The 230,686-nt window shown below is 42.6% G+C and carries 220 protein-coding genes, 1 tRNA gene and 5 pseudogenes (1 of these 226 running past the window's edge); 63 read left to right on the forward strand and 163 right to left on the reverse strand.

Annotated features, from left to right (window positions below; translation table 11 throughout):
- From NSQ16_RS17800 to NSQ16_RS17865, 14 genes are all read right to left on the reverse strand, one after another.
- Positions 1-422: the start of an aminotransferase class I/II-fold pyridoxal phosphate-dependent enzyme gene (locus NSQ16_RS17800; RefSeq protein WP_015714743.1), read on the reverse strand. It extends 745 nt beyond the left edge of the window; 422 of the gene's 1,167 nt are visible here — the first part of the coding sequence; it begins with the start codon at positions 420-422; its stop codon lies beyond the left edge, outside the window.
- Positions 423-426: 4 nt separating this feature from the next.
- Positions 427-1,077, reverse strand: a complete 651-nt coding sequence (locus tag NSQ16_RS17805) for an acetyltransferase (protein ID WP_014480944.1) — start codon at positions 1,075-1,077, stop codon at positions 427-429.
- The gene (locus NSQ16_RS17810) at positions 1,074-1,682 is read right to left on the reverse strand and encodes a sugar transferase (protein WP_014480945.1); all 609 of its coding nucleotides are present in this window, start codon (positions 1,680-1,682) and stop codon (positions 1,074-1,076) included. The genes NSQ16_RS17805 and NSQ16_RS17810 overlap by 4 nt, the downstream gene beginning before the upstream one ends.
- Entirely contained in the window at positions 1,679-3,196 is a 1,518-nt protein-coding gene (locus tag NSQ16_RS17815; RefSeq protein ID WP_327836465.1) for an MATE family efflux transporter, read from the reverse strand. The genes NSQ16_RS17810 and NSQ16_RS17815 overlap by 4 nt, the downstream gene beginning before the upstream one ends.
- The gene (locus tag NSQ16_RS17820; protein WP_326146964.1) at positions 3,193-4,227 is read right to left on the reverse strand and encodes a glycosyltransferase; all 1,035 of its coding nucleotides are present in this window, start codon (positions 4,225-4,227) and stop codon (positions 3,193-3,195) included. The genes NSQ16_RS17815 and NSQ16_RS17820 overlap by 4 nt, the downstream gene beginning before the upstream one ends.
- Positions 4,224-5,300, reverse strand: a complete 1,077-nt coding sequence (locus tag NSQ16_RS17825) for a polysaccharide pyruvyl transferase family protein (protein ID WP_326146963.1) — start codon at positions 5,298-5,300, stop codon at positions 4,224-4,226. The genes NSQ16_RS17820 and NSQ16_RS17825 overlap by 4 nt, the downstream gene beginning before the upstream one ends.
- Positions 5,301-5,304: 4 nt before the next feature.
- Entirely contained in the window at positions 5,305-6,339 is a 1,035-nt protein-coding gene (locus tag NSQ16_RS17830) for a glycosyltransferase (RefSeq protein ID WP_129138203.1), read from the reverse strand.
- A 24-nt stretch (positions 6,340-6,363) separates the two neighbouring features.
- Positions 6,364-7,467, reverse strand: coding sequence for a biofilm exopolysaccharide biosynthesis protein EpsG (gene epsG, locus NSQ16_RS17835; protein ID WP_015714749.1), 1,104 nt, complete (start codon positions 7,465-7,467; stop codon positions 6,364-6,366).
- The gene (locus NSQ16_RS17840; RefSeq protein ID WP_230488642.1) at positions 7,464-8,618 is read right to left on the reverse strand and encodes a glycosyltransferase family 1 protein; all 1,155 of its coding nucleotides are present in this window, start codon (positions 8,616-8,618) and stop codon (positions 7,464-7,466) included. The genes epsG and NSQ16_RS17840 overlap by 4 nt, the downstream gene beginning before the upstream one ends.
- Positions 8,611-9,447: a glycosyltransferase EpsE gene (gene epsE / locus NSQ16_RS17845; protein ID WP_003244557.1), complete on the reverse strand. Its 837-nt coding sequence runs from the start codon at positions 9,445-9,447 to the stop codon at positions 8,611-8,613. The genes NSQ16_RS17840 and epsE overlap by 8 nt, the downstream gene beginning before the upstream one ends.
- Positions 9,444-10,589 (reverse strand): glycosyltransferase family 4 protein, encoded by a 1,146-nt coding sequence (locus tag NSQ16_RS17850; RefSeq protein ID WP_003242735.1) that lies wholly within the window; start codon positions 10,587-10,589, stop codon positions 9,444-9,446. Before NSQ16_RS17850 ends, epsE begins: the two co-directional genes overlap by 4 nt.
- A gap of 11 nt (positions 10,590-10,600) precedes the next feature.
- Positions 10,601-12,421: a nucleoside-diphosphate sugar epimerase/dehydratase gene (locus tag NSQ16_RS17855; RefSeq protein WP_230488641.1), complete on the reverse strand. Its 1,821-nt coding sequence runs from the start codon at positions 12,419-12,421 to the stop codon at positions 10,601-10,603.
- 234 nt (positions 12,422-12,655) lie between these two features.
- Positions 12,656-13,339, reverse strand: coding sequence for a protein tyrosine kinase EpsB (epsB, locus tag NSQ16_RS17860; protein ID WP_128738262.1), 684 nt, complete (start codon positions 13,337-13,339; stop codon positions 12,656-12,658).
- Between the two features lie 5 nt (positions 13,340-13,344).
- Complete coding sequence (locus tag NSQ16_RS17865) at positions 13,345-14,049, reverse strand: YveK family protein (RefSeq protein ID WP_003228247.1); 705 nt, start codon at positions 14,047-14,049, stop codon at positions 13,345-13,347.
- 245 nt (positions 14,050-14,294) lie between these two features.
- Between NSQ16_RS17865 and slrR the strand changes: the two genes are divergently transcribed.
- The 3 genes from slrR (at position 14,295) to NSQ16_RS17880 (ending at position 16,491) form a co-directional block, all read left to right on the forward strand.
- Positions 14,295-14,753, forward strand: coding sequence for a transcriptional regulator SlrR (gene slrR / locus NSQ16_RS17870; protein ID WP_003228245.1), 459 nt, complete (start codon positions 14,295-14,297; stop codon positions 14,751-14,753).
- A gap of 74 nt (positions 14,754-14,827) precedes the next feature.
- Positions 14,828-16,297, forward strand: coding sequence for a para-nitrobenzyl esterase (pnbA, locus tag NSQ16_RS17875; protein ID WP_327836456.1), 1,470 nt, complete (start codon positions 14,828-14,830; stop codon positions 16,295-16,297).
- 2 nt (positions 16,298-16,299) lie between these two features.
- Complete coding sequence (locus NSQ16_RS17880; RefSeq protein WP_128422416.1) at positions 16,300-16,491, forward strand: hypothetical protein; 192 nt, start codon at positions 16,300-16,302, stop codon at positions 16,489-16,491.
- Positions 16,492-16,517: 26 nt separating this feature from the next.
- On the opposite strand, the gene padC is transcribed toward NSQ16_RS17880, so the two are convergent.
- The 4 genes from padC to NSQ16_RS17900 form a co-directional block, all read right to left on the reverse strand.
- Complete coding sequence (gene padC, locus NSQ16_RS17885; RefSeq protein ID WP_003228238.1) at positions 16,518-17,003, reverse strand: phenolic acid decarboxylase; 486 nt, start codon at positions 17,001-17,003, stop codon at positions 16,518-16,520.
- A gap of 22 nt (positions 17,004-17,025) precedes the next feature.
- On the reverse strand, positions 17,026-17,481 hold the full coding sequence (locus tag NSQ16_RS17890) for a DUF3237 domain-containing protein (RefSeq protein ID WP_128422417.1): 456 nt from the start codon (positions 17,479-17,481) through the stop codon (positions 17,026-17,028).
- Positions 17,482-17,611: 130 nt separating this feature from the next.
- Positions 17,612-18,295 carry a broad specificity amino-acid racemase RacX gene (racX, locus tag NSQ16_RS17895; protein WP_128422418.1) on the reverse strand — a complete coding sequence of 228 codons (684 nt, stop codon included), beginning with the start codon at positions 18,293-18,295 and terminating at the stop codon, positions 17,612-17,614.
- A gap of 15 nt (positions 18,296-18,310) precedes the next feature.
- Positions 18,311-19,666: a serine hydrolase gene (locus NSQ16_RS17900; RefSeq protein ID WP_128422419.1), complete on the reverse strand. Its 1,356-nt coding sequence runs from the start codon at positions 19,664-19,666 to the stop codon at positions 18,311-18,313.
- 538 nt (positions 19,667-20,204) lie between these two features.
- Here NSQ16_RS17900 and sacB point away from each other — a divergent pair.
- The 6 genes from sacB (at position 20,205) to NSQ16_RS17930 (ending at position 26,336) form a co-directional block, all read left to right on the forward strand.
- Positions 20,205-21,626: a levansucrase gene (sacB, locus tag NSQ16_RS17905; RefSeq protein WP_001022105.1), complete on the forward strand. Its 1,422-nt coding sequence runs from the start codon at positions 20,205-20,207 to the stop codon at positions 21,624-21,626.
- Between the two features lie 73 nt (positions 21,627-21,699).
- Complete coding sequence (gene levB, locus NSQ16_RS17910) at positions 21,700-23,250, forward strand: 2,6-beta-fructan 6-levanbiohydrolase (RefSeq protein WP_160221831.1); 1,551 nt, start codon at positions 21,700-21,702, stop codon at positions 23,248-23,250.
- A gap of 107 nt (positions 23,251-23,357) precedes the next feature.
- Entirely contained in the window at positions 23,358-24,920 is a 1,563-nt protein-coding gene (aspP, locus tag NSQ16_RS17915; RefSeq protein WP_003228228.1) for an aspartate/proton symporter AspP, read from the forward strand.
- 94 nt (positions 24,921-25,014) lie between these two features.
- Positions 25,015-25,599 carry a TetR family transcriptional regulator gene (locus NSQ16_RS17920; RefSeq protein WP_003228226.1) on the forward strand — a complete coding sequence of 195 codons (585 nt, stop codon included), beginning with the start codon at positions 25,015-25,017 and terminating at the stop codon, positions 25,597-25,599.
- Positions 25,600-25,680: 81 nt separating this feature from the next.
- Positions 25,681-26,016, forward strand: a complete 336-nt coding sequence (locus NSQ16_RS17925; protein ID WP_003242480.1) for an SMR family transporter — start codon at positions 25,681-25,683, stop codon at positions 26,014-26,016.
- Positions 26,016-26,336 carry a QacE family quaternary ammonium compound efflux SMR transporter gene (locus tag NSQ16_RS17930; protein WP_003228222.1) on the forward strand — a complete coding sequence of 107 codons (321 nt, stop codon included), beginning with the start codon at positions 26,016-26,018 and terminating at the stop codon, positions 26,334-26,336. Before NSQ16_RS17925 ends, NSQ16_RS17930 begins: the two co-directional genes overlap by 1 nt.
- Before the next feature lie 35 nt (positions 26,337-26,371).
- Here the strand turns inward: NSQ16_RS17930 and NSQ16_RS17935 are convergent, their stop codons facing one another.
- The gene (locus tag NSQ16_RS17935; RefSeq protein ID WP_003243249.1) at positions 26,372-26,884 is read right to left on the reverse strand and encodes a DUF3231 family protein; all 513 of its coding nucleotides are present in this window, start codon (positions 26,882-26,884) and stop codon (positions 26,372-26,374) included.
- A gap of 155 nt (positions 26,885-27,039) precedes the next feature.
- Positions 27,040-27,115 (reverse strand) — tRNA-Arg (locus tag NSQ16_RS17940).
- Between the two features lie 269 nt (positions 27,116-27,384).
- On the opposite strand from NSQ16_RS17940, the gene clpP reads away from it, so the two are divergent.
- Positions 27,385-27,978 (forward strand): ATP-dependent Clp endopeptidase proteolytic subunit ClpP, encoded by a 594-nt coding sequence (clpP, locus tag NSQ16_RS17945; protein ID WP_003228214.1) that lies wholly within the window; start codon positions 27,385-27,387, stop codon positions 27,976-27,978.
- A 43-nt stretch (positions 27,979-28,021) separates the two neighbouring features.
- Here the strand turns inward: clpP and pgmB are convergent, their stop codons facing one another.
- From pgmB to NSQ16_RS17995, 10 genes are all read right to left on the reverse strand, one after another.
- Positions 28,022-28,696, reverse strand: coding sequence for a beta-phosphoglucomutase (pgmB, locus tag NSQ16_RS17950; protein WP_108029105.1), 675 nt, complete (start codon positions 28,694-28,696; stop codon positions 28,022-28,024).
- Entirely contained in the window at positions 28,693-30,378 is a 1,686-nt protein-coding gene (malL, locus tag NSQ16_RS17955; protein WP_032726910.1) for an oligo-1,6-glucosidase, read from the reverse strand. The genes pgmB and malL overlap by 4 nt, the downstream gene beginning before the upstream one ends.
- Entirely contained in the window at positions 30,371-32,644 is a 2,274-nt protein-coding gene (gene mdxK, locus NSQ16_RS17960; protein WP_085185662.1) for a maltose phosphorylase, read from the reverse strand. Before mdxK ends, malL begins: the two co-directional genes overlap by 8 nt.
- On the reverse strand, positions 32,622-33,506 hold the full coding sequence (locus NSQ16_RS17965; RefSeq protein ID WP_339232372.1) for a DUF1189 domain-containing protein: 885 nt from the start codon (positions 33,504-33,506) through the stop codon (positions 32,622-32,624). Before NSQ16_RS17965 ends, mdxK begins: the two co-directional genes overlap by 23 nt.
- A gap of 4 nt (positions 33,507-33,510) precedes the next feature.
- Positions 33,511-34,347 (reverse strand): maltodextrin ABC transporter permease MdxG, encoded by an 837-nt coding sequence (mdxG, locus tag NSQ16_RS17970; RefSeq protein ID WP_015251161.1) that lies wholly within the window; start codon positions 34,345-34,347, stop codon positions 33,511-33,513.
- A complete protein-coding gene (gene mdxF, locus NSQ16_RS17975; RefSeq protein ID WP_085185658.1) occupies positions 34,348-35,655 on the reverse strand; it encodes a maltodextrin ABC transporter permease MdxF in 1,308 nt (435 codons plus the stop codon).
- Between the two features lie 40 nt (positions 35,656-35,695).
- Positions 35,696-36,949, reverse strand: a complete 1,254-nt coding sequence (gene mdxE, locus NSQ16_RS17980) for a maltodextrin ABC transporter substrate-binding protein MdxE (protein ID WP_085185656.1) — start codon at positions 36,947-36,949, stop codon at positions 35,696-35,698.
- Between the two features lie 95 nt (positions 36,950-37,044).
- Positions 37,045-38,814, reverse strand: coding sequence for a maltogenic alpha-amylase (mdxD, locus tag NSQ16_RS17985; RefSeq protein ID WP_085185654.1), 1,770 nt, complete (start codon positions 38,812-38,814; stop codon positions 37,045-37,047).
- Positions 38,815-38,926: 112 nt separating this feature from the next.
- Positions 38,927-39,877: a LacI family DNA-binding transcriptional regulator gene (locus tag NSQ16_RS17990; protein ID WP_029318349.1), complete on the reverse strand. Its 951-nt coding sequence runs from the start codon at positions 39,875-39,877 to the stop codon at positions 38,927-38,929.
- Between the two features lie 191 nt (positions 39,878-40,068).
- A complete protein-coding gene (locus NSQ16_RS17995; RefSeq protein ID WP_085185652.1) occupies positions 40,069-40,644 on the reverse strand; it encodes a TIGR00730 family Rossman fold protein in 576 nt (191 codons plus the stop codon).
- A gap of 116 nt (positions 40,645-40,760) precedes the next feature.
- Between NSQ16_RS17995 and NSQ16_RS18000 the strand changes: the two genes are divergently transcribed.
- Complete coding sequence (locus NSQ16_RS18000) at positions 40,761-41,081, forward strand: MazG-like family protein (protein ID WP_003242570.1); 321 nt, start codon at positions 40,761-40,763, stop codon at positions 41,079-41,081.
- Between the two features lie 26 nt (positions 41,082-41,107).
- Here the strand turns inward: NSQ16_RS18000 and NSQ16_RS18005 are convergent, their stop codons facing one another.
- A complete protein-coding gene (locus NSQ16_RS18005; RefSeq protein WP_003228175.1) occupies positions 41,108-42,700 on the reverse strand; it encodes a SulP family inorganic anion transporter in 1,593 nt (530 codons plus the stop codon).
- A gap of 18 nt (positions 42,701-42,718) precedes the next feature.
- On the reverse strand, positions 42,719-43,312 hold the full coding sequence (locus tag NSQ16_RS18010) for a carbonic anhydrase (RefSeq protein WP_128993446.1): 594 nt from the start codon (positions 43,310-43,312) through the stop codon (positions 42,719-42,721).
- Positions 43,313-43,696: 384 nt separating this feature from the next.
- Between NSQ16_RS18010 and NSQ16_RS18015 the strand changes: the two genes are divergently transcribed.
- The gene (locus tag NSQ16_RS18015; RefSeq protein WP_080348101.1) at positions 43,697-44,674 is read left to right on the forward strand and encodes a D-glycerate dehydrogenase; all 978 of its coding nucleotides are present in this window, start codon (positions 43,697-43,699) and stop codon (positions 44,672-44,674) included.
- Positions 44,675-44,711: 37 nt separating this feature from the next.
- Here NSQ16_RS18015 and psdB read toward each other — a convergent pair whose 3' ends face one another.
- The 4 genes from psdB to psdR all read right to left on the reverse strand — a co-directional run bounded on the left by psdB (position 44,712) and on the right by psdR (position 49,266).
- Positions 44,712-46,652, reverse strand: a complete 1,941-nt coding sequence (gene psdB, locus NSQ16_RS18020; RefSeq protein WP_339232373.1) for a lantibiotic ABC transporter permease PsdB — start codon at positions 46,650-46,652, stop codon at positions 44,712-44,714.
- Positions 46,627-47,406 carry a lantibiotic ABC transporter ATP-binding protein PsdA gene (gene psdA, locus NSQ16_RS18025; RefSeq protein WP_003228167.1) on the reverse strand — a complete coding sequence of 260 codons (780 nt, stop codon included), beginning with the start codon at positions 47,404-47,406 and terminating at the stop codon, positions 46,627-46,629. Before psdA ends, psdB begins: the two co-directional genes overlap by 26 nt.
- An 82-nt stretch (positions 47,407-47,488) precedes the next feature.
- Positions 47,489-48,559: a two-component sensor histidine kinase PsdS gene (gene psdS, locus NSQ16_RS18030; protein WP_160221836.1), complete on the reverse strand. Its 1,071-nt coding sequence runs from the start codon at positions 48,557-48,559 to the stop codon at positions 47,489-47,491.
- On the reverse strand, positions 48,553-49,266 hold the full coding sequence (psdR, locus tag NSQ16_RS18035; protein WP_003244535.1) for a two-component system response regulator PsdR: 714 nt from the start codon (positions 49,264-49,266) through the stop codon (positions 48,553-48,555). Before psdR ends, psdS begins: the two co-directional genes overlap by 7 nt.
- A 146-nt stretch (positions 49,267-49,412) precedes the next feature.
- On the opposite strand from psdR, the gene NSQ16_RS18040 reads away from it, so the two are divergent.
- Positions 49,413-49,622, forward strand: a complete 210-nt coding sequence (locus NSQ16_RS18040) for a lipoprotein (protein WP_003243327.1) — start codon at positions 49,413-49,415, stop codon at positions 49,620-49,622.
- 35 nt (positions 49,623-49,657) lie between these two features.
- Here NSQ16_RS18040 and NSQ16_RS18045 read toward each other — a convergent pair whose 3' ends face one another.
- The 24 genes from NSQ16_RS18045 to NSQ16_RS18160 all read right to left on the reverse strand — a co-directional run bounded on the left by NSQ16_RS18045 (position 49,658) and on the right by NSQ16_RS18160 (position 74,223).
- The gene (locus NSQ16_RS18045) at positions 49,658-50,422 is read right to left on the reverse strand and encodes an arylamine N-acetyltransferase (RefSeq protein WP_080529834.1); all 765 of its coding nucleotides are present in this window, start codon (positions 50,420-50,422) and stop codon (positions 49,658-49,660) included.
- On the reverse strand, positions 50,423-50,680 hold the full coding sequence (locus tag NSQ16_RS18050; RefSeq protein WP_003219835.1) for an HPr family phosphocarrier protein: 258 nt from the start codon (positions 50,678-50,680) through the stop codon (positions 50,423-50,425). It abuts the gene before it with no gap.
- Between the two features lie 23 nt (positions 50,681-50,703).
- The gene (whiA, locus tag NSQ16_RS18055) at positions 50,704-51,654 is read right to left on the reverse strand and encodes a DNA-binding protein WhiA (RefSeq protein ID WP_003243775.1); all 951 of its coding nucleotides are present in this window, start codon (positions 51,652-51,654) and stop codon (positions 50,704-50,706) included.
- A gap of 22 nt (positions 51,655-51,676) precedes the next feature.
- Complete coding sequence (mgfK, locus tag NSQ16_RS18060; protein WP_003244450.1) at positions 51,677-52,630, reverse strand: gluconeogenesis morphogenetic factor; 954 nt, start codon at positions 52,628-52,630, stop codon at positions 51,677-51,679.
- 1 nt (position 52,631) lies between these two features.
- Positions 52,632-53,519: an RNase adapter RapZ gene (gene rapZ, locus NSQ16_RS18065; protein WP_003243903.1), complete on the reverse strand. Its 888-nt coding sequence runs from the start codon at positions 53,517-53,519 to the stop codon at positions 52,632-52,634.
- A 24-nt stretch (positions 53,520-53,543) separates the two neighbouring features.
- On the reverse strand, positions 53,544-54,020 hold the full coding sequence (locus NSQ16_RS18070) for an 8-oxo-dGTP diphosphatase (RefSeq protein ID WP_080265396.1): 477 nt from the start codon (positions 54,018-54,020) through the stop codon (positions 53,544-53,546).
- 318 nt (positions 54,021-54,338) lie between these two features.
- A complete protein-coding gene (gene trxB, locus NSQ16_RS18075; protein ID WP_003243021.1) occupies positions 54,339-55,289 on the reverse strand; it encodes a thioredoxin-disulfide reductase in 951 nt (316 codons plus the stop codon).
- A 204-nt stretch (positions 55,290-55,493) separates the two neighbouring features.
- Complete coding sequence (gene cwlO / locus NSQ16_RS18080) at positions 55,494-56,903, reverse strand: peptidoglycan DL-endopeptidase CwlO (RefSeq protein WP_014481004.1); 1,410 nt, start codon at positions 56,901-56,903, stop codon at positions 55,494-55,496.
- A 380-nt stretch (positions 56,904-57,283) separates the two neighbouring features.
- Positions 57,284-58,738 carry a tetratricopeptide repeat protein gene (locus NSQ16_RS18085; RefSeq protein ID WP_076457540.1) on the reverse strand — a complete coding sequence of 485 codons (1,455 nt, stop codon included), beginning with the start codon at positions 58,736-58,738 and terminating at the stop codon, positions 57,284-57,286.
- A 125-nt stretch (positions 58,739-58,863) separates the two neighbouring features.
- Positions 58,864-60,633: a multidrug resistance ABC transporter ATP-binding protein/permease BmrA gene (gene bmrA / locus NSQ16_RS18090; RefSeq protein WP_064911625.1), complete on the reverse strand. Its 1,770-nt coding sequence runs from the start codon at positions 60,631-60,633 to the stop codon at positions 58,864-58,866.
- Positions 60,634-60,797: 164 nt separating this feature from the next.
- Positions 60,798-61,157, reverse strand: a complete 360-nt coding sequence (locus tag NSQ16_RS18095; RefSeq protein WP_128473308.1) for a hypothetical protein — start codon at positions 61,155-61,157, stop codon at positions 60,798-60,800.
- Positions 61,158-61,171: 14 nt separating this feature from the next.
- Positions 61,172-63,079: a DUF6792 domain-containing protein gene (locus NSQ16_RS18100; protein WP_327836436.1), complete on the reverse strand. Its 1,908-nt coding sequence runs from the start codon at positions 63,077-63,079 to the stop codon at positions 61,172-61,174.
- Positions 63,080-63,084: 5 nt separating this feature from the next.
- A complete protein-coding gene (locus NSQ16_RS18105) occupies positions 63,085-63,807 on the reverse strand; it encodes a lipoprotein YvcA (RefSeq protein WP_230488633.1) in 723 nt (240 codons plus the stop codon).
- 384 nt (positions 63,808-64,191) lie between these two features.
- Complete coding sequence (locus NSQ16_RS18110; protein ID WP_131228146.1) at positions 64,192-64,887, reverse strand: lipoprotein YvcA; 696 nt, start codon at positions 64,885-64,887, stop codon at positions 64,192-64,194.
- A gap of 133 nt (positions 64,888-65,020) precedes the next feature.
- Positions 65,021-65,752 carry a lipoprotein YvcA gene (locus tag NSQ16_RS18115; RefSeq protein WP_131228147.1) on the reverse strand — a complete coding sequence of 244 codons (732 nt, stop codon included), beginning with the start codon at positions 65,750-65,752 and terminating at the stop codon, positions 65,021-65,023.
- Between the two features lie 130 nt (positions 65,753-65,882).
- A complete protein-coding gene (locus NSQ16_RS18120; RefSeq protein ID WP_116315810.1) occupies positions 65,883-67,541 on the reverse strand; it encodes a DUF2339 domain-containing protein in 1,659 nt (552 codons plus the stop codon).
- A gap of 263 nt (positions 67,542-67,804) precedes the next feature.
- A complete protein-coding gene (hisIE, locus tag NSQ16_RS18125) occupies positions 67,805-68,428 on the reverse strand; it encodes a bifunctional phosphoribosyl-AMP cyclohydrolase/phosphoribosyl-ATP diphosphatase HisIE (protein WP_043858756.1) in 624 nt (207 codons plus the stop codon).
- Positions 68,425-69,183, reverse strand: coding sequence for an imidazole glycerol phosphate synthase subunit HisF (gene hisF / locus NSQ16_RS18130; protein WP_003244585.1), 759 nt, complete (start codon positions 69,181-69,183; stop codon positions 68,425-68,427). Before hisF ends, hisIE begins: the two co-directional genes overlap by 4 nt.
- On the reverse strand, positions 69,180-69,917 hold the full coding sequence (gene hisA, locus NSQ16_RS18135; protein WP_015251141.1) for a 1-(5-phosphoribosyl)-5-[(5-phosphoribosylamino)methylideneamino]imidazole-4-carboxamide isomerase: 738 nt from the start codon (positions 69,915-69,917) through the stop codon (positions 69,180-69,182). The genes hisF and hisA overlap by 4 nt, the downstream gene beginning before the upstream one ends.
- On the reverse strand, positions 69,914-70,552 hold the full coding sequence (hisH, locus tag NSQ16_RS18140) for an imidazole glycerol phosphate synthase subunit HisH (RefSeq protein WP_015251140.1): 639 nt from the start codon (positions 70,550-70,552) through the stop codon (positions 69,914-69,916). The genes hisA and hisH overlap by 4 nt, the downstream gene beginning before the upstream one ends.
- Positions 70,553-71,137 carry an imidazoleglycerol-phosphate dehydratase HisB gene (gene hisB / locus NSQ16_RS18145; protein WP_015714780.1) on the reverse strand — a complete coding sequence of 195 codons (585 nt, stop codon included), beginning with the start codon at positions 71,135-71,137 and terminating at the stop codon, positions 70,553-70,555.
- Positions 71,134-72,417 (reverse strand): histidinol dehydrogenase, encoded by a 1,284-nt coding sequence (gene hisD, locus NSQ16_RS18150; RefSeq protein WP_003228115.1) that lies wholly within the window; start codon positions 72,415-72,417, stop codon positions 71,134-71,136. Before hisD ends, hisB begins: the two co-directional genes overlap by 4 nt.
- The gene (hisG, locus tag NSQ16_RS18155) at positions 72,414-73,055 is read right to left on the reverse strand and encodes an ATP phosphoribosyltransferase (RefSeq protein WP_015251138.1); all 642 of its coding nucleotides are present in this window, start codon (positions 73,053-73,055) and stop codon (positions 72,414-72,416) included. The genes hisD and hisG overlap by 4 nt, the downstream gene beginning before the upstream one ends.
- Positions 73,048-74,223 (reverse strand): ATP phosphoribosyltransferase regulatory subunit, encoded by a 1,176-nt coding sequence (locus tag NSQ16_RS18160; protein WP_003228111.1) that lies wholly within the window; start codon positions 74,221-74,223, stop codon positions 73,048-73,050. The genes hisG and NSQ16_RS18160 overlap by 8 nt, the downstream gene beginning before the upstream one ends.
- 250 nt (positions 74,224-74,473) lie before the next feature.
- Between NSQ16_RS18160 and NSQ16_RS18165 the strand changes: the two genes are divergently transcribed.
- Entirely contained in the window at positions 74,474-75,226 is a 753-nt protein-coding gene (locus tag NSQ16_RS18165) for a C39 family peptidase (RefSeq protein WP_032677015.1), read from the forward strand.
- Positions 75,227-75,466: 240 nt separating this feature from the next.
- Entirely contained in the window at positions 75,467-76,132 is a 666-nt protein-coding gene (gene pelC, locus NSQ16_RS18170) for a pectate/pectin lyase PelC (protein WP_015251135.1), read from the forward strand.
- Between the two features lie 19 nt (positions 76,133-76,151).
- On the opposite strand, the gene hprF is transcribed toward pelC, so the two are convergent.
- Genes hprF through hprK form a run of 5 tightly spaced genes read right to left on the reverse strand, consistent with a single transcriptional unit; the run spans position 76,152 to position 80,038 of the window.
- The gene (gene hprF / locus NSQ16_RS18175) at positions 76,152-76,670 is read right to left on the reverse strand and encodes a heptaprenylglyceryl phosphate O-acetyltransferase (protein ID WP_046381361.1); all 519 of its coding nucleotides are present in this window, start codon (positions 76,668-76,670) and stop codon (positions 76,152-76,154) included.
- Between the two features lie 3 nt (positions 76,671-76,673).
- A complete protein-coding gene (gene ppaX / locus NSQ16_RS18180) occupies positions 76,674-77,324 on the reverse strand; it encodes a pyrophosphatase PpaX (protein WP_015251133.1) in 651 nt (216 codons plus the stop codon).
- A complete protein-coding gene (locus NSQ16_RS18185) occupies positions 77,321-78,259 on the reverse strand; it encodes a nucleoside recognition domain-containing protein (RefSeq protein WP_017695286.1) in 939 nt (312 codons plus the stop codon). The genes ppaX and NSQ16_RS18185 overlap by 4 nt, the downstream gene beginning before the upstream one ends.
- Before the next feature lie 23 nt (positions 78,260-78,282).
- On the reverse strand, positions 78,283-79,092 hold the full coding sequence (gene lgt / locus NSQ16_RS18190; protein WP_003242661.1) for a prolipoprotein diacylglyceryl transferase: 810 nt from the start codon (positions 79,090-79,092) through the stop codon (positions 78,283-78,285).
- A 13-nt stretch (positions 79,093-79,105) separates the two neighbouring features.
- Positions 79,106-80,038, reverse strand: coding sequence for an HPr(Ser) kinase/phosphatase (hprK, locus tag NSQ16_RS18195; RefSeq protein WP_017695287.1), 933 nt, complete (start codon positions 80,036-80,038; stop codon positions 79,106-79,108).
- Positions 80,039-80,219: 181 nt separating this feature from the next.
- Here hprK and nagA point away from each other — a divergent pair, with 181 nt between their 5' ends.
- From nagA to nagR, 3 genes are read left to right on the forward strand one after another with little or no spacing between them, the layout of a single operon-like run.
- Positions 80,220-81,410: an N-acetylglucosamine-6-phosphate deacetylase gene (nagA, locus tag NSQ16_RS18200; protein WP_017695288.1), complete on the forward strand. Its 1,191-nt coding sequence runs from the start codon at positions 80,220-80,222 to the stop codon at positions 81,408-81,410.
- Entirely contained in the window at positions 81,407-82,135 is a 729-nt protein-coding gene (gene nagB, locus NSQ16_RS18205) for a glucosamine-6-phosphate deaminase (protein WP_227058259.1), read from the forward strand. The genes nagA and nagB overlap by 4 nt, the downstream gene beginning before the upstream one ends.
- 17 nt (positions 82,136-82,152) lie before the next feature.
- Positions 82,153-82,884 (forward strand): N-acetylglucosamine utilization transcriptional regulator NagR, encoded by a 732-nt coding sequence (gene nagR / locus NSQ16_RS18210; RefSeq protein ID WP_003228089.1) that lies wholly within the window; start codon positions 82,153-82,155, stop codon positions 82,882-82,884.
- 19 nt (positions 82,885-82,903) lie between these two features.
- On the opposite strand, the gene NSQ16_RS18215 is transcribed toward nagR, so the two are convergent.
- Positions 82,904-86,773: a metallophosphoesterase gene (locus tag NSQ16_RS18215; RefSeq protein ID WP_327836426.1), complete on the reverse strand. Its 3,870-nt coding sequence runs from the start codon at positions 86,771-86,773 to the stop codon at positions 82,904-82,906.
- Positions 86,774-86,937: 164 nt separating this feature from the next.
- On the opposite strand from NSQ16_RS18215, the gene NSQ16_RS18220 reads away from it, so the two are divergent.
- Positions 86,938-87,399, forward strand: coding sequence for a MarR family transcriptional regulator (locus NSQ16_RS18220; protein ID WP_029318333.1), 462 nt, complete (start codon positions 86,938-86,940; stop codon positions 87,397-87,399).
- Positions 87,400-87,437: 38 nt separating this feature from the next.
- Here NSQ16_RS18220 and cypX read toward each other — a convergent pair whose 3' ends face one another.
- A complete protein-coding gene (gene cypX, locus NSQ16_RS18225) occupies positions 87,438-88,655 on the reverse strand; it encodes a pulcherriminic acid synthase (protein WP_327836424.1) in 1,218 nt (405 codons plus the stop codon).
- A gap of 15 nt (positions 88,656-88,670) precedes the next feature.
- Complete coding sequence (pchC, locus tag NSQ16_RS18230; RefSeq protein WP_327836422.1) at positions 88,671-89,417, reverse strand: cyclo(L-leucyl-L-leucyl) synthase; 747 nt, start codon at positions 89,415-89,417, stop codon at positions 88,671-88,673.
- A gap of 425 nt (positions 89,418-89,842) precedes the next feature.
- Between pchC and pchR the strand changes: the two genes are divergently transcribed.
- Both pchR and NSQ16_RS18240 read left to right on the forward strand, forming a co-directional pair.
- Positions 89,843-90,352: a pulcherriminic acid biosynthesis transcriptional regulator PchR gene (pchR, locus tag NSQ16_RS18235; RefSeq protein WP_003228073.1), complete on the forward strand. Its 510-nt coding sequence runs from the start codon at positions 89,843-89,845 to the stop codon at positions 90,350-90,352.
- Positions 90,353-90,372: 20 nt separating this feature from the next.
- Positions 90,373-91,584, forward strand: coding sequence for an MFS transporter (locus NSQ16_RS18240; RefSeq protein ID WP_230488628.1), 1,212 nt, complete (start codon positions 90,373-90,375; stop codon positions 91,582-91,584).
- Between the two features lie 27 nt (positions 91,585-91,611).
- Here NSQ16_RS18240 and NSQ16_RS18245 read toward each other — a convergent pair whose 3' ends face one another.
- From NSQ16_RS18245 to yvlA, 4 genes are read right to left on the reverse strand one after another with little or no spacing between them, the layout of a single operon-like run.
- On the reverse strand, positions 91,612-91,971 hold the full coding sequence (locus NSQ16_RS18245) for a phage holin family protein (protein WP_003228066.1): 360 nt from the start codon (positions 91,969-91,971) through the stop codon (positions 91,612-91,614).
- Position 91,972: 1 nt separating this feature from the next.
- Entirely contained in the window at positions 91,973-92,170 is a 198-nt protein-coding gene (locus tag NSQ16_RS18250; protein ID WP_003228065.1) for a PspC domain-containing protein, read from the reverse strand.
- A 4-nt stretch (positions 92,171-92,174) separates the two neighbouring features.
- The gene (locus NSQ16_RS18255; protein WP_029725982.1) at positions 92,175-93,272 is read right to left on the reverse strand and encodes a DUF4097 domain-containing protein; all 1,098 of its coding nucleotides are present in this window, start codon (positions 93,270-93,272) and stop codon (positions 92,175-92,177) included.
- A gap of 24 nt (positions 93,273-93,296) precedes the next feature.
- Positions 93,297-93,623, reverse strand: a complete 327-nt coding sequence (yvlA, locus tag NSQ16_RS18260) for a protein YvlA (protein WP_003244375.1) — start codon at positions 93,621-93,623, stop codon at positions 93,297-93,299.
- Between the two features lie 217 nt (positions 93,624-93,840).
- On the opposite strand from yvlA, the gene NSQ16_RS18265 reads away from it, so the two are divergent.
- Entirely contained in the window at positions 93,841-94,071 is a 231-nt protein-coding gene (locus tag NSQ16_RS18265; RefSeq protein WP_003235419.1) for a hypothetical protein, read from the forward strand.
- A gap of 198 nt (positions 94,072-94,269) precedes the next feature.
- Here NSQ16_RS18265 and hag (NSQ16_RS18270) read toward each other — a convergent pair whose 3' ends face one another.
- The 4 genes from hag (NSQ16_RS18270) to NSQ16_RS18285 form a co-directional block, all read right to left on the reverse strand.
- Positions 94,270-95,184, reverse strand: a complete 915-nt coding sequence (hag, locus tag NSQ16_RS18270; RefSeq protein ID WP_046160896.1) for a flagellin Hag — start codon at positions 95,182-95,184, stop codon at positions 94,270-94,272.
- Between the two features lie 340 nt (positions 95,185-95,524).
- On the reverse strand, positions 95,525-98,398 hold the full coding sequence (uvrA, locus tag NSQ16_RS18275; protein ID WP_116315800.1) for an excinuclease ABC subunit UvrA: 2,874 nt from the start codon (positions 98,396-98,398) through the stop codon (positions 95,525-95,527).
- A gap of 7 nt (positions 98,399-98,405) precedes the next feature.
- Positions 98,406-100,391: an excinuclease ABC subunit UvrB gene (uvrB, locus tag NSQ16_RS18280; protein WP_003228054.1), complete on the reverse strand. Its 1,986-nt coding sequence runs from the start codon at positions 100,389-100,391 to the stop codon at positions 98,406-98,408.
- A 185-nt stretch (positions 100,392-100,576) separates the two neighbouring features.
- Entirely contained in the window at positions 100,577-100,807 is a 231-nt protein-coding gene (locus NSQ16_RS18285; protein ID WP_003228053.1) for a CsbA family protein, read from the reverse strand.
- A gap of 446 nt (positions 100,808-101,253) precedes the next feature.
- Here NSQ16_RS18285 and NSQ16_RS18290 point away from each other — a divergent pair, with 446 nt between their 5' ends.
- The 3 genes from NSQ16_RS18290 to NSQ16_RS18300 all read left to right on the forward strand — a co-directional run bounded on the left by NSQ16_RS18290 (position 101,254) and on the right by NSQ16_RS18300 (position 105,759).
- The gene (locus NSQ16_RS18290; RefSeq protein WP_230488627.1) at positions 101,254-103,749 is read left to right on the forward strand and encodes a PEP/pyruvate-binding domain-containing protein; all 2,496 of its coding nucleotides are present in this window, start codon (positions 101,254-101,256) and stop codon (positions 103,747-103,749) included.
- A 75-nt stretch (positions 103,750-103,824) separates the two neighbouring features.
- Positions 103,825-104,394, forward strand: a complete 570-nt coding sequence (locus tag NSQ16_RS18295) for a TetR/AcrR family transcriptional regulator (RefSeq protein WP_003244088.1) — start codon at positions 103,825-103,827, stop codon at positions 104,392-104,394.
- Positions 104,395-104,424: 30 nt separating this feature from the next.
- Positions 104,425-105,759, forward strand: a complete 1,335-nt coding sequence (locus NSQ16_RS18300) for an MFS transporter (RefSeq protein WP_076457526.1) — start codon at positions 104,425-104,427, stop codon at positions 105,757-105,759.
- A gap of 47 nt (positions 105,760-105,806) precedes the next feature.
- Here the strand turns inward: NSQ16_RS18300 and minJ are convergent, their stop codons facing one another.
- From minJ to degS, 30 genes are all read right to left on the reverse strand, one after another.
- The gene (minJ, locus tag NSQ16_RS18305; RefSeq protein ID WP_038429723.1) at positions 105,807-107,000 is read right to left on the reverse strand and encodes a cell division topological determinant MinJ; all 1,194 of its coding nucleotides are present in this window, start codon (positions 106,998-107,000) and stop codon (positions 105,807-105,809) included.
- Positions 107,001-107,078: 78 nt separating this feature from the next.
- Positions 107,079-107,432 (reverse strand): swarming motility protein SwrAA, encoded by a 354-nt coding sequence (gene swrA, locus NSQ16_RS18310; protein ID WP_015251121.1) that lies wholly within the window; start codon positions 107,430-107,432, stop codon positions 107,079-107,081.
- Positions 107,433-107,815: 383 nt separating this feature from the next.
- Entirely contained in the window at positions 107,816-109,258 is a 1,443-nt protein-coding gene (ctpB, locus tag NSQ16_RS18315) for a carboxy-terminal processing protease CtpB (protein WP_174222716.1), read from the reverse strand.
- A gap of 139 nt (positions 109,259-109,397) precedes the next feature.
- Positions 109,398-110,288 (reverse strand): permease-like cell division protein FtsX, encoded by an 891-nt coding sequence (gene ftsX, locus NSQ16_RS18320; protein ID WP_144482867.1) that lies wholly within the window; start codon positions 110,286-110,288, stop codon positions 109,398-109,400.
- Positions 110,281-110,967 carry a cell division ATP-binding protein FtsE gene (gene ftsE, locus NSQ16_RS18325; RefSeq protein ID WP_003228039.1) on the reverse strand — a complete coding sequence of 229 codons (687 nt, stop codon included), beginning with the start codon at positions 110,965-110,967 and terminating at the stop codon, positions 110,281-110,283. The genes ftsX and ftsE overlap by 8 nt, the downstream gene beginning before the upstream one ends.
- Before the next feature lie 234 nt (positions 110,968-111,201).
- Positions 111,202-111,540 carry a cytochrome c551 gene (cccB, locus tag NSQ16_RS18330; RefSeq protein WP_038429725.1) on the reverse strand — a complete coding sequence of 113 codons (339 nt, stop codon included), beginning with the start codon at positions 111,538-111,540 and terminating at the stop codon, positions 111,202-111,204.
- Between the two features lie 48 nt (positions 111,541-111,588).
- Positions 111,589-112,434 (reverse strand): YitT family protein, encoded by an 846-nt coding sequence (locus NSQ16_RS18335; RefSeq protein WP_003242677.1) that lies wholly within the window; start codon positions 112,432-112,434, stop codon positions 111,589-111,591.
- A gap of 166 nt (positions 112,435-112,600) precedes the next feature.
- Positions 112,601-113,702 (reverse strand): peptide chain release factor 2 gene (prfB, locus tag NSQ16_RS18340; protein WP_010886623.1). Its coding sequence is split into 2 segments (ribosomal slippage): positions 112,601-113,629 and positions 113,631-113,702, totalling 1,101 coding nucleotides; the frame shifts between segments, so codons are not numbered across the junction.
- Between the two features lie 69 nt (positions 113,703-113,771).
- Complete coding sequence (gene secA / locus NSQ16_RS18345) at positions 113,772-116,297, reverse strand: preprotein translocase subunit SecA (protein ID WP_003228033.1); 2,526 nt, start codon at positions 116,295-116,297, stop codon at positions 113,772-113,774.
- A 167-nt stretch (positions 116,298-116,464) separates the two neighbouring features.
- Positions 116,465-117,034 carry a ribosome hibernation promotion factor gene (gene hpf, locus NSQ16_RS18350; RefSeq protein WP_230488626.1) on the reverse strand — a complete coding sequence of 190 codons (570 nt, stop codon included), beginning with the start codon at positions 117,032-117,034 and terminating at the stop codon, positions 116,465-116,467.
- A 191-nt stretch (positions 117,035-117,225) separates the two neighbouring features.
- Positions 117,226-117,603 (reverse strand): hypothetical protein, encoded by a 378-nt coding sequence (locus NSQ16_RS18355; protein WP_029318318.1) that lies wholly within the window; start codon positions 117,601-117,603, stop codon positions 117,226-117,228.
- 9 nt (positions 117,604-117,612) lie between these two features.
- Positions 117,613-117,954 (reverse strand): flagella biosynthesis regulatory protein FliT, encoded by a 342-nt coding sequence (fliT, locus tag NSQ16_RS18360; protein WP_014481040.1) that lies wholly within the window; start codon positions 117,952-117,954, stop codon positions 117,613-117,615.
- Positions 117,951-118,352, reverse strand: coding sequence for a flagellar export chaperone FliS (gene fliS / locus NSQ16_RS18365; protein WP_230488625.1), 402 nt, complete (start codon positions 118,350-118,352; stop codon positions 117,951-117,953). Before fliS ends, fliT begins: the two co-directional genes overlap by 4 nt.
- Before the next feature lie 21 nt (positions 118,353-118,373).
- A complete protein-coding gene (locus NSQ16_RS18370) occupies positions 118,374-119,870 on the reverse strand; it encodes a flagellar hook-associated protein 2 (protein ID WP_230488624.1) in 1,497 nt (498 codons plus the stop codon).
- A 17-nt stretch (positions 119,871-119,887) separates the two neighbouring features.
- Complete coding sequence (gene flaG / locus NSQ16_RS18375; RefSeq protein ID WP_230488623.1) at positions 119,888-120,217, reverse strand: flagellar protein FlaG; 330 nt, start codon at positions 120,215-120,217, stop codon at positions 119,888-119,890.
- A gap of 233 nt (positions 120,218-120,450) precedes the next feature.
- Positions 120,451-121,368 (reverse strand): flagellin Hag, encoded by a 918-nt coding sequence (gene hag, locus NSQ16_RS18380; RefSeq protein WP_085185617.1) that lies wholly within the window; start codon positions 121,366-121,368, stop codon positions 120,451-120,453.
- A 143-nt stretch (positions 121,369-121,511) separates the two neighbouring features.
- On the reverse strand, positions 121,512-121,736 hold the full coding sequence (gene csrA, locus NSQ16_RS18385) for a carbon storage regulator CsrA (protein WP_003219727.1): 225 nt from the start codon (positions 121,734-121,736) through the stop codon (positions 121,512-121,514).
- Positions 121,730-122,161 (reverse strand): flagellar assembly protein FliW, encoded by a 432-nt coding sequence (gene fliW / locus NSQ16_RS18390; protein ID WP_003228007.1) that lies wholly within the window; start codon positions 122,159-122,161, stop codon positions 121,730-121,732. The genes csrA and fliW overlap by 7 nt, the downstream gene beginning before the upstream one ends.
- Before the next feature lie 20 nt (positions 122,162-122,181).
- A complete protein-coding gene (locus tag NSQ16_RS18395; RefSeq protein ID WP_014481045.1) occupies positions 122,182-122,757 on the reverse strand; it encodes a DUF6470 family protein in 576 nt (191 codons plus the stop codon).
- Between the two features lie 46 nt (positions 122,758-122,803).
- Positions 122,804-123,700, reverse strand: a complete 897-nt coding sequence (flgL, locus tag NSQ16_RS18400) for a flagellar hook-associated protein FlgL (RefSeq protein WP_015714797.1) — start codon at positions 123,698-123,700, stop codon at positions 122,804-122,806.
- Between the two features lie 10 nt (positions 123,701-123,710).
- Entirely contained in the window at positions 123,711-125,234 is a 1,524-nt protein-coding gene (gene flgK, locus NSQ16_RS18405; protein WP_088327073.1) for a flagellar hook-associated protein FlgK, read from the reverse strand.
- 18 nt (positions 125,235-125,252) lie between these two features.
- Positions 125,253-125,735, reverse strand: coding sequence for a flagellar protein FlgN (flgN, locus tag NSQ16_RS18410; RefSeq protein ID WP_003227999.1), 483 nt, complete (start codon positions 125,733-125,735; stop codon positions 125,253-125,255).
- Between the two features lie 15 nt (positions 125,736-125,750).
- Positions 125,751-126,017: a flagellar biosynthesis anti-sigma factor FlgM gene (flgM, locus tag NSQ16_RS18415; RefSeq protein WP_014478128.1), complete on the reverse strand. Its 267-nt coding sequence runs from the start codon at positions 126,015-126,017 to the stop codon at positions 125,751-125,753.
- Positions 126,018-126,097: 80 nt separating this feature from the next.
- On the reverse strand, positions 126,098-126,517 hold the full coding sequence (locus NSQ16_RS18420) for a TIGR03826 family flagellar region protein (protein WP_230488622.1): 420 nt from the start codon (positions 126,515-126,517) through the stop codon (positions 126,098-126,100).
- A gap of 72 nt (positions 126,518-126,589) precedes the next feature.
- Positions 126,590-127,312 (reverse strand): comF operon protein ComFC, encoded by a 723-nt coding sequence (gene comFC / locus NSQ16_RS18425; RefSeq protein WP_230488621.1) that lies wholly within the window; start codon positions 127,310-127,312, stop codon positions 126,590-126,592.
- Complete coding sequence (gene comFB / locus NSQ16_RS18430) at positions 127,276-127,572, reverse strand: late competence protein ComFB (protein ID WP_015483764.1); 297 nt, start codon at positions 127,570-127,572, stop codon at positions 127,276-127,278. Before comFB ends, comFC begins: the two co-directional genes overlap by 37 nt.
- 59 nt (positions 127,573-127,631) lie before the next feature.
- Positions 127,632-129,023, reverse strand: a complete 1,392-nt coding sequence (gene comFA, locus NSQ16_RS18435; RefSeq protein ID WP_106073350.1) for an ATP-dependent helicase ComFA — start codon at positions 129,021-129,023, stop codon at positions 127,632-127,634.
- Positions 129,024-129,130: 107 nt separating this feature from the next.
- Positions 129,131-129,976: a DegV family protein gene (locus tag NSQ16_RS18440; RefSeq protein WP_003227986.1), complete on the reverse strand. Its 846-nt coding sequence runs from the start codon at positions 129,974-129,976 to the stop codon at positions 129,131-129,133.
- Positions 129,977-130,073: 97 nt separating this feature from the next.
- The gene (gene degU / locus NSQ16_RS18445; protein ID WP_003219701.1) at positions 130,074-130,763 is read right to left on the reverse strand and encodes a two-component system response regulator DegU; all 690 of its coding nucleotides are present in this window, start codon (positions 130,761-130,763) and stop codon (positions 130,074-130,076) included.
- 82 nt (positions 130,764-130,845) lie between these two features.
- On the reverse strand, positions 130,846-132,003 hold the full coding sequence (degS, locus tag NSQ16_RS18450) for a two-component sensor histidine kinase DegS (protein ID WP_003227983.1): 1,158 nt from the start codon (positions 132,001-132,003) through the stop codon (positions 130,846-130,848).
- A 216-nt stretch (positions 132,004-132,219) separates the two neighbouring features.
- On the opposite strand from degS, the gene NSQ16_RS18455 reads away from it, so the two are divergent.
- From NSQ16_RS18455 to NSQ16_RS18495, 9 genes are all read left to right on the forward strand, one after another.
- The gene (locus NSQ16_RS18455) at positions 132,220-132,873 is read left to right on the forward strand and encodes a YigZ family protein (RefSeq protein WP_230488620.1); all 654 of its coding nucleotides are present in this window, start codon (positions 132,220-132,222) and stop codon (positions 132,871-132,873) included.
- On the forward strand, positions 132,873-133,865 hold the full coding sequence (locus NSQ16_RS18460) for an LCP family protein (protein ID WP_230488619.1): 993 nt from the start codon (positions 132,873-132,875) through the stop codon (positions 133,863-133,865). The genes NSQ16_RS18455 and NSQ16_RS18460 overlap by 1 nt, the downstream gene beginning before the upstream one ends.
- 599 nt (positions 133,866-134,464) lie before the next feature.
- A complete protein-coding gene (locus NSQ16_RS18465) occupies positions 134,465-134,929 on the forward strand; it encodes a hypothetical protein (RefSeq protein WP_228394534.1) in 465 nt (154 codons plus the stop codon).
- Positions 134,930-134,984: 55 nt separating this feature from the next.
- The gene (locus tag NSQ16_RS18470; RefSeq protein ID WP_095010556.1) at positions 134,985-135,440 is read left to right on the forward strand and encodes a hypothetical protein; all 456 of its coding nucleotides are present in this window, start codon (positions 134,985-134,987) and stop codon (positions 135,438-135,440) included.
- A 49-nt stretch (positions 135,441-135,489) separates the two neighbouring features.
- The gene (locus NSQ16_RS18475; RefSeq protein WP_014481058.1) at positions 135,490-135,942 is read left to right on the forward strand and encodes a hypothetical protein; all 453 of its coding nucleotides are present in this window, start codon (positions 135,490-135,492) and stop codon (positions 135,940-135,942) included.
- A 75-nt stretch (positions 135,943-136,017) separates the two neighbouring features.
- Entirely contained in the window at positions 136,018-136,797 is a 780-nt protein-coding gene (locus NSQ16_RS18480; RefSeq protein ID WP_076457519.1) for a membrane-spanning protein, read from the forward strand.
- Positions 136,784-137,575: a hypothetical protein gene (locus NSQ16_RS18485; RefSeq protein WP_230488618.1), complete on the forward strand. Its 792-nt coding sequence runs from the start codon at positions 136,784-136,786 to the stop codon at positions 137,573-137,575. Before NSQ16_RS18480 ends, NSQ16_RS18485 begins: the two co-directional genes overlap by 14 nt.
- An 844-nt stretch (positions 137,576-138,419) precedes the next feature.
- A complete protein-coding gene (locus tag NSQ16_RS18490; RefSeq protein ID WP_046160909.1) occupies positions 138,420-139,079 on the forward strand; it encodes an ATP-binding cassette domain-containing protein in 660 nt (219 codons plus the stop codon).
- Positions 139,080-139,106: 27 nt separating this feature from the next.
- Positions 139,107-139,622 (forward strand): hypothetical protein, encoded by a 516-nt coding sequence (locus NSQ16_RS18495; RefSeq protein WP_014481063.1) that lies wholly within the window; start codon positions 139,107-139,109, stop codon positions 139,620-139,622.
- Between the two features lie 72 nt (positions 139,623-139,694).
- On the opposite strand, the gene NSQ16_RS18500 is transcribed toward NSQ16_RS18495, so the two are convergent.
- The 12 genes from NSQ16_RS18500 to NSQ16_RS18555 all read right to left on the reverse strand — a co-directional run bounded on the left by NSQ16_RS18500 (position 139,695) and on the right by NSQ16_RS18555 (position 155,120).
- Positions 139,695-140,771: an MraY family glycosyltransferase gene (locus NSQ16_RS18500; RefSeq protein ID WP_003227975.1), complete on the reverse strand. Its 1,077-nt coding sequence runs from the start codon at positions 140,769-140,771 to the stop codon at positions 139,695-139,697.
- Between the two features lie 144 nt (positions 140,772-140,915).
- The gene (locus NSQ16_RS18505) at positions 140,916-142,109 is read right to left on the reverse strand and encodes a glycosyltransferase family 1 protein (RefSeq protein WP_230488686.1); all 1,194 of its coding nucleotides are present in this window, start codon (positions 142,107-142,109) and stop codon (positions 140,916-140,918) included.
- 28 nt (positions 142,110-142,137) lie between these two features.
- Complete coding sequence (locus NSQ16_RS18510) at positions 142,138-142,896, reverse strand: glycosyltransferase (protein WP_230488617.1); 759 nt, start codon at positions 142,894-142,896, stop codon at positions 142,138-142,140.
- 29 nt (positions 142,897-142,925) lie between these two features.
- A complete protein-coding gene (locus NSQ16_RS18515) occupies positions 142,926-143,600 on the reverse strand; it encodes a hypothetical protein (RefSeq protein ID WP_230488616.1) in 675 nt (224 codons plus the stop codon).
- Between the two features lie 41 nt (positions 143,601-143,641).
- On the reverse strand, positions 143,642-145,096 hold the full coding sequence (locus NSQ16_RS18520) for an O-antigen ligase family protein (RefSeq protein WP_230488615.1): 1,455 nt from the start codon (positions 145,094-145,096) through the stop codon (positions 143,642-143,644).
- Between the two features lie 878 nt (positions 145,097-145,974).
- Positions 145,975-147,315, reverse strand: a complete 1,341-nt coding sequence (locus NSQ16_RS18525) for a UDP-glucose/GDP-mannose dehydrogenase family protein (RefSeq protein WP_277710345.1) — start codon at positions 147,313-147,315, stop codon at positions 145,975-145,977.
- A 187-nt stretch (positions 147,316-147,502) separates the two neighbouring features.
- A complete protein-coding gene (locus NSQ16_RS18530; RefSeq protein WP_230488614.1) occupies positions 147,503-148,678 on the reverse strand; it encodes a glycosyltransferase family 4 protein in 1,176 nt (391 codons plus the stop codon).
- A 22-nt stretch (positions 148,679-148,700) separates the two neighbouring features.
- Positions 148,701-150,140 carry an MOP flippase family protein gene (locus NSQ16_RS18535; RefSeq protein ID WP_230488613.1) on the reverse strand — a complete coding sequence of 480 codons (1,440 nt, stop codon included), beginning with the start codon at positions 150,138-150,140 and terminating at the stop codon, positions 148,701-148,703.
- A 23-nt stretch (positions 150,141-150,163) separates the two neighbouring features.
- On the reverse strand, positions 150,164-150,823 hold the full coding sequence (locus tag NSQ16_RS18540; RefSeq protein ID WP_033881395.1) for an exopolysaccharide biosynthesis polyprenyl glycosylphosphotransferase: 660 nt from the start codon (positions 150,821-150,823) through the stop codon (positions 150,164-150,166).
- 231 nt (positions 150,824-151,054) lie between these two features.
- Positions 151,055-152,542: an N-acetylmuramoyl-L-alanine amidase gene (locus NSQ16_RS18545; RefSeq protein ID WP_033881223.1), complete on the reverse strand. Its 1,488-nt coding sequence runs from the start codon at positions 152,540-152,542 to the stop codon at positions 151,055-151,057.
- Positions 152,543-152,626: 84 nt separating this feature from the next.
- Positions 152,627-154,771, reverse strand: coding sequence for a SpoIID/LytB domain-containing protein (locus NSQ16_RS18550; RefSeq protein WP_230488612.1), 2,145 nt, complete (start codon positions 154,769-154,771; stop codon positions 152,627-152,629).
- 28 nt (positions 154,772-154,799) lie between these two features.
- Entirely contained in the window at positions 154,800-155,120 is a 321-nt protein-coding gene (locus NSQ16_RS18555) for a hypothetical protein (protein ID WP_033881224.1), read from the reverse strand.
- A gap of 197 nt (positions 155,121-155,317) precedes the next feature.
- Here NSQ16_RS18555 and NSQ16_RS18560 point away from each other — a divergent pair.
- Positions 155,318-156,233: pseudogene (locus NSQ16_RS18560) on the forward strand (LCP family protein).
- A gap of 26 nt (positions 156,234-156,259) precedes the next feature.
- On the opposite strand, the gene wecB reads toward NSQ16_RS18560, so the two are convergent.
- The gene (gene wecB, locus NSQ16_RS18565) at positions 156,260-157,402 is read right to left on the reverse strand and encodes a UDP-N-acetylglucosamine 2-epimerase (non-hydrolyzing) (RefSeq protein WP_031601046.1); all 1,143 of its coding nucleotides are present in this window, start codon (positions 157,400-157,402) and stop codon (positions 156,260-156,262) included.
- A gap of 329 nt (positions 157,403-157,731) precedes the next feature.
- Between wecB and galU the strand changes: the two genes are divergently transcribed.
- Positions 157,732-158,610, forward strand: coding sequence for a UTP--glucose-1-phosphate uridylyltransferase GalU (gene galU / locus NSQ16_RS18570; RefSeq protein ID WP_014481080.1), 879 nt, complete (start codon positions 157,732-157,734; stop codon positions 158,608-158,610).
- 109 nt (positions 158,611-158,719) lie between these two features.
- On the opposite strand, the pseudogene NSQ16_RS18575 reads toward galU, so the two are convergent.
- The 3 genes and pseudogenes from NSQ16_RS18575 to NSQ16_RS18585 all read right to left on the reverse strand — a co-directional run bounded on the left by NSQ16_RS18575 (position 158,720) and on the right by NSQ16_RS18585 (position 161,608).
- Positions 158,720-159,747: pseudogene (locus NSQ16_RS18575) on the reverse strand (IS3 family transposase).
- Between the two features lie 107 nt (positions 159,748-159,854).
- A pseudogene (tagH, locus tag NSQ16_RS18580) lies at positions 159,855-160,760 on the reverse strand (teichoic acids export ABC transporter ATP-binding subunit TagH); the annotation flags it as partial.
- A 20-nt stretch (positions 160,761-160,780) separates the two neighbouring features.
- Positions 160,781-161,608 (reverse strand): ABC transporter permease, encoded by an 828-nt coding sequence (locus NSQ16_RS18585; protein ID WP_085185605.1) that lies wholly within the window; start codon positions 161,606-161,608, stop codon positions 160,781-160,783.
- Positions 161,609-161,999: 391 nt separating this feature from the next.
- Between NSQ16_RS18585 and NSQ16_RS18590 the strand changes: the two genes are divergently transcribed.
- Complete coding sequence (locus NSQ16_RS18590; protein ID WP_230488611.1) at positions 162,000-163,124, forward strand: hypothetical protein; 1,125 nt, start codon at positions 162,000-162,002, stop codon at positions 163,122-163,124.
- 418 nt (positions 163,125-163,542) lie between these two features.
- Here NSQ16_RS18590 and NSQ16_RS18595 read toward each other — a convergent pair whose 3' ends face one another.
- From NSQ16_RS18595 to tagD, 3 genes are all read right to left on the reverse strand, one after another.
- Positions 163,543-166,119 (reverse strand): glycosyltransferase, encoded by a 2,577-nt coding sequence (locus NSQ16_RS18595; protein ID WP_327836403.1) that lies wholly within the window; start codon positions 166,117-166,119, stop codon positions 163,543-163,545.
- A 310-nt stretch (positions 166,120-166,429) separates the two neighbouring features.
- Entirely contained in the window at positions 166,430-168,565 is a 2,136-nt protein-coding gene (locus NSQ16_RS18600; protein WP_230488609.1) for a CDP-glycerol glycerophosphotransferase family protein, read from the reverse strand.
- Between the two features lie 142 nt (positions 168,566-168,707).
- The gene (gene tagD, locus NSQ16_RS18605; protein ID WP_033881770.1) at positions 168,708-169,097 is read right to left on the reverse strand and encodes a glycerol-3-phosphate cytidylyltransferase; all 390 of its coding nucleotides are present in this window, start codon (positions 169,095-169,097) and stop codon (positions 168,708-168,710) included.
- A gap of 365 nt (positions 169,098-169,462) precedes the next feature.
- Between tagD and NSQ16_RS18610 the strand changes: the two genes are divergently transcribed.
- Together NSQ16_RS18610 and NSQ16_RS18615 are read left to right on the forward strand one after the other, a co-directional pair.
- Positions 169,463-170,242 carry a WecB/TagA/CpsF family glycosyltransferase gene (locus tag NSQ16_RS18610; RefSeq protein ID WP_176022619.1) on the forward strand — a complete coding sequence of 260 codons (780 nt, stop codon included), beginning with the start codon at positions 169,463-169,465 and terminating at the stop codon, positions 170,240-170,242.
- Between the two features lie 19 nt (positions 170,243-170,261).
- Complete coding sequence (locus NSQ16_RS18615; protein WP_230488608.1) at positions 170,262-171,425, forward strand: CDP-glycerol glycerophosphotransferase family protein; 1,164 nt, start codon at positions 170,262-170,264, stop codon at positions 171,423-171,425.
- Positions 171,426-171,453: 28 nt separating this feature from the next.
- Here NSQ16_RS18615 and lytD read toward each other — a convergent pair whose 3' ends face one another.
- Positions 171,454-174,096 (reverse strand): beta-N-acetylglucosaminidase LytD, encoded by a 2,643-nt coding sequence (lytD, locus tag NSQ16_RS18620; protein ID WP_326149851.1) that lies wholly within the window; start codon positions 174,094-174,096, stop codon positions 171,454-171,456.
- Positions 174,097-174,224: 128 nt separating this feature from the next.
- Positions 174,225-175,175 carry a mannose-6-phosphate isomerase, class I gene (manA, locus tag NSQ16_RS18625; RefSeq protein WP_032722626.1) on the reverse strand — a complete coding sequence of 317 codons (951 nt, stop codon included), beginning with the start codon at positions 175,173-175,175 and terminating at the stop codon, positions 174,225-174,227.
- Positions 175,176-175,439: 264 nt separating this feature from the next.
- On the opposite strand from manA, the gene gerBA reads away from it, so the two are divergent.
- The 3 genes from gerBA to gerBC are packed head-to-tail and all read left to right on the forward strand — an operon-like array spanning position 175,440 to position 179,124.
- Positions 175,440-176,891 carry a spore germination protein GerBA gene (gene gerBA, locus NSQ16_RS18630; protein ID WP_032722629.1) on the forward strand — a complete coding sequence of 484 codons (1,452 nt, stop codon included), beginning with the start codon at positions 175,440-175,442 and terminating at the stop codon, positions 176,889-176,891.
- Positions 176,892-176,896: 5 nt separating this feature from the next.
- A complete protein-coding gene (gene gerBB, locus NSQ16_RS18635; protein WP_032722630.1) occupies positions 176,897-178,003 on the forward strand; it encodes a spore germination protein GerBB in 1,107 nt (368 codons plus the stop codon).
- Positions 178,000-179,124 carry a spore germination protein GerBC gene (gene gerBC / locus NSQ16_RS18640; RefSeq protein ID WP_225722123.1) on the forward strand — a complete coding sequence of 375 codons (1,125 nt, stop codon included), beginning with the start codon at positions 178,000-178,002 and terminating at the stop codon, positions 179,122-179,124. Before gerBB ends, gerBC begins: the two co-directional genes overlap by 4 nt.
- 36 nt (positions 179,125-179,160) lie before the next feature.
- Here gerBC and NSQ16_RS18645 read toward each other — a convergent pair whose 3' ends face one another.
- Positions 179,161-180,534: a sugar porter family MFS transporter gene (locus tag NSQ16_RS18645; RefSeq protein WP_015251080.1), complete on the reverse strand. Its 1,374-nt coding sequence runs from the start codon at positions 180,532-180,534 to the stop codon at positions 179,161-179,163.
- Between the two features lie 320 nt (positions 180,535-180,854).
- Here NSQ16_RS18645 and NSQ16_RS18650 point away from each other — a divergent pair, with 320 nt between their 5' ends.
- Entirely contained in the window at positions 180,855-181,841 is a 987-nt protein-coding gene (locus NSQ16_RS18650) for an LCP family protein (protein ID WP_230488605.1), read from the forward strand.
- Positions 181,842-181,998: 157 nt separating this feature from the next.
- Complete coding sequence (ywtE, locus tag NSQ16_RS18655; RefSeq protein ID WP_015384822.1) at positions 181,999-182,859, forward strand: 5-amino-6-(5-phospho-D-ribitylamino)uracil phosphatase YwtE; 861 nt, start codon at positions 181,999-182,001, stop codon at positions 182,857-182,859.
- A gap of 33 nt (positions 182,860-182,892) precedes the next feature.
- On the opposite strand, the gene pgdS is transcribed toward ywtE, so the two are convergent.
- The 5 genes from pgdS to pgsB form a co-directional block, all read right to left on the reverse strand.
- On the reverse strand, positions 182,893-184,134 hold the full coding sequence (gene pgdS / locus NSQ16_RS18660; protein ID WP_003242751.1) for a gamma-DL-glutamyl hydrolase: 1,242 nt from the start codon (positions 184,132-184,134) through the stop codon (positions 182,893-182,895).
- A 140-nt stretch (positions 184,135-184,274) separates the two neighbouring features.
- Positions 184,275-184,442 carry an extrachromosomal elements maintenance protein EdmS gene (gene edmS, locus NSQ16_RS18665; RefSeq protein ID WP_003227896.1) on the reverse strand — a complete coding sequence of 56 codons (168 nt, stop codon included), beginning with the start codon at positions 184,440-184,442 and terminating at the stop codon, positions 184,275-184,277.
- A gap of 14 nt (positions 184,443-184,456) precedes the next feature.
- Positions 184,457-185,599, reverse strand: a complete 1,143-nt coding sequence (gene pgsA, locus NSQ16_RS18670; protein WP_003243306.1) for a capsular polyglutamate synthetase PgsA — start codon at positions 185,597-185,599, stop codon at positions 184,457-184,459.
- An 18-nt stretch (positions 185,600-185,617) separates the two neighbouring features.
- Positions 185,618-186,067, reverse strand: a complete 450-nt coding sequence (pgsC, locus tag NSQ16_RS18675) for a poly-gamma-glutamate biosynthesis protein PgsC (protein ID WP_003227889.1) — start codon at positions 186,065-186,067, stop codon at positions 185,618-185,620.
- A 14-nt stretch (positions 186,068-186,081) separates the two neighbouring features.
- Complete coding sequence (gene pgsB, locus NSQ16_RS18680; protein ID WP_003227883.1) at positions 186,082-187,263, reverse strand: poly-gamma-glutamate synthase PgsB; 1,182 nt, start codon at positions 187,261-187,263, stop codon at positions 186,082-186,084.
- 783 nt (positions 187,264-188,046) lie between these two features.
- Here pgsB and NSQ16_RS18685 point away from each other — a divergent pair.
- The 8 genes from NSQ16_RS18685 to NSQ16_RS18720 all read left to right on the forward strand — a co-directional run bounded on the left by NSQ16_RS18685 (position 188,047) and on the right by NSQ16_RS18720 (position 194,769).
- Positions 188,047-189,027, forward strand: coding sequence for a LacI family DNA-binding transcriptional regulator (locus NSQ16_RS18685; protein WP_029726015.1), 981 nt, complete (start codon positions 188,047-188,049; stop codon positions 189,025-189,027).
- A 1-nt stretch (position 189,028) separates the two neighbouring features.
- On the forward strand, positions 189,029-189,910 hold the full coding sequence (gene rbsK, locus NSQ16_RS18690; RefSeq protein WP_029318754.1) for a ribokinase: 882 nt from the start codon (positions 189,029-189,031) through the stop codon (positions 189,908-189,910).
- On the forward strand, positions 189,907-190,302 hold the full coding sequence (rbsD, locus tag NSQ16_RS18695) for a D-ribose pyranase (protein WP_029318753.1): 396 nt from the start codon (positions 189,907-189,909) through the stop codon (positions 190,300-190,302). The genes rbsK and rbsD overlap by 4 nt, the downstream gene beginning before the upstream one ends.
- A gap of 15 nt (positions 190,303-190,317) precedes the next feature.
- Complete coding sequence (gene rbsA / locus NSQ16_RS18700; protein ID WP_339232388.1) at positions 190,318-191,799, forward strand: ribose ABC transporter ATP-binding protein RbsA; 1,482 nt, start codon at positions 190,318-190,320, stop codon at positions 191,797-191,799.
- A 1-nt stretch (position 191,800) separates the two neighbouring features.
- Positions 191,801-192,769: a ribose ABC transporter permease RbsC gene (gene rbsC, locus NSQ16_RS18705; RefSeq protein WP_003227873.1), complete on the forward strand. Its 969-nt coding sequence runs from the start codon at positions 191,801-191,803 to the stop codon at positions 192,767-192,769.
- Between the two features lie 12 nt (positions 192,770-192,781).
- Positions 192,782-193,699 (forward strand): ribose ABC transporter substrate-binding protein RbsB, encoded by a 918-nt coding sequence (rbsB, locus tag NSQ16_RS18710; RefSeq protein WP_160221864.1) that lies wholly within the window; start codon positions 192,782-192,784, stop codon positions 193,697-193,699.
- A gap of 81 nt (positions 193,700-193,780) precedes the next feature.
- Complete coding sequence (locus tag NSQ16_RS18715) at positions 193,781-194,317, forward strand: SH3 domain-containing protein (RefSeq protein WP_021480756.1); 537 nt, start codon at positions 193,781-193,783, stop codon at positions 194,315-194,317.
- 155 nt (positions 194,318-194,472) lie between these two features.
- Positions 194,473-194,769 (forward strand): DUF3892 domain-containing protein, encoded by a 297-nt coding sequence (locus tag NSQ16_RS18720; protein WP_003227867.1) that lies wholly within the window; start codon positions 194,473-194,475, stop codon positions 194,767-194,769.
- 39 nt (positions 194,770-194,808) lie between these two features.
- Here NSQ16_RS18720 and NSQ16_RS18725 read toward each other — a convergent pair whose 3' ends face one another.
- The 3 genes from NSQ16_RS18725 to alsS form a co-directional block, all read right to left on the reverse strand.
- A complete protein-coding gene (locus NSQ16_RS18725; RefSeq protein WP_017696598.1) occupies positions 194,809-195,336 on the reverse strand; it encodes an NAD(P)H-dependent oxidoreductase in 528 nt (175 codons plus the stop codon).
- Positions 195,337-195,434: 98 nt separating this feature from the next.
- Positions 195,435-196,202, reverse strand: coding sequence for an acetolactate decarboxylase (gene budA / locus NSQ16_RS18730; protein WP_024572687.1), 768 nt, complete (start codon positions 196,200-196,202; stop codon positions 195,435-195,437).
- A gap of 61 nt (positions 196,203-196,263) precedes the next feature.
- Positions 196,264-197,976, reverse strand: a complete 1,713-nt coding sequence (alsS, locus tag NSQ16_RS18735) for an acetolactate synthase AlsS (protein ID WP_014478171.1) — start codon at positions 197,974-197,976, stop codon at positions 196,264-196,266.
- Positions 197,977-198,133: 157 nt separating this feature from the next.
- Here alsS and alsR point away from each other — a divergent pair, with 157 nt between their 5' ends.
- Both alsR and NSQ16_RS18745 read left to right on the forward strand, forming a co-directional pair.
- Positions 198,134-199,042, forward strand: coding sequence for an acetoin biosynthesis transcriptional regulator AlsR (gene alsR / locus NSQ16_RS18740; protein WP_003227859.1), 909 nt, complete (start codon positions 198,134-198,136; stop codon positions 199,040-199,042).
- Between the two features lie 210 nt (positions 199,043-199,252).
- A complete protein-coding gene (locus tag NSQ16_RS18745) occupies positions 199,253-200,581 on the forward strand; it encodes an arsenic transporter (protein ID WP_080529885.1) in 1,329 nt (442 codons plus the stop codon).
- A gap of 55 nt (positions 200,582-200,636) precedes the next feature.
- On the opposite strand, the gene NSQ16_RS18750 is transcribed toward NSQ16_RS18745, so the two are convergent.
- The 3 genes from NSQ16_RS18750 to cotH form a co-directional block, all read right to left on the reverse strand.
- Positions 200,637-201,314, reverse strand: a complete 678-nt coding sequence (locus NSQ16_RS18750; RefSeq protein WP_003227857.1) for a DUF2642 domain-containing protein — start codon at positions 201,312-201,314, stop codon at positions 200,637-200,639.
- Positions 201,315-201,373: 59 nt separating this feature from the next.
- A complete protein-coding gene (gene cotB / locus NSQ16_RS18755; protein ID WP_160221865.1) occupies positions 201,374-202,516 on the reverse strand; it encodes a spore coat protein CotB in 1,143 nt (380 codons plus the stop codon).
- A gap of 127 nt (positions 202,517-202,643) precedes the next feature.
- Positions 202,644-203,732: a spore coat protein CotH gene (gene cotH, locus NSQ16_RS18760; protein ID WP_015714831.1), complete on the reverse strand. Its 1,089-nt coding sequence runs from the start codon at positions 203,730-203,732 to the stop codon at positions 202,644-202,646.
- Between the two features lie 140 nt (positions 203,733-203,872).
- Between cotH and cotG the strand changes: the two genes are divergently transcribed.
- The 3 genes and pseudogenes from cotG (at position 203,873) to NSQ16_RS18775 (ending at position 205,583) form a co-directional block, all read left to right on the forward strand.
- The gene (cotG, locus tag NSQ16_RS18765) at positions 203,873-204,460 is read left to right on the forward strand and encodes a spore coat protein CotG (protein WP_010886627.1); all 588 of its coding nucleotides are present in this window, start codon (positions 203,873-203,875) and stop codon (positions 204,458-204,460) included.
- A 173-nt stretch (positions 204,461-204,633) separates the two neighbouring features.
- Positions 204,634-205,251 (forward strand): flavin reductase family protein, encoded by a 618-nt coding sequence (locus NSQ16_RS18770; RefSeq protein WP_160221866.1) that lies wholly within the window; start codon positions 204,634-204,636, stop codon positions 205,249-205,251.
- Positions 205,252-205,428: 177 nt separating this feature from the next.
- Positions 205,429-205,583: pseudogene (locus NSQ16_RS18775) on the forward strand (hypothetical protein).
- Between the two features lie 4 nt (positions 205,584-205,587).
- Here NSQ16_RS18775 and ggt read toward each other — a convergent pair.
- Positions 205,588-207,165 (reverse strand): gamma-glutamyltransferase, encoded by a 1,578-nt coding sequence (gene ggt / locus NSQ16_RS18780; protein ID WP_230488602.1) that lies wholly within the window; start codon positions 207,163-207,165, stop codon positions 205,588-205,590.
- A 213-nt stretch (positions 207,166-207,378) separates the two neighbouring features.
- On the opposite strand from ggt, the gene chrS reads away from it, so the two are divergent.
- From chrS to chrA, 3 genes are read left to right on the forward strand one after another with little or no spacing between them, the layout of a single operon-like run.
- On the forward strand, positions 207,379-207,855 hold the full coding sequence (gene chrS, locus NSQ16_RS18785) for a chromate efflux transcriptional regulator ChrS (protein ID WP_014478181.1): 477 nt from the start codon (positions 207,379-207,381) through the stop codon (positions 207,853-207,855).
- 13 nt (positions 207,856-207,868) lie between these two features.
- Positions 207,869-208,462, forward strand: coding sequence for a chromate efflux transporter subunit ChrB (chrB, locus tag NSQ16_RS18790; RefSeq protein WP_015251064.1), 594 nt, complete (start codon positions 207,869-207,871; stop codon positions 208,460-208,462).
- On the forward strand, positions 208,459-208,995 hold the full coding sequence (gene chrA, locus NSQ16_RS18795; RefSeq protein WP_029726023.1) for a chromate resistance efflux protein ChrA: 537 nt from the start codon (positions 208,459-208,461) through the stop codon (positions 208,993-208,995). Before chrB ends, chrA begins: the two co-directional genes overlap by 4 nt.
- A gap of 26 nt (positions 208,996-209,021) precedes the next feature.
- On the opposite strand, the gene NSQ16_RS18800 is transcribed toward chrA, so the two are convergent.
- Both NSQ16_RS18800 and NSQ16_RS18805 read right to left on the reverse strand, forming a co-directional pair.
- Positions 209,022-209,243 carry a hypothetical protein gene (locus NSQ16_RS18800; protein WP_015251062.1) on the reverse strand — a complete coding sequence of 74 codons (222 nt, stop codon included), beginning with the start codon at positions 209,241-209,243 and terminating at the stop codon, positions 209,022-209,024.
- Entirely contained in the window at positions 209,240-209,785 is a 546-nt protein-coding gene (locus NSQ16_RS18805) for a flavodoxin family protein (RefSeq protein WP_230488601.1), read from the reverse strand. Before NSQ16_RS18805 ends, NSQ16_RS18800 begins: the two co-directional genes overlap by 4 nt.
- 122 nt (positions 209,786-209,907) lie before the next feature.
- Between NSQ16_RS18805 and NSQ16_RS18810 the strand changes: the two genes are divergently transcribed.
- A complete protein-coding gene (locus NSQ16_RS18810) occupies positions 209,908-210,789 on the forward strand; it encodes a LysR family transcriptional regulator (protein ID WP_086344401.1) in 882 nt (293 codons plus the stop codon).
- An 86-nt stretch (positions 210,790-210,875) separates the two neighbouring features.
- Here NSQ16_RS18810 and NSQ16_RS18815 read toward each other — a convergent pair whose 3' ends face one another.
- The 19 genes and pseudogenes from NSQ16_RS18815 to NSQ16_RS18905 all read right to left on the reverse strand — a co-directional run bounded on the left by NSQ16_RS18815 (position 210,876) and on the right by NSQ16_RS18905 (position 224,145).
- Positions 210,876-211,592, reverse strand: coding sequence for an endonuclease V (locus NSQ16_RS18815; RefSeq protein ID WP_230488600.1), 717 nt, complete (start codon positions 211,590-211,592; stop codon positions 210,876-210,878).
- A gap of 110 nt (positions 211,593-211,702) precedes the next feature.
- Entirely contained in the window at positions 211,703-212,353 is a 651-nt protein-coding gene (locus NSQ16_RS18820; protein ID WP_230488599.1) for a hypothetical protein, read from the reverse strand.
- Between the two features lie 76 nt (positions 212,354-212,429).
- A complete protein-coding gene (locus tag NSQ16_RS18825; RefSeq protein WP_230488598.1) occupies positions 212,430-212,981 on the reverse strand; it encodes a hypothetical protein in 552 nt (183 codons plus the stop codon).
- A gap of 35 nt (positions 212,982-213,016) precedes the next feature.
- Positions 213,017-213,385, reverse strand: coding sequence for a hypothetical protein (locus tag NSQ16_RS18830; RefSeq protein WP_029726028.1), 369 nt, complete (start codon positions 213,383-213,385; stop codon positions 213,017-213,019).
- A 338-nt stretch (positions 213,386-213,723) separates the two neighbouring features.
- The gene (locus NSQ16_RS18835) at positions 213,724-214,188 is read right to left on the reverse strand and encodes a hypothetical protein (RefSeq protein WP_021480770.1); all 465 of its coding nucleotides are present in this window, start codon (positions 214,186-214,188) and stop codon (positions 213,724-213,726) included.
- A gap of 2 nt (positions 214,189-214,190) precedes the next feature.
- On the reverse strand, positions 214,191-214,646 hold the full coding sequence (locus NSQ16_RS18840; protein ID WP_339232744.1) for a hypothetical protein: 456 nt from the start codon (positions 214,644-214,646) through the stop codon (positions 214,191-214,193).
- A pseudogene (locus tag NSQ16_RS18845) lies at positions 214,638-215,204 on the reverse strand (transposase); the annotation flags it as partial. The pseudogene NSQ16_RS18845 and the gene NSQ16_RS18840, both read right to left, overlap by 9 nt.
- 131 nt (positions 215,205-215,335) lie before the next feature.
- Positions 215,336-215,545, reverse strand: a complete 210-nt coding sequence (locus NSQ16_RS18850) for a hypothetical protein (RefSeq protein WP_021480772.1) — start codon at positions 215,543-215,545, stop codon at positions 215,336-215,338.
- Positions 215,546-215,558: 13 nt separating this feature from the next.
- A complete protein-coding gene (locus tag NSQ16_RS18855) occupies positions 215,559-216,077 on the reverse strand; it encodes a hypothetical protein (protein ID WP_038429753.1) in 519 nt (172 codons plus the stop codon).
- 7 nt (positions 216,078-216,084) lie between these two features.
- Complete coding sequence (locus NSQ16_RS18860; protein WP_339232391.1) at positions 216,085-217,896, reverse strand: T7SS effector LXG polymorphic toxin; 1,812 nt, start codon at positions 217,894-217,896, stop codon at positions 216,085-216,087.
- Positions 217,897-217,914: 18 nt separating this feature from the next.
- Positions 217,915-218,175: a YwqI/YxiC family protein gene (locus NSQ16_RS18865; protein WP_003227825.1), complete on the reverse strand. Its 261-nt coding sequence runs from the start codon at positions 218,173-218,175 to the stop codon at positions 217,915-217,917.
- Positions 218,176-218,184: 9 nt separating this feature from the next.
- Complete coding sequence (locus tag NSQ16_RS18870; RefSeq protein WP_010332155.1) at positions 218,185-218,607, reverse strand: DUF5082 family protein; 423 nt, start codon at positions 218,605-218,607, stop codon at positions 218,185-218,187.
- Between the two features lie 216 nt (positions 218,608-218,823).
- Positions 218,824-218,949, reverse strand: a complete 126-nt coding sequence (locus NSQ16_RS18875; protein WP_128992287.1) for a hypothetical protein — start codon at positions 218,947-218,949, stop codon at positions 218,824-218,826.
- 49 nt (positions 218,950-218,998) lie between these two features.
- Positions 218,999-219,784 carry a YwqG family protein gene (locus NSQ16_RS18880; RefSeq protein ID WP_339232392.1) on the reverse strand — a complete coding sequence of 262 codons (786 nt, stop codon included), beginning with the start codon at positions 219,782-219,784 and terminating at the stop codon, positions 218,999-219,001.
- A gap of 199 nt (positions 219,785-219,983) precedes the next feature.
- On the reverse strand, positions 219,984-221,306 hold the full coding sequence (uglF, locus tag NSQ16_RS18885; RefSeq protein WP_339232393.1) for a UDP-glucose 6-dehydrogenase UglF: 1,323 nt from the start codon (positions 221,304-221,306) through the stop codon (positions 219,984-219,986).
- Between the two features lie 194 nt (positions 221,307-221,500).
- A complete protein-coding gene (locus tag NSQ16_RS18890) occupies positions 221,501-222,265 on the reverse strand; it encodes a tyrosine-protein phosphatase (protein ID WP_029726032.1) in 765 nt (254 codons plus the stop codon).
- Between the two features lie 52 nt (positions 222,266-222,317).
- Positions 222,318-223,031, reverse strand: coding sequence for a tyrosine-protein kinase PtkA (ptkA, locus tag NSQ16_RS18895; protein WP_339232395.1), 714 nt, complete (start codon positions 223,029-223,031; stop codon positions 222,318-222,320).
- Positions 223,021-223,767, reverse strand: a complete 747-nt coding sequence (tkmA, locus tag NSQ16_RS18900) for a protein-tyrosine kinase activator TkmA (RefSeq protein ID WP_003227811.1) — start codon at positions 223,765-223,767, stop codon at positions 223,021-223,023. The genes ptkA and tkmA overlap by 11 nt, the downstream gene beginning before the upstream one ends.
- A 234-nt stretch (positions 223,768-224,001) precedes the next feature.
- Complete coding sequence (locus NSQ16_RS18905) at positions 224,002-224,145, reverse strand: hypothetical protein (protein ID WP_003242876.1); 144 nt, start codon at positions 224,143-224,145, stop codon at positions 224,002-224,004.
- 203 nt (positions 224,146-224,348) lie between these two features.
- Between NSQ16_RS18905 and NSQ16_RS18910 the strand changes: the two genes are divergently transcribed.
- Entirely contained in the window at positions 224,349-225,959 is a 1,611-nt protein-coding gene (locus NSQ16_RS18910; protein WP_338382450.1) for an SWIM zinc finger family protein, read from the forward strand.
- Positions 225,946-228,714, forward strand: a complete 2,769-nt coding sequence (locus NSQ16_RS18915) for a DEAD/DEAH box helicase (RefSeq protein ID WP_038427969.1) — start codon at positions 225,946-225,948, stop codon at positions 228,712-228,714. The genes NSQ16_RS18910 and NSQ16_RS18915 overlap by 14 nt, the downstream gene beginning before the upstream one ends.
- Positions 228,715-228,840: 126 nt before the next feature.
- On the opposite strand, the gene ywpJ is transcribed toward NSQ16_RS18915, so the two are convergent.
- Entirely contained in the window at positions 228,841-229,698 is an 858-nt protein-coding gene (gene ywpJ / locus NSQ16_RS18920; protein WP_070547927.1) for a phosphatase YwpJ, read from the reverse strand.
- A 5-nt stretch (positions 229,699-229,703) separates the two neighbouring features.
- On the reverse strand, positions 229,704-230,480 hold the full coding sequence (glcR, locus tag NSQ16_RS18925) for a transcriptional regulator GlcR (protein WP_003244075.1): 777 nt from the start codon (positions 230,478-230,480) through the stop codon (positions 229,704-229,706).
- Between the last annotated feature and the right edge of the window lie 206 nt (positions 230,481-230,686).

Consider the following 230,686-nt stretch of genomic DNA (forward strand, 5'->3'; position numbering starts at 1 on the left):
CTCTGCCCATATAGATTGACGGCAATCACCGCTTTTGGCAGTGTTCCGTTTCTTTTCGCTTCCTCCAATGCTCTTTCAAGGGCTGTCGGCGACATATTCCACGTATCAGGCTCAGAATCAATAAAGACGGGCACCGCTTTTTCATATAGAATCGGATTGGCGGTTGCTACAAATGTGAAGGACTGGCAAAACACGCTGTCACCTTCTTTTACCTCAAGTAAACGCAGCGCGAGATGAATCGCCGCCGTTCCTGAGCTGACCGCAGCAGCTGCTTTTACACCGACTCGTTCTGCCAGCTGTTCTTCAAATGAATTCACGAGCGGCCCAAGCGGCGCAATCCAGTTTGAGCGAAAGGCTTCTGAAATATAGTGCTGCTCCCTGCCGCTCATATGAGGGGGAGATAAGTAGATTTTTTTATGCATAGAATCATCCTTTGTTTGATGTTTGAATGGAAGAAATGATGCGTGCCGGAGCACCGGCCGCCGTTACCCTGTCAGGTATGGGACGGATCACCGCGGAGCCGGCTCCGACAATGCTCCAAGCCCCGATTGTGATCTGCGGTATGACGGATGCACCAGTTCCAACGTGAGCGCCTTCCTGAACGGAAACCGCTCCTGACAGCGTGACACGCGGGGACAGATGAACGTAATCGCTGATTTGATTATCGTGCTCTGCCACTGCACCCGTATTGATGATGCAATGAGCGCCGATGCGCGCATCCGCCTGAATGATCGCGCCCGCCATAATCACTGTCCCTTCCCCAATGACAGCCGACCTGCTGACGATGGCTGACGGGTGAATCAATGTAATAAAATCATCTTTCCTCAGTCCCAGTCGCTCCGCCAGCTGTTTTCTGACACTGTTATTCCCAACAGCAATCAGAAACAGCACATCAGGAATGAGCCTGCGCAGTTCAGTAACGGCTTCCGGCGGTCCTGTGTACCATTCTTTTCCGCCTTCGAACGTTTTGAATTTATCATCCAGCACCGCGGCTAAGCGCGTATCTGAGCGGGCGTTTATCAGCTCTCTGATCACCTTTCCGTGTCCGCCGTCACCCACAATGGCCACGTTTTTCATGAGGACACATCTCCGCTTCCGGTAAACCGTTCCGCGGTCACATGATTGGTTTGCTGAATCCCTTCTGAAACAAGGACCTTTCGCACCGTCAAACATAAAATTTTCAAATCGAGAAAAAATGACCGGTTGTCAACGTACCAAACATCTAATTCAAATTTCTTTTCCCAGGAAATCGCGTTTCTGCCATTGATTTGCGCCCAGCCTGTGATACCCGGCTTCACCTCATGGCGCCGTGCCTGTTTTTCTGTATAAAGAGGCAGATAGTCCATCAAAAGCGGCCGTGGCCCGACAAGGCTAAGATCGCCCTTCAGGACATTCAGGAGCTGCGGAAGCTCATCAATGCTCAGCTTTCTGATCAGCCTGCCCGTTTTCGTCAGCCGGACTTCATCTGGCAGCAGATTTCCCTCACTGTCCCGTTCATCCGTCATTGTCCGGAACTTATATAGGGTGAACGGTTTGCCGTGCAGGCCTGGCCTTACTTGCTTAAAGAAGACAGGTGATCCTATTTTCAGCCTGACAACGGCGATGGTGAACAGAATGATCACACTCGTACAGCACAACAAAAAAATGGCGGCCGTCAGATCAAAAAGTCGTTTCAGGATCAAAGATTCACAGCTCCTTTCGTTTTTCGAAACCGTTTTAATACCAGCTGTCTTTCCTCTTTTGTACAAACGAGCATAAAAGCGAAAACAGCGTAGAAAAAGCTGACTGTCACTCCCGTCGCTATCAGTGACGGCCAGCTGTCAATCTTCACAATGAACTGAATTGCCTTACAGACCGTCCAGGCAAATACAGCGGCTGAAAGAGGCCCGATTATGCCTTTAAAGAACACGTGCTTTTTGTAGCCTGTAATGCGGGATACGTAAAGCGGCGTAAAGATGGCATTTTTTAAAATAAGAGAAATGGCCCCTGCCAATGTTATGCCGTACAGACCGAGATGAGCCGGCCCGCTCAGCGTGACCGCCAGCACCACATTCACCGCACCTAACAGCAGGGTAACAATCGCCGGTGTTTTTTGTTGATTAAAAGCGGTCCATATATAAAACAGCGGCATAAAGGCGAGGCTGACAACCAAGTATCCGGCATGAATAAATAAAAGCGGTGCTATCGTTGAAAAGGACGGTCCGAGCCAGATTGTCAGAAAAGGTCCCGCCAATCCGCCCAATAAGGCAGCAGGAAGTGCAAGCAAAAGACCATTGAGCCTTACTGCCTTATTGGCGTAATTCATCAATCCGTCCATATCGCCTTTTGAATAATATGAAGTCATGATGGGCGCAAACAGGGATGCGACCGTTCCGGCCAAGCTGCGCAAAAGCAGCGGAAACTGGATAATCGCCGCGTATTTCCCGGATGCAGACGCCCCCAGCATCAAATTGGCGGTTAACAGATCAATCTGCAAAAAAAGCAGGACGCCGATTTGATTGACGGAGCTCCATGCGCCCGCTTGAAACAGCTCCTTGCTTGTGCGGAATGAAAGATCCTTCATACGAAACGAAAACCACGGAATCAGCTTTTTGAAGAAATAGAAAGACAGCACAGACGCAATAACAGCACCAGCTAAAGCTGCAAGCTGGATCTGCCAGATTTTCGGCGCAAAGCATGCAAACAGGAGCAGCACAGACAGCACCCGTATAAGCATTTGCACCGCCTGAATGGAACTGGTGATATAAAGGCGGTTGGCATAAAATGGTGCAGCGCCGAAACCCGCCATCAGAAACGTTAAAATAAACAGCAAACTGCCGATTAAAATCGACAAACGCACATCAGCCAAAAGCGCTTGCGGCACATTCATGACGCGGTCAATAAAAAAAGCCGAACCCGCAAGCGGCAGCAAGAGCAGCAATGAAATCAAAACAGAGGCCGCTAAATAATTGCTGATATACGCATTTGCTTTCTCCCGCTCTCCCCTGTGGGCAGCAACAGAAAAGAACCGAACGACAACCGAGCTGAGCGCCACGGTAATAATCGAAAAGTAATTAATCACATTTTGTGTCAAGTGAACAAAGCCAAACGCTTCCACACCGAGCGTTTTGACAATAAAAGGCGTCATCCAAACCGATAGGAAAACGGACAAGAGAAAAGCCGTGAGATTCGCGCTGAAATTTATCGTGAATTTCATGCCTGCTTCGCACTGCCTTTCATTGTCCCCCGCTGCTCGAAAAACAGCTTGATGAGAAAAGTGAGCCGCCATTTACACAGTGCTAATACCAAGCGCTCTCCTCTTAATAATTTCTCATGCTGAAACGGTGTATGTCTGACAGCCTGCCGCACCATGTCATAGGATAAAATCTGTCTGATCTTCTTTTTGATGTCTTTCGGCGAATTCGGAGAAGCACAGGCATTTGCCAAAAGCATCGGAAGCTGGTGCCTGCAAATGTACACATTCAAATCTTCTTTACATGCGCCTGCTAAGCCGTAGTGATTGTAGAATGCGATTTTAGCCTGATATTGTTTTTGAAGATGTTCATCCATCGCCGGCTTATAAGGGATTTCTGTCAGGCTGTTCGGGTTTTCACGATAAATGTACAATCCCTCATCAAGCATTTTCACCCGCTCCGCTTCGCAAAAAGCGGACAAATTGAAGGGAGAGTCTTCAGCAAAACGGATGTCTTCATCAAACATCAGATTCGCCCTATCAAAAAGCTCACGGCGGTAAAGATAACGCCATACATACCAGATAAATCTCGTTTCGTGAGCATGTTTAAGCCGTTCAGTCATTTCTCGTTTTGTCAGCACGCGGTTTGCCTCAAGCTGCGGCGGCACATATGTCCGCCTGTCCGATGACTGTTTGTAAAAACCGCATCCGACGATGTCGAGCCGATTTTCCTCCGCTTCTTCAGCCAGCCTCTGGAACATGGCGGATGATACATAATCGTCTCCGTCTACAAAGCCGATGTAAGTGCCCCGCGCGGCCTTTATTCCCGTATTTCGCGCTGAACTAAGCCCGCCGTTTGCCTGATGAATGACCCGGATTCTCGCATCCCGTTTTGCATAATCCTCTGCAATTTCGCCTGAACGATCCGGTGTTCCGTCATTCACGAGGATGATTTCAATATCAGAAAGCGTTTGACGAAGCAAAGAATCAATGCACTCCCCTATAAATGGTTCAACATTATACATCGGGACAATAATGCTGACGAGCGGGGTCATTGCGCTTCACCGCTGATTTTGTCACGCAGACCTTTAAAATACACATCTCTCGGAAAGCCTGCACGGGATGTTTCTTTTGTTAAAAGCTCATTGACTGCGGCTGTTACGCGCTCTGGCTCCGGATGTTCTATCAGCTTCATGAACGGGATGTCTTTAAGCCATTGATAGCCCTCCATCACCTTATGGTCAAAGGAGCGAATGACAACACACGGCGTTCCTGTCAGCGCGCAAAAAATCATGCCATGAAGCCTGTCAGTGACGACGGCTTCTGCGCTTTGCAGCTTAGACCACAGCGCTTCAAGTTCTTGTTCGCGTGTATCGCGGCTGACCCGGCGGCCGATCGTTGTCGTAAAGGATTGGATCTCGCCGAATTCCTCACATAGCGCAGCCTTGACCCGGTTCCTCTGGTCCTCCTGAAGCACGCTTTCCTGATCCTCGCGCAAACACATATAAACCCCTTCGCGTTCTGCGGGGGTCTTGCTTCTATCTAAATACAGCACCATGTCCGGCTGCTTCAAAATTGTTTTTTCTTGAAAATGCTGTTTCATAAATTGATACGTTGTTTCATCCCGTGCCATGAGCAATAGGCCGGGGTGCGCATTATAAATTTTCTGTGCCCGTTTCAGCTCTTTGCGCCCCTTTTTCGTGTCAGAAAAATGAGCCGTTGCCGGAAGCTGGATAACCCGATAGTCACGGAATGTTTTAATGATGAAGCGGCGCGTCCACTCCTCATAACGGTATAAATCCCCCATGTTTCCGCCGCCGATGATAAAGACCATATCCTCCGGATGGCGCGAGCGGATCAGGCTTTTTGCTGATTTGTAAATGTCCTTCATATCAACCTCGACGATGTCAAAGCCCGGGTATTCTTGCTCAAGAAATGCCTTGCTGGCATAAGCAATTGCGTGATCTCCCAAATTGTCATGGGACGGCAGTAGGGTCAGTATGATTTTTTTCTGATGTGCTGCGGCCTTTACCGGTTGATCTGCCGCTCCCAGCCAATATTGGGACGGATATTTGACCTTTAGCAGCAGCCATTCTGCAAAATTGATTTTCAACGATTGTAACGACATGTCCTCACCCTCTGTTTCTCATTTTGTACTCGATCACCCGCTGATACACAGCCGATGCCATAGCGACGAACGGAATCATTCTGTATTTCGCCATCAGAAGAAGGCATGACCGTTTTGCGTCAAAAGGAGCAGTACCCGTTTTTGAAAGACTTTCTTGAAACACCGGGTCCGCGCATATCACGCCAACATTTCTAAGCTTTTCAAACAGCCGGCGGCTGCCGCTCGTTTTCCATTCATTCAGCATACAGATGCTGCTGTGAAGAACGATAAAGGTATCAAGCTCCTTGCGATACTCCTCCAGTTTGTTGTTCTCCTGTAAAAACGCCGCATTCGCCTCATACAGCGCAAGTCCTGATTCAAACAATTTTTTCTGATAGCGCTGCACAATGGAGGAAAGGTGAATTCGGTAATGATAGAGCGGCGTTTTTACGTAGGATACTGAGCGGGCGAAAAAATGAGCCCTGAAGCTGAAAAACTGATCCTCGACATGCTCCAGCTCGCCTCGGAGCGGAAACGACAGCCGATGGGCTTCAATCATGCTTCTTCTGTACAGTTTGTTCCATGAAAACCCTCTGACCTTCCCTTCGAATAACGCCTTGATATAGTGCTCCTTCGGTTGATCCTGATAGGTTTGGGCAATGTCAGAGTCCATGGTTTTGCCAGTGTCCTCAAACTCTGCGGCGTAATTGCAAATGACCAGATCAGTTTCATCGCCTGCTGCCCGGAGCATCTGCTCGCAATAATCAGGCTCAATCCAATCGTCTGAATCGATAAACGCGATAAATTCGCCGCGTGCTGCCTCAATGCCTTTATTCCGAACCGCACCGAGACCCTGGTTCTCCTGATGAATCACCTTGAACCTGTTGTCCATTTTGGCGTATTCTTCTGCGATATCCGGGCTGGCGTCAGTTGAACCGTCATTGACAATGATGATTTCAATATTGTCCACTGTCTGGTTCCGCAGTGATTCGAGACACGTTCTGATATATGTTTCTGTGTTATAAACAGCGACTAACAGACTAACCGCAGGTGTTTCCATAATGACCGGCTCCTCTTGCATAAATTACCGGGAAAAAATCGTTCTGTAAGGCAGAACGGATGAATCAACCGGCATAAGCAAATAACTGTAAAGAAAATAACAAACAACGATAGCGATATAGATAAGAGCGTTCGATTTTTCATCAAATATCCTGACAAAATAAGGGACTAAGATCATTTGATACAGACCGAAATAAATATTGAATCTGGCAAAAATCACGTCCTTTGTGGCCAAAAGGCCGAACAAAAAACCAAGCAGGCACAAATTAACGACAATATCGATTTGCGGCCACAGACTCCGCAGTCGTTCTTTATAGCAAAATGCAAGGAACAGCGGCAGAACCAACACAGCGATTTTGATCACATTCATTCCATTTGTGTTCGTCATGAGCCATTTTTCATAATGGCTGTATGAGCTGTTTTCAAGTACAACGACAAACACAGAAATAAATTTTTGATATAAAAATGTCATGCCGAGAAATAAAGCGGATAGGCCGAATATCGCCGGAGACCAGGCTTTTCTTCTGACAATAAAGTACACCGGAATCATAATCAGCGCCGACGAATGAAAGAGCGAGCTGACCAGCACAATCAGGAAATATCGCTTCCAGTTCCCGCTGATGATATAACGGATCGCCCAAAACAAAGCAGCTGCCACCATGTATTGCCTGATGCCGTTAAAAGACGCGTAGTAATGAAAGGTTCCCAAAAACAAAAAGACACTCAGCTCAAACGGCCTGCCATAGTCGGCGAGTGTCTTCATAATAAAGCTGTAGGTCACGACCGCCACCGTAAAATACATGATTTGAGGATCTTCCGTGATGAAATTCATCAGCCAAAGGAGTGCGGTAAACCCCGGATCTGTCGCTGTTTTCGCTGTGCCGAAACCGAATATCTGCCACACATTTTGATAATCGCCCGCCAATTCGTACAGCAGCGTGTACGTCTGAAAATCCGTGCCGACTCGATAGCGGAGACCTGACACGAGCACAAGTGAAGCGAGCGGAATCCAGATCAAAAGCTTATTCGGCCGATACCCCGTGGCAAGCGAATCGTCACGGCCGCCGCACATTTTAGCGAACCAAGACCAAATAAATACAATCCCCATATTGACGGCATATACAATCATCGGTTATGGTCCTTTTCCGTGCTGATGTTGTATACATTCAGCAGCGCTCCTACATTTTGCTGTGCATCGTAGCCAAGTTGAGCGAGTGTTTCTTTGATGAACTCACGCTTCGGCCTGCCTGCGGCGGCCGCCCTTGCAATGGTTTCAGCCCAGACGCTGATCGGTTCAGAAAGACTTAATCTTGTGACAAGCCCGAGACCGGCGTCGACTTTTTCTGTAATGCTGTCTGAAATGATGCATGGAAGCCCCGACGCCTGCGCTTCCACAAGCACAACCGGCAAGCCTTCGTACAGAGACGGCATGACAAACACATCAAATGTGCGCATCAATTCATGGATCCGTTCTTCAGTGCCTAAAAAGAGAACATCTGATAGCAGATTCTGCCGGCGCGCCTTCTCCTCTATCTCCCCGCGCAACGGCCCGTCTCCCGCCAGAACGAGCTGAAAGCGAACGCCTCTTTCTTTGAGATGTGCGGCAAGTTTCAGCAGGAACGCGTGGTTTTTCACTTCATGAAACCGGGCCACATGGCCAATGATGAGCCGGTCGGCTGCAATGCCGCGTGCTGCTTTTTCTTCATCAGCCGCCTGCCCATTTGGGGCGAACAACTCAAGGTCAATCCCGTTTGGAAGAAGGTGAACACGCTCCCGCTCCATATTGGACTGTCCAAATAAAAACCTGCCCGCATCCTCTCCGCAGGCACACAGCGCTGTCGCATTCGCCAAGATGAGCCGCCTGAACACCAGCAGCTGCAAGCGATCCTTCCAATTGAAGCCGGTCTTCCAAGACGTATTGTGGGAGTGGCATACCCTGACCGGCACTCCGGCAAGCCTTGCCGCAAGGGCGATAAAACCCGTTTGGAAATCCGTGTGCGCATGAACGGCGCTGAACGGCCCGTTTTCTTTTATCGCGTTTCTCACATTCCTCACAAATGTAAGGGGATTGCTTTGCCCAATGCTCGGGACATAAAAAAGCCGCCCGCCTAAAGATAAAATCTCTTCATCGTAAGCGCACGGATCATTTCGATACGTTAAAAAGTCAAATTGCACTTTGCTTTTGTCCATTTTCCGATATAAATTCATCACCATGGTTTCCGCGCCGCCCCTGTTCATGCCGCTGAGAACATGGAGCACGCGTTTTTGGCTGCTATTCATGCTTGACAAGCCCTTCCTTTTGGTTCATCACTCTTTTTTTGTGGTAGCGATTCATCACGGCTGCAGGCATAAACGCGCGGATTAACGGTTTTGCGATATATATGTAATCAGATAAAGGAAGCTTCAAGCGTCTGCACGCCTGATAGACAAGAATGGCATTGTCAATTGAATACGTAAATGACCGCCGTTTGAATGCATCGCTGTCTTCCCTCACTTTATACAAGGCTTCCTGAAGATTATAGCCCCTGAAGCCCTCTTCAAAAAAGCGAAGCCACAAATCAATATCTTCCATTCGTCTCGTTCGCCGCACCGACCGGTAGCCTTTCAGCGTGCGGTAGGCACTCGCTCTCATCATAATCGTGCCGTGGCAAAATGGGGTCCCTTTTGCCATGATGCCCGGCTCCGGAACAGAAGGCAGAATGCGGGCGCCTCTTACGCCAAATTCATCAAACACAAGCATGCCGGTGCCAACCACCTGATAGTGTCGGTGCTTTTCTAAAAACGCGACCTGCTTTTCCAGGCGGCGCGGGAACGAAAGATCATCTCCGTCCTGACGTGCGATATAATCGCCTGTCGCATGCGAAAGACAATGATTTAATGATGCGGCAAGCCGCTTATTTGTTTTGTTTTGAATCAGTTTGATGCGGTCGCTGTAATGAGCGGCATACTGCTTCGCGATACGGAGCGTGCCGTCTGTTGACGCATCATCGCACAAAATCAGCTCCCAATTTTTATAGGATTGGCTGAGTATGGATTCTATGCTTTCTGCCAAAGTGCGTTCGCAATTATAAATGCCCATAATGACAGAAACTTTCGGTCCTGAGTTCATACGCTTTTCTCCTTTGTATCCATATCCATGTACGCGGAATAAATATCTGCCATTTCTTCCACCGTTCGCGCCTCCGAGAAGCGCAAGGCTGTTTTTCGGCCTTCCTGTCCCAGCTTTCGGCAGAGCTCCGGCTTATGGTAAAGCTGTTCAATCCGGCGGGCAAAAGCAGCACTGTCACCGATTTTGATCAGAAAACCGTTTTCTCCGTCGCGGATGATTTCCCGATGCCCGCGATTATCTGTGGCGATCGCCGGTTGTTCTGCCGCCATTCCCTCAAGCACATTCATACCGAGGCCTTCTCTAATGCTGGATGCGACAGATACATCCGCAAGCTGAATCAACTCATGTATGTCGCTGCAAAAGCCGTAAAAACAGACATGGGCGGAGGCACCAAGCTTTTCAGCTAACGTTTGATACGTATGTTCCATTGCCCCTTCCCCGGCAAACACAAGGCGGAGTGAGGGAATTTTTTCTTTTAGCAAGGCTGCGGCTTCAATTAACTGCTTCTGGTTTTTGTTCAGATTGAGCTCAGCCGGATAAACCAATATAAAATCATCTTCACGGAACCCGTGCTTTTCTCTGAGTCTTTGCTGCTCTATCGGACTGACAGGCCGGAAACGCTCGGTATTGACGCCAATGCCGTGAATTTTCTGCGTCCTTCCGCCCGGCCTTTGAAGTCCTTTCGCCCGTATGTAATCCTCTTCATTAATCGTAATCAGGCAGTCTGTATATGCTGAAAGCCATTTCTCAACCGGATAGTAAAGAAGCCAATTTTTCATCGGTGCCCCTTTGCAGAAGTGAAATCCGTGCGCTGTGTACAGCACCTTTGTTCCGTGCCGCCGTGCCTGCCTCGCCGCCAGTCTGGCGAGAACGCCGCCGACCGGTGTATGGCAATGGACAATGTCGTATTCATAGGTGTCAATCACTTTCTTCAGCTGCCTATAAACGGCCAGGTTCTGAGGGTCAAAAGGTGACCTGCGAATCGGGATGGAGAATTTCTCATCCACATACGGCAGCTTGGTTTGTCCGTTCGCGGCGACATGAACCTCCCAGCCCATTTGCTTGAACCATTTAAAATAAGGGAGGTGAAAGGCCTTAAAATGATAATCAACAGTCGCGCAAAACAATATCTTTTTCGTCATTTTCACTCCCCCTAATGAACGCTGGCAGCCGTCATTTCTTCTGATGTATTGATTGCCGCAAACAGCCTCGCTCTCAGGTCGGCTTCCGGCAGCTCATGAAAATCCTCGATAAAGCGCATCAGCACCGGCCAATCGCCGTCCACCGCTTTACCGATGTGAATTTTCGGAAAGATTTGTTCAGTATGGACTTCATTTTTGTTCAGCAATTCTTCATACATTTTTTCGCCCGGACGAATGCCTGTGAATTCGATTGGAATTTGCTCTGTCGTGTAGCCGGACAAATGAATGAGGTTTTTGGCAAGATCTACAATCTTTACGGGCTCTCCCATATCGAGAACGAAAATTTGACGCCCTTTCGCCAGTGCCCCAGCCTGAATCACAAGCCTTGATGCCTCGGGAATCGTCATGAAATAGCGGGTCATTGCCGGATGTGTTACTGTCACCGGGCCGCCTTTTTCAATCTGTTTTTTGAAAATTGGAATGACGCTGCCGCGGCTCCCGAGTACATTGCCGAAGCGAACAGCAACAAATTTGGTTCTGCTGACTTTTCCAAGATTCATAATAATCATTTCCGCGAACCGTTTTGTCGCCCCCATTACATTGGCTGGGTTCACCGCTTTGTCCGATGAAATCAGCACGAATGTCTCTGTTCCCGACATATCGGCTGCTTCCGCGACATTTTTTGTTCCGATAATATTGTTTTTGACCGCCTCTTCAGGATTGTGTTCCATTAAAGGCACATGCTTATGGGCAGCTGCATGATAGACAACATGAGGCTCGTATTTTTTCATCAAGGTAAACATTTTATCGCGGTCCTGCACATCAGCGATTTCCGTATGAAACACAATGTGTTTGCCGAATCGTCCGTTCAGCTCTGTATAAATCGAATGAATGCTGTTTTCCCCATGGCCGAGCAGAATGATTTCCTTAGGCTGAAACGCACTGATCTGACGGCAGATTTCCGAGCCGATTGATCCGCCCGCTCCCGTGACGAGAACTGTTTTTCCTTTGATGCGGTTCGAAATTTCGCTAGTGTCGAGGGTTACCGGCTTTCTGCCGAGCAAGTCCTCAGCTTTTACATCTCTGATTTGTCCGGCAGTTCGTGTGCCAAGCAGCATTTCATCAAAATGAGGCATAATTTTAATGCTTACTCCTGTTCGCACACATTCTTTATATAACACCTGAAGGTCATGGGTGCGGAGTGAAGGAATGGCAATAATAATATAATTAATTTTGAGCTTTTGCACCGCAGGCATGATACTTTCTTTACCGCCTATTACGGGCAGTCCCATAATTTCTAATTTATGCTTCGTTTGGTCGTCATCAATAAAAGCGACAGGTATGATATCAGGTTCATCTTTCGAAAGCAGCTGCCTGACCATCAGAGTCCCACCTGAGCCCGCCCCGATAATCAGCGCGCGGGACGAGGCGCAGCTTTTTTTCCTGATGCTTTCGTTTAATACTCTAGATAAAATACGGGTTCCTCCAATAGACAAAAGCTGAAGCACCCAGCACGCGGTTAACAGACGGAAGAACATCGTATGATACACAGCATACTGAATGATACCGGTCACAGCGGCGGAAAGCGTAATGCCCTTAAGCAGGACAATCAGCTCGCCGAGTCCGGTGTATGTCCACACCTGTTTATACTGATTGAACAGGAAAGCACACACATGATAGCTGAGGAGCAAGCTGACAGCGGTAAGCAGTAATGCTCCGGAGTCATAAAATTGATAGGAATCTTTTAAAAATTGATATCCTGCAATAACTGAATTTAAAACGAGGTAAGTATCCAGCGCAATAATCATTGACAGTCTTCTCCGGTAACTCAACCTTTTCCCCCCTAATTCTTTTATCGGTTTAGCTGCGGCGGTTTTCGTCTCTCCAAAAAATCGGCAGCAGCTAAACCGACAATACGTCCTATGTATATATGAGATAAGTGGGCATTTAACCCATCCTCACGCCCCGCCAGCGACGACCAGCATCTAAGGCAGCAACTTCAGCTGCCCACAGCAGAGCCGAGTGCCTCCATTGATACAGGTCAGGAGACATCACCTTTACAAAAACTAGTAGGAATAGTGTTCCGATTTTTTCATTTTCTTTTTGTTTAAAAGAGCGCCTAACAGCTTCGCATTGGATTGTTCCAGTGCATCTTTTGCTTTCAGAACGGTATCGGTTTTTGTTTTTCCGCTTAAAACGACGAGCACGCTGCCGTCTGTTTGATTTGCTAGAATCTGAGCATCTGCAACAGCCAAAAGCGGAGGGGAATCAAAGATGACGAGGCTGAATTGTTCATAGATCTCAGATATTAAGTCTCCCATTGCTTTTGAAGACAGCAGTTCTGCCGGATTTGGCGGGGTCGGCCCGCTTGTCAGTACATATAAGTTATCGATCGGCGTCTTTTGCACCGTCTCACTGAATGAAGCATTGCCGACCAGCACATTTGTCAGCCCGGTTACATTATCAACCTGAAACGTTTGATTGATGGTCGGCTTTCTTAAATCGGCATCCACCAGCAGTACTTTCTTTTCCTGCTGCTGCGCAAAGACAGCCGCAAGATTCGCTGCACTGAACGATTTACCTTCACCAGGCACAGAGGAGGTGACGAGGATAGATCGCAAGTTGGTCTGGACAGATGAGAACTCAATGTTTGTCCGAATGGTGCGATATTGTTCCGCAACAACTGATTTATTGTGTAAAACAGATATTTGAGCCAAACCTCGCCTTGCTTTCTTTTTTCTAAAGATCACTCGCTTCACTCCCCGAAATGTTTTATCCCGCGATTCCGCCCTTTGTGGACATCAGGAACGGAGCCTAAGCATGGCAATCCGGTTCTCTCGCTGAGCTGCCGTGCGCTTTTGCAAGTATCATCGAGAAAATGCAGAAAAAATGCCAGTGTAATGCCGCCCATGACAGCAGCGCCAAAAGCCATGACCATATTTCGCAGCCTGGCCGGCTTGATCATCGGGCTTTCAGAAGCCTTCGCCTCTGATAATATATGTACGCCTTGTACATTCATTCTTTCATCTACTTCTTTTTCAAACTTGTTCACTAACGTGTTCGCAATCTCAGCCGCTTTCGCCGGGTCGTGATCCTGGACGGCAACGTTGATAATTTCTGATTCATTTTCACTGCTGGTAACAACTTTTCCTTTCAGCGAGGAAGCCGATTCAGATAGGTGCAATTCCGCCTTTACTTCTTCCATCAAGGCAGTGCTTTTCATAATCGATTGGAACGTGCTGCTATACTGAAGATTTCGCTGGATGTCACTGAGATTCGAGTTTTCTTCACCGTCTGATTCATGAACCAGCACCTGTGTCGACGCCTGGTAGGTCGGTGAAATGACCTTAAATTGCACAAAACCCATAATAAGGGTGACGCCGATTGTGATGAGCAGAATCAGCACGAATCTGTGTCTGACAATCGCATATAATTCTTTGAAACTCATATTCTCATTCATGTATTCATAGCCTTCAGCCTTCCCGCGGCTGGCTTCCCGCGCCCCTTTCTGTTAATGATTGGATTATAAAAGAAAACGTTATTATTTAAAAATTGCAAAATAAGCCAATAAGTTCTCTTTAGAGAACAAAATCATGATTTTCCTCTAATTTACTGCACTTCCCTTATTATTTTAAATTTTATAAAGAACGAAAAATTCCTTATAATGAACGAAATAACGACAGGAATAGAGGAGAATTTCATATTATGATTGGAAGAATTATCCGTTTATACCGTAAAAGAAAAGGCTATTCTATTAATCAGCTGGCTGTTGAGTCTGGCGTATCCAAATCCTATTTAAGCAAGATTGAAAGAGGCGTTCACACGAATCCGTCCGTTCAATTTTTAAAAAAGGTTTCTGCCACACTGGAAGTTGAATTAACAGAATTATTTGACGCAGAAACAATGATGTATGAAAAAATCAGCGGCGGTGAAGAAGAATGGCGCGTCCATTTAGTGCAAGCCGTACAAGCCGGGATGGAAAAAGAAGAATTGTTCACTTTTACGAACAGACTCAAGAAGGAACAGCCTGAAACTGCCTCTTACCGCAACCGCAAACTGACGGAATCCAATATAGAAGAATGGAAAGCGCTGATGGCGGAAGCAAGAGAAATCGGCTTGACTGTCCATGAAGTCAAATCCTTTTTAAAAACAATGGGAAGATGATGATCGGTTAAGGGCTAACGTTCGCATCTATAGGGTAAATCTGTTTATAATGGGGGAAAAAGGGAGAGAACACAATGACTCATCAAATAGTAACGACTCAATACGGCAAAGTAAAAGGCACAACGGAAAACGGCGTACATAAGTGGAAAGGCATCCCCTATGCCAAGCCGCCTGTCGGACAATGGCGTTTTAAAGCACCTGAGCCGCCTGAAGTGTGGGAAGATGTCCTTGATGCCACAGCGTACGGCCCTGTTTGCCCGCAGCCGTCTGATTTGCTGTCACTTTCGTATACTGAGCTGCCCCGCCAGTCCGAGGATTGCTTGTTTGTCAATGTATTTGCGCCTGACACTCCAAGCCAAAACCTGCCTGTCATGGTTTGGATTCACGGAGGCGCTTTTTATCTCGGCGCGGGCAGTGAGCCATTGTATGACGGATCAAAACTTGCGGCGCAGGGAGAGGTCATTGTCGTTACACTGAACTATCGGCTGGGGCCGTTTGGCTTTTTGCACTTGTCTTCGTTTGATGAGGCGTATTCCGATAACCTTGGGCTTTTAGACCAAGTCGCCGCACTGAAATGGGTGCGGGAGAATATTTCAGCGTTTGGCGGTGATCCCGATAACGTAACAGTATTTGGAGAATCCGCCGGCGGGATGAGCATTGCCGCGCTTCTCGCTATGCCTGCGGCAAAAGGCCTGTTCCAGAAAGCAATCATGGAAAGCGGCGCTTCCCGAACAATGACAAAAGAACAAGCGGCAAGCACTGCGGCTGCCTTTTTACAGGTCCTTGGGATTAACGAGGGCCAATTGGATAAATTGCATACGGTTTCTGCGGAAGATTTGCTAAAAGCGGCCGATCAGCTTCGGATCGCAGAAAAAGAAAATATCTTTCAGCTGTTCTTCCAGCCCGCCCTTGATCCGAAAACGCTGCCTGAAGAACCAGAAAAAGCGATCGCAGAAGGGGCTGCTTCCGGCATTCCGCTATTGATTGGAACAACCCGTGATGAAGGATATTTATTTTTCACCCCGGATTCAGACGTTCATTCTCAGGAAACGCTTGATGCAGCACTCGAGTATTTACTAGGGAAGCCGCTGGCAGAGAAAGCTGCCGATTTGTATCCGCGTTCTCTGGAAAGCCAAATTCATATGATGACTGATTTATTATTTTGGCGCCCTGCCGTCGCCTATGCATCCGCACAGTCTCATTACGCCCCTGTCTGGATGTACCGGTTCGATTGGCACCCGGAGAAGCCGCCGTACAATAAAGCGTTTCACGCATTAGAGCTTCCTTTTGTCTTTGGAAATCTGGACGGATTGGAACGAATGGCAAAAGCGGAGATTACGGATGAGGTGAAACAGCTTTCTCACACGATACAATCAGCGTGGATCACGTTCGCTAAAACAGGAAACCCAAGCACCGAAGCTGTGAATTGGCCCGCGTATCATGAAGAAACGAGAGAGACGCTGATTTTAGACTCAGAGATTACGATCGAAAACGATCCCGAATCTGAAAAAAGGCAGAAGCTATTCCCTTCAAAAGGAGAATAAATATGGGGAAAACAGGATACATTGGTGCTGCCATTGTTGTGGCAGCTTGTATCATTATTTTGTCGGCCGTGGTATGTTTACGGGACACAGTCTATTACCAGCCTATGCGCTGGACTGGCATCATACTGTTTTTCGCGGAAATTGTGATGGTTCCCGCATACTCAGCAAAAAGAAAACCCGGAAAAGAGAAGTAATTCTCTTTTCCGGGTTTTTATGTTTATTATAATCTTCCCGCGCGAATATCGTCTGTCATTCCCTCATAAGGAGCCTTCGAAATCACTTCTTCGTTGTCGACTCCTTCATTTTTCAGAAATGTAATTTCCGCAAATTCAGGTACAACGTATTTTGGATACGTTTCATATTTTTCGCGGGATTCTTCCATCAAATCAATGTGGTCATTTTGGTAGCAAACCGTAATTTCAGGATGTTCATGCACCCATTTCGGGAAGAAAATAATGCCATGCATGCGTTTTTCATTTGGCATAAAGTTTAATGAAACATCCGTGCCAGTCGGCTCTGTCCAAGACACTTTATATACGCCTTCTGTCAGTTTGACAATATTCACTTCCTGATCCCGAACCCAGCGTCCGGCAACCATTCCGCTATGAATTCTATAATCAATTGTATGGTCGTTTTTAATATAAATCTCGTATTCCCATCCGTTTTCATACGTATAAATCATGTGGCTTCCGATAAAGTTTTCCATCTTACACACTCTCCTTAGTCTTTTACTGCACTTCATAAATGTCTAGTCGAACGTAATCAGGGGTTCTTTCTGCGGAACCGATAAACAAGCGGTCATGGAGCCATTGATAGACTTCACTGCCTGTTTCAAACGTCGGTACCGTACGAAAATAAACATGCTCCGGTTCAATAATTTCCCCGGCTGCCGCTTGTTTTCGAAACGGCTCGCTGACTTGCCGTATTCCATTGTTTTCAATGTAAATCAGTTCATGATCTGCTGTTTCGATCACATACCTGGCAGATAAATCGGTTCTGCCGTCAGCGCGAATCATTTGCGAATCGGCACCGCCCGGCAAAATACGTCCCTTTACTTCCCCGGTTATTGTTCCCGAACGAATCGGAATGAATCGTCTCAGTCCCAGGCCTGTCTCACCAATCGTGATAGGCGGATCAACCTTGATTTCTAAAGAGGCGAATGGTTTTAAAACCGGCTTCTTCACGAGAACCACCTCACCTTCAGAAAAAATCATGTAACTATTTACATGTTTAATTTAACACTATTGCAGTTAACTGTCAAACAATAGGAACATAAAAAAACAAGGACTGTTTGAAGACAGTCCTTGTCTGAAGCTAGCTTTGATATGCAAGATATGTGCTGACAGTGCTTTTGGCAAGACAGGCAGAGGAATCTATAATCGGAATCTCACTTTGAGTATGATCTAACACCGCATTTAAATCCGTGCAGGCTGAAATAATGATGTCTGCATGCTGACTGATTTCTTCATATAGCGTCTGCCACAATGCTTTTGAATGCTCCATATAATTTGGCTGTTTGATTGCGGCGATAAGCTGGTTCACAGCCTGCTGCCAATGGTCCTTGTGAACAACTTCTTGTCCATTTGCCTTCAGAACTTTTTGGTAGATGGCGGATTGGATGGTTGGCTCTGTTCCTAAAACCACCGCTTTTTTTGCAGGATGCGGAATCTCTTTTATCGTTTCCTCAACGATATGCAACATAGGAACCGACAATGCCTGCTGAATCTCTTCATAGTAGATATGCGCCGTATTACAAGGCAGCGCAATGAAATCCACGCCTGTTTTCTCGAGCTTTACCGCTCCGTCGATAATCGCTTTTTTCATCTCGTCATGGTCAATTGGACGATCTGCATAGAAGGGCGTCGGGCATGAATAGATCATCATGTGCGGGTAGTCAATATCGTTTGAAGCCCCATACAGCTTCTGACAGTAATCAATCACCTTATCAATAAACGGCGAGGTCGATTTCGGCCCCATTCCGGCTAATATTCCGATCATCAAATTCATTCCTTTCTACTTCGTACGGACCGCTTCTTCCTCTGAGCCATCCTCATAGAGGATAAAGCTTTTCGCAGCATCCCCGCCTAACATAAACTCGACTTCAACAGACAATGCTCGCAGAAAAAAACGCGTTTCCGAGGAAGGAAATAACTCCAGTCTCAGCTGTCCGGCGATCTCCAAATAAAGCCGTTCATTCTCGGCTGTCACCTGTGCAGCCGTTCCATCCTGCAACAGGTAGCTGCCAACATAGCGGCTGTATATCGCCGTATCAATTGCTTTTTTCTTTTTATCAGCAGGACGTTCCGGGACCTCATATGGCTGGCCAAATAGAATATGTTCCGCCGCCTTCAGAATCGCTTGTTCATATTCAGTATCCTCTTCCTTATTACTCAAATAGATCAGTGTTTTACGATGATCGATATATCGGATCATCAACGTCGAATAGCCGGGCCATCCTCCGCTGTGGCTGACAATCCGCCCTTTTTCAGGACTGTTTTGCAGTACCCAGCCAAAGCCATAATCAATTGTTTCTCCATTGTTGAGGCGCACTGGAGAAAACGCAGATTCCTTAGAAGCCTTGCTGATGAAATCGTCCTGATATAAAGCCTGATCAAATCGAAACAAATCGCTTGTGACAGAGTTCACCGTCCCATCTCCCTGTATGCCATCGAGATACACAACATAGTTCGTTTCCTCCAGCTCATCAGGGAGGACGTATGTTTCGGAATGTACATCATACACATATCCATATGCATAATGATCAATTCGCTCAGGCGAAAGCCTCCTGTTATACACTCTTGTTTCATTCATGCCTGCCGGTAAAAAAATACTTGTTTTCATAAAATCCGCATAGCTCATGCCAGATACTTTTTCAATGATAACCGCCAGCAGCACATACCCCGTATTGCTGTACATCCAGCCTTCATTCGGTTCAAAATAACCAGATAGCCCCTCATTCATCAGCATATCGACAATATCCTGATTCACCGCAATCTTGTGTGAATCCCAATTGGCAAAAAACCATCCCATATAATCAGGAAGCCCTGACGTATGGTTCAATAAATGCCGAATCGTTACGCCCTGATACGGAAAACCGGGCAGCCAGCGATCCACTTTATCCTCATAGCCAAGAATCCCCTTCTCCTCCAGCAAGATGATTCCCAATGCTGTAAAAGGCTTTGACAAAGACGCTAACTCAAACAAAGAGTTGGTTTTCAACGGGCGTTTTTCCGTCATTTCCGCATAGCCAAAAGAGTGGTGATATAAAATATCGCCACCCTCCGCAGCCAGAACCGTCCCGTTAAACTGATGTTTTTCGCCTAATGTCTCAAATAACGTCTGAAGATGCTTTCTTTTATTCTGCTTCATTCCTCCACCTCCCATATCTCTGTACGTTACTAACCTACTAATGTTTCAAATATTTCGAAAAATACTTCAGTTAGAGATCCTTTTTAACCCATCACATATACCTGCCGTTCACTATTATTTAGTGAAATGAGATATTATGATATTTTCTGAATTATGATTTAAAAGGCAACTTTATGCCCATGCAACAGAAGCTATAAAAAATACAGAGAATGAAAAGAAACAGATAGATTTTTTAGTTCTTTAGTCTCGTATCCCGCAAATCCTTTTATGATTTTCTATCAAACAAAAGAGGAAAATAGACCAGTTGCAATCCAAACGAGAGTCTAATAGAATGAGGTCGAAAAGTAAATCGCGCGGGTTTGTTACTGATAAAGCAGGCAAGACCTAAAATGTGTAAAGGGCAAAGTGTATACTTTGGCGTCACCCCTTACATATTTTAGGTCTTTTTTTATTGTGCGTAACTAACTTGCCATCTTCAAACAGGAGGGCTGGAAGAAGCAGACCGCTAACACAGTACATAAAAAAGGAGACATGAACGATGAACATCAAAAAGTTTGCAAAACAAGCAACAGTATTAACCTTTACTACCGCACTGCTGGCAGGAGGCGCAACTCAAGCGTTTGCGAAAGAAACGAACCAAAAGCCATATAAGGAAACATACGGCATTTCCCATATTACACGCCATGATATGCTGCAAATCCCTGAACAGCAAAAAAATGAAAAATATCAAGTTCCTGAATTCGATTCGTCCACAATTAAAAATATCTCTTCTGCAAAAGGCCTGGACGTTTGGGACAGCTGGCCATTACAAAACGCTGACGGCACTGTCGCAAACTATCACGGCTACCACATCGTCTTTGCATTAGCCGGAGATCCTAAAAATGCGGATGACACATCGATTTACATGTTCTATCAAAAAGTCGGCGAAACTTCTATTGACAGCTGGAAAAACGCTGGCCGCGTCTTTAAAGACAGCGACAAATTCGATGCAAATGATTCTATCCTAAAAGACCAAACGCAAGAATGGTCAGGTTCAGCCACATTTACATCTGACGGAAAAATCCGTTTATTCTACACTGATTTCTCCGGTAAACATTACGGCAAACAAACACTGACAACTGCACAGGTTAACGTATCAGCATCAGACAGCTCTCTGAACATCAACGGTGTAGAGGATTATAAATCAATCTTTGACGGTGACGGCAAAACGTATCAAAATGTACAGCAGTTCATCGATGAAGGCAACTACAGCTCAGGCGACAACCATACGCTGAGAGATCCTCACTACGTAGAAGATAAAGGCCACAAATACTTAGTATTTGAAGCAAACACTGGAACTGAAGATGGCTACCAAGGCGAAGAATCTTTATTTAACAAAGCATACTATGGCAAAAGCACATCATTCTTCCGTCAAGAAAGTCAAAAGCTTCTGCAAAGTGATAAAAAACGCACTGCTGAATTAGCTAACGGCGCTCTCGGCATGATTGAGCTAAACGATGATTACACACTGAAAAAAGTGATGAAACCGCTGATTGCATCTAACACAGTAACAGATGAAATTGAACGCGCGAACGTCTTTAAAATGAACGGCAAATGGTACCTGTTCACTGACTCTCGCGGGTCAAAAATGACGATTGACGGCATCACGTCTAACGATATTTACATGCTTGGCTATGTTTCTAATTCTTTAACTGGCCCATACAAGCCGCTGAACAAAACTGGCCTTGTGTTAAAAATGGATCTTGATCCTAACGATGTAACCTTTACTTACTCACACTTCGCTGTACCTCAAGCGAAAGGAAACAATGTCGTGATTACAAGCTATATGACAAACAGAGGATTCTACGCAGACAAACAATCAACGTTTGCGCCAAGCTTCCTGCTGAACATCAAAGGCAAGAAAACATCTGTTGTCAAAGACAGCATCCTTGAACAAGGACAATTAACAGTTAACAAATAAAAACGCAAAAGAAAATGCCGATATCCTATTGGCATTTTCTTTTATTTCTTATCAACATAAAGGTGAATCCCATATGAACTATATAAAAGCAGGCAAATGGCTAACCGTATTCCTAACCTTTTTAGGAATATTGCTGTTTATCGACTTATTTCCAAAAGAAGAACATGACCAAAAAACAAAATCAAAACAGAAGCCGGACTACCGGGCGGCATATCATTTTACGACGCCGGATAAATGGAAAAATGACCCTCAAAAACCGATCTATTTTGATGGCAAGTATCATTATTTCTATCTATATAACCGGGATTACCCAAAAGGCAACGGCACAGAATGGCGCCATGCCGTCTCAGAGGATTTGGTGCACTGGACCGATGAAGGCGTGGCGATTCCGAAATATACAAACCCGGACGGTGACATTTGGACCGGTTCCGTCGTAGTTGATAAAGAGAACACAGCCGGCTTCGGGAAAAATGTGCTTGTCGCGATTGTGACACAGCCCTCAGCCAAAGACAAAAAACAGGAGCAATATTTGTGGTACAGCACAGATAAAGGAAAATCATTCAAATTCTACAGTGGCAACCCCGTTATGCCTAATCCGGGTACAGACGATTTCAGAGATCCGAAAGTCATATGGGATGACCAAGATAACAAATGGGTCATGGTCATGGCTGAAGGATCAAAAATCGGCTTTTATGAATCCGATAATCTTAAGGACTGGCATTACACAAGCGGATTCTTCCCAGAACAGGCGGGAATGGTGGAATGCCCCGACCTCTACATGATGCGGGCAAGCGACGGAACGAATAAGTGGGTTCTCGGTGCCAGCGCGAATGGCAAACCGTGGGGCAAACCAAATACGTACGCCTACTGGACCGGAAGCTTCGACGGAAAAGAATTCAAAGCGGATCAGACTGAAGCCCAATGGCTTGACTATGGCTTCGACTGGTATGGTGGTGTGACGTTCGAAGACAGCAAAAGCACAGATCCATTAGAAAAGCGGTATGCGCTTGCCTGGATGAACAATTGGGATTATGCCAACAACACCCCGACAATGAAGAACGGCTTTAACGGCACAGATTCTGTCATACGCGAAATCCGGCTGAAGGAGCAGGATGGAACATACAGCCTCGTCTCACAGCCGATTGAAGCTTTGGAGCAGCTGACTGTTTCAACTGACGAAATAGAGGATCAGGATGTGAACGGATCAAAAACATTGTCGATAACAGGTGATACGTACCAGCTTGATACGGATCTTTCTTGGTCAGAGCTAAAGAATGCAGGCGTCAGGCTCAGAGAATCAGAAGACCAAAAACGCCATATTGATGTCGGTATTTTCGCTGAAGGCGGCTATGCTTATGTCAATAGAGCAGCCACAAATCAGCCTGACAAAAGCAATACCTATGTTGAAAGCAAAGCTCCTTATGATGTAAGCAAACGTAAAGTGCATTTGAAAATACTTGTCGATAAAACAACGATAGAAGTATTTGTTGGCGACGGGAAAACCGTTTTTTCAAATGAAGTCTTCCCAAAGCCTGAAGATAAAGGAATTACCCTTTATTCTGACGGCGGCACAGCCTCCTTCAAAAATATAACAGTGAAACACTTTGATTCGATTCATGAATAAAAACAGGGGCGGCGCAGGCTGCCCCTGTTTTTTTATTAGGAGCGGTATTCTCTGTTACATATTGGGCATTGTAAGGAATATAAGGCTGGTTTCAAAGGAGGAAGCGAATGTCTAAACAAGGAAATTTTCAAAAATCAATGTCGCTGTTTGATCTGATTTTGATTGGGATGGGAGCCATCTTTGGATCAGCGTGGCTGTTCGCTGTCAGTAATGTCGCTTCAAAAGCAGGGCCCTCCGGCGCTTTTTCCTGGATCCTCGGAGGAGCCATTATTTTGTTAATCGGGCTTGTATATGCGGAGCTCGGAGCCGCTCTGCCCCGTACCGGAGGCATCATTCGATACCCCGTTTATTCACATGGCCACCTTGTCGGCTACTTAATTTCGTTTGTCACGATTGTCGCTTATACAAGCTTGATTTCAATTGAAGTGACAGCTGTGCGCCAGTATGTGGCCTATTGGTTTCCCGGCCTGACCATTAAAGGGTCTGATTCGCCGACCATTTCCGGCTGGATCTTGCAATTTGCCCTATTATGCTTGTTTTTCCTGCTGAATTATTGGAGCGTCAAAACCTTCGCTAAGGCGAATTTCATCATATCGATATTTAAATATATTGTGCCGATTACCATCATTATTGTGCTGATCTTTCATTTTCAGCCGGAGAATTTATCCGTTCAAGGATTTGCACCGTTTGGATTTACAGGTATTCAGGCTGCCATCTCGACAGGCGGCGTCATGTTTGCGTATCTCGGCCTGCATCCGATTGTATCTGTAGCAGGTGAAGTCCAAAATCCAAAACGCAATATCCCGATCGCTTTAATCATTTGCATCATCGTTTCAACCATCATTTATACTGTTTTGCAGGTCACCTTTATTGGTGCAATCCCGACAGAAACACTGAAACATGGCTGGCCGGCAATTGGCCGGGAGTTCTCATTGCCGTTTAAGGATATTGCGGTCATGCTCGGGTTAGGCTGGCTTGCAACGCTTGTCATTTTAGACGCCATTCTGTCTCCCGGTGGAAACGGGAATATCTTTATGAATACGACATCCCGCCTTGTTTACGCCTGGGCGCGTAACGGCACATTATTTGGCATATTCTCAAAGGTCAATAAAGATACGGGGACACCCCGCGCTTCGCTTTGGCTTTCGTTTGCCCTGTCCATTTTCTGGACACTTCCCTTTCCTTCGTGGAACGCGCTCGTCAATGTCTGTTCAGTCGCGCTCATTCTTTCATATGCGATTGCACCCATTTCTTCAGCTGCGCTGAGGGTCAACGCGAAGGACTTAAACAGGCCGTTTTATTTAAAGGGAATGAGCATTATCGGGCCGCTTTCCTTTATATTTACAGCGTTTATCGTGTACTGGTCAGGATGGAAAACAGTCTCCTGGCTGCTCGGTTCACAACTCGTGATGTTTTTGATCTATCTCTGTTTCAGCAAATATACGCCTAAAGAAGATGTCAGCCTTGCTCAGCAGCTGAAATCAGCCTGGTGGCTTATCGGGTTTTATATTATGATGCTGATCTTTTCCTACATCGGTTCTTTCGGACATGGTTTAGGGATTATCAGCAATCCCGTCGACCTCATTTTAGTCGCGATCGGCTCACTTGCGATTTATTACTGGGCAAAGTATACCGGTCTCCCAAAAGCCGCCATTGATTACGATAAATAAAGAAGCAAGAGGTTTTCTTGCTTCTTTATTCTTTACAAACAAACATACACGCGATAAAATGAATGAGAGTCAGTCATTACTGGAGGTGTTCCTCATGCCAAAACAAACATCGGGCAAATATGAAAAAATTTTGCAGGCTGCCATAGAAGTCATTTCTGAAAAAGGCCTCGACAAGGCTTCTATTTCTGATATTGTCAAAAAGGCCGGCACTGCCCAAGGAACATTCTATTTGTATTTTTCATCTAAAAATGCCCTCATACCGGCCATTGCAGAAAATCTTCTCACCCATACACTTGATCAAATCAAAGGTAGGCTGCATGGGGACGAAGATTTTTGGACCGTTTTAGATATATTAATTGATGAGACATTTCTCATTACAGAACGCCATAAGGATATTATTGTCCTCTGTTATTCCGGGCTTGCGATCGACCACTCCATGGAAAAATGGGAGACGATCTATCAGCCTTATTATTCCTGGCTTGAACAAATCATCAACAAGGCCATTGCAAACCATGAGGTAACGGAAGGAATCAATTCAAAATGGACGGCCAGAACGATTATCAACTTGGTCGAGAATACTGCGGAACGATTCTATATCGGATTTGAACAAGATGAAAATGTTGAAGTGTATAAAAAGGAAATTTTCACTTTCTTAAAACGGAGCTTAGGTACTGCTTAAAAAATGACTGGGTAACACCGCTCATTTTTTAATGCCCTAAAAATGACTGACGTTCATTCATAAAATAGAGAGGTGTTTCATTTGAATTGGGTTCTTGTTTTTATTGCAGGGCTTTTAGAGGTTGTTTGGGCCTCTTCCCTCAAACATGCCGATTCGCTTTTGGATTGGATCATCATTTTTATCTTAATCGCGGTCAGCTTTATCCTGTTGATCCGCTCTTATCAAAAAATCCCGATGGCCGCGGCGTACACTGTGTTTGTGGGAATCGGAACCGTCGGAACATATCTGACTGGAATTGTTCTGGGCGAATCCTTCTCAGCAGCCCAAATGTTCTTTTTAGCTTTATTGCTGGCTGGCATTTTAGGAATGAAATTATTTACGAAAGAAAGCAAATCTCAGCCGGGAGGTGAAAAATAATGGCATGGTTTTTATTAGTGATTGCCGGCATAGAAGAAATTATAGCTGCCATTGCCATGAAATATATAGACGGAACAAGAAAAAAATGGCCGATCATTGTGATGACTGTTGGATTCGGCTTATCCTTTTACTGCCTGTCCCAAGCGATGATCGTCCTGCCTGCCGGAGTCGCATATGCCGTCTGGACTGGCATTGGAAGCATTGGTGTTTCGGCGGTCGGGCTCATCTGGTTTAAGGAGCGGTTTCAGCTTTCACAGGTGATTTCACTTTGCCTTATCCTAGCCGGCGTCATCGGCCTGCGTCTTACGTCATCTTCATAAAATCAAGGCATATACAGCTGTATATGCCTTTGCCATTAAGCTTCGTGATGTTTTTGAAGATGAAGCGGCGGCGGGATGAGCCAGCCTTTGTTTTTTAGCAGCCTTAAGTATTTTGCGCCGGTTGCCGCTTTCGACATATGAAATTGCCCAAACATCATGGCAATATCCTCACGAATCGATTGCCCCATCATTTTGCTGCATGTCACAAGACCTGCAGCATTTTCTGCTGCCGCGGAAGCCGCCACATCCGGATCGAGAAACCGTGCACCAGGCGGAATATCGTTAAGATCTGCTGTCGGCGGTTCAGGAGAAGCCGGCGGCAGCGCCACCCCGTTTTCTTTCAGGATCGTGCTGACCTGTTTGATTTCATCTTGGCATTTCTCAATAGACTCACGAAGCAGCTTCTTCAGGTCGTCATCACCGACATGATTCAATAGCATTTGGTAATTGCCGACCATTTTATTGCCCGCCATCACATAACTCCATAAGCCGAATACCTCACCATAATGCATCGGTTCATCCTGCGGATTTCCGCTTAAAATACCCATGTTCATCCTCCTCGCAAATTCAATATCGCACACATTCCATAACGTGCCCGAGAGAAGGAAAATTTATGTTTCAGCGTGAGAGATTTATGAAACAAAACAAAAAAGACAAGAGCGGCAAATCGCCAAACCCTTGTCTTTCCTGTTGTTCTATTGGACGCGCTCGGAGGGATTCGAACCCCCGACAGACGTGGTACCGGAAACCACCGCTCTATCCAACTGAGCTACGAGCGCAGAATGACTGCGTTATGAGAACGTCAGCACAACTAATTATACGATAATTCCATTCAAATAACAACCCTCTATTTCGAGAGGCCGTTTTTTAAATAGACAAAGCATCTTAATTGGCAATCTGACATACGATGGTTTGAACCCCTGTATTTTTGGGGAAAATGGGAAAAAGAGACGACTTTGCATATCAGGCCAGCTTTTTGTTTGACCTTTATTGACCAAAAATGTATCATGTAACTACATACTTACCTAAAAGGTGAAGGAGGAGCATTATGAATTTAATACCTACAGTCATTGAACAAACGAACCGCGGAGAAAGAGCGTATGACATTTATTCTCGTCTATTAAAGGATCGTATCATCATGCTTGGATCTGCGATTGATGACAACGTTGCGAACTCCATCGTGTCACAGCTGTTATTCTTAGCAGCAGAAGACCCTGAAAAAGAAATTTCTCTTTACATCAACAGCCCGGGCGGCTCTATTACAGCCGGTATGGCGATCTATGATACCATGCAGTTTATTAAGCCGAAGGTATCTACAATTTGTATCGGTATGGCTGCGTCAATGGGCGCGTTCCTGCTTGCAGCCGGGGAAAAAGGCAAACGCTATGCACTTCCAAACAGTGAAGTCATGATTCACCAGCCTCTTGGCGGTGCGCAAGGTCAAGCGACAGAAATTGAAATTGCTGCGAAACGCATTCTCTTGCTTCGCGACAAATTAAACAAAGTCCTAGCTGAACGTACTGGCCAGCCGCTTGAAGTGATCGAACGTGACACAGACCGTGATAACTTCAAGTCTGCTGAAGAAGCGCTTGAATACGGCCTGATTGACAAAATTTTGACTCACACAGAAGACAAAAAGTAATAACACAACCTGCAAGAGCTGCGTCTCTTGCAGGTTTTTTCATTTAAACACTTTTGATTCTAAACTGCTCCCATTCCTCATGTAACAGCTCAAGCGTCAAATCACTCGTCTGCCTCACAACCAGATCAGCACCAAGCATCGGCTGCCTTTGACCGACACCAACCGCAAACATCCCCGCAGATTTGATTGCAGAAATGCCTGCTTCTGCGTCTTCTATTGCCGCGCAATCAGCAGGGGAAACATCGAGCATCGCTGCAGCTGTTAAAAAGATGTCAGGATCAGGCTTCCCCTTCGCAAGAGTCGTCGGATCAACAATGGCATCAAAATCATCGATAATTGCCAAACGTCTTAAAATCTTAGGAGCATTGCGACTTGAAGATGCTAACCCGATTTTTATATTTTCGTTTTTCAATTGACATAGGAGCCTGCCAATCCCCGGTAAAAGATCTTCCGGCGTCAATTTGCCGATCAACGTTTGATAATCGTGATTTTTCCGATGCATAAGTTCTTGTTTCTCCGCATTTGTATACTTTGTTTCCGCACCGCCAGAGATCAATATGCTTTCAAGTGACTCTTCTCTGCTGATTCCTTTTAGCCTTTCATTCATGTCTCTGTCAAAGGGGATATTGATTTGTTCTGCGATGTGCTTCCAAGCGAGAAAATGATATTCAGCAGTATCTGTTATCACTCCGTCTAAATCAAAAATGACCGCTTTCATATACTAATGCCCATCACAGCTTCATAAGGTTTGAGGCTAATACTCTTTAAGTCAGCCCGCTCCTGCGGATAGTTTGAAATCAGCACTTTCCAACGCTCATGAATCAGTTCTGGAGGCGCTACGAACAGAGCCTTTTCTTCCGATAAATTCACAACGACAAGAAGCTTTTCCCCTTGATATTCTCGAAGGTAAGAAAAGACCTGCGGATCATTCTCCTGCAAAAGCTGATAATCGCCATATATCATAATCTTATATTGCTTTCGTAATTGAATGAGCTTCTGATAGTAAAAGAAAATCGAATCTTGATCTTTCAAGGACTCTTTCACATTGATATCTTGATAGCGGGAATTTACCGGTATCCACGGGTCTCCGGCTGTGAATCCCGCATGTTTTCCGGCATCCCACTGCATCGGTGTTCTCGCATGATCCCTTCCTTTTATCATCACGGCTTTGACAAACTCTTTTTCTGACATCGTTTTGTTTTCGACGACTAGTTCACGATATGCATTCTTTATTTCAAGATCATCATACATCTCCAGCGGCATATCGCTGTTGACCATGCCGATTTCTTCTCCCTGGTAAATAAACGGCGTTCCTTTCATGCCGTGCAAAACCGTTGCAAATGCCTTCGCACATTCCTTACGCAGCTTCCCGTCATTGCCCCAGCGGGAAATAACCCTCGGCTGGTCATGGTTCTCAAAATAAAGGGTATTCCAGCCGACATTCATTAACCCGGTCTGCCACCTTGTCATCGTCTTTTTTAAAGCAATCAAATCAAACGGCTTGATCTGCCATTTCCCATTTGGCGAGTTTTGTTCTGTATCAATATCCATATGTTCAAATGTAAAGATCATATTCAGCTCTTGCCTGCTTGCATCTGTGTACTTTTTCGCCTCTTCAATATCAGAGCCGTTTGCCTCTCCGACTGTCATGCAGTCGTAATGAGAAAGCACTTCCCTGTTCATCTCTTGAATAAACTCATGAAGACGTGGGCCGTTAGAGTGATAACGGCCGACAATATAACTGCGGCTGTGATCCGTTTCGTAGTCCGGAAAATCGGTGTATTTAGAAATAGAGCCGATCACATCCATCCGCCAGCCGTCAACGCCTCTATCCATCCAGAATCTCATTACATCATAAACTTCCCGGCGAACGGCTTCGTTTTCCCAATTTAAATCAGGCTGTTTTTTCGAAAAGTAGTGCAAATAATACTGCCCTGTTCCTTCATCGTATGTCCACGCTGAGCCTGAAAAGATCGATCCCCAATTATTCGGCTCTGAGCCGTCCGGTTTAGGATCTTTCCAAAAATAATAATCCCGGTAAGGATTGTCCTTCGACTTGCGGCTTTCAGCAAACCAAGCATGCTCATCTGATGTGTGGTTCACGACCAAATCCATGACGATTTTCATTCCGCGTTTATGGACTTCATCAATCAGCTGAAACATATCTTCATTTGTCCCAAACTTTTCATACATGTTTTTGTAATCGCTGATATCATATCCGTTGTCATCCTGCGGGGAATCAAATACCGGGGAGAGCCAGATGACATCCGCCCCGAGATTTTTGATGTAATCCAGCTTTTGAATCACACCTTGCAAATCCCCGAATCCATCTCCATTGGCATCATAAAAACTGCGCGGGTAAATTTGATAAACGACAGCTTCTTTCCACCATTCACTCATTAGGCGTTCTCCTTTCACATCGTCCCTGTAGGACAACTGGTTCCTCATAAACGTTCATGTGCAGCGGCTCGCCTTTTACAAGCTCAAAAATAACGCGCTTTTCGTCAACCGTCACATTGATTAATCGATTTCGATAATTGATGTTGAATGAATATTCGTCCCATTCTTTCGGCAAAAACGGAGCAAATGACAGCGTCTCATTCGCGGTGCGCATGCCTGCAAAGCCATGAACGATTGCCAGCCAGCTACCCGTCATTGAAGTAATATGCAAGCCTTCTTCCGTATCATGATTGTAATTATCAAGATCAAGCCTTGCTGTGCGCTTATATAATTCGAGCGCTTTCTTTTCCAGCTTGAGTTCGGCTGCGAGAATCGCATGGACAGAGGGCGATAGGCTTGATTCATGAACAGTCATCGACTCATAAAATTCAAAGTTTCGCCGTTTTTCTTCCATTGTAAAACGGTCATTAAAAAGATAAATGCCTTGGAGAACATCTGCCTGCTTAATAAAATTGGAGCGGAGAATCTTGTCCCATGACCATTTCTGATAAAGAGGCCGCTCCGCTGGATCTAATTCGTCAACTGCTTGCAGGTCTTTATCCAAGAACGTGTCATGCTGAACGAAAATTTGCAGTTCTTCACTATACGGATAGTACATGTGCTGGATGATTTCTCTCCAGACTTTCAATTCTACTTCCTGCACATCCAGAAGGCGGCGTTTCTCCGCTGAGATACTTTCGAGATTTTGTAACGTATACTCCAACGTCCAAGCCGCAATGACATTCGTATACCAATTGTTGTTAACGTTGTTTTCGTATTCATTCGGCCCTGTGACGCCATGGATCATATACTTATTTTTTCGTTTCGAGAAGTGAACACGGTCGGCCCAAAATCTGCTGACTGCCACAAGTACGTCTATCCCGTATTCTTCCATATAGTTACGGTCGCCTGTATAATTGATATAATTGTAGATCGCATAACAGATCGCGCCATTGCGGTGAATTTCTTCAAAGGTGATTTCCCATTCGTTGTGGCATTCATCACCTGTGAAAGTCACCATCGGATAAAGTGCCCCCTTCATCCCCAATTTTGCAGCGTTTCGTTTGGCAGCCTCCAACTGATGATAGCGATACAAAAGCAGGTTTTTCGTCACCTCCGGCTCGGCTGTCGCCAAATACATCGGAACGGCGTACGCCTCAGTATCCCAATATGCGGCACCTCCATATTTCTCGCCAGTAAATCCTTTCGGCCCGATATTCAAACGGGCATCGCCCCCGTAATATGTCGAGAATAACTGAAAGATATTGTAGCGGATTCCTTGTTGAAGCTCCTCATCTCCTTTAATCTCAATGTCCGCTTTTGCCCATCTTTCCTTCCATCGATCAGTGTGCCTCCGTTTTGCATCTTCATAGCCGTTCTCTACCACATCCGCCAAAAGCTCCTTGGCTTTCGATAAAAGCTCTTCCTCCCGAAAATCACGGGAAGTCGTGACAATCACAAACTTTTTCAATGATGCCTTCGTTTGATAACTGTAGCGATTCTCGACATACATTTCAGTCGTTTTAAAGCTTTCATGGACAAACCCCTCCGTCTCGTTTGCCATTGCGGCTAATACCGTGAAGCGCGGTGTTCCAAATGGATTTTCGATCGTTTTTGCCGCTAAATGGCCGCTGTGAGAATCAGCACCTTTCGCTTCCTCCTGCCAAAACTGTTCTTGGTAGTTAGAATCTTCATTTGCCACATTTCCATCCAGGTAAGGAACAAGCGTAATGACAGCATCTCCCGTCAAGCACTCCGCTTCATAATGAATCGCACAGAGTTCTTTTACAGCAAGGCTAAGAAACCGCTCTGACCTGATTCTGACGGTTTTATCTTGAATGCGGACAACAGCGCTTCGCCGCAGAATCCCCTCTTTCATATTGAGTTCTACCTCAAATAATTCGATTGGGTTTTGATGGAGATCGATTTTTTCACCGTCAACATATAGGCCTATGCCCATAAAGTTCATCGCATTGATCACTTTTCCGAAATATTCTGGATACCCGTTTTTCCACCAGCCTACTCGCGTTTTGTCGGGGAACCACACGCCTGCAATATATGTGCCTTGGTGACTGTCGCCTGAATAGCCTTCTTCAAAATTCCCTCTGACCCCCATATAGCCATTGGCAAGAGACGTCAGGCTTTCCAGCAGCCGTGTATGCTCCTTATTAAATGTATTTGTTTTGATTTTCCATTCATCAATCTCAAATAACCGCTGATTTATCATCATTTCCTCCCGAATGTAAGTTTCCATTATCACGGCGGGTTTTGGTCAAATATCTAAATGCAAAAGAGATCATCAAAGTAACGCCACACGAATGGATCATCAATACAGTAATCAAATCAAAATGAACCATGCCGATAGCAGCTGCCGCAAATGCCGGCAGTGCTGATGCGCAAATCGCTATAGAGGCCGCTTCCTTGAATGATGCAATAGAGACCATGTTTGATATTTTTGTGATCCAGAGGCCACCTGCAAGAACAAACGTTAACAAAAGCTGGATCATAGAAACCACCGTATATGCCAGCATCATGATCATCGGCTTATACTGTGCCAACCACAATGTATCGATCAAGACCTCTACATCATGGACGTTTGGTTTCTCGAGCTTAACGTCCATTTTCGCATAGCCAACAGAAAACCCCGTTTCGTTTTGATCGGTGATCACCAGTTGATCAGGTTGAAATATGATGGCGTTTTCAAATCCAGTTACTTTCAATCGCCCATTTTCACCGCTTGTCTCATATTCATGCTTCATATCGACTGCCATCACATTCTGCCCATCTTCAATCCTCTCAGAGCTCTTCCCGCCTGTTAGTTTTCCGTTCCTGATTTGAAAACCCTGCAATTGATCAGCAAATTGATCATTAACTCCTTGAATCGCTGACGGCATGAAAGATGAAACGCTGAAGCGATCCATTTTCACAAACGAAACCGCTAACGGCGCCATTAAGCAGGCCGTTAAAAACATAAAGAGAAAAGAGAGCTGCAGCCAGCTGAAGGTATTCCCATAGCTGCAAACACCTGATGGAGATGCAGCCGCTTTCAGGCAGCGGATGATAAAGCTTTTATTCTCCAGATACTTCATTGAATTACCCCTTTGTTCCGCCGGCTGTCAAACCGGACACAAAGTTCTTTTGGAGAAAAAAGAATAGAACGCATATCGGCAGTGCGGCAAGGATGGCACCAGCCGCAAATAGAGCTACTTTTTGCTGCTGCGGATTAGAAATAAAGGATTGTAATCCTACAGCGATGGTCAGCCTTTCCGGTGAGCGAAGCAAAAACTTTGCCAGCAAATAATCGCCAAACGGTGCCATAAACGCCCAAAGCGCTTGTACCGCGAGCATTGGCTTAACAAGCGGCAGAACAATTGAAGCGAAAATCCTCAGATGTCCCGCTCCGTCAATTCGCGCGGCTTCATCAATTTCTCTCGGCACAGTATCAAAATAACCTTTCATCAGCCACGTGTTCATCGGAATTCCGCCGCCGATATAGATCGCTGTTAAAAACCAGTATTGATCGAGTGCGCCTATTAGCATCGCCAAGACATAAAAAGCAGTCAGCGCCGCCATTGTCGGCACCATTTGAATGATTAAAAAGAATATCAGGCTCTTTTTTCTGCCTGCAAACCGATAGCGGCTGTACGAGTACCCGGCAAGTGTCACAATCGTAACCTGCAAAACCATGACCGATAGCGCGATGACAAGTGTATTGCTGTACCAATTGAGATAAAGCGTTTCGTCAAATAGCCGCTTAAAATGATCCAATGTCCAAGAACCCGAAAAATCGAGCTGAAAAGCCGCCGAATTCCCCACACGGAAGGCTGATGATGCCGTAATCAGCAACGGATATATAATGACAATACTTAAAAGCGTCAAAAATAAATACGTACAGATTTTATTAAGCATTCTGGCAGTGCTCGCGTTCACCTACATAACCTCCTCATTGCCAAAAGCATTCGATTTTTTGAAAGCAATCAGTGAAATTCCAATGACAATGAAAGAAATTAACAGTGTCACAGCCGCCGCAACGGAATATTGGGGTGATGTGCCTGTTGTCAGTTTATAAATCCACGAAATTAAGATATCGGTCGATCCGGCCCCGGCTCCCGCACTGCCTGGCCCTCCCTCATTAAATAAATAGATGATCGAGAAATTATTGAAATTAAACGTATACTGAGTAATCATCACGGGTGCTGTCGCAAATAAAATCATCGGGAATGTAATATGCCGAAAACGCTGAATAAAAGTGGCCCCGTCAATCTTTGCCGCTTCATACAGTTCACCTGGAATCGCCTGAAGCACTCCCGTTACCATGACATATATATATGGAAAGCCGAGCCACGTTTGAATCATAATGAGGGCTGTCTTTGTCCAGAAAGGGTCGGTCTTCCACGCGATCGCAGGCAGCTCAACAAACGGCAGGTGATTGAATAGTGGAATCACCTGTGCATTCACCGCTCCTATGCTGTCGTTAAACATGTTGGAAAAACTCATGATTGTAATAAACGCCGGAACAGCCCATGGAAATAAGAAAATCATTCGAAATATCCGCTTGCCTTTTATAAAATCCTGATTGACGAAAAGTGCCGTCACAATACCTAAAATGATTTGCAGCGTTGTTGCACAGATTGTCCAGATAACCGTCCAGCCCAGTACATTCACAAATGTTTCACGATAGGAGCCAAGGAAAAAAATATTCAAGAAATTTTTAAACCCGACCCAGTCAATCAGACGATTAGGCGGAATATGATAAAAATCATAGTTTGTTAATGCAACAAACAGAGTCACCAAAACCGGAAAGATAATCACAAACACCATCATGATATATGCCGGCAGTGTAAATAGATATGGAAACCCTTTATCGCCCGCATGACTGATCATATCCTTGGCTGTTGTATTGACTTCCAAACCCGCCGCTTTCATAGCGGCGGTCTTACGTGAATCATGAATATTAAAGATATAGAACATGAGGAAAATCATTGTCACGATCAATTGCAGCGTGCCTTCAATCAGCATAAACAGCGAGTGATCTTCACCGGGAACACTTCCCAATGTCATCAATCCGGTTAGCGCCTGTATACCGAAAACGCATAATTCAAAAGCAAACAAGCCTGTGATGACAAGAAATAAGAGCCCCTTTGACAATTGCTGATTCGCAATCTGCCCAAGTCCTGGAATGATCGATAAAAGCCCTGCCTTTCGTTTTTGCTTTGCAAGTGTGTGATGTTTATTCATTTTTTCCGCCCTCTATTCTTCCGGACGCTATCCCGCCGTTTTATTTCACATACTTTTCTTTAATATTTTCCTTTATGACGTTTACAGCATCATTCGCTGATGTTTGTGTCGATTTTTTTCCTGAAGCTGCATCAAAAATTAAACTTTCCGCTCCTGTCCATACTTCAGCCATTTCCGGAATATTTGGAGTCGGCGTTGCTGTTTCATATTGTTTAATCACAGCTGACGTCAGTTCATTCTTTTGCTCATCGGCTTTCTTCCTTGCAGCCGTGTTGGCCGGAACTTCGTTTGTATCCTCATAAAAAGCGTAAGCATTGGCATCATTTGCAGCATACTCAAGCCATTTTTCAGCCAGCCCGGGCTCTTTTGTATATTTTGAAGCTACCCAGCCCTTCCCACCCGCAAAAGGGGCATATTCTTCTCCATTGGGCAATGTCGGAATGGGAGCCGCTCCGTAGTTCAATTTAGCCTCTTTATAATTGGCAGCTGACCAAGGACCGCCAATGATCGCAGCCGCTTTGCCTTCTAAAAACATCTGCTGAATAAAGTCGTCTGCGCTTGAATTGTCTTGCATTCCTTTCGGCCAATATGTTTCAAACCATTTCTCCGCATATTTCACCGCTTCTACAGCTCCTTTATTGTTCAGGCCGATGTCCCCGGAATCTGTGCCGTTTTTTCCAAACACATATCCGCCGTATCCAGCCAATAAGCCGTACGACATATAAAAGTCAGTCCATTTTGCTAAAAATCCGGTTGATTTTCCTTTTTCCGAAGCAAACGCGAATCGAGGATCTTCCGTTAACTTTTCAAGGTCTTTAAATGTTTTTGGCGCTGTTTTTAAAAGATCTTTGTTGTAATACAAAATAAGTGTCTCAATGACTAGCGGCATTCCGTACACTTTGCCGTCAACTGTCACCTGCTGCATTTCTTTATCACCAAAGCTTTTTGTATGAGATGGCTTAATGTCAAGCAAATGTCCTTGCTGTCCCAAACCGCCGATCCGGTCATATGCAGCAAGCATAACATCAGGCGCATTACCCGCCGGGCCATCAAGAGGAAGCGCCTCCAACTGTTCGAACATTTGCTTTTCAACAATTTTTACTGTGACATCATTCTCTTTTTCGAACTTTGTTTTTATGCTTTCAATGTATTCTTTATACGTTTCTTCGACAGACACAGTCAGCACCTTTTTGCCATCAGCGCTTGCTGGATTTTTTGAACTTGAGCAGGCGGCAAGGCCGATTGCCAGAAATGATGCCGCCAATATGGCGAACCCCTTTTTAAAAAGAACCATCTCTTTTCCCCCTTCTATTTACGAAACTATAACAATTGTATTGTCCTATAGAAAGCGGTTACAACAACTTTCGATTTGTTACCGATAACAGAATGTTATACAGGGGCGGCAGCACTCAAAATCAAAAATTCTCCCGGCTGAACGGCAATGACATCGTGATGCTGAAGCGGCTGCTCTGTCCATGCATCACAGATTTTCTTATTCCTTTCAATATTCAAATCTCGTAAGCTGACATATTGAACCGCATTCCCTTGATTAAAGAAATAAATCAGTATTTTTTCATCAAGAGTCCGTGAAAAGCTAATAAAATCGTTTTGGTCATCCAGCAGATTCCACTCAAGATTTCCTTCTGTCAATAAAGTGTTTTCCTGCTTGCGTAAAGCAATTAACCGTTTCATAAATTGCAGCATGTCTTGGTTTTGCTTCTCTTTTTCCCAAACCATACATTTCCGGCATAATGGATCATTTTCGCCGTTCAGCCCGATTTCCGTTCCGTAATAAATGCATGGTGAGCCTGTCTGGGCAAACATAAAGGCCAGCAACGCGCGTGCTTTCTTCTCATCATTGCGGCATCTGGTCAAAAGGCGCTTTGTATCATGGCTATCCAGTAAATTAAACATCACCTCATTGGCCTGCTTCATTCCATTCATCAAATGTGCATTGACACGGTAGGCCATACGTGAGGCTGGGATCGTCCGGTCAGCAAAATATTCAATCATAGGCTCTGTAAAAGGGTAATTCATCGCCGCATGAAATTCATCCCCTCTAAGCCAGGGTTCGGCAGAATGCCAGATCTCACCTAAAATATAAACGTCAGGCTTTTCAGTAGATACAGCCTGCCTAAATGTCTTCCAAAACACGTGATCCACTTCATTTGCGACATCCAAACGCCAGCCGTCAATGTCAAATTCGCGAATCCAGTACAAAGCAATATCAAGCAAATATTTCTGCACTTCGGGATTAGCCGTGTTTAGCTTCGGCATATCAGCTGTAAAAGCAAACCTGTCATAATTGTCGCCTGTGACGGGAAAAGAGTGAATATGGAACCAGTCCTTATAGCGGGATTGATCTCCGTTTTTGACGACATCCAGCCATTGCGGAGACGCGCTTCCTATATGGTTAAAAACCGCATCAAGCATAATTCTCATCCCCCGCTGATGCAGCTGGCTGACCAATGTACGAAAAAGCTCAGGATCCCCGAAATGCGGATCAATAGAAAAGTAATCCAGCGTGTCGTATTTATGATTAGAAGGCGCGGAAAAGATCGGCGTCAGATAAATGCCGTTCACCCCTAAATCCTCTAAATAATCAAGCTTGTCAACAATCCCTTGCAAATCTCCTCCAAAAAAATCATTGACGCCCGGGTCCTTGCTCCCCCACGGCAATGCATTCTTCGGTGACAAGTCTTCTCTTCCATTTGCAAAACGCTCCGGAAAAATTTGATACCAAACCGTTGACTTGACCCATTCAGGCGCTTGAAATGTATCAGCCTCGTGAACAAACGGAAATTTAAAGTAATAATGAATCGTTTCCAGTGTTTTTTCGTTATAAGGGCATACACCCGAACTTCCGAAAAAGATGTCTTCATGATCGTCTGTTACAACAAACGCATATTGTAAACGCCTAAATGGCGGCACCACTTCAGCAAACCAATAGTCATGCATTTCTGTTGCAGCAATTTTTCTCATCGGCTGCTCGTTTGCCGACCACTTGCCGTCGTTGTACTCATAGGGATCACCCCAAATGAATCGAATGTGATCTGCATCACCTTTTTTCGTCCGAATCTTGATATGCACAGTCCGCCCATTATAAGAATAAGCATCTGTGCTGAATGGCTGGTGGTGAATCGCTGCATATTCCATCATGTTTCCCCCTTTGATTTCCGTTTTATTGAAGCCGGCTCATAGTTTGAAAGTATCATGATGAAATTGTGGGAACAATCCTTTTCACCCTGTTACCGATAACAGAATACGGCGCTTACAGCGTTGATTCTCGTACAATTAACTCTGGTTCAAAAAATAGACTTCCTTGTGCAGCACCGTCTTCATTCATTTTTTTCAGCAACATTTTCGCACAGGCTTCCCCCATTTCAACAACAGGCTGTCTGACCGTAGTCAAGCGCGGCGAGGAGATGCGATCAAGAAACACACCGTCGTTCCCGGTAACCGCAACGTCTTCTGGAATTCGCTTTCCAAGGGATTGCGCCGCACGAATGACGCCGAGCGCGATTCGATCAGATGCGCAGACAAATGCGGCCTGATTGTCCATGGATTTCAGCAGTTCTCTTGCAAGGCCTTCACTTTTCTTAGAACTGTTGTCGATCCGAAACATATTCGATTTTTTAAAGCTTTTATTCATCGCCCGTATGTACCCCTGTTCTCTTGCACGTTCGAAAGGCTCATCTAAATCAATGCCAAAAAAGACAACTTCCCGCTCCCCCAGCCCCATAACATGGCGGGTTGCCATAAAAGTGCCTTTCTCGTTATTCACATCGATAAAGTCATAGCCCATTTCATTTTGTCCAAATACGACGAGCGGCTTCTCAAAAGCTTTTATTACACCTTCAAAATCGTTCTTTCTCAAGCCGGTGGCAATAATGCCGTCACATTGGCCAATATTAAGAGAATTTCTTGTCACAAGCTGGAGAGCATAGTGATTGCGATCCAGCTCCCTGCTGATTCCTGTCAGCAGGTTCATGTAATATGGTTCTGTCGTATCCATTTCCTCAAGTATCAATAGTTTCACAACCTGTGTTCTGTTTTGCACGAGCGCTCTCGCCGCATAATTAGGGATGTAATTCAGCTCTTTCATCGCAGAATGAACAAGCTTTTTCAATTCATCTGTCACCGTCTCAGGGTGATTGATCACTCGTGATACCGTCATTTTCGAAACATTTGCTTTTTTCGCTACATCTGACAATGTTGCCATTTTCATCCCCTCCTTATCTGTGCTTATTATCCAAACTAGTGATAAAGTCCTCTATTACTGTTAAATATACGATGCAGGCAAAAGAGAAATAAAAAAGAGATTTCCCTTAAGGAAACCTCACTTTGTTAAAAACACTCGATATTTCATGGATCATAACTCATTCTCTCCACTTCCATGAGAAAGTCTCTTTTTTAAATTTCTGTCCACTTTTTTTCTAAAATCGGATAAGAATAAGTTTGCATTTGCTCAATTAACTCATCCGGCCGTGACGAGCTGTGAATCAGTTTTAGGTGCGATTCGTTAGAAAACCCTTCTTGAATGCTGTATTTCACCATTTTCATCATTGGCTCAAAATACCCGTTTACATTATACAGTCCGATTGGCTTTTGGTGGATGCCGATCTGTGCCCAGCACAGCACTTCAAATAATTCTTCATATGTACCGAAGCCGCCCGGCATCGAGATAAAGCCGTCCGCCAGCTCGCTCATTTTAGCCTTTCGTTCATGCATCCCGTTTACTTCAATCAGCTCAGTCAGATTCTGATGGACAACCTCCCCGCTGAACAAACCGCTCGGCATGACCCCGATTGCAGTTCCGCCGTTTTCCATAATCGCGTTAGCAATCGTGCCCATCAAGCCTACGCGGGAGCCCCCATAGACAAGGCCGATTCCCTGCTCAGCCATATACACGCCAAGCTCTGCCGCTTTTCTTTTATACGCTTCATTTCCCCCAGGGTTTGATCCCGCAAATACACAAATGGTTTTCATCTTGTCATCTCCGCATCTATATATCGTGTTAAACATTCAAAAACACACTATATATTGTCCCATCTTCATGTGATAATATCAATATGAAATACATAAAGAATGCAGGAGTGATGAGGTTGCAGCTGGCTGATGCAGAAAAATGGATGAAAGAGTTTTACGAAAAAAGAGGCTGGACAGAATACGGACCTTTTATTCGCGTCGGCTTTTTAATGGAGGAAGCCGGAGAATTGGCCCGGGCTGTCAGGGCGTATGAAATCGGCAGAGACCGGCCGGATGAGAAAGAATCGTCACGCGCTGAGCAAAAACAAGAATTGATTGAAGAAATGGGAGATGTCATCGGAAATATCGCCATTCTTGCTGATATGTATGGTGTCTCTTTAGAAGACGTCATGAAGGCCCACCAAGAAAAACTGACAAAACGATTTGAGCATGCATAAAAAAGCGGCCGCGATGGCCGCTTTTTTTAACCTGTGATTTCATCATGATGATCAAAGAAATGCTGCTTTCCTATTTTGTGAAAAAGGCCTGTTTTATGCAGCAGCTCCTTTGGCTGCGATTGCAATCCTACAATCATCAGCTTTCCATTGTGGCGTTTAATTCGATTCATAATGTTCCCAAGCACCGCTTCAGCTGACGTATCCATATAGTGCACCTTATTCATGAGCAGAATAAGGGTTTTCGGTTTTTTCTGTACATGCTCCAGCAATGACGATTCAAGGGAATCAATTGATCCGAAAAACAGCGGCCCTTCTATGGCATACATGCTGACAGATGGATCTTCTCTCTTCGCCAGAACAGGATGCGATTCCTGATTGTGGATGCGGGTCGCTTCGCTCATTCTTCTGATAAAGAACACAAATGCGAGCAGCAATCCGGTTGCCACACCGATGATTAAGTCAAACAGAACCGTAAGGGCGAAGGTCGCCGCCAAAATAAAGGAATCAGCATTTTTCAGTCTCAGCATGTTTGCGACTTCCTTGCGCTCACTCATATTCCATGCGACCACCATGAGAATCGGTGCCATACTGGCGAGCGGCACATGGGACGCATAAGGCGCAAATACAAGCAGGACAAGGAGAACGACTACGCCGTGAACGACGCCGGAAACTGGGGAAACCGCTCCGTTTTTTATATTGGTCGCCGTTCTCGCAATCGCTCCTGTAGCCGGGATTCCGCCAAACAGGGGCGCTGCCATATTCGCAATTCCCTGGCCGACAAGCTCCTTATTGCTGTCATGCTTTGAGCCCTTCATGTTATCAGCGACCATTGCGGACAAAATCGACTCAAGTCCTCCAAGAAGCGCGATGACAAGCGCAGCCGGAAACAGCATAACCATTTTATCCAAAGTAAGCTCAGGAAACTGAAATTCAGGCAAATGGCGGGGGATTTCTCCATAAGTTGACCCAATCGTTGCCATGCGGTCAGGGAAAAAGACAACCGCGACCACTGTGGAAATAAGAAGCGCCAACAAAGCGCCCGGCACTTTAGGCATCACCTTGGCGGATACAAGCAAAATGACGAGCCCGATCACAGCTGTCAAAATGGCATATACGTTAAAGGTGCCGAGCTGCTGTACAATTTCAAACATGTTGTGGTGAAAGTTCTCATGTTTTTCAACATTTCTCAATCCGAGAAAATTAGCGATTTGTTCCGTAAAGATCAGCACGGCAATTCCGGCTGTAAAACCGACGATAACGGGTTTAGGCACGAATTTCATTATTTTTCCGAGCTTAAACAGCCCAAACAGCACCAGCATTACCCCTGCCATAAACCCTGCGATCAGCAGATTCTCTAATCCGTACTGCATGATAATGCCGAACAGTATCGGGACAAAGGCGCCTGTCGGACCGCCAATTTGATATTTAGATCCCCCGAACAAAGAGATACAAATCCCCGCTATAACAACAGTGTACAGCCCGTATTCGGGCTCGACTCCCGAGGCAATGGCAAACGCCATTCCTAAAGGAATTGCCACGACACCTACTACGATACCTGCAATTAAGTCTTTCTGAAATTTCTGTAAATTGTATCCCTTGAATCTCCCTGAGAATCGCATATTTTGTTATAACCTCCCTTATGAGTGATTGTTTATTAGCTCAGTTTCATAACCGTTAATGACCACATCAAGTTTTCCTGTTTCAGGGTGAATGACAAGCCCGTGAACCGGCACTTTTTTCGGAAGCAGCGGATGGTTCTTAATCATGTTCACACTGTGGGAAACGCTTTCTTCCACGCTGTGAAAACCAGTCAGCCACGTTTTCAAATCGAGTCCGGCACTCGTCAGCAAATTCAGGCAGCTATCCTCCACCCCGCGTTCCTTTGCTTTCTCAAGAATCGAGGACGCATTCAGCCCTGACATTCCGCATTCATGATGGCCGACAATGCATACCTCTTCAGCCTGCAATTCATAAATCGCGACCAGTATGCTTCGCATCACGCTTCCAAATGGGTGAGAAACGATGGCTCCCGCGTTTTTTACAATTTTAGCATCACCGTTTTTAAGCCCCATTGCTTGCGGAAGAAGTTCTGTAAGCCTTGTATCCATACAGGTGACAATGACGAGCTTTTTCGAAGGAAACTTTGTCGTTTTGTACGGTTCATACTTCTTCTCTCTGACAAACCGCTGATTGTGTTCCAAAATTGATGTTAAAGAAACCATTTGATTCATCTCCCATCCATATGATTTTGCAAGCCTTCTTACCCAGCTTACAGTAAGGAATTATAGCATAGGAATAAGCCAAGAAAAGGCTTTCAAAAAAAGACACTATAATTGGACTGTAGAATCAAAACATAAACATTTATATCTTTCAAAGATAATAAAATTTATATTTAATGCATCCTATAATCCGGCTGCAGTTCGCATATCGATGATTTGTCTGACAAAAAATATGGGTGAATTCTGATAATTAAAAAACTTTTTTTAAGCAGATTTAGCTGTTCGATCTCCATTTTAAGTTCAAAAGAACCAGAAAATAAAAAGAACGCAGCTATATTTTTAACATCTATTTATTTCCGATATAATGAAATAGACAACAGCCATAAAGGGGGAGCCTTGTTGAAACCATTTGTATTTATCACAAAACCGATTCCTGAAGAGATTGAAGCATTCATCGGTGAACATTGCCGTTATGAAGTATGGCAGGAGGATACGCTTCCGAGTGACGTGCTATTTGAAAAATTAAAAGATGCGGAAGGGCTTTTAACGTCAGGGACTTCCGGGCCGTCAATCAATCGTGAGTTGCTGGAACACGCGCCTAAGCTCAAAGTGGTCAGCAACCAATCAGTAGGCTACGATAACTTCGATATAGAAGCAATGAAAGAAAGAGGAGTCGTCGGGACTCATACACCTTATACACTGGATGACACAGTTGCAGATCTGGCTTTTTCACTGATTCTGTCTTCCGCCAGACGTGTTGCCGAACTGGACCGTTTTGTCAGAGCAGGAAAATGGGGAACCGTGGAAGAGGAAGCGCTTTTCGGAATTGATGTTCATCATCAAACGTTAGGCATTATCGGCATGGGCAGAATTGGAGAACAAGCAGCGAGACGCGCCAAATTTGGTTTTGATATGGAAGTGCTTTATCATAACCGACATCGCAAACAAGAAACAGAAGACAGCATCGGCGTTAAGTATGCAGAGCTTGATACATTGCTGGAGCAATCTGATTTTATTCTTCTCATTACGCCGCTGACTGATGAAACCTATCACATGATAGGAGAACGCGAATTTAAGTTGATGAAGGATTCAGCAATTTTCGTCAATATTTCCCGGGGAAAGACAGTTGATGAGAAAGCACTGATTCGCGCTCTTCAGGAAGGCTGGATCAGGGGAGCCGGCTTAGATGTATACGAAAAAGAGCCTGTCACCCAAGATAATCCGCTCCTGCAGCTGGATAATGTCACGCTGCTTCCTCATATCGGTTCAGCAACAGCTAAAGTGCGCTTCAACATGTGCAAACAAGCTGCCGAAAATATGCTCGCAGCGATCCAAGGGCAAACACCGAAAAATCTTACAAGAGAATTTCAATAAATCAAAAATCCGGTCTGATAACAGACCGGATTTCATATTACATACGCTGAAGAACAGCACGCTTATAAATATGGCGGGTGACGATATAATAAACAGCCTGGAATACAAAATAAATGAAGATGACAATTACGGCCTCAAGAAATAAATTGGAATTCAGCATATTACTTAACGCTGCATACGCAAAGCCCGCGTGAATCGTACCTGCGATAAATGGGATGAAGAATAAAAATCCTATTTGCTTTCCAAGGATCGAGTGAATCTCTTTGTCCGTAACCCCTATCCTTTTTAAGGCTAACACCTGCACTCTCGTATCTTCTATTTCCGTAAACATCCGCAAATACAGCATGCTTCCTTGCACGATAAAAAACAGCACGCTGACAAACAGACCAATAAACAGCATTAATGCAACTCCCTGCTTCACAATTTGATAACTAGGAGCACGTGTTTGAAAATCAGATGTATGTTCTTTCGGCACCATGTTTTCAAGCTTTTCAGAGACATCCACCGTCTCCTGCCAATGCTCAAGCTCATAACCTACCATTCTCATCTGTTCCTTCAGCGGCACATCCTGTGACAGACTGTCAAAGCTCTTTTCGCTGACAACCAATAAACGGCTGACTCCATCGACAGACATCAATATCCCTTTGTTTTGCTGCTTTTTCATGACGTAGGAAAGAGTTTTTCCTGACTTCATATGAAATGCTGCTGTTTTCCCTTCTCCAAATGTGTCTTTCACCATCATTTGAAAAGAAACATTAATAAATGCTTCATTTTCTTGTAAATGAATAACTGGGAACCCTTTTTCCTTTGCGACTTGATTATAGACTTTTTCTGAAATCAGCAAAGCTTCCGCTTCCATCTTCTTATTTCCATACGACAAGTCTGACTGAAAAGTGACAGGAATCCCTGTGGCATCCACCTTATACTTGATAACAGCATGAGCTTTTTTCAATGTATTCTCAGCCGTCTCAGGCTTCATGACCTGAAAGCGGGAAGCATCCTTTTCCACCCAGGAAACAGACTGAGGAATGCTTTGCTCCTCCTGCCTTTGTAAATCGGAATAAAACATATAGATGACACCTGTAGCTGTTAATATGACCGCTGTAATGACAGAGGTTAAAAACAGCATGCGTGCATGATCCTTCAGCCTGAATATCATGTTGGAACGCACAATGATATTCGTGCCTTTGTAGAAGCTGTGTTTCTTTCGGTACAGCATGCGGAAAAACGCCACACTGCTTTGTGTAAAAAAGAAATACGTGCCAATTAACACTAAAATCAAAATTGGAAATACCCGAAACATCATGTCAATGGCATTGGCTGTTGCAGATAGATAATAACCGCTGCCAAGACATAGCAAAGACAATACAGTGAGCCATTTCGAATAAACCGGCAAACTTTTCGGCTTTTTGGCCGATTTAATCAGTTCAATGATTTCCAGCTTCCGAATCCGTCCCAGTGATAAAATGAGCAGCGTCTGAAACAGGATGAGAAAGCCGGCAATTGTCATCACAAACGCTTTCGGCACAATTGCAAACGAAATCGGCACCTTCACGCTGAGCATCCATGTCATGATCATAAAAAACAGTTTGGAAAATAACAGGCCTGCTCCAATGCCTGCCGCAATCGCCGCAAGAGAAATAAGTGACTGCTCGTAATAAATCATCTTGCGAAGCTGCTGCTTTGATGTGCCAAACAGTGTCAGCAGCCCAAACTCTTTCTTTCTTGCCTGCAAAAACGCTGAATTGGAATATGTGATGAAAAATATACAAAACACAATGATGACGACAAGAGCTGCGCTCAAGCATGTTTTGACAAGGCTTCCTCCATATATATTGTCTTCATTGACATCAGGATGAAAAATAAATGATGTGAAGACAAAAAACACCGAAACGGCAAACACACAGCTTAAAAAGTAGGCCACATACCGTTGCAGATTCCCAAGAATGTTTTTACGGGCGATAGTTCTCAAATTCATGAAAATCGCCTCCCAACACACTCAAGGTATCCAATATACTTTGATAAAACACCTGCCTGTTTGTTCCTCTGTGAATCTCTGAAAAGAAACGTCCGTCTTTAATAAAAACAATTCGTTTACAGAAACTTGCTGCTGTGGCATCATGCGTAACCAACAGAATCGTCGCTTCCTTTTCCTCATTCAGCTGAGCCAGTGTGTTCATCACTTGCTTTGCCGATTTTGAGTCGAGGTTTCCTGTCGGTTCATCGGCAAGGATGAGCGCCGGATTGTGAATAATCGCTCTGGCACAGGCTGCCCGCTGCTGCTGTCCGCCCGAAACCTCATATGTGCGATGATCGAGAATGTGCTTGATTTGCAGCGTATCCGCCAGTTCATCCAATCGGGCTTCCATTTCTCTCAGCTTTACCTTATCCAATGCGAGCGGCAAGAGAATATTTTCACGAATCGTCAGCGTATCAAGCAGATTAAAATCCTGAAAGACGAAGCCGAGTTCTCTTCTGCGAAACAAAGCCAGCTCTTGGTCCTTTAACGTTTTCGGCTGAATGCCGTTGATCATCATCTCGCCCTGGGTCGGCTTATCAATGGTAGCCAGCAAATTCAAAAGCGTGGTTTTTCCGCTTCCCGACGGCCCCATAATCCCGACAAATTCCCCTTTTGACACACTGAGATCAAAGGCGCTGAGCGCTTGGTATGATATTGTTCCTTTATTTGAATAGTATGTTTTCGATAGGTTCGTTGTTTGCAACACGTTCATGTTCTGCTCCTCCTTTTTCTTTATTATAAAAAGGAAGTCAGCATCCTCCCATCGAACTTTCTTGCAATTCCGCTCCCCAACCTTACAATGCTGTCACATTCACGAGGGTGTCACTTGAAAACACGATGGTCATCACAGTGCCAGCCCCTTCTTTTGATTCCGCATACAGCTTATGGCCGAGACGGCTGCACACCTGTTTTGCCAAATAAAGGCCCATTCCAGTTGCCTCTTTCATGGTTCGTCCGTTTTCTCCGGTAAAAAACGCGTCAAAAATCCGCGGCAGATCCTGCGGCGGTATGCCGATTCCTTCGTCGGCAACCGACAAGCGCGTCTCATGTCCCTGTGTTTCAATCCGGATTGTAATAGGGTCTCCCATACCTTGCTTTGAATATTTTAAGGCGTTGAAAAGGATTTGCTCAACAACAAAGGAAAGCCACTTTTGATCACTGGAAATCTGAACGGCATTTGGCGGCACATGTAATGTTGGAAAAAGGCGCCGTTTAATAAACTGACGTTTTTCCTGATTGATCAGTGAACGAACCATTTCTGTCAAATCAAAGGTTTGCGGCTTTACATCAAATGCAAATTCCTCCAGCCGGGCCGTTTGCAGCATCATATCAAGACCGTGGCGAAATCTCTCATTCTCATCCTCCAGCTCCTCTAAAAACGTCGGAAAAGAGGATGAAGTTCCGTTTTTTCCTTCCTGAATCATTAAGGATATGACGGATACCGGTGTTTTCATATGGTGGACCCATTGGTTGGTGAAGGTGTAATGCTGTTTTTGCTGATTGATATATTGTGAGAGCCTGCTTTCGTATTGCTGCCCGAGTGCGTTGATCATTTTCGTCCAAAGCGCTTGCTCTCCTGTTCTTGGCTTTCTGGCTTTCAAAGACTGTCCGATGTCATTCGAAGAAGAGGCTTGTTCTGCAAGCTTTTTAACATATGTGAGAAAGGAAATTTGCCGAACATAATCAACAGCAAAACCTGCGGCTAAAAGAGTACCAGGCAAAATCCATATGTACATCATATTTTCTTTGGAAGGTTCTGCGCCGCTCTCTACAATGCTTAAATACGCAATCAGCATGGCGGACCCTATCCCTAATAATGAAAATAGAATAATGGCTAAGCGGTCGATGAGATAAGTCTTTAACACTCCGCTTCATCCTTCCGATTGACTTGAAATTGATAGCCTTGTCCTCTGATTGTGGAAATGCAATCTGTCAGTCCTGCATTCTCCAGTTTTCTCCGCAGCCGGTTGACATTGACCGTTAACGTATTGTCATCGACAAAATCAACGTCATCCCATAACGCCTCCAATAGTTCATCACGAGAGACAATTTTTTTATGCTCCCTCACAAAAATAGAGAGAAGCTGAAATTCTTTTTGGGAAAACAGAATACGGACGCTGTTCCATTCGGCCTCATTTTGATCAGGATAAATCGTCAGCCCGCCAAGCTCCACTATTCTTGATTCCTGCGGCAAAGAGGGCGAGTATTCACCATATGTGCGGCGCAGGACGCTTTTGATTTTGGCCATCACTACCTCTAGATGGAACGGCTTTGTGATATAATCATCGCCGCCATTTTCAATCGCCATTACCTGATTCAGCTCATCGGTCCGTGCCGATATAAAGATAATCGGCGCATTGGAAATGGTACGGATTTGCCTACACCAATAAAACCCGTCAAAAAAAGGCAGGTTGATATCAAGCAGCACAAGATCAGGCTTCATTTCTGCAAATTCCAATTTTATATCATTCAGCTGTTCAGCAATTTTCACTTCATATCCGTATTTTTGAAGATGACCGCCCAGCAAAGAAGCAATCCGCTCATCATCTTCCACAAGCAAAATCCGATACACGTTGATCCCCCTTATATGTACATCACGATGATTTTTCTAGAAGATTCCAAAATTATTATAGCATGTGCGGAATAGTAAATCGGTCTTTTTCTTTTTGCTATGATAGAATGATAAAGGTAAAATTTTCATAATAGGCAGGTGTCGTGATGAAGAAAATCATGCTGTTTCTGGCAATGACGTCAATTCTTTCAGCATGTCAGCCCAACTATACCGGGAAATACATAGAAATTGGGGATACACTAACTGACTATACCAAAGAGTGTTTTAAAGAGAATGAAATTCCTTATAAATACGAAAAGGGAAAACTGTATATCCCAGAAGATGCATTTGATACAGCGATCTACACTTGTTCATAAGAAAAAGCTTGCAGATAACCTGCAAGCTTTTCACGTTACAAAAAATGAGTATTTAATTTCTCTTCAAATTCTGAAGGACCGATGTCGCTTTTTTGAATGTCACCGCCGTTTTCATAAATCGTAAAATGGCGCTCTGACATGACCATCCTTCCGCTCGGCGTCAGCTTTGAGGCAAGCGGGGATTTGTTAAAAGGAGATTTTTCATGAGAGTGAATGATGTCCTTCATGTTATCTAAATCACCGAGATCACTCTCTTCAAGAGTAAAGGCGTACCCGATTTGCCAGCCTTCTCCCTTGTCCATCAGCAGAACATGGCTGCCCTTTTCTGTCTCTTCTCTTTTGATTCGGAATGACCCGACTGGTGACTGTACCGTTTCTCCGGAAAGCGGTATCGGCTGGAGCGCCAGGTTGATGCCGAAGCCGATATCAACGAGGTAATCGCCGTTTTCGGCAGACAGCCATACAGCAGCATGCGTCCCTTCTAGTGCCCATCCCTCTTGATTGCCTGCATAAACCGTTCCTCGAATGAGCTTCACATGAAACCCGGCCTCATGCAAGACAAAATAAAGGAAACCATTTAGATCGTAGCATAGGCCGCCATGCTGATCTTTGAGCAGACGTCGCCATAGCTCTTCTTTTGTGATCTTATAATTCTCTTTTGCAAGTACGGCACGGTTTTCGAATGGAAAACGGTATGCCATTGCTTTGAGAAAAAGGGGAAGATCGCCGAAGCTGACATGATCTTTCTCCCAGCCAATTTTCTGAAAGCAGTCTTTTAGAAAGTCACTCATTTTTATCACCTAAACTTCTTCTTGAACGTAAGCAGCCAGCTTCTCCAGCGCCTCTTGTTCATCTTCTCCCTGGGCAATCAAGGTAACCTCAGTGCCTGTGCTTACCGCAAGGCTCATCAGCCCCATGATGCTTTTGGCGTTTACTTTTTTCCCATCCTTCTCAAGAAACACATCTGACGTAAACCGGTTTGCTTCTTGTACAAACAAAGCAGCAGGACGTGCTTGCAGTCCTGTCTTTAATCGAACTTCCACTTTCTGTTGAACCATAAGATCTCCCCTTTTCTTTACGGTTATTTTAAAGTGACGGTTTGCCCTGTCCGCAGCTGTTCTGCGATTTCGTCAAGTTTTCTCAGCCTGTGATTGATCCCTGATTTGCTGATTTTCCCGCTTGCTACCATTTCCCCCAGCTCTTTCAGCGTCACTTCCTGATAATCAATCCGAAGCTGCGCAATTTCCCGAAGTTTTTCAGGCAGCGCCTCCAGGCCGATTCTTTCATCGATGTATTTAATATTTTCCACCTGTCTCAGCGATGCGCCAATCGTTTTGTTTAAGTTGGCTGTTTCACAATTGACGAGGCGGTTGACCGAATTTCTCATGTCCCGGACGATTCTGACATCCTCAAATCGCAGAAGCGAATTGTGAGCGCCAATTACGTTTAGAAACTCTGTAATCTTTTCAGCCTCTTTTAAATAGGTAATGTAGCCTTTTTTTCGTTCAAGCGTTTTGCTGTTTAACTGAAACTCATTTAACAGGTCACATAATGAATCGTTATGCTCCTTATAAAGAGAGAAGATTTCTAAATGATACGAGGAGGTTTCCGGGTTATTGACCGAACCTCCTGCCAAAAATGCTCCTCTCATATAAGAACGCTTGCAGCATCTCTTTTTGACCAGCTCTTTCGAAATACTTCGTTCAAACACAAAATTCTCCCCGAGTATTTTTAAATCCTCTAAGATCGCTTTTGCATTTTCTGAAAAACGCACAATATAGACGTTATTCTTTTTCAGCCGCATTTTCTTTCTGACCAGCAGCTCGACCGACACATCATATTGTTTTTTCAGCAATGTATAGATGCGGCGGGCAATCGCCGCGTTTTCGGTTTGAACATCGAGTACGAGATGGCGGTTTGTAAATGATAAAGCTCCATTCATCCGAATGAGTGCAGACAGCTCGGCATTAATGCAGCAGTCCTTCACTTCCAGATTCGTTAATTCTTTTTTTGTTTCTGATGCAAATGACATATAGCCACCTCATTTCAAGGCTTCATTCTTTCAGTAAATCAACAAGAAGAGAGGCCACTTTATGTGTATCGTGACGTATTACGTCATTTTTATACGTTACAATTTGATCTCTGATGACTTCAAGCCCCATCGCTTTCAGCTCTTCGATATCAAAATCAACAGGACGCGCCGATTCCATTTCGTACTTACGTTTTATTTCGTCGGGAATGTCTTCACTGTTCACTAATATCGTATCAATAAAACCACAGCCCATATGCTGATTGAGCGCTTTCACATGATCAGCAGCGGTGTAATGGAGCGTTTCGCCGGGCTGAGTCATCACGTTGCAAATGTATACTTTTTTCGCCGGCGCCTTTATCACTTCTTCCCCGATTTTTGGGACGAGCAAATTGGGAAGAATGCTTGTATAGAGGCTTCCCGGGCCGATAATAATCAAATCCGCTTCCCTGATCACGTCTATTGTTTCCGGCAGCGGATCAATCTGTTCAGGCGTGAGAAAAACACGCTTAATACGCTGTCCGTATTCCGGGATCGTTGACTCGCCTGAGACCACGCGGCCGTCCTCCATCTCAGCATGCAAAACGACACTGGCATTGGCAGCCGGCAAAACCTTTCCTCTTACATTCAGCACCTTGCTCATTTCTGTGACAGCGTGAAAAAAATCACCGGTTATATTTGTCATCGCTGCCAAAATCAAATTCCCGAGAGAATGGCCTGTTAAGTCATTCCCTTTATTGAAGCGGTGCTGAAAAAGATCTTCAACAAGCGGCTCCACATCGGATAAAGCGGCAAGCACATTTCTGATGTCTCCGGGAGGCGGAATTTTCAGTTCATTCCGCAGACGGCCAGAGCTTCCGCCATCATCGGCAACTGTTACAATGGCCGTGATGTCAACAGGTTTATGCTTTAGGCCCCGTAGCAATACAGAAAGACCTGTACCGCCGCCAAAGATTGCGATTTTCGGCTTTTGTCCCATCTTATTTCCGGCTTCTCTTTTCAATGTCCCGGTGAGTAACATGAGTATAGTAATCCTTTTTGAAATAATCAGCTAAATTCTCGGCTAATGTCACAGAGCGGTGCTGGCCCCCTGTGCAGCCGATCGCAATGACAACCTGGCTTTTTCCTTCTCTTTTGTAAGATGGAAGCATAAAGCTCAGCAGATCAATTAATTTCTCATTGAACTTTTGCGTTTCATTCCACTTCATGACGTAAGAGGAAACCTCTTTATCCTTGCCAGTCAGCGGCCGCATGCTTTCGATATAGTACGGATTCGGCAAAAATCTGACATCAAAGACGAGATCTGCATCAATTGGAATACCGTATTTAAAACCAAATGACATGACATTCACGGTAAATGTCTCTCCTTGGTTTGTCGCAAAGTGCTTCACGATTTTTTCACGCAAATCACGCGGCTTCATGTCAGACGTATCGTAAATGATTTGAGAGCGGCCTTTTAATTCCTCAAGCAGCTCTCGTTCCAGCGCGATGCCTTCAAGCGGCAGGCCAGTCGCTGCCAGCGGATGCGAGCGTCTCGTTTCTTTATATCTTGTGACGAGAATGGAATCCTTCGCGTCCAGGAATAAAATTCGCGGTGTGATCCACGGATTTTCGGCCATTTCATCCAGCGCTTCAATCAGCCGGTCAAAAAATTCGCGGCCGCGCAAATCCATCACGAGCGCAACTTTGCTCATTTTCGAATTTGATTCCTTCATCAGCTCTAAAAACTTCGGAAGCAATGAAGGCGGAAGATTATCGACGCAGAAATAGCCGAGATCTTCAAAGCTTTGGATCGCGACAGTTTTCCCCGCTCCCGACATTCCGGTTATAATGACAAGCTGAATATCATGTGATTCACTAACACTCATCTTTCTCCCCCCTGACTTGTCTTTCTATTTGATGTGCTGCGGGTCTAAACGATAACTGAGCAGCTCAAATTCCGGTGTATACGTAAATGTGCCGTGCAGCAGCCCTTGTCCCTTCATCATAAAATCAAGGATATGGCCGTCTCCAGGGGCCATAGGCAGGTTCTGAATGTCATTGACATCATGCCACTTCAGTTTGCCTTCCTCTGATTCTGATACATTTTGTCCTGTATAAGAATCCGCGACAAACGTAAACATCATCCACTCGGAGACAATGTGGTCACCGTCTTTAATAATAAAGGTAAAAACGCCTTTTAATTGAGGATTTATGATATAGATACCAGTCTCTTCTCTGTACTCTCTGATGACGGAGTCTCTGACTGATTCTCCGCTCTCCATCTTGCCTCCCGGCGCGACCCACCATCCGCGTCTCGGCTTTTGAAGCAGAAGAACTTTGTCATCCGTCTGAAGCACACAATTTGTCACTCTTTGCAAGTACGTCACCTAACCTTCGTCCTGTCATCGTCTCTTTATTATACCGCTTCAAGATGCCTCCCACAATGAAGAGACATTGACAATCTTTTCTTCTATTTTACAGCATATTCATTCCTTAATTCAGATGATTTTGCTGTAACTGGCATTCATCTTTTATTTATGGACAAAAAAAGGACACGGATAACTGGAGAATCCGTGCCAAAAAAGTGTATTCATTATAAAAAGGGGGTCAATTACTTTATTAATCATAACCGAAAAGCATTACACATGTGTTACAGCGGAATTAAAACCCAGTAACGTAATGTGAAACTCGTATGACAGCCCTTTTTATTTTAAGGTTTTCAGCGTTTCTTGAAGCTCTTCGACATAATGCTGTACGCTTTGTGCCGCAATGCTTCCGTCTCCTGTAGCTGTTACGATTTGGCGCAGTGATTTTTCGCGAATGTCGCCGGCAGCGAAAATTCCTTCAACCTTTGTCTCCATGCGGTCGTTTGTTTCGATGTAGCCTTCTTCATTCGTAATGCCCAGATTCTCAAACGGTTTAGACAGAGGAAGCATGCCAATGTAAATGAATACGCCGTCTGTTTTGAATTCACTTTCTTCACCGGTTACCGTATCGACAAGCGTTACGTTACCGACTTTGCCGTTTTCCTCATGAATTTCCTTCACGGTTTTGTTCCATAGGAAGTCAACTTTTTCATTATCAAATGCTCTCGCTTGAAGAATACTTTGAGCACGGAGTTTATCACGTCTGTGAACAATCGTTACTTTTGAAGCGAAACGAGTCAGATATACGCCTTCTTCAACCGCGGAATCTCCGCCGCCAACAACGACAAGTTCTTTGCCTTTAAAGAAAGCGCCGTCACATACTGCACAATAAGATACACCGCGTCCGCCCAATTCTTTTTCGCCAGGCACGCCGATTTTTTTATATTCCGCACCTGCAGCAATGATGACAGCACGGGCTTTATATTCCTTTGAACCAGCTTTGACTACTTTGTACTCTTTGCCGTCAATGACCTCTTTAATATCGCCATAAGCGTATTCAGCGCCGAATTTTTTCGCGTGTTCAAACATTTTGTTAGAAAGCTCAGGCCCAAGGATACTTTCGAATCCAGGATAGTTTTCTACATCTTCCGTATTGGCCATTTGTCCGCCAGGAATTCCTCTTTCAATCATTAATGTCGATAAATTCGCTCTTGATGTGTATACAGCGGCCGTCATCCCAGCAGGGCCCGCGCCGATTATAATCACGTCATAAATTTTTTCTTCTGACACACTATTCACTCCTTAAACCATCTTTTCAAGTTTGGGCTCTTTCTTATAAGATAAGAATCCCCATCAAACGTATTCCTTACCCATATCCTATAAAATCTCATGGTGATACGCTATTTTTTTGCTCAACACGATTAAATGTATTCGAAAAGGGTATATGTTAATAAAGAAAGAGCCTTCTGTTTTAGAAGGCCCTTGTCATATTTATTATTGAACAACACGTCTTACAACGCCTTTAAATGCTTTTTTCCAGTAAGGATTGCTCATAGAGTCAACAGATACGCCATGAGATGTATTGTCGTTTAGGAAAGTACCGTTTCCTAAGTAGATTCCTACGTGTCCATTTGTTTTGTAAGTGTCAAAGAACACAAGGTCTCCGCGTTTCATTTCAGACGCGCTGACAGCTTGTCCTCTGCCAACTAACGTATCAGTAGTTGTCCCGCCTACAGGTCCAAGGTTAACACCTGCAGAAGCGTATGCCCAGCGTACGAATGATGAGCAGTCAAAAATACGGTTGTTGATATCAGATTGGCTGCGTCCGCCGCCAAACTTGTACGGAGATTGTCCTACAATGCTTGAACCAACGCTGATCGCGCCTTCAATTCCGCCAGAGTTGCTGATAACAGTGCCGCCTGAATTGCTGTTTGAGCCGCTGCTCTTCTTAGAAGATGAGCCGTTTGACGAACTGTTTGATGAACCGTTAGAAGAATTGTCTGAAGAATCATCAGATGAGCTTGCTTTTGCTGATTCAGTTGTCGCCGTTTGACTGTCATCTGTTTGTGTTTCATCAGATGCTTTTTGTGCTTCTTCCTGCTTTTTGATCAAAGCAGCCGCTGCTTCTTGTTCTTTTTTGATGCGTGCTTGTTCAGCTTCAGTATTTGCTTTTTGATTTGCAAGTTCAGACGCCTCTGATTTTAATTCAGAAATCGCTTTAGCCGTTTTCTTTTGGCTTGCTTTTGCTTCGTCGAAAAGCTTGTCTTTTTCATTAAGCTGTTTATCAAGGTCTTTTTGCATTGTTTCTAATTTAGCCAATGCAGCTTGAACTTCTTTCAGCTTGTCATTCAAATCCGCTTCAGAATCTTCGAGCTTCGCTTTATCCTGCTCTTGCTGTTTGATTAAATCTTTGTCTGCGTCCACAATAGATGAAACCGCAGTCGCACGAGAGATAAAGTCACCAAAGCTTGTTGATCCTAAAAGAACATCTATGTATCCTTGAGATCCGCCGCTTTCCTGTAAAGAACGAACGCGTTTTTTCAGGATTTCATTGCGTTTTTCGATGCGTGCTTCAGTTTCTTTAATCTCTTTTTTCAGTTTTTTGATTTCTTCTTTTGTTTTATCATTTTCTTCTTTTTTATCTTCGATCTTGTTGCTTGTATCAAGCGCCTTAGCGTTAATGTCTTTCAGTTCTTTTTCAATCTTTGATTGATTTTCCTGAAGCTCAGTTAATTCTTTTTCCTTCGCTTCAATGCTGGAAGCAACCTCAGATTGCTTGCTTTCAATTTTTTGTTTCTTTTCATCTAATGTTTCCGCCGATGCAGTTTTACTTGTAAATGGGATCAAAAAACTGCTTGTCCCGATGACGGAAGCCAAACCAAGTGTAATTAAACTCTTTCTCACTTTTTATATCCTCCCTTTTACTGTGAACCTGTCCTCATTTGGAATCGTATTTTGAACATCAAGTTTCGTTCCTCATACTCTACGAGGAATGAAGGTTGTTTATGGTTAATTATTCTGTGCATCTCTTATTCTGGTTGTATAGCGTTTATTTCACATCATATGTAAAAAACACTAATTCCTTATGTACGAGAATCATTATACCATCAAGTTTCGACAAATTAGCGATAAATTTTATTACATTTATGTTTCAAACAGATGTCAAGTCACACATCATTTGTCATTTTTCTTAAGCGTGTAAAAAAACTGTCGATATTATTTTCTCAATATAATCTATCAAACAAAAAAAGAGTCGATTAAATAAATCGACTCTTTAAAATTTACTATTCTAGAATATCATCAATATATTTCATATATTTCGTCAAAGTTGCCGGAGAGATGCCGAATCGGGCCGCTGTGTCTTTTTTCGTGTCTTGCTTGCCATGGGCTTCTTTCCAAATATAACAGATGGCTGCTGCCCAGCCTTTCTCATTCTTCAACGGAGCAGCTGCACGAATTTGCTGGATGACATGGAAAACCCAGCAGCTCATGACTTCTGTTTTCATCTCTTCTTTTTCAGCTTGCTCTAATAATTTGACCGTTTGATAAGCGAAAAGTGCATCCTCTGAAACGTCAGCAGCAGCAGAATCTCCATTCAGAAGCAGCTTTACAAAATGAGTTTCAAAAGGAGCGGTGATTCTCTTTGAGCGTATCACCGCTTCAAGATGCTCTGTTTCTCCCTTTGTGCTGCTGATATAATAGGCTGCGAGACGCTGCTCCACAGATGAAGGAAGAGCTTCCCTCCGCTCAATCCAAGGCGCCGGGCGGTCTTCGCCGGGATATTGCGACTCGACTTTTCTCCAGATCGTCTCGGCAAAGTCGGTATGTCCCGTAAAATAAGCAGAGCAGGAAAGCCAGTAAAAGAAGGTGTCGTCACCTTCAAAGCCGGTTTTATATAATGATTTGAGCCATTTATATCCGATCTCGTAGCGGCCGACAAGCGCCAATGTAGCACCCAATTTATAACGCTGCTCCAATAGCATCGGATAGACATTGGAGAGCTGATCACTCAATTCCGCCACTTTTTCGTCTTCTCTTTCATAATAGTAGAAAACGAGAAGATTGCATAAGGCGTGAAGATTTCCTTCATTATGAGAAAGCACTTCATAAGCGGTTTGCTTCGCTTTTACAACGTTTCCTGAATAGAAATAGGCAAGCGCGAGATTGTTGTATGCTGACCAAAGCTCCGGATATTCAGCTGTGATTTCCTCAAGCGCCGCAACCGCTTCAGCAAGCTGGCCGCTTTCCAGCAATGACTTTGCCCGATCCTGTTTCACCAGCAGTTCATCCTGGTCATACAACGAATCCTCAATGCCGTCGTCTCCTAAATCGAGCAAATCAAGCAGACTATCGTTTTCTTCGGCGAATTCACCATCCGGGTCCGCATCAGAATAAGCGGCCGCTTCTTTATAAGCTTCCTGGAAGAGCCCCAGATGGGCAAAGTTATTCGCTTTAAAGTAATGGCACTCCGGCATTTCGGCCTCCAGATTTGCCATGATATAGTCAAGAAGATCGTTCGACTCTTGATACTGGCCCATTTCCGAATAAATGACCGCAAGCTGTGAAAGCATCTCTGAATCCTCCGGCTCCAAATGAACCGCGCGCTGAATCAGTTTGCTTGCCCGTTTTAGATTGCGCTCTTTATACGCTTTCAAGCCTTTATGAAAAAAATATTGTCCATCTTGAAGCAGCTGGACAATTTGTGCGTGATTTTTATGTTCAGAAGTGTGTTTTCCCACAACTACCCTCCGTTTTATACAATATTACCGTCAGTAGTATACCATAAATCGTAAGCCCCTCAATAGTTCAAAAGGAAGGATTGGGAAAATCCCTCCTCTTTTTTATTGGCTGATTCGACCAAAATTTACCCGGCTTTGTTTTCTAAGTCCGCATTCATTTTCAGCTGCTGTTCAGCAAAATCCCTATAAAGACCATGGGAAGCCATTAACTCATGGTGTGTTCCACGACCGGTAATTTCCCCTTTTTCAACAAACAAAAGCTGGTCCGCATCTACAACGGTAGATAGGCGGTGAGCGATCACAATCGTTGTGCGGCCCTCCATCAGCACCTCAAGCGCCTGCTGAACTGATTTTTCAGATTGGCTGTCGAGACTTGAGGTCGCTTCATCGAGCATAAGAATGCTTGGGTTACGGAGAAGCGCTCTCGCAATTGCGATTCTCTGCCTTTGTCCGCCTGACAGCATAATGCCGCGTTCGCCTACTTCTGTATCAAACTGATTCGGCAGCTCCTTTATAAAATTGAGCGCATATGCCATCTCCGCGGCTTTTTCGATCTCAGCATCCGTCACATCTCGTTCTAACCCGTAGCAAATATTTTCTCTGATTGTCCCGGACATTAACGGGCTTTCCTGCGATACATACCCGATGTGCTCCCTCCACGATTCAAGCGAGTAAGTATCGACCGGCTCGTCCCCCAGTCGAATGGTCCCTGCAGTCGGAGTATAAAAACGTTCAAGCAGCTTAAACAGCGTCGTTTTCCCCCCGCCGCTCGGACCGACAATCGCTGTGACTTTACCTGCTTCAATGACGGCGCTGATTTCTTTTAAAATCAGCTGATCAGGCTTGTATCCAAAAGACACGCGATCAAGCTGAATAGGGAGATGCGCATTTTCAATTTGTTTTCCTGTCACTGTATCTTCTTCTTCCTCTGCTAAAATCTCAATCATTCGTTCTGTTGCACCGATTGATTTTTGCAGCTGTGTGAAAAACGTTGTAATCTGGCCCATCGGCATTATAATTTGAAACAAATATAAAATAAAAGCCACGAGCGCTCCCGCCGTGAGTTCGCCTGAAGATACCTGCATGCCGCCATATCCGATCACTGCGACAAGCGCTGCCATTAGCACGAGTGAGATAAGCGGGCCGACAAGTGATTGAACCTTGGCTTCACGAACGCCAAGCTTAAATAATGAGGAAATCCCCATCTTCCCGCGCCCATATTCGACATCCTCCGCATTTGAAGCTTTGACAAGTCTGATTTCCGGGAGAATTTGATTAAGCAGGCCTGTAAAACGGGCTGTTTCATCTTGCGTTTCTCGTGAAATGGAGAACATTTTCCGTCCAATCGGCACCAAGATAAGAGCGGCCAGCGGAACGACCACTAACACAAGCAGTGTCAGCTTCCAGTTCATAATAAACAAGATTGTCAATGATCCAATGACAGAAATGATGCCTGTAATAAATCCGCTGATATGGGTTGTAATCAATTCTTTGACCACCATCGTATCGTTCGTTACACGGCTGACTGTTTCTCCGGAAGCATTTGTATCGAAATAAGAGACAGGAAGCTTAATTAATTTCTTCCATAGTAACTCCCGCAGCCCGGAAATGATTTTTTGTCCATTATAGTTAAGCGCATAGGTGGCATAAGCGCTTAAACCCGCCTGAACGAAAAACACCAGCGCGATCAAACCGATTTGCGTGCCTGACAGATTTGACATAGAAAAACCATCGACAAGCTGCTTCGTTAATAATGGAATGAGCAGGCTGACCAGCGTGGTTACAACACTGAGGGCAAGCGCAAAGGCAAGCTTTCCATAAGAAGGATTGGTCCGTCTTACTAAGGCAAAAAAGGGTTTCAATTTACTTTTAGATTTTTGTTTCTTGGTTGGCATATATTTTCCTCCTGTTTCAGCGTTCAGAAAGGTGAAAAGTCATAGCAAAAGGATGATTTTTACTCTTTCTCAATCATATCAATGGAGAAAGACTTTTTCAGTATATTTTTACCGTGATCAAAATAAAAATCTCCCACTCATTGTTTGAATAGGAGATTTTTATGTTAGACATCTTTCACAGGCTTCTTTTTTCTATAAGTCAATGTTACATCCTGCTGTCGCAGGTCTTCAATTATCATTTTGTATCGATCAACTTTTGCAGTATGTTCTTCTTTTATCATCTCAAGGGCGGCTTTTCGTTTTTCACTTTTAGACTCAAGCTCTTTTTTTATTTTTTTTACAATCAATCCTTTTTGCCCTTTGATTTCCTCTTTTAATGAAGACTCAAATTTCTTTGTCAGGCTGAGAAAGTCGTTGATCGGTTGATTGAGGGTGCCCGCTTTCCCCTTCATTTCATCTTGGGTAAGAAACATATAGGTCATTGATACAATTTCTGTTTCACTTTCTGAAAATAAGGAAGTCACTCTTCATATTCCTCCTAAGGCTGAAAATCAAATAACTGAGAAATCATTTCTTCTTTTTCAAACAGCTTTTCAATACTCTCGCGGATATTTTTGATAAAATCTCTTTTTTCTGTTGTCTGTTTTTTTAATTCAGCAACAATTCCATCATTAGCAGGAAGCGCACCTGTGTGGAATGATTCATGAACTGAGATTTTCTCCAATTTATCGAATGTGTGGCTGAAACCAGCTGCAAGCCGGAATTGAAGATCGAAGGCATAATTCGAAGGGTTTTCTTCCATATGATGAATAGCCGTGATGATTGCCTGCTTTTTGTCTATGAAGTCTTCATCGATTTCCTGACTGTAAACCTTCTGGTACTTAGAAATCGCATCTTCCATATCTTCAACGATTTTCATACCGTTTTGATAGATTCTGACAGCGGATGAGAGATTGACTTGAATCGTTTCTCCCGAGCCGCTCTTCCCTGTAAAATAAATATCGGAGCCTTTATAGCTGAAGCCTTTTTCCTTTGACAAGGCGTTGAGCATTTGAACGATGCTGTGGCCGTCGACGATAAGTTTTAGTGCGTCTTTTGTTTCTGTGTCGAGTGTTTTCAATGAGGACAGAATTGATTTTACGTAGTCCACTATTTCACCAACGTCTTTTAAAGCTTGCATAAATTGGCCATGCTTTAGATGGTCTATGAAATGTTCGTACCGTAATTCTATGCCTCGCATACTCGCATTAATATTCGTTAATTCTTTTTTGATCACTTTCTTTTGCGTTTCATCAATATACCCATTTTCAGCTAACTGATCTACGACCGGTCCGCTGTTTCTCAACAAGGTATGAAGAAAACCTAAAAACGACGGCAGTTCCTCTTTTATTCGGCCATACATTTGCTTAACATCATCAAAATGCTCATATAGGACACTTACTTTCTTTAAAGCGCCGTCTGTGTTTTTCACTCTTTCAATCAGGTCTATGTCTATCCCGCTGGCTGCCTTTATAAAACCGTTCAAGCCGTCTTTTTCATAGTCATCCTTATATTTTTGAAGGAATTTTTGAATTGACCTCACATCTTCGTCAGGAACCCCATCCATAATGTTGCGGATGCCTTTTACACTTGTATTTGTATCTGCCATCTTCACATCACCGAATGTAATGAAATCGGCCTTGCCGCTGACTCCATACAGCGGGTCATCTTTTGAGATGCGTTGGATGATGTTTGCTGTTACGCCTTTGTCTTCATAATATTTTTGGATTTCTTTTTTTAGCTTATCTGGTGGGATATCATTTATATCTTTTAAGCGTCTAATATGAAATTTATGCATTAGCCTATCTCTCAAATTCAAATCAGTTGCTAGCAGGTGGTCAACGCTTATTTGAGCTCCGTTAACCCCATAAACCTCATCAAATTCTCCGTCAATTAATTGAACCATCACCTGATTATTATTTGCCAGTGAGTGGCCCATAGCAAAGGTCTTTAAATCATGAGAATTCTCTGTTTCTCTTTTGGCATTTCTTACAAACTCTTTTGTCGCTTGGTACTGGCTGTCATCTATCCCTAAAAAGAGACCAAAGAAATTGTATGACCAGTCTTCGTTATCAGCACTCCCCTCTGAAATAATATGAAGTTGATTAACGTGTTGTTTATCATCCTTAATATAAATAGCTGTACCATCATATCCGGACTCTCTTATTGATGTATCTATTTTCGAATTTTTTTTAATAAGTTCATTAGATGTGTATATTTCCAGATTTTTTGGAAGATCTCGATGTGTTTCTTCTTTGTATATTCGACGCACCTCGACTTCAAAATCTGTTTTAGCTCTCTTTATTTCACTTTCAATATTAGAAGCAAATTTTTCTTTATAATCGTACTCCAAGTCAATTAAACGCAGCTTTACATTTTCATTTTCAAATATATTCTTATTTTCCATTTTCTCTATTTCTCCTTTTTAACTTTTAAAAAGGTAATAGAATCAATTATTTTTCGAACTTTTTTTTCTGCTTCTTCTTTCTTTAATGAACAAACCTCTTTACCCTTATAGCAAGAAAAACGAAAAGAATACTCTATTCCTAAATATTCCTCTTTTCTAGATTTAACATAACCAAAAAATCTATAAGAAAAATTATTCTTTTCATCCACATCATCAAAACTGCTTTTCTTTTGAGCAGAATATACAATTTTATCAGATAGCTCTCTTTCTTCGTATTTTCCTTTATAGCTATTTCTGCCGCTTACAATGTCAAGCATTGTATCCTTGTCATTCGCAAAACTTTTTTCTTGATGATAATCTAATTGCCCGTCATATTGAATGTTAGTTTTTTTATTGAAACTATCAAATACTATTGTTTCCTCATTTTCACCTTTACTTGAAAGATCAGGTACATACTCCCCATCCTCCGGAAACAACATCCTAAACCCTTTCAGCTTAGATTCAAGCAAATAATACCCTGGCTCCTCTTCTTTCGTTGACACCATGTACTCTCTCGTTTTTTCATCTTGAAACGCCGGAACTTGCGGCAGGTCTTTTGGATCCATGTCTTTTGGTTTTACGGCTTCTGTTTTATTGTCATTTGTGGTGTTTTTATCATTGTCTTGCATACTGCATCCTCCTGTCAGGGCAAGTAATAAGCTAAAGCAAATACATATGATCTTTTTCATTACGAACCTCCACGGGTTTTGTGAGAATAGAATTCTATTTTCATACCGAAAATAATCCTATTGACCTGGTTAATACGTGATTATTTTATCCTTTTCTATGTTACATCATGGTGGAATTTGGATAAATAGGAAATCCGTCTTGGTTTTGATCTCCTTTCACTAACAAATCAAGCAAAACACCACAAACACATCAAAATACCTATTTCTTTTTTCATAAAATCGTTTATCATACGGCTCTTACTTAACCTCTTCATCTTTATAGTAGGTGAATCGAAACGAATACTCTATTTCCCTTAATTCTCTATAAGAAAAACTATTCTTTCCCTCTATATCATCAAAAGCCTTTTTCTTTGAGCAGATATCTCTCTTTCTTCGTATTTTCCTTTACATATCGCCAAAGGTAGTAGAGTTTATTATTTTTTTAACTTTTTCTTCATTGTCTTTCGGGTTTTGTTTACATGTATTTGCATTGGCGGAGCAGCTAAACATAAAAGAATATTCCATCCCTAAATAATCTTGTTTTTTCGATTTTATATAACCAAGGAAGATATAAGATGGTGTCTCTTCTTTGTCAAAGTTTTCTTGTCTTGAGGCAAAGTAAATATCTTTATCCTTCGTTTCTAATTTCTCAAAATCACCTTTGTATTCATTTTTACCGCTAATAATATCCAACATATTCTCCGGTTCGTTTATAAACGATTCATTTTGATAAAACTTAACTGAAGCATTCATTACTATATTCGTTTTTTTATTAAAACTATCAAAAAATAGTGACTCGTTTGTCTTTGAAGTTTCTGAGTCGGAATACTCCGCATCCTCCGGAAACAACATCCTAAACCCTTGCAGCTTAGATTCAAGCAAATAATACCCCGGCTGCTCTTCTTTCGTTGACACCATGTACTCTCTCGTTTTCTCGTCCTGAAACGCCGGAACCTGCGGCAGGTCTTTTGGATCCATGTCTTTTGGTTTTACGGCTTCTGTTTTATTGTATTTTGTGGTGTATTTATCACTGACGCTCATACTGCATCCGCCTGTCAGGGCAAGTAATAAGCTGAAGCAAAGCAAGATGGTCTTTTTCACGACGAACCTCCAATAGGTTTAACTAATCAATATTACTGATCCAATTGAAAAGTGATTCTGTGTAAACTTTTCTTTATAGTCATACTCTGAGTTAATTATAAAGAGCTTTATATTTTCGTTCATGAAAACATTCTTATTGTCCATCTCTACTCCTCTTCTTATAAAAGATAATAGAATGAATGAGAGTATCAGTTCTTTCTCTTGCTTGATCTCCATTCAAAGCACAGGGTTGATCAACCTTTTTACAACGAACTATAAAAGAATATACTATTCCCAAGTACTCTTCATCACTAGATTTTATATATCCAAAATAACGAAAGGAATAATTGTATTTACGATCACTGTTTTTAAAAGTGCTTTTTTTTGATGCAGTATATACTATTTTCCCGTCAGTTTTTTCTTTCTTAAATTCACCTTTGTAACCATTCTCATTACTAATTTGGCGCAACATTGTCTCTGGATTATTAATAAAAGAAGATTTGTTATAGTAGCTAATTTGTGCATCTAAGAGTATATTTGATTTTTCATTATAGCTTTGAAATCCTATCGATTCGCTATTCTTTCCATTTGATGTGGAATAATTAGGAAGATACTCGCCATCCTCCGGAAACAACATCCTAAACCCTTTCAGCCTAGACTCCAGCAAATAATACCCCGGCTCCTCTTCCTTCGTTGACACCATGTACTCTCTCGTCTTCTCATCTTGAAATGCCAGAACTTGCGGCAGGTCTTTTGGATCCATATCTTTTGGTTTTAAGGCTTCTGTGTTATTGTCTTTTGTGTTGTTTTTTTCATTGGTGTTCATACTGCATCCGCCTGTCAGAGTAAGTAATAAGCAGAAGCAAAGCAAGATGATTTTTTTCATGACAAACCTCCACGCGTTTAACTGATAGATTGTTACAACATGATTATTTAGTTCTATCCGTATTACAATATAGAATCATACTGAAAAAAGACCGCCGCGTTCTATCGGCAGTCTTGACCAGACATGATTGTTACTCTCTTTTCGAATAAAATACTCTGGATATAAACAGGCCAATGACTCCTAACAAGATGAATAAGACCGCTCTCCAAACAATGTCAATCGAAGCAGAATCTATTAAAATTATTTTGGCAAGTGTAATGAATAAAAAGATCAGCCCAATTCGGTTCCATGTCTTGTCTTTGGTTGCGTAATAAACAGCATACATCACAATGACAAATATAAACCATGACAGGGATACTCCTACGTTTACTGATACGCCGTCAATCCTATCCGACATCCATATGGATAATTTGCTGAAGAATACAAGCAGCAGTAATGAAACAGCGGACGAAACAACAGTTGTGACTTGTTTATAATGTATTTTCTTCGAATACAGATAGCCGCCAAAAAGTGAGCTGATCAGCAGCAGCCAAGAGACAATGCTGAGAACGTGTAATGAACGTGCCGGGTATTGTATGAGGCCGCAGGCTGCCTGTAATAATACAATCACTCCGGCAATGCCGATCAACCAGCTTTTTTTGCGGTATGACACGTAACACATCATGATTCCTTGTAAGGTGAATATGATGTACAGCAAGATCACATTTTCAGATAATGCATCCGCTGCCAATACATTAAAATAAATCATAGAAATGAGAAAAAACGTATGTTTGATTTCGGCAAATTCTTTACTTTTCCATAAGCTTAACAACAGGTAAAACACAAATGCAGCAGTATAAAAGACGTATAAGACTGTATCGTTTTTCATGTACAGGACAACCCCTGTGATGAAAACGACAAGAGCTCCGATTGTAACAGCTGTAAGATAGACAGCTTTTTTAAATTGGCTGTTCGATCGTAAGGCTGATAGAATCGTAATCGCCTGCTGTAGGATAAATACAGCAAGTGTCCAACCCGTCACCTGCGCATCTGTAAATGATAAGAAAGCAAAAATCGCTAATATGAAAGCATAGTTAGCTATATTCCATGCTACGCTGTACTTTTGTTTAACTGTCTCATATATTAAGCCTGCGAAAACCAATGACTCATATACATAAAAGATGTATTCATTTCCTTGTTTCCCGCCAAATAAAAAAGGATACAAGTAAACACCTGCGACGATAATCGCAATCAGTGTTTGTGATCGGTATTTCCTTGATATGTACACACCGCCCGCAACGCCTGCAGCAAGAAGGATCATTGTAAGCGGCGTCGGTATAATCTGGTACAGCATGTTACCCGCAAACAAAGAAACAATATAGACAATATTACTGCCCGCCAATAATGAACTGCCCAATACACTGGCATTTTTCTTATGTGACCTGCTACCGAGAACATATAGCACAATAGAGACAATAAGTCCTGCCCCTACCCTCATATATGCGTTGATCCAGCCTTTTTCTGCAGCTGCCACAAATGCCCAAATCATACCAAGAAGAAAAACAAAAATAAAGATCTTCGGAAGCCAATTTCCCGCCATGTTTTCTAAAGTACGGTTCTCTTTTCGCGGAGCCGGCGTCTTTTGTGGAACTTCGGTTTCCTTGTTGATTTTTGGGTGCTCATCCGTTTTGACTACTGTTTGTTCTTTCTTGCCAGCAGCGAGATTTGCGATCTCCCTTTTGACACTTTCCAGTTCTTGTTCTAAACGTCCAACTCTTTTGTTCAGTTCATCAATTTTTTCGTTCACCATTCTCTCCTCATTTTTCGAATAATTAGCAGCCGCTTTTTCATACTATGTCTTTTCCTCACTATCCTGACCGGTTTGTATAAAATAATCCTAAAGACCTGATATCCATTTGAGATTTTCATTCTAAGTCATGTTACATCATGGGAAATTTTTGTTAAATAGGAAATTCGATTGGTTTTTTTATTTCTTCTATTAGGACAAGACAAATGGTTCAGCTGAAACAAATACATAAAAAAGGAGCTGACATATGAGCAGCTCCAATCCTTTTATTTCTCAGAATGGCGTTTTTTCAATACGTCAAGCACATCATCCAGCGGCAAGGCTTGTTCTCTGAGCAGGACAAGCAGGTGATACAGCAGGTCTGCCGCTTCCCATTTGAGTTCCTCATGATCCCGGTTTTTCGCGGCGATGATGACTTCGGATGCTTCTTCTCCGACTTTTTTCAAAATCTTATCGACGCCTTCACGGAAGAGGTACGTGGTGTAAGCTCCTTCAGGCATTTCCGCTTGGCGTTCCGCGATCACCCGCTCCAGTTCGTTCATGATGCCGAATCGGCCCGCGGCCTGTTCTTCTGCTTGTTCCTTTGTAAAACAGCTGTAGCTGCCAGTGTGGCATGCCGGGCCTGACGGTTCTACGAGTACGAGCAGCGCGTCTTGATCGCAGTCATACCGGATACCTTTGACGGCTTGCGTGTTCCCTGAGGTTTCTCCTTTATGCCATAACGCTTGGCGTGAGCGGCTGTAAAACCATGTTTCCTTCGTTTCCAGCGTTTTTTCGTACGATTCCTTGTTCATATACGCAAGGGTCAGCACTTCTTTGCTTGCCGCATCCTGCACGATGGCAGGAATTAATCCGTCCTCGTTAAAACGCAGTTCATCTGCCTGTTTCATCTCACATTCACCCCGTACTCTTTCAAGTATGATTTCACTTCTTTAATCGATGTTTCTTTATAATGAAAAATTGAGGCGGCCAGCGCGGCGTCGGCTTCTCCTTTTGTAAAAGCCTCAAGCATATGCTGTGCGTTTCCCGCGCCTCCCGAGGCGATAACAGGGACGGGGACAGCTTCGGAAACAAGCTTTGTCAGCGTGTGGTCGAAGCCTTTTTTCTCACCGTCGGAGTCCATGCTTGTCAGCAATATTTCTCCTGCCCCGCGTTTGACGCCTTCTTTTGCCCACGCGGTGACCTCCCAATCTGTTTTCTTTCTGCCGCCGTGCGTGTAGACCTTATATGTGTCAGATTCTTTGTCGTACTTGGCATCAATGGCAAGTACGATGCATTGAGAACCGAAAAACTCGGCTCCTTCTGTAATCAGCTCAGGGCGGAGAACAGCTGCCGTGTTCACCGACACTTTGTCCGCTCCGGCACGCAGTATCGTTTTCATATCGCTGAGCTGATTGATGCCGCCGCCGACTGTAAACGGAATGGCAAGCTTCGCGGCAACCTGCTCCACAACGTCAACCATCGTCTTTCGTCCTTCGTGCGAGGCGGAGATATCAAGAAAAACAAGTTCATCCGCACCTTCCCGGTCGTACACTTCGGCGAGTTCAACTGGGTCACCGGCATCCTTCAATTCGAGAAATTGAATTCCTTTGACAACGCGTCCTTCTTTGACATCAAGGCATGGGATAATCCGTTTTGTGATCATTTGCGCTTCACCCTTTCAAGCGCCTCACTCAGCGTAAACTGATTGGTATACAGCGCTTTTCCGATGATCGCTCCAGAGACGCCGTCCGCCTCATTGCGGGCGAGAGCTTCGAGATCCGCGACGGAGCTGACTCCGCCGGAAGCGATCACCGATTTCCCCGTTTCCTTAGCAAGCTCGACCGTGCTTTTAACATTGGGGCCTGACAGCATTCCATCTGTCGCGATGTCAGTAAAAATAAAGACTTCCGCACCTTCATTGGCTAGCTCTTTGCCCAGTTCAGTTGCCTTAAGGGTTGATGTTTCAAGCCATCCCTCTGTTGAAACAAAACCGTTTCTCGCATCCAGTCCGATTGCAATTTTCTCGCCATATTGTTTCAGCATTTTTTTGACAAACGGAGGGTTAGAAACTGCTGAGCTTCCCAGGATCACCCGATCGACTCCTGCTGATAAATATTCATAGACGTCTTTTTCGGAACGGATCCCGCCACCGATTTCGACTTTCAGGTTCAGCTTTTGCGCAATCTCAATCACATGGCGGTCATTCACTCTTTTCCCTTCTTTGGCCCCGTCGAGATCAACGAGATGGATCCATTCGGCACCCTCTTTCGCAAATAACTCAGCCATGTCGTACGGTGAATCGCCATATATCGTTTCCTTATTGTAATCCCCTTGAACAAGGCGGACACATTTGCCGTTTCTCATATCAATTGCCGGATATAATGTAAAAGCACTCATTTTTTCACCTTCTGTTCTGCTGCCATTTTCGTAAATTGAGTTAAAATAGACATTCCGACTGTGCTGCTTTTTTCCGGATGAAATTGGGCGCCGAAGACGTTTCTTTTTCCGACTACAGCAGGCACTCGTACACCATAATCGGCGCTTGCCAGAAGCGCGTTCTCCTCCATCCCGTCAATGTAATAGGAATGAACGAAGTAAGCGTAGCCTTGTTCTGTTTTAGTCAGCAGCGGAGATTCATTATGAAAAGAAAGACGATTCCAGCCCATATGCGGAACCTTCAGCTTGTTTCCTTTTTCATCTTCTGCTTTCAGCCTGACTGCTTTTCCTTTTAACAGCCCGAGTCCTGAAGCGGTGCCGTTTTCTTCGCTTTCTTCAAATAAAAGCTGCATGCCGAGGCAGATCCCTAGAAGCAGTCTTCCCTCTGAGACCATATCGTGAATCAATTGATCAAGCTTCGTGTAGCGCAAATTGTCCATCGCGTCTCCAAATGAACCAACTCCCGGCAAAATGAAGGCATCAGCTTCTTTCAGCTCCTCCGGCTTTTCAGAAACAAAATACGGCACGCCGACACGTTCAAGCGCCTTTGAGACACTGTATAAATTCCCCATTCCGTAATCTATCACGCCGATCATTTACAGCATCCCTTTCGTTGACGGTATTCCTTTAACTCGCGGATCGATCGTTGTCGCTTCATCAAGCGCACGTCCCAGTGCTTTAAAAACGGCTTCAATCATGTGGTGGGTGTTTGTGCCATAATGAACGATGACGTGCAGGTTCATTCGAGCTTCGAGCGCCAGCTTCCACAAAAATTCATGTACAAGCTCCGTATCGAAAGTTCCGACTTTAGCAGCCGGGAAATCAGCGCGCATTTCTAAGTGCGGCCGGTTGCTTAAATCAATCACAACTTGAGCAAGTGCCTCATCCATCGGCACAAACGCCGATCCGTAGCGTTTGATTCCTTTTTTATCGCCCAACGCTTTGAGCAGCGCCTGCCCTAAGCAGATGCCGATATCTTCAGTCGTGTGGTGATCATCTATATCAACATCGCCTTTTGCGTTAATGGAAAGATCGAATTGGCCGTGTTTCGTGAATAAATCCAACATATGTGTCATAAACGGCACATCTGTTTTGATATCCGCTTGTCCCCCGCCGTCTATTGTAAATGCCAGTTCAATATCTGTTTCGTTTGTTTTCCTGACGCGTTCCGCTTTTCTCATTTAGAAATCCTCCGTTCTCTCGCTTCAATTGATCTGGCATGGGCTTCTAACCCTTCCAGTCTGGCAAAAGCCGCGATGCTTTCGGCATGTTCTTCAAAGGCTGATTGACTGTAAGAAATAATGCTCGATTTCTTTTGAAAATCAGTTACGTTTAATGGACTTGAAAATCTGGCTGTTCCGTTTGTCGGAAGCACATGGTTCGGTCCGGCAAAATAATCACCGACAGGCTCAGGGCTGTATCTGCCTAAGAAAATTGCACCCGCATGTTTGATACTGCCAAGCAAAGCTTCCGGAGACTGTGTTATGATTTCTAAATGCTCTGGCGCGAGTGTATTGACAGTATTAATCGCTTCCACCATTGTTTCCGCCACATATATACAACCGTAATCTCTCACTGAAGCTTCCGCTATTTCTCTTCGCGGCAAGGTTTTCAGCTGCTTACTCACCTCGGCTGAAACCGCCTCGGCCAGCGCCATGGAATCTGTGACAAACACACATGAGCTGAGCTTATCGTGTTCCGCCTGTGACAGCAGATCGGCTGCAATTTCGCTCGGAATCGCTGTTTCATCAGCCAGCACGACGATTTCACTAGGTCCGGCAATCATATCGATATCGACATCGCCGAACACTTCTCGTTTGGCAAGCGCGACATAAATGTTGCCCGGACCCGTGATTTTATCCACCGGTTCAATGGTTTCTGTTCCGTATGCTAACGCCGCAATCGCCTGAGCGCCGCCCATTTTGTAAATATCTTTTATGCCCAGCTCGGCTGCAGCAACCAAAACTCCAGGAGACAGCAGACCGTCTTTTTCCGGAGGCGTGACGAGAACGATTCTTTCAACGCCCGCTACGAGCGCCGGAATCACATTCATCAAAACAGATGAAGGGTATGCGGCCGTTCCCCCCGGCACATATACACCGGCGGAATCCAGCGCCGTCACTTTCTGCCCCAGCATTGTGCCGTCCTTTCTGTGATAAAACCAGGAGGATTGCAGCTGTCTTTCGTGATATTCCCTAATATTTTCGATTGCCTGCCTAATCACCTGAAGAAGACGTGAATCCAGTGAGGTGTATGCCTCCTCAAATTCTTCTTTTGTGACCAGCGGACTGTCTATTTCGATGCCGTCAAATTTCGCCGTGTAGCTGCGAACCGCCTGATCACCGTTTGCTTTAACATCTTCTATAATGGACCGGACCGTCTTTCTTTGCTCTTCCGTTCCGGCATCGATGGAACGCTTGAGAGAAAGCCGTTCCGCTCCGCTGATGGTTTTGATCTTCATTTTGCCGTCTCTCCTTCCACAACGAGAGATAGGCGGGATGCCATTTCGTCAATCACATCGTCTTTCATGCGATAGCTTACCGGGTTGACAATAAAGCGAGAGGTAATGTCACAAATGTGCTCCGTTTCAACAAGCCCATTTTCTTTCAGCGTCTGTCCTGTGGAAACAATGTCCACTATCCGATCTGCAAGCCCAATGAGCGGAGCCAGTTCAATTGAACCGTTGAGCTTAATAATCTCGACTTGTTCTCCCTGCTCTCTGAAATAACTGGAAGCCACATTCGGATACTTTGTCGCGATTCTTGGCGCTACTCCGCTCCAGTCTGTATTCGGAAGTCCGGCGACAGCTAAGTGGCACTTGCTGATTTTTAAATCCAGTACCTCATACACGTCGCGTTCCTCCTCCAGCATGACATCCTTGCCCGCAATTCCGACGTCTGCCACGCCATGCTCCACATACGTAGTTACGTCCATCGGCTTCGCTAATATGAAACGAAGATTTTCCTCCGGCACATCGATGATCAGTTTTCTCGAATCTTCAAACTCCTCAGGGAGCCTGTAGCCTGCCTGCCTCAGCAGCCCTGCCGCTTCTTCAAATATCCGGCCCTTTGGCATCGCCATTGTGAGTAACTTACCCATTTTGCTCTTCCTTTCTGGCACCGATAAAATAAGTGACGTTTACAAAAGATTTTGTCATCTGGTCGATATTTTCTATTCCCGATAAATCTTGAAGAACCACTTTGTTCCCTTTCATGCGTTCTTCATTCGCATAAGCGATGGCTTGCGCCCGCTGCTCTTTGCTGAAAATAACAGCGTCTATATCACAAGGTTCTTCTTTCATATGAAGGGCTTCAATCAGCCGGTCGATCCGAAGCCCGAAGCCTGTTGCCGGTGCAGGTGAATCAAAATGGCCCAGCAGCTTGTTGTAACGGCCGCCGCTTCCAATGACAAAACCGACATTCTCGGCGAACACTTCAAATAAAATCCCTGTGTAATAGCTCATGTGGCTGACCATATTCAGATCCAGGCGGACATTTTCCGTACATCCGTAATCCTCAAGAATGCCCCACAGCGCCTTCAGCTCATCAACCACGCTTTTTCCTTGCGCAGAATCGACGATTTCCTCGGCACGTCCGCATACTTCTATGCCGCCCCGCAATTCGAGGAGCTCAAGCAGTCTGCTTTTATCAATGGAGGAAAGCGGGAGAGACTTGACATGCTCTCTGTAGCCGACGTAGTTCTTTTCATATAAGAACCTCCGCAGCACATCAGCTCGTTCAACGTTTCCGAGCACCTCAACAAACAAAGCATCCGCAATGCCGGCATGGCCGATGGCAATTTTAAAGGATGCCAGCCCAGCGTTTTTTAATGCCCCGACGACTAAAGCAATGACCTCCGCATCCGCGCTCGTCGTGCCGTCACCGATTAACTCCACTCCGACCTGCTCGAACTCAGCCGGACGTCCGCCTTCACGCTCCTGAGCCCTGAATACATTTGCCGCATAGCCGACTCTTAGCGGATGACCGTGTTTCAGAAGCTTCGATGCCGCTACCCTTGCAATCGGCCCCGTCATATCCGGGCGAAGCACCAATGTCTTGCCGTCCTGATCAAGTAGCTTAAACAGCTGCTGCTCTTCAATTGCTGACTGGACGCCAACGGTATCGTAAAACTCCAGTGTCGGCGTTTCCATAAATTGATATCCCCATTTATCAATCAAATCGGTTAACGATCGTCTCACCTTTTTTTTCGTTTCGTATAAACCGGGCAGTGTATCTCTCATGCCGTGCGGTTTTTCAAACATAAACATCAACCCGAGCACCTCCGCTGTTATCTTATGAAGGAAAATTCCGAATCCTTTAGTTCGCTAATATGATAATATGTTAGCAGATGAAAGAATGAAAATCAACGCTTAACTTCAGTAAGGATATTTTTAGTTCAAATATCCTTCTCCTCATTATGAAAAAATCATGAATAATGTATTAAAGGTACGTAATATCTCAAATTCTTTATGTTTGGCATGCTATAATACAAATCAAATAGAGAACAAGGAGATAAAGATGAAAACACTGCGAACTCTATGTGTCCTGATGATTCTTTCAGGCGTTATTTTTTTCGGACTTAAAATAGATGCAAAAGATATAGATATTCCTTTTTTGAACAGCCTTAAAAAAGTGGTTTCTGATAGCGATACAGACTCAGCTACGAATAGCAAAAAGGAGCTGAAGGGAAGCGCAAAACCGCTGGATGTCATCCTTTACAATCAAATGGACGCACCCCGGCTCTATAACGGCTGTGAAGTAACAAGCCTTGCAATGGTGCTGAATTACGCGGGATACGACGTGACAAAAAACACCCTGGCAAATCAGGTTGCCACAGTGCCTTTGACATACAGCAGCGGATTAAAGGGTGATCCGAATGACGGATTTGTCGGGGATATGGCGAATGGCCCTGGTCTCGGTGTCTACCATCGACCGATCTATCAGCTGGCGAAAACCTATGCAGGAGACAAAGTGTTTGACCTGACTGGAAAAAGCATTTCTGCTGTTTATGAACAGCTTGAAAAAGGCAATCCAGTTTGGGTTATTACGACAGCCAACTTTACGCCAGTTGACAACATGCAGACATGGAAAACGCCAAACGGAACGATAGAGATTACGTACAGCGAACACAGCGTCGCCGTTACGGGATATGATGATAAATATGTGTATCTCAATGATCCGTATGGCTATAAAAACAGAAAAACCGATAGAACAAGCTTTGAAAAAGCGTGGAAACAAATGGGCAGCCAGGCCGTGGTTATTCAAAAGTAAACACCTGAAAGCCGCACTATGCTCTATCCTGAGCAAATACGACAATATTCATGCTTTTTGTTTCAATCGGTAAGATCGATTCATTTTCCATTTATCATCCAAAATTGTCTTTACTTTCAGGCTGTCTGTTTTTATGATTAAAGCAGATTCAGCCTTGCCCCGATCTATGTGAGAGAAGCCGGTGCAAGTCGCTGACGCTTCTCTTGCAAAAAATGAAAGATATCCGGGGAGGATTTATCATTGAAAAAATTCGTGTCTATCCTATTTATGTTCGGTTTGGTTATGGGGTTCAGCCAGTTTCAATCATCAACCGCTTTTGCAGCAGACAAAGTGGTGCACGAAACAATTATCGTACCAAAAAATACAACATATGACGGGAAAGGACAGCGGTTTGTGGCAGGGAAAGAATTAGGCGACGGAAGCCAGTCAGAAAACCAAGACCCTGTTTTTCGTGTGGAGGATGGTGCAACCCTGAAAAATGTGGTGCTTGGCGCCCCTGCCGCTGATGGCGTACACACTTATGGAAACGTTAACATTCAGAATGTGAAATGGGAAGATGTTGGTGAGGATGCGTTAACGGTGAAGAAGGAAGGAAAAGTGACGATCGACGGCGGTTCTGCTCAAAAAGCGTCAGATAAGATATTCCAAATCAATAAAGCCAGTACATTCACAGTGAAAAACTTCACGGCAGACAATGGCGGAAAGTTCATAAGACAGCTTGGCGGTTCAACCTTCCACGTTGATGTGATCATCGATAAGTGCACCATCACAAACATGAAGGAAGCGATATTCCGGACGGACAGCAAAACAAGCACGGTCAGAATGACAAATACACGCTACTCTAATGTCGGTCAAAAATGGATTGGTGTTCAGCATATTTACGAAAACAACAACACTCAATTTTAACAAAAAAAGTCCGCTGATGTTATTCAGCGGACTTTTTCAATCTTTCTTGCATTTCTTCCTTCGTATAGATGATCCTCATCGGATTTCCGCCGACAAATGCCCCGTCAGGCACATCCTTATGGACAAGCGTTCCGGCGGACACAACTGCGCCATCTCCTATTTTCACCCCGGGCAGAATGGTCGTGTTGGCACCAATCATCACTTCGTCCCCGATCAGAACTGTGCCGATCCGGTATTCGTGAATCAAATACTCATGGGCCAGAATGGTCGTATTGTACCCGATGATTGTATTTGTTCCGACTAAGATCTTTTCCGGAAACATGATATCTGGCATCACCATGAGGGCAAAGGATGTCTGTTTTCCAACCTTCATCCGCAGAAATGTACGGTACAGCCAGTTTTTCATCCCTATAAACGGCGTATATCTCGCAATTTGAATGACAATGAAATTTTTGACGACCTTTAAAAAAGGTACCGTTTGATAGACATGCCACAGTGAGTTGGCCCCCGAGACCGGATGACGATCTGTTTTTCTCACAGATTACTTCACTCCAACGATTTGTAATAGATCACTCATTTTCTCAAGCATAAAATCCGGCTCATGCTTCGCCAGCATTTCCGGCCCTTTAATCGTCCATGCGACTCCTGCCGTTTTTGTACCGGCGTTTTTGCCTGCCAGCACATCGTGGTAATTATCTCCGACCATAATGGCTTCCTCGGACTTGCTTCCTAACTGTTTCAGCGCTAACAGCACAGGCTCGGGATCAGGCTTTGCATTCGTCACATCATCAAGGGTGACAACTGTTTCAAAGAATTCGCCGATTCCCGTGAGCTTGAGGCCCATATTGACAGTATCTCTTAATTTTGTTGTCACAATTCCTAATGTAAAGCCGGCTTTTTTTAATGCATCCAGGGTCTCATATACCGTTTCATATTCAGTCACGAGTGAATCATGCATGTCATGATTGTACGCTCTGTACATAGCGATCATATCCTCGCATTTATCAGGGTCCATCGAAGAGAACGTATCAAAAAGAGACGGCCCGATAAATGCAAGGACATCTTCTCGTTTATACTTGCTCGGATAATAATGCTCCAGTGTATGCAAAAAGGACGCGATAATTAATTCATTCGTATTAATAAGCGTTCCGTCTAAATCAAACAGAATCGTCGTTACTTGTTTGTCACTCATATTGCTTCCTTTCCAACCGCTGAGGGTTTCCACTTTTTCCATGTATGCGCAATAGCCATTGTCAGCAGAACTGCTGTGGTGACACGAATCAAAAGAAGCGGCCAGACCGGTATGCCAAGCGGAATAAAGACAAGTGTATCTTCCACGACCGCGTGGCAGGCAACGAGAAATATAAATGCCAATGTCATGTCCCGCTTGCTCACGCCGTCATCCTCGACAGCTTTGATCATGACACCCGCTCCGTAGGCCAGACCAATTGTCAGTCCCGCCACCATTGTCATAGACGTATTTTTATTCATGCCAAGCAGCTGCGTAAACGGAGACAGCCACCTGGAGAACCGATGCAGCCAGCCTAAATCTCTTAAAAACTGGATGATAATCATCAGCGGGATGACAATTGCCGCCAGCTGCAAAACACCAAGTCCGGCTTTCGTTAATGCTTCTGCCAACATTCCTAGCCAGCTGTCTGGCGCCGCGCTCTTCGCAGCGATAAAACCGTACTGCGCCGTTTCCTTTCCGCCATGCCAAATGAGGTTGATGACGATGGCTGACACAGCGGCCAAACCGATGCGCACGGCCAATATGACGCCAATTCTGATACCAACCTTTGCGGCAACTGTCGATTCGATAATCAAGTTATGACAGAAAGAAAGCATAACAGCTAAAATAAAGACTTCTTTCACAGATAAATCCAATGTTAAAATCCCGGCAATTCCCGCATACAGATTCAGCATATTTCCCAGTACAAGCGGAATGGCCGCTTCACCAGAAAGCCCGAAGAGACCCATTACCGGTGTAATCAGCCGTACAAGCCAATCCATGACAGGGGTATGCTGAAGCAAAGTGACCAATAGCGTTACCGGGAAAATCACTTTACCCAGCGTCCATGTTGTTTGAAAACCTGCTGCAAGACCGGCCAGAAAGATCTTCTTCATCCCTCATCCCCCTTTGTTGACGTCTACTCCGCGTACCGCTCCTTCGAATATCCCTTGACGCGTCTGAAGATGATGGCTGCCACAGCCAAAACAATCAATACGATTGAAATCACCTGAGCGATGCGAAGTGAATCAGTCAGCATTAAGCTGTCAGTCCGCATTCCTTCAATAAAGTATCTTCCGATTGAATACCAAATGATATAGATCAAGAACATCTCGCCTCTACGCAAATTCGCTCTGCGCAGCAGCAGTAAAACAATGACGCCGACAAAGCTCCATAGTGATTCATATAAAAAAGTAGGATGATAATATTGCCCATTGATATACATTTGATTGATGATAAATTCAGGCAGGTGCAGGTTTTCTAAAAAGGCTCTGCTGACAGCCTCGCCGTGCGCTTCCTGATTCATGAAGTTCCCCCAGCGGCCGATCGCCTGGCCGAGCAAAATGCTGGGCGCGGCAATATCCGCAAGCTTCCAGAACGAAAGGTTTTTCACTCTCGAAAACACATAACCCGTTAAAATGGCGCCGATTAATCCGCCATGAATGGCAATGCCGCCCTTCCAAATCTTAATGATTTCTCCCGGATGTGCCGCATAATAGTCCCATTCAAAGGCAACGTAATAAATTCGTGCGCAAATAATCGCAATTGGAATGGCAAACAGGACAAGATCAATAAACGTATCTTTCTGCAGCCCCCGTTTTTCACTTTCCCTCATCGCAATCCACAGCCCGAGCAAAGCACCGAGACCGATAATGATTCCGTACCAATGGACGGCTAACGGCCCCAGCTGAAATGCTATCGGATTGAGTGGTTCTATCGCTTCATTCATTTAACGCCAACTCCTATTCTTCTTGTTCACCGTCTTCAATGACGTCCGCCAGCTTGTTGGTAAATTGTTCAGCGGCATTCAGCCCCATCCGCTTCAATCTGAAGTTCATTGCTGCCACTTCGATGATGACTGCAAGATTTCGGCCTGGGCGGACGGGAATCGTCAGTTTTGTAATTTCTGTATCAATGATTTTCATGGTCTCTTCCTCAAGTCCGAGCCGGTCGTATTGCTTGCCCTGCTCCCAGAGTTCAAGATTCATGACAATCGTGATTCGTTTATTGCTTCTGACCGCGCCAGCGCCAAATAGCGTCATCACATTGATAATGCCAAGGCCCCTGATTTCAAGGAGATGCTCAATTAATTCCGGAGCGTTTCCGACAAGGGTATCCTGATCCTCCTGCCGAATTTCAACGCAATCATCGGCAACAAGGCGATGCCCTCTTTTCACAAGCTCCAGCGCTGTTTCACTTTTCCCGACGCCGCTTTTTCCTGTGATCAGCACGCCGACACCATATATATCGACAAGAACGCCATGAATTGCTGTGGTAGGCGCCAGCCTGCTCTCAAGGAAGTTGGTTAAACGGCTTGACAGTCTTGTCGTTTTCAGCGGCGATCTGAGGACAGGCACCCCATTTTTCTCGGAGGCGTCAATCAGCTCCTGCGGGATGGGCATATCTCTAGAAAGAATAATAGCTGGTGTTACATCAGTGCACAGAGAATCCATTCGCTGTTTTTTATCCTCTTCCGGAAGCTGTTCAAAGAAAGAAAGCTCTGTTTTTCCGAGAAGCTGCACGCGCTCTCTCGGGTAATATGTAAAATATCCGGCAATTTCAATGCCTGGTCTTGATAGGTCACTCATTGTAATCGGGCGGTTAATTCCTTCTTCTCCGCTGATTAATTCCAAATTGAACTGTTCCATTACGTCTTTTGTGCGAACCTTTGCCACGATATGTTCCTCCTGTTCCGGGCTGCCCCGAGCTTGCTCACAATACTTTCATTTTATCACTTTCAGGCTTGAACCTAAAACAGATTTTATAAAAGGCGGGAAAACACCTCAGCTGGTCTAGATCACTAGTCTGAAAAAGAGTAAAATAAAGGTATTCAAATTCCAGAAAGGCGGATCATCTATGGCAGAGAGTCTTCTTATCAAAGACATTGCGATCGTGACAGAAAATGAAGTAATCAAAAACGGCTATGTCGGAATCAATGACGGAAAAATCAGCACAGTCTCAACAGAACGGCCCAAGGAGCCATATTCAAAAGAGATTCAAGCACCTGCGAATTCCGTTTTGCTTCCCGGCATGATTGACATTCATATCCACGGCGGCTATGGCGCAGATACGATGGATGCAAGCTTTTCTGCGCTCGACATCATGTCGTCAAGACTTCCCGAAGAAGGCACGACGAGCTTTTTAGCCACAACGATTACCCAAGAGCATGGGAACATTTCTCAAGCTTTGGTGAACGCAAGAGAGTGGAAAGCGGCTGAAGAGTCCTCTTTATTAGGTGCAGAACTGCTCGGCATTCATTTAGAGGGCCCCTTTGTTTCGCCTAAAAGAGCCGGAGCGCAGCCAAAGGAGTGGATTAGGCCTTCGGATGTTGCGCTTTTCAAAAAGTGGCAGCAGGAGGCGGGCGGACTGATCAAAATTGTTACACTTGCGCCGGAGGAGGATCAGCATTTTGAACTGATCCGCCATTTGAAAGACGAATCGATTATCGCATCCATGGGGCACACGGATGCCGATTCCGCATTGCTGTCGGATGCCGCAAAAGCAGGGGCGAGCCATATGACCCATCTGTACAACGCGATGAGCCCGTTTCATCACCGAGAGCCCGGAGTGATCGGAACGGCGCTGGCCCATGATGGGTTTGTGACAGAGCTTATCGCCGATGGCATTCACTCCCACCCTTTAGCTGCAAAGCTTGCTTTTTTGGCGAAAGGCAGCAGCAAGCTCATTTTAATTACCGATTCCATGAGGGCAAAAGGCCTGAAAGACGGCGTATATGAGTTCGGCGGCCAAAGTGTGACGGTAAGAGGACGAACAGCTCTTCTTTCAGACGGAACCCTTGCCGGTTCGATCCTCAAAATGAACGAAGGCGCACGGCATATGCGTGAGTTTACAAATTGCTCTTGGACGGATATAGCTAATATAACTTCTGCAAACGCGGCCAAACAGCTGGGCATCTTTGACCGAAAAGGCAGTGTGACTGTGGGAAAAGATGCAGATTTGGTGATTGTCAGCAGTGATTGCGAGGTGATTCTCACCATTTGCCGCGGAAACATTGCATTTATATCCAAGGAGGCTGACCAGATATGAAAGTAATGGAATGTCAAACGTATGAAGAGCTAAGCCAAAAAGCAGCCAGAATAACGGCAGATACAATCAAAGAAAAACCTGATGCCGTTCTCGGGTTAGCGACGGGCGGCACACCGGAAGGCACGTATCGCGAGCTGATCCGCCTGCACCAAACTGAGAATCTCTCATTTCAAAACGTCACTACAGTTAATTTGGATGAGTACGCCAGACTTTCAAGCAATGACCCGAACAGCTATCACTTCTATATGAATGACCGTTTATTTCAGCATATCGACAGCAAGCCTAGCCGGCATTTTATTCCGAATGGAAATGCAGACGATTTGGAAGCCGAATGCAGACGGTTTGAACAGCTAGTCGAGTCCCTCGGCGGCACTGACATTCAGCTTCTCGGCATCGGCCGAAACGGACACATCGGCTTTAACGAACCGGGAACCTCTTTCAAGTCGCGAACTCATGTTGTGACATTAAATGAGCAAACCCGCCAAGCGAATGCCAGATATTTTCCTTCTATAGACAGCGTGCCGAAAAAAGCACTGACAATGGGAATTCAAACGATACTCTCAAGCAAGCGCATTCTGCTGCTCATTTCTGGAAAAAGCAAAGCGGAAGCTGTTCGTAAGCTGTTAGAAGGAAATATCAGCGAAGATTTTCCCGCATCTGCTTTGCACCTGCATTCCGATGTTACGGTTTTGATTGATCGTGAAGCCGCGTCATTAAGACCTTGAAAGGAACATGCTGACTTATGAATATCAATAAACAATCGCCTATTCCGATTTACTATCAGATTATGGAGCAATTAAAAACCCAAATTAAGAACGGAGAGCTGCAGCCGGATATGCCTCTTCCTTCTGAGCGCGAATATGCCGAACAATTCGGGATCAGCCGGATGACAGTTCGCCAGGCGCTTTCTAATTTAGTTAATGAAGGCTTGCTCTATCGCCTGAAAGGGCGGGGCACCTTTGTCAGCAAGCCAAAAATGGAACAAGCACTTCAAGGGCTGACAAGCTTTACCGAGGATATGAAAAGCCGCGGGATGACACCGGGCAGCAGGCTCATTGATTATCAGCTTATTGATTCAACTGAGGAACTCGCGGCTATATTAGGCTGCGGGCACCCCTCCTCTATCCATAAAATCACTCGGGTGCGGCTGGCAAATGATATTCCGATGGCGATTGAGTCCTCACATATTCCGTTTGAGCTTGCGGGTGAATTGAACGAATCGCATTTTCAGTCGTCGATCTATGATCATATTGAAAGGTACAATAGCATACCGATTTCCCGTGCAAAACAGGAGCTTGAGCCAAGCGCTGCCACCACGGAAGAAGCGAACATTCTTGGTATTCAAAAGGGAGCGCCAGTCCTATTAATTAAACGAACAACATATCTGCAGAACGGAACTGCTTTTGAGCATGCAAAATCCGTATACAGAGGCGACCGTTATACATTTGTCCACTATATGGATCGTCTTTCATAAAAAAAGCCTCCAACCCTTTTTAAGGATTGGAGACATGGCGAAAATCAAACTGGTCTGGTGCCGGACGATATGTTTCTTTTTTCGTCTTGAACTTCCAGATCGGTGATTTCGTTTTGCCGTTAAAACTGTCTTCCACTATAATGTACCAATAATAAACAGACTGCGGTTCAAGATGATCCCAGCGGAATTCAGCTGTATCCCCGCTCTTCACTTGCTCCCGTTTTCCGAGCTCTTCATTGGTATATACGTTACATTCAAAATAATCGGTTTCCACCTTTTTGATTCTTGGCTTCAAATCAAGCGAAAGGGAAAATTCATCCTTGTTGCCATAGGTATCCGTATCATAGTAATTCTTATCCTTTACATACGGAGAATACGTCGATACGTGCACCATGTCATTTGCCTGGTCAAATTGAAGCAAACGCAAATACCCTTGACCGCCTTCTGGCCCGCCCTGATAATCGGCCAGCATTTGATGCACAAGACGATCCGGCTTCCCATCACCATCATCATCCAGCTCATCTGTTTTTCTCATCGCACTATGATAATGCCCGCTCAATACCATCACGACATTCGGGTTCGGCTTTACGATTTCTTTGAATATTTTCTCTCCGATCGGGCTTCTGTTTCCGCTGACCAGCAAATACTCATGAAAAGCTAAAATTGCTATCCGGTCAGGGTGTTTCTTCAGCACCTGATTCATCCACGCGATGTCTTCATCCGTAATGCCCCATCCCATGTACAGCATGATATAATCATTGCCGTTGCTAGAAATCAGGTCATAATGTCCGCGGTTGTTTTTATAGGAACCGCCATAATGCAATTTTTTATCAAAACGATCGCTGCCAAAATATTTGCCAAACGCCCTGTAGGAGCCGTCCTTATGCCCCACATCGTGGTTGCCGGCCAGCACGCCGTAAGGTATTCCGCTCTTATCCAGAACGGACATTGACCGATCAGCGTTTTTCCACTGTCTGATATCAGCGGAATCATCTACAATATCACCCGTGTGGAACACATATTTGATATTGAGCTGCTTTTGATTATCTTTTATCCATTCTGTCTGTTTATCAAAAATATGCGGATAGCTTTCGGCGTAATACTGTGTATCAGACATCCAGACAAATGTGTACATATCCTTCGCAGGAGGAATTTCATCCTGTACAATCACATTCATTTTCGACTCCCGTACAAAATCGGCGGCAATCACAGACGCTTTCAGCGTAAACGATTTGTCATCCTTCGCGACGAAGCTGTCAACAGGCTGCCATTCGTTTGTCCGATAATTCCAAGCATACATCGTCACCTTTCTCCCCGGCAAAGAACTGCCCTTCCAGACTGCTTCTGCCAGATCATTCTCATCAATTGATGGATCAACCGTCACTTCAAAGCGATGATAAGGGAAAAGCTCTTTGTTTTCTGTCGATACTGTTTTTCCATCAGCAGCTGATACCCGCTCCAATTCTTTATTCGTAAATGGGGTCTCCCTTTCCGGCACAAAGCTTTTCGGCGGTTCAGTCAGTGACGCGTGCTTAAATATTTTCACATGATTGCGCGCTGTATATTGAAATCCCCTATAAAAACCAACATCCATGGCATCATTCGTCGGATCTTTCACCCGTACAGAAAGCTTGGCCTTATGCGTGTCGGCTTCGCTGTCTATAACCTCCGGCTGGTCCGGATGCTCTCGTTCGGTTTTAAATATCCTCTCAATCACTGTTTTATTGCCCGCGAGATCCGTTGCTGTCACTTTTAGAGAATGTTTTCCCGGCAAAAGATCAGAAGAGGACGTATGATATGGGAGTGTAATGCTTTCTCCATCTAAAGACGCTTCCGCTTCCTCAATTTTGCTCCATTTATCATACATATCCGCCTGCAGGATAAGGTTTCCTTTATACGTTTGCCCCTCGGTGATATTCGGCTCAATGTGAGGTCCTGAATTATCTACCCGTACAACCAGGCTGACATTTTCCTTGCCGTCGCTTGCTTGAATATGGTGAGCGCCTTCAGAAAGCTTTGATGTATCCCACTCCAGCAGCTGTGATGTAAATAGTCCGTCAGGCAGATTGAACTGAAATTGCCAGCTTTTATTCGAGCGCTGATTATCGCCAATAAAGAGTTCCTTCTCAGGGGACACCCTCTGATCCCTGATCACCGTTCCATCCGATAACACCAATCGGGCGTTTTTGACTAAGAAGTCATCACGGTTTTCAGCCGTATCAAACGGAGACACCTTCGAACCCGATCGTATTGTAATACGCTGCAGCTGCTTCCCTTTCCGAAGCAGTGTCTCTGGCAACGGAACAGAATAGGTGCGGTATTTATTTGTTGTATCATCGAACACCTTCAGCACTTTGCCTTCCATCGTTACCGCGTTTTTAAAATAAAGGTTCGTTTTCCTCGTATCGAATGCAAAATATACTTCCTTTTCCATTGCGGGCTCTGTCACTTGTTTTTTCCCGTCAATCCACAGCTTAATGCGGTCAGCTCGCCCTTCTGTCGTGGCTTTGAGAAATTGAGTTCCCGACAGCGTGTCTCTGTTTTCAATATTCATCCGCAGACCGTGCGACTTGCTTGTTTGTTTAATATCAATCATTTTGACCGGCGTTCTCGCTTCATTGATCCCGTCCCCGGCCGCCACATAATACTCTAGCTGATCCTTCCCGATCAATTCAGGCGAATACACAATATAATGGTAGAGATTATCGTTGCGGTCTTTTTCAGCAAGAATTCGCTTAAACGGTTTGTTCTCATCCGTCCGGTAGTAAAAGGCCGCTGTTTTCACTAGACTTCGGTCCCGTATGTCAGCCCGCAGCTCAATGCTTTCAGCAGGGCGGACAGGCTTGCGGTCAGTTAAATCCTCAATGACCGGCTTTTCTTTATCGAGCTTGATTTTCCGTTTCTGCTCGGGCACCTGTGCCTGTAATACGGTTCCGGGAGATGGATTCTTTTCCCCGATTGAAATGTTCAGAAGTTCTGCGGTTCCGTTCAGCGGATACTTATAAAGCACTGATGACAGCCGGCGCAGCGCATGTTTCCGATAATGCGCAACCGAAATGTCCTTTCCTGTATTCGTTGATATCACAACGGCCCGCGGCCTCGTATTGGCCATACCCTCTGTCTCGTCTATCACCGCGAGATTTTTTCCTTCTTTTAGTTGTGTCTGATAATAACGATTGAAATCCTCTGACGTCAATTCTGGATGCCCGGCAGGTTTCAGCCAGACGACAAACGTTTCGCCGGATGGTATCAAGATCCTTTCAGCAGGTCTCCAAATCAGATCGGAGTCAGGCCCTTCTTTTGGGTAGCGGTAACGGATATGGTAGTCTTTAAAATCAATCGTTCTGTCAGTCGTATTAAAAATCTCAATAAATTCATAACCGTCTGCACGTCCTATATTCTTCGTATCAACCGCCAGCTCTGTGATCAGAAGCTCCGGAATATGGGCAAGGTCAGCCTGGTATCCTTCAAGCTTCAGTTTCTTCGTCTCCGACTTCACCCGCTGCTTCCCATTCGACATCACAATGTAATACTCAAGCTCGCTGTTCCAAATCAAACGTTTCGGAATTTGTGCCAAAAACTTGCGGACCGCTCCGGGGGTCGGGTCCATCGGCACCATTTTGTAGCCCAGCTCATTACTTTGTTTATAAAAAAGAAAGGCGGAAAATGCTTGATACGAATTATCGCGAACTTGAGCCTCAATCATTAGATTGTTTCTCATTTCAGCTTTCACATCAATTTGAGGAGGATTTTCAAGCAAGGGTATGTAATGAGGCGTCTGAAATGGTTCCTGCTGAACAACAGGAAAAGCTTTCGATTCATGATGGCCGCCAGACAAAACGGAAAGAAAAGACAGTAATATAGAAGCAATAACCGTGTATTTCCTCATCAAAGCACCTCCCTTTTCATGTATTTTGCGTCTGAACAGGGAAGCTTATGAGTTCATTTTTGTGCATAAAGAACAAAAAAACGTCTGCCTCTTGAAAATTCCACTATTCCCCAGTAAACTAAGGATAGTTAACCAGTTAACAATTAAATCAGAGAGGCAAATTGATGAACAACAGCATTCATGATGAATTATTTCAAGCTATACAACAATTCGCATTAAAAAGAGATAAACGCGTCTGGCAAAAGGTGCAGATTCCGTCCTCACAACATCTCGACCACCTCAAAAAAGACTGGACATTGACCCAGCTTCACATTGTTTCCTGTTTACATACCAGCAAAAATGTGAATAACAGCTTCTTAGCATCCCGCTTACATATCTCAAAAGCAGCTGTTTCAAAAGCAATTCAAGCTTTGTTGAAACATAACATCATTACAGTGACAAAAAAGCCGGGCAACAAAAAAGAAATTTTTTATACGTTAACTGAAAGCGGCAAAGAACTGGCGGGGTTACATGAACAGCTTCATCAAAAAGCAAAGGAGCAATACAAACAGCTCTTCAATGAATTTTCAATTGATGAGTTGAAAACAGTGACTGCGTTTATTAACTTGTGGATCAAGCATATGTAAAAAAGCCTCACCCGCACGGGAGAGACCTTTCCATATTATTAAGCCCTGTCAAATACAATATGAAGTGAGACGGGTCCGCGTGTATACAGACCGGACTCAGCATAACAAAAATCTTCCTCTAATCTGATATTCCGCATCTTATCCAGCACAATATTAGCTACAATTTCGATTTCGGTTTTGGCAAAAGCTGCTCCTACACAGTTATGAATGCCGGATCCGAAAGCGAGATGCCGGGCGGCGCCGCTAAAAGCGCTCTTGATGCCAAGATCTTCCCGATGAATATTAAACACGTCAGGCTGTTCAAATGCTTCAGGGTCCCGGTTAGCCGCACCGATCATACAAAAAACAATCGTATCTTTTTTGATTTCCATACCGCCGACCACTGTATCTTGGGACAGCTGCCGCGGAATCAGCTGAACCGGCGGTTTATAACGCAATGTCTCCGCAATGGCTCTCGGAACTAACGAACGGTCAGCCAAAACATCATTCATCTGCTCAGGATTGTTGAGCAAATGGTAGATCATCAGTGCCAGCGTCTTATCAGCCGGTTCCGTTGCGGCTAACAGCACATTAAGAATCAGTGCGAGTATATCCTTGTCCGACATCGCCATGCCTTCATATTCAGAAGTACATAGGATGGAAATTAAATCTGATCCCGGATTGACGCGACGTTCTTTAATGACCGGCATCAAGTATTGGGAAAGCTGTTCGCTGCACCATAACGAATGTGCCCGCGCTTCAGGAGATTGAGAGATACTCGTGATAAAATCGGCAACTCCGCTGTGCCACTCAGAGATTTTTTCATGGTCTCTTTTATCCAGCCCGAGCATGTCCATCGTGACGCACACCGCAAACGTCTTTCCAAAATCATTGACGAGATCAATTTTCCCTCTTTCAAGATAAGGCGCTAACAAGTTTTCTGCATTTTGTTTAATCAATGGAGACAGATGATCCAGTGCGTCACCGATGAAGCTTCTCACTACAATTCTTCTTTTGGCAGAGTGTTCTTTTCCATGCATTTGGGCCAGCACAGGGCCTCGCATGACTGGTTCGGCACGCTCAACAAGTGATTTCGTCGTGAAGATATCCGGATGCTGAAGGATATAGCGGACATCATGATAGCGGCTGATAAAATAACTGTCTATCGACTCTTCATAATGAACCGGATCTTCCTCCCGCAGTTGTGAAAAATAAGCATATGGATTGTTTTGAAATTGATCAGAAAGCACACTAAACAATTTAATCGATTGGCTCATGTTTTACTCCCCCTATCATCCTTCAGATGTGATCCGTTTCTCAGAAAGCATCTGCGCCATTTCCTGTACAATGAGATACCCTTGATTCGGCCGCATACAAATAGAAAATTCATGGTTACTGATCTTCTCACCCAGCTTCCACGGACGATGATAAGCAAGGAGCGTCTCTTCCACCTCTAAAATATCCGGAGCTCCGATAAAAAACGGCAGCTCAGCTATGACATATTCCACAGCCAAATTCAGCATATCCTCACTGACTTCTTCCATCATCAAACTGACGCCCCGTGCACGCCCGATTATCGCTTCACGAGACATGTCCAAACAAGCATGTCGAAAATGAGGCTGATCAAAAAATGCATGTTCAACTTCTTGTCTCAACAGCTGGTAGGCTTTGTTATCCATAAAATCAGAAAATGTATGAATCGCCTTCGGATCCCCGCCATGAGCCACAAGAGCTCTTTCTGCAAATCTCCTGTTTCGTGATACCTCTTTCCTTACTTTTCGTTCAGCCTTTCCTCTCGGAGTTCCAAGCGCTTCTAGAAGATTAGCGGCCTCATGCCCTGCAAGTAAAACTGAAACGCTTTTAAATTGAGCTTTCGCCCATCCAATTAATCTGTAAATATAATCCTCTGAAAACCTGCTGTTAAATGGGCTGATTCCCACCAAAACATGCCTGCGCCGTTCAAATATTTCTCTGCAGTTTTCTGTTAATGCCTCAGCAATAAAATGCACAGACCTTCTTTCCGTTACCATTCCGGTCATCTCATTCACCCCTAAAACTTATCCCGCTTTAAGTCATCACCCTCAAATACAAGATGGAATAGCTAGAACAACTGAACAAGACGAATGGCAGGCATCACTTAAAGTTTCCAAATGTTTTTTAAGATTTTAATAATCATTTTCAATACCCATATCATGATAAATGTTTACTAGTAAACATTAGTCATTTTATCCCTTTTCCTTCCAAACGTCAATATGATCTGTGCCCAAATATTTGAAAATAAATGTAAACATCACTTTTTACACACACTTTTTACACGCATATTCAGCATGACATATCAACAAATAGTCTAAACACCAACAATTGACAACGAAAACAAGAAAAGATAAAATAAAATTGTTCACGAGTAAACGATTTGTTTTATTGTTTCATCGTAAACTATTATTCCTAAGAAAGAAGGTAGCCTATGTCTGATTTGACAAAACAGATGATATACGACATATACGTGAGACTGCTGCACCTTAATGAACAAAAAGCGAACACTTCACTTCAGCAATTTTTTAAGGAGGCCGCAGAAGAGGATGTAGCTGAAATTCCCAAAAATATGACAAGCATTCACGTCATTGACTGCATCGGCCAGCATGAACCCATTAACAATGCGGGGATTGCCAGAAAAATGAACTTATCGAAAGCGAATGTAACGAAAATCAGCACAAAACTGATCAAGGAAGAATTCATTAACAGCTATCAGCTGACAGATAACAAAAAAGAAGTTTATTTTAAATTAACCCGTAAAGGCAGACGGATTTTCGACTTACATGAGAAACTGCATAAAAAAAAGGAGCTGGCTTTTTACCAATTCCTCGATTCATTTTCACAAGAAGAACAAAAGGCTGTATTGAAGTTTCTAGAGCAGTTGACGTCAACACTTGAAGCAGAACAAACCGATGGGACTCCGGACAAACCTGTAAAGTAAACAAAAAGGCGGTGTACACTTTGGCTCATACAAAATCAAAGGCAGTATTGATCTTATACACTGTTTGCTTCAGTGCATTTTTTGCATCTTTAAGCCAGAACATTTATTCACCTATTCTTCCGATCATTAAAGAATCATTCCATGTTTCCACAGCTATGGTGAACCTGTCAGTCTCAGTTTTTATGATTGTGACAGCAATAATGCAAATTATATTAGGAGCGATCATTGATTTTAAAGGCGCTCGGATCGTCTTGATTACCGGTATTCTGGCAACGGCAGCAGCCAGCATCGGCTGTGCGGTGACTACTGACTTTACTTTGTTTCTGATATTCAGAATGATACAGGCAGCCGGTTCCGCAGCACTGCCTCTTATTGCTGCCACAACGATCGGACAGCTGTTTACAGGCAATGAACGCGGGAGTGCAATGGGAACGTATCAAATGCTCCTGTCTGTCGCACCGGCTATTGCCCCAGTTTTAGGAGGATTCATAGGCGGAGCAGCCGGATACGAAGGGATTTTTTGGATACTTGCGGCCATCTCGATCGTTTTGCTGGTGACAAACAGCATCACCTTTCCTAAAGATTGTCCAACTGAATCTATGCAGCAAGCCAAAGGCAATGTGTTCGCTCATTATAAATCAATATTTACAAATCGAACAGGGAACGTCATTTTGACTTTAAGTTTTGTTCTCTTTTTCATTTATTTTGCAGTAATTGTCTACCTCCCAATATTGCTGACAGAGCATTACCATATAGATGTGGGTATAGCAGGACTGTTATATTTGCCGCTGGCGCTGAGCACGATTGCAGGTACGTTTCTGTTTAAAAGAATACAGGCAAAAATCGGGCTGCACACCTTGTTTATCGGAAGCAATGTGATTGCCGCCTGCAGCATCATTTTATTTGCTGTTACACATTCCGTTTCTCTCGTTCTCATGGCTCTGACGCTGGCACTGTTTGGCATCTCGATGGGGGTTATTCCTCCCTTGTACTCTACAATGATTACTAATGAATTTGAGCACAACAGAGGGAGTGCAATCGGAATGTTTAACTTTATCCGATATACAGGCATGGCAGCAGGTCCGATGGTATCTGCCTACTTGCTCACAATGATGCCGTCTGCCATGTCCTTTAGCCTCCTAGGCCTTGGATTTGCCGCATTGAGCTTTTGCCTTCTTCCGCCAATGTTTTCGCCGCAGAAGCGCACGAAACAAAAAAAGCACCACATGTAAAAAAGCTGCCTTTGCGGGCAGCTTTTTTTATTTTTTTCTAAGCGGCTCTAAAATGCCTTTTTGAATCAGCAAATGGAAGACCGACAGGATAACGGATGCCCATATCGCTGTGCCGAAGCCGTCGATTTGAAAGCTGTCACCCATAATGGACGCGGTCATCATAAGCGTGATGGCGTTAATCACAAACAAGAAGAGTCCAAGCGTCACCATGGTGACCGGCAGTGTAAATATAATTAAAAGCGGTTTAATCAGCACGTTTAAGATCGATAAAATGAGGCTGGCGATAATCGCTGCCCCAATGCTGCTGATATGGATGGAGTCAATATATCCATCAATGACGATTAATAACAATGCATTGACTAAAATGCTGACTGCCCATTTTACCATGTCATTTCATATCCCTTTCTGACGGGACGATAAAAATCCAAATGATATAAATGAGCAAAACCGGCAAGACACTTGTCATAATGGCTAAGATGACAGTTATGACTCTGAGGAGTGATGCGTCCCAATTGAAATATTCCGCGAGACCTCCGATAACACCGGCGATTTTCTTATTTTTTTCTGAGCGATAAAGCTTATTCATTCGATCACCTCTGTGAGTACTTTAGTTTGATGGCGCCTGTTAGTGATTCTGAGAAGACGGTGATGTTTTGATCATGTGCCTGATTTGAAGTGAACATCATTTCTTTTTGAATCGTATCATTTTTTTCCTTCAGCATCTCTACATCCATTAATTCATGGGACAGCGTACCAAGATTGCTTTTCAGCTCTGCCTTCACTGCGAGATCGTCCGGAATTGCAAGCTCTACATTTCCAGTCGTTGTTTTTGCATAAATGGAGCGGCAGTCTGATTCTGTTACGTTAATCGCAATATTTCCGTTAAAGCTTTGAACGTCAATGGATTCGCTTTTCCCTCGGAGATCGATCAATCCGTTAATGGTTTCCGCTTCTATCGTACCGCAGCTGTGGCTTGCGAGCTTAATTTGCCCGTTGGCCGTTTCAGCTATGGCTTTTTCGGCTGTTAAATACGAGAACGACAGCACGCCGTTTGTCGTTTTCGCTGAGAACTCTTTTACATGTAAATGTTCCCCTCTGACCGGACCGTTAAACAGCTTCACCCGAATCTTATCATACTCCTTCTGAGGAATATACAAAGTGACATTCGTTTTCATCGTCTTTTTCTCAGTACGGATAAAAAACTTATTACCTTTGATTTCACATTCAATATGCTGAAGAAATGCGTGTCTCGCCGCATCCTGGTTGTCAGCGCGATATACCTTCGCCTGGCATTCCGCTCTGATATCGTCATCTTCCCAAGGGACGATATTTACGCTGCCATTGGCAATTTGCAGCTCAACACTGGAAAAGTCAGTATCTTTAAATTGAAAAATGTGCTGAACATCATACGCATGGCCAAAGTTTAAATCAAGGTCAACTTCCTTGACCTTTTTCACAGCAGAATCAATCCAGTCAAACAGCTTGGCTCCTAAAGACGGTTTACCGCTTTCTTTTTTTGCCGTTGTAAATGGCTCTTCCTCGTCATGAACGTGAACTGAGAGCGCTGTGATTTTCTCTTCTTTTTCCTTGTAGTCGCTGTCAAGCTTTTCAATCAGTGTCAAAGCTTCTTGTGCTGTAAGCTTTCCTTCCTCAACAAGCTTAAGGATTCGTTCCTTTTCTTGCTTCATTACGATCTCCTCCCCATTGTCTACTTATGCTGCACGCAGGACCTTAATGCCCTGAATCACATTCCAAATGATAATGCCAATGACAACTAAGAAATAAATAACCGCTCCCCCGATGATTACAAATACAGGAAGCAAGCTGTCTCCATCAATCGCAACGGCTCCGCCAAGTAAAGCAATAAAAAGGAACAGCCAGCCGACAAACGGAACAATGTGAGAAATAAGAGAGCGTATCGCATGGCGTTTTGTTTCTTTCTCATTTACAACAAAATATGCGACAATCGGCACAATGATTGGCGCAATGAACACACTGAAATAACAAAGTGATGCAATAATAGCTTGATTACGGTTCAATTCATTCCACACTCCTATTGTGAATTGTCCATGACAAAAGATCAGGGACGTTTTACTTATTTATACGTTTAAAATCTCTTCAGGTTTCAAATTCATTCTTTAGACATGCTCCGATTTACGGAAATTGGATTTTAAAAAGTTTTAGAAGTAGAATCTTCCGGCTATACCGATTACAATATGTAAAAAGCTTACGGCAACCAAGGAGGCTGGACAAGCAATGGAGAAAGATCCCAGTGACTATACAGTAACACAAGAATCAGTGTTAAAGCTGATTCATGAACAAAAAAGAATGAATCGTGAAATGATCGCCGAGCTTGAGCAGATTCACGGACCCTTCCCGATCTCTCACGATATCCAATATATAAAAGTGCTGCTCGACAGCAGCAACACACATATTGTTCAAGATTTAATGAGTGTAAGTAAGCAGCTGTATAAGAAGACTTTGTAATTGCGGAAAACATATCATTCATTATAACTGAAACAAAGCTAAAGGTTAGATGACAATATCTTGCCTTTTTTGTTTTGAAAAAACAAGTGATTCCCTGGCTGTCACAAAATGATTGTAACAAAAAAAGCCTGCCGGCACATCCAGTTAATGGACTCTGTCGGCAAGCTGTAACTATCAGAAAGAGATAGCCGTTCAAAATTAACGTAACAATTGAAGCACGTTTTGCGGCTGTTGGTTTGCTTGAGCAAGCATCGCTTGAGAAGCTTGAGAAAGAATGTTGTTCTTTGTGAACTCGCTCATTTCTTTCGCCATGTCAACGTCACGGATACGGGACTCAGCAGCTGTCAGGTTTTCACCAGAAGCGCTTAAGTTGTTGATTGTGTGCTCTAGACGGTTTTGTACCGCACCTAATTTTGAACGTTGTTTAGAAACAGTGTTGATAGCGTCATCAACTGTTTTAAGTTGAGCATCGAATCCTACAGTTGCAGTGTCAGCTGCATTATCAGCAAATTTGGTTACATCGATTTTAGCTACTGTTTGATCAGCAACAAGATTACCATCATCATCTAGAGCACCGATTGCTGTTGCGGCCATACTTTCAATGTTGACAGAAAGCTGTTGGCTACCGTTGGCACCAATTTGGAATGTTAGTGATTTACCACTATCTTCTGAGAAAGCACCGTTAAGGAGTTTCTTACCGTTGAATTCAGTACGGTCAGAAATACCGTTAGCATTTGTGCCACCCCCGATTTCTTCAACAAGTGAAGATATCTCGTCTTGGATGGCTTGAAGGTCAGTACCATCTTGAGTACCTGTGTTTCCTGCTTGAACAACTAGCTCACGGACACGTTGAAGAATTGAGTGAGTTTCAGTCAATGCACCCTCAGCTGTTTGGATAAGAGAAATTCCATCTTGAGAGTTTTTAGAAGCCATTTCAAGACCTCTGATTTGTCCTCTCATTTTTTCAGAAATCGCAAGACCCGCTGCGTCATCTCCCGCACGGTTGATGCGAAGACCAGAAGAAAGTTTCTCCATGTTTTTTGAGCTCGCACTGTTGTTTGAAGACAAACGGTTTAGTGTGTTAAGCGCTGCAATATTGTGGTTGATTCTCATGTGAAAAATACCTCCATGTGTATATGTTTTTGAAATCAAAGACTTCCTTTTCTTTGATTTCTGGCGTATCAGATTCCAATAAAGCTTCTAACCTATGTAGATTCAGTTATTGCTTAAGGATGCCTTTAAGCCCCTTAATAGGGTTTGTCTGCTTAATTTGGAAATCATCATCCGCCTTTCAATTCATATATCGACAGCAATTTGTAAATGTTTAGGCGTTTTCCCAAAGAAATTTTACCCAAAGACGATTCTAAACCTATTATGCCGTAAAGAAAAAGCTTGCCTGCTAAGCCCAAGGATGGACTTGCTGACAAGCTGTCCCCTCTTAACAGAGGTTTTTTTAAGATGTAGCTGTTTCTTTCGCTTTCAAGAGCGATTTCATGCGTGTTTTGTCACGTTCGATAACAGGCTTCAAATAACGGCCTGTATACGATTCTTCCACTTCAGTGATTTCCTCAGGCGTTCCAGACGCGACAATGGTTCCGCCTCCGGCTCCGCCTTCCGGGCCCAAATCCACAATGTAATCGGCCGTCTTAATGATGTCAAGATTGTGCTCAATAACCAGTACAGTGTCTCCGTTGTCTACCAACCGTTGCAGCACGACAAGAAGCCTGGCGATATCGTCGACATGCAAGCCTGTCGTCGGTTCATCTAAAATGTAGAGCGTGCGTCCGGTCGAGCGTTTGTGCAGCTCTGACGCGAGCTTCACGCGCTGCGCTTCTCCGCCTGACAAGGTCGTCGCCGGCTGGCCGAGCGTAATATAACCTAAACCAACATCATAAAGGGTTTGGAGCTTGCGTTTGATTTTCGGGATATTTTCAAAGAAAGAAAGAGCATCTTCAACCGTCATATCAAGCACATCAGAGATGCTTTTTCCTTTGTACGCCACTTCAAGTGTTTCACGGTTATAGCGTTTGCCGTGACACACCTCGCAGGGAACGTATACGTCAGGAAGGAAGTGCATTTCAATTTTAATAATCCCGTCTCCGCGGCAGGCTTCACATCGTCCGCCCTTCACGTTGAAGCTGAAACGGCCTTTTTTATAGCCGCGGACCTTCGCTTCATTTGTCTGCGCGAATACATCGCGAATGTCATCAAATACACCGGTGTATGTCGCAGGGTTGGATCTCGGCGTTCTTCCGATTGGCGCCTGGTCAATGTCAATGACTTTATCTAAATGATCCAAACCTTTAATCTCTTTATGGCTGCCGGGCTTCGCTTTCGCTTTATGAAGCTTTTGCGCCAGCGCCTTATGCAAAATTTCATTAACGAGTGTACTCTTTCCTGAACCGGAAACACCTGTAACTGCTGTAAACGTCCCAAGCGGGAACTTGGCATTCACTTTTTTCAGGTTGTTTTCTGAAGCACCTTTAATTTCAATGTAACGTCCGTCCGGCTTTCTTCTTTCAGGAGGTAATGGGATAAACTTTTTCCCTGATAAATAGCTGCCCGTTAATGAGTTTGGATCTTCCATCACTTCTTCCGGTGTACCCGCAGATATCACCTGTCCGCCGTGAATGCCGGCTCCCGGTCCAATATCTATTAAATAATCTGCTGCCATCATTGTGTCCTCATCATGTTCGACAACAATCAGCGTGTTCCCGAGGTCTCTCATATTTTTCAGAGCGCTGATCAAGCGGTCGTTATCACGCTGATGCAGACCGATAGACGGCTCATCTAAAATATAAAGCACACCAGATAAGCGCGAGCCAATTTGAGTCGCCAGCCTGATGCGCTGCGCCTCTCCCCCGGACAATGTACCCGCTGCCCTGCTCAATGTCAGGTAATCGAGGCCGACTTTGTCCAGAAAGCTTAAGCGCTCCACAATTTCGCGCAAAATCAAATTGGCGATCTGCATATCCTTCTCAGAAAGGGTAAGATCTTTAAAGAAGGCAAGTGCATCGGCGACAGACAGCTCGGTAATTTTCCCAATGTGGCGGCCGTCAATCAGTACGGCAAGCGCCTCTTTCTTTAACCGATAGCCTTTGCACGTCGGACAAGACTTCTGAGACATATACTGCTCCATTTGCTCACGTATGAAATCGGAGCCTGTCTCCTTATAGCGTCTTTCAATGTTGCGCAATACGCCTTCAAATTGAATTTCGCCTTCGCGGATTTGTCCAAAATCATTTTCATATCGGAAATAAATCAGGTCGTCTCCGCTGCCGTACAGCACTTTATCCAGTTGATGCTTCGGCAAATCTTTGACCGGCACATCCATATCAATCCCGTAGTGGGTGCAGACTGCCTCAAGCAGCTGAGGATAATATTGTGAGCTGATCGGTGTCCAAGGGGCGACCGCATTCTCCTTTAATGACAAATCTTGATTGGGGATGACAAGATCGGCATCCACTTCAAGCTTCATTCCGAGACCGTCACACGTCGGACACGCCCCGAACGGACTGTTAAACGAAAACAGACGCGGCTCAAGCTCACCAATTGAAAATCCGCAGTGCGGACAGGCATGATGCTCGCTGAACATCAGCTCTTCCTCACCGATGACATCGATCATAACCCGTCCTTCACCTAAACGGAGCGCCGTTTCCAATGAATCTGACAGCCGGGCTGCCACGCCTTCTTTCACGACAATCCGGTCAATGACTACCTCAATAGAATGCTTCTTGTTCTTTTCTAATTCGATATCGTCGGAAAGCTCAGCCATCTCGCCGTCAATTCTGACTCTGACATAGCCTTGTTTCCTAATCTGTTCAAGCACTTTGACATGAGCGCCTTTTCGGCCCGAGACAATCGGCGCCAGCACCTGAAGCTTCGTCCGTTCCGGGTATTCCAGAATTCTGTCCACCATTTGCTCGATGGTCTGGGATGTAATCTCAATTCCGTGCTCCGGACAATGAGGCTTCCCTACTCTCGCATATAAAAGACGCAGATAATCATAAATCTCAGTTACCGTACCGACAGTAGACCTCGGATTGCGGCTCGTTGTTTTCTGATCAATGCTGATGGCGGGAGAGAGCCCCTCAATTGCATCCACATCAGGCTTATCCATTTGCCCTAAAAACTGGCGGGCATAAGCAGACAGCGACTCGACATACCGTCTCTGTCCTTCAGCATATATCGTGTCAAAGGCAAGGGAGGATTTACCTGATCCGGACAAACCCGTGACAACGACAAGCTGATCTCTCGGAATCGTTACATCTATATTTTTCAGGTTATGCGCCCTGGCTCCCTTCACCTCTATCCGATCCATAGCCATTTGTTCATCATCCTTCCGCTTTTAGCTCTAAAAGTAAATCGCGAAGCTCCGCGGCTCTTTCAAAGTCAAGCGCCTTGGCGGCTTCCTTCATTTCATGCTCCATCTGTTCAACGACTTTCTGGCGTTCTTTCTTCGTCATTTTCGACAGCTTCGGCGCGGCTTTTGTTTTGTATTCCGCTTTATCCTCAGCTGCTACTGTGGCACGAATGACATCGCGAATTTCTTTATTTATCGTTTTCGGCGTAATGCCGTGCTCTTCGTTAAACCGCTCCTGCTGCTCGCGGCGGCGTTTTGTTTCATTAATCGCAATTTCCATAGACTTCGTTATTTTATCGGCGTACATAATGACGCGGCCTTCCGCATTTCTCGCTGCCCGTCCGATGGTCTGGATCAGCGACCGCTCCGAACGAAGGAAACCTTCCTTATCCGCATCCAAAATCGCAACAAGGGATACTTCGGGAATGTCCAAACCTTCCCTCAGCAGGTTGATGCCGACAAGCACATCGTACTTGCCAAGGCGCAGGTCGCGGATAATTTCAATCCGTTCAAGCGTCTTGATTTCAGAATGCAGATAATTTACTTTAATGCCGATTTCCTTTAAATAATCGGTCAGATCCTCTGACATCTTCTTCGTCAAAGTTGTCACAAGCACCCGTTCATTTCGCTCGATTCTTGCTTGAATTTCGCCGATCAAGTCGTCAATCTGACCTTCGATTGGACGGACGTCAATAAGCGGGTCAAGAAGCCCCGTCGGACGAATGATCTGTTCGACCATTTCATCTGTATGTTCAATCTCGTACGGCCCTGGTGTTGCTGATACATACACGATATTGTGCATATGCTTTTCAAATTCCTCAAAACGAAGCGGACGGTTATCAAGCGCTGATGGAAGCCGGAAGCCGTGATCCACGAGCACCTGTTTCCGCGCCTGGTCTCCGTTAAACATGCCGCGCACCTGGGGAATTGTCACATGCGACTCATCCACCACGATCATAAAATCGTCTGGGAAATAATCAAGAAGCGTATACGGCGTTGAACCCGGAGGACGAAGCGTCAAATGTCTTGAATAGTTCTCGATGCCGGAGCAAAACCCCATTTCACGCATCATTTCAAGATCATATCTTGTCCGCTGCTCTAAACGCTGTGCTTCAAGGAGCTTTCCGTTTTCGTGCATGACCTTCAGCTGCTCCTCAAGCTCCTTCTCGATATTTTGAATCGCCTTCTCCATTTTCTCGGCCCGCGTTACGAAGTGGGATGCCGGGAAAATCGCAACATGATCTCGGTCGCCGAGAATTTCTCCTGTCAGCGCATCCACTTCCCGAATCCGTTCGATTTCGTCACCGAAAAATTCAACTCTGATACAATGCTCATCACGGGATGCCGGAAAGATTTCCACTACATCCCCGCGCACACGAAATGTACCGCGCTGAAAGTCGATATCGTTGCGGGCATATTGGATGTCTACAAGTTTTCTGAGCAGCTCGTTGCGCTCAATTTCCATTTCAGTCCGCAGTGACACGACCATTTCCCGGTATTCCTCAGGCGAACCGAGGCCGTATATACAAGACACACTCGCAATAATAATGACATCTCTGCGCTCAAACAAAGCTGATGTGGCGGAGTGTCTCAGTTTATCAATTTCATCATTAATACTAGCGTCTTTCTCTATAAATGTATCCGTTTGAGGCACATACGCCTCCGGCTGATAATAATCATAGTAGCTGACAAAATACTCGACAGCATTGTTCGGAAAAAATTCCTTGAACTCACTGTAAAGCTGTCCAGCAAGGGTTTTGTTATGGGCAATCACGAGAGTCGGCTTATTGACTTCTTTAATCAAATTAGACACCGTAAATGTTTTCCCAGTTCCTGTCGCACCCAGCAGAGTCTGATGCTTCTTGCCCTCCTGAATTCCTTTCACAAGCTTTTCAATGGCTTTCGGCTGATCTCCCTGGGGCTGATATTTCGAGACTAACTCAAAGCGATCTTTCACAAAAATAAGCCTCCGTTTCTTTAACGAAATCTTCCTATAGATATAGTAACACAATGGAAAGCAAAATCACTAAAAATACGAACTAAAGTTCGGTGGTTTTTTATTTCCAGCTGTTTTTGTGTATAAAAAACCTGCTTTTAAAACGTAAAAGCAGGTATTCAGTCTTTATATTCATTATGTCCGATTTATTCTTCTTTTTTCTCTGCAGCTTTTTTGGCCATATACAGTCCGCCAGCCACAAGAGACACAACATCCAATCCTACAATAAAATACGTTTCTGTATAGCCTTTTAAATAAGAGGCAAACAGCAATGCAGCTGTTAAAGCGATCGCCACATAATGATTAAAGGTGACTCTAGTAAATAGAACAACAAGCATAAAAGGGAAAAACAATGCAAAAACGGCTTTTGTAATCAACAAAAACCCTCCTCAGGGATTCTTCATCTGATCTGATTATAGTAAAAAATGAAGAATCGGACAATCGTGCATTCGCTCCCTCTACTACACCATACCCCTTTTCAGCCAAAATCAATCACCATATTTGCATTTTGGTGCCGGTCAAAACTTATTCCATGGTGCCGCTGTTCTAATCAGCGGCACTTTTTTTATTACATCATCAAGTCCGCCGCCAGATTCCGAGAATAAAAGAAAATAGGCATACAGTACCAGTACGGCAGCATTTTTCAGGATAATATAACCAACTTAACTATTCATTTAATTTAGGACTTTCTGCGTTTGACAGCATTTTCCTGAAAATCTACAATTGAATGATAGTGTTTACTATCATTTTTTTAAACACAGGCTCCGCAATAAAAAGACTAGAGAGAAAAACAAAATGAATGAAGAAAAGAGGGGTTTCAAATATGTATTCTGTTTTATTTCGCCAGGCAGAAGTGTCCAGCCAGCTGGCTGGAGCAAAAGGAATGAATTTGATTAAATTGACCAAACACGGTCTTCCTGTTCCGGACGGGTTTATTATTCAAACGAATGCGCTCGCACGTTTTATGGAGGACAACCAGCTTCAAGAGACTAGTGAAAACGTCGAAGGCGGGATCATTTCCGGAACATTTTCGGATGAGCTGAAAGATGAGCTGACTAGTTCCTTTTATAAGCTTAGAGAATCATATCGATCCGTAGCCGTGCGTTCTTCGTCTGCTTCGGAAGATTTAGAAGGCGCCTCATTCGCGGGTCAATATGAAACCTACTTAAATATCAAAACAGAGGAAGAGTTTCTGGCTAAAGTGAAAGAATGCTGGGCTTCATTTTTTTCTGGGCGGGTCAGCAGCTATAAGAAAAAAATGAACAATCAAATCGCAGAGCCGTTAATGGGAATAGTCGTTCAGGGGCTGATCGATTCAGAAATGTCAGGTGTTATCTTCAGCCGCAATCCTGTTACCCATGATGATAGAGAGCTTTTAATCAGCGCCAGCTACGGGCTGGGTGAAGCTGTTGTTTCAGGAAGTGTTACCCCAGACACGTTCATTGTTAATAAATCTTCGTTTGAGATTCAGAAAGAAATAGGTGCAAAGGAAATCTACATGGAGTCTGCGGCAGAAGGAATTGCTGAAAAAGAAACGAGTGAAGACATGCGCAGCCGTTTTTGCCTTACAGATGAACAAGTGATTGAATTGGCTGAAATCACAAAAAAAACCGAAGACCTGTACGGATATCCTGTCGATATAGAATTTGGAATTGCTGATCATCAAATATACCTTCTGCAAGCTCGTCCGATTACAACCATTGATCAGGACAAAAAGGCGGCAGAAGAAAAACGCAGCTTCATGATTACCGACATTGATATGAATGATTTCTGGCTTAACATGGAGTCTAATATTGAAGGTCCGGTGAGTCCGTTATTTTCATCCTTCATCGTGCCGGCATTGGAATATGGCTTGAAGAAGAGCATGCAAAAGTTTCCGATTGGTGTAGTTGTTGATGAAGTAAAACTTTATCGCGGACATATTTATTCCAAAAATCAAGGTGGACAGCAGCCTCCTTCTGAAGACTGCGGCAAAGAGCTTTTCCCGATTTTATCGGAGCATATGTATGACATCATCAATCACACATACCTCCCTTTTTACCGGACACTGGACCAGCTCGCACAAACTGAGCATACCGCAGAAAGCGCACTGGATGCTTTTCAAAAACTAAAGGCCTTTTATCTCACGGCTTATGAAGAGCACTTCAATATCGTTTTCCCGCAAATCCTTTTAACAAACAAACTGCAAGCGATGTATCAGGACATTCAAGGAGAGTCCGAAAACGCTCATTTTTATGAGATGCTGACAGGAAAAATGAACAAATCACTGGAAACGGACCGTTGGTTATGGCTATTTTCTGTGGAAGTTCAGGAGAACCCGAACCTTCTGACCATTTTTGAAAACAACAAGCCTGAACAGCTCCAGGAGAAATTAGAACAAACAGATGAGGGGAGACACTTCCTGAAGAACGTCCATGAATTCTTGCAAGAATACGGATGGAGATCTGTTAAAAGTCATGATCTGATTGAACAAATCTGGGTGGAAAATCCGTATTTCGCTCTGGCTAATATTCAAAATTATGTCCGTAATGGCTATCATTTTGACAATGAATTTCAGAAAACGAAAGAAAAACGAGAGAAATTATACAATGAATTCTTGGAAAACATAGAAGATCCCGGTTTGCGCACCGAATTTGACCGCTATTATCAATGGACACTGAACTCTGCAAATATAAAAGATGATCACCACTTTTATATTGACGCCATGCTGGATGCCAAGGCGAGAGTCTTTCTGCTGAAGATAGGTGAATTGCTGGCGGAAAACGGTGTCATTCAAGATCGTGAGGACCTTTGGTTCTTATATGATGACGAAGTGGAACAAGCGCTTCTTCACCCTGTATCCCTGCAAGAAAAGGCTGAAAAACGCAGACAGATTTTTCATGAGTATGAGCTGGCCCAAGCCCCGGCCTACCTCGGCACCCCGACAAAAGAACAGCTCAAAGCAGCTGAAGAAATTGTCGGCGCTGTGATAGAGGATGAAAAAAACACAGAGAATCATATTTTTGGCATTGCGGCATCAAGCGGCATTGCGACAGGTCCGGTGAAAATCATTCGGGATGCCAATGAATTTTCTCAATTCGCGCCTGGGGACGTACTCGTTTGCAAGATGACCACACCGCTATGGACCAGCCTGTTTCAAGACGCCAAAGCGATTATTACAGACACAGGCGGCATTTTGTCTCACGCTGCGATTATTGCCCGTGAATACGGCATTCCAGCCGTTCTCGGCACACGCACGGCAACCGAAAGACTGCGAGACGGTGACATCATCACTGTTGACGGAAGCAGCGGCAAAATCACAGTTGTCAGCCGGTCCTGATGCGTCCCCCTCTTTCTTATACAAGCGGGGCGGGTGTATACTTGTCCTGCCAGTATATTCGTGAGGTGAAACGTATTGAGACCGACAAACAAGAGAATCCTTGACGCTGCCATGCAGCTGCTCGTCAAAAAAGGATATCGCGCAACAACTACAAAAGAAATTGCAGAAAAAGCAAATGTAAGTGAAGCGACGATTTTCAGGAACTTTAAAAACAAACAAGGACTAGTTGAGGCTTTGCTTTCTCAGCATTCTTCAAACAGAGGCAGCATTTTGGAACAAACAGAAGGGGATTTGTACAAAGACCTGCTTCATATCGGAACCTGTCTCTTGGAGGAGCTCGAACATAGAAAAGATATCATTAAAATCAGCTTTCGTGAACCGGCCATGTTTCAGGATGTCATTAACCACGTCACTGAATATCCCCAATCTATGAAACAGCTATTGGTTGATTATCTCAAAACAATGGGTGAGAAAGGGGTTATTCAGACAGGAAATGAAGCGGAGCATGCAGACGTGTTCATGTCGATTATCTTCGGTTATTTCATTCACCGTCTCCACTTAGGAGACCGGGTCATATCAATGCCCCAGGAAAAAATGCTGGAGCACAGCACAGCTCTATTTGTCAAAGGAATTTCTGCTGATTAACTCCTTGGCATAATAAAAAGGAGGATCCCAATGAGCTCAAGAAAAGAATGGGCGCTGATCGTCTCGCTATTATTGGGGGCCATTCTGGCTCCCATTAACTCAACGATGATCGCGGTCGCGCTCTCATCTATTTCCCATACGTATAACGAGTCCATCGCAAGCATCACTTGGGTGGTTACCGTTTATTTAATCGTGATGGCAGTCACACAGCCGATTGCAGGGAAGCTCGGTGACATGTACGGCAATAAAACAATGTACTTATGGGGAGTCGGCCTTTTTCTAATCGCATCTCTAGGCTGCGCCCTTTCACCGAGTCTGCTCCTGTTAATTGTCTTTCGGGCATTGCAGGCTGTCGGCGGGGCATTGCTTACGCCAAACAGCATTGCCATTATCCGGCATGTTGTTTCTGAAAAACGCCTACCGAAAGTGTTTGGATTTTTCGGACTGGGCGCGGGACTTGGTGCAGCACTCGGGCCTTTTATCGGCTCTATACTGATTGACAGCTTCAGCTGGCATTCGATTTTTTGGGTCAACATCCCGTTCCTCGCCATTGCTTTATTTACGGCATTAACGATGTTTCCTCAATATAAAGAAAATAAATCTGACGCGCCGCTGGATATCATCGGCTCTCTCTTGCTTGCAGGCAGCATCGTTTCAATTATCCTGCTGACGAAAAATGAGGCTCCGTGGGGATATGCGGTATACAGTGTATTGATACTTCTTTTTGTTCCGCTGTTTTTCAGAAGAGAAAAACGTACCCAGCACCCCATCATTGACTTTGCACTGTTTAAAAGCTCAACCTTTACAAATGCGAATCTATCAGTCTTGTTAAGCAATTTGATGATGTATGCCGTCTTATTGATTATGCCGTTATTTATGACGAACCAATTTGGGCTTAATACATCTAACAGCGGGATGGCGCTTTCTGTATTTTCGATCTTCATGTCAGCCAGCAACTGGGTGGGCGCGCAGCTCCATCACAAATGGGGAGCCAAAAAAATCATTTTTCTTTCATTTGCCATGATGGCTGGTGCGAATCTATTATTTTTGCTGTTAAGCAGCTCGCATTCTGTCTTGTTTCTCATGCTCTCTCTTATCCTTGGCGGGCTCGCTTCCGGAGTCGGCCTGACCAGCATGCAGGTGTCATCCCTTGCCACAGTAGACCCCGGTATGTCAGGAGTGGCATCCGGGATTTTCTCGACCTTCCGTTATTTCGGAAGCATCATTTCATCAGCCTTAATTGGCCTGATTTCGGGATATCACATCCTATTTATGATTCTCTTTGCTGTATCCATCATCGGCGTTTTTGTTTCATTGGGCATCAAATCTGATGAAACGGCACGGATAGAAAAAAACTCAGCGTAACGCAAAACAGCCCGGCATCGCATCTTCCTGCGGTGCCGGGCTGCCTTTTATGATCCAGAAGCGGCTGCTTCGTCTTCACGGTCATCCTTTACGAAGAGGATGCCCAATTCATGATGTTCTCCTTCATAAGAAGCTCGCTGGTCAAAACGAATTTCTCCATTCAAACCGATAATTTCAAGCTTTACATATGCACGGTTATGCTGAAGCGCTTCATAGAAATCAGAAACGTTCTTAACCGGTATGCCATTGACTTTCGTTATGATTTCCCCGATTTTCAATTCCAGATCCTCAGCCGGCGTATTGGGGATAATCCCAAGCACCATTAAGCCCTGATCCCTTTTCGAGAAATAAAACGGAGCCGCGTTATCATTCACTCTTTGCTTTATGGACAGAAAAATGCGCCCTAACAAAGCAGTACAGACCGCTGCACCCGCAAGCGGCGTCCACAGTAAGCTCGCTGCACCGAGAACTGCGACGGCAAGACCGAGAATACAAACGCGTTTCGCTGTGATCCTTATACTCGTTTCAGGCAGCGATCCCTGTACCCTTTGTCCAAATCCGACAAAGTAAGGAATCCATAGAAAATGGAATGAGCCGCCGGGAACAGTAAACACGGGCCACCAGCTAAGGTGCGATTCTAAACCATTACCGGGCACGAGAAGGAACAGCGGCAAAAGCCAAACCCGGTTTGCCAGCTGCTGTCCGATCGGCAAACCGCGGCTGCTTACGACAAGTGCCGGTGATGTTCTCACATGCGCAGAACGATAAGCAACCGCTCCTTCAGTGATAATCAGCAAACCTAGAAACACAGCCACAGCCGGCCAAACAACTGCAAATCCTTGCTGAAATCTCTCCAGAAAGGGCTCCGCCTGATATATTTGCAGTCCAAAACCTATCAGCATACTCACACTGACGATATATGCAGCAGACATCCAGTTTGCGCGAAGAGTGAACGCTGCCGCTGCAGTGATAACGGCAATAATCGCAAGTAAACCGAGAGGAATCGATATTCCGAGTCCACCTAAAATAACTGACAAAAGAAGACCTGGAATCAGTCCCTTTGTATATGTAAATTTCAGATCATCATAAATATCTGCTATTCTTGTATGAAAGGTTTTTCGTTCCCGTTTGATTCTTACATAGCCGAAAGCCAGGGTTATGATGATAAAAAACCAGAAAAGCGGGTGTAAGAAGAACAAGCCCGCGCTTTTTAACAGTTCAATTCCCCATTGAACAGACACTATCTCTCACCGCCTCAAGCCAAACATGTTACTCATATTCTATCAAATATTAAATGGCTTGGATATCCTCAGGAGAGTTTATCTCTCTTGCGTCATCCACAGCGTGACATTCGATAGTGAAAAATCCTTTAAATAGTGGTTTACATCCACATCCAATAACCCGCTGATTAGATGCATCGACCTTTTTATATCTGTCAGATTAATTCCTAATCGCTTATGGTTTTTCATTAAGTAGTTAAAATAATGTTTGGCGCATTCCTCATTAATGTCATTTACTGATTCGACATTGGTGTAATTGACCAAATATCTGCTGAACAGCATAAGAAGACTTAGTGCTTTTGTAGCTGAAAATGTTACGTCTTGTGTTCTGTCTTTTAATTGTTCCACTAATTCATAATATTTTTTTTCACGCACAATACTTGCCCTCTTCAATTGTGAACCCCCATTTTCTTTATACAGATAAGCACGGGCCAGTATAAGCAGCAGTACTGGAGTGCTAACAAGCATTCTCGCTAACGTTACTCTTTAAATACCTGTCGTTCAGCTGCCATTAACCTGATTACTGTTCTTTTTAGAACCTTCTTATATTGTATGAAGTAAACAAAGACTAGGCAACTTGCAAAAGTTTCATTTTAAATGCATATTAACTCGTTAGAAAGTCTCTCTCATATATTGATATCGGGTAATAACAGTCCTTTATAAATGTTTATTTGTGAAAATTTTTTTAATTTCTTGTCAAAAACTCATTTTTTATGTGACTTATGATCCATAATCTCTTTAAGCACAAAGAAACAGGAGATGGAATACCATCTCCTTTAATTGACAAATAATGATTTCAATGCTGTTTGAAGCTGCAAATCATTTTTGTCATCTGATTTTTTCTTTTCTATCTGCTGATTTAATGTCTCTGCAGTGCGAGTGTCGATCACACCGGTTTTATTCAGCTTGTTTTGATCCTGAAAAGCCATAACCGCTTTTTTCATGTCTTTGCTGAAATAGCCATCCTCACGTCCCGGATCAAAGCTGAGACCTTTTAACAATACCTGCGCATGCTTGACGTCTTCATTGTTCATGTCCACTTTAAGCGGCTCTTTCAGCTGTAAAGGCCCAGCGGAAAAATAATCGGGCTGCTTAATCGCAATGGTCGGTTCAATTCCTTTCTTATGAATCCAGTTTCCATTTGGCGTCAGCCACTTGTAAAGCGTTAATTTGATGTTGCTGCCGTCCCCCATTGGCACAGCCTGTTGAACCGTTCCCTTTCCAAAAGACGTATCGCCTACAACATCATAATGGCCAGCTTCCTTTAATGCGCCGGCAAGAATTTCTGATGCAGAGGCACTTCCTTTATCCGTAATCACATTGACAGGGTACGCTTTTTTATGGGTCAATGTTGAAAAATAACGTTTTTTATCCCCATTGCGTTCAGCAATCTGAATATACGGCTGATCCTTTGTAACGAAATGCTTAAGAATTTCTTCCACACTTTGAAGATATCCGCCCGGGTTGCCGCGTACATCAATGACAAGTCCTTCTATTTCTTTTTTCTCAAGCTCCCTCAGCGCTTTTGCAAAATCCTCTGCGGTGTGCTCAGAAAAAGTAGAGATGGCAATATATCCGACAGAATGCCCCTGTACTTTTTTCTCTGATGCAAAAACCGTTTCGAGCGGAATCTCAGCTCTCTTGATCCGGAATGACAGCTGCTTCTTCGTTCCAGGCCGCTGAATCTTCATTGAAACGCTGGACCCTTTTTTTCCTCTTATTTTTAACACAGCGTAGTTTAAATCCTTGCCGGCCATCGATTCTCCATTGATGCTGATAATTTCATCATTAGGCTTCAACCCGGCTTTTTCCGCTGGCGATTTCTTGAATGGGGAAACAATAATAATTTTGCCGTCTTCCATGCCAACCTCAGCCCCGATGCCTTCAAATGAGGAATCAAGAGAATCAGAAAATTGCTTAGCTGTCTGCTTGTCCATGTAAACAGAATAAGGATCATTTAGCGTAGACAGCATTCCCTGGATGGCTCCCTCGAGCAGCTTTTCTCTATCTACTTTTTCTACGTACTCATTCGAAATTAACTCATACGCTTTTTCGATTTTGTCCATAGCTTTATCCCGTTCAGAGTCAGCTTGTGCCATCGCGGGAACTGCTGCAGTCTGGGGCTTATCCATCTCAAGCAGGTTGATTCCCGCATATACACCGGCGCCTCCGAACAGCATGCTCCCTGCTGCTATCACAGCCATTATTTTTTGATTCATCCTTTACTCCTCCTGTATGCCAGACTGTCTTTACCAAAACCTAGAGATAGTATATGTAAAGGATGGAGATTTCATGTAATCATAGAAGAAAAAGAAGACAAATGAAAAGCCGTCCCGAAAGCGGGACGGCTTTTTCACTTTATACTCGCAGAAACTTACGGATGGAAGTCAGACTTCCCCATACTCCAATTACTGCGCCGATTGCAACCAGCACTAGCGAAACTTGGAATACAAATGGATTATAAGGAAGAAGAGAGACAAATGATCCTTGAACCTTTGGAACGACCCATCCGATGACGTATTGGTAAGTGCTCAGCACCAGTGCAATCGGAATCACAGAACCGAATACGCCTAGCAGCAATCCTTCAAGGAAAAACGGCCAGCGGATAAACCAGTTTGTCGCACCGACAAGCTTCATGATTTCAATTTCTTTTCTTCTTGCGAAAATTGTAATTTTAATGGTGTTGGAAATTAAGAACATCGCCGTAAATACCAGACCGATAATTAACGCGATTCCAATGTTGCGGGAAACGCCGACCACTTTAAACAAACGGCTGACCTCTTCTTTTCCATAAGTGACTTTATAAACATGATCCATTTTTTCGATCTTTTTCGCCACGTTCGGCGTATCATGCGGATCTGTCGTTTTGACGACAAACGCATCATTAAGCGGGTTTTCCTGATCCTTCATTGTCAGGGATTTTCCGCTGTCACCAAAACTGTCAACCAGCTGGTCAAGCTCTTTTTCTTTAGATGAAAAAGTGACACTCTGAATGCCCTTCAGTTCCTTAATATCGTTCTGAAGCTTGTCCTGTGCCTTCTGATCTGCAGTCAGATCAACCAGCACTTTGATTTCAACTTGTTTTTCAGCATTCGTGGCCATGTTATTCAAATTCAGCATAATCACTAAAAACACGCCGACTAAAATCAGCGTAACGGTTACAGCACTAATGGATGCAAATGTCATCCATGTGTTTCTCCCGAGAGATTTAAAACTCTCACGCAAGTGGCGCCCGAGAATTTTAATCATATGAACCATACTCCCCTCTTGACTCATCACGCACAATGATACCATCTTCGATTGCAATGACACGTTTCTTCATGGTGTTTACGATTTCTTTATTATGTGTCGCCATCACGACTGTTGTCCCGCGGTTGTTAATTTCCTCCAGCGTCTTCATGACTTCCCAAGACGTATCCGGATCAAGGTTTCCTGTCGGTTCATCAGCAATGACAACATCAGGGTTGTTCACAATTGATCTTGCAATAGATACACGCTGCTGCTCCCCGCCTGAAAGCTGGTCAGGAAATTGTCGCGCTTTATGCTTCAGCTGCACGAGATCAAGCACTTCAAGCACCCGTTTCTTAATGACAGACGGCTGTTCTCCAATCACTTCAAGGGCAAATGCCACATTTTCAAAAACAGTAAGTTTCGGAAGAAGCTTGAAATCTTGAAAGACAACGCCTATTTTTCGGCGCACGAAAGGAATCTCTTTTTCTTTAATTGTCGCGAGATCTTTATGATTGATTAAAATTTGTCCTTTTGTCGGTTTTTCTTCTCTGTAAATCATTTTAATAAAAGTAGATTTACCTGCTCCGCTCGGACCAACAACATACACAAACTCGCCGGGATGAATGGTAACAGAAATCCCATTGAGCGCTTTTACGCCGTTCGGATAGGCTTTATATACTTCCTTCATCTCTATCATGAAATCACCTAATCTTTTTATATCATTTTATCTATCACACGGTCATACTCTTCGAATGCATTCGACAATTTATGACCCATTCATTTGTAAAAAGATGAAAAATCTGAAAGTTCCCTTTTTCAATACACTTCATTATACGTCAAATTTAGACATAATACTATTACAGTTTCTTTTCATTCATATTGTCAAGGCATAAAAACATCCTTGCCGGCACTCGACAAGGATGTTTTTATCTTACTTTTTTTCTGACAGCCATTTGGCAATAACAGCGGCTTCGTTATCATCTACAAGCCCCTTTGGCATATTGCCGCGGCCGTTTTTAATAATGCTTTCAATTTTGTGTTCATCGTATTTGCCTCCGACCTCTTGGAGATTAGGCCCTGACACACCTTCTAAATCCTTGCCGTGGCAGCCTACGCAGCTTTGCTGATATAATTCTTCCCCTTCAGATGCAGTGGCTTCCGTCTTGCTGCCAGTGTCTGCCTTCTCTTCTTTTGCATCGTTTGATCCGCAGGCAGCCAACAGAACAGAAAGCGCAAATCCAATCATTAGTATCGATAACTTTGATTTCATGTTGAGAAGCACAACTCCTTTACGATCTCTTCCATATTATAACCTCGTTTAAGCGCGTTTGAAACCCTCGCCCAGCACCTCGCTCGCGTCTGCTACAATTACAAAAGCTGACTCATCAATCTGTTTGACGATTTGTTTCAATTTGGTGAATTCAGTTTGCCCAACCACGCACATTAAAATCGGACGGTCATCGTCAGTATATCCGCCGACTGCAGAAATTTTTGTCACGCCTCTGTCAATCTTCTGTAAGACAGCCTCCTTGACAGCCTGCTCCTGCTTTGTAATGATGAGCGCCATTTTTGAACGATTAAAGCCGACTTGCACAACATCAATGGTTTTGCTGGACACATAGACGCCAAGCATGGCATATAAGCCTTGCTCAATATTAAATACAATCATAGCCGTAACAACGATCATTCCGTCAATGATGGCGAGACACTTCCCCAATGACAGACCGGAGTACTTATGAATGATCTGTGCAGCCAAGGCTGTTCCTCCCGTCGATCCTTTCCCTAAGTACACAATACCAATTCCGATACCTATCCCGACACCGCCAAAAATCGCCGCCAAGAGTTCATGATGAGTGGCGGGCTGAATATCCCTTGTCAAAAACACTACTAGCGGCAAAAACACAGAACCTGCAAGCGTCTTTAGTCCAAATTTCCCACCGAGCAATATGACGCCAGCAATAAATAAAGGGATATTAATAATCCACTGTACATACGCTGCTTCAAAACCATATGATTGTAAAATCGTACTGATCCCGCTGACACCGCCGGCGGCAATCTTGTTTGGAAGCAAAAATACATTAAAGGACACGGCCGTAATCGCTGCTCCTATCAATATGTATACATAATCCCGCAAAATCCACAGTGTTTTATTCCGTACGTCCATCATATATCCTCCGTTTCTTCCAATGCTCTCCGATAGCATTTTAATCCTTCCCTGATTAGATGTAAATAACACCCAAATACAGTGGTAATATGCTAAAGCAGCAGTGAAATCAAGGATATAAGGAATTAAAAAAACACACCCGTATGCATCAGGTGTGTTTTTCAGCTTATGAAAGCTTAGAACGCAGGTAGGCATCAATAAACGTATCAATGTCACCATCCATTACAGCTTGAACGTTCCCCATTTCTGTATTGGTCCGATGATCTTTTACCATGGAATACGGATGGAATACATAAGAACGGATTTGGCTACCCCAGCCGATTTCTTTTTGTTCACCGCGAATTTCATCCAGCTCTGCCTGCTGCTCTTCAATTCTGCGCTGATACAGCTTGGCCTTCAGCATTTTCATGGCTCTTTCACGGTTTTTAATTTGTGAGCGCTCCGTTTGGCATGTCACAACTACGTTCGTCGGCAAGTGAGTAATCCGAACGGCTGAATCCGTCGTATTGACGTGCTGTCCGCCCGCGCCGCTTGCACGGTACGTGTCAACTTTAATATCCTCCGTACGAATATCAATATCAATTTCATCGTTAAATTCAGGCATGACTTCACATGAAACGAAAGATGTGTGGCGGCGGCCTGATGAATCAAATGGTGAGATCCGCACAAGACGATGAACACCTTTTTCTGCTTTGAGATACCCGTAAGCGTTGTGTCCTTTGATGAGCAATGTCACTGATTTGATTCCCGCCTCATCACCTGGAAGGTAATCGAGAGTTTCTACTTTAAAGCCGCGGCGCTCTCCCCATCTTGTATACATTCTAAGAAGCATAGAGCCCCAGTCCTGTGACTCTGTACCGCCAGCACCAGGGTGCAGTTCTAAAATCGCGTTATTTTTATCATACGGCTCGCTGAGAAGAAGCTGAAGCTCAAACTCATTGAACTCTTTTGTTAATGATTTTAGTTCTTTTTCAAGCTCAAGCTGGAGATCAGTGTCCGGCTCTTCTTTCAAAAGATCATGAGTCATTTGTAATTCTTCGTGGGATTCATTCAATTTTTTATACGAATTGACATAATCCTTTAAACCGTTTGCTTCATTTATAACCGTTTGAGCTTTTTGCTGATCATTCCAGAATTCCGGATCAGCCATTTGTTCATCTAGCTCAGCAATGCGGGCCTCCTTTGATTCGAGGTCAAAGAGACCCCCTAAAGTCCGCTAAACGAGAAGCCATATTTTCGAGCTCTGCTCTAATTTCTGATAATTCCATTTCATTCACCTCATTAAAAGATCCGCAGGCGCCTGCAGGCGCCGCGGTCAGTAAACTTGCCGGGGCGAACTATTCAGTACGGCCGCAGCAATTTTTATATTTTTTCCCGCTTCCGCAGTGGCATGGGGCATTTCGTCCGATATCAACCACTTTGCGAACCGGTGCTTTCTTTGCTTTTTTGTTATCGTCGCCTTCTTGCGGCTGATGAGCTGTTGTTTGACCTTGTACAACCTCTTCACGCTCCAGATTGTTTTCAATCTCAGCTTTCATCACAAATTTTGCGACTTCGTCCTCAATTGATTCAATCATATGCTCAAACATCGCAAAACCTTCCATTTGATACTCACGAAGCGGGTTCGTCTGCGCGTAAGCACGAAGGTGAATCCCTTGGCGGAGCTGATCCATCGCATCAATATGATCCATCCATTTAGAATCAACGGCACGAAGAACGATAACTTTTTCGAATTCGCGCATTTGCTCTTTGCCGAATTGCTCTTCCTTCTCATTATATTTTGTGATGATGCGATCCATAATGAGCTCAAGCATTTCATCCGGTTCTTTGCCGAAGATATCGCTCTTCTCAAGCGCACCTTCATCAAGATAAGTTGTGTTGATAAGATCAACTAGACCGTCAAGCTTCCACTCCTCAGGAAGCTCTTCTCTTGGCGTATAGGCTGCAATTGCGCGTTCGAGAGAAGACTTGATCATATTTTCAACGATTTCACGCAGGTTTTCAGAGTCAATGACTTCAAAGCGCTGCTTATAGATGACCTCACGCTGCTGGCGGAGAACATCATCATATTGCAGAAGCTGTTTACGCGAATCGAAGTTATTGCCTTCGACGCGTTTTTGAGACGATTCTACCGCGCGAGATACCATTTTGCTTTGGATTGGAGTAGAGTCGTCCATGCCGAAGCGGTCCAGCATCGCCATTGTCCGCTCAGCTCCGAATCTGCGCATCAATTCATCTTCCATAGAAAGATAAAATTGAGTAATCCCCGGGTCTCCCTGACGTCCGGAACGACCTCGAAGCTGATTGTCAATCCGGCGTGATTCATGTCGTTCTGTTCCGACAACAGCGAGCCCGCCAAGCTCTTTTACACCTTCGCCAAGCTTAATGTCCGTTCCGCGCCCCGCCATGTTAGTCGCAATCGTAACTGCGCCTTTTTGGCCGGCCTCTTCAATGATCTGCGCTTCACGTTCATGGTTTTTGGCATTTAACACTTGATGCGGAATTCCTTTGTTTTTAAGCAGCTTAGAAATCAATTCAGATGTTTCAACGGCAACCGTACCGACGAGAACAGGCTGTCCCGTCATGTAACGCTGTGCGACATCCTCCGCAACTGCCTTAAACTTTCCTTCCATCGTGCGGTAAATTAAATCCGGTCGGTCATCACGGACAACAGGCCTGTTGGTAGGGATCGTGACAACCTGCATGTTGTAGATGTTGCGGAATTCTTCTTCCTCTGTCTTAGCTGTACCCGTCATACCGGCAAGTTTTTCGTACATCCGGAAGTAGTTTTGGAACGTAATCGTCGCCAAGGTCATGCTTTCGTTTTGAATCTCAAGCCCTTCCTTCGCTTCAATCGCTTGGTGAAGCCCCTCACTGTAGCGGCGGCCTTTCATCAGACGTCCCGTGAAGGAATCAACAATAACAACCTGTCCGTCTTCCACTACATAGTCAACGTCCTTTTGCATCGCAACGTGAGCTTTTAAGGCCTGGTTGATATGGTGGTTGAGCGCGACATGCTTCACATCAAAGAGGTTATCGATGCCGAATGCTTTTTCCGCCTTCGTCATTCCTTCTTCAGTAAGCTGTACAGCTTTTGTTTTGATATCGTACGTGTAATCCTTCTCCGCTTTTAACGTGCGGACAAAAGCATTTGCCTGTACGTACAGCTTAGTGGATTTTGCAGCTTGTCCAGAAATGATAAGCGGTGTTCTCGCTTCATCAATTAAAATAGAGTCAACTTCATCAATTACCGCAAAATGAAGCGGACGCTGAACCATCTGCTCTTTATAAAGAACCATATTGTCACGCAAATAGTCGAAGCCAAGCTCATTGTTTGTAGAGTAAGTAATGTCAGCGGCATAAGCTTCCCGTTTTTCGTCTTTTGACATTGAGTTTAAATTCAAACCGACAGTCAGACCGAGAAACTCGAAAATTTTCCCCATCTGCTCAGCGTCACGGCTTGCCAAGTATTCGTTGACAGTCACGACGTGTACGCCTTTACCTGTTAACGCATTTAAATAAACAGGCAGGGTAGACGTTAATGTTTTCCCTTCCCCTGTTTTCATTTCCGCGATATTTCCGTCATGAAGCGCCACGCCCCCCATGAGCTGGACTTTAAACGGAAACATGCCTGTTACGCGGCGTGAAGCTTCTCGAACAACAGCGAAAGCTTCAACAAGAAGATCATCCGTTGTCGCCCCTTTTTCAAGGCGCTCTTTAAATTCAATTGTTTTATGTTTCAACGCGTCGTCAGAGAGATTTTCATAGTCTCCGCGAATCGCATCAATATCGTTAGCAATTTTTTCGTATCTATTCAGCGTACGTTTTGTTGGATCAAACATTTTATTTAAAATTCCAAGCATTTATAACGCTCCTCTATCATCACATGCCTATTTTAAAGGCATGTATAAATAATTTACTAGTCCATGTATACCTCTCATTATCATATCATACCTTTTGTTATTTCCAAAGAATTTGCAAATAAGAAAAACAAAAACCTTCCGCGGACATCACGGAAGGCTTCTCTTCATTATTCAGTCGGTTCAATTAAGCCATATTTCCCGTCATTTCTGCGGTACACGACATTTGTAAGGTTTGTTTCCGCATTTGTGAAAACAAAGAAATTATGGCCAAGCATATTCATTTGCAAGATCGCTTCTTCACTATCCATCGGCTTTAAATTAAAGCGTTTCTGACGGACAATGTCCAAGCTCTCCTCCACTTCTATGTCATCCTGAACCGCAATATCTGTATCAGAGCCAAGGCCGTTTGCCAATAAATATTTTGGAGAGCCCTGCTCACGGAATTTACGGTTTACTTTCGTTTTATGCTTACGGATTTGACGTTCCAGTTTGTTTGTTGCGAGATCAATTGCGTTGTACATATCCTCGTTATGCACCTCGGACCGAAGCGCCAGATCTGTCATCGGAATCGTAACCTCAACCTTAGACTCCTTGTCATTGTAAAACTTCAAGTTGACGTTCACATCGGCATCCACGCTATGGTCAAAATAGCGCTCCAGCTTGCCGATCTTCCTCTCGACATGATCCTTTAACGCGGGTGTCACTTCAATATTTTCTCCTCTGATGTTATAGTTCATCAAAGAACGCCTCCCTTTTATTAAGGATATGTATCTATTTCTCTATTACCCTTTACAATTCCTGCTGAAACATAAATCTTTTGTGAAAATTCAGTGAACTTTGTCGAATTTTGTTTGTATTTGCTCTGTTATTGGCGGTTGTGGAGGTATATGTATATGCTGATTGAACGAAACAAATACCTCACTCACGCCTAATTGATTAAAAAGGGTTCCATACATTGATGAATAGACAGCATCCATTTTCTATAATGAATCAGAAAATATTCCTTTAAATACTCACAGAACTCATGAGAGGGAAAAGAGAAAGAGACCAATTGATCAAACTCCGCAAAAATTTGGTCAAATGCTTTCACACAAATTTCAGCACACCGCGAATCCATAATGAAGAGAAGTGTTGAATGTGTTGAATCCAAATAAAAAAAGGCTTGGATCAGATCTTGGTAGATCCGATCCCCTTCTGTTTTTGATAAATTCTCTTCAGCCTCTATCAAATAACACAACCCTTCTTCAATGGTAAAAAGAAGATGATAATAAGCTGATAAAAGCGTATAATCTTCAATGCTCTTCAAGGCACTCACCTATTTACGCTTGTCATAATATGTGCCGTCAATCGTAATGTTGTTATAAGGATTTAAATACGTGGTATGCATCACACGTTTTCTTTTCATCTGCTGAAGTTCTGCTGCGATTGACTGCTTCAGTCGTTCCATTTCCTTCACAATAAGCTGATCCCATGTCAGCACAAGCTTCATCTGCTTTCGCTCTTCTTCTGAAAGCGGCAGAGATATCTCCTGAATCAGTTCAGACCGTTTAGCCACAAAGTCTTCAATTTGTTTTAAAAGCTCATCGCTTTCCGGCGTATTTTGTATGTGTGACAGCATACTCTTCGTCTCAGTGTATAGTTGATCTATGTTATTCATGCGATCCCGCCTGATCCGTGCCGGTCCTTCCGCTCACTTTGAATGGCCTGTTTCCAAGCATCGCGAAAATCTGTTACATAGCCTTCAACCTCAGCCAGCATGCCCGTATCATTTTTGATATTTGCCTGTACCAATCTTCGATACATATAATCGTACATCGCACCCATGGAAGCGGAGAGCTCTATGTTACGGTTAAGTGTAAAATTTAATTCCTGAATAATATTTTGCGCTTTAATCAGATTCTCATTTTTACGTTCCATATCATCATTCTCGATGGCCTGAGAGGCAAGTCTTATAAATTTCAAACAGCCATTATACAGCATAAGCGTCAGCTCACCGGGTGTAGCCGTATTCACTGAATTTTGCTGATAGGCTGTATAAGGATTTTGGATCACCATGTGTCATCCTCCAAATTACATTTATTGTACAAGAAGCTGTGATAAATAGGACGCTTGTTCGTTCATTTTTTGAATCGCAGAATCCATTGCACTGAATTTTGTATAATAGCGGTTTTCTATTGTGGTCAACCGGTCCTGCATTTTAGTAATATCTGTGCTGATCGTGTTTAAATTTTTACCGATTGAATAATCATTGGTTCCCATTGTCGAGTTGCCGGCTTTTGCTTCAATGCTCTTCACCGTACTTTTCAGGGTGTCACCGATGCGTTTCATAATCCCTTTATCACTATAGGCGCTGCTGTTCGACCCACTTGTAAATAAAGCGGCGACACTTTGCGGATCTTCTTGTATTTTGGCTTTCAGTTTGTCTTCATTAATCTCTAAATGCCCCCGCATTTGGTAAGCACTTGAGGTTGTTATGCCGAATTCTGTCAATTGATAGGTTTTCCCATCCGCATTAACTTGAGTATAAAAGTCAGTCCGCATTTGGTTCGTGCCGGTGCTGATGCTGGAATCATTTCTAAGCAATCCGCTTTTCGCCTTCTCCTCCCAGAGCTCTACCTCTTTATCGGACATGGCTTCTTTTTGTTCACTTGTCAACGGAGTATAGTCTCGGTATTTTTCTTCTTTCAGCTTTTCATTCAGGCTGTCAACCATTTCATTGTATTTATCTACAAACTCTTTGATTTGGTTATAAATCCCGTCAACATCAGTAGAAACAGATGTGGTAACAGGGCCTGTGGCTGCAGTTGTATTTTTAATTGAGTAAGTAACACCATTCACCGTGAAATTGTTTGTCAGCTTCTCCATTTCAAAGCCGTTGATTGTGACTTTGGCATTTGTGCCTTCTTTGTAAGCAGTGAGCTTATTATCAGCATCCAAAGAAAAACCAAGCTGACCGGACATAAAGTCAGCTGTAGCAGAGTCTGCTGCCTGTATACTGCCCCCTGCACCTGTTGCTTTAGAAGAAAACGCAATTGTTTCTACGTACTCTGTACCATTCCAAATTTTATCTTTAAAAGCTGATACTCCTAGATCTGAGCTGTTAAGTTTAGAAATTACATTATCAATCGTATCGGCGCTCGCCACACTAATGTTCACTGTTTTTGCCGTTGTTTCGCCAGGCGCAACAACGTTAAATGCCAAATTGTAATCGCCTTGAGTGTATCCCGTATAATTGTTTGCCTTATACGTTGCTGCGGTTGCCAAGCTCGCCACTTCAACAGTAGAAGAAGAGTTTGGTGCACTTGCGCTTCCTGTAGCAGTTAACACAGACTCATTAGAGCTTGTCACAGTTTTGCTCTGATACGTGCTAGGATATGTCAACGTATTTTTAGACATATAATCTTGCAATTCTTTTATTTTTGTATTGACTTCACGATAGCTGTCACGCTGCCATTCAAGAGTCTGCTTTTTTTGCTTCAGCTTATCAAGCGGCGCTCTTTCTGTCTGCATCAGCTTTGATACAATATCATCTATATCCATTCCTGATGCCAGACCTGTTATTCTTGTGACCATCTCAAACCACTCCTATTCTACTTTTTTTCATCTACAAATAACCCAAGAAATTCAGTCATAGCCGCATAAAAATCAAGCCACCGTTTTGGTGGAATTTCGCGGATCACTTCATTTGTAGAGTCCTCTATTACCTTTACATAGTATTCATTTAACTTGTCATGAAGCTCGAACTTCAGATGAACTTGCGAAGGTTCCAAAAGCTTGTTCATTTCCCCCACCATTTCAGCAAGATTGGTATATGAAACTTGATGAACAGGAACCTCGTTATCTTTATCTTTCTGATTATGTATTTGAGTATCATAACGATCCCAAACAGGTTGTAACGTAGTGAGCCTTTCAATGTTCAATTGATCATCCCCTATGCCCCAATCTATCGTTTATATCGACTAAATGGAGATAAGATTACACATATTTTTGGAAAAAAATCTTCTGTTTTAGATTTCTTGTTTGGAAATACATTTATAAAAAGTGAGTGTAGAATCCGGTTATTATATCACGAATTAGTGACAGCAAGGGGGAAGTATTCGGAGCTAGAAATATTAAATAAAAGACCTTGGCGTTGCCAAGGTCTTTTTTAAAATTAACGTAATAATTGAAGTACGTTTTGCGGCTGTTGGTTTGCTTGAGCCAGCATCGCTTGAGAAGCCTGAGAAAGAATGTTGTTCTTTGTGAACTCACTCATTTCTTTAGCCATGTCAACGTCACGGATACGAGACTCAGCAGCTGTTAAGTTTTCACCAGAAGCGCTTAAGTTGTTGATTGTGTGCTCTAGACGGTTTTGTACCGCACCTAATTTTGAACGTTGTTTAGAAACTGTGTTGATTGCGTCATCAACTGTTTTAAGTTGAGCATTGAATCCTACAGTAGCAGTGTCAGCTGCATTGTCTTTAAATTTTGTTACATCGATGTCAGATACTGCTTGTCCAGTAATAAGAGTACCTGTAGCAGTGTCTACTGCACCGATATCTTTCGCAGCCATACTTTCGATATTAACAGAAAGCTGTTGACTGCTGTTAGCTCCGATTTGGAATGTTAATGATTTACCGCTAGCTTGCGAGAAATCGCCATTAAGAAGTTTTTTACCGTTAAACTCAGTACGGTCAGAGATACCGTTAGCGTTTGTTCCGCCACCGATTTCTTCAACAAGTGAAGTGATCTCGTCTTGGATCGCTTGAAGGTCAGTACCATCTTGAGTACCTGTGTTTCCTGCTTGAACAACTAGTTCACGAACACGTTGAAGAATAGAGTGAGTTTCAGTCAATGCACCCTCAGCTGTTTGGATAAGAGAGATTCCGTCTTGAGAGTTTTTAGAAGCCATTTCAAGACCTCTGATTTGCCCTCTCATTTTTTCAGAGATCGCAAGACCCGCTGCGTCATCTCCCGCACGGTTGATACGAAGACCTGAAGACAGTTTCTCCATGTTCTTTTGGCTCGCACCGTTGTTTGAAGACAAACGGTTCAGTGTGTTAAGTGCTGCGATATTGTGGTTAATTCTCATTGTTTTGTTCCTCCTTGAATTTGTTGTTAAGGCACGTCCTTGTGCCCTTATTTTGTAACTGCGGAGTCTTTTGCGCCTCCTCCCGGCTACATCATTAATATCGGATTGTCTCTGATTTTGTTAATACAAAAATAAAAAAATCCTCACTTTTTTTGTGAGGATAATGCGGAGATCACATCGCTGGATAACGCTGCTGCACGGTTATTTTCTTCCTGAATGGTCAAGTAAATTTCTTTCCTGTGAATATCAATATGCTTTGGGGCGTCAATTCCAAGCTTCACTTGATCCCCCTCAACCGCAATCACTTTCACTTCAATATCAGCACCTATTTGAATCGCTTCGTTTATTTTCCGCGATAAAACTAGCATGATTCTCCTCCAATCGGATGCTTTGTCGTATATGAGGAGTCGTGTAAAACGACTTGCTTAGCCATCATGTTCTTGCGATTCACAATAATGGGAGCCAATAAATTCGCAGTAGACTTTTCAAATGGCTCTGCCATAGTCAATATCGTCATGACTTCTACGTCTTGAATATTATCGATATCCAAAAGTTCAGCAGTTGATTCATCAAGGTCAAATTCATAATTCTTAAAAAAGATAAACGGACTTACAACGATGAACGCAAGATTTTCTGAAGTGACGGACTGCAGTGCCACGAATGGAGAGTCTTCTGAAAGCGGAAGTATGACAAATTGTTTTTCTTCTAAAAAGCCTGGAATCCCGCTTTCAAAAAGAATGATTTGTTCTTCTTTTATGTTCATTTGGCCATGGTACTTCGTATGAATGATCATTGTTCACGATCCTTTTCTTTTTACTTTTCGGGTGATTCTTTCGGGTATTCTACATCTATATTTAAATCAGGGTATTGGAGCATGTCAACCTTAACATTTCCTGGCGTATATTCAACAATTGGCTTATGCGGCTCAGCCTGAATAACAGGCTTTCGCGGCGTAATCTGAACATCAAGCTGTGACGGGGTATATTGTATTTTCACCCTCGAAAGAGAAGGAGCATAATTTTCGCCTAATTGAATTTGGTGCATCTCAGAGTTCCTCCTTGCTTGCGAAGCGATTGGGTTCCCTTTATTTTCAATTCTCATAAGCTCGTCGCCTTCTTCTGCCGTGCGCGCTATTCCCTTCATTACATCCTCATGCCCTTGTTGGGCGGCTTCTTCAATTCTCTTGAAAACATGCTTTCTGTCTAATTCTTCCCATGCTTGTGTCTGGTCAATCGTGAGTTTTCCAGGTGTCACCGATATTTCCATTTCCGCACTCGGCTGTTCGATCTCTAGATCAGCTTGAGGCTGCTCCATTTTTAAGCTGGCAGGCGTCGTTGTTAAACCAATTTTTCCTTGAACACTATGCATAATCAATCTGGGAATCTGCATCACTCTACCTCCTGAACTATAAAAAAAGCGAACTCCTAAGAGCCGCTTACTTTAAAAAGTCAATCAATGTAGGCTGAACAATTTGCGCATTAACGGCCAGAGTAGCCCTGTGCACACTTTGCTGCGCAATAAATTCAGTTATTACTTCTTCCAGTTCTACATCTTCATTGTCTGATAACACTTTTGTAGCTGTTTCTTCTTGCGCTGACAGTCTTGTATTAACCAGTTCAAGACGATTATATCTCGCTCCAAGATCAGATCGTTCAGCGCTCATGCCGTCAGAAAAATGATCAATGTCATCTAAAACACTGTCCATGCCATCTAGCGAACCAGAATTTAGTGCTTTCTCAAAAGAATCAAGCATTTCAAATACATTCTGCCCGCTTTCAGAAGTGCCTCCAAAAGCTGACTTTGGATCTGAATTCACTTTTAATGACATATTATTTGATATATTGACTACGACATCAGCTGTATCAGAAATTGTATAAGTTCCGTCTCCGTTATCTGTAACCGGAGGCTTATCTGAATTTGTGCCATTAAAGATATATCTGCCGTTCACTTGTGTATTCGCAATATTTAAAAGCTGTTCCTTTAACTGCTTTACCTCTACGCCAATCGCTTGACGCTCCGACTCGCCGTTTGTATCATTTTGAGCTTCAACCGCTAATTCTCTGACCTTTGACAAGATGTCAATTCCTTCTGTAATGTTTGTTTCTGTGTTTTCGAGCCAGGTAAAGGCTTGAGAAGCATTGCTTTTGTACTGCTGCACTTGAGACAGTTGCGTATTATACTTTAAGCTTTTCATTGCTACTACAGGATCGTCGGAAGCTTTTGAGATTTTTTTCCCTGAAGAAATCTGCGACTGGAGTTTATCCAGCTTCGAGTAGCTCGAACCGATATATCTCAGTGAGTTTTGCTGTATCATGCCTTGTGTTACTCTCATGTGACTCTACCTACCTTCCTCCAACACCCATGCCGTTGATCACTTTATCAAGCAATTCGTCTTGTAAAGTCACCATTCTTGCAGCTGCATTGTATGCGTGTTGGAATTGAATCATATTCGTCATTTCTTCGTCTAAAGAAACTGCGCTCATTTGCTGACGGTTTATGTCAGCATCATTCAGCTGTGTTTCTGTATTAGACGCCAGTCGATTAGCCTCTTGAGCTTCGATCCCTAGCTCGCCAATCAGACCCGCATAATAATCTAAAACACTAGTTTCTTTACCGTTAATGGTTATTTTACCGGTTAAAACATTTGCTAATTTTGTAGCATTTGCGTTATCGTTGGCTGCACCAGTCAGTGAGAAAGCAATGTTTGCACCTTTTGAATCTATTATGCTGTCAGCCACTTTGATCTTGCCCGCCGCGCCCTTGGCAGGTTCAGTTTCACCGCCAGTAAAATCAAAAAAGTCTCCGCCTTGTTCACCGCTCTTGGTCACACCATTTCTGTGCACTTCATTGAAAGCTTTCGCAAATTCAAGCGCCATATTGTCAAGATCAGAAAGCATTTCCGGGTATACGCCCTTTTCTTGGCCGTCTGCTGTTAAATACCCGTAAGACTCTATAAATCCTAAAAGGGATCCCTTGCTGCTAAAGGACTCCGCCTGCACAGCTGTATCCCCGATTGAAATACTTGATACTAACCCAGTTTCATTATCATAGTTGGCTGCAAGTTCTGAAACCTCGTAATTTTTACCGTCCAAAACAGTTCCTAGCGACTGTTTATTTTTATCAAGGATTTCAATTGATACAGTTCCTTCAGCAGATGCAAGTGCATTCCCGCCTGATTTGTTGTAGCTGACTTTGATATCAACCATTGAGGATAATTTATCGATCAGCAAATCTCGCTGGTCATATAAACCATTCGGAAGAAGCCCGACCGGCTCTACTTGTGCAATTTGCTTATTTAAACTGTTTAATTGAGAAAGCAGAGAATTGACATCCAACACAGTTGTATTTAGCTCTGCTTTTAAATTCGATTGGACATTTGTAAGTGATTCAGAAATATAATTAAACGTTTCAGCTACAGCTTGTCCTTTTCGAGCAACCACAGAACGTGCACTTTCTTCATTTGTATTATTCGATAATTCCTGCAGAGAATTCCAAAACGAATTGAGCACACTGTTCAAGCCGCTGTCATCCGTTTCATTTAAAACGCCTTCCATTTGGGACAGCGCTTTGGCCCTCGTGTCATAGTATCCGGCACTGTTGTTTTGAAGACGGTATTGGTAGTCAAGAAAGATATCTCTTATTCTCTCAACTGATTTTCCTTGAACGCCCGTACCCATTTGTCCCGCTGTTTTTTCTGCGTTTTTAGATACAGCAGGGAAATAGTCAGTTGCCTCCAATGAGACCCGCTGTCTTGTATAACCATCAGTATTGGCATTTGCCACGTTATTTGCAGTAGTGCTTAACGCTGCCTGCTGAGCGCTTAACGCCCGCCTTGCAGTTTCAAGCCCCATAAAGGTAGATGTCATTTTCTGAATTCCTTTCTGCTAAGCTTTTGAATCAAACAGTTTCATTTTGCTGCTTTTCGGCAGCTCAGCTTTAATTGATTTGCTGTAATTGAAGTTATTTTCCTTAGGAACCAGCATATCGTACGAAATAGAGATGAATTGCAGCGCGTCTCTTGTCAGCTGCCTATTCATCTCATTTACTTTTTTCAGACGTCCGAGAACTTGAGAAAGAGATTCGTATAGTTGTTCCAGCTCTTCCTTTTCACTGCCTGAGGTTTTGGCGATACATGCGGAAATAGTATTATTTTCGCTATATCCGAGAAAGGCCGAAGTTGTTTTGATCCGGTCATCTTCTGTCTGCGTGATCGCTTGAATATATTTTTGCTCTTTTGTCAAAATGTTAGAAAGCTCTTTTGTTTTGCCGGCTTTGAGCGCTTCCGTCTTTTCTTCAGACAGCGTGAGCAGGTGCTCATGCAGAACGCAAAGTCGCTTCAATTGTTCAATAATTGCCTTCGCTGACATGGGCTTTCTCCTTTTTTATTGCTTTTTATAAAAATTAATCATATTTTTCGCGATATGATTTGCGTCTACTTTGTATGACCCGTTTTCAATTTGCGCTTTAAGCTGCGCAATTTTTTCCTGTCGTGAACCAGTGACTGCGTCGGATGCATGTTGCATTTCTTTAGCCTGTGATGAAATTTCAATTTTATCTTGAGGCTGTGCAGCAGTTTTTTGCACCGCTTGCTTATCATAATTTTTTTGATATGGATTAACGGATTGTGTTCCAAATTGATTGATTTTCATAGGATTCCTCTCGCTTTCCGTTGCAGTCTTTAAACAATCTTAACCCTTTTATCGACTGCGTTTTCAGTTAGTTTAGGGAATCAGCTGTTTTTGGTATTATAGGCATAGTATGTGTCTTTTTTACTATTTTCTTTCTCGATTTTCAGAGCATCGTCGTGGTTCAAATGATCCATTTGATCCTTAATATCGGACTGGCAATCCTTGCAGAACTTGCCTTCTCTAATCGATGTCCCGCACCTTTCACAAGGGTATGCCAAATTAGGAAGATGAGTGATCTGAATTCGCTTCTGCCTGATGAATTTCAATATCAGCTCTTCTTCCACACCTGTTTCCTCAGTTATCCGGCTCAAAGTTGATTGCCGGTTTTCCTGTTTTCTTAAAAATTTATAGACAGTCTCAAATGATTTTTCTTCTTCCTTAATACACGCCTGACATACGGTTTGCAGCTTTGTTTTTAAAAATAAAGCATTGCATTTCGGACAATTAGCCAGTTCTCCCATCTTTTTTCTCCTTATTAGATAATATGCCTGTGTCAATTTCTAGTGATTATATCGGCATAAAAACATAATCATTTAGCTTCTGATCAAGGTAAAAGATGACACTGAAGCGGCTTTTCCTTTTTCTAATAAGCAGCGGGCTGCGAAGTGCAAGGTGGCGCCTGTTGTATAAAGATCGTCTATTAAAATGATATCCATACCTGCTGCTGAATTATTTTTTGTATCAAAAATGCGCTCTGACAGCAGGCGTTCTGTTTTCTTTTTCTTTGACTGTTTCTCATTATTCAGGCGAATGAGGGGATGGTGGGAAGGCCGGTCTAAACATTCTGCCAAGAGCTGTGCCTGGTTAAAACCGCGCTCTTCTTCCCGTTCCTTGCTCAGCGGAATAGGTACAAGAACAAAATGCTTATCGGGGTAAACCTTAGAAAAGGTTGAAGAAAAATCACTTTTAAATGCATTTATGATTTCTGCATCTCCTCTAAATTTAAAACGGGAGAGCGCTTCTTTCATCATATCATTATATGTGTAAACTGAACGGTTTTGACGCAATAGCAAACTGTCTCTGATCCTTGTTCTCCACACCTCGCAATCCCTGCATACGGCATGAACAGATTGAGGTCTGCCGCACAGGGGGCAGATATGTCCTGTGATTTTCTTTAATTTGCTTCTGCAAGAATAACAAACCTTTTCATCAGGCTTTAGTAAAAAAAGGGCTCTCCATGTAACATCTTGAGAAAATTGCGAATCACATAATAAACAGATCAGTTTATGAATGCCTCCTCCTGCTTCGTTTGACATAAATCGCTTGGACTCTCTGAAACTACTGCAGCAGATTCAGCCAAAATGACAAGCATTGCTGTGTTTTTTTGTTTATCTACCAGCTCAGCTTTCGTATATGCGATCTTTTTAAGATCAGTAACGTAGGATGGACTCACTTTGTTTAAAGAAAGTGCCAATACATCGTTCTGGCATACTTGGCAAGTACAGGCCATATGAAGCTGGTCCATATATCGGTCGAGCAGTTCTTTCATTACGATTTCTTTTGAATTGACAAGCATTTTTACAGCTCCTCATCATCGGTTATATGAGTATACTGTACCACGTTTTCAAATAATGGCTAGTCTGTACATTCAACTTTTGCTGCCAATTCATTCATTTCTTTTATATGCTTTCTTGCATCGAGCATACTCTTTGTTTTGCCGAAGTGAAAGAAAATGACATCGCCGTCCGCATATTCTTTATGCCGGCCGGTTCTTCCTGCAATTTGAACAAGTGCGCTTTCCGTAAAGATAGGTGATTCCGCTCCTAGTACACCCGTTTGCACCTTGGGGACTGTGACGCCTCTTTCCAGTATTGTTGTTGTGATTAATAGATCGAGCTGACCATCTCTGAATTGCTGCACTTTCTCCTTTCTATGCTTGTCTTCCGCGTGCACAGATGCGGTTCGGCAATGAACCCCTCTAAAGCACGCAGCAGCCTTTTCCAGAATAGAAACGGAAGGAACGAATAAAAAAACAGGCCTCCCTTCTTTTACATGAAACTCTATCCATCTTTTCACCGCTGGCGGAATTTTATTTCGGTTTAATTTCTTCTTCCAGTTTCCACACCATACAAAGCGCGGTTCGGGTAAAGGTTTCCGGTGGTGTCTTGCGGGGATGCGAACTGAATGTAACTGTCCGTTCAGTGCTTTTCTTTTTAATTCTTTAGGAGGTGTTGCACTTAAATAAACGAGGGTGCTGTTTTTCTTTCTTGCTTTTTGAACAGCGAATTGAAGGGTTTGATCAGCAGAATATGGAAAAGCGTCAACTTCATCAATGATCATAACATCGATTGCATCTTTATATCGCAAAAGCTGATGCGTAGTGGAAATCATAAGCGGAGATAGCCGCCCTTTGTCATCGCTTCCTCCGTAAAGCGCTGAAATGTCAGCACCCTGAAAGGCAGCCTTGAGCCTTGGAACAAGCTCTAATACAACATCGGTGCGAGGTGTTGCAATACATACACGCAGTCCTTGATTTAACGCTGATTCTATACCAGGAAACAGCATTTCTGTTTTGCCAGCGCCGCAAACCGCCCAGATGAGGAGCTCTTCTTTTTTTGATATTGCTTCAATTAAAACATTGGCGGCTTTTTGTTGTCCGCTTGAAAGCTTGCCGTCCCATGTCAGTTTAATTGACTGCCAGTTTGGTTCATTTTCCTCTTCCCATGAATATAAAGGAACCTCCTCACTCACTCTGCCCATCATGACACAGGAACGGCAATACAGCTTATTCTTTCCAGATGAGTGATAAAAAGAAAAATACCGCTGATCAGTTTGTCCGCACCTATTACATCTATATCCCCGTTTATTTATGGATATAGAATTTTCAGCAGTGATATATCCATTCTTGATATGCCATTCAATCATTTCATCGGAAAATGAGAGTTCAGTCCTGAGCAAATGACGGCTTCGAAGCGTCTGCTGCAATTCTCTAGAAAAGGAAATGTTCTTTTCAGTTGGCACCTTCACATAGCACCGCCTCCTTTCGAGACAGTATGCCTGAATGAATATTTTCTGTCCAACTATTAAAATAAGAATATAAAAAAATCTCCGCTCTAAAAAACGGAGATTTTACATTATTTAAAACACCAGCAAATTCCTAGCGCACCTTCACCCAAATGAGTACCGATTACCGCGCCAAAATAGCTGTTATAAAATTCAACATGAGGATATTTTGCAGAAAGCTCTTCAATGATTTTCGCTGCTTCTTCCTCTCGATTAGCGTGGATAACAGCAGCTCGCATAGGCAACCCTTTACTCGCATCTTCGTCTAAAAGCTCATAAATTCGCGAAATTGCTTTTTTACGTGTGCGAATCTTCTCAAAAGGCACAATTACCTTATTGTCAAAATGAAGGATAGGCTTTACCTTTAGAAGACTACCAATGAAGGCTTGGGCGCTGCTTAATCGCCCGCCGCGCTGAAGATGAGCTAAGTCATCTACCATAAAATAAGCTCGAACTGTTTTTTTCATTTCTTCCAGTTCTTTTATAATATCTTCCGGCGATGATGCTCCGTTTTTGATTAATTCAGCAGCTTTAAGGGCATAAAAGCCTTGAGCCAAGCAGCTGATCTCTGAGTCAAATGGATACACATCAATATTGTCGACCATCGAATCAGCCGCTGCTGCACTGCTGAATGTTCCGCTGATCCCGCTGGAAAGATGGATACTGATAACCGCATCATAAGACTTGCCAAGCTCTTCATACAACGCAACCAGCTCGCCGATTGGCGGCTGAGAAGTCGTCGGGAGCTCATTATGTTTTTTCACTTCTTCGTAAAAGCTTTTCCAGTCCAACTCAATTTCTTCACGGTAAGTCTCCTCCCCAAAAACAACCTGGAGAGGGATCATATGTATCTGATGTTGTTCACGCATTTCTTTCGGAATATATGCCGTGCTGTCTGTTACGACTGCAATATTCATAGCTTCGATACCTGCCTTATTGCTTTATAACTCTATTGTAAGGGAAACGGCAGCCTAAAAAAAGACCTGCCTAGTAAAAGGCAAGTCTCCTATTATACTATCTCATTTCTACCCAGCCATTTTTAATGGCGACCACAACGGCTTGCGTCCGGTCGTTTACATTCATTTTTTGTAAAATATTGCTAACATGGTTTTTAACGGTTTTCTCACTGATAAACAATGATTCACCAATACCGCGGTTGCTTTTTCCGTCTGCAAGCATCTGCAGCACTTCACATTCCCGCCTAGTTAAAATATGTAATGGTCTGCGGATTTCAGGGTAAACCTCATGTTGAGGGTGTGCAGAAACTCCGCTTGTTGCAAGGCGGCGGAATTCGTTAACGAGGTTGTGAGTAACCTTCGGATGGAGGTAAGATCCGCCCTCAGCCACTACTTTAACCGCTTCAATTAATGTATCAGCATCCATCTCTTTCAGCAGATAACCTCTTGCACCTGTTTTCAGGGCATGTGTTACATAATTTTCGTCATCGTGAATTGATAGAATAATTACTTTAGATTCAGGATACAGCTCTACAAGCTGTTTTGTAGCTTCCACACCATTTACGTTTGGCATATTGATATCCATGATCACAACATCAGGATGATAGTGCTCAACAATACGAGCCGCTTCGTCTCCGTCATCACCTTCGGCTACCACTTCAAAGGTAGGTTCAAAATCCAATATCCGTTTAACACCTTCACGAAATAACTGATGGTCGTCGATAATAACAATGTTTACTTTAGTCACAAGCCACGCCTCCTTGTATTATTGTTCTATATACTCTAGCATTCGGTCAATATGCCTTTTGGCTCTATTTTACAAATCATAGTCAAAGAGATAACGGAACCTTAATCATAATAAATGTCCCAAGACCTATTTTCGAATCTATTGTCATCGTTCCTTCCAATAAATCTACTCTTTCTTTCATGCCCAGCAAGCCGAATGATTTGTTTTTCTTCTCTTTCGCTTCCTTCAGGTCGAACCCTTTACCGTTATCTTTTATCATTAAAATCACAAAATCCTTTGTGATCTCAACTTTGACTGTAATTTCTTCAGATTCAGAATGCTTTAGCGCATTAGACACAGCTTCCTGTGCGAGCCTGAAGAGCGCAACCTCAAACTGAGGCGCTAGCCTCTGATCCTCTGTTTCTCCAATGCACTGAAAATGTATTTTGACCTTCCCGTTATATTCCTCGGTTGTATATAGATATTTTCTTAAAGTTGGAATCAAGCCTAGGTCATCAAGGGCCATCGGTCTTAAATCATATATAATCCTTCTCACTTCGTAAAGGGCATTCCGAACATTTTGGCGTAGATTTTTAATTTCTTGGAATCCGTCCTCTGCGCCCCGGTCACGGAAAATCCGCTCGATTAATTCCGATCTCATCATAACATTCGCCAGCATTTGAGCGGGTCCGTCATGGATTTCTCTTGAGACTCTTTTTCGCTCTTCTTCCTGCGCCTCAATGATTCTTAAGCCGAAATCCTGTTTTGCCTGAGCATCAGCAAGAAGCAGTCCAACTTCGCGCAAATCCTGATTCAAGTAGTTGAGCACAACTGTAATTTGGCTTACTAATGATTCTGACCGCTCAATGATTTCCTGAAGCCCTAGCAATCTGCGCTCCAAATCGTCCCGCCGTTCGCGCAATTGCTTCTCACGCTGCTGGATCATCGTCAATTCTACCTGCAGCTTATGGGCTTTTTCATAAGCATTGCGGATTTCCTCTTCACTGAATCTATGAAAATTACGGCTGACCTCGGATAAACGGTTTCTCGCATGGCGAGTTTGCACTTCAAGTTTATCGCCAAGCTCAATCACTTCATACACCTGCTGTTTAATTTGTTTCAGTTCTTCGACCAGCTGTTCATACTGCTGGCGTGACTGCTCCCCGATTTGAAAAACCTCGTCCTTGCTCCCGTCAACGGTTTTCAGCATCTTCATCAAAATAGAATCCAGCACTTTGGAATCCATCTTTGTTTTATTCATAATTTCCCTCCGTCACGGCGTTGTCATATATTTTTATTATAAATGTAATTGATCTGCAAATTATGTCGAATTATAATGAAAGAATGCGTATATTCTAGAAAAAAACATTTTTATATACTATCTACTCTTTATGATACCAAAATACGCACAAAAATTCTAAAGACTGTACGAATTTGTATAGGCAGTCTTTTATGCTTAGCAGGAGGGTCAGCTAGCATGCTGCACAGCTATTTTACTGTGAAAGAAGCAGGAGAACACGAGATTGTTATAGAAAAATCGCGTTTTATCTGTCATTTAAGCCGTGTTTCTACCGAACAAGAGGCACAGGAATTTATACAGAAAATAAAGAAACAGCACTGGAATGCGACTCATAATTGCTCGGCTTATGTTATTGGCGAGAATGATCATATCCAAAAAGCCAATGATGACGGGGAACCAAGCGGTACAGCGGGAGTGCCGATGCTCGAGGTTTTAAAAAAACGCAGGCTGAAGGATACTTGCGCCGTCGTTACACGCTACTTCGGAGGCATTAAGCTTGGTGCTGGCGGATTAATTCGCGCTTATGGGAAATCAGTGTCTGAAGGATTAAATCATATAGGTGTTGTAGAACGGAAGCTTATGCGAATCATGCATACTTCTGCAGATTACACATGGCTTGGCAAGATTGAAAATGAATTAAGGGAGTCACAATTTCTGTTAAAGGAAATCCATTATGCGGAAAACGTTGAATTTGAAGTATACGTAGACGAGAAAAGAATTTCAGAATACTCTCAATGGATTTTAAATTTAACGAATGGATCATGTTATACTAAAAAGGGTATTTTGATATATCTTGAAAAACAAGTTGAAAATCAAAAGGAGAATAAATGATGCCAGAACGAGTTAAGGTTCGTGTAAAGAAAAAAAAAAATAAACGAAAAATTATTTTAAAGCGTATATTATTGCTCTTTTTCCTATTTTCTATAGTATTCGCAGGAATAATTGGATATAAAGTATATAAAACGCTTCAAGCAGCTGATAGTTCCTATAAAGAATTAGATCGTGGTGAAAAGTCGAAATTACGCAAAGAAGTAGTTGATCTTAAGAAAAAACAACCTTTTTCTGTACTTTTGTTAGGAGTCGAAGACTATGCAACAGGCGGAAAAGGAGGAAGAACCGATTCTATTATTGTCGCTACTATCAATCCTAAACAAAAGACCATGAAGTTACTGAGCATTCCTCGAGATACAAGAGTTGAAATATCTGGTGATACTTCTGGGACAAAAACGAGAATTAATTCTGCATATGGGAAAGGCGGAGCTCAAACAACTGTTGAAACGGTTGAAAAGCTCTTAAATATACCAATTGATTACTATGCTACTGTGGATTTTAAAGGCTTCAAAAAAACAATTGATGAAGTTGGTGGAGTTGATGTTGAGGTCCCCTTTGATTTTAATGAGAAAAGTGATACATCAAAATCTAAAAAATTCTATTTTCAAAAAGGGAATATGCATCTAAATGGGGAAGAGGCTCTTGCCTATGCACGGATGAGAAAACAAGATCCACGGGGTGACTTCGGGCGTAATGATAGACAAAAACAAATTTTGATGGCCATGTTAGATCAAGTCTCAAAACCTTCTAATCTTGCAAAAATTGATACCCTAGCAGATCAAGTAAGTGATAACATAACAACAAATTTAAGGATTACCCAAGTCCTAGCACTTCAACAAATTTTTAGCGGTTTTAAAGGTAACGATGTTGAAACATTAACTCTAAAAGGCTCAGATTTATATATCGGAAATAAGTACTTCTTTCAACCTGATGATGAAGAATTAACAAAAGTTCAAAAAGAACTTTATAACTTTTTGTACCCTGATAAATAATAATTCACAATATCCGTACTTTTACTGACAAGGTTTTAGACTTTGATTAAAAAGAGGCAAAGAATTTAATTTCTTTGCCTCTTTTTTGTTTTTTATATATCCTTAGGCATCAGATCTTTATATGCCCAAAAAAACTCTTAAAGACCAATAGTTAAAGTTAATTGATTTGGTATGAATTCACGATACTCCACATATTCTTCAGTTTAATTTTGAGAATAACTGAAGGATTTCCTCCGGAAAAATCTATAGGTTTGCAATATTAAATGCAAACCCTGCCACTATGGTACAAATACCCACATTAAATCCACACCAATTTTAGGGGAATTAACTCTCTTAACGTAAAGACTTAATACCCATACTATTCTTTCTTTTAGATACTCTCCCCCTACATGTTAAAAGCCAACTCCACTAAATCCAAACAAGCATTCAAGACACCTTAAAATCAGTATTTAGTCAATTAGTACTTTAAGAAGCAGAGACTGTTAAAATATAAACAAATTATCCTTTAAAATTAGATTAATTTTCTATTTGAACCTTTAATTCCTTATAAACTATGGTATAATTACACAGAAAATCTAATTAAAGGGTTGGTTAAGGAGGTGAAAAAATTGAAAACTAAATTTAAAAAACTTATTGGAGCAGTAACTATTACAGGTTTAGTATTAACTGGTTTTGCTGCAACTAATGCTCAAGCAAAAGCAAATACGAGTGATTCCAGTTTCAATTTGAAGTTTAATGGTAATAGTACAGCTTATACTCCAGCTAGAACTAAATACAACTCTACAAGTGCATACATTAATGTCAAAACAATTAGTGACGGCGATCCGTACTATAAAGTATCTCTTGTAAAGTCAAACGGGAAAAATTTCTCTAAAACATGGACATATACATTCGGCACATATGATGCTGAAAATCCTAAATTAGCTAAACACTATATTAAGAATTATGCTATGGAAGATAGTAAAGGTTCCCCCATTAGTGTAAAAATTAAAGCAAAAGGTTATAGAGGAGCCGCTAGCTATAATTGGCACTCCCGTGGTGTATGGAGCCCTGATTCCATCTAAAAAAGTAAGCTCTTTAAAATTTAAAATTGAAAATTGTGTATAAGGAGAATCGTATATGAAAACTAAATTTAAAAAACTTATTGGAGCAGTAACTATTACGAGTTTAGTATTAACTGGTTTTGCTGCAACTAATGCTCAAGCAAAAGCAAATACGAGTGATTCCAGTTTCAATTTGAAGTTTAATGGTGATAGTACAGCTTATACTCCAGCTAGAACTAAATACAACTCTACAAGTGCATACATTAATGTCAAAACAATTAGTGACGGCGATCCGTACTATAAAGTATCTCTTGTAAAGTCAAACGGGAAAAATTTCTCTAAAACATGGACATATACATTCGGCACATATGATGCTGAAAATCCTAAATTAGCTAAACACTATATCAAGAATTATGCTATGGAAGATAGTAAAGGTTCTCCCATTAGTGTAAAAATTAAAGCAAAAGGTTATAGAGGAGCCGCTAGCTATAATTGGCACTCCCGTGGTGTATGGAGCCCTGATTCCATCTAAAAAAGTTTAACTGGCTTTAATTTTAAATTATGAATAAGGAGAATCATATATGAAGGCTAAATTCAAAAAACTTATTGGAGCTATAGCGATCGTAAGTTTAGTATTTACAGGTTTTGCTGTAAGTAATGTAAGTGCTAAAGGAAATACTAAAGATACCAATTTTTCTTTTCATTTCACCAACAGTACAAGTGGAAAATACGAATATACTGGTTCAAGAGAAAAGCGTGATAATACAAGCGCTTATATGAGCCTTAAAAGCATTAGTATGACAGGTGCTGTTCATTATTCTGCAGAACTTGTTACCAGCTCGGGAAAAAGTTTTTCCAAACGGTATCGCTACGTATTTGGAAACAACTTCAGACTTTATCCTAAAACACAATACTTAAAAAACTATGCTCACGAGGATTACAAAAAAACAATTAAAGTAAAAATTGAAGCAACAGGCTATGGAACAGTTAATAGTTGGGGTGCTGCTGGTGTTTGGAGTCCTGACTCCGTCTAAAAGATAATTTAATCTCAAATGATAAGATATGAAAGTTTCTTTCATATCTTATCATTTATGTAAAGGAGATTTGTAATGTTTAAAAGTATAACAACTAGAGGCTTCACTAAAAGTACAACTTTATTCATTTTGATTTTAGGTTCTTTAATAGCTATCTTAGATGTTGTGGAAAATAATGTTATTCACTTAAAACCATCTGATTATTGGGATTATCCTCTCGGTGTATATAACTGGTGGTTTTTATTTAATCCAGAAATATACCTTTCAATCATTATCACTGTTTTTCCATTGCTAGCATCAGTACCATATGCAGATTCTTACATCGAAGAAAAGAAAAGTGGATTTTTAAAAAATATTCTACTAAGGCAAAACAAAAACAAGTATTTAACAACAAAGTTTTTCATTAACTTTTTAATTGGTGGGATGGCATCGATTACTCCACTTGTATTAAACTTAATCGTTTATTTCTCATTGTTACCAGCTATTAAACCAAACATATACTTTGGTAATATTCCCGTTTTTGGTTTTTTACCTGATCTATATGTAAATCATCCTTTAATATATATAATTTTAAGAATTGGAAACTGTTTTATTTTTGGAGGCATTTTTGCTTCAATTGCTTTGACCTGCAGTCTTTTTGTAGAAAATCGTTATATTGCTATTGGTATACCTTTTTTTATTTACACAATTTTAGACATTATTTTAGATACATTTAACTTTCAAAGCTACTCTCCGCTTAAATTTTTATTTTTAGATGTCCCCTTTACATATGGAATCTACGTCATTGCAACGGTAACAATAATCATACTTTTTGTTGTCTTTTGTGTTGGAGGTAAAAAGAGTGAGAACATTTAGACTCTTCATTTATGTATGCAATCACACTAAATATTCTATGTTGTTAACAGTTTATCTCGCTGCTTTACTCATGTATTACCAAATAAAAAATAACATTGACTTTGATAAACTTTCGATATTTGATTTTCTGTCTGACTTAAATGGTATCATGGGACTTACTAATAAGAATGTGATGGTATTTATACTTATCCCTTTTATCTGTTTAACAATATTATTAATTATGAAACGAGAAGAAACATATAATAGAATAATTAAATTACCATCTAGAACATCGGTTTGGAATAAAACTGTAATAATCTCTTTGGTTTACACCTTTATATTGACATTTATTTTAGTTTTGGGAGGATATTTAATAGGTGGTTTAATTTTTGGTTACGAAAATAAATGGATAGGAACCAACGGACAAATCACTGTACTCTTAAACAATAACAAGATACCGAATCCAGAACAATACTTAAATAAGCTTTCAACATTTAATGTTTTAACAATCATTTTTTTAACTAAATTTTTGTGCTTATCGATAATAGCATTAAGTACCGCCATTATTAAAACCATTATAAAAAATAGCAGTTTGACTCTTTTGTGTATATGCATATACAGTTACATTGATGCTATGTATCTAAATCCTTCTTTATTTATAAATAAATCCATCCTTGATGTAAATAACTGGTTGAATTTAAGGAATGTATTAATTAATAATGTTTATTTCATCATCTTACTATTTGCTCTATATTTCATAGGCCGTGAGTTATACTCGAAAAAGGACTTTAAAAATTAGGAGGAAAAATACTACTTGAATGATATAAATATTGTATTCAAACTGCTAATAAGAGATATACGCAACAATTTTCACAGGAATAAGTGGAAGTATTTTTCACTTAGTATATTAGTATGTTACATATCAATAATGAATTCTAATCAGTTTGAAGATACATCTATGAGTATAATTGAACTTTTTTATCTGAACTTTAAGGATGTAGGCTTTATTAATAACTATGAATTAAACAGTGTCCCAACAATTTGGATGATTATAAATATATTCGTGATATTTATTTGTGGCGATGCATTGTATTATGATAGCAAATTAAATGTTTACCTTTTACTAAGAGTTCAGAAAATCCATCTATATTGGATTTCTAAAACCTTGTTTATTATTTTAAATATTATAAGTACCTATCTAGTTTTATTACTTGTTACTTATATAGTAGGTTTGATATACAATTTAAACTCTTTGAATTGGAACATGCCTGCTGTCAATATTATAAATGACTTAAGCTTTAAACAGGTTACTGAAGGAAAATTTTTAATTATCATTTTCACACTATATGCTTTAACATCTATATCACTGACTTTAATTCATGTGTTTTTCTCTTTTTATATGAATTCCAACTATAGTTTTTTAATAGTCGCTATCCTAATATGTCTTTCTATATTTATAAATAACCCATTGCTTCCGGCAATACATTCAATGATTCTTAAACATACTATTTTTGAACCCAGTCATCATCTTACGCTTCAATATTCGATATGCTATAACGTCTTGTTAAGCATTTTTTTATTTTTTGCTATTTATATTTCTTTTAAAAAAAGGGATTTAATTTAAATGAAAGCAGAGGATTAACATGTCAAAGAGTGCATATTTAAAAGTAGAACACCTTACAAAAAAAATTAGAAAGCAAGTTCTAATAGACGATATCAGTTTACAGTTAGATCGAGGGAAAATTTATGGATTTACAGGAAAAAATGGATCAGGAAAAACAATGCTATTTAAGGCAATATGTGGTCTTATTAAACCGTCAAGCGGATTTATTGAAATTAACGGAAAAAAACTTGGAGGGAAAATCTCTTTCCCAGAGAGCGTTGGAGCTATAATAGAATATCCAGGATTTTTACCTAACTATACAGGGTTTAAAAACCTTAAGATGATAGCAGATATAAAAGGAATACTCACTGAGGATCAAATAAAAAACACAATAGAATCCGTCGGTTTAAACCCTGATGATAAAAGAAAATTTAAAGATTATTCTTTAGGTATGAAACAAAGACTTGGAATTGCCCAGGCAATTATGGAAGATCCAGAACTAATTATTTTAGATGAACCTACCAATGCTCTTGATAAAGATGGAATATCACTTGTAAAAAATTTATTAATAGAACTAAAAGAGAAAAATAAGTTAATCCTTCTTGCTAGCCATGAATCGGAAAGTTTAGAGTTTCTTTCAGATGAAATTTTCATGGTAGAGAAAGGGAAAATTATTAATCATACAATACTAAAATCATGAGACATTAAATTCAAGGGAGAATTTAAAATGTTTAAAAAGAAAACATATATTTTATTACTAATAAGTTTTTTAATATTATTTTTTGTTTATCGTGTCTACGTAATAAACAAAAATGTTCCTGCTGAATTTTCAATTGAGTATTTTCCTAAAAAAGAAGTGATAACATGTGATAATATAAATATAAAGGTTTTATCTTCAGAAATAGGAGACAAAAAAGACAATATAATTCCAATATCAATTGAAGCAGAAATTCAAAATAAAAGTAATCATGTAACAACTGATGGAGCATTGTTTATTGAAACAATGCTCGGTATAGACAATTATACAAGTCAAACGAATGAAGGCAAATTTGATATGAGTAAATTAAAAAAATTGAAGCCACATCAGTCAACTAAAATAAAATTGGTTTATCAAGTTGATGACTTTGCCCTTCAAGATAGAAGTGAAAAATTAAAACTGTATCTGCCAACTAAAATGTATAATAATGAAGTCCATGATAAATATGATCAAGGGGTTCGTTATGCTAAAGCAATTAAGTTATAAACAATATTAAAAAAAGGATTTCTAAGTTGAATGTACTTTCATCATCTTAGAAATCCTTTTTTCATTTGTTCTTTAATTCCTTTTCACCAGACGTTTATAAAACTTCGTAAACGGCTTAAATTTTTCATTTACGAGTCCTGTCACTTCTGCTATGATCTGCATAAAAATGATTAAAATGAAGATAATAAACAAAGAAAGCCAAATTGTGGCACTTTTAAGCACAATCGCACTGATACTGAAAATAAATCCAATCAAATAAATAACTAAGACTGACATCCGATGTGAAAGGCCAAAGGCCATCAGTCTATGGTGAATATGCGACTTATCAGGCGCTGAAATCGGCTGTTTGTTTAATATTCTCCTGATGATAGCAAATGTTGTATCAAAAATCGGTACGCCTAATATAATAATCGGGATAACGATACTGAACAATGTGACACTTTTATACAGGCCTAATAATGAAAGAATCGAAATACTATACCCTAAAAAAAGTGATCCCGTATCTCCCATAAAGATTTTTGCCGGGTGGAAGTTGTAAAACAAAAACCCCAGCGTGCTGGCAATAACGACTAATGAAAGTGACAGAATGAGCACTTTTCCGCCGGATAGCGCCATGACAGCGATCGTTGACAGGCCGATAACAGAAAGACCGGCAGCAAGGCCATCCAATCCATCAATCAGGTTAATTGCGTTCGTAATGCCGACAATCCATAATACCGTCAGCGGATAAGCCATCCATCCTAACTCAAACCGTTCTGTTAAAAAAGGTACTGAGAAAAAGTCCATTTTTAAGCCAGTGCTTACAATCATAATGGCTACACCTAATTGAATCAAAAACTTAACTTTTGCACTTAATTGATACTTATCGTCAAGAATACCTAACACAATAATGATGAATGCTCCGACTGTAATTGCCGTCATCCTTGTTTCTGTGTAAATACCGGATGCAAGCACTCCTGCAACCACCCCGATAAATATGGCCAGCCCGCCCATCCGGGGCATGATTTTGTCATGTACTTTTCGATTGCTGGGCTGGTCAACTGCACCTATTTTAATCGCAATCCTTTTTACGATAGGGGTTATGATTAAAACTGTCAGCAGCGAGACAATAAACGCAACAACAATGCGAATCATGCGTTCGTCAAGCATAAAGAAGTCTCCTTTGGCATTAAATAAAGTCTTTATTTATATAGAGAACCGTTCCTTCCATTATACCTTCTCCTTAGTTATTATAACAAGCTTCATCAAAAAGAAACACGTATAATCAAAAAACGCGCATCCCAATTTATAGGACTACGCATGTTTTTGAATCCCTGTATATTTCATAATTTGTCTAAACAAGCAATTCCAATCTTTTGTGCGAGCGATGTTTCGACGCATTTCTTTATAGGTTTCATCTCCGTTTTGTCCGAGAACTTTTTCACAAGCTGCTATAAAATCAATTGGATGATCACCTTCTACATATTCGTACACATACGGCTTTTGCATTTTTGAGGTTGACGGAAGATTAGAGCCGACGACAGGTTTTCCTGCCGCTAAAAATTCAAATAGTTTCAGCGGAAACACAGCTTGATTATACGATGTTTTTTTATAAGGCATGATGCCAATGTCGATAAGCTCCATAAAATGCGGAACTTCCTTCGGATCTGCCGGGCCGATCCATATGACATTGGGAAGTCTCAGCAGCTCTTGAAACGAAACGTCACCATTGGTGGCATCCGGGCCAACCCATAAAAATGTCCAATCAGGCTTTTGCCGGGCGGCTTCTTCAATCATTTTAAAATCGAGCTTCGGTTTAATTCCGCCGATAAAACCTAACACTGTTCCTTCTCTCCCCTGCAGTATACTGCGGTCGGGAGCTTGTTTATTTGAAGAAAACAGCTCATACTCCACACCGTTTTCTACAGTATGAACCTTTTCTCGTCCTGCAGTCAGTTTTTTGTCTACTTCCTTGTGAAGATAATCTGATGAGCAGGTTATTGAATCTGCTCGTTGTATAATTCTTAGCTCTGCCGATTTAATGACTTTTCGCCGGAATTCAGACAGCAGATTTGATCGGCCGCTAATCGGCGCCGCCCATAAGTCACTGCAGTCATAAATGACCTGATCCCAAGGATACAGCGAAGACAGCAGCGGGAATCCAGGAAACGTGTACCATAAACAGCAGTGTTCACCATTTGCAGAAGCTAATGCAAGCTCATCGAGTAATGGGGAGAGCTTATGTCTGTAAAAGACATCTGTATATCGTCCGAAGCGAAACATTTTTTTCTGAAGCAGGTCTTTGACAGCGAATTGCCTGATGCCAGAATGGACTTCCTGAAACTCTTTCCCTTGGGCCCGCGGAGCCGGACATACCCAAATGACTTCCTTCGTTTCCTCCTGAGCAGCTAAAAATTCTGCCAGCCGGTGCCTTCTGTATCTCAATTGGTCTTTTCCCCATTCAGCAGTGGCAACGATGACATGAATGATTGCTTCTTTTGTTTCCACCTTCATCACCTTTTCTCTCTGTTTGCGGCTATAATCTTTTTTTCACCGCGTTTTTGGCATATTGAACAAAACACCATGTTGCTTTCATAAAATGAAGCCGTTCGATCTCTCGGTAGACATACCACGTTTTTTTCGCAGCCTTCCATTTGTTTCTGGATATCGATGTTTCAACGATGCGGTATTCGGCGAGGGGTTCGTTCAGTCCATATGCCTTGAATCCCCGTTTTAATACGGATAACCATGTCGCCAAATCCTGACGGGTTCTAATATTCGGCATACGGATATCACCGATTTGCTCCCTGTCAATCATTACCGTCAAGCAACCAATAATCGTATTTTTTAATACATCATCATATGTAAGGCTCACGGGTGCATGAATGGTTTTATGAATTGGTTTGCCATCTTGGCTGATCAGCTCGTATGCCGTAAATGTGAAAGCATGCTGATGCTTCCTCATGAAGGCAAGCTGCTTTTCCAGCTTTTCTGCTTTCCATACATCATCGCTGTCCAAAAATGCGACATAGTGCCCTTCGGCTTTGCTGAGCGCCGCATTTCGCGCAGCTGCAGCACCTTGATTTTCTTTCAGAAAAATAGCATGGATCCGGTCATCATCTTCTTCATAGCGCTTCAAAATGTCTCTTGTCCCATCTGTTGAGCAATCATCCGCAATAATCATTTCCCAGTCGGAAAACGTCTGATTTAAGACGGACTGAATGGTTTTTTCGATATATTCCTCCGCGTTATAGGAAGGCGTAATGACAGAGATTAAAGGTTTTTGCCTCGTCATGGTCCTGATCCACATCCCCAATTATAAATTTAACGTTCTCTGAAAACTTCCGGAACAACAATAATAAAAAATGACAGCGCCAAACCAATCAATACCCCCAATATCGCTCTTTTTTTAGGCGACATGCCGACAACCTGGTTATCAAGTACGGTCAAGGGCTCAATTTCTTCAGCAGCCTTCATATCAAGCTTGCTTGTTTCAAGTTCATACAAAAACCGCTGTTTGTCAACTTTTGAATCAGCGCTGACTGTTTCGCCTTCAAGCGCCTTGATATTATTTTCAATGACTTCTTCCCTTTTTGAAAAAAGCGCCTTATCTCCTTTCATATAGGAGTCTTTGATTTTTTCTAAAGTATCCGATGTTTTCTGTTTGTCAGGCCCTGTGTAGCTTAAATTAAAAAGCGAATCCGTTCTGATTTCAATCACCAGATCATCTTTCAACTGCGCCAAATCCTCTTCCGACATCCCCGGAAAAATATCCTTTAAAAAAGCTCCGTTTTTCAACAGCAGCGGTACTTGTTTTGCATTGTTGTACTTAGCTTCTCCATAGTTTCCGGTTGATATCGTTACAGTAGCCGTGTAATCAGACGGAGCAACACTCCCCTTCGGTATAAAATAGCCGACAAGACCAAGAATAAGAGGAAGCACAATTATCGCCACAATAAACTTTTTCACTCTACCAGCAATACGTTTGATTAAATTCATCACATGAATTTCTCCCTATTTTTAAATTAGCTTTTCAAAAATTATCTATACTGTTCGGTTTCATCTGTTCCGCTGATTCTAAAAGTGTTAATTGCCGCTATAACAAGGGCGAGAAACACCCAATGGAAGTATAAATTCGAAACGGAACTCGGGCTGATACTTGACACAAGGAAAGCGACAAGCGCGGCTGTCAAACCTTCAATGAGAAGCTTTGGCCGCCTTCCAAGTGATCTTTTATAATACCGGTAAAGCACAGTTATTAAATAAATATACATTGTTAAATAACCGAGCATCATCACAACTCCAAAGTTCGTCATGATCTCAACGAGCCAGTTATGAACCTCGACGACCTGATCCGTATCGAACAGTGCATGATGTTCCAAATAATAAGGTACATTGCCTGCGCCAACCCCAAATCCGTAAGTATCCAGCACATAATGGCCGGCGTTTTTCAACAAGTTTGCCCTCCCTACATTGGATGGCAGCGGCTCGCTGAAATCGTGTGTTGTTTGCGGAGCTAAAAAGTATGTATAAAAAGCTCCAGTAATCTTTCCTGCAAACAGGGTGACAAAAGCGATACATCCTGCAGCTGCGGCGATGAGCGCCCATTTTTTAAGTATCTTCGGCAGCAAAATGAACGTATAAACGGCAAGTCCGGCTATAACTCCTAGGATACTGGCTCTTGATCCAGTCAGAAAAATCAAGTAGGCCGAACAGAACGCAAGGATCAATCCCGCTATTTTTAAATAGCTGTTTTTAATGTTTTTGAAAAAAGATAAATAAAAGCAAAAGCTGATGGACAGAAATGTCGCAAAGTCATTTTGATTGAAAAAAACGGATGTCGGATAGTGCTGTTTATAGTGCGGCCCGTTGTAAAGAGTCGAGCTCGGCAGGTGGTTGAATGTAAAGTGATTGTAAAACCCTATACCCATTACAAATACGGTCATGACCAGCCATATGTAATAAAATGCGAAAATGCGATCCAATTTTTGAAAAAACATGACAATCAGAAAAACGAAGAACATTCCCATTGCCAATAGGAACATATATTTTATGCCATCAGTAACAGATTTGACCCAAAGCAGTGAAATCATTCCATAACAGAACCAAAATGCGAAAAACATTAGTATGCCTTTGACACGCACCTGATTCCACTTTTCAAGGTGTCGGCTGCCTTTCAACATTTCTGCTATGAATATGAATCCTGCCAGAATCAGAAGAATTCGATATGGAAACAGGCTGAAAAAGCCCAATTTAATCGTAAAAAAAGCATTGTTGGCAAAAGTTGCAGCGATCAGCAAATATAATACGGGCACTAGCAATTGCTCAGATGACATATATTTCCTGATCACAACCATCGAAGTCAGTGCAATCATAATTAGACATGCTAGCAAGATTTTTTTTGCATTGGATTGGGCCAATACAATGCATGCTAACCCTGCGGTCAATGCGGCGAGCCAAACCAGAACATTGACCGCGGAACGTTTGAGACTCATTTTTCCCCCTCCTTCCGCTTCTTTCTGGAAAAGGGCTGCCGATATCAGACAGCAGCCAGTAATTTTACATATTCTTTCTATTTTATGATTTGATACGTTCTTTTCCAGTCCTTAAGCGATTGGCATTTTGGTTACCAGTTTTAGATATTCTATGTTCCGTACAGTGTGATGTGGATATTCTCCCGTTTGATTAGGCTTTGAGCGCCTCGACGTTGGCAGAAGCCACAACATTGCAATAAAATCCACGTATTCAAAAATCACCGGAGCCTTACCACTGGGTCAGCAAATTGGAGAAAGTAGATACAAGATCTCTTCTCCTATTCCGTCCTGGCGTGGCCCATATACGTTGCTATATCGTAAAATGCTAGACTCTGTTCCATACAGATCATAGGCTGGCTTTAATTAGCTCATCTACCGTAAGTTTCGCCCCATATAGTGAGTCGGGATTTGTTTTTATTTTTATGACAGATGTCGACAGGCGGATATTTCCGGATATTCATAAACAGCCGCTGATGATGCAAAGACGATCTATTTCACATTGCATTCGCTCACTGCTATCAGAATATGGAGCTAGTCCCTCAAATTGATGTTTTCATCATCTAAAAAACGCTGACAGATTCTGCTATGCTCATTTGTGCAGCTAAATGAATAATATAATCGAGATCAATGCTTTTGATACATCGATGCCTTTCGGCTTCGTAATATCCTGCTCATGAAAGTCAATCGGGAGGCCGTCAATGTTGATTTGGTGTCCCGTAGTTAACTTAACAAGAATTGAAACTCCGTTAATTCTCTTTCAGAAGGTGTTCAGCAATATGCGAGCCGATAAAGCGCACCCAACTGTCATTAGTACTTTTCCCATTGTTATCTCCCATCATTTATACGTTGGTCAGAATTCCTTCTACCTGTACTTCCGGCCGTCCGATTGAATGATAGATCATACCTTCGTTTCTCATTTTTTCAACTTCAAATATATTACGTCCATCGATTAAGACGGGATTTTTCAAAGCGGCCTTGAGTTTGGTAATATCCATGTTCTGTACCTCATGCCACTCTGTCAATATGACGCAGGCATCCGTATCTTGAATCGTCTCATACAGATCTTCGCTGTAAACAGCTTGATCGCCGAGAATCTTTTCTGCTTCAGGAACCGCAATCGGATCAAACGCTTTGACTTTAGCACCAAGACTTCTCAGCGTCGGAATGACATCCAGAGATGGAGCCGAGCGCATATCGTTTGTATTAGGCTTGAATGCCAAACCAAGAATTGAAATGGTCTTGCCGTTTAAATCGCCGAACACATCAAGGAGCTTCTGCACAATGTGGGCACGCTGCTTTTGGTTCGTCTCGATGACGGCTTCAATCATTTTAAAAGGGTAGCCGACTGACTTCGCGATATGCAATAAAGCCATTGTATCTTTAGGGAAGCAGGAGCCGCCAAAGCCGATTCCGGCTTTTAAAAATTTATTGCCAATTCTGCTGTCGAGTCCGACACCTTCAGACACCTTTGATACGTCAGCTCCGACTCTTTCGCAAATATTCGCGATATCATTAATGAACGAGATCTTTGTAGCCAAAAATGCATTTGCAGCATATTTAATCATTTCTGCACTTTCAAGGTTAGACTTGACAATTTTCGTTTGAAAAGGCTTATGAAGTTCTTCAATTATCGCAGCAGCCCTTTCACTTGTCGCGCCGATGACGGCTCTTTCCATATTCATCGTATCGTAAATAGCTGTTCCTTCACGAAGGAATTCGGGATTCGAAACGACGTCGAAAGGAACTTCTCCTTTTGAAATACGTTGTATGATACCTTGTACGAGCTTTCCAGTGCCAACAGGGACAGTGCTTTTGTTGACGATGACTTTATAGCCGTTCAGATGCTTTCCGATCATTTCGGCAACAGATTTAACAAATGTCAGATCTGCTTCCCCTGTTTCCGACATCGGTGTTCCGACTGCAATATAAATAATCTCAGCTTCTTCAATCGCTTTTGGAATATCAGTAGAGAAAAATAAGCGATTTTCGTTTACGTTTTTATCCACAAGCTCTTTTAGGCCGTTCTCATAAATCGGCATTACTCCGGCTAAGAGTCCTCTTATTTTTTCAGCGTCGATATCACAGCAGACAACTGAGTTTCCCACTTCAGCAAAACAAGTTCCAGACACCAGCCCGACATATCCCGTCCCAATGACAGCAATTCTTTTCAACATTATCATTCCCTTCTTTCAGCTGACCCTTCAAATCCAATAGCTTGATTTAGGTAATGACTTTATCTCTTTCTATTGAAAAAATCTGGGTTTTTTGTTTTCCCAATCATTATTTTATTAGCTTAGACGCAAATAGATGGATTTAGACAGTATTATATTCCACATTCATATACCATATTAACCGACAGATCCTAACTTAATTGTTCTTGACAACATCCTTATACACATCCAGCAACTTGCCGGCATTTTGAAAGGCGTCATAATCATCGAGCACCGTTTGATACAGTTCTTCAGCAATGACTTCTTGCCAAGTGCCGACTTCCAAATATCCCTTGACAGCTTCTGTAATGCTTGAAGCCGAGCGGGGCTTGATCAGCAGATGTTCATGCTTTCCGAATAAAGACGGAACCCCTCCGACCGCTGTACAAAGCACCGGAACCTTGAGGGCGAGCGCTTCAATGACAACAGTCGGCATCCCTTCTGAATACGAAGGGAGCACAAACAAATCAGAGGCAGCCAGATATTCAGATATTTGAAGATTTGCGACCTGCCCCGTTAATATTGCTTTTTCACTGGCGATTTGACGGATATGCTGCTTCTCCGGTCCATCGCCGATGAATACAGCTCTGTAGCTGTCATCAAGCGACCTGACCGCTTCAGCCAGCTCGGCTACACCCTTTCCTTTCACCAAGCGACCGACGAACGTCAGCAATTTTTTGTCTGTCGGCAAGCCGAGTTTCTCCCTCAATTCAAGTGTTGAAGCGGAGTTTTTTTGAAAATTGTCCAGGTTGACGCCGATAGGAAGCACCGCGCAATCAGCACCGGTCATTTCTTTTGTTTTGGCTTTCAAAGCATCGCTGACAGCCAAAACTTTAGCTGCGGCATGCACAGCCATATCAAATGCTCGAAAAGCGCCTTTGCTGTAATGAGGATAAATATTGACATCGCTTCCGTGCAAAGTTAGAACATAAGGAACCTTCAGCCTCTGTGCAATAACGGCAGCGGCACCCCCGGATGGCATCGCGAAATGGGCATGGATAAGATTCGGCGCAAGGCTGTACTTCTCGATCGTCCTCAATACTGACTTTGCGATCCGGCGATGCGGCTGAGCCCATTTTAGCTGTCCCGGCAGAGCCGTATATGGTGGTCTGTAAACCGGGATACCTTTTCTTTCTTCATATTCTGGGACTGTTCGTGTTTGGCGGTACTTTTTTTTCAACAGCCTCAGAGGAGCAGGGTTCACAGGCAATGGACATATGACTGTCACATCAACGCCCTGCATATACAACGCCTGAACCTGTGTTTCATGAAAAACACCTTCTCCCGGTTTTTGACTACTTGGATAAACACTGGTAATCCAAAGAACCTTCAATGATGAACCGCCCTTTCTGCTGTCATCTTCCTAATTGGGCCCTCATAGCCCGCCGATATAATTTGCTGACCAAAAAAACGTAAAAAATCCCGCTTATTCCGACCGAAACTGTCAGCTGAAGCATGGCGCCGTGAAGCAGATGTCTGCTGCCAACGCTCAAGACAAGCGCCAGCAATGCCATAAGCAGCGTCAAGGTGAGCGGTTTTCCAACGGTTCGAAAATATACGCCCAGCTTCAGCTGAATGACATATTTGAGCAGCCATCTGCCAATAAAGAAATTAATCAGGCTGATCGCTGCATATGTCCAGGCGGTGATCGTCAAATCATTCGTTAATACCGCCGCATAAAGAGACAGCCCATAAAGGAGCATGATCCCGCTGTCCCAATAAAATGCCAGGTCTGCTCTCCCCTTCGCCAGCAAAACTGATCCGTTCGGATTCATCAGAACCCTGAGCAGTCCGACAATCGCGAGGATGTTCAGAACCGGTACAGCCTGCAGCCATTTTTCTCCAAAGGCGACTTCAATAAATAAATCTGAAACAGTCATCAGTCCGATCAGAAGCGGGAATGAAATCAGTGCGAGAAGCTCTGTCATATTTAAAAAACCTTCGCGCAGCGTTCGGTTATCTCCCTTATTTTTTGAGAAGACAGGAAACGCTACCCGTGTCACGATCGGGTTGATTTTTAACACGGGAATCGTAATAATCTGATAAGCTAGGTTATAGATTCCCAAAGCTTCCGCACCGAGAAACCGTCCGATCAAAATCATGTCGATATTGGCGCCAAGTCTGTTTACAAGCCTGGAAGCAAGCTGAAATGCGCCGAAAGAGAAAAATTCTTTTACTTCCCCTAATGCAAAGACAAAAGAAGGACGCCATTTTTTAAAATATACAGCAAAAAACAAGATGCCTTTAACCGAATTAAGAAAAACTTGTGAAAATGCATAGGCCACAATTGGATCCATCAGAAAAACCAAAACGAGCAGGAGCACAAATGACAAAACGGTGACCCCGGCTTCTATTTTGCTCAACACATTGAACTTCAGTTCTTTTTGCAGCATATATTGATACTGCTGCCCGACCGGGGCGATTAAAAACATGCCGGCCAATATCCGCACAAGAAAAACCAGTTCATCCCGCTGATAAAAGTCTGCGATAAAGGGACTCAGGCAAAACAGGCCGATAAACAAAAGGATGCCTGTTAAGATATTCAGCCAATACAAAGTAGATAATTGGCGTTCACTGATATTCTCCTTTTGAATTAAAGCGGCTCCAAATCCCATATCGAGTACAATTTGTGTGAAAATAGTAACAGTGGTCAGCATCCCGACCAAACCGAATTCAGCAATTGTCATGATATTGCCGAGCAGTGCAAACTGTATAATTTGAATAACCGTGACGATCAAGGTTGAAACACTTGTCCATTTTGCACCGCTTAATATTTGTTTCGTAATGGTAGACATAGCATATTCCTAACTTCCTCGTATTATCTGGCTCCTTCGCCAGTCAATACAACTTTAATCGTTTTTAGTATAACCTTTAAATCGAGAAGAAACGTTAAGTTCCGAATGTAATACAGATCGTGCACCAATTTTTCTCTCGGACTGATATCATAGCCTCCGTTTACCTGAGCAAGTCCCGTTAACCCCGGTTTAACAATTAAGCGATTTTTAAATCCCGGAATTTCGTTGTGAAACTGAGCGGTAAACATCGGTCTTTCAGGCCTTGGCCCCACAAGGCTCATGTCACCAGCCAGCACATTGATCAACTGCGGAAGTTCATCGATTCTTGTTCTTCTTATAAAAGACCCGACTGCAGTAATGCGCGGATCATCCTTCTGCGCCCATTTTGCACCGGATTTTTCTGCGTCAATTCTCATAGAACGCAATTTGATCACCTTAAAATGCTTCCCGTCTTTTCCGACGCGTTCCTGGCGGTATAAAGGGGAACCTGGTGTTTCGATACAGATTAATATACAAAACAGCAGAATAAACGGTAGTGTAAGAGCGAGCCCAATCAAGGAAAGGACGATGTCCATTACCCGTTTCATATATAAATATCGTACTGCTTTTTTAGATAGAGCACAGGAATATGTTTGCTGGCTTGAATATTCATTGTACATTCTTAAACTTTTGTCGATACTCACTAGCATACACCTCGATTAGTATGTTACTGTTAGATCTTTTCGTCAGTGTAGCATACGAACGTAAACATAATGTAAAGGAGTTATTAAAATTAGTAAATTCATTGATTTTTTGTTAAAAGTGCATGCCTCCGTTTTGTCTTTAAATTCACCAAAAATATCATACTATATTATAAAGACAAAACAAAGGCAGCATAGGCAGTTTTTCCGAAAAACGAACTTTCTGTTTATATTTTAATAGTAAGCAACGATTCCGTCGTAAATCGCTTTAGCGCCTTTTTCTTTGTAAATTGAGCTTTTGAGCTTAGCCGCATCGTTGATATTGGTGATAAACGCAAGTTCAACAAGGCAGCTTGGCATTTTGGATTCCCTGATGACATGGAAGTTGCCGATTTTCACACCACGGTTTGTTGTATTCAGCGCTACATAGAGACGATTTTGAATCTCGGTTGCCAACCTTTTACTATTGGCTGATTCATACGTCGTATAATAGTAAGTTTCTGTTCCGGAAGCAGCAGGCGTTGCCGAGTTTGCATGGATGCTGACAAACAAATCTGCTTTATTTGACTGTGCTTTTGACACGCGCTGTGCAAGCGTTAGGTAAGTGTCGTTCGTCCTCGCCATTATTGGCAGAGCACCGCCGTTTGATAATTTCGTATTAATTAATTTTGCAACATCAAGGTTCACACTTTTTTCATATAGACTGTTGCCGATAGCACCGCTGTCTGTACCTCCGTGCCCTGCATCAATGAAGATTTTTTTGCCGACGATCGGATTTTTCAGCTGTGACACGACATTGGATTGAAGAGAAACCGTTCCGCCAAGCACGGTAAACGTCGTCATGTTTTTGGAACCGATCACTTCTCTTGTCGGTGTCGGCAAAGACGATGCATTCGTGAACATCATCGGACGGTTTTGCTTAGCCGCCAGAACAGATCCTGTTAATCCATCGGCATACGCATAGCCGTTGCTGATAATTGCATTCTTCGCAGAAGAATAATATTTCTTGACGACATTTGCCGCGACTTCATAGCGGTTGCTGCCGCCGATCCGCGTCGGAGAAGCAAGCTGTTTGTATACGCTGCTGGAGATGCTGACTTCACCGCCTACGACGATGGTCGATGTTGTTCCTTTGCTCTTCATTGCATTTTTTGTCGCTGTCGGTATGGAATTTGACGATGTTAAAAGAATCGGAATGCCGTTTCTTGCGGCATATGCGCCGATCGCTAGGCTGTCAGCATACGCCGTTCCGTTTGCGATGACAGCTTTTGAATTTTTCGGCAACTTATTCGCAATATTCGCCGCAACCTCGTAGCGATTCGCTCCGCCGATGCGTTCGACAGATGACACACCAAGCTTTTTAATCTCGTTTACGACGCCGTTTTGAACGCTGACGGTTCCGCCGATTACGATCACTTTGCTAGGTTTTAACTGACTAATTCGGTTTTTTGTCGCCGTTGGTAATTTAGATGCTTCAGTTAATAGAACAGGCGCGTTGTTTCGATAGGCAAATGGAGTCGCTGAAAGGACGTCTGCATATGCCTTTCCATTTGCAACAATGACAGTGCTTGCACTTGACCATCCCTGCTTGGAAACGTTCACCGCAACCTCATAACGGTTTACACCGTCTAATCTTGTGACAGAGTTGGCCGCAAATACATTAGGCATAAACAAAAAGAACCCTAACAACAACATAGGTACAGCTTTAAGAAAAACCCTCAAAAAAATAACCTCCAAAAATGTAAATGTTATGTTTTCCCCTGAACATGAACAGAGGAGGCACCGCTGCCTCCTGCTCTAACTCTATTAATAGCTTGATAGAGTCGTATTTGGATAATAGAAACTTAAAATCTTCTTGTAATCGTGCCCGGCAGCAGCTCTGGCATTTGCTCCATACTGACTCATGCCGATTCCGTGGCCGAATCCTTTACCGCTGAGAGTAAAAGCGTTCGTATTGTTTGATAAAGAAGCATACGTGCTCTTCATATTCATGCCGCCCAACATCGATCTTAATTGAGTCGTCGTCACGGAAATCGTCGCTGTTTTTTCTGAAAGTTTTCCGTTTGACAGAACATAGCCGTTTGATTTTTCTTTGACAAAGTAAGAAAACTTCACCTCTGCTGTTTTCGGCCGATGACCGGCAGTTTTTACACTGCTCAGGCTCAGGCTTGAGATTTTAGTGATCTTAATAGATTCCGCATTAGGATATTTATTGGTCATAAACCAACTTTTCAGTCCCGATAAATAGGCAGAGTTCGTTTCATTAGTCGAATTCCACCAAGTGCTAGGGCTGCTCAGATTTAAGCCGCTGGTATTGATCTGCGTTTTATTCAAAGATATCGACCAGCTGGTTTTCGGGTCATATGTATCTGCTTTGGCGATTAAATAAGGAACATTGCCGCCCCATACCTCTGCGCTTGCTTCCGTATATCCCCCGTTGCTTGATGAGTAAACGGCCGAAATCAAATTGCCGTTATATTTTAAAACTTGTCCTTTTGTGGAATTTACAACGCTGGATGTCTTCGAATTCCAGTCATATCCGCCGTAAACCTGAAACGATTGCGTATCAGCCACTACTTTTCCTGCGGAACCGACCGAATATGTTCTCGCTGCCACCGCTTGGGCTTTTAAAGCTTCAGTCTGCCAACTTGCTGGCATTTCGTGCGGCACAACACCTTTTAGATAATCTTCGAACGGAATGTTTTCGTTTATCGGTCGAATATATTTGCTTGATTCAATCGTAAACTTCATATTGCCTAAATAAGGCCTTCCGTTGATGCTGATGGAATTTGAAGTCGAATATTTTTTAGGTGATGTCGTAAATGAAGTTCCAAACGTTTTGACAGCTTTATTATTTTTGTTGAGCACAAGCTTTCCGCCCGATAGATTAACAGAGTATCCGTTCCCGGTAATCATATCTGCCAGGCTGTTTTTCAACGAATCCGTGATCGAGGCGGTCCCTCCAAGCAAAGCAAAAGACTGTGTTCCTTTTTTGGCGACTACATCTGCGACAGGAGCCGGCAAACTGCCCGATTGGACAAGTAGCAAAGGATGCTTTTGTTTGGCTGCAAGGACGGAACCGGCCAGTGCATCCGCAAAAGTCATTCCGTTAGACATGAAAACCTTTGATGCGTTCATGTTAAGCGCGTTAACAATATTCGCAGACACTTCATATCTGTTCGCACCGCCGATGCGGGTAACAGCCGCTTTTTTCTTTAATGTGTTTTCAACACTTGTGCTGACACTCAACGGACCGCCGACGATTGTAACTTTGCTCGGAATATTGTAATCGCTTCGAATCGTATTATTCCCTGAGAGCAGTATCGGATAACCGTTCATTGCCGCATAAGGCGCGATCGACAGAGCGTCGGAGAAGACCAAACCGGTGGCAACAATCGCTTGGCTGTAGGACCCCATCCGGCTCGCAATATTTTTAGACACATCATATCGATTGGCGCCGCCGATACGGACAATTGCCCCATACTTTTTCAGCGTGTTTTCAACATTTTTGGAAACGCTCGTTGTTCCACCAATAATTAAGATGTTATCTGGCTTCATCTTGGTAATTTGAGTTTCGGTTTTCGCCGTCAGCGTTCCCGCATCTGTTAAAAGAATCGGCGCATCGTACTTCTTTGCAAGCGGAGTTGCAGAGAGCGCGTCCGCAAAAGCGTCTCGGTTGACAATCACGACTGTGCTCGGGTTCGTCCATCCGGCAGATGCGACATTGTTTGCCACATCAAAGCGGGTCGCCCCGCCGTACCGCTCTGTCGCGGAGATTCCCGAGCCCGGAATTTCGTATGAGCCGGTAATGTCGATATCAACACTTGATTTATTGCCCAAATAATTACTTAACTTTACCGAAATTGTTTTGTCGGCAGCCTGGGCAGATTGCGTAAACATCAGAGCTGCAGCAGTTACTGACGACAGAACCAGAAGCTTCATCTTTTTCAAAACGTTATGCCTCCCTTGATTCAGCTCTTTATTTGATTTCGATGCTTTTCAGCTCCAAGACGCCATTCTCGACTTTTGTATATTGGACTTCGACTTTTTTGCCCTCTTCAATGGAATTGACTTTTTCCTGAAGATCTTCATCAATTTGAAGCGTTGTTTCTTTGCCATCGATGTTCACCGCAATTGTATGGCTGTCAGCCAACCCCGCGAATGAACCTTCTTTAGTGATGGTTTCTTCAGATGCTGCATTTTTATTGCCTGAGCTTAACTTGTCCTCCGATTGGCCCGAAGTGCCGCAGGCTGACAACAAAAGCAGCATTGATAATGTCAGAACTATGAGTTTTTTCATCTTCTTCACCTCTCCCTTTTTATCGACAAATTCCAACAGATTCTTTAATTTTAGCGAAAAATTTTGCAGATTGGTTGGTTTTTTTGAAACATTTTTCTAAGAATTTCGTCTATCCAAAAGGACACCTATATTTATTTTTATATTTTTGAATTTTAAGAAACTTTTAATCTAAGTAGCTATTAAAAGTTGAGGGCTATATGAGAGCTGAAAAGAGAAATAAATAGAAAAAAAGCCCCTTATAATTATTGCTTGATTGGAATTTTTTGTTCTCAGCACAGAAGGCTACTCCTATTACTTATGGAATAAAACGGCATCTACTGTGGCAAACATTCATGAAAATATTAACAAATCTAAACACGATTCAGCTGTTGATATTGATAAACATGATCCGTTTTCCGTGCTTCTCAAGGGTGTCGATGAACGGGATGGTGATAAGGAGCGCGCAGACTACCTGATCTATATGACGGTGAATCCGAAAACGAAAACGATTGAAATGGTCAGCATTCCGAGGGATACGTATACTTAAATTATCAGCAAAGGCAAGATGGATAAAATCAACTATTTATACGCATTCGGTGTGTTCAGATGACGGCAGACACGGTTGATAATTTTCTCGACGTTTCGGTCGATTTTTTTGTTAAAGTGAACATGGAAAGTTTCAGAGAAGTCGTAGATATGCTTGGCGGGGCATTACCGAGAACAGTACGTTCGCTTTCGCTATGACGGCTATTCATTCGGCAAAGTCGAGATTACGCTGAATGGAAAAGAAGCGCTCGCTTATACGAGAATGAGGAAAGAGGATCGGAACTGCGATTTCGGGCGCCAGAACAGACAGCGTCAAGTTATCGAAGGAATCATTAATAAAGGCATAATATATCGTCCATCACGAAATTCGGAGATATGTTCAAAGTGTTCGAAAACAACGTTAAAACGAATCTCACGTTTAACTATCAGTGGGATATCCAATCCGGTTTTAAAGAAGCACGCTCAAAAGTCATTCAGCATGAGCTGAAATACGACGGCACAAAAATAAACGAATCTATTACTGTAAGCCGCCGACAAAGCTCTCTGTACGACATTACAGATCAACTGAAAGAGAGCCTTAATAAATAAAAAAGCTTCCTGTAAAGGAAGCTTTTTTATTTATCTTTAAACACATCAGGCCGTGCTCTTCGGTATCCGTAACTATAAAGCAGCGCCTCCGCAATTCGCCGCGAAGCCCATCCGTCCCCGTATGGGTTTGAAGCCTGGGACATTTTGCGATATTCATCTTGATCGGTCAACAGCTGTTTAGTCAGTTGATAGATCTTATCTTCATCCGTTCCTGCCAGTTTAAGCGTACCGGCCCGAACGCCTTCTGGCCGTTCCGTAGTATCGCGAAGCACGAGGACCGGCTTTCCAAGCGACGGCGCTTCTTCCTGCACCCCACCCGAGTCGGTGAGGATGAAGTGAGCTTCAGCAGCGAAGTTGTGAAAATCGATGACTTCGAGCGGCTCTAACAGATGGACTTTATCCAAATCACCGAAGTGCTTTGCAGCCGCTTCACGAACAGCGGGATTGAGATGAACGGGATAAACGACCTGTACGCCGTCAAATTCTTCGACGATTCGCCTGATCGCTTTAAACATGTTTTCCATCGGCTTCCCTAAATTTTCACGCCGATGTGCGGTAAGTAAAATCATCTTGTCACTTCCGATTTTTTCAAGGACGGGATGTGCATAGCCGTCCCTTACTGTTGTGCGAAGTGCATCAATTGCGGTATTTCCGGTGACGAAAATCGTCTCCGGATCTTTATTTTCGTGGAGTAAATTCTTTTCGGCCTGCTCTGTCGGCGCAAAATGAAAATCGGCAATCGATCCCGTCAGCAGCCTGTTCAGCTCTTCAGGAAACGGCGAGTATTTGTTCCCGGTTCTAAGTCCCGCCTCTACATGGCCGACGGAAATCTGGTGATAATAAGCAGCAAGACTACCCGCAAATGTCGTTGTCGTATCGCCGTGAACAAGCACAATGTCCGGTTTGATGGACTGAAACAGCTCGTCTAGCTTCATAAGCGCATTAGACGTAATTTCAGCCAGCGTTTGCCTTTCTTTCATGATATTCAAATCAAAATCAGGCTTTAAGTCAAAAGCTTCAAGTACCTGGTCAAGCATTTGCCTATGTTGGGCTGTAACCGTCACATAAGACTCAATTTGAGGATATTTTCTTAATTCAAGTACGAGCGGCGCCATTTTTATGGCTTCAGGGCGCGTGCCGAATACTGTCATGACTTTTAGTTTCTTCATTTTTCTATCACCTGTTTTCTATATGAATAGCTTTATTGCCAAGTTTTCTGGTTGGAAATATATCGAATCCTTGGATTTCTTAAGACGATATACTCATCATAAAACATCCAGTGATCAAACCGCAAACCTTCCTGTTGAAGAATGAAATTTCCTTTCATTATATAACACCTTTACGCTTTATACTTGTTTAGACTTGTTTAAGAATTGTTTTTCTTATATGATGTGTTTGTAATTGTAATTTTTCGGGGTATAGCATACATATATTCTCCGCTTGCCAAGCATATTTTTCTTGCTCACTAGAAAACATAGTTTAAGGAAGGTGTATTGAATTGAAGAAAGTTCGTAAAGCGATAATTCCCGCAGCGGGCCTTGGGACACGTTTCCTCCCTGCAACGAAAGCGATGCCTAAAGAAATGCTTCCAATCGTAGATAAGCCAACTATTCAATATATTATTGAAGAAGCCGTTGAAGCCGGCATTGAAGATATTATCATCGTAACAGGTAAAAGCAAACGAGCGATTGAAGACCATTTCGATTTCTCGCCGGAACTCGAAAGAAACCTTGAGGAAAAGGGTAAAACCGAACTGCTTGAAAAAGTAAAAAAAGCGTCAAACCTCGCTGATATTCACTATATTCGCCAAAAAGAACCAAAAGGACTTGGGCATGCCGTTTGGTGTGCACGCAACTTTATTGGAGACGAGCCATTCGCAGTGCTCCTTGGAGACGACATTGTCCAAGGAGAAAAACCTGGTCTTCGCCAGCTGATGGACGAGTACGAAAAGACTCTCTCTTCCGTTATTGGCGTTCAGCAAGTGCCTGAAGACCAAACACACCGCTACGGGATCATTGATCCTCTGACAAACGAAGGGCGCCTATATCAGGTCAAAAACTTTGTAGAAAAACCAAAACCGGGCACGGCACCGTCTAACCTTGCGATTTTGGGACGGTATGTCTTTACTCCTGAAATTTTCATGTACTTAGATAAACAGCAAATCGGTGCAGGGGGAGAGATCCAGCTGACCGATGCTATTCAGCAGTTAAACGAAATCCAGCGCGTATTTGCTTATGACTTTGAAGGCAAACGCTATGATGTTGGAGAAAAACTCGGTTTTATCCAGACAACTCTCGAATTTGCCATGCAGGACAGCGAACTGAAGGATTCACTGATTCCATTTATGCAGGACCTTCTGTCAAAAGAAGAATTTTAATAAAAAGTATTGGATAGATATGGGGACTCCCCCCCATTTTTGAGACAGGGATCGATCAAAACACAGTTTATACAGCCAATTGCCGATCGTTTATCGGTAATTGGTTGTTTTATTTCGTTTGAATACGAATGTTGTTATAAATAAATGTATTCTTTGACAGTGCGTTCTAAAATGGCGATCGTGGTTTAATCAATGCTGTTAAGATAAATAAAACGTTTGATAATTTAGTGAGGAATGAAACGATTCGATGGAAGCATTATCAGCGGACGTCCCTTTGCGGGATATGCTCTGGTGTTTTAACAGCTTTCTGATACTAGTAAGATGTATATGATCACTATGTAACACGCAGTTCTCAGACATGTTGGCAGCTGATCAAATGTGTATAAAACAAAGTTTCTGTCCTGCTTATCTCCAAAGCAATAACTTCTCCATTGTATACATCCAATATACTGGAAAGGTGCAATTTGTTCTGTCCATAAGGCAAAAATACATGATACACGCTACTAGTTTTTCAAGAATGTGAGCAGACTGAGAGTTCCGACTAATATATTATCGACCACGCATATGGCTGTCTATTATTCTTACGCTTTTACATCTTAGCCCGGCACTGCCACTGATTTTTCTGCATAATTACTTGAACCGTTTTATGGTTGATACGCATTCCCTTTTAATATGGCTGTGATTTTTTCGATATCCAAATCGATACTTGTGCTGTCCATAACGTGCCGATTTGTTTTCCCAAATGCCGTTTGAGGTGATTTCTCTTCCAACGAAAATAAGACGCTCGTGAGATACCTAAATGAACACAGATATCCTGCACGATCATTGCGCTGTGCAATACCTCTGCAAGTTTGACAGTTTTAACACTTATTCTGTTTTCTCAGGTAACTATTCTCTGTCTGCAGCTTCTCTAAATTCGGAAGTATACTCCGGCCCTTTTCCGAAAATGTGTATTGCTTCCAACAGGTTGTTCGAATCGATGTTATCCCCAGCCTTGAGCCATCTAACACACGTCTAAACCTGCGTCTTATTCTTGATATTCAATTTCTTAATGTTTTCTTTCATAGGCACGCCTGCCAGTCTCATTTCTACAGCCTTCTGTTTAACTTCAACCGGATCACTCACTCTTGTTCCCATAGAAAAAACACCTCCTAGTCTTATATCGGATAACAACTATCCGTTTCCAAACTAGAAGGTGTTTCATTTATGGGTCAGCCCCTATCCAATAGCTTTAACTTTTAAACAAACATCGCTCCGGCGGCCAATACGAGCAGGATGGATAAACCTGCAATCGGAATGATATTTGCCAAAGATTTTTGTTTTTTCTTTTCTTTTTCAGGATGAGCTAGATCTTCTTCGGACAAAACCTTTTTGCGACTTGCTAATTGCTCTTTTTTATATTTGTCTTTCTCTTTTATGGAAAGCTTTTTAAACCAGCTGATAAATTCTTTATATTCCTTTACGACCGTCTTTGTATCATCAAACATTCGAAGCTCGCCATTATCGATCCAGGCGACCCGATCGCAAATTTTCTCGATTTGACCAATTGAATGGCTGACAAAGAAAATGGTTTTCCCTTGATTTTTAAACTCGGTAATTCTGTCGACACATTTATCATAGAAGGTTTGATCACCTACTGATAACGCTTCGTCAATAATTAAAATATCGGGATCAATATGCACTGAGATCGCAAAGCCAAGCCGGGACTTCATTCCGCTGGAATAGCTTTTGACCGGCTGATTGATAAACTCGCCGATTTCAGCAAATTCAACGATGCTGTCATACATCTCATCAATTTCTTTATTTGTGAGACCCATCATTAAACACTTGAGACGAATGTTATCTCTGCCCGTCAGCGCATTGTTTAATCCTGCGGAAATCGCAATCAGGGAAGGTTGCCCGTTCATTTCAATTTCACCGCTTGTCGGCGGAATGATTTTTGCCAGCAGGTTGGACATCGTCGATTTTCCCGATCCATTAATCCCCACAAATCCGATCGTCTCCCCTTCGTACACATCAAAGGAGACATTCCGAACAGCAAAAAAACTTTTATCCTTATTCGGAAAAAACAGCCCTTTAATTTTATCCGATTGTTTTTCATAAAGCTGATACTGTTTTGAAACATTTCGAAACGAAACTTTTAGTTTCATCTTTAAAATCTCCTTACGTATTAAAGAAAGTCAACAAACCTATCCCTGAATTTCATATGCAGGACAGATCCTACAGTCAAGAGCAATAATGTGAAAGCCCAGAAATACAACGTGTATGTTATATCTTCGAAGAACCAGCTTCCGTCGAAAAAGCTGCTTCTAAATCCATCTAAAATATAAAAAAGTGGATTCAGTTTAATAGCTGTTAGTAAAACGGGATGCTCTTTCCCTAACTGATGTGCTATATCCCAAAAGATAGGCAACAAAAAAAACAGCAGCCTTGTCACAGATTGGAGCAAAAACTGATAGTCCCTAACAAGCACACTAATGGTTGAATTAAACAAACTAAAGGCAAACATAAATATAACCATACAGATAAAATAGTAAATGTATTCAATCCAATGAAGACTTGGATAAATACCAGACGCTGTTAATGCAACGATATAAATCACCATCATCACAAAATAGCTGAACAGGTTTGCCACAATCGCTACTGAAGGAAGCGAGCTAATTGGAAAATTCATTTTGGCCACCATGTTGATTCGCTTATATACACTGTTTGAACCATCTAGAATCGTCGGGCTGATAAAAAACCACGGAATCAAACCGGCTAGCATCCAAATGATAAAAGACACTTCACCAATACCCGTAACCACATCAGTGCTTTTTCTAATCCCGATCCCAAAAACAAACCAGTAGGCCAACATTTGAATGAGTGGATTTAACAACTGCCACAGCACACCCAAATAGTTCATTTGGTATTTTGATTTTGTTTCGTAAGCTGCCAAGCGTAATATTAAAGAAAATGACGTTGCTTGCTCTTTCAGTATTCTCACTAATGCATTCATTCTAATCTTCCTTAAAATATTAGTTTTGGTTCACAAAAAGTCTAAATTAACACTGCTCTCTATTGTAACAGATAATGATTAATTTTTCACTTTTGGACTTAACCAAAGCATGATACCAAAATTCCCAATGTTACCCTGTTAATTATTAAAGGTTACTCTGAGCTGATCTGTAGAATATTTGACACTCAAGTACAATATGGAACCTTTTCATATTACAATTCAATATATCTAAAACTTGTTATTATCTTTTTTTGTATAGAATAAAAAGAAGGCGATGGTAGAAAGAAAATAAATTTTAATTAAAAGAACTATTGTTCCCTTTACAAGGGTAAAGAATGAAGCTGATATTATAGAAGTTTTCGTTAGATACAATTTAAAATTTCTTGATCATATGTTTATTTCGATTAACCGTCCAAATGATGAAACTAGAACAATATTAAAAAATTTATTGAAAGAAGGATTACCTTTAACTCTATGGGAGGACGACGATCCTTCATTTGAACAAAATAAAAAAACCACTGAAGCTTATCATAGAATTTCCAAGGAACTTAATTTTGACGCAATTGTTTTTTTGGATGCTGACGAGTTTATTTATGGAGATATAACTGAAATCAAAGAAAACATTAAGCCAGGAAATGTCTATCAAATGGATAGGCTTGAGTACGTTTACTTAGAAAACGTTTCGTTTAACGAAAACGTTTTAGAAAAGATAAGGTATAGAAGAAAAAAGTATCAATCGGCAAAATCTTTAATTTGTCAAGACAAAAAGGATTATACAAATTATAAAATAGGGAATGGGAACCATTACGTTTATTATAAAGGAAAACAAAAAATAGACGGTAAGTTGAATCTGAAATTAGCTCATTTCCCTTATAGATCAACCAATCAATTCAACAACAAAAATATATTGAATTGGCTCTCTCTAATGTTTAACAATCCTGCCTTATTACATGCTGAAAACACTATTGATGTACATTGGAGAAATTCTTATAAATATCTATTAGACAGAAATTTAAAATTGTCACCCAATGATCTATTCTCATATCTTTATAAATGCACTGATCAAGAAAGCTTTAAAGAAGAACTAATATTTGAGCCCTTGAATACAAAAGATATTGATTTAAGATACACTAACCTAGAGAATGAAAAGTCATTACAATATATGCTAGTAAAAGATTTTGAGTCAGCTTTAAATAAAATAGAGGAATTGAAAAATACTCAGCCCAATACCTTAACTAACTCGATTTACCCTTCCAAGTATGATAGTGGTTTTATTTATAATGAGGTCAAGTTATTAAATAATGCAAAAGTTTATGCACAAGATACCCTTCCTCGAATTAGAAAAATAGGAAATGAAGTGGAATTATCTGGAGCTATTAAAGGGATTTCTAAAGGGAAGTCAGAAGAATATATTGAATTTCCAAAAGAAATGGCACCGGATCGAAACTTTCAATATACCAATGTTTCTTCTCATGGCAGTTTAAATATTGGCAAGTACAACCCAATGGACGGTTGAAATTATTAAGAGTCACTAATCAAAATGCTGATAATTTATCCTGGTATCCTTTTCATATTCGTTGGTTTGTTTGAATTTAATCAAAAAATAGAATCCTCCTTTAAAACACTGAGAGTGTACCTTATAGGGGGATTTTTATCTATTATATGGGAATATAACGTGTTTAACGGGGGGAATTTAAGCTTAAAAGATGGAAGTAATGTTACCCTCTAGTTTTCAAATAGACATACATAAAGCAACACGAACTTATATGTCAACACGCTACACGCTGTTCTTTAATTTATTACTTTCCATAATTTAATTTAACATGAAGTCATAAATAAACGACCTTAACTCGAAATAGAAAAACGAGTTAAGGCCGTAATAAGAAAAGTTTTAACTGGACTGGCTTAAAGTCCAAAAATTAAACAAGCATTACTTAAACTTCTTCGGAACAAACTTCCCTATAAAACATTTTCATTGCTTGATGATTGTAATTTTCGTAGTCAAATCTCTTGAATCTTTTATTATAATTTAAATCCTTATTTAATGCCCTACCCCTGTCTTCCGAGTTATCTAACACGAATTTTTCCATTTCAGAAAAAAGTCCATCTACATCATTCGGAGCAAGCGTACCATACCCATCTTCTAAAATGCTTCTAGACCCTGCAATGTCAGTAGCAATTATTGGTTTATTTAGTACAAGCGTTTCTAACAACACCATTGGCTGGCCTTCATGATTAGAAGATAAAACGAAACAATCAGCTTTATTAATCAAGAAAAATGGATTTTTCATTTGTCCAGTGAATATAACACTTTCTTCTAGTCCCAATGTTTCAACCAAATCATTTAAAGTTCCCTTTAAGATACCGTCACCAATAATATAAAGCTTCATTTTTAAATTTTGATATTTGTTAATCAGTTGAGAGAATGCTCTAATTAATTTTTCTTGATCTTTTTCTGGTGATAACCTTCCCATGTTTACAAAGTTGATTTCGTTATGTTTAGGCAGTCTAATGCCTTTAATACTAAATGCTCCTGGCTTTTCTTCCTTTTGAATAATATAGTCTTGTCCCTCATAGCTCTCAATTAAAAAACCATGATTTTCCACAGAATCTTTAATTTTGTCTACATTTAATGAGTTATGAACATAAACCATCTTATTTGTATCAACATGCTGTGCTAAATTTTCAGCGTTTAGATCCCTAGTATGTTTTGCAACAGACACGATTTTATTAAAGCATTTATATAGAGAAAAGACTATGCCTAATTTACGTTTATGCTTATACTTACCATTTATGATTTTATTGGTCTCAGCAAGCATATCATTATGTTGATATATGCTTTTTTGGGGAAATTCTCCCAAAGACATGACCATCGTCCAGAAAGGTACGTATCCACTAAAATCGACTGCTATATCAATTCTCGCGTTTCCCAACATACGATTTATTTCTCTTTTAAAAATCTCTTCAGGCTTCCTTTTCGCTAATTCCTCGGTGTAACCCCTTTTATTCATCAATCCATGTAGATACCAGTCTTTTATGGTTAAGTTCATGCTTCCTACTCGATAGACCCGCTTTGCTTTTTCATTTATCCTGCTTATATTATAAGAAGATTCTTTATCGTAGTTTCCTTTATCAATCACAATAACATTATACTTTTCGTAATCGATATTGTTTAATAAATTTATAGCTGAAGATGTAATACCATTATTCAAGAAACCGCCACAATAAATCAAAATGTTTTTTTTGTGAGGTTCTTTAACATCAAAGACACAGTCAGACTGTTCCTGTTTGCCTTTAAATATAATATCAACTATTTTTTGAGTAGAATCTCCAACTCTTTTGATATAGACCTCATTCATTTCTTGATATACAGACTGATATCGGTCTTGTACAGACTCAATTTCTTTGATACATTTTGCAAGCTCATCTGTTGTTTTACATATTGGACCCGCTAGTGTGTTAACATCCAAGTACATGCCTCTTTTTTTCAGATACTGCTCTTTATCATACATAAAATACAGAATTGGTTTGTTGGTTGCCATATAATCAAAGAAAATACTTGAATAATCCGTTATCAGGATATCTACAAGCGATAGTAACTCATTTGTATCTATACAATCCGGAATACACTTATTCATTAATTGTTCATCGTGTTTAATGTATTTAAATAAAAGAGTATGGACCTTTAATATAAGCTGATAATCATCCGGAATCTTTTCATTCAATGCCGAAATATGATTAAATAGCTCTTCATTAATGTTGGAGACACTTCCTACTTCTCCTCTCCATGTAGGTGCATACAGAATAATTTTTTTATGAGGATCAAGTTCTATAATGTTTTCTAACGTTTTTCTAAGTTCTTCTTTATCTGTATTAAAGGTTAAATCCATCCTTGGATAACCCTCTTCAATGATTTCCCCATTGTAAAGGCCTTCCAAATCATGAGAATCAATTAATTTCTCTGAAGTGAATTTATTTGGAGATAAGATATAGTCACTATGCAAAAAGTTTCTTTGGATATTTTTATGCTGACCAATAGGCCCCTCCATATCTTTTCCAAGAGTTTTAAGAGGAGTTCCATGCCAAGTATTAATATAAATTTGTTCATCCTTCTTTTGAAAGTAGGTAGGAAAAGTAACATTATTAATTAAATATTTTGCCTTTGTCAAATATTTAATATATTCCTCACTATGAACTTTAACAAATCTTACATTTTTCAAGCCTTTATACTTATTGGCATAAGGATTGTCCTGATCATTTAACGCCCATACGTGTGTAAAATTTTTGTATTCTTCATTGTTAACTAGATGCTTAAATATTGCATATGGATTGTCATTCATCGCTTTTCCATGATAAGATTCATAGAAAATAATATGAGGATCGATTTTATTTTTCTTGAAATTTCTCGTGTAATCAACAGTGCGTTTAAAATTTTTGTTGTTAGTATATGTTTTAAATGGTTCTAATAAAAACTTCGCTCTTCTTTTTGCTATTTTTAATTTCTTATTCATTCCAATCTCCTCTATTTTCCTACTTATTTTAAAGGTAAATTTATTAGTTCATTATTCATATACAAGAAAAAAACTCTTCAGTTACTTCTATGTTTTGGTTGATTAAACTTAAACTTAATCACCTAAAGAATAAGGAGTAAGTATCTTACTATTTGCTCTCTAGTTCTATACATGAGAACCATAATAGCATAAGTTTCTCTAAAAGTTAAGAACACATTTAGCCAATAGGATCATTGCAATACACTAACCAATTTTAAGAAAGCCATTGCAATAATACAATGGCTTTGAAATAGTCATTAATGGAGATTTTTTACTCAAAAATTCTATTCACTACTTTTTCCGAAGAGTTGCCCGTCTCCAGGTAACAAAACCTTTCATAAAAAGGTTCAAAAATGTCTGGCAGGCGATAGTCAGATGTCTCTGTTTCCTTGATTTTCTCAATTACTCCCTCAGTCGTTTTGACTAACGGACCTGGTGCTTCTCGTTCAAAGTCAAAATAAAAGCCGCGCAGCTTGTCACGATAGGTTTCAATGTCTGGAACGAAGAAAATCATTGGACGTTTCAAATTTGCGAAATCAAAGAATACTGAAGAGTAATCTGTAATTAACAAATCAGATACCATATAAAGTTCGCGAATATCTTCATATGCTGAGAAATCATATGCGAATCCTTTGTAGGGTGAAAGGTCAAAGTTTTCCGCGACTAAATAGTGCATTCTTAAAATGATGACGTAATTATCGCCGATCTCCTCTCGCAGCTTTTCCATATTCAAATCAAGGTCAAATTTGTATTTTCCTTTTTTATAGAACTGATCGTCCCGCCATGTCGGTGCATATAAAATGACCTTTTTATCTTCGGGGATATTCATTTTTTTCTTTATGGCCTTCATCGTTTCCTGGCGGTTGTCTGTATACAGAAAGTCATTCCTCGGGTATCCGGACTCAATCATTGTTTTGTTAAATTGAAAAGCGCGGGCAAAAATCTCGGTTGAATACCGATTCGGGGATATTAAATAGTCCCACTTCGATGCTTCTTTAGTGAAATTTTGCTTGTACTTCTCAGTGTTGGTGCCCGGCATGTGCACTTCTTCCATATCGACGGCAAGCCTTTTCAGCGGAGTCCCGTGCCACGTCTGCACATATGTCGTGTGCTTTGGTTTGGGTATCCATAAAGGGAGCCGGCTGTTTACAACCCAATATTCCGCCCTTGCCATGGCGAACAGCCACTTCAGCGTGAATCGGTTAATATAAGGGACATTTTTTTCTTCAAAAATTTCTGTATAACTCGGATTTACACTCCATATTAAGTTGTATTCCGGGTGATGTTCCTTCATATATTCATAAATTGCTCTTGGATTGCAGCTGTACTGCTTACCGGCAAAGCTTTCAAAAATGACGGTTTTCTTTTTAACAGGCAATTTGCCGGCCAGTCCAAAAGTAAAATAGTATGCCCTCTTCACCATGCCCGAAATCTTTTTCTTTACTTTATTCTTGCCTTTGCGGATGACTGACATCAGCCTTTTACCTTTTCCTTTGGCAAAATAAACCGCACGGGTTCTGATCGTGTAATCATTCATTCTTAGACACATGCTCCGTTTTCGCTTCTGCGGATAAATGTGAAAACGAGCCGGTCCTTTTTTTGTGTCAACAATTGAAAAACTGTCTATATCATCAATCAGCCTGAATGCCCTGCTTTTTATAATGATTTCCTCCCCTGTTGCAGCATCTTCACCTACGTATTCTATATAAAACTGAAAAAAAGCAGGCATCCTGTTTTCTTCATATAGCTTTTTCAGATCAATTTCCACCTCAAACCCTACGGTATGATCTGAAGAATCAGCTGATAGATCGCCGCGCTGAACGTCTTTTAAAGGGAAATCAAAAAACCTCTCCTTATCGTTTTGGCTAATTTCCTTTAAAACCAGCTTTCTGCTTTTTACTATTGAACGTTCTTCAGCATCTAGCAGAAAAGTATAGCCTCCGATCATTAATTTTCCGTCGGAGCATAACTTCATGCTGTCTGGTTCAGCCACTGCTTTACTTCGTAAAACCTCGAGAGCGAAGTGGCCTTTTAGGGTCTTATACGGTAAATAAATGCACTGATTGGCTCGATCCTTATGCCAAGACAGCTCGATCGGTTTTGATGCTGTGTAAATTCTCTTTTTACATTGATATTTTTTATTATTTTTATATAGTACATAAAAATCAATGACCGCTTCGTCTATCATCAGGTTAGATAGGTCATCTAAAGATACTTTCGCTGCTTTTAACTGCTCTGAATCGCTTATTTTGTTACATGGTACACGCATGTCTTTTTTCGTATTGCGGTTAACTGCCAAAACATCGACATGATCAAGAGAGACAGAACTTTCGAACACAAAATAGAGGCCAGTATCATTAATTTTTATTTCCAGCAACTGAAATTTTATCGGAATTGCACTATCCATAAAGTCTGTCTACCCCTCTTTTTTTAATCAAAAACAAAGCTGTCCATACTTATTATATTAAAATGACTCGTATACGAAACAAAAAGCACTTCTTATCTTTTTTAAGAAGTACTTTTTGAATTTTTATTATGCTGAGCCGACATTAAAGGTTCGCGATTTCCTCTTTGATCTTCGTCGTGGAAATTCCTTCGGTTCTCGGGAGGTAAACAACCTTGCAGTAGTCCTTCAGGAAGTCGAATTTCCCTTCCCAGTCATCCCCCATGACAAATACATCGATATCATGATTGATCACATCTTGTACCTTTTGATCCCAGTTTTTTTCCGGGATGACTTCGTCTACGTAGCGGATCGTTTCAAGAATCAGCTTGCGGTGCTCATAGCTGTGATATGCTTTTTTCTGCTTTTGAAGATTGAATTCGTCAGTCGAAATCGCTACGACTAAATAATCCCCCAATTGTTTTGCCCGTTCCAATAACTTGATATGTCCCCAATGTAATAAATCAAACGTTCCGTATGTGATGACTTTCTTCATTGTCATGCGCTCTCCTTTCTAATCTCAAGGCGAAAAGCTATATTAATATATCAAAAACACTCGATAAGTTACATTTATTTCATAGGTCTTTACTGATCATTCATTATAGCACATCGCCTATCAAACGTTAAGTATTGTTTAGTGTAAATGAAATTCCAAATTTTATCTAAAAAAATTTGAACCTTTTCTGAATAAGACGTAAAAAATCTAAAACTAATGTAAAGATATTGTTAAACTTTTATGAATGATCTATGCTAAAATATACGTTAGACTTCCTGAATTTATGGGCTGGTCTCTTAATCTTCGACTTTCATACATTCGTATATATTTACACTTCTTAAACCGGAAGGAGGAAAAAAACTATGCTGCAAACGGAAACGGTTCATCATCTTGCATATGTTAACGGGGATTTGTCCGGATTTTTGAGTCATCTTGAAGAATCCTTTATCGACCGCAATGAGGGGGCATTTATCGCAACGGTAAACCCTGAGATCGGGTATGCGGCTGCAAAAGACAAGGATTATTTTAAAACAGTTTCATCTGCTGACTTTATCCTGCCTGACGGAATCGGCATCGTCCTGACGTCAAGGCTGATCAACAGCAGATTAAAATCGAGGATCGCGGGGTACGATGTATTTATCAACCTTCTCGGCCTGGCTGACCGCAAAAAGAAAAGGGTATTTTTATACGGGGCCAAACAAGAGATTATACAAGCTGTTGCAGATCGGCTTTCAACCGAATATCCCGGAATTGAGCTAGCCGGATACTCGCACGGCTATGTCAAAGACAAAGACGAAGTTGCAAAGCAAATCGCGGCTGCCAAGCCTGACATGGTTTTTGTGGCTCTCGGATATCCTCATCAGGAGAAGTTTATTTATGAACATAAGCATCTATTTCCTCAGGCGATTGCGATCGGCATCGGCGGGAGCTTCGACGTTTTCAGCGGAAAAGTGAAAAGAGCGCCGAAAATATTCATTAAGCTTAATCTTGAATGGATGTACCGCCTGCTGACCAATCCGACAAGGTGGAAGCGGATGCTGAACATCCCGAAATATGTCTTTTCCGTTCTGAAAGAGGAAAGAGTTCAAAAACAGCGGCACTACTATCCGGAGCAGATCAAAGAACAATCTAAAATCGATGTGTAGAAAAGAGTTTGAGTAACGAATGAATATACGTTCTTTATTGGTTATGATTTACTCGGCCGGTCTCGCTTTGACCGGTTTTATTTTCAGAAGGGTAAAAGCTCGCGATAGAGCTGTATTGCTTGCTTCCTTTCCGGATAATGCGCGCGAGCTGCTTAATGAGTATGTCAGCAGCAACTGGCCGTTTGAAATGGAAGTCCTTTTAACAAGGCACGCCATTTCCCTTGCAGATGAATATCCTTCTGTTCGATCGCAAATAATCAACGAGAAAAATCCGATTCATCTCATTAAAGCCGTATACCGGATGTTTAGGTGTAAATTTGTGTTAACGGATAATTATTTTCTGCTGACAAGTGTTTTGAATAAACGTCCTCAGACGACATGCATTCAAATTTGGCATGCGTCCGGCGCTTTGAAGAAGTTTGGACTCGAGGATATCGGAAACCGCTATCGATCCACCCGGGATATCAAACGGTTTAAAAAGGTGTATCGTTCGTTTGATCATATCGTTGTCGGCTCTGAAAAAATGGTGGACATTTTCAAGCGGTCATTCGGAGTGAAAGATGACCGTTTTTTGCGGACGGGTGTTCCGTTAACTGATGAATACTTTCATGTCAAAAGAAAAACAGCTGACCGCCCGAACCAAAAGCTTATTCTGTATGCGCCGACATACAGGGACTATTGTTTGACGTCTATTCGTCTCCCTTTCTCTAAGGAGCAGCTCTCCAGAGAACTGAAGGGAGAATTTTTGCTACTGGTCAAACTACATCCAGCCGTGCGGAAACAGATTACTTTTGAAGAACACGAAGGGTTGATCAAAGACGTATCAGACGTTCCGTTAAAGAATTTGCTGATGGAAAGTGACATCCTGATTTCCGACTACTCGTCAGTTGCCTTTGAGTACGTTTTGTTAAATAAACCGATTTTGTTTTTCACGTATGATATGGCAGAGTATAATGAAAAACGCGGACTGATCGATGATTTTGAAACAGTCATCCCCGGCAGAGCCTGCATGGACACCGAAATGCTGTTGAAAGAAATCAAAGAAATGTCCGATACAAAGGAAAACTTCAAGAGGTTTGCGAAAGAGTGGCATCAATATTCAACAGGTGATGCCAGCATGCGCCTGTTGAACTTTATGAGCGAGCATATGACAGAAAATGAAAAAAGACCGGCCGGTTCCTAATGGAACATGGCCGGTCTTTTTATGATGATTATCGATATTCCGGAACATCAAAATAAAGTGTATAGCCGTCCAGCAATGAATACAGGCTGTACATGCGGTTTACTTGTTTGTACGCCCAGCCGATGTCTGTTGCGTATTGATGTGTCGCTGTAGCTGACCATCTCATTTTGTACAGTGTGTCCTGATTGTAAGCTGTGTTGTGGATATACGATGAGCCTATGAATTTAGCTCCGCCGATTATGGCCGCTTCTGGTGTGAACCATCCCTGCTCGTACGCATATTTGGCTCCGTAGTAATTCGGATTGCTGTCGTATGCTCCAATTCCATACATGTTGTATACGGTTTTTCCGTTATAGGTTAATCCATTGGCTAAGGCGGATGTCCCGTTTCCTGTTTCAAGAAGAGCGTGTGAGATTAAATACAGTTCGTTGATGCTATATTGATTGGCGGCATCGATAAATGCCTTTGCTCTCCCTGTCAGGATGCCTTTACCCGCAAGCACTTTCTGATTGACCTCAGTAACGCTGAGACCCGCTGTCTGTGACAGCTTGAGAAATTGGAAGTAGTATTTGCTGTCTCTGGAAAAGTTATTCGGATCCACGTATTGAACTACTTCATCACTGCTTGCGTTTCGCCAGCCCAAATTGATCTTAGCCCAGCCATTTATCTGTCCGATGACTTTCACTTTATCGCCTTTTTTAAATTGGCCGATCACGTTTGTCGGACTGACTTCCGGCGTTGACCGGATATTTAGTACATCAGCCGTAACGGTTGATGTTGCTGTATTAATGTACGTGAGCGATACGTAAGCCGCTCCGTCTGTTTGCGGACTTACTGTCATTTGTTTTTGGACCATATCACGAAGCGAGAGATTGTAGTTTGTTTTCATGATTTGCGGGCCGTTTTTGATCTTCACGATAGATGATGTCCATCCGTATAATTGTTTTAGCTTCGTTGATGCCGCAGCAGCTGTATCATTGCCTGTGAACTGCTCATTTACGCTGATTTTATAAAGCGTATTGCTTTTCGTTGTATAGCTCGGGGTTACACTTTTCGATTTAAGATAGGTTAACCCATTGTTCAATGCGGTTTTGCTGCTGAGCTGTGTTGTCACGATTTTGTATTGTGTATATGCTGTCTGGCCTGTTTTTGATGTTGTGACTGCGATATGATTTTGTTTGAAAAATGTTAAAACGCGGTCAATCTCTTCTTGGCTGATGATAGCTTCAGTTGTGATTTGATAGCTGCTCGCAGCTGTCTGACCGGTTTTCTGGCTTGCTGCTGATATATGATTCGATTTGAAAAACGTGAGTGCCTGATTGACTTTCGTTTGATCAAGCAGAGATTCGGTTGTGATTTTAAACGTGTCAGCTATTTGTTTTTTGACGGATTTCGCAGAAGCACTCAGCTGATTTTTCTTTAATATGTTCAAGCCCTTTGTGACTTTTGCTTGATCTGATGTTTCTTCTGAGATGAGCTGATATTGATTTTCTGCTGTTGATCCAGCTGCTGTTTTTGCAGCTTTTACTTTTTTCTGAGCAAAGAAGGCTGCTGCTTTGTTTGCTTGCTGCTCGCCTAAAATCTTTGCCGTCGTGATTTGATAAGCTGCAGACGTTGTCGTTTTTTTGACGCTGGATGACGTGTAATGCCATTTTTTCTTTTTAAAGAAAGTGTCTATTTTTTGGAGCTGCTGTTTTGTTATACCCTTCATATTCACGGTATATGATGTGCTTTTTCCAACCTGTTGATAACTGCCGGATACGCCAGTGTTTTTCTTGATTTGGCTGATGGCGTCCTTTACTGTACTCAGCCCTTTGAAATAAGCTGATTGGACATTGTATGACTCAACGGTTGTTTTTTGATTGATGGACTTGTAGCTGCCTGTGATGCCAGTGCTCTGTTTCAGCTGCTGCAATAGAGTTTTGGCATTCGCTTCACCTGAAATAGCGGCAGTTGTGAACGTATAATAGGCTTGTCCTTTCACCGTTTCCTTTAATGATGCATGCAGCCCGGATTCCTTTTGGAAGGCATTTTTGATCTGCGCTGCTCTGCTGTCTCCCACGATTGTGCCGGACTGGATTGTTGTGACAGACACCGTGTGTGTGATGGGCTGATACGAGCTTTTAATCCCCGTTTGCTTGGCCAGGCTCTGGATAAGCGCCTTGACTTTTGTCTCATCAGCAATGTCTGATGTCATGATGTTCATATAGGGCTGAGCTGCTCCGTAAACTTTTACAGCGCCAGCCACTCCCGTCTCCTGTTTCAGCTTTGCTAGGATAGTGTTGGCCTGTTTTTCTCCGGAGATGGCACCTGACGAGATGGTGACATATGGCTGTTTGCTTCCAACAGGACTTGACGTTCCTGTAATCGATGTCTGTTTGGCGAGTCCGCTCAGTATTGCTTTCGCTTCTGATTCGCTATGAATGCCTGAGGCGGAAATTTGGTAGGTCGTTGTTGTGCCTGAAGCCTGATAGGATGCATCCCAGCCAGTATCTTTTTCCAGTTTGGCGACAGCTTGTGAGGCTTGGCTTTCTGTACTGAACGTATTCGACGGCTCTACTTTATATAGTGAGTAGTCGGTATACGCGGCTGCCTGGGCAGAACCAGATATGGCAAAAAAGGCAAGGGACGCGGCGGATAGAAGCATAGGTGCGATTAGTCTCTTTTTCATTCCTTCTCCTCTTTCTTATTCTATGAGTATATAAAACTAGTTTATTTATCGGCACGCGCTTGCTTCATTTATAGGTGAATCACTTCCATTTTCTAATAAAAAAACTTAACCTCGAAGTGAGATTAAGTTTAAATATGAGACACGATAAGGGTACAAGTTCCTTTTATCGTAAAATCGGGCATTTGAGCCGGCAAAATAAAGTGATCACCTTTTTTGAGCGGACATGTTTTGTCCTCATACTTGAGCAAACCGCTTCCTTCTATCACGCTGCATATCAGAAAGGATTCATCCTGAGTCATTTCAGCTTCGCCATTGATGTCCCATTTATAAACCGAAAAATATTCCCCTTGGACAAATGTTTTAATGGTTATTCCTTTTCTTGATTCTGTCGATTCATCTATATACCCGTCCACATGGGGAACCGTGGCGGCATTGACCGCTTTGGCAAAATGAAGCTCTCTCGGACTTCCGTTGCTATCAAGACGGTCATAATCGTACACCCGGTATGTGGCATCTGAATTTTGCTGAGTCTCTAAAACAAGGGCCCCCTTGCACAATGCGTGCAGCGTTCCGCTCGGCACATAATAGAAATCACCCGGTTTAATTTTGATTCTTCGCAGCAGGCCCTCCCAGTCACCGCTGTTGATCATTGTGACAAGTTCGGTTTTTGAGCGGGCCGTATGCCCGTAAATGATTTCTGCGTTTTCCTTACAGTCGATAATGTACCAGCATTCCGTCTTGCCGAGTTCTCCCTCTTCGTTTTCTCCGGCATAGTAATCATCAGGGTGAACTTTAATTGACGTATCTTCCTTCACATCCAGCAGCTTTGTCAGAAGCGGAAACCGATCCCCCTCTACGCCGCCGAATACTTCACGGTGCTCTTCCCAAAGCTCGATCAATGTCTTTCCTTTATAAGGGCCATTTGCAACAGTGCTCGGTCCTTTTGGATGAGCGGAAATGGCCCAGCATTCCCCCGTTGATTCTGAAGGAATACTGTATCCAAATCTATCTCGTAAAGCGGTTCCGCCCCAGATTTTTTCTTTAAACACAGGCGTTAGAAAAATCGGTGATTGCGTCATGATCCGTACCCCTCCCCTGTAAATAACTGATCATCATTTTCCCGGTGCGCCCCTCTTACAAACGCCCGTATAAGCTGCCTTTTTCCGATGACAACATATGTACAAAGCATCATCTTTTCATTACCCCTTCAAAGAAAACGCTTCCTATCTATTATATCACGTCGAAAAGAAGCTTTGTTTCAGCCTTTTCCTCGATAAGAATAATTCTCCTTTTTTGATACAAATTAATAAAAACCGTCAAACTGTTTACGAAGGAGAGAAACTATGCAAATCGACTCTGATCTCCAGAACAATTTAGACACACTGAAAAAAACATTGGGACAAAACGACGATATGATGTTTTATACATTTGCTTTCGGAGATAGCAGACAAAAGGCGTGTTTACTGTATATTGACGGTCTGACAGAGAATAAAATGCTGGCACAATACGTCATTTCTCCTTTACAAAAAGAGGCGTTGGCCCATAAGGAATGCTCGATTGAAGACTTATCCGCCTTTTTTTTCGGCTTTCACCACAGCGTTGTTTCTACAATGAAAGAAATAGAGCAGCTCGTTTTTTCAGGGCAAGCCATTTTGCTCGCTGATGGCTATCGCGGAGGATTAGCTTTCGACACAAAGTCAGTCGCAACACGCAGTCTTGATGAACCCTCCTCCGAAGTCGTGGAACGCGGCCCTAAAATAGGATTTATTGAAAAACTGCGGACAAACACGGCGCTTTTGCGTGAACGGACGAGTGATCCTAATCTCGTCATCAAAGAAATGACACTCGGAAAAAGGACCAAAAAGAAAATCGCTGTCGCTTATATTCAGGATATCGCCCCAGTTTATGTCGTCAAAGAAGTGTTTAAAAGGCTGAAATCAGTCAAAATAGATAATTTGCCGGAATCGGGGACGCTTGAACAGCTGATTGAAGACGAACCATTTTCAATTTTCCCCACAATATTAAGCACAGAACGACCGGACCGGGTCGAAAGTTCTCTATTAGAAGGGCGAGTGTCCATATTAGTGGATGGTACGCCGTTTGCTTTGATTGTACCGGCTACGGTTGACGAATTTATTCATTCGCCCGATGATTACAGCCAGCGCTGGATCCCAATGTCACTTGTACGCCTTCTTCGTTATTCCAGCATCCTGATCACCATTTATTTGCCCGGTCTGTATATTTCTCTCGTTTCTTTTCACACCGGGCTATTGCCGACTAGAATGGCCATTTCCATTGCAGGCAGCAGGCTTAACGTACCATTCCCGCCTTTTGTAGAGGCCTTTATCATGATCTTTACGATCGAATTGATACGAGAAGCCGGATTAAGGCTGCCTAAGCCGATTGGACAGACAATTGGCCTTATCGGTGGCGTTGTCATCGGACAGGCAGCTGTTCAGGCGCAAATTGTCAGTGCGCTTATGGTCATTGTCGTTTCTGTCACAGCACTGGCATCCTTTACCGTTCCTTCATACGCCTATAACTTTCCGCTGCGGATCATTCGGATCGGGGTTATGATAAGTGCAACAGCGCTTGGCATGTATGGCGCTATAATGGTTTATCTGTTTGTGATCGGCCATCTCATGCGCCTGAAAAGCTTTGGACAGGATTACATTATCCCGATCATGGCGCAGCCTGGACAGGATTTGAAAGACACAGTCATCCGTATTCCCACGATGTTTTTAAAAAGAAGACCGACACGAAACGATCCCGAAGATAACATCAGACAAAGGTGATGGCTATGAGGAAATCAGAGCATAAACTGACATTTATGCAGACGCTCATTATGATCAGCAGCACATTGATTGGTGCCGGGGTGCTGACCCTTCCCCGCTCAGCCGCCGAAACCGGCAGTCCGAGCGGATGGCTAATGATACTGCTCCAGGGCGTTATTTTTATTATCATCGCTCTGCTTTTTTTGCCTTTTCTTCAAAAAAACAGCGGAAAAACTCTTTTTAAGCTCAACAGCATTGTAGCTGGAACATTCATCGGCTTTCTATTGAATTTATATATCTGTCTATATTTCATTGGGATTGTTTGCTTTCAAGCTCGGATTTTGGGAGAGGTTGTCGGATTCTTTTTGTTGAAAAATACGCCAATGGCAGTTGTGGTGTTTATATTTCTTGCAGTTGCCATCTATCATGTAGGCGGAGGCGTTTATTCAATTGCAAAAGTATACGCTTATATTTTTCCTATAACCCTTATTATTTTTATGATGCTTCTGATGTTCAGCTTTCGCTTGTTCCAGCTTGATTTTATCCGGCCGGTATTTGAAGGAGGCTATCAAAGCTTTTTCTCTTTATTCCCAAAAACATTATTATATTTCTCCGGATTTGAAATCATTTTTTACCTGGTCCCCTTTATGAGAGATCCAAAGCAAGTGAAAAAGGCTGTTGCTCTGGGCATCGCGACTTCCACATTGTTCTACAGCATTACTTTGCTCATTGTGATTGGCTGTATGACTGTGGCTGAGGCAAAAACGGTGACATGGCCGACCATTTCCCTTATTCACGCATTAGAGGTTCCGGGTATTTTTATTGAACGATTTGATTTGTTCTTACAGCTGACCTGGACAGTCCAGCAATTTGCCTGTATGCTCGGATCCTTTAAAGGCGCCCATATCGGGTTAACGGAAATCTTTCATCTGAAAAATAAAAACAATGCATGGCTGCTGACTGCAATGCTGGCTGCGACGTTTTTCATAACGATGTATCCCAAGGACTTGAATGACGTGTTTTATTACGGGACGCTTCTTGGATATGCTTTCTTAATTGTGATTACAATTCCATTCTTCGTCTGGTTTTTAAGCTGGATACAGAAAAAATTAGGGAGGGGGCAGCTACAATGAAAACAGCAACAAAATTCTCCGTCATGTTTTTTATGCTGCTGGTCCTCTGCGGGTGCTGGGATGTCAAAGATATCGAGCAACTATCCTTCGCCAGAGGGCTGGCGATCGATGAGACAGATGATCACCAGTACAAACTGACGTATCAAAACCTTCTTCCCCAAAGCGAAGACAGCCAAGCATCCGGAAAACCCGAATTTGTCAATGTGACGTCCCACGGGAAAACGATTCTGGAAGCAGTCAGTGATGTATCCATCAAGGACCCTCCTGTTTATAGCGATCATTTAAAAGTCATTCTTCTGGGAGAAAAACTGATGAGGAATCAAAATGTAGACCAAGTCCTCAACCACTTTATCCGAGATGATGAGCTGCGGCGAAGCAGCTATTTGATGGCAGCCAGAGGGAATGCAGCTGATGTTCTCACAAAAGGAAACCCCAATCAGCAGCAGCCGATGCCCTCCGAAAAACTGATTGATTTGACAACTCACAGCGGATATAACGGTAAGATTATGATACCGCTGCGCATCGGAAGAGCTTCTGTCTACTCTCAGAACGGGTACAGTTATCTTATTCAAGCCGTGAAAAACGAAAAGGGAAAAGCCAAGTATGACGGAGCAGGCATTATCAAAAGGGGCAGCAATAAACTCGTTGGGTTTCTTTCAGCTGATGAAACCCAAACACTGTCATGGGTCATGGGGACGATCCAAGGCGGTGTCATGCCGACGACAGATAAAGGACATCCGATTACGTTTGAAATCAAAAAGTCGAAAACCAAAATTAAGCCTATCATTGAAAACGGAAAGCCTATCTTTCATATTTCTGTTAAAACGAAGGGCATCCTGACAGAAGACCAAAACCCGAATGAAAACTCCTTTAGCAAAAGTTATTTGCACAGGCTGGAAAACATTTTTGAAAAAAAGCTTGAACGAGATGTAAAGCAGGTAATGGATAAACTGCAGCACGAGTATAAAACCGATCCGGTCTTTTTATCAGACCACATAAGGATTCAACACCCTGACTACTGGAATAAAGTAAAAGGGCATTGGGATGAAATATTTTCTGAGACTGATTTTAAGTACGATATTTCTTTTAAAATCATTAACTTTGGCACGGTGGGAAAGTAAGCAATCAAAAGGGTGCGCATGATCGCGCACCCTTTTTTATGTTCCGACAGTCTGCTGTTTTCCGGCCGATCCTCCCTGTCCGTTTTTGTCCCGTAAATCCTGCTCAATTTCTTCAAGGCTTTTTCCCTTTGTCTCTGTCACTTTAAATCGGACAAATAAGAACGCCATGATACCGATCGCGGCATAAATCAGGAATAAATAACTGATTCCGATCGCTTCCATTAATATTGGATAGGTTAATGAAACAATCAGTGTCCCAACGTGCAACATTAAGGTCGAAACACCGGTCCCGATTCCTCTGACGTGAAGCGGGAACAATTCAGGAAGCATCACCCACACAACCGGTCCCCAGCTGACCGCAAAGACAACGATAAACACGCCTAAACAAATGACGGTCGTCCATGAGGCAGCCGGAGTGTTATCGAAAAAGAGATTTACTAAAGCGAGAACGATCAAGCTGATCACCATGCCCGCATTCCCGAATAGCAGTAACGGCTTTCTTCCAATCTTGTCGATAATTTTAATCGCTACTAATGTCATGAGAACATTGACTGTGCCGATTCCGACCGTGCCTAAAATCGAAGCGGAGTTTCCGAATCCGACGTTTGTAAAGGTCTTTGGCGCATAGTAGATGATCGTATTCGTTCCGATAAATTGCTGCAAAAAAGCGAGTCCCAAACCTGCAATAAGCGCTGGGCGCACCCATGGATCGAACAGCTCCTTCAGGCCGCCTTCATCCTGCTTTTCCGCTTCTTTTATATCATGTATTTCCTGATCAATATCTTTTGTGCCACGCAATTTTTCAAGAATTTTCTTCGCTTTGCTTTCTTCGCCATTCGTGAACAGCCAGCGCGGGCTCTCCGGCATAAACAAAATGCCAATAAGCAAGAGCAAGGACGGCACAGCAGCCAATCCAAGCATCCAGCGCCACGCTTCGGCATCGGCAAATATGTAATTGACAATGTAAGAAAGAAGGATGCCGACCGTGATCATCAGCTGATTCAGTGATGACAGCGCCCCGCGTTTATGTTTTGGCGCCAGTTCAGATAAATAAAGGGGCACGATTGTCGTCGATGTTCCGACTGCAAGTCCCAAAATGATGCGAAACAGCACCATGACTCCTGTATTTGGGGCCAGTGCCACACCAAGACCGCCTATACAAAACAGCAGCGCGGCTGCCATAATTGCTTTTTTTCTTCCGAAACGGTCAGTCAGCTTGCCGGCCGCTCCTGAGCCCAATATCGCCCCAACCAGCAAGGAGCTGACAACAAGACCTTCTGTAAACGCGTTTAAGCCTAACTCCTTTTTCATAAATAAAATAGCTCCGGAAATCACTCCGGTATCATAGCCATATAACGCGCCTCCAAGAGCTCCGAAAAAATAAAGCCATATATTTGACTGCTTTTTCATAAAGATGACTCCCTTTCTCCATCAGCTGCAATGACATTGTCTGTGGGATTTTTTTAGAAATCTTTTAGCCTCTTTTTCCGGCCATTAAACCTTTTTATTTTGCTGATCATAAGTTTTCCAATCATTTACTTGTATTTTTTTCAATGTCGCCGAAACATTTTACCTGCTGCGGCGTCTAATAAAGGTAGTTCTACACATCCGTAATCTTATTTGTCTAATACTAACATATAGGTATTTTTTTATAAAAATTCCTTTTTTAAGTTTTGCTACAACAAATAAAATGGTAAGCTTCAAATATTAAGGAAACGTGAGGTATTGATATGGAGGAACGATTACAACACAAGAAGAAAAAGAGACGTCTGAAAAAATGGGTGAAATTCACAATTGGTTTATTTGCTATTCTAATTATTGTGACTGGTTCAATTAGTACGTATGCTTATATAAAGTTGAACAATGCGTCAAAACAAGCACATATTGATCTAAATAACAATGGTCAATCCGTTAAACGTATCAAAGAATTTGATCCAAAAAAAGACTCATTTACTGTATTACTTCTAGGAATTGATTCAAGAGATTTCAAAGGTGAGACGGTTGACGATGCTCGAAGTGACGCTAATGTCTTAGTAACCTTTAATCGAAAAAATAAATCAGCAACAATGTTAAGTATACCGAGAGATTCTTATGTTAACATCCCTGGTTATGGATATGATAAATTTACACATGCCCATGCATACGGAGGAGTAAAACTCTCGGCGAAAACAGTTGAAAACCTTCTAGATATTCCAGTAGATTATGTAATAGAAAGTAATTTTGACGCTTTTAAAGATGTTGTGGATGAATTAAATGGAGTTAGTATAAATGTGGAAAGTGAAAAAATAGTTAATCAAATTAAAAAAGATACAAAAGGAAAAGTTATATTAAAAACTGGCGTTCAAACACTAAACGGTGAAGAAGCACTAGCTTATGTAAGGACACGTAAAGCTGATACAGATTTTCAACGCGGCCAAAGACAGATGGAAGTTCTAAATGCCATTATAAAAAAATCGAAATCATTGAGCTCTATACCAGCATATGATGATATCGTTGATAGTTTAGGGGAAAATTTAAAGATGAATTTATCGTTAAATGATGCAATCGGTTTATTTCCTTTTATAGCTTCATTAAAATCAGTTGATACTGAACAACTTACCGGATCTGACATGTATCTCTACAGCTCTCGTGAGCGAAAAAAACTTTATTATTTGAAACTAAATAGTGATAAGCTAGAAGAAGTAAAAACCGAACTGAAAAATGACATAAACAACTAATTTTACCGGAATGGTTTACTGCCATTCCGTTTTTTTCGCTCAATTTGTTGAAAATTATCAAAGTAACGTTTAGCCTTAATTTATATGGATTATGTTTCACAGGCAAGCTGAACATACTACACGAAGCAGCTTCATTTTTAAGGAGGTTCCCCTACATATGAAATGTATTGCGATTGATCTAGACGGAACATTACTGAATAAAGAAAGCGTCATTTCTGCGGAAAACAGAGAGGCGATCAAGCGGGCCGTTGATGCCGGCATCCTCGTCACCATTTGCACGGGAAGAGCGACATTTGATGTAAAAGCGCTGCTGGATGACTTGGACATCCCTATCATTGCAGCTAATGGCGGTACGATCCACGACACGGGTTACCGTTTGATCAGCCGGACATTAATGGATCAGGAAGCCGGTAAAGCGATTGCTGATTACTTACTTTCAAAAAACATTTACTTTGAGGTATATACAGATGACCATCTGCTTTCTCCTTTTGACGGCGAAGCTAAGCTGCACGCGGAGCTTGACATTCTAAAGAGCGCAAACCCAAACGAGCAGACGGATGAATTGTGGCAAGGAGCCATGACACAATTCAAACAGTTTGGCATTAAACCAATCCCTCATATCGAATCGGTTTTTGACGGCGGTGAAAACATTTATAAGCTTCTTTGCTTCTCCTTTGATATGGACAAGCTGAAACAAGCGAAGGAAGAACTGAAGCATCATAAAAAACTGGCGCAAACCTCTTCAGGAAAACATATTATCGAAATCCTGCCGGCCTCGTCAGGAAAAGGACGCGCGTTAACAAAGCTGGCTGACCTATACGGAATTGAAACACAGGATATCTATGCGATCGGCGATAGTCCAAACGATTTGTCCATGTTTGAAGTCGCCGGACACCGAATCGCCATGGAAAATGCGATTGATGAATTAAAAGAAAAAAGCACCTTTGTCACAAAAAGCAATGACGAAAATGGTGTGGCCTACTTTATAGACCAGCTTCTTTCAGGACAATATGCATAAAGAAAAGACTCCAGAAATTGGAGTCTTTTTCTTTTATTGCACCCGTATACTTCCTGCGTATTTATCCTTCCAATATGTGCTCGTGTTCATATTGGTGATGGTCACGCCGTTTGATAATGTGACATGAACAACTTGTCCGTTTCCGATATAGATGGAGGGATTTAAGCTTGTTGATTGAAAGAACACAATGTCTCCCGGCTTCAGGTCCGCCTTCTCAATCTTAGTTCCGGCATTGTACTGGCTTGTTGCGTATCGGGGCAGGGAAATGCCAGCTGCTTTCTGGTATACATATTGGACAAATCCAGCTGTATCAAATCCTGTCTCAGGTGTTACTCCGCCCTGTTTGTAAGGCACTTCTCCGACATAAAGCGTCGCTTCGGAAACAATCGGATTTTCTTTCGGGATTGTCAGGTTGTCAAATCGGCGAATACCCGTCATCTTCGATTTCCAGTAATCCTCTGACAAATAGGAAATGGTTACTTTTTCTGACCGGCTTGCCTGAATGAACCTGCCTGCGCCCGCATAAATGCCTGCATGTGAAATTCCCGTTTTATACGTATTGCTGAAATAGACGACATCACCAGGCTTTATGTTCTGAGGGGCTACCTTCTCGCCCACTGCCCACTGCTGTTCGGCTGATCGCGGCAGATAAATGCCAAGTGCCTGTTGAAACACATATTGCACAAGCCCCGAGCAATCAAAGCCCTCTGACGGCGTGCTTCCGCCAAACACATATGGGACACCGATATATTTTTCGGCCTCCTGAACGACAGGAACATCAGCCGTTGCCGGATCGGCAGCGATTCGTCTCGCCCCGATATAAGTTCCGCTCCAATAGCTGCTTTTTTTGTAATTGGTGATGATAACCCCTTTTGACTGTGTACTGTGAACCATTTGGCCGTCTCCGATATAAAGGGCGTCATGTGTCGGAACAGTGCCGGTGCTTCCCTCTTTCTTGAAAAACAAAATATCACCCGGCTTCAGGTTTTCCGGCTTTACAGCTGTTCCGATTTTATACTGGTCGTTTACAGATCTCGGCAGATGAATATCAGCCTTACTGAACACATATTGTATCAATCCTGATGGATCGAAACCCTCTTTCGGCGTTTCCCCGCCATATTTATACTGATATCCAAGCAGGTTTTTTGCTTCGCTGACAATCAATTCTGATGATGTATCAGCTTCCGCAATCTCCGCTTTTGTCATAATTGGAACCAAAAAACAAATGATAACCGCCACAAGCAAAAACTTCTTCCAGTTTGCCAGTGTGTTCACTTTTATTATCTCCTCCTCTTTTTGCAGTTTTAACATCGGTATTTTTTTGAATATGTTAAGAGACTTTTTAATATTTTTACAGAATGAATATGCTGGGCAAATAAAAAGAGAGTGTCTCCTCAGACACTCTCTTTTTTGAATTATTTATTGGCGTTTACCGGTTCTTCCTGCTGTTGGATTTTATTCATTTCCATATCAATCTTCTGTTTTTCCTGATCTGTCAGCTGATCATTGAATTTAAAAGCTGACATAAACATGAACACGATGGCTACGGCAACAAACGGCCAGATGGCTTTGACAAATTTCATCTTTATCACTCCGTTTATTTAGATTTTAGTTTGTCACTATGATCAATATCAAACGTCAGTTTTCCGTCTTCTACTTTCCAAGCGAAATTAGAGTCTTTCGTCAGTTCGCGAATAATGGTTTTCTGTTTAAGGCTGTCTTTTTTCACAGGTGCAGGTGTCGCTTCATGGATATCGATCGGTGTCACTTCAAAGCGTCCTGTTCCATTTTTCTTCAGGTGATACTGAACCAGTGCACTGTCTCTTGTTCTCGTCCAGCCTTGGTCAAAGACAAAGTTGCCGAGGCTGTAGAAAATGACGGTTCCGTTATATACTTCAATCGGTTCTAAGACGTGCGGGTGATGGCCGACGATGATGTCAGCTCCCGCATCAGACATGGCTCTTGCAAGCTGTCGCTGGCGGTCGTTTGGATCATTGTCATACTCTTGGCCCCAGTGTGACTGCACAACAACGATGTCCGCATGTTTTTTCGCTTCTGAAATCATAGGGATGAAGATTTCAGGATCTGCGGGCAGCACGCCCGGCGTATTCTTTTTAGCCGCGAAACCTTTCCCGGACACATCGGTAAAGCCAAGCGTCGCAATCGTTACCCCGTTGACTTTCTGGTACGAAATTTTCTTTTTCGCATCACTTAAGCTGTATCCCGCTCCAACGATATCAAGGTTTTGCTTCGCAAATTCTCCAAGCGTATCTTTCATGCCCTGAACGCCGTAATCCATTGCGTGGTTGTTTGCGCTGTTGAGAACCGTGAAATTCATGTCCTTCAAGACTTTCACTGATTCCTTATTCGTCTGCAGATGAATCTCTTTATCTGCTTGTTTATAATTCTTTTGATAGGTTACCGGGTTTTCAAAGTTTCCTGCTACATAATCCGAGGCTCTAAAGATCGGTTCAACATATTGAAAAATACTGTCTGCCCCTTTTTGCTCCGTTACTTTTTCAACATAGCGTCCCATCATAATATCGCCTACAAATGAGGCTGAGAGTACGTCGTCAGAATACGTTTTGACCTTCGGCGTTTCCGCTTTTCCCGCCCACATGAAAGCGAACATAAGGACAAAAACGATCGGAATGGCAATAAATACGTGCTTATTGGTTTTCTTTTTTTGCTGTTTTGTCAGCTTTAGCAGCTTTTCATGAAAGCTCAGTTCTTTTTTCATCGTTTGACACACCTTACATTAAATTAAGTAGTAAACAAACATGATAGCAAAGGTCGCTCCGCTCAATAGCAGCGTGCTTCCGAACGTAATGGTTAAACCTTGTTTCTGAATGGTATTGGCAATTAAACCTGGCACGATGATGCCGATTCCTCGAAATTCTGCGATTTCAAATGGTACAATCGGGTATAGAAAATCAAACGCGATTTTTAGGACGATCCCTGTTATCAGCATGGCAGCGAATTTTCTGCGTCCGTACAAAATCATAAATTTGGATAAACCGTATTTCACAATAACATAAGTGAGCAAGCTCACTAGCAAAACAAGTAAAATAAAGACCGGCTGATTAAACACAAGTCCTAAATATCCCGGTACAACAAGTCCTGCTGGCACGATCCCTGTTTTTTCCGCAAAAATTAAACTGAGTAGTACACCTAAAATTAGTGCGATGTATAAATCTGATCCGAACATGTTTGCATTTCCCCCTAGCTTACGAGCTGCTTAACCTTGTATTCGTGGATTTTTTCAATTAAAGGCTCTGCGGCACCATGAATATTGCCGACGCCATATATGACACGGTTGTGCATTCTTTTCTTTAACAATTCCATAATTTCATCTGTTGACTTATACTCTAGATCATGCAGTTTGTCTGCAGGAATTTTGCCTTCTTCGTAGGCTTTTACGATCGGTTCTGTTGTTTCACCGATTAAGATCAGTTCACTTGCTTCAATATAAGGCAATACGTCATTTGCGAATTGCTGTGTCCGATCGACACGGTCTGCGCGGCAGTTCATGATGATGATCGGATCATCGGTCGGGTAACCGATTTCTTTTACACGTTTCCATATATTCAAAGTAGAAGAAGCGTCGTTTGCGGCAAACCCATTAACAAAGTGCCCAGGCTCGCTCGGACTGATCAGCGGAAGAATTCTCATTGCTCCCGGATCTGGCGGCGCATTCAGCATTCCCTTAAATGCTGTTTCTTCATCAATGCCGAGTGCTTGAGCTACACCCAGCGCCAGAGAAGCGTTATCAGGGAATACCATGTATTCAAATTTACGTAAATACTCATCTGTAATTTTTGAGTTATCAGCAATGATGACTTTTGTGTTTCGTTCTTTTGCTTTTTGTTTAAAGAACTCGGTATATTCACTATCTGTAATGACAAGATGGCCATTATAAGGAATTGTAGCGGTAAACGCTTCTGCAATTTCATCAAGCGTCGGCCCCATGACATCCATATGGTCTTCTAAAACATTCACAATGACGCCGATATTGGCCTGCAGAAGTTCTTCCTGAAAGATGATTTGATAATCTGGGTTAACAGCCATGCATTCACTGACAATCGCGTTAGCCCCTCTTTCTACTGTTTCTCTCATGACTTCTTTTTGCTCTCCGATATTCGGCCCCTGAGGTTTCCGTTTAATCGGCTTTTCCTCCGGTGTGTCCCAGTAAATCATTCTTGCATCTGTTCCTGTTGTTTTTCCAACAGTCTTGTAACCGGCTTCTATTAATATTCCGGTTGTCAGCCTTGTCACAGTCGATTTTCCGCGGATGCCGTTAATATTCACCCGAACAGGGAGGGCATCAATGTTTTTCTGATGTCGTCGTTTTTCTAATATTCCGATGACCAGTATGACAGCACAGGCTATAATGAGTAACCACATTGCTTTTCGACATCTCCTTCTATATTGTTGTAAATTCATTCATCAGTATATAGAATCACTATGAATTCTCAATCGGCATTATGTAACATAATCTTCCCTAATCGACTAAGCCAAACTTCTCTTTTGAAAGAGATTTTATACCTACAAACTGTTTTCTATTTTTGGAAAACAGCAGGACTTATACCTCATCACTTTTTTTAAAAATCGAAGAGAATGCGCTTTCATTTTTCCCCTGATATCCTTCTGGACGTATAGTCACACCCTGGTGTTTGTGTTTAATATGCATTTCAAATCAATCTTTTTTTCAGCCTGTGTTATCAAGCATCTCCTGCTATCATGCGTGTTTCCGGTTCTTATGAACACAAAATAGTTTTATCCTGTTTCTTAAGGACAAGGTCATAATGTCATCCTTTCTGCATGGAATAAGCAATATGAGGCCCATTCCAAAATGACTAAGGAGGTTCGAGATGAAAACGCTAAACATACGAGTCCGAATTCTCTAACATAATTAAACATTTTCTGGGATGATAGTCTTTTCTGTTTCTCACCATTTACAGGTCTAAACGCATGACTTTGAAACAATTTTAATAAAACTTAATATTTGTTCAAGAAATCTTCATCCATATTTGTGAAGACTTTGTCAAAAAAAGAGTGAAAACCTTAAATTTTTCAATTATATATACAATTTACAAGTAGATTTCTTTTGATATTTTTATTGCTAACTTTGGATTGTTCATGATAATCTATCTATGTAAACGGTTACATAAACAAGGAGGAGCTGTTTTGGCTACAATTAAAGATGTCGCCGGAGCGGCGGGCGTTTCAGTTGCGACGGTTTCCCGCGTCCTGAATGAGAATGGCTATGTACACGAAGAAACGCGAACGCGTGTCATAGCGGCGATGGCGAAGCTGAACTATTACCCGAATGAAGTCGCCAGATCTCTATATAAAAGAGAATCCCGACTGATCGGACTTTTGCTCCCGGATATCACAAACCCTTTCTTCCCCCAGCTTGCCCGCGGTGCGGAGGATGAATTGAACCGGGAAGGCTATCGCCTTATTTTCGGCAACAGTGACGAGGAATTGAAAAAAGAACTTGAATACCTTCAAACCTTTAAGCAAAATCATGTCGCAGGCATTATTGCCGCAACAAATTACCCGGATCTCGAGGAATACAGCGGCATGAATTATCCAGTTGTTTTTCTGGACAGAACACTTGAAGGGGCTCCTTCTGTGTCCAGTGACGGCTATACAGGAGGAAAGTTAGCCGCTCAGGCTATCATTCACGGAAAAAGCCAGCGCATTACGCTCTTGAGAGGACCCGCTCACCTGCCGACCGCTCAAGACCGATTTAACGGCGCTTTGGAAATCTTAAAGCAGGCTGAAGTTGATTTTCAGGTCATTGAGACAGCTTCATTTTCAATTAAAGATGCACAATCGATGGCGAAGGAGCTGTTTGCCGCTTATCCAGCGACAGATGGTGTGATCGCGAGTAATGATATTCAAGCCGCTGCCGTTTTACATGAAGCATTGCGGCGCGGAAAAAACGTGCCGGAGGACATTCAAATTATCGGCTATGATGACATTCCGCAAAGCGGACTTCTGTTCCCGCCACTTTCTACAATTAAACAGCCCGCATATGATATGGGGAGAGAAGCTGCCAAACTGCTTTTGGGTATCATCAAAAAACAGCCGCTGGCAGAAACGGCAATTCAAATGCCTGTCACCTATATAGGAAGAAAGACGACAAGAAAGGAAGATTAAGATGCGTAATATTTGTGTGATTGGTAGCTGTTCTATGGATTTAGTGGTCACCTCGGACAAACGCCCAAAAGCCGGTGAAACGGTTCTTGGCACGTCATTTCAGACTGTGCCGGGCGGCAAAGGAGCAAATCAGGCCGTTGCCGCAGCCAGACTTGGGGCTCAAGTGTTTATGGTCGGCAAGGTCGGAGACGATCATTATGGAACAGCTATTTTGAATAATCTCAAAGCTAACGGCGTTTGCACTAACTATATGGAACCGGTTACACATACAGAAAGCGGAACCGCTCATATTGTGCTTGCTGAAGGCGACAACAGCATTGTCGTTGTCAAAGGCGCGAACGATGACATCACCCCAGCGTATGCGTTAAACGCGCTCGAACAGATTGAAAAGGTCGATATGGTGCTGATTCAGCAGGAAATCCCAGAAGAAACGGTTGATGAGGTGTGCAAATACTGCCATTCTCACGATATTCCGATCATGCTAAACCCGGCACCGGCCCGCCCGCTCAAGCAGGAAACAATTGATCACGCCACCTATCTGACGCCGAATGAACACGAGGCTTCGATTTTATTCCCTGAGCTTACCATTTCTGAAGCTTTGGCGCTTTATCCGGCAAAGCTCTTTATTACGGAAGGAAAACAAGGCGTCCGCTATTCGGCTGGCAGCAAAGAAGTGCTCATCCCGTCCTTCCCTGTAGAGCCCGTTGATACAACCGGAGCCGGTGATACGTTTAACGCAGCCTTTGCCGTGGCCCTGGCTGAGGGAAAAGATATTGAAGCCGCATTGCGGTTTGCCAATCGTGCCGCTTCCCTTTCTGTCTGTTCCTTCGGGGCCCAAGGCGGAATGCCGACAAGAAATGAAGTAGAGGAGCTGCTGTCATGAAAAAACACGGTATACTGAACAGCCATCTTGCCAAGATTTTAGCAGACCTTGGCCACACTGATAAAATTGTCATCGCGGATGCCGGACTGCCGGTTCCCGACGGCGTTTTGAAAATTGATCTTTCACTGAAGCCGGGCCTTCCGGCTTTCCAAGATACAGCGGCAGTACTGGCTGAGGAAATGGCGGTCGAAAAAGTCATTGCTGCAGCTGACATAAAAGCATCCAATCAGGAGAATGCGAAATTTCTAGAAAATCTTTTCTCTGAACAAGAGATTGAATACCTTTCTCACGAGGAGTTTAAGCTGCTGACAAAAGAAGCAAAGGCAGTCATAAGAACAGGAGAATTCACACCATATGCCAACTGCATTCTGCAGGCGGGTGTGCTTTTCTAGAAAGGAGGATGAAACATGCAGATTAAAATGAAAGACATTCATAAAGCATTTGGAAAAAACCAGGTGCTGTCAGGTGTTTCCTTTCAGCTCTTACCTGGCGAGGTTCACGCGTTAATGGGAGAAAACGGCGCCGGCAAGTCCACGCTTATGAACATTCTGACAGGCCTGCACAAATCGGATCAAGGTCAAATCAGCATAAATGGAAACGAAACGTATTTTTCCAATCCAAAAGAAGCGGAACAGCATGGGATAGCCTTTATCCATCAGGAATTGAATATCTGGCCGGAAATGACTGTTCTGGAGAATCTATTTATCGGTAAGGAGATATCCTCCAAGCTGGGCGTTTTACAAACAAGAAAAATGAAAGCGCTAGCAAAAGAGCAATTTGACAAACTCTCCGTCTCTCTTTCTCTTGATCAAGAAGCCGGCGAATGTTCCGTCGGACAGCAGCAAATGATCGAAATCGCAAAAGCGCTTATGACAAATGCCGAGGTCATCATTATGGATGAACCGACCGCAGCGTTGACTGAACGTGAAATCAGCAAGCTCTTCGAGGTCATTACAGCGTTAAAAAAGAACGGCGTCTCCATTGTCTATATTTCGCATCGCATGGAAGAAATTTTTGCGATTTGCGACAGAATTACCATCATGCGTGACGGAAAAACGGTAGATACAACAAACATCTCAGAAACTGATTTTGATGAAGTCGTCAAAAAAATGGTCGGACGGGAGCTGACTGAACGATATCCAAAACGCACTCCTTCTCTCGGTGATAAAGTATTCGAGGTGAAAAATGCCTCCGTAAAAGGGAGTTTTGAAGATGTCAGCTTTTATGTTCGTTCCGGTGAAATCGTCGGTGTTTCAGGATTAATGGGAGCCGGCCGGACAGAAATGATGAGAGCGCTGTTCGGTGTTGACAGGCTGGACACGGGTGAGATATGGATCGCTGGGAAAAAAACGGCTATTAAGAACCCGCAGGAAGCCGTGAAAAAAGGTCTCGGCTTTATTACAGAGAATCGCAAGGATGAAGGGCTTCTGCTCGACACCTCGATCCGCGAAAATATTGCCCTGCCCAATCTGTCCAGCTTCTCACCAAAGGGCCTCATTGATCATAAGCGGGAGGCTGAATTTGTCGATCTGTTAATCAAACGCCTCACTATCAAAACAGCATCACCGGAAACGCACGCACGCCATTTATCAGGAGGAAACCAGCAAAAAGTGGTGATAGCCAAGTGGATCGGCATCGGACCGAAAGTGCTTATCTTGGATGAGCCAACAAGAGGTGTGGATGTTGGCGCCAAACGAGAGATTTATACGCTGATGAATGAGCTGACCGAACGCGGCGTCGCTATCATCATGGTGTCATCAGAGCTGCCTGAAATTCTGGGAATGAGCGATCGGATTATCGTTGTCCATGAAGGCAGAATCAGCGGAGAAATCCATGCGCGAGAAGCAACACAAGAACGAATTATGACACTTGCCACGGGAGGGCGGTAATATGAAAACGGAACAACTGCAAACAGAACAAAAACGGATTCACTTCGACGGAGTCATGCAAAAACTCGGCCCGTTTCTTGGTTTATTTATTCTCGTTATCATTGTATCTATTTTAAATCCCAGCTTTCTTGAACCGCTGAATATTTTAAACCTGCTTCGCCAGGTCGCCATTAACGGATTAATCGCGTTCGGGATGACCTTTGTCATTTTGACAGGCGGCATTGATCTTTCTGTCGGCGCTATTCTTGCCCTGTCCAGTGCTTTAGTTGCGGGGATGATTGTGTCCGGTGTCGATCCGGTTCTCGCGATCATCCTTGGCTGTATCATTGGTGCCGTACTAGGCATGATCAACGGATTATTGATTACTAAAGGAAAAATGGCACCCTTTATCGCCACGCTTGCGACCATGACTGTGTTTCGCGGACTGACGCTAGTGTATACAGATGGAAATCCGATTACCGGACTTGGCACAAACTACGCTTTTCAGATGTTCGGACGCGGTTACTTTTTAGGCATTCCTGTACCGGCAATTACGATGGTTCTTGCCTTTGTCATCCTTTGGGTGCTTCTTCATAAAACACCATTCGGACGCCGAACGTACGCTATCGGCGGCAACGAAAAAGCCGCGCTCATTTCAGGCATCAAAGTGACGCGCGTGAAAGTGATGATCTATTCTTTAGCCGGGCTTTTATCCGCTCTTGCAGGTGCCATATTGACTTCCCGCCTGCATTCGGCCCAGCCGACTGCGGGAGAATCGTACGAACTTGATGCTATCGCGGCAGTCGTCTTAGGAGGGACAAGTCTTTCCGGCGGCCGAGGACGCATTGTCGGCACGTTAATCGGGGTGCTGATCATCGGCACACTTAATAACGGGCTTAATCTGCTTGGCGTTTCATCATTTTATCAGCTGGTTGTCAAAGGGATTGTTATCTTAATTGCGGTATTATTAGACCGCAAGAAGTCAGCTTAGGAGGGTTTTCACATGAAAAAGGCTGTATCCGTCATTTTAACGTTATCATTATTTTTGTTAACCGCCTGTTCGCTTGAGCCTCCCCAATGGGCAAAGCCGTCAAACTCGGGGAACAAAAAGGAATTCACCATTGGCTTGTCCGTCTCAACGCTTAATAATCCTTTTTTTGTCTCATTAAAAAAGGGTATCGAAAAAGAAGCTAAAAAACGGGGAATGAAAGTCATCATTGTTGATGCACAAAATGATTCATCGAAACAGACAAGTGACGTGGAAGATTTAATTCAGCAAGGTGTTGATGCATTATTAATCAACCCGACTGATTCTTCGGCGATCTCAACGGCAGTAGAATCTGCAAACGCAGTCGGTGTGCCCGTCATAACAATCGATCGATCTGCCGAACAAGGAAAAGTTGAAACCCTCGTTGCTTCCGATAATGTAAAAGGCGGTGAAATGGCCGCGACGTTTATTGCCGACAAACTTGGAAAAGGAGCAAAGGTGGCAGAGCTTGAAGGCGTCCCCGGCGCATCTGCCACACGGGAACGCGGCTCAGGATTCCATAACATCGCAGACCAAAAACTCCAAGTTGTCACAAAACAATCAGCTGACTTTGACCGCACGAAAGGCCTGACTGTCATGGAAAACCTGCTGCAGGGACATCCTGATATCCAAGCTGTTTTTGCTCACAACGATGAAATGGCGCTCGGTGCTCTCGAGGCAATTAACAGCTCGGGGAAAGACATATTGGTGATCGGTTTTGACGGCAATAAAGATGCGCTCGCTTCCATTAAAAACGGAAAGCTGTCAGCCACCGTCGCTCAGCAGCCTGAATTAATCGGTAAATTGGCTACAGAAGCAGCAGATGATATTTTGCACGGGAAAAAAGTGCAAAAAACAATATCCGCGCCTCTCAAACTAGAAACACAAAAATAATTGTCTGATGTTTAGGAACCTGCGATAACGTGAATAGAGATATAGAATGAATTATTTCTCTTACGTGAGGAGAGGAACGGCATGAACAAACCAACAAAACTTTTTTCAACATTAGCACTTGCGGCTGGAATGACTGCGGCGGCGGCTGGAGGCGCTGGAACGATCCATGCTCAACAGCCAGAAACAACGGTAAGCATTGATGATTTATACAGTTATCCGATTGACTCTTATTTGGTATCAGCAGAGGCTCTAAATGTCAGAACGAAGCCTTCCGCATCAAGCCAAAAAGCCGATACGCTGCACTTAGGAGATAGCCTAAAGCTGATTTCCTTCTCAAATGCTGACTGGGCAAAGGTTCAGTATAAAAACGGAAAAATAGGATTTGTCTCCACTCATTACATTGTAAAAGCAGCGACAACGGTAAAAACCAAAACAAAAACAAAAGTATATACATCCGCTGATGGAAAGAGCATTAAGACTCTTCCAGCAGACACAAGCGTTTCTTTTTTAGGCTGGAGTAAAACGAATAAAGGCGGTTTTGATTTTGATTGGGTATTCGTTGATTACGGCGGTGCGACAGGTTATATGAAAACAAAGGATTTACACATGACAAAATAACTGAGAGGGATTCCGCATAAATGCGGAATCCCTTTTATTATGAATTGATTTGTCACATTCCCAAGATATTTCTCAGGAAATATTGTCGTATGCTGTGTCGAAACCTTACATGATCATCAACATTTTTGTTCACGCTAAAAAGCGGAGGTGTAAATATGGATCAATTTGAAGCAGCATATGAATCGTATAAAGCCCGGCAAACAACTGTCGATCAAGAAAATGTTCCATCTGGAAAAGAAGAAATTATTGCGGTTAGAAGAAATGAGGAAGACAATATTATCGCAGTGAAAACCAATACAGGAAGAGAGCTCGACTATCCTACTGCGCTGTCAGAAGCAAAATCAGGAAAACTCGCTCATGTTGATGTCTTCCATAAATACGGGCGTGACATTTTGCGAAGTGAACCGGACGGCATCAAGGAAAATAACCTGTCTGAGCTGCCGGATTTTTAAACAAATACAGCCCTGCCGTATGTTCGACAGGGCTTTCTTTTAAACAAAAGGCTGCTGGATGTATTCGGCTAACCGTTTTGCACTGTGAGAAATATCCCCTGCAGCTGCATAATTCACGCCATAGAACACATATGGAGGCAGATACTTCATGCCGATCAGATTACTCGTGGCCTGAAATGGTTTCAATAGCTCACTAATCGAGTAATGATTTGCTCCGCCCGCTTGATATTTTTCCGCTTCGCTCCCTGTTGATACAGCCAGCATCAGCTCCTTGCCATGCAAGGCATTTCCTTCTGAACCAAAAGCCCAGCCGTAAGTCAGCACAAGATCCTGCCATTTTTTCAAGAGCGGCGGAGAGCTGTACCAATATAGCGGGAATTGAAAGACAATCCGATCGTATTCCTCGCACAGCTGCTGTTCCTTCGCAACATCTATTTCTTCATCCGGGTATTCCTTATAAAGATCACGTACTGTGATATTGTCGTGTTTACTCAATTCCTCAGCCCACGCCTTATTGACAACTGAGGTCTCCATATGAGGATGAACTGCCAAAACCAATATTTTCATCAGACCACACCTTTACTGTTTTGATGTTATTTTATCTAAAATCAGGAAAAGAGCCAAATAAAAAGAAAGCCCTGTAAAAGGGGCTTTCTTTTTTTCTTTTATTCAGGGCTTCCTTCAGTTGTTTCGATATCTTTCGCAAAATCAGGGTTATCCAGATTCGCATTAAAGAAATCCGCTGTGTTCGGAAGTCTGAGATTCATGTTCATTTTTTGAGAAATCGTAACCGTGCAATCCTCAAGCACATAGTCAAAAACGTGTCCGCCTGAATTGCGTCCTTCGTCAATGAAGTGCAGGTGATAGCCAGAAACGGCGATTCCGTTTGCATAAGCTGGTGTCAAGAAACCTACGATTGTTCCTCTCACGTTGTCGAAGTTGAAAATCGGCTGTGTTTTGACCGCTTCAACCATTGGCACGTAAGGTTTTTCTTGAAGTTCTACCGTTCTTGTCTGCACCTTTTTAAACAATCCGTCAATACGAATTGCATAAAATAAGTTTCTGCTTGGCAGCATGCTGTTGATCTCTTTTTCAAAGTCTTCGCGTGTCATTTTCGCATCAATTTTGTGCGTCATGTCCGGTGTAAAGAACGTAAATGAACAGAACGGTGAACGGTCTCCTTTTTGGACCGGTGTCGCGGTTCCGTCTGAGCGAAGACGGTAAAATTCGCCGTCAAACCCAATCAGCTCTCCGTCAAGCTTGTTAAAGGTTCCGATACCGAAGTCTCCATATTTCGGAATCTCTGACAGTTCAAAATCTCCGTCATATACTCCGTCTAATAGAGAAGTCATTGTTGATACTTGATAAATCTGGCTCACAGGCTGATCTTTTTGACCACGGCTGAGCACTTGAATGTTGCTTTCTCGTTTCATATTTCCCTTCACTCCTTTTATTTAGTGCTGTTCATAAAACAGTGTCGTGATGCGCAGAGTGCTAGAGAGCTTTCGTTTTCATGAGTTCCCCGAATTCTTTCGGAAGCTTGTCACTTGCTAAATTAATGTTATCACTGTAGTCAACCGGGACATCGATGATGACAGGACCTTCAGCGTTCATGCCTTGACGCAGAACATCTGCCAGCTGGTCTGGTGATTCTACGCGCAAGCCAGTTGCTCCGAAGCTTTCCGCATATTTCACGATATCGATATTTCCGAAATCGACCGCAGATGTACGGTTATATTTTTTCAATTGCTGGAATGCAACCATGTCATATGTGCTGTCGTTCCATACAATGTGTACAATTGGTGCTTTTAGTCGTACCGCTGTCTCTAATTCCATTGCTGAGAATAAGAAACCGCCGTCACCAGAGACAGAAACCACTTTTTCTCCCGGTTTCACCAATGAAGCGCCGATTGCCCAAGGAAGCGCAACGCCGAGTGTTTGCATACCGTTACTGATCATTAATGTTAACGGCTCGTAGCTGCGGAAATAACGTGACATCCAAATGGCGTGCGAACCGATATCGCAAGTTACTGTAACATGATCATCGACTGCATTACGCAACTCTTTAACGATTTCAAGAGGGTGCGCTCTGTCTGATTTCCAATCTGCAGGCACCTGCTCACCTTCATGCATATATTGTTTTAAATCAGAAAGGATTTTCTGCTCACGCTCTGCAAATTCTACTTTCACAGCATCGTGTTCGATATGATTGATCGTGGACGGAATGTCACCGATCAATTCAAGATCAGGCTGGTAAGCATGATCAATGTCAGCGATAATCTCGTCTAAATGGATAATTGTCCGGTCTCCATTGACATTCCAGAATTTCGGATCATATTCAATCGGGTCATAGCCGATCGTCAGAACAACATCTGCCTGCTCTAGCAGTAAATCGCCAGGCTGGTTGCGGAACAAACCGATACGGCCAAAATACTGATCCTCTAAATCTCTAGAAAGGGTACCGGCAGCTTGATATGTTTCAACAAATGGAAGCTGAACCTTTTTCAAAAGCTTGCGAACCGCTTTAATTGCTTCCGGTCTTCCGCCTTTCATGCCGACCAAAACGACAGGAAGTTTTGCTGTTTGGATTTTTGCTATGGCCGCACTGATTGCATCATCTGCTGCAGGACCGAGTTTTGGCGCTGCAACAGCACGCACGTTTTTCGTATTTGTGACTTCATTCACAACATCTTGCGGAAAGCTCACAAAAGCGGCCCCAGCCTGCCCTGCTGACGCTATCCTAAATGCATTTGTAACAGCTTCCGGTATATTTTTTACATCTTGAACTTCTACACTGTATTTTGTAATCGGCTGGAATAGCGCCGCATTATCCAAAGATTGATGTGTCCGTTTTAAACGATCTGCACGGATCACGTTTCCAGCAAGCGCAACGACAGGGTCTCCTTCAGTGTTCGCTGTCAGCAGGCCTGTTGCCAAGTTAGAGGCACCCGGTCCTGATGTGACTAACACGACTCCCGGTTTTCCAGTTAAACGGCCGACTGCTTGGGCCATGAATGCTGCGTTTTGTTCGTGCCGGGCAACGATAATTTCAGGTCCTTTATCTTGTAAAGCGTCAAATACCGCATCAATTTTTGCACCTGGAATGCCAAATACATGTGTGACACCTTGCTCCACTAAGCAATCAACAACAAGCTCCGCCCCTCTGTTTTTTACAAGGGATTTTTGTTCTTTTGTTGCTTTTGTCAACACCCTCACTCCTTATTATGCATTTTAAACGTAAAATTTTAAATATCTTGTGATAAGTTTCACTATACACTCTTTGGAAATTGACCTCCAATATCGATTCGCCTTATGATTAATATGTAATACGAATTATTAACCTATGGAAAGGAATGCATATTGAATGGAGCTTCGCCATCTTCAATACTTTATCGCAGTAGCCGAAGAGCTTCATTTCGGAAAGGCTGCCCGGCGGCTGAACATGACGCAGCCTCCTCTCAGCCAGCAGATCAAACAGCTGGAGGAAGAAGTCGGAGTTACGCTTCTGAAAAGGACAAAACGATTTGTCGAGCTTACCGCAGCAGGAGAAATCTTTTTAAATCATTGCCGCATGGCATTGATGCAAATCGGACAAGGAATTGAACTGGCACAGCGGACGGCCCGCGGCGAGCAAGGCCTTCTCGTAATCGGTTTTGTCGGATCAGCTACATATGAATTTCTGCCGCCGATTGTCCGGGAATATCGTAAAAAATTCCCATCTGTGAAAATAGAACTGCGTGAAATATCCTCGTCTAGGCAGCAGGAGGAGCTACTAAAGGGCAACATTGATATTGGTATACTTCATCCTCCCTTACAGCATACAGCTTTACATATCGAAACCGCCCAAAGCAGCCCTTGTGTTTTAGCTTTGCCTAAGCAACACCCATTGACTTCTAAGGAATCAATTACGATTGAGGATTTAAGAGATGAACCAATTATTACTGTTGCTAAAGAAGCATGGCCTACTCTATACATGGATTTTATTCAGTTCTGTGAACAAGCGGGCTTCAGACCCAACATTGTCCAGGAAGCCACAGAATATCAAATGGTGATTGGTTTAGTCAGTGCCGGAATTGGTATGACATTTGTTCCTTCCTCAGCCAAAAAATTATTTAATTTGGATGTTACTTATCGAAAAATGGACCAAATACAGCTTAATGCAGAATGGGTTATCGCTTACCGCAAAGACAATCATAATCCGCTTATAAAGCATTTTATTCATATTTCAAATTGTCAGCAGACAAGAACTAAAGAGAGTGATGCAGGTACATGAACGATACTTGCAATCTCTTTTTTCTTTTGGGATTCTTATGGAATTTTTATTAATTTAATATAATCGCTTAGTACAACTTTATATCAGTATACGTATACATACAGTACAAATAGTTGGCAAGGACATCAGTAAGCGCAGGACATTAGTTTGATTTTAAAAATGAAAGATAGAGAGGTGAAGTAAATTATTGAGTTCACCGGCATATTCACATTGCTCGCTTTTTTCGTAACAATGATTTTTATTTTCTGGAGACCAAAAGGACTAAATGAAGCTATCCCCGCCACATTTGGCGCTTTAATGGTTTTATTGTGCGGAAGTGTGTCATTGGCAGACTTAGGGGAAATCGGAACAAAAGTCACGGGTGCATCGGTTACAATCCTTGCCACTATGATTATGGCCATTGCACTAGAAAGCTTTGGTTTCTTTTATTGGGTGGCTGCAAAACTGCTCCAACAATCCAAGGGTTCAGGCATCAAGCTTTTTTGGCTAACCAATTTGCTCTGCTTTCTCATGACCATTTTCCTGAATAATGATGGGAGCATTTTGATCACAACTCCAATCCTTTTGCTTGTACTAAAATATTTAGGTTTAAAAAAACATCAAAAAGCCCCATATTTATTAAGCGGTGTTTTAATAGCCACAGCCTCTAGCGCACCGATTGGCGTAAGTAATATTGTTAATTTAATTTCTCTCAAAATCATTGGAATGGATCTATATCTTCACACCGCCATGATGTTTGTCCCTAGTATGATGGGACTCATTTTTATGACTTGTCTACTGTTTATGTTCTTTTATAAACGTCTTCCCAAGAACCTGCCAGATATACCGGGCCATTTTCAGTCTCTGCGGCATAGAAGGTACCATCCTCTTCATTCGCCATCAGCTCCTTTACCAGAACGAAATCAAACAAAAATCATGTTGTTTGTGCTTGCATTTGTTTTTCTCGTCAGAATGAGTCTATTTGCAGCATCATATACCGGTATTTCTGTTCCTCTAGTCGCTGTCATCGGATCTTTTATCCTGTTGAGCTGGAGATGGATTTATTTCAAAACCTCCCCAAGAGACTTGTTATATAAATCGCCTTGGCACATTTTTATATTCGCTTTTACTATGTATGTCTTAATTTATGGTCTGCATAATATTGGATTCACAGAGTTACTTGTGAATTATTTTGAACCTGTGGTTTCTGGAAGCCTCGCCCATGCAACTTTCGCATCAGGTATCTCTACTTCAGTTTTTTCTAATCTCTTTAACAACCATCCAGCGTTAATGATCAGTACTTTTACCTTAACTGAAATGACCCTGAATCCTTCAGCAACAAAAATCATCTACTTGGCCAATATTATCGGCAGTGATATCGGTTCATTATTATTACCTATGGGAACCTTAGCAACGCTTATTTGGATGCATATATTAAAACAGCATGATGAAAGTATTTCATGGGGCGAATATATAAAAACGACCATTATCATCATTCCGCTGACTGTTCTTTTTACGTTAACATGTTTATATTTTTGGATCAGTTGGTTATTTCTTTAGCACAGTATGAAACGAAAAACTGCCTTCTGCTTTTAAGAGGGCAGTTTTGTATACACTAGGGAAGATGCATTGTCTTTAGATGATTTAACTTCCAAATGACTGGCTCTCCACTTGCGTTAATAAGCTCAATGATATTATTAGAGACATCCTTTAATAGACCAACTTTTTCTGGCACCTCTCCCATATCAAATATGACCAATTCACCAATATTTTTTTTGATCTGCTCCTCAAAATTACGCACAAGAGGAACTTTGGAAGGCACGACCGGCAATTGTGAGTTGTCAAGAGTATACGGTGTTTGTTCAGTTGAATAAGGGGTAAACCATTTTAAATGATGCATAGATATAAAAAGTATTTTAAATACGGGTGAGAAAAATACAATATAATCGTTTAAAACATTTGTAACATACCCATGGATCGATCGACCCCCAGTTACATAAACTTCAATAAACTGGCCTTTGACCTTGTTTAATGTATTTCTATATGAAAAAGCTTGAGTTTCTGCCTCTATCATTGGATCTTCCGGATTGATCAAAAATGGCTTCTCAGTACTGGTCATTATTTTCGCCTTGTTCATTTGATGAAGATGCAACAAGGGAATATAAAGATAATTGCAGCCATCAAAAATAACAAAAATATCCTGTCCGATATCTATGAGGGTGCCGACAAACCTTGTATCTCCTGAAATGACAACCTCAACATCTGTGTTAAGGAATTGATTCAAACCTTTCACGATTCTCCTCCTTTAACTGAAAAAGGGCATCACTTAATCTGATGCTCCTCCATTATCTATTAAAATTTACGTTTCCAGTGATAGTCTATCGTTCTGACAATCGTTTCATAGCTATAATCTTCCTTTTGTTTTCCTGAACTTTTTATTGAACTTGAATAACCTGGTGATCTTGATGATTGATAATCTGATGATCTTGGTGATCGTTTAGATGATTTTGATGATTGATAATCTGAAGATTTTAATGATCGTTTAGATGATTTTGAAGAACTTTTTGAACGTGACGAACGGTCAGATTTGGATGATTGATAATCCGAAGATTTTAGTGATCGTTTAGATGATTTTGAAGAACTTTTTGAACGTGACGAACGACCAGATTTGGATGATTGATCATCTGAAGATTTTAGTGATCGTTTAGATGATTTTGATGAGCTATATGATTTTGAAGAAATGAACGAATTGCTGTCCTTATCATTATTGTCTTCCTGGTTTTGTTCATTTTTTTGATCCTCTTTTTTGTACGACCCTTTTGGACCTAAGCTGATGCTTTTTATGTGAAAAGGATAGATGCGAAGCACCTCTTGATTTTTCACTATAGTATAATGGCCGTCGGCATTATCTACAAGGATACCCTCAATGGCTTCCGGACCTCCACGATTAATTGAAACCCATTTATGAGTCAGACTCTTAAAAACCTCGCTTAAATCATCAGCTTCCAAAACTCCAACTGGCGTCTGCTCTTCTATTTTCAAATCAGGCTCGTGTTTACTTATACTTTTGATGTGATGGATATTAAAATACACTACCCCATCCTCATTTGTGTTTAACGCAGCGTAATCATCTCCCAGCCAGACCAATCTTCCTTTTTTAGATTCCGGACCCCCTTGGTTAAATTGAACTGATTGGTTTATTAAATGTCCGATTAAGCTATGAAAATCATCAGCATCGAGCATTTCCTCAGTCTCAATTGTTGTGGTGCTATTATTGGTATCCTCAGTAATACTTTTCACATGCTCCAACTGATAATAAATTATTTTTTTTTCAGCTTGTAAAGCTATATAATCTGATTTTACAGCTGTTAATTTTCCTTTTTTAGATTCCGGACCTCCACGATATACAGTAACAATTTTATCTTTCATTGAGTGCAAAAAGTTATAATACGATATTTCATTATTTGAATGATATTTCATTCTCCTCTTGCTCATTCAAATTCCTCCTAGTCACTTATACATAGATGATAAACATACTGCATATATACGTGTCACATTTATTTGTTGAACTAATTCAATAGCCTAATTGTCGCTTTTTCCGCGAATACCCATTTTCACGCATTCATAAAATACTTAAATGATCTTTGAGGTATTGTGAACGGTTTTTAATATACTCGCAGATCACATCCGGCTCACGGTCAAAACGCTCAACATCATTCTTTTTATATGGGTCCATCAAGATAAAAGGCCTAATCCGCTCATACATCGCCATGATTTTCGGTTCCATATATTCTATTGTAAAAAGAGATTGGAGCGTTTTTTCTAACAGGCGCCTGTAGGACTTGCGAAACTCGGATTCATCCAATATCCGGGCGGTTAGTGTATTAAATCCTTGAATTCTTACATAATCGGCAGCCATCCGCTCTCCATGGATATCCCTGCCCCAAGTCGCATCATAATCCCAAGGAATCACCTCAAATAATCCGGTTTCCCCGCTTCTGTATAATGCGTAGTTGTGGACAAACCCGTCATAGTTTGAGGTGAATACAATACCGGCAAGCCAGCGCAAATACTTGTCGACATCCACATGCTTTGTCACTTCTGACTTAAACTGAGCTTTAGGGACCGTATTAATTTTAAAAATCATATCCTGTAAATAAAAATCATCCTCCTCAGTCCCTGTTTTCTTTTCATATCCAAGCTCCAGCGATGTTTTCGTTTCCCTTTCTAAATCGCTCATCAGAGAAAAGTTGGCATCATCATCCACCGCATAAAAAATCGCGCCATCAGCCAGCTTCCTTTTCGCCAAATAATATTCATCTACGGATTCAAGTTCAAGATAAACCCCTTCATTCTTCCCATTCATCTTTACAAACACAAACTCTGCCTTTGGAGACAGTGTCCCTAGCTCCGAGAAAAAATCCAGAGACAATTTGTTTCTCATCAAGGAAGGATCTTTATACTCCGCATTTAAGTGAATCTCTCGCGCGCCGCGGAATGTTTTCGGCTGATAAAAGGAAATATGGTATGACTTCTTTTTGAAGTCTCTGATATGTGATCCCCGATAAGCGATATCAATATCCAGCCTTTTTTGATTTACCTTCATCACAGCTGGCACCGGATCATCGTCCCATATATCCTTTTTTAATTCACGCAAGTCTTTTGGATGAACAAACAGCTGATAAAGCGGTAAATTGGATTGATTCTTCATCCATAATCCTCCTTACAAATTTTAGGCTTTTATTTTTATAAGATCTCAGCGGAACACTTATACACTTTTTAAAACCGCGCGTACTATGAGGGTAGTAAGGATCTTCATCCTTAACATATTTTTAAAAGGAGGATTTCAAATTGGGCCACTATTCCCATTCTGACATCGAAGAAGCGGTGAAATCCGCAAAAAAAGAAGGTTTAAAGGATTATTTATACCAAGAGCCTCATGGAAAAAAACGCAGTCATAAAAAGTCGCACCGCACTCACAAAAAATCTCGCAGCCATAAAAAATCATACTGCTCTCACAAAAAATCTCGCAGTCACAAAAAATCATTCTGTTCTCACAAAAAATCTCGCAGCCACAAAAAATCATACTGCTCTCACAAGAAATCTCGCAGCCACAAAAAATCGTACCGTTCTCACAAAAAATCTCGCAGCTATAAAAAATCTTACCGTTCTTACAAAAAATCTCGCAGCTATAAAAAATCTTGCCGTTCTTACAAAAAATCTCGCAGCTACAAAAAGTCATACTGTTCTCACAAGAAAAAATCTCGCAGCTATAAAAAGTCATGCCGCACACACAAAAAATCTTATCGTTCCCATAAGAAATACTACAAAAAACCGCACCACCACTGCGACGACTACAAAAGACACGATGATTATGACAGCAAAAAAGAATACTGGAAAGACGGCAATTGCTGGGTAGTCAAAAAGAAATACAAATAATCTAAGTTTTCATTGTTTCAATAGGCTGCCGGCGGAGGTACGGAAGCCTATTTTTTTATTTGCCCTGTATTAGATATATGTCATGACATAACATATGCAACCCGCATCATTTGGTTTCCTTTAAACCATTTCGTTATAATCAAGGTATCCTAACGATAAAGGCGGTTGTTGCTATGTACATATTTCAAGCTGATCAGCTTAGTGCCAAAGACACATACAAGCTATTGTCAGGTACCGTTATTCCCCGCCCCATTGCATTTGTGACAACACTTTCTTCAGAAGGAGCGGTCAATGCCGCGCCTTTCAGTTTTTATAACGTCGTCAGCTCAGATCCTCCGCTTCTCAGTATTTCTGTTAACAGGACGGAAGGACGCCAAAAAGATACAGCGCGAAACGCAGTGGAGAACGGAGAATTTGTCGTTCATGTCAGTGATGAAGCCATCATTGAAGATATCAATGAAACAGCTGCAAGCTTAAGGCCGGATGAAAGCGAGCTTACACGCACCTCGCTTCATTCTATTGAAAGCAAAGCTGTTTCAGTTCCCGGCATTAAGGAAGCCCGCGTTCGCTTTGAGTGCAAATTAGAGCGGCATATTACCTTTGACAATGATCAAGGCATCACTACAGCAGATCTGCTCATCGGAAGAGTTGTCTGCTTCCACCTAGATGAAAAGGTGTATGATGCAGAAAAGGGATATATTTTAACGGATGAATTAAAGCCTGCCTCACGATTGGCGGGAAATCACTATGCCAAGCTGGGGGAAGAATTCACACTGATTCGTCCCAGCTGAAGAGAAGGACTATTTAAATAGAAGAAACTAGTCAAAAAGACCTTATGATTACAAAATATCGCCTGTAAATAACTGAAAAAATATCAAAAAAAAGAACACCCAGAGTAAGCTCGGGGTGTTCTTTTATGAAACGTTTTTCCTTTTTCTTCGTATAAAGGTAGATTAGGAGGAATTGGAATGACAAACTTTTGGATTTTAATGCTGATCGCTATTACCATCAGTCTCGCCTCTCAATTTTTTATAAAGAAAAAATACGGTATAAACAGTATATGTACCACATTGTAGAGGTCTCCCTTATGTTTATGCTTTTGATTTATATTTGTACCCTATAGTTATTTAAATCCCCACAGCCGCTCCGTCTCCCCGAGGATCGGCTCCGCCTTGGAGAAAGCCTTCTTCATCAACTTTGATTGCAGCCGCTTGTCCCATCAGCGGATCATAGTCACCGACAACCTCCACGAGATGCCTGCTGTCTTTCAGTTTTTGGATTGTTTTGTCTGTGAATCTGCCCTCGACTCTGAGACCTTCGTATTCCTCTCCCCACGTTCTGCCCCATACCCAGCGCGGTTCGCTGATTGCCTGCTGTGGATGCATTCCGTAGTCCAGCATTCGGGTAATGATGGCCGTCTGAGTCTGCGGCTGGCCTTCGCCGCCTTGTGTGCCGTACAGAATTTTTGGCTTTCCGCCTTTACAGACCATAGCCGGCATCAACGTATGGAAGGTGCGCTTTCTCGGTTCAAGCGTGTTGACATGATTTTCATCCAGTGAGAAAAATGATCCGCGGTTTTGCAGTAATATGCCTGTATCACCGGCAGTGACTGCCGAGCCAAATTCAAAGTACAGGCTTTGAATGAATGACACTGCGTTGCCATCCGCATCGATTACGGCCGCATATGCCGTATCACTTCCCACCGGCCTGCTTTCTGCCGGTACTGCGAGATAGCCGATTTCTTCTGCCAATTGTTTTGCATAACGTTTGTCCAAAAGCCTTTCAAGCGGAATGTCTGCAAACGCCGGATCAGTCAAGACGGCATCCCGATCTAGAAAACTCTTTTTCAATGCCTCCACAAGCACGTGATAATACTCAAATGAACCGTGTTCGATTTGGGTGAAATCATAGTTTTCCAAAATGTTCAGTGTTAATAAACCGGTAAATCCCTGAGAATTCGGCGGCGCCTGATACACACTGTATCCTCGATAATCACTTGATACAGGCGCTGCCCACTCACCCCGATGCGCTTTAAAATCATCGATTGTCATGTAACTGCCGTTATTCTGTAAATGTGAGACAATCCGCTGAGCGAGATCTCCTTCATAAAATGCGCTTCTTCCTTTTTCAGCAATCAAGTTCAGACTGTCTGCAAGCTCTTTTTGCACAAACCGCTCTCCCGGGACAGGTGCTTTGCCCCTTCTCGTGAAGATGTCAGCCGTGTAAGGCGTGGTAGCCAGCAATTCAATATTCTTTTCTGTGTGACGACACTGATCTGCTGATACAGGAAACCCATTTTGGGCATAATCGCGTGCGGGCTCCAATACATCTGCAAGAGACAGACGCCCGTACTCCTTCAGGACCGCATCCCAGCTATCAACCATTCCCGGCACGGTAATGGCACTGTCAATTCCCCGCAGCGGAATCGCGCTTTTTCCCTTATATACATCTCTCGTTACGTTTTTTCCTGAACGGCCGCTGCCATTGTAGACTTTTACTGCCTTTGTTTCCTGGTGAAAGGTCAGCCAAAAGGAATCCCCGCCAAGTCCGGTCATATGCGGATACACAACCGCAAGACAAGCACTCACCGCAACAGCAGCGTCAAACGCGTTGCCTCCCTTGTCTAGTATGCGGTTTCCGGCTTGAGAAGCGAGGTAATGCGGACTGACGACCATTTGCTTTGTACCGATGACAGATCTGTTCATCACAAGTCCCCTTTTTTAAGAAATTTTCTTCAGTATAGGGAGCCTGATTTTTCACATCTACTGATCCGGCAGAAAAACTGACGAACTTTCTTCTTTTCGCAAATAACAAGATATTTTCGCATTCATTTCGAAAACAAATGAAAAATTATTATTTCGATACGTAACTTTTATGATAAAATGATTGCTAAAAGGCTACGAAAGCAGGTGGAGCAATTGAGTCATGAATATCAAATCCCCAACCTTGTACTTGATGAGACTGATAAACAAATTCTCACGATTTTGCATGAAGAAGGCAGAATTTCTTATACGGATCTTGGCAAAAGAGTCGATTTGTCACGGGTCGCCGTCCAGGCCCGTATCAACCAATTAATTGAAGCCGGTGTTATTGAAAAATTCACCGCTGTCATCAATCCCGCTAAAATCGGCATTCATGTTTCCGTGTTTTTCAATGTCGAGGTAGAACCGCAATTTTTAGAAGAGGTCGCTCTTAAGCTTGAGGAAGAGCCTGCGGTCACCAGCCTTTATCACATGACAGGCCCGAGCAAGCTGCATATGCATGGGATCTTTGCCAACGATCAAGAAATGGAAGAATTCTTAACAAAACGGCTGTATCCATTGCGAGGCGTCGTCAGTGTTGATTGCCAGATGCTGATCAAACGATACAAAAGCCGTATGGGAATGAAGCTGTAAAGGAGAGAAACGAATGAAAAACCATCCTTATCGGGATATGACGGCCGCAATGGTTCGCACCGGCATATTAGGGTTCGGCGGCGGACCTTCCGTGATTCCGCTGATCCGCCATGAAGCGGTCAATAAATATAAATGGATTGACGATGATGAATTCGGAGAAATATTAGCAATCGCTAATGCGCTTCCCGGACCGATTGCCACCAAAATGGCTGCTTATCTGGGCTTTAAGCTAAAAGGCACATTAGGTGCAGTTGTGGCGACCCTCGCCCACATTCTGCCTACATGTCTTGCGATGGTGGGCTTGTTTGCGGCTGTAAATGTGTTAAGCCATTCAGCAATTGTTGCAGGTATGATCGGTGCCGTCACGCCGGTAATTGCGGTAATGCTCGGAATCATGGCGTACGAGTTTGGCCAAAAAGCGCTTAAAGGTTTCGGCTGGGTTACCGGCATCCTGTTTTTTATCATCGCTTTTATCGGCCTGCAAACTTTACAAATTAATCCCGGCCTTGTCATTATCATTTTCTTAGCGTACGGGGCGTTTCATTTTAAACTGAAAGACAAAATCACAAATAAACATTCAAAAGATAAAGGAATGTCAGCCTCATGATATCGATCTATTTATTTATGGCGTTTTTTATCGCAAACCTACTGGGATATGGCGGCGGACCTGCGTCTATCCCGCTAATGTTTGAAGAAGTTGTAAACAGATATAGCTGGCTCTCAAACGATCAATTCTCAAATATGCTCGCACTTGCGAACGCTTTGCCGGGCCCGATCGCCACGAAAATCGCTGCGTATGTCGGCTACAGCGCAGGCGGGTGGCCCGGCTTCCTAATTGCCCTGATCGCAACCGTCGTACCATCGGCGCTCGCATTGATCGTCCTGCTGCGCATCATCCAGCGCTTCCGCCAATCACCTGTCATCAAAGGCATGACGCTGTCCGTCCAGCCTGTCATCGCGGTCATGATGCTCATTCTTACCTGGCAAATCAGCGCAGACGGCATCAAAGCGATCGGCTGGATCCAATCGATCGTGATTGCGGGAATTTCGCTCCTTGCCATGACAAAATTCAAAATGCATCCGGCATTTTTGATTATCGCGGCGTTTTTATATGGGGGCCTTGTGATCCCTCATTTATAGAAAAAAGCACCTGGACAGGTGCTTTTTTATTTTGGCCCAGAAATGCCGTTTGATATGACAGCTGTTTCTTCTCCTGCGTCACTCTTGATGATGTGCTTGACTTGCAGCGTGGTTCCTGCCATTCTCACAGATTGCTTCAACTCGGACGAATTGGTTTCAACTTGTATCCAAACAGGAGGCTGGACCTTCCAAAATAAATAGAGTGCAAGAATCATCAAGCCAGCAATGACCGACAGCAAAAACTTCATATCGCATCGCTTCTTTTCAGTAAGCGGCCCGCAGCGGACAGCGCCTGATGATCACGAAGAATATCGCCTGGACGATTGCCTTCTCCCAGCACATAGCCTTTAAAGGAAATTCCCATAAAATGAAAAATATGTTCGAATTGCTGAATCAGCGGCAGCCCTTTTATTTTTGGATTGTCTCCGCCCACTGCTATTACATATGCCTGTTTCACTGACATATGCTGTTTAAAATCAGGAAATCTCGGATCTCTCAACGTCTGTGACCAGCGATCAATAAACAGCTTTAATGTCCCTGACATGCCAAACCAATAAATTGGGGTGACGAATACAAGAATATCGCACGGCAATATCCGCTCAATGATAGAATCGTAGTCATCTTGAACAGGACGAAAGCCGCCTTGGGCGTGACGCAGATCTTCAATTGGCTGAATTCGATATTTCTGCAAATAAATGTGCTCCGTATCGAATCCTTGAACAGCCTTCTCCGCAAGAACATCCGTATTTCCGCCAGACCGAGTTCCGCCGTTAATAACCGCAATTTTCATGATGCATCTGCTCCTTTGTTTACGAATGATTTTCTTCATCTTATAATGGATTCATCAATCAATACAGATGATTATTTCGATTAATCCAATCGCTAAAACCGATTTAGAAAGGAAGAGAACAAGTGGAATTGAAGCAGCTGATCACCTTTATTACGGCGGCAGAACATGTAAACTTCACCCTAACCGCCAAAATGCTTAATTATGCACAATCAAGCGTTACCTCTCAGATCAAATCACTTGAAGAAGAAATTGGGACGCCTTTATTTGAACGGCTCGGCAAGCGGCTTATCTTGACAGAAGCAGGAAAAACGTTCAAATCTTATGCACAGAAGATCATTGCGTTAACAGAAGAAGCGAAAATGGCCGCAAATCAAGTAAGAGAAACAACCGGAACCTTAAAAATCGGGGCGACAGAAAGCCAGTGCACATACCGCCTGCCCCCTATCATAAAAGAATTTAAACAGGCTTTTCCCCAAGTAAAGCTCATATTCAAACCATATATCTCCAATGAACAAGCGAAAGAACAGCTCTTACAGGGCCAGCTTGATATCACCTTCATCTTGGATGTAAACCGGATGGAAGACGCACTGCACGTTGAATCTTTGATTCAGGATGAGATCAAAATGGTGGCTGCTAATGACCATCCTTTTCCTGCGGATTTACCAATAACATTGAAGGATCTTCAAAACGAAACTCTTCTGCTGACAGAGGACGGCTGCTCGTACCGCACGCTCTTTGAGAACAATTTGCATGACTCCGGTGTCTATCCTAACAAATTGGAATTCGTCAGCATAGAAGCCATCAAACAATGCGTGATGGCCGGACTTGGGATTGGAATCTTGCCTGAAATGACAGTAAAAGATGATATTGCAGCAGGCCGGATGAAAGAACTCAATTGGCAGAGCGATTGCCCCGTTTTCACTCAATTAGCATGGCATAAGGACAAATGGATGTCTGCGCCATTAAAGGCTTTTATCGATTTGACACGGAAAACATTCAAATAAAACCTCTCCACAAGGACGACAAGGTTTTTGAGACCAGGAAAGCACACACATACAAAAAAACACTTGATGACTTAGAGCCCCAAGTGTTACATGTGATTTTTCTGATAAAACGTTCGCAAAACATGCGTTTCAAGGTCAGCCAGGCGGACAGGGATTGGCAATCTGCTTTCTTGATTGATCAAGCTCATCGTGATCTGATAGCTGCTGTCTAAATCAATATAATTACCGCAAGACAAGAAAATAGGCTTCACGTCCCCCCGCGTTCGCAGCGCCCGGCCATATACCTCGCCGTCAATGAGAATATCGGTGTATGCACCGACTTCATTTTCAGGCATCACGAAATCATAGCCTTTGATTTTGAGATAGGTTTTCGCAATCCCAATCGTCGGCTTGCCCAGAAAAAAAGCCGCATGGGTGGCAACGCCCATATGATTGTAATGCAGATATCCGTTGCCATCAAACAAGAAGACATCCGGCTCCGTCTCCAGCTTTTTCGCCGCCTCGATGATCAAAGGCAGCTCACGAAACGCAAGAAAACCGGAAACATACGGCACGATGATTCTCCCCATGCTGTGCACTTTTTCAATGACTTCTTTTGTATCAGCGTCAATCACGATAATACAGCACACCCCATACGGTTCTCCATCCTGCTCCCAATAGGCCAGGTCAACGCCTGCGCAGGTGTTGATGGAGTTGGGATGGATCGTGTGGGATAGGTTGATACGATTTCTAAGGGATTGTTGTGTTTGAACAAAATCCGATTCATCTTTTAGATGAAAATCGTGAATTTTATGTATTTTCATTTCACTTGTTTTCCTCTCTTCGCGCTCAATTGTCCTGCTTGTCGATTCTAGCAATGACACCAAATTATATCATTGAAAAAAGCAGATAGTATAATCTGCTTTTTTTATTACTATTCATTTTTCATTTCTTTCATAAAAATATAATCCAATTGTTTAATTAATTCTTTAAGTTCAGTACACATAATATCCTCTAAAGGATTTTCCCAATCTTCGTTTTTTATCAGTTCAATCCCATAGCTTCCGGCTGGATCACCTTCTGGGTACCACCCTACGTCAAGCAGCAAATTTTTTGTCTTATGAGAAATCTGCAGGAGATCTTGATTAAAGTCAAATAACCAAGCATCATCATTTGCCTCTAGCGTCTTAGGATCAGTATCTTTTAATGTAATATAATCAACAGTCCAACCAGCCGGTATCTTTAGCCTTAAAAAATTGGGAATCTGTTGGCTTAGTGGCTGCAAACCCTCTAAAACCCCGCTTCCCACACTCCAGATTTGATATTCTAACTCTTCTAATAATTGTTCTATCTCATTAAAAGACTCATCTTCATAAATCTTATCTGTTTTTAAGCCAGCTACATTGATATGGTATTGATTATTTTCATAACTTACCTTAATAAAGGCCTTACGTTTTTCATTTTGCAGTATTAGTAATTCATATTTTTCTTGCATTCTTTTTTCTGAACATAAATTGTTCAGTACTACAGACCAGCCATTGCAGATTTTTAATGGCTGCAGTTGAGAAATATGGTCTCTGCCCATCCCGCTTCTCCTTGCACTCCATATTGTTATACTATCTATAAAAAAACATGCCGATGACAACACGGCAAGTTTTTAACTATAGCAATTCTAATACATCAGTAAACAAGGCATCTCCTAATGTTAATCTCCTGTTGAAAGGCTGTATATGCGGCAATTCACTCCACTCATACACAGTATCGTAGTAATCATATAAATAACTGAGTTCAATAAACCCTTTCTCTTGCATTATTTTATTAATATAGTTCGTTCCCTGAATGAATTCTAAAGATTCAGCGGTACCTACAATGTCATAAGCGCCATCGATTAAATCGTGTCTTAGGGAATAACTATAATCTAATACATAAACAGGAACCAATTTAGATACTTTCATATTGATTTGCTGTTCTAAATGAAAACCATTTTCCCCAGAAAGATCTTGCAAATGGATATCAATTTCTCCTGAAGGATTGTTTAAATCTCTAACTTCAATTTTTTTCAAACCTTTTATTTGATTAAATTCATCAGGTACTTTTATTTTCTCTGCGCATTTGTTCTTGTACCATTCGCCTAATTCCCTATTCATAAATAGACGATAAAGCAACTCACCAATTTCAGGATATTCATTAATAAACCTGATTCCATGTTCCATAAATAGTAACCATTCCATCCATTAATTAAGAATCATTAAACTTCATTCCACCAAGTAGTTGTTACTTGTTTTAAATGATATTCAATATATAAAATCACTTTTTTATAGTCATCTGATGAAAATTCTTTAATAGGATCTTCCCAATCATTATCTTTGACTAGTAAAACCAGATAATTACCTTCAGGAGAAATGTCAGGAACCCAGCCTAAATCAAGCGTTATTGAGGATTGTTCATGATAAAGCTGCAACAAACTGTCTGTGAACAAAAACCAGGAATCATCATTCGGTTCTAATGTTCTAGGATCTATTTCAACAAAATGATTATAATTTACTTTCCAACCTTGTGTTATTCTTAAGGGATGTATATTAGCTTTTGGAACATCTAATTTAACATGTTTTCTCATTTATATAACCTCTTTAGAGAGCCGTTATTCTTAAAGTCTGTTTTTAGATAACTTGTCAACCAACTATTTGAGTGGGAGACCTGAAAGGTGAAAATGTAGATTATGGATAATATTTACTTAGCTGTACAAACTTCATTTTACAAGGCTGCCTCTTGCATCTATATTCATCTTACTAATTATCTTATAGATCAGTTTCAATGCAAAAATCTTAAGTATAAAAAACCTCGAGAGGCAAGCGCCAATCGAGGGAAGGTTAGTTTTTTTCTACTTACTTGTAAAAGGATTAAAACTGATATTCTTCCAGAAAAACGTTATGAGAACATTAGCTGCATCTCACATTATCTTTCCTCTCTGCACAAGTGATTATATTCACCAAATTTAGGGAAATCATCCCAGTTGCTCTTAAGGTTGTCGCTAGTCTCACGCTCTTCGACCGAACCGGTCTTGAAATCTGTCTTCTCCATTGCTATATGACCATCTTCGCGAAAGCCTATAATCAAACTGCTAACTTCATTATCAGTTGCATCATCATATTCCCAATACATTGCTGTTCTTAAGAAGATTTTACCATCACTTATAACTTCAAAATCATAATTTAGATACTTACGAGTCAAGTCATCATAAAAACCCACTGAAACCCATTCATTTGTTACATTTACAACATATTTAGGTTTTTCGCCTTCGGTTAATACCGCAGTATATGGTTCATGTTTTTGGTGATGTAAGTATGCGGTACAATCATCAAGAATATTCCAAGGCTGTTTTTTTATGTCCGACCATTCATCACAATAATAAACTTTCATAGTCAATTATACACCTTCCCATTTATATCCCTAATAATAATCCTATTTTTTGTTGCTTCATCAAGAATTTTTTGTGGAATAGCTTTATTTTGAACAGGTACTTCTAATATCAATTCACCTTTCAGTCGTCCGCCTTTAAGAGCTTTTGGATTAAAAGGATCATTTGATATTTTAGACCCTGAAGAATATTTTTTAGTAATCTCGTTCAAGTAACTCAGTGCTGTCTTTTCTTGAACGTCACTAAGTTGAGTATACTTCCTGGAAATAACTATCTCCTTATTTGGAGAATATGAATCAACTACGTACTTTTTGCCGCCTGCTTCTTTTGCTTCTAGCTCTACTTCATTATAAGGGTAACGGGGGCGATTTTCCTTATTGAAATTATTTCCTGCTTCCCACCGTTCTTTAAGCCAAGACGGTAATGGATTCTTATTAGATGACTTACCCGTACCCTTAATACCTTTACCACTACTAACCATCTTCACAATCCCAAGATCCTTAACAGCCGTCTTTTCCACATCTACACGTACTGCCGGGATTCCGAATGTGAAGCCCTCCGGAGTTACTGGGCGTTCTGCGTATACGCGGACGTTTGTTGGGACTTTGAATTGTTTTACTTATTCTAGTGTTTTGTTTGCTTTTTGGACTTTTGAATGGGTTGCAAGCGGGATGCCTTTATCAATATGTTTCGCCAATGCACCAGCACCAACCAAGCTCAATGCCGCTTCCAGCGCACCCGTTTTCCGCTTCTCCTCAGACACTTTGTTTCCGAACATATCCCGTCCTGTGACGGCTTCTGAGAATCCGTTTGACGCTACAAGGCCGTATGCACCCATTTCTGTCATTTTGAGAATGTCTAAGGATTTGCCTGTTTTGTAGGCGTCTAAAGCGTGTTCAGCCGCGATAGCTGCTTTTCCGGTTTTGTAGATGGCTTTTCCGCCTTTGAAGGCCCGGCCTGCCCAGCCGACGACTGGTATATATCCCACGGCTGCCATGGTGCCGACTGTGACGCGTTCAAAGCCTATACTTATTTACGCTATATAAAACAGTGGACAACAATCTAATAAAAAAACCTTGAAAGGCTTCAGTGCCAATCAAGGTAGAAAATCAAACCAACTCGAAGCGTTTATTTGTTTTTAATAATGCCTTAAGATTTTTTAACAATACTATTAATTCCTTCAAATATAATATCTCTCATAACTTCATTATTACTGTTATAATTTCTTTCATTTCTAATTTTATTAAAAACCTGCTTTATAACCCCATCAATCATTATTGTTAATCCTTCTATATCTTCTTCACTCCCCTCCTTTTTAAAACTTTCATTTATTATTACCAAGCTATCATCTTTTGACATTTTATTTTCTCCTTTACTCTCTTTCTTTCTCATTAAAAACTTTGTCTATATAATTTACATCATCAAAAATCCAGTATCTATCCTCTTCAGGAATATAACTAGTAAAGTCTTCCCGAACCCCTGTCCAATTATTAGGAACATAATTTTCAAAAGGTAATAACTCAGGATACAGCGAAAGAAGCATTTTTTGATTAAAGTCTATATATAATGATGGCCTTAATTCTAGAATAGTACTTTCATAATCCTGATGTTCAACTAACTTCTTTAATTCTGAAGACGGGATAATATAGTCAGTATATTCTTTTAAATAAAGACGATAATTATCTTCATTTACAACTGAAATGTTATTTCTTAGAGAAAGAGCAAAGTCCATATCAAAACTAAACCCGTTTTTTTCATAGGCTTCTTTATATTTCACGATATCTAGTATCCAAACATCTCTTTCTGTTAGATACCATGAGAATTGAGAAGAAGTCTTTACCCCGACTATTATATTTTGGGCATACTCCGGTTTTAATAACAACGAAAACACCACTTTCTCATTCTATTTTTTTGGCTGAATGCCCATATTCCTCTAACCACTCTATCCATGGTTCCGCCGGAAGTTCATAACTAACTCCCGGTGTCGTAGGATCAACAAGCTTTGGAGCAGTTCTCCCCTGGTTACGAGGGTTTTTAGTATATCCATACTGATCAATTACTGTCTCCTTGATTAAATCATCAACCTCTTTAGGTACCTTAAATTCTACAATTTCTCCGCCTGGTCTTGCTACATCTCGATAATATTTAGCGTGTTCTAAATTGTAAGCACTTATGTTTAAATCAGCATTTTTAATAGGAATAACAATGCTTCCATCACTATTTACTTTAATTCTATACTGACTTGTTTTATTTCCCGCTCCTCCGCCTTGAACTCTGTAATAACTTACTGATTGTTCGACAGGATCGACAGATTTTTTACTTGATTGTAACTTATCATTATTTACTTTCTTCGTATATAATTGTTTCTTCTCTGGCTTTAAGTCAAATGTATGGCCAGTCGAAGTAACAATCTGTTCTTTATTTATATGACCACTTTGCTTAATTTTAGAAAAAGAATAACTCTTATCAAGATTTCTTCCCATCGATAGCGTATTGTCAACCGACTTCGCCAATGCACCAGCACCAACCAAGCTCAATGCCGCTTCCAGCGCACCCGTTTTCCGCTTCTCCTCAGACACTTTGTTTCCAAACATATCCCGTCCCGTGACGGCTTCTGAGAATCCGTTTGACGCAACAAGGCCGTATGCGCCCATTTCTGTCATTTTGAGAATGTCTAAGGATTTGCCTGTTTTGTAGGCATCTAAAGCGTGTTCAGCCGCGATAGCAGCTTTTCCGGTTTTGTAGATGGCTTTTCCGCCTTTGAAGGCGCGGCCTGCCCAGCCGACGACTGGTATAAATCCGGCTGCGGTCATAGCTCCTGCTGTCACACGTTCTGCGGTGGAGAGTTTTTCTCCGGTAACCGGATCAACGCCTTCAGTTGCTCTTTTATAATCATAATAGCCAGTGACTTCTCCAGTAAAGTTGCAAACTCCATCCCATGTTTTTTCGTACCATGGTTTGTTTGCTTCTTCCTCGGCTTTTTCCTGGAGACGTCTTGCTTCTGCTTGCTGGGATTTTGCATCGATATAGGTTGTTCCTTGATTTTCTACTTCAATCACGCTTTTGTAAACTTCATTGCTGTGGAAGGCTTTTTTGTCATAGTACATAGGGGATGCGCTCTTCCCATTGCTGGTGGCCTGCATGAGAACAGAATATTTGGTGAGCACTGCGTTGTCCAGAGATTCTAAATTTTGATATTCAGTGGTCAGGGATTCATCAAGCTTATCGACAGCTGTGATCGTGTCACGTCTGACTTTTTGGGCATCGCCCATCTTATCTGCATACTCGTCAAGCGTGTACATGTCGAGGTCAATAATATCGCTGATGCCTGACAAAATAGAATCGATTTCTTCTTTATGAGCGGAGACTATCTCTGAGGCTTTCAGGTCTCCATTGGGCAGCTCATGATCCAAAAATGAAGTTTCCACATATGAATCATTCAGTTCTTGATCTTTAATATCGCCTGAAATGCCGTTTAAAAATGCAATTTGAGCAGAGACAAGCGTCAGCCAGCTGTCGACGATTTCCGCCTGTCCCTGAAAGAAATCTTTAATATTGTCCGCGCCTTTTCCTTTAAAATTATCGCCTAAATCTGCAACTCCCTGAAACGCTTTTTTCAGCGTATTCAGCTGCTCTTCAAGCGTCTCATATTGCTTTTTTCTGCTCTTCGCTTCTTCGATTAAAGATTTTGATTCAAATACTTTACTCATCGCACTGCCCTTTCTGTTCTATTTTACCGCTATCGCCTCGTCCTGCTCTTTAAGTGAATCTACGTTATCCTTTGTATCCTCGATATTTTTCTGTACCGCTTTTTTGTAATCACCGAGCATGGTTTTGATGTTCTCCTCACGCTCATGATATTTTTTCGTATAATCGAGTTTATTTTTTCCATTGGACCCCGCGGCGCCGATTGATACGTCAGCAAGCGCATCTTTGACAGAATCCAATGTTTTGATGACTGTGTCGTACTTCAGCTTAATTTCTGACATAAAAAAAGATCACCACCATTTTAGTTTACTAATTTGTCTTCCTGCTTCTTCTACGAAATCTTCTCCTTTAGCAAGAAGGTCGCCTGCGGCATTCGCTGCACTTTTTGTCAAATTAAGCTCAAATTTCTCTGTCTCAAGCCAGAATATTTTGCTTTGAATCGAAGCCATATACTCGTTATATTTATCATTCACAATCTTAGATGCTTCCGATTTCGCCTCTTCTCTTCCCTTGTCGAAATCATCGGCTTTTGTTCCCGTCCAATGCTTGCCCAATTCCGGTTTCACAATTTCTTTGATTTCAGTGATTGCCTCTTCTTGCAGTGTGTCTATGTCCTTTTTTGCTTTTTTCAGCTTTTCGATCTTGTCTTCCACGTCGGAAATTTTTCCGTTGAGCGAACTTTTGATATCCGCTAGCATACTTTCATAACCCATCTGAATCACCTCTTAATACTCAAAAAGTCGTATGGAGGGGCTGATGAAGATAGACTTTTCCATACTTTATTTCCATATATTATATTTTAAAATAGCCAGAAGGCGGCTTAAATAGGGTAAATGGCTTAATTTAGGCATATAACGCTCTTGAAATGTAGGTATTTGATCTTGTTTTCGTTCGTTATACAGCTAATAAAAGCGTTTTATAAAATGAAATCACCTAATGTCATAGTTATAAAGGCACTTGAAAGAGGCAGATGTGGTTGATCTGCCTCTTTCGGCGCTGAGCTTATTGTTCATGTTTATGTTCTTCATCTGGTCGGCCACGTCTGATTTTGTCATTTGGCTTCTATTATTCCCCGCTTCTGACCCTTTGGATCAAAAGCTTGTATTAGCTGCAGTCCCAGTTGTACAGAACGTTTGAAAAGTCTTTTTTCCTTAGATCGTCAGGTGTGATGAAAAAATTGACGATGCCGACGTCTCCCCACATTGAATCGATATCATCGTCTGAATCAATTTGTAAAAGCATGATGGTGTGTTCTTTATATGCGTATTCCCGTGGATCATGCTGGGTAAAAGAAGCGTATCCGCCGATTTTATGGCCAAATCCGTTTTCAGCCAGTTCATTATAAGTGTCTTCTTCATCCTCGTCGAACTGGCCAAAGAACTCCATTGTTTCCATGCCTGTATACTGCTCAAATTGAAAATCTGTAGGCAGCACCCATTCCGAAGATTTCACAGGCTCGACTGCCGCTTCTGATAAAATCGGAAAATCACATTCGCCTGTGCCAATAAATGAAAAATCAGAAACAAGCTCGTCTTCGTTTTCTATGATATTTTCAAAATAGATCACTCTGAAATCCTTTTGTTCACATCGATCGTCAAAATTCAATCCATAGACGTCATCATGAACAGAAATGTAGAACTGCAGGATACCTGAAGAAGGGTAGCCGTCAAGCTGGGGAATGTGTGAGAAATTAATCTGTGCCAGAAGCTTCATCGGCTCTCCATTTTCATCAGTCGGGTATGTTTCATGCTTGGGGAAATAGGGATCACCGGCAATTTTGCTGTCATATCGTCCTGTTTTCCCTTTTCGGACATTCAATTTCACGTATTCTTTCGCTGATTTCTCCAGCAAGTCGCGGTACGGTCTCATTTTTTCGGGCAGATGATTCATCAGATTCTCTCCTTTTCCGGCATCTCCAAGGTTTTATTTTCTGGTTTTCTTCGTTTCTTCTAATGTTTTTCAAACGATTGTTTAAAGAAGCCCTACTTCTGTATAATTTTCCAAACAATAGTTAAATAGTAGCAAATGTATTCAGCACCCCGCAATAGATGAAAAAAAGACTGGTGCGCAACCAGCCTTTCTTTTTCAACTATTGAATTGCACCTGACGGAACAACCGCCTTCCGTCCGACAGAATAATACTCCACTCCTGCAGCCAAAGCCTCATCCAATGTGTAGCAGTTTCTGCCGTCAAATATGAGCGGCGTTTCCATCAAATCCTGATAAGCCGCTAACGGGAATTGTTTAATGTCAGCCCAGTCGGTTAAAATCATGACGGCGTCAGAACCTTTGACAGCTTCCTCGATCGTCTCTTTATATTCAACAGCTTGCGGGAGAACATGCTTTGCATGGCTAACTGCAATGGGATCGTAGGCTCTGATACGGGCGTCGAGCGCAGCGAGACGGTCTGCAATAACAATTGACGGCGCTTCCCTCATATCGTCCGTATTCGGTTTAAATGACAGGCCTAAAAGGGCAATCGTTTTTCCCGTCACCCCGCCGAGCCTGTTCAGCGCTTTATCAACCAGCATCGCCTGCTGATTGTTGTTGACTTTGATAACCGATTTCAGCAGTTCAAAATCATGCTCGACATTGCCGGCAATTTGCACGAGGGCGTTTGTGTCCTTTGGAAAACAAGAGCCGCCGTAGCCTATGCCCGCTTTCAAAAACTGGCTCCCGATCCGCTTATCCTGTCCCATCCCGTATGCGACTGCTTCAATATCGGCGCCGACCTTTTCACATATATTCGAAATTTCGTTTATAAAACTGATCTTAGTGGCCAGAAAAGCATTTGAGGCATATTTGATCATCTCGGCGCTTCTGATATCCGTTTGGTAAATCGGGATTTGAAACGGACGGAAGAGCTCCTCCAGCGTATTTGCTGTTTTCTCATCGGCCGTCCCGATCACGATCCTGTCACCATGAAAGGTGTCATAGATCGCCGACCCCTCACGCAAAAATTCCGGATTGGATGCGACCGAAATACTGACAGGCTCCGCTAGATGTTCAGTGATCAGTCCATTAATCAAATCGTTTGTCCCAACGGGCACTGTGCTTTTCGTTACCACGACTGTATCTCGTTTGACATGCTTTGCGATGCGTTTGGCCGCATCTGTAATTTGCTCCAGATTGGCGTGCCCGTCGCTTTTCTGCGGTGTGCCGACCGCTATAAAAATGATGTCTGCCTGTGCCAAGCCTGTCTCATAGCTCGTTTCAAAGTTCAGCCGTCCATCAGCTGTATTTTTTCTCATCAGCTCTTCAAGACCTGGTTCAAATATGGGGGAAATGCCCTTTCTCATTTCATCAATCTTGTGAGCGTCAATATCAATGCAGGTTACATGATGTCCAATCTCAGAAAGAGAAACACCTGTCACAAGACCGACATAGCCTGTTCCGATGACTGTTATATTCATTGTTTCCCTCCAACAGTTAAATTGCTGCTTTGCAGCTTCCGTAATATCGTATGAGAACATCCTATCATGAATGCGAATGATCTCCCGCATAGCCTGTCGGGTACAGCCTGTACAGATTTCTGAAATGTGATTCAACCATACAATACACTATTATATCGCTCTCAAAAAGAAAGTGGTGAAATGAGAATCGGCTGTTAAAAAAGACCAAACAATTTTCTTCTTTTGACCGGCTGCGGAGGCTGTCTGAAGATGGTCTGATTCCGCAGGAGAAGCTCTGCATTTTCCGTCAGCATATAAGGAAGTTCCGAGCCGAATTCTTTCTCTAGAACATAAAGAGCCTCTTGAGTGTGAAAATTTCTCGTTTTCACATTATGGGCATCTGAGGCTACGAAATGGATCAAATTGGATTCAACCAGCCGGAGAGAAAATGCTTTCAGCTGCTTGCCGAAGGTCCCCGCAAGACTTCCTGAAGTAATCTGAGATGCTGCTCCTTTTTCCACAAGATGATACAGCAAGGACGGGTTTTCGCGAATTTCCCTGTTGCGTTCAGGATGGGCGATAACCGGAATATATCCTTTCAGCTGCAAATCATAAAAAAGCTGCTCCGCATATCGGGGAACGTGATCAAACGGAAACTCAATCAAGATGTGTTTTGTATCATTCAGCGAAAGCAGCTGCTGTTTGGCAAGGTCTTGTTCCACCTCGCCGTAGATTCTGATTTCCTGTCCCGGAAGCACATGTAAAGGAATGTCTTCTTTGATTAAACGTTTGTTTAACTGATCTGCTGCTTCTCTGACTGCGGCTGGCTCGTTTTTATACACACCGTTGTTATGATGAGGTGTCGCAATGATCGTCCGGATTCCCTGACGAACAGCTGCTCTTGCCATTTCTATGCTGTCGGCCGAATCACCTGCCCCGTCATCCATTGCGGGAAGAATGTGACAGTGAATATCGATCATGTCCTAGCCCCCTTTTTTCGCAAAAATAAATAACGGGCACGATGCACGTTATTTATTTTTGCATGAAATTGTCCTTGTTTCCGTAATATCCGTATTCAGAGTGCTTCGAAAGCTTTTTGCCGTTCATAATCGCCCCAAGGAGCTTGCTTTTGCACGTTTCAAGCGCCTCTTTCGCTTTTGCGGCTTGTTCTTTTTCTGTTTTCCCGCTTGAAATAACCAGAACAGAACCGTCTGCCACGTTGCCTAAAATCTGTGCATCTGCTACGGCAAGAATAGGCGGCGTATCAAAAATGACCATATCATATGCCGCACACGCTTCGTCTGCAAGCTCCTTCATCCACTTCGAGGAGAGAAGCTCGGCCGGGTTTGGCGGGATCAGGCCGCTCGTCAGCACGTCAAGATGTTTTTCATTCGATGCTTGTACAGCCTGCTCCATAGAGCTTTTCTTTAATAAAACAGATGTTAAGCCAACCGTATTTTCAAGAAAAAAAGCCGTATGTACTGTTGGTTTTCGCAAATCAGCATCAATCAGGAGCACTTTTTTTCCCTGTTGGGCGAATACGACAGCCAGGTTGGCGGCCGTTGTTGATTTTCCTTCCCCCGGGCAAGCCGATGTAATCATGACTGATTTCATTTGCCGGTCCACTGAAGCAAATTCTATATTCGTGCGAATCGTCCGATATTGTTCAGAGTTCAAGGATTTCGGCTCTGTCATTGCAATGACATTTCTCCGCATCCGCGAGCCTCTGTTTTTTCTAAGCGCCAAAATGTCCACTCCCCGTTTTTTCAGATTGGAAACCCTGTAAGGTCTTAGCTGTTTTCTGCTCATTCGCAATGGTGGAAACTGTCCCTAAAACAGGTATGTCCAGCAAGGATTCGAGCTGCTCTTCCGATTTGATCGTATTATCCAAATGCTCAAGCAGGAAGGCCAGTCCGATGCTTCCCGCCAATCCGGCCGCAAACGCGATGGCAATGTTTAGTAGCGGCTTTGGCGATACAGGGGACGGATGTTCTGAAACCTCGGCTTTTGACAGAATGCTGACATTGTCAACATTCATAATGGATGTGATTTTGTCTTGAAAAACAGATGCTATAGTATTGGCAATATGAGCCGCTGTTTCCGCGTTTTCATCCCTGACTGATATGTTGACCACTTGGGAGTCCTGTTCGCTGGATACGGTAATTTTGTCATTCAGTTCTTGGGATGTCATCGACAGGCCCATTTCTTTAATGACTTCATCTAAGATGGCAGGGCTCTTAATGATGACATTGTACGTATTGATTAACTGAAGATTGGTTTGGACATCGTTAAATTGGACTTCTTTTCGTTCATTTTTCGATTGGTTGACCAGAATCTGAGTTGAATTTTCATAGATGGGTGTAAGTGCGAAGAAACTAATGAGTCCGCCGGCAGCAGTGGCAGCTGCGGTTACAATCATAATCAAAAGTATGCGTTTTGTTAACGTTGATAATATCTCTTTTAAGCTAGTAGATTCTCCCATGATACCTCCAAATCTCTTATAACATCCTTTTCCATTTACGATTATACAACGTTGAAACCGCATTTCTCCAGCTTTTCACGTGACATAATTCGACATTTTTTTACAAAACGATATGCTACTCTTTTTTATGTAAGCGCTATATTTACTGTGTTGACAGTGCTGTCTCATTTTCTCTTATTCGTGCAGTCACGTAATCTCGCATAAAAAAAATCCCGCTAAAGGCGTGCGGGATTTTTATGTTGCATATCCATTTTTAATATGAGAAATCAAATTTTCAAGCATTTCCTTCGTCGTCATCTCAGATGACTGCTCACCAATTTCATGTGCATGCATCAAAATTTTCAGAAATTCTTCTTGATTCAATTTCTTTTCACTCATCTTTTTTTTCCTTTCAGCTTCCATTAAGTTGAAAACACGATTATTATATGATGCTGGTTATCAATTTGCAATCTCTAATACATCATTCGACACATCCCATTTTTTATGTCCTTTTTTAGGAAAAACTTTTTAAGGCCGATGTGTTGCGATATAATAGAGAAATTGGATCTTTTTATTACGTGACTCGGTTAGGAGCGATAATCATGCTTCAGAATATGATTTCCAAAGACGATGTGCTGGCATCTGCTGAACAGTTAAAAGAACTTCTTCCTTACAATGAGGAAAATGTTCAGCTGATCAAAAAAGCCCTTATTTTATATCGGCAGGATTCAGTCTATCGTTTACAAGCAGTGAGTCCGACGGAAGTTACGGCTTACGTGCAGGATGTTGTGCCTGTGCGGGTCACATTGAACTTGTTTGTCATAGTCAAAAGCGGCTGTTCATGTCCGTCCGGAAGAATCTGCCGCCATATGCTGGCTGTGTTTTTATATGTATATGCAATGTTCGAGCGAGTGGGTACTTTTACAGAGTATTGGCTGGAGAGGGAAAAGCTTGAGGAAAGCAAAGAGCTCGTCCGCCGCCAGTTTCAGGAAAAGGTGCTGCCTAATGAAGAATCGCTTTCAAGCTGGCTTGCTTTTTTTGATTCAGAGTTTTCTCTCTGGCAGGCACGTACGCCAGAAGGCAGCCAAAACATGCAGGGCCTCTATTACGGCTACCTGTCCGCATTAAAAAAACATGCGCCGAACAAGCCGGAGCTGAAAAGCCTGTATCAGATTCATTCCGCGATTGCGGTTTGGCTTCGCATGTTCACATTGATTGAAGCAGGCAAGCTGAACCCCGAACAAGATTTTTATTCCCTCAATCCGTACGTTGAACAGCTGATGGATACAATCTACAGCTCTATTGATAAATTAAAAACATACGCGCTGTCTTTTGCGCTTGATCCGTTTTTGGATAAAACACCGGATGTTATCCGACATTTGCTGTTGAAAGAAGAAATTTTCCAATATGAACGCATCCGCGTCTTCGGTGAAATTTGGAGTGCACTGCTGTCGCGGCCAAAATGGGTGGCACGCGAACAGGAGATGTTGAAAAAAGAAGCAGGACGGCGTTTTTCTCCCGAATTGCAATTCGGGCGCCTGCATTTGGAATTCCTGCAAAAGAATGATGACGTTATTTTTGCGGAAGCGGATCAATTCCCACCGGAAGCGCTCCCTTATACGTTCCAATGGCTGAGTGAAATGACTGCCAAGAAGGACTGGAAACGGCTTAAAACATGGTACCAGCAAATTGAACCAATTGCGATGGGTTATACGAAGCTGGATAAGCCGTTTAAAGAGATTCGCGATGTGATCGGCGAGCTGTTCCTTCTGTTGAATGCCTATGTGAAGCAAACCAATGATCAAGCGCTGTTTGAACGCTTTGCCGCGGGCTGTCTGCCGTATACGTTCACAGAATACAGCCATCATTTATATGAAAAAAAACGCTATGCCGAGTGGATTGAAATTCATAGCCTTGTCGGCTTTTCCATCAATGAAATGGATAAAATGATGCTCAAGGAAATTGCAGCGAGCGACCCTGAGGCGCTTATACCGGCTTACCATAGAGAAGTGGCTTTTTTCATTGATCAGAAGAACCGCAGCTCGTACAAGGAAGCCGCCCGGTATTTGAAAAAATTGCGCACCCTGTACAAAAAAGCGAAAAAGCAGAAGGTGTGGGAGCGGTATATTCAGCTGCTGAGCTCGCATTACAAGCGCCTGCGTGCGCTTCAAGAAGAACTGCAGAAAGGAAAGTTGATTGATGGCGAGTCTTAAAGAAATTCTCATCCACGTCGAACAAATGGAAGATGGGTCATTTACGCTCTCAGCCTTTGATGAGAATGAGCAGCCTCTTCCCTACAGCCATATGAAAAAGCATTTGTTCCAATGGCATGAATCCTCATTTTACGGAACCTTTCTAGAGGATGTCAGCTTCATCGGGACGACTGCTGTCCTGCTATCTCCATGGATGACTGTAGAGCTTCTCGGCAAAAACTCGTTCAACTCATTCAGCTCCGTGCAGCTTACAGAAGAAACGGAGCCGCTGATCGAGGCGGCATCGACCATCTACGAATTTATCGCGGACGGCGATTTTATGCCTGACTATGACGCATGGACAAACGGTGTTTTTCGCTGGAAGGACCGCGATAATATACTGGAGGGCTTTACTGCGGAATGGTTTTCCGCTGCCGTACAGGATTACATCCAGTACGACGATGACCTGCGGGAGAAATGGGAACATATCAAGGAGAAATCGCCTGCGGTTACAACATTCCGCGGCCATTTTCTTGATGAAGAGGATTTTCTGGAAGGCATTGGCTGGATTGACGACCAATCTCCATTTACTGTCGGCTTGCGCTTAAATGAACCGGACTTTGACGGAGACGAATGGAAGATCGAGATGTTTTTACGCGATAAAAAGAGCGGCGCTGTAGAATTCTTTGACGGACTGAAAAGCCTCAAAAAATCGTGGCAGGCGTACAGCGATAAAATCGCGCGTGAGCAGGACCGCTTTCACAGAACGGTTCCGTGGCTGTCGTTTGATTCCGGGACAACGCTGATCTCGGAGGAAGAAGCCTGGATCTTCCTGTCAGAAGCAAGTGAGACGCTTGTCGATATGGGGGTAGAAATCCTCCTGCCGTCCTGGTGGCAGATTGTCAGAGACAGCAACATGATGCTGAAAGCAAAGGTGTCGTCCTCCCCGCGCGGCGAGTCATTTGTCGGCATGAATGCACTGCTTGATTTCAACTGGCGGTTTGCGACAAATGGAATTGAACTGACTGAGGCTGAATTTAATGAGCTTGTCGCCAGCAACAGGCGCCTTGTTAATATCCGCGGGCAATGGGTTAAAATCGATCCGCAGTTTATCAAACAGATGAAACGCCTGATGGAAAAAGCAGAATCAGAGGGACTCCACATGTCTGATATTCTGGCGCGTGAGCTAATGGATCAGCAGGATGGCGGACTTGAGGATTCGGATCTGATTGATACATCCGCTTTCGCAGGCATTCAGTTTGATCTGTCTAAACAGCTCAGGTCACTGATTCGAAAGCTCACTGCCGCGGAAAACCTGCCGGAGCACGAAGTCAGTCCTTCTTTCAAAGGAACGCTCCGCCCTTATCAGAAATACGGCATGAACTGGCTGCTGTTTCTGCGGGAAAGCGGTTTTGGCGCCTGTCTGGCTGACGATATGGGGCTTGGGAAAACGATTCAAATGATCGCCTATTTCCTTCACGTGAAGGAAAGCGGCCGGCAAAAAACGCCTCATTTGATTATTGCGCCGACATCCGTACTTGGCAACTGGCAGCGGGAGCTTCAAACCTTTGCCCCTGATCTGTCTGTCGCGCTCCATTATGGGCCGCGCCGGCCAAAGGGTGATGATTTCGCCGCGCATTATGAAAACGCAGACGTGGTGCTCACTTCATACGGTCTGTCACATGCCGATACTGAAGAGCTTACTTCTGTGACATGGAACACGATCTGCCTTGATGAAGCGCAAAATATTAAAAACGCGCATACGAAGCAATCACGCGCAATCAGGAAGCTGAAGGGGCTTCACCATATCGCGCTGAGCGGCACGCCGATGGAAAACCGACTGACTGAGCTGTGGTCTATTTTTGACTTCATGAATAAAGGCTACCTCGGCAGTTTGACCGGCTTCCATAAACGCTATGTGCTGCCGATCGAAAAAGACCGGGACGAAAAGAGAATCGGACAGCTTCAGCAATTAATCCGGCCATTCCTTCTCCGCCGGACGAAACGGGATGAAGAGGTCGCGCTTAATCTTCCTGAGAAGCTGGAAGAAAAAGAATTTATCCCTCTGTCAGCCGAGCAGGCATCCCTTTATGAGCAGCTCGTCAAAGACACTTTTGACCATATGACATCCCTGACCGGCATGCAGCGAAAAGCGCTGATCCTCAGCATGCTTGGACGGCTCAAGCAAATATGCGATCATCCCGCGCTTTATTTAAAGGAAGAGCAAACCGAGCTGCTGGCCGGCAGATCAGTCAAGCTCGAAAAATTGCTGGAACTGATGACAGCGATCCGCTCCCAAAACGAAAGCTGCCTGATTTTCACGCAATACATTCAGATGGGGAACATGATGAAGCGGCTGCTTGAAAAAACGTTCGGGGAACCTGTGCAATTTTTAAATGGGAGTCTCTCCAAGCAAGAGCGGGATACACTCGTTGAGAAATTTCAAAGGAAAGAATATCCGACACTGATTCTCTCACTCAAAGCTGGAGGCACCGGACTTAATTTGACCGCCGCCAATCACGTCATCCATTATGACAGATGGTGGAACCCGGCGGTTGAAAATCAAGCGACTGACCGTGCATACCGCATAGGCCAGGAGCGCTTTGTCCACGTTCATAAAATGATTACGACGGGAACAATCGAAGAAAAAATTGATGTCATGCTTGAATCCAAGCAAACCCTGAACGATCAAATTATCCAAAGTGAAAACTGGATTACCGAGCTTTCCACACAGGAGCTTGAAGAACTGTTTACATTAAGCGCTACAGCGCAATGATCATGACTAAAAAAGCTGGCTCTGATAGAGCCAGCTTTTTCCGTTCATAGCCGTCACGCCGAATCTCCAAAAAATCCGTTACGCCGGTTATATCAACAGGATGCGCTTTTGGAGCAGCACATATACCTACAGCAAATGTTTCATCATATGTGCGACACCATGTTCGTCATTGGTTAAGGTGACAGCATCGGCTATCGATTTGATGTCTTCCCGGGCATTGCCCATCGCTACACCTTTTCCCGCAGCCTCCAGCATCGATTTGTCATTTAAACTGTCACCTACAGCAGCGGTTTCCTCGAGCGGAATATTCAGCTGTTTTGCAAGCCTCTTCAGCGCCTGCCCCTTGGAAGCTTTGCGGGAAGAAAGCTCAAAGTTGTGCTCAGCCGAACTGACAAGCGTCAAATCTTCGGCATGCTCATATCTTTTCCAGCCTGCCTCAAGCTTTTCTTTGAAGAAAGAAAAGCCGAGAATATTGTAAAAATCGATTGGCTGATCGGCTTCAAACAGCTCTTGAAAAGAGTTAATGTAAGCAAAGCCCGATTGGCTGTATTGCACCTCGGCCGCCTGCTTAAGGACAGAAAGATCCGCTTCCGGGTTTGCGCTTCTAAATCTGTCCAGCTCAACATCAAGAAGTTCTCTGCCGTTTTGCGGTGTATAAATCGCTGAACCTGTGAATACCTCATAATAATAGTTTTCCGACTCAAGCCATGAGAGAATATCATACGCCCGTTTCTTATCAATCGTTTCGTGATGATAAAGCCTGCCGTCGGGATCGTGAATGACGGCGCCGTTTGCACTGATGACCCATGTTTTGATCCCCAGCGGTTCAAAGATTGACATGACGTCAAAATGAGCGCGCCCAGTTGACACCACCACTTCAATGCCGTCCAGCTGCGCCTGCCGCAGTGCGTTTTCATTTTCCAAGCTTACCTGATGCTTACTGTTGAGTAAGGTTCCATCTAAATCAATCGCAATTAATTTCACGTTTGTCAGTCCTTTCCTTCATCCTGCTCTGTCACGAGAAGCTCAACGCCGTTTCGGTCAAGCAAGTCACAAAATGCCTGATTCGGCAGCCTGTCTGTAATCAAAAGGTCGATTTCATTCAGCTCCGCATACTGATAAAAACTGGTGCTGCCCAGCTTCGAATGATCTGCAAGCGCGATGACCTGCTTTGCCTGCTGTATCATTTTCCGCTTCACCATGCCATCCTCTTCATGCGCAATTGTAATGCCATGTTCGGAAATACCGACCACACCAATCAGCGCTTTATCAACATGGTAGCTTGAGAGCTTTTCAATCACAGAGGACCCGTACAGAAAGCGGTGCTCCTTTTCCAGCTTGCCTCCCAGCAGATAAATTTCAATTCCCTCTTTATCGGACAGCACATCCGCAAGATTAATCGAATTGGTGATTACCGTACAATCAACCGCATTCAAGTGCTTTGCACATGCCTGAACAGTTGTAGAGGCGTCTAAAATCACCCGGTCACCATCATGAATAAGCGATGCTGCAAGCCTGCCGATCTTATTTTTTTCCTCAGACACTGTTTTCAGGCGGCCGGAATAGCTTTGAATTTTCTGATGCACAGTCGGTAAAATGGCGCCGCCTCTTGTGCGGATGATGGCATTCTGTTCCTCAAGTTTCACAAGATCTCGTCGCGCTGTATCCCTTGACACTTGCAGGAGCGTACAGATCTGCTCCGTTGTAATTCGGTTATGCTGTTTTAAAAAATCCAAAATCGCTACTAATCTTTCTTCTTGGTACACGCCCTCATTCCTTTTCTCAGCAATCATTTATAAGTAATTATAAGTTTTTATTTAATTTTATTCAACATTAATAAGTGATTTTAAGTAAAAATGCGTCGAGAGAACCAATTTTTCCTAAGTGGACAAAAAGAAAGAACCAGTCTGGTCGACTGGTCAATTTTGAGGGGATGATGCGAAGATTCGGATAATAGTGAATGGATAGATAA

It is taken from the genome of Bacillus sp. PS108 (assembly GCF_037963335.1).
GTDB lineage: Bacteria > Bacillota > Bacilli > Bacillales > Bacillaceae > Bacillus > Bacillus subtilis.

What these genes read in the sequence shown, in the direction of transcription:
- NSQ16_RS17965 (WP_339232372.1), bottom strand. Translation starts at nt 33,506, where the DNA reads ATGAAGTATCTGGAGAATAAAAGCTTTATCATCCGCTGCCTGAAAGCG.
- NSQ16_RS18040 (WP_003243327.1), top strand. Translation starts at nt 49,413, where the DNA reads ATGAAGAAAATCATGCTGTTTCTGGCAATGACGTCAATTCTTTCAGCA.
- NSQ16_RS17930 (WP_003228222.1), top strand. Translation starts at nt 26,016, where the DNA reads ATGGCATGGTTTTTATTAGTGATTGCCGGCATAGAAGAAATTATAGCT.
- pgsB (WP_003227883.1), bottom strand. Translation starts at nt 187,263, where the DNA reads ATGTGGTTACTCATTATAGCCTGTGCTGTCATACTGGTCATCGGAATA.
- NSQ16_RS18395 (WP_014481045.1), bottom strand. Translation starts at nt 122,757, where the DNA reads ATGCAGATTCCCAGATTGATTATGCATAGTGTTCAAGGAAAAATTGGT.
- ggt (WP_230488602.1), bottom strand. Translation starts at nt 207,165, where the DNA reads ATGAACAGATCTGTCATCGGTACAAAGCAAATGGTCGTCAGTCCGCAT.
- NSQ16_RS18725 (WP_017696598.1), bottom strand. Translation starts at nt 195,336, where the DNA reads ATGAAAATATTGGTTTTGGCAGTTCATCCTCATATGGAGACCTCAGTT.
- NSQ16_RS18440 (WP_003227986.1), bottom strand. Translation starts at nt 129,976, where the DNA reads ATGAATATTGCAGTCGTAACAGACAGCACGGCATATATTCCGAAAGAA.
- NSQ16_RS18600 (WP_230488609.1), bottom strand. Translation starts at nt 168,565, where the DNA reads ATGGATAGTGCAATTCCGATAAAATTTCAGTTGCTGGAAATAAAAATT.
- aspP (WP_003228228.1), top strand. Translation starts at nt 23,358, where the DNA reads ATGTCTAAACAAGGAAATTTTCAAAAATCAATGTCGCTGTTTGATCTG.
- NSQ16_RS18500 (WP_003227975.1), bottom strand. Translation starts at nt 140,771, where the DNA reads ATGCTTGACGAACGCATGATTCGCATTGTTGTTGCGTTTATTGTCTCG.
- malL (WP_032726910.1), bottom strand. Translation starts at nt 30,378, where the DNA reads ATGAGTGAATGGTGGAAAGAAGCTGTCGTTTATCAAATTTACCCGCGC.
- NSQ16_RS18770 (WP_160221866.1), top strand. Translation starts at nt 204,634, where the DNA reads ATGTACATATTTCAAGCTGATCAGCTTAGTGCCAAAGACACATACAAG.
- NSQ16_RS18850 (WP_021480772.1), bottom strand. Translation starts at nt 215,545, where the DNA reads ATGTCAAAAGATGATAGCTTGGTAATAATAAATGAAAGTTTTAAAAAG.
- cotH (WP_015714831.1), bottom strand. Translation starts at nt 203,732, where the DNA reads ATGAAGAATCAATCCAATTTACCGCTTTATCAGCTGTTTGTTCATCCA.
- NSQ16_RS18645 (WP_015251080.1), bottom strand. Translation starts at nt 180,534, where the DNA reads ATGAAAAAGCAGTCAAATATATGGCTTTATTTTTTCGGAGCTCTTGGA.
- levB (WP_160221831.1), top strand. Translation starts at nt 21,700, where the DNA reads ATGAACTATATAAAAGCAGGCAAATGGCTAACCGTATTCCTAACCTTT.
- padC (WP_003228238.1), bottom strand. Translation starts at nt 17,003, where the DNA reads ATGGAAAACTTTATCGGAAGCCACATGATTTATACGTATGAAAACGGA.
- NSQ16_RS18825 (WP_230488598.1), bottom strand. Translation starts at nt 212,981, where the DNA reads ATGGAACATGGAATCAGGTTTATTAATGAATATCCTGAAATTGGTGAG.
- ywtE (WP_015384822.1), top strand. Translation starts at nt 181,999, where the DNA reads ATGAAATGTATTGCGATTGATCTAGACGGAACATTACTGAATAAAGAA.
- mdxF (WP_085185658.1), bottom strand. Translation starts at nt 35,655, where the DNA reads ATGAATAAACATCACACACTTGCAAAGCAAAAACGAAAGGCAGGGCTT.
- NSQ16_RS17880 (WP_128422416.1), top strand. Translation starts at nt 16,300, where the DNA reads ATGGGGAAAACAGGATACATTGGTGCTGCCATTGTTGTGGCAGCTTGT.
- NSQ16_RS17840 (WP_230488642.1), bottom strand. Translation starts at nt 8,618, where the DNA reads ATGAATAGCAGCCAAAAACGCGTGCTCCATGTTCTCAGCGGCATGAAC.
- NSQ16_RS18050 (WP_003219835.1), bottom strand. Translation starts at nt 50,680, where the DNA reads ATGGTTCAACAGAAAGTGGAAGTTCGATTAAAGACAGGACTGCAAGCA.
- hisG (WP_015251138.1), bottom strand. Translation starts at nt 73,055, where the DNA reads ATGGGTAAGTTACTCACAATGGCGATGCCAAAGGGCCGGATATTTGAA.
- pgsC (WP_003227889.1), bottom strand. Translation starts at nt 186,067, where the DNA reads ATGTTCGGATCAGATTTATACATCGCACTAATTTTAGGTGTACTACTC.
- NSQ16_RS18805 (WP_230488601.1), bottom strand. Translation starts at nt 209,785, where the DNA reads ATGAAAATTGCGGTTATTAACGGCGGAACTCGGTCTGGCGGAAATACG.
- NSQ16_RS18910 (WP_338382450.1), top strand. Translation starts at nt 224,349, where the DNA reads ATGCTTCAGAATATGATTTCCAAAGACGATGTGCTGGCATCTGCTGAA.
- pgsA (WP_003243306.1), bottom strand. Translation starts at nt 185,599, where the DNA reads ATGAAAAAAGAACTGAGCTTTCATGAAAAGCTGCTAAAGCTGACAAAA.
- hisD (WP_003228115.1), bottom strand. Translation starts at nt 72,417, where the DNA reads ATGAAGATCAAAACCATCAGCGGAGCGGAACGGCTTTCTCTCAAGCGT.
- NSQ16_RS18870 (WP_010332155.1), bottom strand. Translation starts at nt 218,607, where the DNA reads ATGGGTTATGAAAGTATGCTAGCGGATATCAAAAGTTCGCTCAACGGA.
- NSQ16_RS18460 (WP_230488619.1), top strand. Translation starts at nt 132,873, where the DNA reads ATGCCAGAACGAGTTAAGGTTCGTGTAAAGAAAAAAAAAAATAAACGA.
- degS (WP_003227983.1), bottom strand. Translation starts at nt 132,003, where the DNA reads ATGAATAAAACAAAGATGGATTCCAAAGTGCTGGATTCTATTTTGATG.
- NSQ16_RS18475 (WP_014481058.1), top strand. Translation starts at nt 135,490, where the DNA reads ATGAAGGCTAAATTCAAAAAACTTATTGGAGCTATAGCGATCGTAAGT.
- NSQ16_RS18905 (WP_003242876.1), bottom strand. Translation starts at nt 224,145, where the DNA reads ATGAGTGAAAAGAAATTGAATCAAGAAGAATTTCTGAAAATTTTGATG.
- fliS (WP_230488625.1), bottom strand. Translation starts at nt 118,352, where the DNA reads ATGGTGATCCAAAATCCTTATACAGCCTATCAGCAAAATTCAGTGAAT.
- racX (WP_128422418.1), bottom strand. Translation starts at nt 18,295, where the DNA reads ATGATCGGAATATTAGCCGGAATGGGGCCGAAATCGACCTCGCCGTTT.
- ctpB (WP_174222716.1), bottom strand. Translation starts at nt 109,258, where the DNA reads ATGAATCAAAAAATAATGGCTGTGATAGCAGCAGGGAGCATGCTGTTC.
- NSQ16_RS18105 (WP_230488633.1), bottom strand. Translation starts at nt 63,807, where the DNA reads ATGAAAAAGATCATATGTATTTGCTTTAGCTTATTACTTGCCCTGACA.
- NSQ16_RS18880 (WP_339232392.1), bottom strand. Translation starts at nt 219,784, where the DNA reads ATGAATCATCTGCCCGAAAAAATGAGACCGTACCGCGACTTGCTGGAG.
- rbsB (WP_160221864.1), top strand. Translation starts at nt 192,782, where the DNA reads ATGAAAAAGGCTGTATCCGTCATTTTAACGTTATCATTATTTTTGTTA.
- NSQ16_RS17820 (WP_326146964.1), bottom strand. Translation starts at nt 4,227, where the DNA reads ATGACCCCGCTCGTCAGCATTATTGTCCCGATGTATAATGTTGAACCA.
- comFB (WP_015483764.1), bottom strand. Translation starts at nt 127,572, where the DNA reads ATGCTTGTCAATTCAAAAGAAATCGTAATGAAAGAACTGCTCGACCGA.
- mdxE (WP_085185656.1), bottom strand. Translation starts at nt 36,949, where the DNA reads ATGGTTCTTTTTAAAAAGGGGTTCGCCATATTGGCGGCATCATTTCTG.
- NSQ16_RS18005 (WP_003228175.1), bottom strand. Translation starts at nt 42,700, where the DNA reads ATGCGATTCTCAGGGAGATTCAAGGGATACAATTTACAGAAATTTCAG.
- NSQ16_RS17865 (WP_003228247.1), bottom strand. Translation starts at nt 14,049, where the DNA reads ATGAATGAGAATATGAGTTTCAAAGAATTATATGCGATTGTCAGACAC.
- NSQ16_RS18480 (WP_076457519.1), top strand. Translation starts at nt 136,018, where the DNA reads ATGTTTAAAAGTATAACAACTAGAGGCTTCACTAAAAGTACAACTTTA.
- NSQ16_RS18265 (WP_003235419.1), top strand. Translation starts at nt 93,841, where the DNA reads ATGGAGAAAGATCCCAGTGACTATACAGTAACACAAGAATCAGTGTTA.
- NSQ16_RS18250 (WP_003228065.1), bottom strand. Translation starts at nt 92,170, where the DNA reads ATGAATAAGCTTTATCGCTCAGAAAAAAATAAGAAAATCGCCGGTGTT.
- alsR (WP_003227859.1), top strand. Translation starts at nt 198,134, where the DNA reads ATGGAGCTTCGCCATCTTCAATACTTTATCGCAGTAGCCGAAGAGCTT.
- NSQ16_RS17850 (WP_003242735.1), bottom strand. Translation starts at nt 10,589, where the DNA reads ATGACGAAAAAGATATTGTTTTGCGCGACTGTTGATTATCATTTTAAG.
- comFC (WP_230488621.1), bottom strand. Translation starts at nt 127,312, where the DNA reads ATGTCAAACGAAGCAGGAGGAGGCATTCATAAACTGATCTGTTTATTA.
- epsE (WP_003244557.1), bottom strand. Translation starts at nt 9,447, where the DNA reads ATGAACTCAGGACCGAAAGTTTCTGTCATTATGGGCATTTATAATTGC.
- NSQ16_RS18120 (WP_116315810.1), bottom strand. Translation starts at nt 67,541, where the DNA reads ATGGTGAACGAAAAAATTGATGAACTGAACAAAAGAGTTGGACGTTTA.
- hisB (WP_015714780.1), bottom strand. Translation starts at nt 71,137, where the DNA reads ATGAGAAAAGCGGAACGCGTCAGGAAAACAAACGAAACAGATATTGAA.
- NSQ16_RS18835 (WP_021480770.1), bottom strand. Translation starts at nt 214,188, where the DNA reads ATGAAAGTTTATTATTGTGATGAATGGTCGGACATAAAAAAACAGCCT.
- rbsC (WP_003227873.1), top strand. Translation starts at nt 191,801, where the DNA reads ATGAAAACGGAACAACTGCAAACAGAACAAAAACGGATTCACTTCGAC.
- NSQ16_RS17935 (WP_003243249.1), bottom strand. Translation starts at nt 26,884, where the DNA reads ATGGGTATTTTAAGCGGAAATCCGCAGGATGAACCGATGCATTATGGT.
- rbsA (WP_339232388.1), top strand. Translation starts at nt 190,318, where the DNA reads ATGCAGATTAAAATGAAAGACATTCATAAAGCATTTGGAAAAAACCAG.
- nagA (WP_017695288.1), top strand. Translation starts at nt 80,220, where the DNA reads ATGGCAGAGAGTCTTCTTATCAAAGACATTGCGATCGTGACAGAAAAT.
- NSQ16_RS18830 (WP_029726028.1), bottom strand. Translation starts at nt 213,385, where the DNA reads ATGAGAAAACATGTTAAATTAGATGTTCCAAAAGCTAATATACATCCC.
- tkmA (WP_003227811.1), bottom strand. Translation starts at nt 223,767, where the DNA reads ATGGGAGAATCTACTAGCTTAAAAGAGATATTATCAACGTTAACAAAA.
- fliT (WP_014481040.1), bottom strand. Translation starts at nt 117,954, where the DNA reads ATGAATAACATAGATCAACTATACACTGAGACGAAGAGTATGCTGTCA.
- hpf (WP_230488626.1), bottom strand. Translation starts at nt 117,034, where the DNA reads ATGAACTATAACATCAGAGGAGAAAATATTGAAGTGACACCCGCGTTA.
- NSQ16_RS18915 (WP_038427969.1), top strand. Translation starts at nt 225,946, where the DNA reads ATGGCGAGTCTTAAAGAAATTCTCATCCACGTCGAACAAATGGAAGAT.
- NSQ16_RS17830 (WP_129138203.1), bottom strand. Translation starts at nt 6,339, where the DNA reads ATGGAAACACCTGCGGTTAGTCTGTTAGTCGCTGTTTATAACACAGAA.
- NSQ16_RS18820 (WP_230488599.1), bottom strand. Translation starts at nt 212,353, where the DNA reads ATGGGCAGAGACCATATTTCTCAACTGCAGCCATTAAAAATCTGCAAT.
- pgmB (WP_108029105.1), bottom strand. Translation starts at nt 28,696, where the DNA reads ATGAAAGCGGTCATTTTTGATTTAGACGGAGTGATAACAGATACTGCT.
- csrA (WP_003219727.1), bottom strand. Translation starts at nt 121,736, where the DNA reads ATGCTAGTTTTATCGCGGAAAATAAACGAAGCGATTCAAATAGGTGCT.
- NSQ16_RS18555 (WP_033881224.1), bottom strand. Translation starts at nt 155,120, where the DNA reads ATGAAAAAACTCATAGTTCTGACATTATCAATGCTGCTTTTGTTGTCA.
- pchR (WP_003228073.1), top strand. Translation starts at nt 89,843, where the DNA reads ATGTCTGATTTGACAAAACAGATGATATACGACATATACGTGAGACTG.
- cypX (WP_327836424.1), bottom strand. Translation starts at nt 88,655, where the DNA reads ATGAGCCAATCGATTAAATTGTTTAGTGTGCTTTCTGATCAATTTCAA.
- rapZ (WP_003243903.1), bottom strand. Translation starts at nt 53,519, where the DNA reads ATGAGTGTTAGTGAATCACATGATATTCAGCTTGTCATTATAACCGGA.
- uglF (WP_339232393.1), bottom strand. Translation starts at nt 221,306, where the DNA reads ATGAATATAACAGTCATCGGAACAGGCTATGTCGGTCTTGTGACAGGT.
- NSQ16_RS17920 (WP_003228226.1), top strand. Translation starts at nt 25,015, where the DNA reads ATGCCAAAACAAACATCGGGCAAATATGAAAAAATTTTGCAGGCTGCC.
- cccB (WP_038429725.1), bottom strand. Translation starts at nt 111,540, where the DNA reads ATGAAATCAAAGTTATCGATACTAATGATTGGATTTGCGCTTTCTGTT.
- lytD (WP_326149851.1), bottom strand. Translation starts at nt 174,096, where the DNA reads ATGAAAAAGAGACTAATCGCACCTATGCTTCTATCCGCCGCGTCCCTT.
- uvrA (WP_116315800.1), bottom strand. Translation starts at nt 98,398, where the DNA reads ATGGCTATGGATCGGATAGAGGTGAAGGGAGCCAGGGCGCATAACCTG.
- pnbA (WP_327836456.1), top strand. Translation starts at nt 14,828, where the DNA reads ATGACTCATCAAATAGTAACGACTCAATACGGCAAAGTAAAAGGCACA.
- NSQ16_RS18215 (WP_327836426.1), bottom strand. Translation starts at nt 86,773, where the DNA reads ATGAGGAAATACACGGTTATTGCTTCTATATTACTGTCTTTTCTTTCC.
- flgK (WP_088327073.1), bottom strand. Translation starts at nt 125,234, where the DNA reads ATGACATCTACCTTTATGGGGCTTGAAACTGCAAGGCGGGCGTTAAGC.
- gerBB (WP_032722630.1), top strand. Translation starts at nt 176,897, where the DNA reads ATGAGGAAATCAGAGCATAAACTGACATTTATGCAGACGCTCATTATG.
- hisIE (WP_043858756.1), bottom strand. Translation starts at nt 68,428, where the DNA reads ATGAAACAGGCAGATGAACTGCGTTTTAACGAGGACGGATTAATTCCT.
- NSQ16_RS18115 (WP_131228147.1), bottom strand. Translation starts at nt 65,752, where the DNA reads ATGAAAAAAATCATCTTGCTTTGCTTCTGCTTATTACTTACTCTGACA.
- NSQ16_RS17805 (WP_014480944.1), bottom strand. Translation starts at nt 1,077, where the DNA reads ATGAAAAACGTGGCCATTGTGGGTGACGGCGGACACGGAAAGGTGATC.
- NSQ16_RS18815 (WP_230488600.1), bottom strand. Translation starts at nt 211,592, where the DNA reads ATGAAAATACATAAAATTCACGATTTTCATCTAAAAGATGAATCGGAT.
- chrA (WP_029726023.1), top strand. Translation starts at nt 208,459, where the DNA reads ATGATATCGATCTATTTATTTATGGCGTTTTTTATCGCAAACCTACTG.
- NSQ16_RS18890 (WP_029726032.1), bottom strand. Translation starts at nt 222,265, where the DNA reads ATGATCGATATTCACTGTCACATTCTTCCCGCAATGGATGACGGGGCA.
- NSQ16_RS17825 (WP_326146963.1), bottom strand. Translation starts at nt 5,300, where the DNA reads ATGTCGTTACAATCGTTGAAAATCAATTTTGCAGAATGGCTGCTGCTA.
- flgL (WP_015714797.1), bottom strand. Translation starts at nt 123,700, where the DNA reads ATGAGAGTAACACAAGGCATGATACAGCAAAACTCACTGAGATATATC.
- NSQ16_RS17815 (WP_327836465.1), bottom strand. Translation starts at nt 3,196, where the DNA reads ATGAAATTCACGATAAATTTCAGCGCGAATCTCACGGCTTTTCTCTTG.
- NSQ16_RS18495 (WP_014481063.1), top strand. Translation starts at nt 139,107, where the DNA reads ATGTTTAAAAAGAAAACATATATTTTATTACTAATAAGTTTTTTAATA.
- NSQ16_RS18455 (WP_230488620.1), top strand. Translation starts at nt 132,220, where the DNA reads ATGCTGCACAGCTATTTTACTGTGAAAGAAGCAGGAGAACACGAGATT.
- NSQ16_RS18255 (WP_029725982.1), bottom strand. Translation starts at nt 93,272, where the DNA reads ATGAAGCAAGAAAAGGAACGAATCCTTAAGCTTGTTGAGGAAGGAAAG.
- ftsE (WP_003228039.1), bottom strand. Translation starts at nt 110,967, where the DNA reads ATGATAGAGATGAAGGAAGTATATAAAGCCTATCCGAACGGCGTAAAA.
- whiA (WP_003243775.1), bottom strand. Translation starts at nt 51,654, where the DNA reads ATGTCATTTGCATCAGAAACAAAAAAAGAATTAACGAATCTGGAAGTG.
- NSQ16_RS17995 (WP_085185652.1), bottom strand. Translation starts at nt 40,644, where the DNA reads ATGAAAACCATTTGTGTATTTGCGGGATCAAACCCTGGGGGAAATGAA.
- manA (WP_032722626.1), bottom strand. Translation starts at nt 175,175, where the DNA reads ATGACGCAATCACCGATTTTTCTAACGCCTGTGTTTAAAGAAAAAATC.
- NSQ16_RS18300 (WP_076457526.1), top strand. Translation starts at nt 104,425, where the DNA reads ATGAGCTCAAGAAAAGAATGGGCGCTGATCGTCTCGCTATTATTGGGG.
- gerBC (WP_225722123.1), top strand. Translation starts at nt 178,000, where the DNA reads ATGAAAACAGCAACAAAATTCTCCGTCATGTTTTTTATGCTGCTGGTC.
- NSQ16_RS18715 (WP_021480756.1), top strand. Translation starts at nt 193,781, where the DNA reads ATGAACAAACCAACAAAACTTTTTTCAACATTAGCACTTGCGGCTGGA.
- wecB (WP_031601046.1), bottom strand. Translation starts at nt 157,402, where the DNA reads ATGAAGAAACTAAAAGTCATGACAGTATTCGGCACGCGCCCTGAAGCC.
- NSQ16_RS18245 (WP_003228066.1), bottom strand. Translation starts at nt 91,971, where the DNA reads ATGGTAAAATGGGCAGTCAGCATTTTAGTCAATGCATTGTTATTAATC.
- NSQ16_RS18470 (WP_095010556.1), top strand. Translation starts at nt 134,985, where the DNA reads ATGAAAACTAAATTTAAAAAACTTATTGGAGCAGTAACTATTACGAGT.
- NSQ16_RS18595 (WP_327836403.1), bottom strand. Translation starts at nt 166,119, where the DNA reads ATGAATAAGAAATTAAAAATAGCAAAAAGAAGAGCGAAGTTTTTATTA.
- NSQ16_RS18165 (WP_032677015.1), top strand. Translation starts at nt 74,474, where the DNA reads ATGAAAACACTGCGAACTCTATGTGTCCTGATGATTCTTTCAGGCGTT.
- psdA (WP_003228167.1), bottom strand. Translation starts at nt 47,406, where the DNA reads ATGAACGTGTTGCAAACAACGAACCTATCGAAAACATACTATTCAAAT.
- NSQ16_RS18370 (WP_230488624.1), bottom strand. Translation starts at nt 119,870, where the DNA reads ATGGTCACAAGAATAACAGGTCTGGCATCAGGAATGGATATAGATGAT.
- NSQ16_RS17900 (WP_128422419.1), bottom strand. Translation starts at nt 19,666, where the DNA reads ATGAAGCAGAATAAAAGAAAGCATCTTCAGACGTTATTTGAGACATTA.
- NSQ16_RS18720 (WP_003227867.1), top strand. Translation starts at nt 194,473, where the DNA reads ATGGATCAATTTGAAGCAGCATATGAATCGTATAAAGCCCGGCAAACA.
- edmS (WP_003227896.1), bottom strand. Translation starts at nt 184,442, where the DNA reads ATGAAATTTGTCAAAGCCATCTGGCCGTTTGTTGCCGTAGCCATCGTG.
- bmrA (WP_064911625.1), bottom strand. Translation starts at nt 60,633, where the DNA reads ATGCCAACCAAGAAACAAAAATCTAAAAGTAAATTGAAACCCTTTTTT.
- NSQ16_RS18650 (WP_230488605.1), top strand. Translation starts at nt 180,855, where the DNA reads ATGGAGGAACGATTACAACACAAGAAGAAAAAGAGACGTCTGAAAAAA.
- hisH (WP_015251140.1), bottom strand. Translation starts at nt 70,552, where the DNA reads ATGATCGGCGTGATAGATTACGGAATGGGGAATTTATACAGTGTCTCA.
- NSQ16_RS18590 (WP_230488611.1), top strand. Translation starts at nt 162,000, where the DNA reads ATGTTTATTTCGATTAACCGTCCAAATGATGAAACTAGAACAATATTA.
- NSQ16_RS18615 (WP_230488608.1), top strand. Translation starts at nt 170,262, where the DNA reads ATGAATATACGTTCTTTATTGGTTATGATTTACTCGGCCGGTCTCGCT.
- sacB (WP_001022105.1), top strand. Translation starts at nt 20,205, where the DNA reads ATGAACATCAAAAAGTTTGCAAAACAAGCAACAGTATTAACCTTTACT.
- NSQ16_RS18185 (WP_017695286.1), bottom strand. Translation starts at nt 78,259, where the DNA reads ATGAAGAAGATCTTTCTGGCCGGTCTTGCAGCAGGTTTTCAAACAACA.
- mdxD (WP_085185654.1), bottom strand. Translation starts at nt 38,814, where the DNA reads ATGATGGAATATGCAGCGATTCACCACCAGCCATTCAGCACAGATGCT.
- NSQ16_RS18860 (WP_339232391.1), bottom strand. Translation starts at nt 217,896, where the DNA reads ATGAGTAAAGTATTTGAATCAAAATCTTTAATCGAAGAAGCGAAGAGC.
- rbsD (WP_029318753.1), top strand. Translation starts at nt 189,907, where the DNA reads ATGAAAAAACACGGTATACTGAACAGCCATCTTGCCAAGATTTTAGCA.
- NSQ16_RS18585 (WP_085185605.1), bottom strand. Translation starts at nt 161,608, where the DNA reads ATGAATGCATTAGTGAGAATACTGAAAGAGCAAGCAACGTCATTTTCT.
- mgfK (WP_003244450.1), bottom strand. Translation starts at nt 52,630, where the DNA reads ATGGGACAAAAGCCGAAAATCGCAATCTTTGGCGGCGGTACAGGTCTT.
- flgN (WP_003227999.1), bottom strand. Translation starts at nt 125,735, where the DNA reads ATGTCAGCGAAGGCAATTATTGAACAATTGAAGCGACTTTGCGTTCTG.
- tagD (WP_033881770.1), bottom strand. Translation starts at nt 169,097, where the DNA reads ATGAAGAAAGTCATCACATACGGAACGTTTGATTTATTACATTGGGGA.
- NSQ16_RS18525 (WP_277710345.1), bottom strand. Translation starts at nt 147,315, where the DNA reads ATGATAATGTTGAAAAGAATTGCTGTCATTGGGACGGGATATGTCGGG.
- NSQ16_RS18510 (WP_230488617.1), bottom strand. Translation starts at nt 142,896, where the DNA reads ATGACGAGGCAAAAACCTTTAATCTCTGTCATTACGCCTTCCTATAAC.
- NSQ16_RS18220 (WP_029318333.1), top strand. Translation starts at nt 86,938, where the DNA reads ATGAACAACAGCATTCATGATGAATTATTTCAAGCTATACAACAATTC.
- NSQ16_RS18010 (WP_128993446.1), bottom strand. Translation starts at nt 43,312, where the DNA reads ATGAATCAAATGGTTTCTTTAACATCAATTTTGGAACACAATCAGCGG.
- budA (WP_024572687.1), bottom strand. Translation starts at nt 196,202, where the DNA reads ATGAAACGAGAAAGCAACATTCAAGTGCTCAGCCGTGGTCAAAAAGAT.
- psdB (WP_339232373.1), bottom strand. Translation starts at nt 46,652, where the DNA reads ATGAATTTGAGAACTATCGCCCGTAAAAACATTCTTGGGAATCTGCAA.
- secA (WP_003228033.1), bottom strand. Translation starts at nt 116,297, where the DNA reads ATGCTTGGAATTTTAAATAAAATGTTTGATCCAACAAAACGTACGCTG.
- NSQ16_RS18520 (WP_230488615.1), bottom strand. Translation starts at nt 145,096, where the DNA reads ATGAGTCTCAAACGTTCCGCGGTCAATGTTCTGGTTTGGCTCGCCGCA.
- NSQ16_RS18335 (WP_003242677.1), bottom strand. Translation starts at nt 112,434, where the DNA reads ATGGACGTACGGAATAAAACACTGTGGATTTTGCGGGATTATGTATAC.
- epsG (WP_015714749.1), bottom strand. Translation starts at nt 7,467, where the DNA reads ATGATTGTATATGCCGTCAATATGGGGATTGTATTTATTTGGTCTTGG.
- NSQ16_RS18865 (WP_003227825.1), bottom strand. Translation starts at nt 218,175, where the DNA reads ATGTCAGAAATTAAGCTGAAGTACGACACAGTCATCAAAACATTGGAT.
- hag (WP_085185617.1), bottom strand. Translation starts at nt 121,368, where the DNA reads ATGAGAATTAACCACAATATCGCAGCACTTAACACACTGAACCGTTTG.
- mdxK (WP_085185662.1), bottom strand. Translation starts at nt 32,644, where the DNA reads ATGATAAATCAGCGGTTATTTGAGATTGATGAATGGAAAATCAAAACA.
- NSQ16_RS18515 (WP_230488616.1), bottom strand. Translation starts at nt 143,600, where the DNA reads ATGAATTTAATCAAACGTATTGCTGGTAGAGTGAAAAAGTTTATTGTG.
- nagB (WP_227058259.1), top strand. Translation starts at nt 81,407, where the DNA reads ATGAAAGTAATGGAATGTCAAACGTATGAAGAGCTAAGCCAAAAAGCA.
- NSQ16_RS18160 (WP_003228111.1), bottom strand. Translation starts at nt 74,223, where the DNA reads ATGTTTATGTTTGAAAAACCGCACGGCATGAGAGATACACTGCCCGGT.
- hisF (WP_003244585.1), bottom strand. Translation starts at nt 69,183, where the DNA reads ATGATCACAAAACGGATTATCCCATGCCTTGATGTCAAAGAAGGACGC.
- flgM (WP_014478128.1), bottom strand. Translation starts at nt 126,017, where the DNA reads ATGAAAATCAATCAATTTGGAACACAATCCGTTAATCCATATCAAAAA.
- fliW (WP_003228007.1), bottom strand. Translation starts at nt 122,161, where the DNA reads ATGATCATTCATACGAAGTACCATGGCCAAATGAACATAAAAGAAGAA.
- ppaX (WP_015251133.1), bottom strand. Translation starts at nt 77,324, where the DNA reads ATGAGTGACAAACAAGTAACGACGATTCTGTTTGATTTAGACGGAACG.
- rbsK (WP_029318754.1), top strand. Translation starts at nt 189,029, where the DNA reads ATGCGTAATATTTGTGTGATTGGTAGCTGTTCTATGGATTTAGTGGTC.
- NSQ16_RS18800 (WP_015251062.1), bottom strand. Translation starts at nt 209,243, where the DNA reads ATGAAGTTTTTGCTGTCGGTCATTGCTGGCTTGATGATTCTTGCACTC.
- hag (WP_046160896.1), bottom strand. Translation starts at nt 95,184, where the DNA reads ATGAGAATCAACCACAATATTGCAGCGCTTAACACACTAAACCGTTTG.
- nagR (WP_003228089.1), top strand. Translation starts at nt 82,153, where the DNA reads ATGAATATCAATAAACAATCGCCTATTCCGATTTACTATCAGATTATG.
- NSQ16_RS18875 (WP_128992287.1), bottom strand. Translation starts at nt 218,949, where the DNA reads ATGACAAAATCAGACGTGGCCGACCAGATGAAGAACATAAACATGAAC.
- lgt (WP_003242661.1), bottom strand. Translation starts at nt 79,092, where the DNA reads ATGAATGAAGCGATAGAACCACTCAATCCGATAGCATTTCAGCTGGGG.
- hisA (WP_015251141.1), bottom strand. Translation starts at nt 69,917, where the DNA reads ATGAGTGCTTTTACATTATATCCGGCAATTGATATGAGAAACGGCAAA.
- slrR (WP_003228245.1), top strand. Translation starts at nt 14,295, where the DNA reads ATGATTGGAAGAATTATCCGTTTATACCGTAAAAGAAAAGGCTATTCT.
- NSQ16_RS18535 (WP_230488613.1), bottom strand. Translation starts at nt 150,140, where the DNA reads ATGTCTACCATTACGAAACAAATATTAAGCGGTGCAAAATGGACAAGT.
- NSQ16_RS18100 (WP_327836436.1), bottom strand. Translation starts at nt 63,079, where the DNA reads ATGGAAAATAAGAATATATTTGAAAATGAAAATGTAAAGCTGCGTTTA.
- NSQ16_RS17990 (WP_029318349.1), bottom strand. Translation starts at nt 39,877, where the DNA reads ATGGCAACATTGTCAGATGTAGCGAAAAAAGCAAATGTTTCGAAAATG.
- gerBA (WP_032722629.1), top strand. Translation starts at nt 175,440, where the DNA reads ATGCAAATCGACTCTGATCTCCAGAACAATTTAGACACACTGAAAAAA.
- NSQ16_RS18490 (WP_046160909.1), top strand. Translation starts at nt 138,420, where the DNA reads ATGTCAAAGAGTGCATATTTAAAAGTAGAACACCTTACAAAAAAAATT.
- NSQ16_RS18420 (WP_230488622.1), bottom strand. Translation starts at nt 126,517, where the DNA reads ATGGGAGAACTGGCTAATTGTCCGAAATGCAATGCTTTATTTTTAAAA.
- chrB (WP_015251064.1), top strand. Translation starts at nt 207,869, where the DNA reads ATGAAAAACCATCCTTATCGGGATATGACGGCCGCAATGGTTCGCACC.
- NSQ16_RS18290 (WP_230488627.1), top strand. Translation starts at nt 101,254, where the DNA reads ATGTATTCTGTTTTATTTCGCCAGGCAGAAGTGTCCAGCCAGCTGGCT.
- pchC (WP_327836422.1), bottom strand. Translation starts at nt 89,417, where the DNA reads ATGACCGGAATGGTAACGGAAAGAAGGTCTGTGCATTTTATTGCTGAG.
- clpP (WP_003228214.1), top strand. Translation starts at nt 27,385, where the DNA reads ATGAATTTAATACCTACAGTCATTGAACAAACGAACCGCGGAGAAAGA.
- cotB (WP_160221865.1), bottom strand. Translation starts at nt 202,516, where the DNA reads ATGAGCAAGAGGAGAATGAAATATCATTCAAATAATGAAATATCGTAT.
- ftsX (WP_144482867.1), bottom strand. Translation starts at nt 110,288, where the DNA reads ATGATTAAAATTCTCGGGCGCCACTTGCGTGAGAGTTTTAAATCTCTC.